At 61.2% G+C, this 227,650-nt stretch carries 201 protein-coding genes and 40 pseudogenes (2 of these 241 running past the window's edge); 139 read left to right on the top strand and 102 right to left on the bottom strand.

From position 1 onward, the window contains the following. Together ABIA42_RS30950 and ABIA42_RS30945 are read left to right on the top strand one after the other, a co-directional pair. Positions 1-995 (top strand): annotated as a pseudogene (locus ABIA42_RS30950) (long-chain-fatty-acid--CoA ligase); it begins 561 nt to the left of the window's first position. A 114-nt stretch (positions 996-1,109) separates the two neighbouring features. After that, the gene (locus ABIA42_RS30945; RefSeq protein ID WP_370118035.1) at positions 1,110-1,784 is read left to right on the top strand and encodes an alpha/beta family hydrolase; all 675 of its coding nucleotides are present in this window, start codon (positions 1,110-1,112) and stop codon (positions 1,782-1,784) included. Positions 1,785-1,787: 3 nt separating this feature from the next. Here the strand turns inward: ABIA42_RS30945 and ABIA42_RS30940 are convergent, their stop codons facing one another. Further along, the gene (locus tag ABIA42_RS30940) at positions 1,788-2,762 is read right to left on the bottom strand and encodes a ketopantoate reductase family protein (protein ID WP_370118038.1); all 975 of its coding nucleotides are present in this window, start codon (positions 2,760-2,762) and stop codon (positions 1,788-1,790) included. 152 nt (positions 2,763-2,914) lie between these two features. Here ABIA42_RS30940 and ABIA42_RS30935 point away from each other — a divergent pair, with 152 nt between their 5' ends. Further along, positions 2,915-3,718, top strand: coding sequence for an enoyl-CoA hydratase-related protein (locus tag ABIA42_RS30935; protein WP_271531299.1), 804 nt, complete (start codon positions 2,915-2,917; stop codon positions 3,716-3,718). Positions 3,719-3,721: 3 nt separating this feature from the next. On the opposite strand, the gene ABIA42_RS30930 is transcribed toward ABIA42_RS30935, so the two are convergent. Together ABIA42_RS30930 and ABIA42_RS30925 are read right to left on the bottom strand one after the other, a co-directional pair. Next, the gene (locus ABIA42_RS30930; protein WP_370118041.1) at positions 3,722-3,994 is read right to left on the bottom strand and encodes a hypothetical protein; all 273 of its coding nucleotides are present in this window, start codon (positions 3,992-3,994) and stop codon (positions 3,722-3,724) included. Between the two features lie 154 nt (positions 3,995-4,148). Continuing rightward, positions 4,149-5,033, bottom strand: coding sequence for a LysR family transcriptional regulator (locus ABIA42_RS30925; RefSeq protein WP_370118044.1), 885 nt, complete (start codon positions 5,031-5,033; stop codon positions 4,149-4,151). Between the two features lie 111 nt (positions 5,034-5,144). On the opposite strand from ABIA42_RS30925, the gene ABIA42_RS30920 reads away from it, so the two are divergent. The 4 genes from ABIA42_RS30920 (at position 5,145) to ABIA42_RS30905 (ending at position 9,452) form a co-directional block, all read left to right on the top strand. Then, a complete protein-coding gene (locus ABIA42_RS30920; RefSeq protein WP_271531302.1) occupies positions 5,145-6,512 on the top strand; it encodes an FAD-dependent oxidoreductase in 1,368 nt (455 codons plus the stop codon). A 34-nt stretch (positions 6,513-6,546) separates the two neighbouring features. Then, positions 6,547-7,551: an ABC transporter substrate-binding protein gene (locus ABIA42_RS30915; protein WP_271531303.1), complete on the top strand. Its 1,005-nt coding sequence runs from the start codon at positions 6,547-6,549 to the stop codon at positions 7,549-7,551. Positions 7,552-7,864: 313 nt separating this feature from the next. Then, complete coding sequence (locus ABIA42_RS30910; protein ID WP_271531304.1) at positions 7,865-8,638, top strand: ABC transporter ATP-binding protein; 774 nt, start codon at positions 7,865-7,867, stop codon at positions 8,636-8,638. Next, positions 8,631-9,452, top strand: coding sequence for an ABC transporter permease (locus tag ABIA42_RS30905; protein ID WP_370118049.1), 822 nt, complete (start codon positions 8,631-8,633; stop codon positions 9,450-9,452). The genes ABIA42_RS30910 and ABIA42_RS30905 overlap by 8 nt, the downstream gene beginning before the upstream one ends. A gap of 152 nt (positions 9,453-9,604) precedes the next feature. On the opposite strand, the gene gtdA is transcribed toward ABIA42_RS30905, so the two are convergent. Further along, entirely contained in the window at positions 9,605-10,645 is a 1,041-nt protein-coding gene (gtdA, locus tag ABIA42_RS30900; RefSeq protein WP_370118052.1) for a gentisate 1,2-dioxygenase, read from the bottom strand. Between the two features lie 201 nt (positions 10,646-10,846). On the opposite strand from gtdA, the gene maiA reads away from it, so the two are divergent. Further along, positions 10,847-11,479, top strand: coding sequence for a maleylacetoacetate isomerase (gene maiA / locus ABIA42_RS30895; protein ID WP_271531307.1), 633 nt, complete (start codon positions 10,847-10,849; stop codon positions 11,477-11,479). Beyond that, entirely contained in the window at positions 11,469-11,981 is a 513-nt protein-coding gene (locus tag ABIA42_RS30890) for a MarR family winged helix-turn-helix transcriptional regulator (RefSeq protein WP_271531308.1), read from the top strand. The genes maiA and ABIA42_RS30890 overlap by 11 nt, the downstream gene beginning before the upstream one ends. Before the next feature lie 197 nt (positions 11,982-12,178). On the opposite strand, the gene ABIA42_RS30885 is transcribed toward ABIA42_RS30890, so the two are convergent. The 6 genes from ABIA42_RS30885 to ABIA42_RS30860 all read right to left on the bottom strand — a co-directional run bounded on the left by ABIA42_RS30885 (position 12,179) and on the right by ABIA42_RS30860 (position 18,119). Beyond that, positions 12,179-13,792, bottom strand: coding sequence for a benzoate-CoA ligase family protein (locus ABIA42_RS30885; protein WP_370118057.1), 1,614 nt, complete (start codon positions 13,790-13,792; stop codon positions 12,179-12,181). After that, positions 13,789-14,928, bottom strand: a complete 1,140-nt coding sequence (locus ABIA42_RS30880) for an FAD-dependent monooxygenase (RefSeq protein WP_370118060.1) — start codon at positions 14,926-14,928, stop codon at positions 13,789-13,791. The genes ABIA42_RS30885 and ABIA42_RS30880 overlap by 4 nt, the downstream gene beginning before the upstream one ends. Before the next feature lie 188 nt (positions 14,929-15,116). After that, positions 15,117-15,332, bottom strand: a complete 216-nt coding sequence (locus ABIA42_RS30875) for a hypothetical protein (RefSeq protein ID WP_271531311.1) — start codon at positions 15,330-15,332, stop codon at positions 15,117-15,119. A gap of 128 nt (positions 15,333-15,460) precedes the next feature. Beyond that, positions 15,461-16,327: a hypothetical protein gene (locus tag ABIA42_RS30870; protein ID WP_370118063.1), complete on the bottom strand. Its 867-nt coding sequence runs from the start codon at positions 16,325-16,327 to the stop codon at positions 15,461-15,463. Positions 16,328-16,470: 143 nt separating this feature from the next. After that, positions 16,471-17,472, bottom strand: coding sequence for an NADP-dependent oxidoreductase (locus ABIA42_RS30865; RefSeq protein WP_271531313.1), 1,002 nt, complete (start codon positions 17,470-17,472; stop codon positions 16,471-16,473). 281 nt (positions 17,473-17,753) lie between these two features. Next, positions 17,754-18,119, bottom strand: a complete 366-nt coding sequence (locus ABIA42_RS30860) for a hypothetical protein (protein ID WP_370124098.1) — start codon at positions 18,117-18,119, stop codon at positions 17,754-17,756. Between the two features lie 101 nt (positions 18,120-18,220). Here ABIA42_RS30860 and ABIA42_RS30855 point away from each other — a divergent pair, with 101 nt between their 5' ends. After that, on the top strand, positions 18,221-18,421 hold the full coding sequence (locus tag ABIA42_RS30855; protein ID WP_271531315.1) for a hypothetical protein: 201 nt from the start codon (positions 18,221-18,223) through the stop codon (positions 18,419-18,421). A gap of 374 nt (positions 18,422-18,795) precedes the next feature. On the opposite strand, the gene ABIA42_RS30850 is transcribed toward ABIA42_RS30855, so the two are convergent. Both ABIA42_RS30850 and ABIA42_RS30845 read right to left on the bottom strand, forming a co-directional pair. Further along, complete coding sequence (locus ABIA42_RS30850) at positions 18,796-19,725, bottom strand: RimK family alpha-L-glutamate ligase (protein WP_370118067.1); 930 nt, start codon at positions 19,723-19,725, stop codon at positions 18,796-18,798. A 223-nt stretch (positions 19,726-19,948) separates the two neighbouring features. Further along, on the bottom strand, positions 19,949-20,101 hold the full coding sequence (locus ABIA42_RS30845; protein WP_210352196.1) for a hypothetical protein: 153 nt from the start codon (positions 20,099-20,101) through the stop codon (positions 19,949-19,951). Here ABIA42_RS30845 and ABIA42_RS30840 point away from each other — a divergent pair. From ABIA42_RS30840 to ABIA42_RS30830, 3 genes are all read left to right on the top strand, one after another. Then, positions 20,100-20,873 (top strand): ferredoxin--NADP reductase, encoded by a 774-nt coding sequence (locus ABIA42_RS30840; protein ID WP_271531317.1) that lies wholly within the window; start codon positions 20,100-20,102, stop codon positions 20,871-20,873. The genes ABIA42_RS30845 and ABIA42_RS30840 overlap by 2 nt on opposite strands. 307 nt (positions 20,874-21,180) lie before the next feature. Next, on the top strand, positions 21,181-22,869 hold the full coding sequence (locus tag ABIA42_RS30835) for an FMN-binding glutamate synthase family protein (RefSeq protein ID WP_370118071.1): 1,689 nt from the start codon (positions 21,181-21,183) through the stop codon (positions 22,867-22,869). Positions 22,870-23,003: 134 nt separating this feature from the next. Then, entirely contained in the window at positions 23,004-23,243 is a 240-nt protein-coding gene (locus tag ABIA42_RS30830; RefSeq protein ID WP_271531318.1) for a PilZ domain-containing protein, read from the top strand. 39 nt (positions 23,244-23,282) lie between these two features. Here the strand turns inward: ABIA42_RS30830 and ABIA42_RS30825 are convergent, their stop codons facing one another. Beyond that, the gene (locus ABIA42_RS30825; RefSeq protein WP_370118074.1) at positions 23,283-24,578 is read right to left on the bottom strand and encodes a hemolysin family protein; all 1,296 of its coding nucleotides are present in this window, start codon (positions 24,576-24,578) and stop codon (positions 23,283-23,285) included. A 243-nt stretch (positions 24,579-24,821) separates the two neighbouring features. Here ABIA42_RS30825 and ABIA42_RS30820 point away from each other — a divergent pair, with 243 nt between their 5' ends. Together ABIA42_RS30820 and ABIA42_RS30815 are read left to right on the top strand one after the other, a co-directional pair. Then, complete coding sequence (locus tag ABIA42_RS30820; protein WP_370118077.1) at positions 24,822-26,897, top strand: methyl-accepting chemotaxis protein; 2,076 nt, start codon at positions 24,822-24,824, stop codon at positions 26,895-26,897. 116 nt (positions 26,898-27,013) lie between these two features. Further along, positions 27,014-27,745 carry a sulfite exporter TauE/SafE family protein gene (locus ABIA42_RS30815; RefSeq protein WP_370118080.1) on the top strand — a complete coding sequence of 244 codons (732 nt, stop codon included), beginning with the start codon at positions 27,014-27,016 and terminating at the stop codon, positions 27,743-27,745. A gap of 8 nt (positions 27,746-27,753) precedes the next feature. Here the strand turns inward: ABIA42_RS30815 and ABIA42_RS30810 are convergent, their stop codons facing one another. From ABIA42_RS30810 to ABIA42_RS30800, 3 genes are all read right to left on the bottom strand, one after another. Next, on the bottom strand, positions 27,754-29,685 hold the full coding sequence (locus tag ABIA42_RS30810) for a carbohydrate porin (protein ID WP_370118083.1): 1,932 nt from the start codon (positions 29,683-29,685) through the stop codon (positions 27,754-27,756). Between the two features lie 407 nt (positions 29,686-30,092). Beyond that, on the bottom strand, positions 30,093-30,356 hold the full coding sequence (locus tag ABIA42_RS30805) for a hypothetical protein (protein ID WP_319336435.1): 264 nt from the start codon (positions 30,354-30,356) through the stop codon (positions 30,093-30,095). Positions 30,357-30,495: 139 nt separating this feature from the next. Further along, positions 30,496-31,305, bottom strand: coding sequence for a creatininase family protein (locus tag ABIA42_RS30800; protein ID WP_370118086.1), 810 nt, complete (start codon positions 31,303-31,305; stop codon positions 30,496-30,498). 135 nt (positions 31,306-31,440) lie between these two features. On the opposite strand from ABIA42_RS30800, the gene ABIA42_RS30795 reads away from it, so the two are divergent. The 5 genes from ABIA42_RS30795 (at position 31,441) to ABIA42_RS30775 (ending at position 36,005) form a co-directional block, all read left to right on the top strand. Next, positions 31,441-32,463: an ABC transporter substrate-binding protein gene (locus ABIA42_RS30795; protein WP_370143705.1), complete on the top strand. Its 1,023-nt coding sequence runs from the start codon at positions 31,441-31,443 to the stop codon at positions 32,461-32,463. A 200-nt stretch (positions 32,464-32,663) separates the two neighbouring features. Further along, positions 32,664-33,509, top strand: a complete 846-nt coding sequence (locus ABIA42_RS30790; RefSeq protein ID WP_370118089.1) for an ABC transporter ATP-binding protein — start codon at positions 32,664-32,666, stop codon at positions 33,507-33,509. After that, positions 33,506-34,324 (top strand): ABC transporter permease, encoded by an 819-nt coding sequence (locus ABIA42_RS30785; RefSeq protein ID WP_028181649.1) that lies wholly within the window; start codon positions 33,506-33,508, stop codon positions 34,322-34,324. The genes ABIA42_RS30790 and ABIA42_RS30785 overlap by 4 nt, the downstream gene beginning before the upstream one ends. Then, positions 34,324-35,313, top strand: a complete 990-nt coding sequence (locus tag ABIA42_RS30780) for a 2-hydroxyacid dehydrogenase (RefSeq protein WP_370118092.1) — start codon at positions 34,324-34,326, stop codon at positions 35,311-35,313. Before ABIA42_RS30785 ends, ABIA42_RS30780 begins: the two co-directional genes overlap by 1 nt. Beyond that, complete coding sequence (locus tag ABIA42_RS30775; RefSeq protein WP_370118095.1) at positions 35,313-36,005, top strand: AprI/Inh family metalloprotease inhibitor; 693 nt, start codon at positions 35,313-35,315, stop codon at positions 36,003-36,005. Before ABIA42_RS30780 ends, ABIA42_RS30775 begins: the two co-directional genes overlap by 1 nt. 165 nt (positions 36,006-36,170) lie before the next feature. Here ABIA42_RS30775 and ABIA42_RS30770 read toward each other — a convergent pair whose 3' ends face one another. Next, positions 36,171-37,562: a peptidoglycan-binding protein gene (locus ABIA42_RS30770; protein WP_370118098.1), complete on the bottom strand. Its 1,392-nt coding sequence runs from the start codon at positions 37,560-37,562 to the stop codon at positions 36,171-36,173. Positions 37,563-37,815: 253 nt separating this feature from the next. Between ABIA42_RS30770 and ABIA42_RS30765 the strand changes: the two genes are divergently transcribed. Both ABIA42_RS30765 and ABIA42_RS30760 read left to right on the top strand, forming a co-directional pair. After that, positions 37,816-38,190: a hypothetical protein gene (locus ABIA42_RS30765; RefSeq protein WP_370118101.1), complete on the top strand. Its 375-nt coding sequence runs from the start codon at positions 37,816-37,818 to the stop codon at positions 38,188-38,190. A 149-nt stretch (positions 38,191-38,339) separates the two neighbouring features. Next, positions 38,340-39,044 (top strand): tetratricopeptide repeat protein, encoded by a 705-nt coding sequence (locus ABIA42_RS30760; protein ID WP_370118104.1) that lies wholly within the window; start codon positions 38,340-38,342, stop codon positions 39,042-39,044. Between the two features lie 108 nt (positions 39,045-39,152). On the opposite strand, the pseudogene ABIA42_RS30755 reads toward ABIA42_RS30760, so the two are convergent. The 3 genes and pseudogenes from ABIA42_RS30755 to ABIA42_RS30745 all read right to left on the bottom strand — a co-directional run. Then, a pseudogene (locus ABIA42_RS30755) lies at positions 39,153-39,317 on the bottom strand (JAB domain-containing protein); the annotation flags it as partial. 595 nt (positions 39,318-39,912) lie between these two features. Next, positions 39,913-40,128 (bottom strand): helix-turn-helix transcriptional regulator, encoded by a 216-nt coding sequence (locus ABIA42_RS30750; RefSeq protein WP_370118107.1) that lies wholly within the window; start codon positions 40,126-40,128, stop codon positions 39,913-39,915. 500 nt (positions 40,129-40,628) lie between these two features. Continuing rightward, the gene (locus tag ABIA42_RS30745; protein ID WP_370118110.1) at positions 40,629-42,764 is read right to left on the bottom strand and encodes a hypothetical protein; all 2,136 of its coding nucleotides are present in this window, start codon (positions 42,762-42,764) and stop codon (positions 40,629-40,631) included. Between the two features lie 380 nt (positions 42,765-43,144). On the opposite strand from ABIA42_RS30745, the gene ABIA42_RS30740 reads away from it, so the two are divergent. From ABIA42_RS30740 to ABIA42_RS30715, 6 genes and pseudogenes are all read left to right on the top strand, one after another. Beyond that, positions 43,145-44,341, top strand: coding sequence for a DUF932 domain-containing protein (locus ABIA42_RS30740; RefSeq protein ID WP_370143704.1), 1,197 nt, complete (start codon positions 43,145-43,147; stop codon positions 44,339-44,341). A 171-nt stretch (positions 44,342-44,512) separates the two neighbouring features. After that, the gene (locus tag ABIA42_RS30735) at positions 44,513-46,645 is read left to right on the top strand and encodes a ParB/RepB/Spo0J family partition protein (RefSeq protein WP_370143703.1); all 2,133 of its coding nucleotides are present in this window, start codon (positions 44,513-44,515) and stop codon (positions 46,643-46,645) included. A gap of 98 nt (positions 46,646-46,743) precedes the next feature. After that, positions 46,744-47,157, top strand: coding sequence for a hypothetical protein (locus ABIA42_RS30730; protein ID WP_370118113.1), 414 nt, complete (start codon positions 46,744-46,746; stop codon positions 47,155-47,157). A gap of 272 nt (positions 47,158-47,429) precedes the next feature. Further along, positions 47,430-51,754 (top strand): annotated as a pseudogene (locus tag ABIA42_RS30725) (strawberry notch-like NTP hydrolase domain-containing protein). Next, a complete protein-coding gene (locus ABIA42_RS30720) occupies positions 51,754-52,821 on the top strand; it encodes a toprim domain-containing protein (protein WP_370118116.1) in 1,068 nt (355 codons plus the stop codon). Before ABIA42_RS30725 ends, ABIA42_RS30720 begins: the two are co-directional and overlap by 1 nt. A gap of 328 nt (positions 52,822-53,149) precedes the next feature. Next, the gene (locus ABIA42_RS30715; protein WP_370118119.1) at positions 53,150-54,079 is read left to right on the top strand and encodes a DUF2493 domain-containing protein; all 930 of its coding nucleotides are present in this window, start codon (positions 53,150-53,152) and stop codon (positions 54,077-54,079) included. A gap of 74 nt (positions 54,080-54,153) precedes the next feature. On the opposite strand, the gene ABIA42_RS30710 is transcribed toward ABIA42_RS30715, so the two are convergent. Then, positions 54,154-54,363 (bottom strand): hypothetical protein, encoded by a 210-nt coding sequence (locus ABIA42_RS30710; protein ID WP_370118122.1) that lies wholly within the window; start codon positions 54,361-54,363, stop codon positions 54,154-54,156. A gap of 449 nt (positions 54,364-54,812) precedes the next feature. After that, on the bottom strand, positions 54,813-55,856 hold the full coding sequence (locus tag ABIA42_RS30705) for an IS110 family transposase (protein ID WP_018273859.1): 1,044 nt from the start codon (positions 55,854-55,856) through the stop codon (positions 54,813-54,815). A gap of 214 nt (positions 55,857-56,070) precedes the next feature. On the opposite strand from ABIA42_RS30705, the gene ABIA42_RS30700 reads away from it, so the two are divergent. From ABIA42_RS30700 to ABIA42_RS30690, 3 genes are all read left to right on the top strand, one after another. Then, the gene (locus ABIA42_RS30700) at positions 56,071-56,238 is read left to right on the top strand and encodes a hypothetical protein (RefSeq protein WP_018268905.1); all 168 of its coding nucleotides are present in this window, start codon (positions 56,071-56,073) and stop codon (positions 56,236-56,238) included. Positions 56,239-56,384: 146 nt separating this feature from the next. Continuing rightward, positions 56,385-56,816: a hypothetical protein gene (locus ABIA42_RS30695; protein WP_370118124.1), complete on the top strand. Its 432-nt coding sequence runs from the start codon at positions 56,385-56,387 to the stop codon at positions 56,814-56,816. 476 nt (positions 56,817-57,292) lie between these two features. Further along, positions 57,293-59,035, top strand: coding sequence for an outer membrane protein (locus tag ABIA42_RS30690; protein WP_370118126.1), 1,743 nt, complete (start codon positions 57,293-57,295; stop codon positions 59,033-59,035). A 439-nt stretch (positions 59,036-59,474) separates the two neighbouring features. Here the strand turns inward: ABIA42_RS30690 and ABIA42_RS30685 are convergent, their stop codons facing one another. Then, entirely contained in the window at positions 59,475-59,753 is a 279-nt protein-coding gene (locus tag ABIA42_RS30685; protein WP_370118129.1) for an HU family DNA-binding protein, read from the bottom strand. Between the two features lie 135 nt (positions 59,754-59,888). Continuing rightward, the gene (locus ABIA42_RS30680; RefSeq protein WP_370118131.1) at positions 59,889-60,038 is read right to left on the bottom strand and encodes a hypothetical protein; all 150 of its coding nucleotides are present in this window, start codon (positions 60,036-60,038) and stop codon (positions 59,889-59,891) included. Positions 60,039-61,075: 1,037 nt separating this feature from the next. On the opposite strand from ABIA42_RS30680, the gene ABIA42_RS30675 reads away from it, so the two are divergent. Continuing rightward, complete coding sequence (locus ABIA42_RS30675) at positions 61,076-61,402, top strand: DUF736 domain-containing protein (RefSeq protein WP_370118134.1); 327 nt, start codon at positions 61,076-61,078, stop codon at positions 61,400-61,402. Between the two features lie 121 nt (positions 61,403-61,523). On the opposite strand, the gene ABIA42_RS30670 is transcribed toward ABIA42_RS30675, so the two are convergent. Continuing rightward, positions 61,524-61,940, bottom strand: a complete 417-nt coding sequence (locus tag ABIA42_RS30670) for a hypothetical protein (protein WP_161532356.1) — start codon at positions 61,938-61,940, stop codon at positions 61,524-61,526. Positions 61,941-62,102: 162 nt separating this feature from the next. Beyond that, the gene (locus ABIA42_RS30665; protein ID WP_161536890.1) at positions 62,103-62,336 is read right to left on the bottom strand and encodes a helix-turn-helix domain-containing protein; all 234 of its coding nucleotides are present in this window, start codon (positions 62,334-62,336) and stop codon (positions 62,103-62,105) included. Positions 62,337-62,576: 240 nt separating this feature from the next. On the opposite strand from ABIA42_RS30665, the gene ABIA42_RS30660 reads away from it, so the two are divergent. The 14 genes from ABIA42_RS30660 (at position 62,577) to ABIA42_RS30595 (ending at position 73,137) form a co-directional block, all read left to right on the top strand. Further along, complete coding sequence (locus ABIA42_RS30660) at positions 62,577-62,840, top strand: DNA -binding domain-containing protein (RefSeq protein WP_161532355.1); 264 nt, start codon at positions 62,577-62,579, stop codon at positions 62,838-62,840. 138 nt (positions 62,841-62,978) lie between these two features. Further along, positions 62,979-63,188, top strand: coding sequence for a transcriptional regulator domain-containing protein (locus tag ABIA42_RS30655; protein ID WP_370118140.1), 210 nt, complete (start codon positions 62,979-62,981; stop codon positions 63,186-63,188). A gap of 61 nt (positions 63,189-63,249) precedes the next feature. After that, entirely contained in the window at positions 63,250-63,765 is a 516-nt protein-coding gene (locus tag ABIA42_RS30650) for a DUF2285 domain-containing protein (protein ID WP_202633087.1), read from the top strand. A gap of 205 nt (positions 63,766-63,970) precedes the next feature. Further along, entirely contained in the window at positions 63,971-64,222 is a 252-nt protein-coding gene (locus ABIA42_RS30645; protein ID WP_370118143.1) for a helix-turn-helix transcriptional regulator, read from the top strand. A gap of 14 nt (positions 64,223-64,236) precedes the next feature. Continuing rightward, positions 64,237-65,334: a replication initiator protein A gene (locus tag ABIA42_RS30640; RefSeq protein ID WP_370118146.1), complete on the top strand. Its 1,098-nt coding sequence runs from the start codon at positions 64,237-64,239 to the stop codon at positions 65,332-65,334. Then, positions 65,331-65,969, top strand: a complete 639-nt coding sequence (gene parA / locus ABIA42_RS30635; RefSeq protein WP_370118148.1) for a ParA family partition ATPase — start codon at positions 65,331-65,333, stop codon at positions 65,967-65,969. Before ABIA42_RS30640 ends, parA begins: the two co-directional genes overlap by 4 nt. Continuing rightward, the gene (locus ABIA42_RS30630; RefSeq protein WP_370118151.1) at positions 65,966-66,220 is read left to right on the top strand and encodes a hypothetical protein; all 255 of its coding nucleotides are present in this window, start codon (positions 65,966-65,968) and stop codon (positions 66,218-66,220) included. Before parA ends, ABIA42_RS30630 begins: the two co-directional genes overlap by 4 nt. Next, positions 66,217-66,735: a DUF2840 domain-containing protein gene (locus tag ABIA42_RS30625; RefSeq protein ID WP_370118153.1), complete on the top strand. Its 519-nt coding sequence runs from the start codon at positions 66,217-66,219 to the stop codon at positions 66,733-66,735. Before ABIA42_RS30630 ends, ABIA42_RS30625 begins: the two co-directional genes overlap by 4 nt. Then, positions 66,732-67,277, top strand: coding sequence for a S26 family signal peptidase (locus ABIA42_RS30620; protein ID WP_172645925.1), 546 nt, complete (start codon positions 66,732-66,734; stop codon positions 67,275-67,277). Before ABIA42_RS30625 ends, ABIA42_RS30620 begins: the two co-directional genes overlap by 4 nt. A gap of 34 nt (positions 67,278-67,311) precedes the next feature. Further along, complete coding sequence (locus ABIA42_RS30615; RefSeq protein ID WP_370118157.1) at positions 67,312-67,647, top strand: DUF736 domain-containing protein; 336 nt, start codon at positions 67,312-67,314, stop codon at positions 67,645-67,647. Positions 67,648-67,651: 4 nt separating this feature from the next. Continuing rightward, positions 67,652-68,572, top strand: a complete 921-nt coding sequence (locus ABIA42_RS30610) for a lytic transglycosylase domain-containing protein (protein ID WP_370118160.1) — start codon at positions 67,652-67,654, stop codon at positions 68,570-68,572. 356 nt (positions 68,573-68,928) lie between these two features. Continuing rightward, complete coding sequence (locus tag ABIA42_RS30605) at positions 68,929-70,668, top strand: relaxase/mobilization nuclease domain-containing protein (protein ID WP_370118163.1); 1,740 nt, start codon at positions 68,929-68,931, stop codon at positions 70,666-70,668. 41 nt (positions 70,669-70,709) lie between these two features. Further along, positions 70,710-72,689, top strand: coding sequence for a conjugal transfer protein TraG (locus ABIA42_RS30600; RefSeq protein WP_370118166.1), 1,980 nt, complete (start codon positions 70,710-70,712; stop codon positions 72,687-72,689). A 7-nt stretch (positions 72,690-72,696) separates the two neighbouring features. Beyond that, positions 72,697-73,137 (top strand): CopG family transcriptional regulator, encoded by a 441-nt coding sequence (locus tag ABIA42_RS30595; RefSeq protein WP_370118169.1) that lies wholly within the window; start codon positions 72,697-72,699, stop codon positions 73,135-73,137. Between the two features lie 242 nt (positions 73,138-73,379). On the opposite strand, the pseudogene ABIA42_RS30590 reads toward ABIA42_RS30595, so the two are convergent. The 4 genes and pseudogenes from ABIA42_RS30590 to ABIA42_RS30575 form a co-directional block, all read right to left on the bottom strand. Beyond that, positions 73,380-73,815, bottom strand: a pseudogene (locus ABIA42_RS30590) (DDE-type integrase/transposase/recombinase); the annotation flags it as partial. Between the two features lie 124 nt (positions 73,816-73,939). Then, positions 73,940-75,886, bottom strand: coding sequence for a Ulp1 family isopeptidase (locus ABIA42_RS30585; protein ID WP_370157186.1), 1,947 nt, complete (start codon positions 75,884-75,886; stop codon positions 73,940-73,942). Further along, complete coding sequence (locus tag ABIA42_RS30580) at positions 75,831-78,047, bottom strand: hypothetical protein (RefSeq protein WP_370157184.1); 2,217 nt, start codon at positions 78,045-78,047, stop codon at positions 75,831-75,833. The genes ABIA42_RS30585 and ABIA42_RS30580 overlap by 56 nt, the downstream gene beginning before the upstream one ends. Positions 78,048-78,649: 602 nt before the next feature. After that, a pseudogene (locus ABIA42_RS30575) lies at positions 78,650-79,026 on the bottom strand (transposase); the annotation flags it as partial. 616 nt (positions 79,027-79,642) lie between these two features. On the opposite strand from ABIA42_RS30575, the gene ABIA42_RS30570 reads away from it, so the two are divergent. The 14 genes from ABIA42_RS30570 (at position 79,643) to ABIA42_RS30505 (ending at position 90,180) form a co-directional block, all read left to right on the top strand. Then, complete coding sequence (locus tag ABIA42_RS30570) at positions 79,643-79,780, top strand: hypothetical protein (protein ID WP_370118174.1); 138 nt, start codon at positions 79,643-79,645, stop codon at positions 79,778-79,780. Continuing rightward, the gene (locus tag ABIA42_RS30565) at positions 79,777-79,944 is read left to right on the top strand and encodes a hypothetical protein (protein ID WP_370118177.1); all 168 of its coding nucleotides are present in this window, start codon (positions 79,777-79,779) and stop codon (positions 79,942-79,944) included. The genes ABIA42_RS30570 and ABIA42_RS30565 overlap by 4 nt, the downstream gene beginning before the upstream one ends. Further along, positions 79,878-80,237 carry a transposase gene (locus ABIA42_RS30560; RefSeq protein ID WP_370143700.1) on the top strand — a complete coding sequence of 120 codons (360 nt, stop codon included), beginning with the start codon at positions 79,878-79,880 and terminating at the stop codon, positions 80,235-80,237. Before ABIA42_RS30565 ends, ABIA42_RS30560 begins: the two co-directional genes overlap by 67 nt. 219 nt (positions 80,238-80,456) lie before the next feature. Further along, a complete protein-coding gene (gene trbB / locus ABIA42_RS30555) occupies positions 80,457-81,455 on the top strand; it encodes a P-type conjugative transfer ATPase TrbB (RefSeq protein ID WP_370118179.1) in 999 nt (332 codons plus the stop codon). Next, positions 81,452-81,793 (top strand): TrbC/VirB2 family protein, encoded by a 342-nt coding sequence (locus tag ABIA42_RS30550; protein WP_161532512.1) that lies wholly within the window; start codon positions 81,452-81,454, stop codon positions 81,791-81,793. The genes trbB and ABIA42_RS30550 overlap by 4 nt, the downstream gene beginning before the upstream one ends. Continuing rightward, positions 81,793-82,068, top strand: a complete 276-nt coding sequence (locus ABIA42_RS30545; protein WP_370118183.1) for a VirB3 family type IV secretion system protein — start codon at positions 81,793-81,795, stop codon at positions 82,066-82,068. The genes ABIA42_RS30550 and ABIA42_RS30545 overlap by 1 nt, the downstream gene beginning before the upstream one ends. Before the next feature lie 7 nt (positions 82,069-82,075). Beyond that, positions 82,076-84,514 carry a conjugal transfer protein TrbE gene (gene trbE, locus ABIA42_RS30540; protein WP_370118186.1) on the top strand — a complete coding sequence of 813 codons (2,439 nt, stop codon included), beginning with the start codon at positions 82,076-82,078 and terminating at the stop codon, positions 84,512-84,514. Then, positions 84,511-85,269, top strand: coding sequence for a P-type conjugative transfer protein TrbJ (trbJ, locus tag ABIA42_RS30535; RefSeq protein WP_370118189.1), 759 nt, complete (start codon positions 84,511-84,513; stop codon positions 85,267-85,269). The genes trbE and trbJ overlap by 4 nt, the downstream gene beginning before the upstream one ends. 10 nt (positions 85,270-85,279) lie before the next feature. Beyond that, positions 85,280-85,600: a putative entry exclusion protein TrbK-alt gene (trbK-alt, locus tag ABIA42_RS30530; RefSeq protein ID WP_370118192.1), complete on the top strand. Its 321-nt coding sequence runs from the start codon at positions 85,280-85,282 to the stop codon at positions 85,598-85,600. Then, positions 85,597-86,958 (top strand): P-type conjugative transfer protein TrbL, encoded by a 1,362-nt coding sequence (trbL, locus tag ABIA42_RS30525; RefSeq protein ID WP_370118195.1) that lies wholly within the window; start codon positions 85,597-85,599, stop codon positions 86,956-86,958. Before trbK-alt ends, trbL begins: the two co-directional genes overlap by 4 nt. Before the next feature lie 3 nt (positions 86,959-86,961). Then, complete coding sequence (trbF, locus tag ABIA42_RS30520; protein ID WP_370118198.1) at positions 86,962-87,651, top strand: conjugal transfer protein TrbF; 690 nt, start codon at positions 86,962-86,964, stop codon at positions 87,649-87,651. Beyond that, positions 87,648-88,727 carry a P-type conjugative transfer protein TrbG gene (gene trbG, locus ABIA42_RS30515; RefSeq protein WP_370118201.1) on the top strand — a complete coding sequence of 360 codons (1,080 nt, stop codon included), beginning with the start codon at positions 87,648-87,650 and terminating at the stop codon, positions 88,725-88,727. The genes trbF and trbG overlap by 4 nt, the downstream gene beginning before the upstream one ends. Next, on the top strand, positions 88,718-89,926 hold the full coding sequence (locus ABIA42_RS30510; RefSeq protein WP_370118204.1) for a TrbI/VirB10 family protein: 1,209 nt from the start codon (positions 88,718-88,720) through the stop codon (positions 89,924-89,926). The genes trbG and ABIA42_RS30510 overlap by 10 nt, the downstream gene beginning before the upstream one ends. Beyond that, a complete protein-coding gene (locus ABIA42_RS30505; protein WP_271581262.1) occupies positions 89,923-90,180 on the top strand; it encodes a DUF2274 domain-containing protein in 258 nt (85 codons plus the stop codon). The genes ABIA42_RS30510 and ABIA42_RS30505 overlap by 4 nt, the downstream gene beginning before the upstream one ends. Here the strand turns inward: ABIA42_RS30505 and ABIA42_RS30500 are convergent. The 3 genes from ABIA42_RS30500 to ABIA42_RS30490 form a co-directional block, all read right to left on the bottom strand. Continuing rightward, complete coding sequence (locus tag ABIA42_RS30500; protein ID WP_370118207.1) at positions 90,144-91,055, bottom strand: LysR family transcriptional regulator; 912 nt, start codon at positions 91,053-91,055, stop codon at positions 90,144-90,146. The genes ABIA42_RS30505 and ABIA42_RS30500 overlap by 37 nt on opposite strands. A 413-nt stretch (positions 91,056-91,468) precedes the next feature. Next, positions 91,469-91,750: a helix-turn-helix domain-containing protein gene (locus ABIA42_RS30495; RefSeq protein ID WP_370118210.1), complete on the bottom strand. Its 282-nt coding sequence runs from the start codon at positions 91,748-91,750 to the stop codon at positions 91,469-91,471. Between the two features lie 233 nt (positions 91,751-91,983). Beyond that, entirely contained in the window at positions 91,984-92,508 is a 525-nt protein-coding gene (locus tag ABIA42_RS30490) for a Rid family hydrolase (protein WP_370118213.1), read from the bottom strand. Between the two features lie 204 nt (positions 92,509-92,712). Between ABIA42_RS30490 and ABIA42_RS30485 the strand changes: the two are divergent. After that, positions 92,713-94,171, top strand: a pseudogene (locus tag ABIA42_RS30485) (putative bifunctional diguanylate cyclase/phosphodiesterase); the annotation flags it as partial. Positions 94,172-94,296: 125 nt separating this feature from the next. Here ABIA42_RS30485 and ABIA42_RS30480 read toward each other — a convergent pair. Next, positions 94,297-95,127: a polysaccharide deacetylase family protein gene (locus ABIA42_RS30480; RefSeq protein WP_370118216.1), complete on the bottom strand. Its 831-nt coding sequence runs from the start codon at positions 95,125-95,127 to the stop codon at positions 94,297-94,299. A 776-nt stretch (positions 95,128-95,903) separates the two neighbouring features. On the opposite strand from ABIA42_RS30480, the gene ABIA42_RS30475 reads away from it, so the two are divergent. The 3 genes from ABIA42_RS30475 to ABIA42_RS30465 all read left to right on the top strand — a co-directional run bounded on the left by ABIA42_RS30475 (position 95,904) and on the right by ABIA42_RS30465 (position 96,864). Next, positions 95,904-96,128: a hypothetical protein gene (locus ABIA42_RS30475; RefSeq protein ID WP_370118219.1), complete on the top strand. Its 225-nt coding sequence runs from the start codon at positions 95,904-95,906 to the stop codon at positions 96,126-96,128. A gap of 112 nt (positions 96,129-96,240) precedes the next feature. After that, positions 96,241-96,426, top strand: a complete 186-nt coding sequence (locus tag ABIA42_RS30470; protein WP_370118222.1) for a hypothetical protein — start codon at positions 96,241-96,243, stop codon at positions 96,424-96,426. A 102-nt stretch (positions 96,427-96,528) separates the two neighbouring features. Continuing rightward, entirely contained in the window at positions 96,529-96,864 is a 336-nt protein-coding gene (locus tag ABIA42_RS30465; RefSeq protein WP_370118225.1) for a hypothetical protein, read from the top strand. 101 nt (positions 96,865-96,965) lie between these two features. Here ABIA42_RS30465 and ABIA42_RS30460 read toward each other — a convergent pair whose 3' ends face one another. The 4 genes from ABIA42_RS30460 to ABIA42_RS30445 form a co-directional block, all read right to left on the bottom strand. Then, entirely contained in the window at positions 96,966-97,964 is a 999-nt protein-coding gene (locus tag ABIA42_RS30460; RefSeq protein ID WP_370118228.1) for a recombinase family protein, read from the bottom strand. Positions 97,965-98,039: 75 nt separating this feature from the next. Then, entirely contained in the window at positions 98,040-98,402 is a 363-nt protein-coding gene (locus ABIA42_RS30455) for a recombinase family protein (protein ID WP_370118231.1), read from the bottom strand. Between the two features lie 92 nt (positions 98,403-98,494). Further along, entirely contained in the window at positions 98,495-98,884 is a 390-nt protein-coding gene (locus ABIA42_RS30450; protein ID WP_370118234.1) for a hypothetical protein, read from the bottom strand. Between the two features lie 9 nt (positions 98,885-98,893). Next, complete coding sequence (locus tag ABIA42_RS30445; RefSeq protein WP_370118237.1) at positions 98,894-99,724, bottom strand: acetoacetate decarboxylase family protein; 831 nt, start codon at positions 99,722-99,724, stop codon at positions 98,894-98,896. A gap of 1,200 nt (positions 99,725-100,924) precedes the next feature. Between ABIA42_RS30445 and ABIA42_RS30440 the strand changes: the two genes are divergently transcribed. Both ABIA42_RS30440 and ABIA42_RS30435 read left to right on the top strand, forming a co-directional pair. After that, positions 100,925-101,683, top strand: coding sequence for a glucose 1-dehydrogenase (locus ABIA42_RS30440; RefSeq protein ID WP_271581289.1), 759 nt, complete (start codon positions 100,925-100,927; stop codon positions 101,681-101,683). Between the two features lie 45 nt (positions 101,684-101,728). Then, positions 101,729-103,482 (top strand): annotated as a pseudogene (locus ABIA42_RS30435) (oleate hydratase). Positions 103,483-103,739: 257 nt separating this feature from the next. Here the strand turns inward: ABIA42_RS30435 and ABIA42_RS30430 are convergent. Continuing rightward, positions 103,740-104,231: a hypothetical protein gene (locus tag ABIA42_RS30430; protein WP_370118240.1), complete on the bottom strand. Its 492-nt coding sequence runs from the start codon at positions 104,229-104,231 to the stop codon at positions 103,740-103,742. A gap of 1 nt (position 104,232) precedes the next feature. Here ABIA42_RS30430 and ABIA42_RS30425 point away from each other — a divergent pair. The 5 genes and pseudogenes from ABIA42_RS30425 to ABIA42_RS30405 all read left to right on the top strand — a co-directional run. After that, positions 104,233-104,457, top strand: a pseudogene (locus tag ABIA42_RS30425) (ATP-binding protein); the annotation flags it as partial. A gap of 2,061 nt (positions 104,458-106,518) precedes the next feature. Next, entirely contained in the window at positions 106,519-108,519 is a 2,001-nt protein-coding gene (locus ABIA42_RS30420; protein ID WP_370118242.1) for a di-heme-cytochrome C peroxidase, read from the top strand. A 126-nt stretch (positions 108,520-108,645) separates the two neighbouring features. Next, a complete protein-coding gene (locus tag ABIA42_RS30415) occupies positions 108,646-109,395 on the top strand; it encodes a hypothetical protein (protein WP_370143698.1) in 750 nt (249 codons plus the stop codon). A 708-nt stretch (positions 109,396-110,103) separates the two neighbouring features. Next, positions 110,104-111,354: pseudogene (gene istA, locus ABIA42_RS30410) on the top strand (IS21 family transposase). Beyond that, a complete protein-coding gene (locus ABIA42_RS30405; protein WP_370118246.1) occupies positions 111,354-111,677 on the top strand; it encodes a hypothetical protein in 324 nt (107 codons plus the stop codon). Before istA (ABIA42_RS30410) ends, ABIA42_RS30405 begins: the two are co-directional and overlap by 1 nt. Before the next feature lie 276 nt (positions 111,678-111,953). On the opposite strand, the gene ABIA42_RS30400 is transcribed toward ABIA42_RS30405, so the two are convergent. The 3 genes and pseudogenes from ABIA42_RS30400 to ABIA42_RS30390 form a co-directional block, all read right to left on the bottom strand. Continuing rightward, positions 111,954-112,487, bottom strand: coding sequence for a transposase (locus ABIA42_RS30400; protein ID WP_370123853.1), 534 nt, complete (start codon positions 112,485-112,487; stop codon positions 111,954-111,956). Continuing rightward, a pseudogene (locus ABIA42_RS30395) lies at positions 112,436-112,636 on the bottom strand (hypothetical protein); the annotation flags it as partial. The pseudogene ABIA42_RS30395 and the gene ABIA42_RS30400, both read right to left, overlap by 52 nt. Further along, entirely contained in the window at positions 112,608-113,060 is a 453-nt protein-coding gene (locus tag ABIA42_RS30390) for a recombinase family protein (RefSeq protein WP_370143697.1), read from the bottom strand. The pseudogene ABIA42_RS30395 and the gene ABIA42_RS30390, both read right to left, overlap by 29 nt. A 120-nt stretch (positions 113,061-113,180) precedes the next feature. On the opposite strand from ABIA42_RS30390, the gene istA (ABIA42_RS30385) reads away from it, so the two are divergent. Together istA (ABIA42_RS30385) and istB (ABIA42_RS30380) are read left to right on the top strand one after the other, a co-directional pair. Continuing rightward, complete coding sequence (istA, locus tag ABIA42_RS30385; RefSeq protein WP_080769320.1) at positions 113,181-114,731, top strand: IS21-like element ISBj11 family transposase; 1,551 nt, start codon at positions 113,181-113,183, stop codon at positions 114,729-114,731. Next, the gene (gene istB / locus ABIA42_RS30380; RefSeq protein WP_014497900.1) at positions 114,728-115,537 is read left to right on the top strand and encodes an IS21-like element ISBj11 family helper ATPase IstB; all 810 of its coding nucleotides are present in this window, start codon (positions 114,728-114,730) and stop codon (positions 115,535-115,537) included. Before istA (ABIA42_RS30385) ends, istB (ABIA42_RS30380) begins: the two co-directional genes overlap by 4 nt. A gap of 17 nt (positions 115,538-115,554) precedes the next feature. Here the strand turns inward: istB (ABIA42_RS30380) and ABIA42_RS30375 are convergent, their stop codons facing one another. Beyond that, positions 115,555-115,929 carry a hypothetical protein gene (locus ABIA42_RS30375; protein WP_370118252.1) on the bottom strand — a complete coding sequence of 125 codons (375 nt, stop codon included), beginning with the start codon at positions 115,927-115,929 and terminating at the stop codon, positions 115,555-115,557. Positions 115,930-115,937: 8 nt separating this feature from the next. Next, positions 115,938-116,225 (bottom strand): recombinase family protein, encoded by a 288-nt coding sequence (locus tag ABIA42_RS30370; protein ID WP_370118255.1) that lies wholly within the window; start codon positions 116,223-116,225, stop codon positions 115,938-115,940. A gap of 587 nt (positions 116,226-116,812) precedes the next feature. On the opposite strand from ABIA42_RS30370, the pseudogene ABIA42_RS30365 reads away from it, so the two are divergent. Together ABIA42_RS30365 and ABIA42_RS30360 are read left to right on the top strand one after the other, a co-directional pair. Continuing rightward, positions 116,813-117,147 (top strand): annotated as a pseudogene (locus ABIA42_RS30365) (ATP-binding protein); the annotation flags it as partial. A 139-nt stretch (positions 117,148-117,286) separates the two neighbouring features. Continuing rightward, positions 117,287-117,433: pseudogene (locus tag ABIA42_RS30360) on the top strand (transposase); the annotation flags it as partial. Positions 117,434-117,660: 227 nt separating this feature from the next. Here the strand turns inward: ABIA42_RS30360 and ABIA42_RS30355 are convergent. Next, positions 117,661-118,324 (bottom strand): annotated as a pseudogene (locus ABIA42_RS30355) (IS630 family transposase); the annotation flags it as partial. 64 nt (positions 118,325-118,388) lie between these two features. Between ABIA42_RS30355 and ABIA42_RS30350 the strand changes: the two are divergent. After that, the gene (locus ABIA42_RS30350; RefSeq protein ID WP_370112649.1) at positions 118,389-119,615 is read left to right on the top strand and encodes an IS256 family transposase; all 1,227 of its coding nucleotides are present in this window, start codon (positions 118,389-118,391) and stop codon (positions 119,613-119,615) included. Positions 119,616-119,688: 73 nt separating this feature from the next. Here the strand turns inward: ABIA42_RS30350 and ABIA42_RS30345 are convergent. Further along, positions 119,689-119,997, bottom strand: a pseudogene (locus tag ABIA42_RS30345) (transposase); the annotation flags it as partial. 452 nt (positions 119,998-120,449) lie between these two features. Here ABIA42_RS30345 and ABIA42_RS30340 point away from each other — a divergent pair. From ABIA42_RS30340 to ABIA42_RS30330, 3 genes and pseudogenes are all read left to right on the top strand, one after another. Next, positions 120,450-122,195: a ribonucleoside-diphosphate reductase subunit alpha gene (locus ABIA42_RS30340; RefSeq protein ID WP_370143696.1), complete on the top strand. Its 1,746-nt coding sequence runs from the start codon at positions 120,450-120,452 to the stop codon at positions 122,193-122,195. 105 nt (positions 122,196-122,300) lie between these two features. After that, positions 122,301-123,260 (top strand): annotated as a pseudogene (locus ABIA42_RS30335) (ribonucleotide-diphosphate reductase subunit beta); the annotation flags it as partial. Positions 123,261-123,547: 287 nt separating this feature from the next. Then, positions 123,548-123,805: a hypothetical protein gene (locus tag ABIA42_RS30330; protein ID WP_014490244.1), complete on the top strand. Its 258-nt coding sequence runs from the start codon at positions 123,548-123,550 to the stop codon at positions 123,803-123,805. Positions 123,806-124,550: 745 nt separating this feature from the next. Here ABIA42_RS30330 and ABIA42_RS30325 read toward each other — a convergent pair. The 3 genes from ABIA42_RS30325 to ABIA42_RS30315 form a co-directional block, all read right to left on the bottom strand. Next, the gene (locus tag ABIA42_RS30325; RefSeq protein ID WP_370143695.1) at positions 124,551-125,324 is read right to left on the bottom strand and encodes an outer membrane protein; all 774 of its coding nucleotides are present in this window, start codon (positions 125,322-125,324) and stop codon (positions 124,551-124,553) included. A 669-nt stretch (positions 125,325-125,993) separates the two neighbouring features. After that, a complete protein-coding gene (locus ABIA42_RS30320) occupies positions 125,994-126,548 on the bottom strand; it encodes an AidA/PixA family protein (protein WP_370118266.1) in 555 nt (184 codons plus the stop codon). 297 nt (positions 126,549-126,845) lie between these two features. Beyond that, complete coding sequence (locus ABIA42_RS30315) at positions 126,846-127,349, bottom strand: inclusion body family protein (RefSeq protein WP_036032112.1); 504 nt, start codon at positions 127,347-127,349, stop codon at positions 126,846-126,848. A 1,010-nt stretch (positions 127,350-128,359) separates the two neighbouring features. Between ABIA42_RS30315 and ABIA42_RS30310 the strand changes: the two genes are divergently transcribed. Together ABIA42_RS30310 and ABIA42_RS30305 are read left to right on the top strand one after the other, a co-directional pair. Beyond that, positions 128,360-128,953 (top strand): HdeD family acid-resistance protein, encoded by a 594-nt coding sequence (locus ABIA42_RS30310; RefSeq protein ID WP_370118269.1) that lies wholly within the window; start codon positions 128,360-128,362, stop codon positions 128,951-128,953. A gap of 34 nt (positions 128,954-128,987) precedes the next feature. Then, entirely contained in the window at positions 128,988-129,596 is a 609-nt protein-coding gene (locus tag ABIA42_RS30305; protein ID WP_370118272.1) for a hypothetical protein, read from the top strand. Positions 129,597-129,789: 193 nt separating this feature from the next. Here the strand turns inward: ABIA42_RS30305 and ABIA42_RS30300 are convergent, their stop codons facing one another. The 3 genes from ABIA42_RS30300 to ABIA42_RS30290 all read right to left on the bottom strand — a co-directional run bounded on the left by ABIA42_RS30300 (position 129,790) and on the right by ABIA42_RS30290 (position 131,819). Next, positions 129,790-130,533 (bottom strand): hypothetical protein, encoded by a 744-nt coding sequence (locus tag ABIA42_RS30300; RefSeq protein ID WP_370118274.1) that lies wholly within the window; start codon positions 130,531-130,533, stop codon positions 129,790-129,792. A 24-nt stretch (positions 130,534-130,557) separates the two neighbouring features. Further along, positions 130,558-130,809: a hypothetical protein gene (locus ABIA42_RS30295; RefSeq protein ID WP_014490241.1), complete on the bottom strand. Its 252-nt coding sequence runs from the start codon at positions 130,807-130,809 to the stop codon at positions 130,558-130,560. Positions 130,810-131,330: 521 nt separating this feature from the next. Further along, on the bottom strand, positions 131,331-131,819 hold the full coding sequence (locus ABIA42_RS30290) for a hypothetical protein (RefSeq protein WP_370118276.1): 489 nt from the start codon (positions 131,817-131,819) through the stop codon (positions 131,331-131,333). 659 nt (positions 131,820-132,478) lie between these two features. On the opposite strand from ABIA42_RS30290, the gene ABIA42_RS30285 reads away from it, so the two are divergent. Together ABIA42_RS30285 and ABIA42_RS30280 are read left to right on the top strand one after the other, a co-directional pair. Then, the gene (locus ABIA42_RS30285; RefSeq protein ID WP_370118279.1) at positions 132,479-132,892 is read left to right on the top strand and encodes a hypothetical protein; all 414 of its coding nucleotides are present in this window, start codon (positions 132,479-132,481) and stop codon (positions 132,890-132,892) included. A gap of 216 nt (positions 132,893-133,108) precedes the next feature. Next, a protein-coding gene (locus ABIA42_RS30280) for an IS3 family transposase (RefSeq protein ID WP_370118281.1) occupies positions 133,109-134,316 on the top strand; the annotation gives its coding sequence in 2 pieces (ribosomal slippage) (positions 133,109-133,385 and positions 133,385-134,316; 1,209 coding nt in all). A 170-nt stretch (positions 134,317-134,486) separates the two neighbouring features. Here ABIA42_RS30280 and ABIA42_RS30275 read toward each other — a convergent pair. Genes ABIA42_RS30275 through ABIA42_RS30265 form a run of 3 tightly spaced genes read right to left on the bottom strand, consistent with a single transcriptional unit; the run spans position 134,487 to position 138,758 of the window. Then, entirely contained in the window at positions 134,487-135,524 is a 1,038-nt protein-coding gene (locus tag ABIA42_RS30275; protein WP_370118284.1) for a cache domain-containing protein, read from the bottom strand. A gap of 58 nt (positions 135,525-135,582) precedes the next feature. Then, positions 135,583-137,553, bottom strand: a complete 1,971-nt coding sequence (locus tag ABIA42_RS30270) for a glycosyltransferase (RefSeq protein ID WP_370143694.1) — start codon at positions 137,551-137,553, stop codon at positions 135,583-135,585. Then, positions 137,553-138,758 (bottom strand): HlyD family secretion protein, encoded by a 1,206-nt coding sequence (locus tag ABIA42_RS30265; protein ID WP_370118290.1) that lies wholly within the window; start codon positions 138,756-138,758, stop codon positions 137,553-137,555. Before ABIA42_RS30265 ends, ABIA42_RS30270 begins: the two co-directional genes overlap by 1 nt. Before the next feature lie 1,221 nt (positions 138,759-139,979). Here ABIA42_RS30265 and ABIA42_RS30260 point away from each other — a divergent pair. After that, positions 139,980-140,765: pseudogene (locus tag ABIA42_RS30260) on the top strand (IS256 family transposase); the annotation flags it as partial. A gap of 129 nt (positions 140,766-140,894) precedes the next feature. Here the strand turns inward: ABIA42_RS30260 and istB (ABIA42_RS30255) are convergent. Together istB (ABIA42_RS30255) and istA (ABIA42_RS30250) are read right to left on the bottom strand one after the other, a co-directional pair. Further along, the gene (gene istB / locus ABIA42_RS30255) at positions 140,895-141,704 is read right to left on the bottom strand and encodes an IS21-like element ISBj11 family helper ATPase IstB (RefSeq protein WP_014497900.1); all 810 of its coding nucleotides are present in this window, start codon (positions 141,702-141,704) and stop codon (positions 140,895-140,897) included. Next, positions 141,701-143,251, bottom strand: a complete 1,551-nt coding sequence (gene istA, locus ABIA42_RS30250; protein WP_080769320.1) for an IS21-like element ISBj11 family transposase — start codon at positions 143,249-143,251, stop codon at positions 141,701-141,703. Before istA (ABIA42_RS30250) ends, istB (ABIA42_RS30255) begins: the two co-directional genes overlap by 4 nt. A 163-nt stretch (positions 143,252-143,414) precedes the next feature. On the opposite strand from istA (ABIA42_RS30250), the gene ABIA42_RS30245 reads away from it, so the two are divergent. Then, a complete protein-coding gene (locus tag ABIA42_RS30245; RefSeq protein WP_370118293.1) occupies positions 143,415-143,861 on the top strand; it encodes a transposase in 447 nt (148 codons plus the stop codon). Between the two features lie 136 nt (positions 143,862-143,997). On the opposite strand, the gene ABIA42_RS30240 is transcribed toward ABIA42_RS30245, so the two are convergent. The 3 genes from ABIA42_RS30240 to ABIA42_RS30230 form a co-directional block, all read right to left on the bottom strand. Next, positions 143,998-145,614: a putative bifunctional diguanylate cyclase/phosphodiesterase gene (locus tag ABIA42_RS30240; RefSeq protein ID WP_370118296.1), complete on the bottom strand. Its 1,617-nt coding sequence runs from the start codon at positions 145,612-145,614 to the stop codon at positions 143,998-144,000. Between the two features lie 631 nt (positions 145,615-146,245). Continuing rightward, entirely contained in the window at positions 146,246-147,649 is a 1,404-nt protein-coding gene (locus ABIA42_RS30235; RefSeq protein ID WP_370118298.1) for a GGDEF domain-containing protein, read from the bottom strand. 297 nt (positions 147,650-147,946) lie between these two features. Further along, positions 147,947-148,267 (bottom strand): hypothetical protein, encoded by a 321-nt coding sequence (locus ABIA42_RS30230; protein ID WP_370118301.1) that lies wholly within the window; start codon positions 148,265-148,267, stop codon positions 147,947-147,949. Between the two features lie 847 nt (positions 148,268-149,114). On the opposite strand from ABIA42_RS30230, the gene ABIA42_RS30225 reads away from it, so the two are divergent. The 5 genes from ABIA42_RS30225 (at position 149,115) to ABIA42_RS30205 (ending at position 153,590) form a co-directional block, all read left to right on the top strand. After that, positions 149,115-149,534 carry a hypothetical protein gene (locus tag ABIA42_RS30225; RefSeq protein ID WP_370118304.1) on the top strand — a complete coding sequence of 140 codons (420 nt, stop codon included), beginning with the start codon at positions 149,115-149,117 and terminating at the stop codon, positions 149,532-149,534. A gap of 1,004 nt (positions 149,535-150,538) precedes the next feature. Continuing rightward, the gene (locus ABIA42_RS30220; RefSeq protein ID WP_370118307.1) at positions 150,539-150,868 is read left to right on the top strand and encodes a cold-shock protein; all 330 of its coding nucleotides are present in this window, start codon (positions 150,539-150,541) and stop codon (positions 150,866-150,868) included. Between the two features lie 357 nt (positions 150,869-151,225). After that, a complete protein-coding gene (gene xerC / locus ABIA42_RS30215) occupies positions 151,226-152,428 on the top strand; it encodes a tyrosine recombinase XerC (RefSeq protein WP_370118310.1) in 1,203 nt (400 codons plus the stop codon). A 70-nt stretch (positions 152,429-152,498) separates the two neighbouring features. After that, the gene (locus tag ABIA42_RS30210; RefSeq protein ID WP_370118313.1) at positions 152,499-152,846 is read left to right on the top strand and encodes a hypothetical protein; all 348 of its coding nucleotides are present in this window, start codon (positions 152,499-152,501) and stop codon (positions 152,844-152,846) included. Positions 152,847-152,906: 60 nt separating this feature from the next. Further along, positions 152,907-153,590 (top strand): hypothetical protein, encoded by a 684-nt coding sequence (locus ABIA42_RS30205; protein ID WP_370118315.1) that lies wholly within the window; start codon positions 152,907-152,909, stop codon positions 153,588-153,590. A 102-nt stretch (positions 153,591-153,692) separates the two neighbouring features. Here ABIA42_RS30205 and ABIA42_RS30200 read toward each other — a convergent pair whose 3' ends face one another. From ABIA42_RS30200 to ABIA42_RS30190, 3 genes and pseudogenes are all read right to left on the bottom strand, one after another. Next, positions 153,693-154,865 carry a hypothetical protein gene (locus ABIA42_RS30200; protein ID WP_370118317.1) on the bottom strand — a complete coding sequence of 391 codons (1,173 nt, stop codon included), beginning with the start codon at positions 154,863-154,865 and terminating at the stop codon, positions 153,693-153,695. Then, the gene (locus tag ABIA42_RS30195) at positions 154,862-155,101 is read right to left on the bottom strand and encodes a hypothetical protein (protein ID WP_370118319.1); all 240 of its coding nucleotides are present in this window, start codon (positions 155,099-155,101) and stop codon (positions 154,862-154,864) included. Before ABIA42_RS30195 ends, ABIA42_RS30200 begins: the two co-directional genes overlap by 4 nt. 277 nt (positions 155,102-155,378) lie before the next feature. Further along, positions 155,379-155,972: pseudogene (locus tag ABIA42_RS30190) on the bottom strand (IS256 family transposase); the annotation flags it as partial. Between the two features lie 64 nt (positions 155,973-156,036). Between ABIA42_RS30190 and ABIA42_RS30185 the strand changes: the two are divergent. Continuing rightward, positions 156,037-157,263, top strand: coding sequence for an IS256 family transposase (locus tag ABIA42_RS30185; RefSeq protein ID WP_370112649.1), 1,227 nt, complete (start codon positions 156,037-156,039; stop codon positions 157,261-157,263). A 73-nt stretch (positions 157,264-157,336) separates the two neighbouring features. Here ABIA42_RS30185 and ABIA42_RS30180 read toward each other — a convergent pair. The 5 genes and pseudogenes from ABIA42_RS30180 to ABIA42_RS30160 form a co-directional block, all read right to left on the bottom strand. Next, positions 157,337-157,975: pseudogene (locus ABIA42_RS30180) on the bottom strand (IS256 family transposase); the annotation flags it as partial. Between the two features lie 62 nt (positions 157,976-158,037). Then, a pseudogene (locus tag ABIA42_RS30175) lies at positions 158,038-158,445 on the bottom strand (transposase); the annotation flags it as partial. A gap of 416 nt (positions 158,446-158,861) precedes the next feature. Further along, complete coding sequence (locus tag ABIA42_RS30170; RefSeq protein ID WP_370118322.1) at positions 158,862-159,344, bottom strand: hypothetical protein; 483 nt, start codon at positions 159,342-159,344, stop codon at positions 158,862-158,864. 50 nt (positions 159,345-159,394) lie between these two features. After that, complete coding sequence (locus tag ABIA42_RS30165; protein ID WP_370118325.1) at positions 159,395-161,032, bottom strand: glycerophosphodiester phosphodiesterase family protein; 1,638 nt, start codon at positions 161,030-161,032, stop codon at positions 159,395-159,397. A gap of 281 nt (positions 161,033-161,313) precedes the next feature. Continuing rightward, positions 161,314-161,592 carry a DUF1842 domain-containing protein gene (locus ABIA42_RS30160; protein ID WP_370118328.1) on the bottom strand — a complete coding sequence of 93 codons (279 nt, stop codon included), beginning with the start codon at positions 161,590-161,592 and terminating at the stop codon, positions 161,314-161,316. 130 nt (positions 161,593-161,722) lie between these two features. Between ABIA42_RS30160 and ABIA42_RS30155 the strand changes: the two are divergent. Continuing rightward, positions 161,723-162,948 (top strand): annotated as a pseudogene (locus ABIA42_RS30155) (IS256 family transposase). An 87-nt stretch (positions 162,949-163,035) separates the two neighbouring features. On the opposite strand, the gene ABIA42_RS30150 reads toward ABIA42_RS30155, so the two are convergent. Next, entirely contained in the window at positions 163,036-163,239 is a 204-nt protein-coding gene (locus ABIA42_RS30150; protein WP_370118331.1) for a hypothetical protein, read from the bottom strand. Positions 163,240-165,087: 1,848 nt separating this feature from the next. On the opposite strand from ABIA42_RS30150, the pseudogene ABIA42_RS30145 reads away from it, so the two are divergent. Further along, positions 165,088-165,847 (top strand): annotated as a pseudogene (locus ABIA42_RS30145) (IS6 family transposase). On the opposite strand, the gene ABIA42_RS30140 reads toward ABIA42_RS30145, so the two are convergent. From ABIA42_RS30140 to ABIA42_RS30125, 4 genes and pseudogenes are all read right to left on the bottom strand, one after another. Next, positions 165,792-167,042 (bottom strand): pentapeptide repeat-containing protein, encoded by a 1,251-nt coding sequence (locus ABIA42_RS30140; RefSeq protein WP_370118334.1) that lies wholly within the window; start codon positions 167,040-167,042, stop codon positions 165,792-165,794. The pseudogene ABIA42_RS30145 and the gene ABIA42_RS30140 sit on opposite strands and share 56 nt — an antisense overlap. A gap of 250 nt (positions 167,043-167,292) precedes the next feature. Then, a pseudogene (locus ABIA42_RS30135) lies at positions 167,293-167,941 on the bottom strand (transposase); the annotation flags it as partial. Positions 167,942-168,423: 482 nt separating this feature from the next. Then, positions 168,424-169,584 (bottom strand): IS110 family transposase, encoded by a 1,161-nt coding sequence (locus tag ABIA42_RS30130; RefSeq protein WP_370118337.1) that lies wholly within the window; start codon positions 169,582-169,584, stop codon positions 168,424-168,426. Between the two features lie 60 nt (positions 169,585-169,644). Continuing rightward, positions 169,645-170,280 (bottom strand): annotated as a pseudogene (locus ABIA42_RS30125) (IS256 family transposase); the annotation flags it as partial. 146 nt (positions 170,281-170,426) lie between these two features. On the opposite strand from ABIA42_RS30125, the gene ABIA42_RS30120 reads away from it, so the two are divergent. Both ABIA42_RS30120 and ABIA42_RS30115 read left to right on the top strand, forming a co-directional pair. Further along, positions 170,427-171,107: a hypothetical protein gene (locus tag ABIA42_RS30120; RefSeq protein WP_370118340.1), complete on the top strand. Its 681-nt coding sequence runs from the start codon at positions 170,427-170,429 to the stop codon at positions 171,105-171,107. 78 nt (positions 171,108-171,185) lie between these two features. After that, entirely contained in the window at positions 171,186-171,365 is a 180-nt protein-coding gene (locus tag ABIA42_RS30115) for a hypothetical protein (protein ID WP_370118343.1), read from the top strand. A gap of 423 nt (positions 171,366-171,788) precedes the next feature. Here ABIA42_RS30115 and ABIA42_RS30110 read toward each other — a convergent pair whose 3' ends face one another. From ABIA42_RS30110 to ABIA42_RS30100, 3 genes and pseudogenes are all read right to left on the bottom strand, one after another. After that, positions 171,789-172,004, bottom strand: a complete 216-nt coding sequence (locus ABIA42_RS30110) for a cold-shock protein (protein WP_370118346.1) — start codon at positions 172,002-172,004, stop codon at positions 171,789-171,791. Positions 172,005-172,857: 853 nt separating this feature from the next. Further along, complete coding sequence (locus ABIA42_RS30105; RefSeq protein ID WP_370118349.1) at positions 172,858-173,097, bottom strand: hypothetical protein; 240 nt, start codon at positions 173,095-173,097, stop codon at positions 172,858-172,860. Continuing rightward, positions 173,094-173,237: pseudogene (locus ABIA42_RS30100) on the bottom strand (transposase domain-containing protein); the annotation flags it as partial. The gene ABIA42_RS30105 and the pseudogene ABIA42_RS30100, both read right to left, overlap by 4 nt. A 123-nt stretch (positions 173,238-173,360) precedes the next feature. Here ABIA42_RS30100 and ABIA42_RS30095 point away from each other — a divergent pair. Further along, positions 173,361-174,329: a tyrosine-type recombinase/integrase gene (locus tag ABIA42_RS30095; protein ID WP_370118352.1), complete on the top strand. Its 969-nt coding sequence runs from the start codon at positions 173,361-173,363 to the stop codon at positions 174,327-174,329. 199 nt (positions 174,330-174,528) lie between these two features. On the opposite strand, the pseudogene ABIA42_RS30090 reads toward ABIA42_RS30095, so the two are convergent. Continuing rightward, positions 174,529-174,729, bottom strand: a pseudogene (locus tag ABIA42_RS30090) (IS110 family transposase); the annotation flags it as partial. A 13-nt stretch (positions 174,730-174,742) separates the two neighbouring features. Continuing rightward, positions 174,743-175,500, bottom strand: a pseudogene (locus ABIA42_RS30085) (IS6 family transposase). Positions 175,501-175,662: 162 nt separating this feature from the next. Here ABIA42_RS30085 and ABIA42_RS30080 point away from each other — a divergent pair. From ABIA42_RS30080 to ABIA42_RS30070, 3 genes are all read left to right on the top strand, one after another. After that, positions 175,663-176,160 (top strand): replication-relaxation family protein, encoded by a 498-nt coding sequence (locus ABIA42_RS30080; RefSeq protein ID WP_370143818.1) that lies wholly within the window; start codon positions 175,663-175,665, stop codon positions 176,158-176,160. 954 nt (positions 176,161-177,114) lie between these two features. Beyond that, the gene (locus ABIA42_RS30075) at positions 177,115-178,791 is read left to right on the top strand and encodes an outer membrane beta-barrel protein (RefSeq protein ID WP_370118354.1); all 1,677 of its coding nucleotides are present in this window, start codon (positions 177,115-177,117) and stop codon (positions 178,789-178,791) included. Positions 178,792-178,868: 77 nt separating this feature from the next. Further along, the gene (locus ABIA42_RS30070; protein WP_370118355.1) at positions 178,869-179,054 is read left to right on the top strand and encodes a hypothetical protein; all 186 of its coding nucleotides are present in this window, start codon (positions 178,869-178,871) and stop codon (positions 179,052-179,054) included. A gap of 56 nt (positions 179,055-179,110) precedes the next feature. Here ABIA42_RS30070 and ABIA42_RS30065 read toward each other — a convergent pair whose 3' ends face one another. The 3 genes from ABIA42_RS30065 to ABIA42_RS30055 form a co-directional block, all read right to left on the bottom strand. Next, positions 179,111-179,674, bottom strand: coding sequence for a terminase gpA endonuclease subunit (locus ABIA42_RS30065; RefSeq protein ID WP_370118358.1), 564 nt, complete (start codon positions 179,672-179,674; stop codon positions 179,111-179,113). Then, a complete protein-coding gene (locus tag ABIA42_RS30060; RefSeq protein ID WP_370118360.1) occupies positions 179,601-179,990 on the bottom strand; it encodes a hypothetical protein in 390 nt (129 codons plus the stop codon). Before ABIA42_RS30060 ends, ABIA42_RS30065 begins: the two co-directional genes overlap by 74 nt. A 562-nt stretch (positions 179,991-180,552) precedes the next feature. Next, on the bottom strand, positions 180,553-181,593 hold the full coding sequence (locus tag ABIA42_RS30055; protein ID WP_370118363.1) for an IS110 family transposase: 1,041 nt from the start codon (positions 181,591-181,593) through the stop codon (positions 180,553-180,555). 158 nt (positions 181,594-181,751) lie between these two features. Here ABIA42_RS30055 and ABIA42_RS30050 point away from each other — a divergent pair. Then, a pseudogene (locus tag ABIA42_RS30050) lies at positions 181,752-182,306 on the top strand (transposase); the annotation flags it as partial. A 130-nt stretch (positions 182,307-182,436) separates the two neighbouring features. On the opposite strand, the pseudogene ABIA42_RS30045 reads toward ABIA42_RS30050, so the two are convergent. After that, a pseudogene (locus tag ABIA42_RS30045) lies at positions 182,437-182,550 on the bottom strand (ATP-binding protein); the annotation flags it as partial. A 511-nt stretch (positions 182,551-183,061) separates the two neighbouring features. Here ABIA42_RS30045 and ABIA42_RS30040 point away from each other — a divergent pair. Together ABIA42_RS30040 and ABIA42_RS30035 are read left to right on the top strand one after the other, a co-directional pair. Then, complete coding sequence (locus ABIA42_RS30040) at positions 183,062-184,117, top strand: recombinase family protein (RefSeq protein ID WP_370118365.1); 1,056 nt, start codon at positions 183,062-183,064, stop codon at positions 184,115-184,117. After that, positions 184,114-185,166, top strand: a complete 1,053-nt coding sequence (locus ABIA42_RS30035) for a hypothetical protein (RefSeq protein WP_370118368.1) — start codon at positions 184,114-184,116, stop codon at positions 185,164-185,166. Before ABIA42_RS30040 ends, ABIA42_RS30035 begins: the two co-directional genes overlap by 4 nt. A 6-nt stretch (positions 185,167-185,172) precedes the next feature. Here the strand turns inward: ABIA42_RS30035 and istB (ABIA42_RS30030) are convergent. Together istB (ABIA42_RS30030) and ABIA42_RS30025 are read right to left on the bottom strand one after the other, a co-directional pair. Next, a pseudogene (gene istB / locus ABIA42_RS30030) lies at positions 185,173-185,811 on the bottom strand (IS21-like element helper ATPase IstB); the annotation flags it as partial. Between the two features lie 11 nt (positions 185,812-185,822). Next, positions 185,823-186,631, bottom strand: a pseudogene (locus tag ABIA42_RS30025) (IS21 family transposase); the annotation flags it as partial. Between ABIA42_RS30025 and ABIA42_RS30020 the strand changes: the two are divergent. From ABIA42_RS30020 to ABIA42_RS30005, 4 genes are all read left to right on the top strand, one after another. After that, complete coding sequence (locus tag ABIA42_RS30020) at positions 186,558-186,899, top strand: DUF5372 family protein (RefSeq protein WP_370118370.1); 342 nt, start codon at positions 186,558-186,560, stop codon at positions 186,897-186,899. The pseudogene ABIA42_RS30025 and the gene ABIA42_RS30020 overlap by 74 nt on opposite strands. A 164-nt stretch (positions 186,900-187,063) precedes the next feature. Continuing rightward, positions 187,064-187,423 (top strand): helix-turn-helix domain-containing protein, encoded by a 360-nt coding sequence (locus ABIA42_RS30015; protein WP_370118374.1) that lies wholly within the window; start codon positions 187,064-187,066, stop codon positions 187,421-187,423. Between the two features lie 36 nt (positions 187,424-187,459). Beyond that, the gene (locus ABIA42_RS30010) at positions 187,460-187,798 is read left to right on the top strand and encodes a hypothetical protein (RefSeq protein WP_370118376.1); all 339 of its coding nucleotides are present in this window, start codon (positions 187,460-187,462) and stop codon (positions 187,796-187,798) included. After that, positions 187,791-189,860, top strand: a complete 2,070-nt coding sequence (locus tag ABIA42_RS30005) for a recombinase family protein (protein ID WP_370118379.1) — start codon at positions 187,791-187,793, stop codon at positions 189,858-189,860. Before ABIA42_RS30010 ends, ABIA42_RS30005 begins: the two co-directional genes overlap by 8 nt. 18 nt (positions 189,861-189,878) lie before the next feature. Here ABIA42_RS30005 and istA (ABIA42_RS30000) read toward each other — a convergent pair. The 3 genes and pseudogenes from istA (ABIA42_RS30000) to ABIA42_RS29990 all read right to left on the bottom strand — a co-directional run. Next, positions 189,879-190,635: pseudogene (istA, locus tag ABIA42_RS30000) on the bottom strand (IS21 family transposase); the annotation flags it as partial. Positions 190,636-190,776: 141 nt separating this feature from the next. Beyond that, complete coding sequence (locus tag ABIA42_RS29995) at positions 190,777-191,016, bottom strand: hypothetical protein (protein ID WP_370118382.1); 240 nt, start codon at positions 191,014-191,016, stop codon at positions 190,777-190,779. Then, on the bottom strand, positions 190,979-191,173 hold the full coding sequence (locus tag ABIA42_RS29990) for a hypothetical protein (RefSeq protein WP_370143817.1): 195 nt from the start codon (positions 191,171-191,173) through the stop codon (positions 190,979-190,981). Before ABIA42_RS29990 ends, ABIA42_RS29995 begins: the two co-directional genes overlap by 38 nt. A gap of 53 nt (positions 191,174-191,226) precedes the next feature. On the opposite strand from ABIA42_RS29990, the pseudogene ABIA42_RS29985 reads away from it, so the two are divergent. The 5 genes and pseudogenes from ABIA42_RS29985 to ABIA42_RS29965 all read left to right on the top strand — a co-directional run. Then, positions 191,227-191,388: pseudogene (locus ABIA42_RS29985) on the top strand (transposase); the annotation flags it as partial. A 114-nt stretch (positions 191,389-191,502) separates the two neighbouring features. Next, complete coding sequence (locus ABIA42_RS29980; protein WP_370118384.1) at positions 191,503-191,670, top strand: hypothetical protein; 168 nt, start codon at positions 191,503-191,505, stop codon at positions 191,668-191,670. 13 nt (positions 191,671-191,683) lie between these two features. Continuing rightward, entirely contained in the window at positions 191,684-191,914 is a 231-nt protein-coding gene (locus ABIA42_RS29975) for a hypothetical protein (protein WP_370118387.1), read from the top strand. Between the two features lie 1,316 nt (positions 191,915-193,230). Beyond that, on the top strand, positions 193,231-193,518 hold the full coding sequence (locus ABIA42_RS29970; RefSeq protein ID WP_370118390.1) for a hypothetical protein: 288 nt from the start codon (positions 193,231-193,233) through the stop codon (positions 193,516-193,518). A 26-nt stretch (positions 193,519-193,544) separates the two neighbouring features. After that, positions 193,545-194,040: pseudogene (locus ABIA42_RS29965) on the top strand (transposase); the annotation flags it as partial. A gap of 214 nt (positions 194,041-194,254) precedes the next feature. Here the strand turns inward: ABIA42_RS29965 and ABIA42_RS29960 are convergent. Then, entirely contained in the window at positions 194,255-194,569 is a 315-nt protein-coding gene (locus ABIA42_RS29960; protein ID WP_370118392.1) for a hypothetical protein, read from the bottom strand. A gap of 331 nt (positions 194,570-194,900) precedes the next feature. On the opposite strand from ABIA42_RS29960, the gene ABIA42_RS29955 reads away from it, so the two are divergent. The 6 genes and pseudogenes from ABIA42_RS29955 to ABIA42_RS29930 all read left to right on the top strand — a co-directional run. Next, positions 194,901-195,230, top strand: a complete 330-nt coding sequence (locus ABIA42_RS29955; RefSeq protein ID WP_370118395.1) for a hypothetical protein — start codon at positions 194,901-194,903, stop codon at positions 195,228-195,230. Positions 195,231-195,325: 95 nt separating this feature from the next. Further along, positions 195,326-195,638 (top strand): annotated as a pseudogene (locus ABIA42_RS29950) (IS256 family transposase); the annotation flags it as partial. A 191-nt stretch (positions 195,639-195,829) separates the two neighbouring features. After that, the gene (locus ABIA42_RS29945; RefSeq protein WP_370118398.1) at positions 195,830-196,690 is read left to right on the top strand and encodes a site-specific integrase; all 861 of its coding nucleotides are present in this window, start codon (positions 195,830-195,832) and stop codon (positions 196,688-196,690) included. Between the two features lie 9 nt (positions 196,691-196,699). After that, a complete protein-coding gene (locus tag ABIA42_RS29940; RefSeq protein WP_370143693.1) occupies positions 196,700-197,872 on the top strand; it encodes an IS91 family transposase in 1,173 nt (390 codons plus the stop codon). A gap of 372 nt (positions 197,873-198,244) precedes the next feature. Continuing rightward, positions 198,245-198,616, top strand: a pseudogene (locus tag ABIA42_RS29935) (transposase); the annotation flags it as partial. Continuing rightward, positions 198,600-199,023: pseudogene (locus ABIA42_RS29930) on the top strand (IS21 family transposase); the annotation flags it as partial. The pseudogenes ABIA42_RS29935 and ABIA42_RS29930, both read left to right, overlap by 17 nt. Before the next feature lie 1,183 nt (positions 199,024-200,206). Here ABIA42_RS29930 and ABIA42_RS29925 read toward each other — a convergent pair. The 5 genes from ABIA42_RS29925 to ABIA42_RS29905 form a co-directional block, all read right to left on the bottom strand. Continuing rightward, positions 200,207-200,470 (bottom strand): DUF3892 domain-containing protein, encoded by a 264-nt coding sequence (locus ABIA42_RS29925; RefSeq protein WP_370118401.1) that lies wholly within the window; start codon positions 200,468-200,470, stop codon positions 200,207-200,209. A 190-nt stretch (positions 200,471-200,660) separates the two neighbouring features. Next, positions 200,661-201,422, bottom strand: a complete 762-nt coding sequence (locus ABIA42_RS29920; RefSeq protein WP_370118404.1) for an IS6 family transposase — start codon at positions 201,420-201,422, stop codon at positions 200,661-200,663. A gap of 34 nt (positions 201,423-201,456) precedes the next feature. Beyond that, positions 201,457-202,164 (bottom strand): hypothetical protein, encoded by a 708-nt coding sequence (locus ABIA42_RS29915; protein ID WP_370118407.1) that lies wholly within the window; start codon positions 202,162-202,164, stop codon positions 201,457-201,459. A gap of 74 nt (positions 202,165-202,238) precedes the next feature. Further along, positions 202,239-202,409 (bottom strand): hypothetical protein, encoded by a 171-nt coding sequence (locus tag ABIA42_RS29910; protein ID WP_370118410.1) that lies wholly within the window; start codon positions 202,407-202,409, stop codon positions 202,239-202,241. 12 nt (positions 202,410-202,421) lie between these two features. Beyond that, entirely contained in the window at positions 202,422-202,682 is a 261-nt protein-coding gene (locus ABIA42_RS29905; protein ID WP_370118413.1) for a hypothetical protein, read from the bottom strand. A gap of 15 nt (positions 202,683-202,697) precedes the next feature. Between ABIA42_RS29905 and ABIA42_RS29900 the strand changes: the two genes are divergently transcribed. The 8 genes from ABIA42_RS29900 (at position 202,698) to ABIA42_RS29865 (ending at position 207,721) form a co-directional block, all read left to right on the top strand. Then, positions 202,698-202,823 carry a hypothetical protein gene (locus tag ABIA42_RS29900; RefSeq protein ID WP_370118416.1) on the top strand — a complete coding sequence of 42 codons (126 nt, stop codon included), beginning with the start codon at positions 202,698-202,700 and terminating at the stop codon, positions 202,821-202,823. A 173-nt stretch (positions 202,824-202,996) separates the two neighbouring features. Beyond that, complete coding sequence (locus tag ABIA42_RS29895) at positions 202,997-203,209, top strand: transcriptional regulator (protein WP_253595214.1); 213 nt, start codon at positions 202,997-202,999, stop codon at positions 203,207-203,209. Beyond that, positions 203,206-203,853: a GNAT family N-acetyltransferase gene (locus tag ABIA42_RS29890; RefSeq protein WP_370118419.1), complete on the top strand. Its 648-nt coding sequence runs from the start codon at positions 203,206-203,208 to the stop codon at positions 203,851-203,853. The genes ABIA42_RS29895 and ABIA42_RS29890 overlap by 4 nt, the downstream gene beginning before the upstream one ends. Further along, on the top strand, positions 203,850-204,359 hold the full coding sequence (locus ABIA42_RS29885) for a helix-turn-helix transcriptional regulator (protein ID WP_370118422.1): 510 nt from the start codon (positions 203,850-203,852) through the stop codon (positions 204,357-204,359). Before ABIA42_RS29890 ends, ABIA42_RS29885 begins: the two co-directional genes overlap by 4 nt. Further along, positions 204,356-205,255: an ImmA/IrrE family metallo-endopeptidase gene (locus ABIA42_RS29880; RefSeq protein ID WP_370118425.1), complete on the top strand. Its 900-nt coding sequence runs from the start codon at positions 204,356-204,358 to the stop codon at positions 205,253-205,255. Before ABIA42_RS29885 ends, ABIA42_RS29880 begins: the two co-directional genes overlap by 4 nt. Before the next feature lie 120 nt (positions 205,256-205,375). Then, positions 205,376-206,890: an ISNCY family transposase gene (locus ABIA42_RS29875; RefSeq protein ID WP_370118428.1), complete on the top strand. Its 1,515-nt coding sequence runs from the start codon at positions 205,376-205,378 to the stop codon at positions 206,888-206,890. 448 nt (positions 206,891-207,338) lie between these two features. Continuing rightward, a complete protein-coding gene (locus ABIA42_RS29870; RefSeq protein ID WP_370118431.1) occupies positions 207,339-207,530 on the top strand; it encodes a hypothetical protein in 192 nt (63 codons plus the stop codon). Then, the gene (locus tag ABIA42_RS29865; RefSeq protein WP_370118433.1) at positions 207,527-207,721 is read left to right on the top strand and encodes a hypothetical protein; all 195 of its coding nucleotides are present in this window, start codon (positions 207,527-207,529) and stop codon (positions 207,719-207,721) included. The genes ABIA42_RS29870 and ABIA42_RS29865 overlap by 4 nt, the downstream gene beginning before the upstream one ends. Before the next feature lie 334 nt (positions 207,722-208,055). On the opposite strand, the pseudogene ABIA42_RS29860 reads toward ABIA42_RS29865, so the two are convergent. From ABIA42_RS29860 to ABIA42_RS29840, 5 genes and pseudogenes are all read right to left on the bottom strand, one after another. Next, positions 208,056-208,412 (bottom strand): annotated as a pseudogene (locus tag ABIA42_RS29860) (transposase); the annotation flags it as partial. 232 nt (positions 208,413-208,644) lie between these two features. Further along, positions 208,645-209,001, bottom strand: a pseudogene (locus ABIA42_RS29855) (transposase); the annotation flags it as partial. A gap of 232 nt (positions 209,002-209,233) precedes the next feature. Continuing rightward, positions 209,234-209,590: pseudogene (locus ABIA42_RS29850) on the bottom strand (transposase); the annotation flags it as partial. 232 nt (positions 209,591-209,822) lie between these two features. After that, positions 209,823-210,179, bottom strand: a pseudogene (locus tag ABIA42_RS29845) (transposase); the annotation flags it as partial. Between the two features lie 232 nt (positions 210,180-210,411). Next, positions 210,412-211,437, bottom strand: coding sequence for an IS110 family transposase (locus ABIA42_RS29840; protein ID WP_370118436.1), 1,026 nt, complete (start codon positions 211,435-211,437; stop codon positions 210,412-210,414). Between the two features lie 205 nt (positions 211,438-211,642). Here ABIA42_RS29840 and ABIA42_RS29835 point away from each other — a divergent pair, with 205 nt between their 5' ends. Continuing rightward, positions 211,643-212,665: an IS110 family transposase gene (locus tag ABIA42_RS29835; protein WP_370118439.1), complete on the top strand. Its 1,023-nt coding sequence runs from the start codon at positions 211,643-211,645 to the stop codon at positions 212,663-212,665. A gap of 1,231 nt (positions 212,666-213,896) precedes the next feature. On the opposite strand, the gene ABIA42_RS29830 is transcribed toward ABIA42_RS29835, so the two are convergent. Beyond that, a complete protein-coding gene (locus tag ABIA42_RS29830; RefSeq protein ID WP_193560862.1) occupies positions 213,897-214,094 on the bottom strand; it encodes a hypothetical protein in 198 nt (65 codons plus the stop codon). A gap of 2,369 nt (positions 214,095-216,463) precedes the next feature. Here ABIA42_RS29830 and ABIA42_RS29825 point away from each other — a divergent pair. The 8 genes from ABIA42_RS29825 (at position 216,464) to ABIA42_RS29790 (ending at position 222,343) form a co-directional block, all read left to right on the top strand. Continuing rightward, on the top strand, positions 216,464-217,399 hold the full coding sequence (locus tag ABIA42_RS29825) for an AAA family ATPase (protein WP_370118442.1): 936 nt from the start codon (positions 216,464-216,466) through the stop codon (positions 217,397-217,399). A gap of 36 nt (positions 217,400-217,435) precedes the next feature. After that, positions 217,436-218,571 (top strand): IS3-like element ISBj3 family transposase gene (locus ABIA42_RS29820; protein WP_085973330.1). Its coding sequence is split into 2 segments (ribosomal slippage): positions 217,436-217,694 and positions 217,694-218,571, totalling 1,137 coding nucleotides; the frame shifts between segments, so codons are not numbered across the junction. Next, positions 218,486-219,349 carry an AAA family ATPase gene (locus ABIA42_RS29815; RefSeq protein ID WP_370118445.1) on the top strand — a complete coding sequence of 288 codons (864 nt, stop codon included), beginning with the start codon at positions 218,486-218,488 and terminating at the stop codon, positions 219,347-219,349. Before ABIA42_RS29820 ends, ABIA42_RS29815 begins: the two co-directional genes overlap by 86 nt. A gap of 103 nt (positions 219,350-219,452) precedes the next feature. Beyond that, positions 219,453-220,148: a hypothetical protein gene (locus ABIA42_RS29810; protein WP_370118447.1), complete on the top strand. Its 696-nt coding sequence runs from the start codon at positions 219,453-219,455 to the stop codon at positions 220,146-220,148. 191 nt (positions 220,149-220,339) lie between these two features. Beyond that, a complete protein-coding gene (locus tag ABIA42_RS29805; RefSeq protein ID WP_370143692.1) occupies positions 220,340-220,870 on the top strand; it encodes a hypothetical protein in 531 nt (176 codons plus the stop codon). Continuing rightward, positions 220,870-221,454 carry a hypothetical protein gene (locus ABIA42_RS29800; protein WP_370143691.1) on the top strand — a complete coding sequence of 195 codons (585 nt, stop codon included), beginning with the start codon at positions 220,870-220,872 and terminating at the stop codon, positions 221,452-221,454. Before ABIA42_RS29805 ends, ABIA42_RS29800 begins: the two co-directional genes overlap by 1 nt. Positions 221,455-221,618: 164 nt before the next feature. Further along, positions 221,619-222,128, top strand: coding sequence for an HK97 family phage prohead protease (locus tag ABIA42_RS29795; RefSeq protein ID WP_370118453.1), 510 nt, complete (start codon positions 221,619-221,621; stop codon positions 222,126-222,128). Between the two features lie 2 nt (positions 222,129-222,130). Further along, the gene (locus ABIA42_RS29790; protein ID WP_028152475.1) at positions 222,131-222,343 is read left to right on the top strand and encodes a hypothetical protein; all 213 of its coding nucleotides are present in this window, start codon (positions 222,131-222,133) and stop codon (positions 222,341-222,343) included. Between the two features lie 492 nt (positions 222,344-222,835). Here the strand turns inward: ABIA42_RS29790 and ABIA42_RS29785 are convergent, their stop codons facing one another. Beyond that, positions 222,836-223,102, bottom strand: coding sequence for a DUF3892 domain-containing protein (locus ABIA42_RS29785; protein WP_370143690.1), 267 nt, complete (start codon positions 223,100-223,102; stop codon positions 222,836-222,838). A 148-nt stretch (positions 223,103-223,250) separates the two neighbouring features. On the opposite strand from ABIA42_RS29785, the gene ABIA42_RS29780 reads away from it, so the two are divergent. Together ABIA42_RS29780 and ABIA42_RS29775 are read left to right on the top strand one after the other, a co-directional pair. Next, complete coding sequence (locus tag ABIA42_RS29780; protein ID WP_370118459.1) at positions 223,251-223,424, top strand: hypothetical protein; 174 nt, start codon at positions 223,251-223,253, stop codon at positions 223,422-223,424. Then, entirely contained in the window at positions 223,421-224,857 is a 1,437-nt protein-coding gene (locus tag ABIA42_RS29775; RefSeq protein WP_370118462.1) for a hypothetical protein, read from the top strand. The genes ABIA42_RS29780 and ABIA42_RS29775 overlap by 4 nt, the downstream gene beginning before the upstream one ends. Here the strand turns inward: ABIA42_RS29775 and ABIA42_RS29770 are convergent. Continuing rightward, a complete protein-coding gene (locus ABIA42_RS29770) occupies positions 224,832-225,098 on the bottom strand; it encodes a hypothetical protein (protein ID WP_039148589.1) in 267 nt (88 codons plus the stop codon). The genes ABIA42_RS29775 and ABIA42_RS29770 overlap by 26 nt on opposite strands. Positions 225,099-225,401: 303 nt before the next feature. On the opposite strand from ABIA42_RS29770, the gene ABIA42_RS29765 reads away from it, so the two are divergent. Continuing rightward, positions 225,402-225,605, top strand: a complete 204-nt coding sequence (locus tag ABIA42_RS29765) for a cold-shock protein (RefSeq protein WP_014495262.1) — start codon at positions 225,402-225,404, stop codon at positions 225,603-225,605. Positions 225,606-226,079: 474 nt separating this feature from the next. Here the strand turns inward: ABIA42_RS29765 and ABIA42_RS29760 are convergent, their stop codons facing one another. Then, positions 226,080-226,364, bottom strand: a complete 285-nt coding sequence (locus ABIA42_RS29760) for a DUF3892 domain-containing protein (RefSeq protein WP_370143688.1) — start codon at positions 226,362-226,364, stop codon at positions 226,080-226,082. 624 nt (positions 226,365-226,988) lie between these two features. Here ABIA42_RS29760 and ABIA42_RS29755 point away from each other — a divergent pair. Then, entirely contained in the window at positions 226,989-227,237 is a 249-nt protein-coding gene (locus tag ABIA42_RS29755) for a hypothetical protein (RefSeq protein ID WP_370118468.1), read from the top strand. A gap of 229 nt (positions 227,238-227,466) precedes the next feature. After that, positions 227,467-227,650 carry the start of a Panacea domain-containing protein gene (locus tag ABIA42_RS29750; RefSeq protein WP_157790214.1) on the top strand. It continues 260 nt past the right edge of the window, so the window shows 184 of its 444 coding nt (coding positions 1-184); it begins with the start codon at positions 227,467-227,469; the stop codon falls past the right edge of the window.

The following is a 227,650-nucleotide window of genomic DNA, read 5'->3' as shown; positions in this document are numbered from 1 at the left end:
AATGCTCTCGGCGAAGGACTGTTTCCGGCGAGCACGACCTATCTGCACGCGGCGCCAATGTTTCACCTCGCCAACGGGGCGGCGATGTACTCGCTGCTGCTCTCCGGCGGCTCAAACGTGATCGTCCAGGGCTTCACGCCCGAAGGCGTGATGGCCGCGATGCAGAACGAGCGCGTGACCGACGTGCTGCTGGTGCCCACGATGATCCAGATGTTCGTCGACCACCCCGCGATCGGAAACTACGACCTGTCCTCGCTCAAGCACATCATCTACGGGGCCTCGCCGATCAGCGAGGCGGTGCTCGACCGTGCCGCGCGCGCACTGCCGCATGTGCGCTTCACCCAGGCCTATGGCATGACCGAATTGTCGCCGATCGCGACGCTGCTGCACCCCGCGAGCATGTCGGGGAGGGCCGCCGAAAGGGACGTCATCGCGGTGCCGGCCGTGCCACGCTCGGCTGCGAGGTGCGGATCGTCGACGAGAACGACCGGCCGGTGCCGACAGGGGCCGTCGGCGAGATCGTGGTGCGCGGCGACACCGTCATGATGGGCTATTGGGAGCGGCCGGAGGAGACCGCGCGCGCCGTCGTCGACGGCTGGATGCATACGGGCGATGGCGGCTACATGGACGAGGACGGGTTCATCTATGTCGTCGACCGCGTGAAGGACATGATCATCTCGGGCGGCGAGAACGTGTACTCGGTCGAGGTCGAGAACGCGCTGGCGCAGCATCCGTCGGTGCTGCAATGCGCCGTCATCGGAATTCCAAATGAGCAATGGGGAGAGCAGGTCCATGCCGTCGTAGTCAGACGCAGCGGCGTGGAGGTTTCGGCCGGCGAGCTGATCGAGTTCACGAAGACGTTGATTGCCGGCTACAAATGTCCCCGCAGCATCGAGATCACCGAGGCGCCGCTGCCGCTGTCGGGCGCGGGCAAGGTGCTGAAGCGCGAGCTGCGCCGGCCGTTCTGGGAGGGGAGGGAACGGCGGGTGAGCTGACGGCTTCCGCTCGCGTCGAGCTGCGCACGCCCGCGACGAGCGTGCGAAGTTTCATGTTTTCAGATCGCGGTCGCGCAGGTACCATTGGCTTCATCCATTCGGGAATAGTGAGTCTTGGTCGAGACGCGCGAGCTCAAGCTCGACATCGAGCGCATCGGGACGGTCTCGGCGATCCTGACGCGGCCGGTCGATGCGCGCGCCTGCTACGTGCTGGCGCACGGCGCGGGCGCCGATATGCGGCATTCCTTCATGGAGAAGGTCGCGGCAGGTCTCGCTGAGCGTGGCATCGCGACGTTCCGCTTCAATTTTCCGTACATGGAGAAGAAGCAGGGGCGTCCAGACCAGCCGGCCGTCGCACACGCCGCCATCCGCGCGGCGGTGGAGGAGGCGGCGCGGATCTGTCCCGGATTGAAGCTCGTCGCCGGCGGAAAGTCGTTCGGCGGGCGCATGACCTCGCAGGCGCAGTCGAAGGCACCGCTGCCCCGTGTCAAAGGGCTCGCCTTCCTGGGCTTTCCCCTCCATGCCGACAAGAAGCCGTCGAGCGAGCGCGCCGAGCACCTCGCCGGTATCACGATCCCCATGCTGTTCCTGCAAGGCACGCGTGACGGGCTTGCTGATCTCGGCCATCTCAGGCCCGTGATCAAAGCGCTCGGTGCGAGGGCGACGCTGCATGAAGTCGAAGGCGGCGATCACTCCTTCGCGGTCCTGAAAAAGTCGGGCCGCACCAACGACGAAGCGCTGACGGAAGTGCTGGATATGCTGGCCGCCTGGATCGACGAACTCGCCTGAACTTCACGCCGCATAGAGCCCCTTGTCGCGCGCCTTCTGAATCGCCAGCGCGGCGATCAGGTCGAGCGTCGGTGTCGACAGGCCGGCGGTGCGCGCGAAGGCTTGGGGCGCCCTTACCAGCACGTCGATCTCCATGGCGCGGCCAAGCTCGTAGTCTTGGAGCAGCGACGGCTTGTGATTGGGGGCAGAGCCGCTTCGGGTCACGCGCTTGACCTCGGGAATGAAGTGCTGGGCGATCTCGTTGGCCTCGCTCAGCATGCGTGGAATGACCTCCGCAAAGGCGGGGTCGTCGCGCACGCCACGCGCGGTCTGGCCGGTGAGCAGGCACAGCACCGACAGCGACATGTTGGTCAGCAGCTTTGACCAGATCGCCTCGCGGATATCGGCCACCGGCGGCGATTCCAGCCGCGCGTCATTGAAGATACCGCGCAGCTTGGTGATGCGCTCGCAACTGCGGTCGTCGCATTCCCCGATCAAGACGCGATTGCGCTCCGGCGAGAGGTTGTGCACCACGCCCGGCGCGATCACCTCGTTGGAGGAGAAGATCACGCCGCCGATGATGCGTTCCTTCGGGATGCAGGCGCGCAAGCGTCCGCCGGGATCGAGGAAGGAAATGTCCGGCGGCGTTGGGTGCCGCGGCGGCAGGCCGATGCCGTACCACCAGGGAATTCCGTTCTGCGCGAACACGATCGCGGTGTCGTCCTGGAGCAACGGCTTGATGCTGCCGACCAGCCCCGGAAGCGCGGTGGCCTTCAGCGTCGAGATCACCACGTCCTGCGGGCCGAGCTGGGCCGGGTCGCCCGATGCGTTCACCTTGGCGCCGACCTCGGAATCGCCGACGCGCAGCTTGAGCCCGTTGGCGCGAGCCGCCTCCAGATGCGCCCCCCGCATCACGCAGCTGACCTCGTGGCCGGCCCGCGCCAGCCGTACCGCAATGTGGCTGCCGACGGCGCCCGCGCCGAAAATGCAGATGCGCATGATGATGTCCCGTACCTAAGGTGTCGCCCCGGCACCAGCATGACACAAGCCGCCATGCGATGGACGCGGCCGCCCCACGCCGGAAAGATATGGATCAGGACGCGCCGTCTCGGTCATAGTGCGCAGCAAACAGACCGACCGGAGGATCGCCGATGACTGCCAGCCCCGTCCTGTGGACTCTCGATGAGCGTGGGGTTGCGACCGTCACGTTGAACCGGCCGGAGGTCAACAACGCCTATGACGGCGCGTTGATCGCGGGCGTGCTCGCGGCCATGGACGATCTCGGCAGAAAGCCGAACCTGCGCGTCGTCGTGCTCAGGGGCAACGGCAGGCATTTTCAGGCCGGCGCTGACCTCAAATGGATCAACGGCGTGCGGCCGCAATCGGCTGAAGCGAACGAAGCGGCGTCGCGGGCGACGTTCGAGGCCGTTCAGCGGCTCAACACGCTGCCGATCCCGACCGTCGCGCTGGTGCAGGGCGGCTGCTTTGGCGGCGGTACCGGCGTGATCGCGGCCTGCGACGTCGTGATTGCCGCCGACAATGCCCTGTTTTCGATCACCGAAGTGCGCTGGGGCCTGACCGCGGCGATCATCATCCCGCAGCTTTGCGACGCCATCGGCGTCCGGCAGGTGCGCCGCTACGCGCTGACCGGCGAGCGCTTCGGCGCCGAGGACGCCCGTCGCATCGGCCTCGTCCACGAGGTGGTGCCGCTCGCCGATCTCGAGGCTGCAGGCAGCAAGGTGGTCGAGCAATTGCTCGCCAACGGGCCGGACGCGATGGCTGAAACCAAGAAACTCGCGCTGGAAAGCTCGTTCGGCGGCATGGCGGTGGACGATGCCGCCTACGAGCGGCTCGTGCAGCTGCATTCGCTCAAGCGCCAGAGCGCCGAGGCGGCGGAAGGGCTGGCCTCATTCGCGGAGAAGCGTGCGGCGAATTGGGGCGGCGCAAAAAGCTGAACGTCAGCAGCCGCGGCAGATGTTGCTGATGCTGCGATAGACGGCGTCGTCGTCCTGCCGCAGCTGGCGCATCGTTTCGAGTGTCTTACCCTCGTCGGTCGCAGGTGCAGGCTTGCGCTTTGCAGCCAGATCTTCCTCCTGACGCTTGTAGCAGGCTTCCCGCTCGGCTTTGGCCTGGATGAAGCGGCAGTTCTGCTCGATGGCCGCAGCGTGAGCGTCGGGGATCGCGAGGGTGATCAGGGCGACGAGGGTGAGTCTCACGAGTATTGAATCCATGGCGACGCTTCTCTCAGGTCCGTTGTTCAAGGGCAACTGCCAACTTGTGACCGCAGCGTGTAGCCCGGATGAGCGAAGCGATATCCGGGAATGTCGCGAGCAGTCCCGCATATCGCTTTGCTCATGCGGGCTACGGCGCCGCACTTGGCAAGGCTCACAGCGACCGCGCCAGCGACGTTTTCAGGAGGGTGAGCAGCGCCTGCACCGCAGCGGCGTTGCGGCGCCGTTCGGGAATCGCGGCCTTCACCCACAATTCCGGAATCGGAAAGTCGCGCAGCACCGGCTTGAGCGTGCCGTCGCGTAAAGAGCCCGCGACGAGATAATGCGAGATCAGCGCGATGCCGTTGCCGGCAATCGCACTGCGCGCCAGCACGTGCCCTTCGTTGGAGGACAGCAGCGGGCTGACCTGGATGCTGATGCGGCCGCGCGGCCCGTCGAAGATCCATTCTGGTCCCGTCGGCAGGAAGCTGAGGCAGCGATGCTCGACGAGATCACGTGGATGTTTTGGCGTGCCGTGTTTCTTCAAGTAGGCCGGCGAGGCGCAGAGCAGCCGCTTCAGCGGACAGAGCGGCTCGTCGATGACGCCGCCGAAGGAATGCGGGAAGGCGCCGATCGCGATGTCAAATCCCTCGGTGACGGGATCGACCGGACGGTCGATCAGCACGATCTCGAGCTTGAGCCGCGGGTTCTGCGTCTGGAAGGCGCTGAAGGCATCTGCAAGGCGCGCCACCGTCAGCGAGGTCGGGGCCTTGATGCGAAGATGATCGACGAGATCGTGTCCCTTCTCGCCCATGCGCGAGAGCAGGTCGGTGGCGTCGGCCACGACACCACGCGCGCGATGCACATAGCGCTGGCCCGCTTCGGTGAGCCGCAATTGCCGGGTCGAACGGTGAAACAGCGGCGTGCCGATTCGGGCCTCCAGTTGCGTGACGCGCTTGGCGACGACCGAGGTCGAGACATTGAGCTTTCGCGCGGCGGCGGAAAATCCGGCCGTATCCGCGGTGGCGAGGAAGGCCTGAAGGTTCACCAGGATGTCCATGTCGACCTTTCTCGATTCGCGAAAGCTGATCGCGTATTTTGGTGGATTGTAGCTTGCCGCGCGTTAATTCATAGTCGCCCGCAAGCAAGAGATTTCGGGAGCGGACGCGCCATGCGGGCCACGATGATTGAGGAGCCGGCACGACAAGTGCCGATCTATGGCGAATACGAAGTCGTCGTTCTCGGCGGTGGTCCGGCTGGCATCGTCGCGGCAGCGTCAGCGGCGCGCGCGGGACGGAAGACATTGCTGATCGAGCGCTACGGCTTCCTCGGCGGCATGGGCACCGCGGCCGGCGTCACCAATTTCTGCGGCCTGCACGGCAATGTCTATGGCGAGCACCGGCGGCTGGTGCAGGGCATGGCGTCGGATCTGCTGGCGCGGATTGACCGGCTGAACGGCCTCAACACGCCGCATCTGATCCTCGGCAAGGTCTTCGCGCAGGCCTATGACACCGCCGCGTACAAGATCGCCGCTGACGAGCTTCTCGCCAGTCACAAGGTGCACATCCTCTTCCATGCGCTCGGTGCAGGCGTCGTGATGGGCGATGACCGCCGCATCGACGCGCTGCTGGTCGAGACCAAGGCCGGCCGGCAGGCGGTGCGATCAGAAATCTTCATCGACTGCTCGGGCGATGGCGATCTCGCCGTGTGGGCCGGCGCGCCGTTCGAGATCGGCGACGAGCAGGGCCATCCGCTCTATCCCTCGATGATGCTCCGCCTCAACGGCATCGATCCCGGGAAGGCGGGCGAGGCCTGGCGGACCATCCCGCAGCTGATGGAGAAGGCGGTCGCGGCCGGCACGCACACATTCCCGCGCAAGAGCGCCATCGTGCGGCCGCAAAAATCCGGCATCGAATGGCGCGTGAACTTTACGCAAGTCGCGCGCGAGGACGGCCATGCCATCAACGGCATCGAGCCCGACGATCTCACCCGCGGCGAGATCGAGGGCCGCAAGCAGGCGCTCGCCGCGTTCGAATTCCTGCGCAGCGCCGTGCCGGGCTTTGAAGAATCCTACATCGTCGACCTGCCGCCGCAGCTCGGCATCCGCGAGACGCGCCGCATCAAGGGCGGCTATCAGCTCAGCGGCGAGGACGTGCTCGGCTGTGCCTCGTTCGAGGATTCGATCGGCGTCAATGGCTGGCCGATCGAGGCCCATGTTCCCGGCGACGTCGTCTTCACATTCCCGCCAATTCCGGAATCGCGCGGCTACAATGAGCTGCCCTACCGGATGCTGGTGCCCCAAGGTGTCGACAATCTCCTGGTCGCCGGCCGCTGTGCCTCGATGACACATGAAGGCCAGTCGGCGGCGCGTGTCTCCGGTGCCTGTTTCGTGATGGGCGAGGCCGCCGGTTCCGCAGCCGCGCTGGCGCTCTCCGGCAACCGAATCCCGCGTGACATCCCCATTGAAAAATTGCAGGAAACGTTGAAGCAACAGGGCGCCTTCATCGGGCGGGACCAGGCCGTCCCCGAAGGGCTGTAGCGGACTGCAAGACAACGACGGCGGAGGAATTGGAATGATCGGGATGGCGCGGCTCGCGATAGCGGGCCTGGTGGCGATCATGGCGATGGGCACGGCGCGGGCCGAGGACGTGCTGAAGGCCAGGATCGGCGTGCTCCGCCTGTCCTCCTCCGCGCCCGTTTTCATCGCGCAGGACAAGGGCTATTTCCGCGACGCCGGCCTGGAGGTCGAGCTCAAATTCTTCGATGCGGCGCAACCGATCGCGGTGGCGACGACCTCAGGCGATGTCGATTTCGGCGTCACCGCCTTCACCGCGGGTCTCTACAATCTCGCCGGCAAGGGCGTTTTGAAGGTGATCGGCGGCATGAGCCGCGAGAAGCCCGGCTATCCCCTGATCGGCTATTTCGCCAGCAACAACGCCTATGCCGCCGGGCTGAAGACGCCGAAGGACCTCGCCGGCAAGCGCGTGGCGGTGACGCAGGTCGGATCGAGCTTTCACTATTCGCTCGGCCTGCTCGCCGACAAGTACGGCTTCAAGCTTGCCGACGTGAAGATCGTGCCGCTGCAATCGCTGTCGAATGCGGCCGCTGCGCTCAAGGGCGAGACCGTCGATGCCGCGCTGCTGCCGATCTCCACGGCGCGAAAGCTGATGGACGAAGGCGGCGCGAAGTTCCTGGGCTGGGTTGGCGACGAGACGCCGTGGCAGTTGGGAGCGGTGTTCGCCTCGCCGAAGACGCTGACCAACAAGGCGCTGGTCACAAAATTGTTAGGCGCTTTGGCTAGGGCCGATCGCGAATATCACGACATCATCCTCGCTGCGATGAAGGACGGCATCGCGCCGATCAACGAGCAGACGAAACCGCTGCTGGAGATCATCGCCAAATACACCAATTTGCCGGTCGGGCAGGTGGTCGGCAATTGCGCCTATGTCGATCCCGACGGCAAGCTCGACGTCAAGAATGTCGACAACCAGATCAAATGGCTCCAGGAGCAGGGCTTTGCCGACAAGGGTTTTGATGCCAATGCGATCATCGCCAAGGATTACGTGAAGGCGGATTGATGCTGACGATGCGGACTCTCGCGACGGACGACCTGCCACCCTCCCCTGGAGGGGGAAGGTCGATCGCATATGGAAGCGCGGCGGGAAACTCGCCTGCGGCCATCCTTCGAGACGCCCGCCTCCGGCGGGCCCTCAGGATGAGGGCGGAGCGTGCAGCGGCAGTTTCAAAGGACACCGCTCTAGCGAAGCCTCATCCTGAGGAGACCGCGGAGCGGTCGTCTCGAAGGACGAGGCGCTTGCTCAGACCTTTCCGAGAGATCACATGCGATTGCCCTGCCCCTCCAGGGGAGGGTGAGGAACGCAGGCGCTATGCATGGACCTGATTGCCAACCACATCTCCCATCGCTTCGGCGATCTCGCCGTGCTCGACGATGTCTCCTTCACCGTCAGCGCCGGCGAGGTGGTGGCGATCGTCGGGCCATCGGGTTGCGGTAAGAGCACGCTCCTGTCGATCCTCGGCGGGCTGTTGCAGCCGACCTCCGGCGCGCCCGAGTTGCGCGGTGCGCCGGCGGCGGACAGTCTCAATCCGCTGACCTTCGTATTCCAGGATTTCGCGCTGCTGCCCTGGGCCACGGTGGAGGAGAACGTCGAATTCCCGCTGCTGCACGCCCAGCTCACCGCTGCGCAACGCCGTGCGCTGGTCGAGGACGCCCTGCGCCGCACCGGCCTGACCGATTTCCGCACCACCTATCCCAAGCAGCTCTCCGGCGGCATGCGCCAGCGCGTCGGCATTTCGCGCGCGCTTGCGGTAAGGCCTGCCATTCTGCTGATGGACGAGCCGCTCTCGGCCCTGGATTCGCAGACCCGCGAGCTCTTGATGGAAGACTTTGTCCGCCTGCTCGCCGATGGCGGCATGGGTGCAGTCTACGTCACCCACAATCTCGAAGAGGCCGCACGGCTTGCCGACCGAATCGTGGTGCTGTCGCGGCGGCCGGGACGTATCCGCGAGGTCGTGACCGTGCCGATGACGCGAGCGGCGCGCGGCGAAGTGGCGGCGCGCGAAAGGCTGCTTGCGCTCCAGAACCAGATCTGGTCGCTGATCCGCAACGAGGCGATCGACGCCGAGCGCGAGGTCCAGCATGCTTGATCGCGCGCCGGCCGAAATTGCGAAGGACACTCCGACCCGGCCCGTCCGCTTTCGCGGCGCGGGCTTCGTGCCGGACTCGAGCCGCTACGGCGGCTGGATCGCGCTCGCGTTCGTCATCGCCATCTGGCAGGCCGCCGGCAGCGCCGGCCTCGTCAATCCGCTGTTCCTGCCGGCGCCCTTGGCGATCGCACGCGCGATCTACCAGCTCGCGGTGTCGGGCGCGCTCTGGCAGCACGTCTCGGCCTCGCTGCTGCGCATCGGCGTCGGCTGGCTCCTGGGAACGGTGGCCGGTGTCGCCGTCGGCTTTGCCATCGGCCTGTCGCGGCTGGCGCGCGGCGTCGGCATCACCTTCATCTCGGCGCTGTTCCCGATCCCGAAGATCGCGCTGCTGCCGCTGTTGATCCTCTGGCTCGGCATCGGCGAAGAACCAAAGATCGCGACCATTGCGCTCGGCGTGTTCTTCTCGACTGCGATCTCGGTCTATAGCGGCGTCGATGCGGTGCCGCGCAACCTCATCCGCATGGCGCAGAGCTTCAACGTTCCGTTCGCCACCATCGTGCGCAAGGTGATCTGGCCGGGCGCGCTGCCCGCGATCCTCGCCGGCTTCCGCATCACCGCCTCCGTCGCGCTGCTGCTCGTCGTCAGCGCCGAGATGATCGGCGCGCAATACGGCATCGGCGCCTTCGTGCTGCAGGCCGGCAATCTGATGCAGACTGATCAGCTGCTCGCGGGCGTGGTGATCCTGTCGGTGTTCGGGCTGGCGGTGGGGAAGGTGATCGGCTGGCTGGAGACGCGGCTGTTGCACTGGCGGTAGCCGCGAACGCAAAGATGATGAGGACGCAGGCGAGCGCCACAAATCAGGTCGTCATGCCCGGGCTTGACCCGGGCATCCACGTCTTTCCTCGAGCGTAGCGGCACGTGGATGGCCGGGACAAGCCCGGCCATGACGGAGGATAGGGCGGCGCCTCACGCGTTGCCGCGATCTTCCCTGAACAGATCCAGCTTCTGCTGCACGGGCCGGTCCGAGAAGCTGAACAGCACGGCGTCGTCATCCGCCTCGTGCGTCACCCAGTGCCAGCTCGGCACCACGAACAGATCGCGCGGGCCCCACTCGAACACGGTGTCGCCGATGCGGCTGCGGCCGCGTCCTTCGATCGGGCAGAACACCGTTGCGTCCGTCGAACGATAGCGCGCGGTGTTAAAACCCTTGGGCAAAAGCTGAATGAAGGTGCCGATGGTCGGCATGGCGAAATCGCCGGTCTCGGGGTTGCTGAATTTCAGCTTCAGTCCGTGACAGGCGTCCCACTCCTGGCTCGCGCGGGCCTTCTCCAGCGCCTCGCGGGTGTAGGCATAGGGATAGCTGAAGATCGGCGAGGTCTTCGAGCTTCGCTTCACGTCGACCGGCAGCAGGTTGTGGCCGTAGCGCGCAAAGCTGTCGCCGGCGGGTTTCGTGATCTTCTGCTGGTCTTCCTTCGATCCTTCCGCGAAGGAACAGTCGAAGAACTGCACCAGGGGGATATCGAGACCGTCGAGCCAGAACATCGGCTGGTCGGTCTCGTTGGAATGATCGTGCCAGGTCATGGACGGCGTGATGATGAAATCGCCGGGCTCCATCGCGGTGCGCTCACCATCGACGGCGGTGTGGGCGCCCTTGCCTTCGAGCACGAAGCGCAGCGCCGACTGGCTGTGCCGGTGCGCGGGCGCGACATCGCCGGGCACCACCATCTGCACGCCGGCATAGAGCGAGGTCGTGATCCTGGATTGCCCGCGCAGCCCCGGGTTCTCGAGCACCAGCACGCGCCGTTCGGCTTCCTTGGCGGTGATGAGCTTGCCGGCCTCGAGCATGTAGTCGCGGATGACGTCGAACTTCCAGAGGTGCGGCCGGCAGGCACTCTTCGGCTCCGGCGTGATCAGGTCGCTCATCACCGTCCACAGCGCGGTGAGATTCTCGCCGTCGATCTTGCGGTAGAACGCCTCGCGTTCCGGCGTCTTGGTCACGGCTTCCATGGTTGCTGCTCCCGATCGTCTTGTTGATTGACAGAATACTGACGATCCGGGTAGCGTCAATGTGACGAATGACATACAAGGTCGTCGTCATTCCGGGGCGACGGGACCGCGCAAACGCGCGGCCTGGAGAGCCCGGAATCCATAACCATTCCGGGCTCTCGCTACGCGAGCCCCGGAATGACAGAATAGAGGGAGGTCCCGATGAAGCTGCACGGCTATTTCCGCTCCAGCGCCGCCTATCGGGTGCGGATCGCGCTGAACCTCAAGGGGCTCGGCGCCGAGCATCTGCCGCATCATCTTCGCAAGGGCGAACAATGCGCGCCCGCTTATCTGGCCATCAACCCGCAGGGCCTCGTGCCCGCGCTGGAGAGCGACGGCGGCACGGTGCTGACGCAATCGGTCGCGATCATTGAATGGCTCGACGAGACCCACCCCAATCCGCCGCTGCTGCCGAAGGATCCGCTTCGCCGCGCCAAGGTGAGGGCGTTCGCGCTGGCGATCGCCTGCGACACCCATCCGGTCCAGAATTTGAAGGTGCTGGCGCGGCTGCGCGAACTCGGTCTGGCCGAGGAGAAGGTCCAGGACTGGGCGGCGTGGGTCAATCGCGAGGGCCTGTCGGCCTGCGAGACCCTGATCCGAGATGAGAAGGGGCCTTTCTGCTTCGGCGATGCGCCGACGCTGGCCGATCTGTGCCTTGTGCCGCAGCTCGCCAATGCGCGCCGCTTCGGCGTCGATGTCTCCGCCTATCCGCGCCTGCTCGAGGCCGAGGCCGCCGCCAAGGCGCTGCCCGCCTTCGCCGATGCCGCACCGGAGAAGCAGCCCGATGCCGAGTAAGCCTGCCCCTCCGATCACGATGGACGCGGTCTATGCCGCGCCGGGCTATCTGTTCCGGCGCATGCAGCAGATCGCGGTCTCGATCTTCATGGAGGAGTGCAAGGCGTTCGATCTCACCCCGGTGCAATATGCCGCGTTGATAGCGATCCATACCCATCCGGGCATCGACGCGACGCGGCTTTCGGCGGTGATAGCCTTCGACCGCTCCACGCTCGGCAGCGTGATCGAGCGGCTTCAAGCCAAGGACTATATCGAGCGCAAGCCGGCGCCAGAAGACAGGCGGATCAAGCTGCTCCACTTGACCAAATCAGGCGCCGCAATCTTGCGCGACATCATCCCCGCCGTCGAACGCGCCCAGGCGCGGATGCTGGAGCCGCTGAAACCGGCCGACCGCAAGGCGCTGATGGGGCTGCTGGTGCAGCTCGTCGATCTCAACAACGAAGCCTCGCGCGTGCCGCTGCGGGCCGAGGATGCGCTGGAGCATCTGGGGAAGGCGGGGTGAGACCGGTGTGAGGCTGTGTTGGCGCCTCATTCTCCACCGTCGTCCCGGACAAGCGAAGCGCAGATCCGGGATCCATAACCACAGGGCGTGGCTATGCGAGATGGCGACTCCGAGTCTTCGCCAAACCCCTCCCTGTGGTTATGGGTCCCGCGTTCGCGGGGACGACACCGAGAGTGTGGCGACGCGACGTTCTTGCCTCACATCCGCAGCAACGCCTGCCGGTCGATCTTGCCCGTCCCCGTCTTCGGCAGCTCGTCGATGAAGATTACCTCGCGCGGATATTTGTAGGGCAGCAGCTTGCCCTTCACATAGTCCTGCAGTCTGCGCGTCGCCTCGCCCTGGTCGGCTGCGCGGTTGTTCATCACCACCACCGCTTTCAGCGTCATGCGCCGGTCCGGCAGCTCGGCGGCGAACACCGCGCATTCGCGGATGTCGGGGTGGTCGGCGAGACACAGCTCGACCTCGAGCGGATAGACCCACTGGCCTGAGATCTTGATGAGATCGTCGGCGCGGCCGCGGAAGAAGTGGAAGCCGTCGGCATCGCGGACGAAGCGGTCGCCGGTGTAGATCCAGCCGCCGTCGCGAATCGTTTCCGCGGACTTGTCCGGCCGGTTCCAGTACAGCGGCGTGTTGGAATCGCCGCGGACCCACAAGATGCCTTCCTCGTTGTCGCCGACCTCGTTCCCGTCCTTGTCGCGCAGCGCGACCTCGTAGCCGGGCACGCGCAGGCCGGCGGCGCCGAGCTTCTTCTGCTCGGGCCGGTTGGAGAGATAGATGTGCAGCACCTCGGTCGAGCCGAGGCCTTCGACGATTTCGAGTCCGGTGAGCATCTTCCAGCCGTTGAAGACCTCGGCCGAGAGCACCTCGGCGGCGGAGAGCGCCATGCGCAGCGACGAGAAATCCGTCTTGTCCGCGCCTTCCGCCTTGGTCAGCGATGTATAAAGCGTCGGCAGACCGAAGAAGACCGTCGGCTTGTACTGCGCGATCGCCGCGAAGATCGAGGCAGGCTTGGGCTGGCCCGGCAACAGCAGAGTCGCCGCGCCCGCCGAGAACGGGAAGGTGACGGAGTTGCCGAAGCCGTAGGCGAAGAAGATCTTCGGCACCGAGAAGCAGATGTCGTCAGGCGTCAGCTTCAGCACGTTTTGCGCAAAGGCGGCATCGCTATAGGCCATGTCGTGCTGGAGATGCACGATGCCCTTGGGCCGTCCGGTCGAGCCGGAGGAGTACATCCAGAACGCCATCTCGTTGCGGCGCGTGTCGGCTTCGGCGAGATCAGCCGGGAATTGCGCGAGCCAGCCTGCTGCCGCGAGCGCCGCAGGCGCGGCATGCTCGCCCGCTGCCCCATTCACGACGATCAGCGTATGGAGCTTCGTATCCTTGCACGCCTCCGCGTTGAAGCGCGCCGCGAACTCGGCATCCACGACCGCGACGGTCGCGCCGGAATCGGCGAGATAGAATTGCAGAAGGTCCGGCGGCGTCAACGTGTTGATCAGGAGCGGTACGAAGCCGGCCCGCACCGCGCCGAAGAAGGCGGCCGGGTAGGCCGGTGTGTCGTCGAGGAACAGGAGCACGCGATCGCCGCGCTTGAGGCCGAGCGAGGCGAAACCGTTGCCCCAGCGGCAGGCTTCGCCGCAGAGCTCGGCATAGCTCCGCGTGCCTGCCGGACCCATCAGCGCGATCTTGTCGCCGCGGCCTTTGGCCAAATTGTCGAACAGCACGCGGCTGGCATTGTAAATTTCAGGAACGGCAAAGCCGATTTCGCGTGCGCCCGGGCCGTCCGCGGGCACCTGGTCGCGGATCTCGTTGCTCATGCGGCATCTCCGCCGTTCTTGGCCGCCTCGTAGCGCGCCATGAAGGCCGGCGACATCGCGCGCAGCCGGGAATCGTCGATGCGGCCGGAGCGGGTGATATAGCTGTAGGCGAAGTCCAGCAGGGGAAGCTTCATGTGCTCGGCGAAGCGTTCGTACCAGAACGCACTGGTGCGCGCGGCATTGACGAGCTTCTGCACGATGGGCTTGCGCGCGGCCTGGTAGCGGTGCAGCGCGGTCGCAAGATGCGCATCCGACTCCAGCGCCTTGACCAGCGCGATCGCGTCCTCGATCGCGAGCCGCGTGCCCGAGCCGATCGAGAAATGTGCGGAATGCTGGGCGTCGCCGAGCAGCACCATGTTCTTGAACGACCAGTGCTCGTTCCAGACCCAGGGAAAGTTGCGCCAGACCGATTTGTTGGAGACGAGGCAGTGGCCGCCGAGCGTGTCGGCGAAGACCTCCTCGCAGACGCCCTTGGACTGCTCGACGTCCTTGTAGGCGAAGCCGTAGGCCTGCCAGGTTGCGTGATCGCATTCGACCAGGAACGTGCTCATGCCCGGCGAATAGCGGTAGTGATGGGCGTTGAAGGCGCCGCGGTCGGTCTTCACGAAGGTCTGCGACAGCGTGTCGAAGCGTTTCGAGGTGCCGTACCAGACGAACTTGTTGGAGGAGTAGGACAGCGACGTCCCGAAATCGCCTTCGAAGGCGCGGCGCACCAGCGAGTTCAAGCCATCGGCGGCGACGATCAGATCGTGGCCGTTGAGCTGGTCGATTGTCTGGATCTGGGTGTCGAAGCGCGGCGTGACGCCGACATCGAGCGCGCGCTGCTGCAGGAACTTGAGGAGCTCGAGGCGCCCGATCGAAGAGAAGCCGACCCCGTCGATGGCGACGCTATCGCCGTGCAGGTTCAGCGTGATGTTCTCCCAGCTCTCCATATGCGGGGCGATCGCATCGACCGTCTCGGGGTCGTCGGCCCGCAGGAATTCCAGCGCCTGATCGGAGAACACGACGCCAAAGCCCCAGGTCGCATCGGCCGGGTTCTGTTCGAACAGGTCGACCTGATCCTCGGGGTGACGCTTCTTCCAAAGATAGGCGAAGTAGAGCCCACCTGGCCCCCCGCCAATCACGGCGATCCGCAACGTCTGCCTCCCAAATTGACAGTATACTTACTATCTAGGGGTAGACTAATGTGCTCCGGCGCCCGGCGCCAGCGGAATTATAGGCAGGCCGGCACGCCAAAGCTCGCCTTCGAACACCCGTTTCGCCGGTGTCCGAAACCTCAGGTGCGAACCATAGCCAAACCAGGGCGAATTGGCCACCGGGGGCGTCAGACGCAGCGCTTCACATAGACCCCGTTCACCAGCACCCTGGTGCAACGGACCGCGGGCACGGGCTTGCGGACCACGACGGCCGCGTTCGGACCGGCGCAGCCGGCGCGATACACGCCGCGGGCGCACACCACCGCGTTGGCATCGGTGGTCTCGAACGTCATGGTCGCGGCGAAGGCGAAGAGAGCAGAACCAACAAGCAGCAATGAACGCATGTTGTCCTCCCGATCTTGTCGTTATTGAATTGATACATGCAAAAGGCTTGTCGTTGCAGGCGTGCGCAAATTCATGCGCGCGCCGCTCTTCATCGTCGCGCACTTCGGCGCGTGGTCGTTCGCTGCCTCTATCGTGCTGTGAACGCCGTCAGCACGTCCTTGCAGGCCGGCGACAGCGAAGCGGCGTTGCTCGCAAGGCATTGCATGATGCGGCCGGCGCCGACCTCGACGCCGGCACAGATCGTGCGGATGTCGGCGCCGCAAGCCGATCGGGCGACGAACAGCTCTTCCCGCGGGCGCATCGGACGCAGCACGATCACGGTGGGCGCCGCCGCCGGCGCTGCGGCCGGGGCACCTGCCGCAGGCGCTGCCGCTGCCGCGCCGGCACCGGTCGCGGCGCTCACGGCCTTCTCGCAGGCCGGCGACACCTTGGCCTTATTCTTCTCCAGGCATTCGAGCGCGGCCGTGCCGCCCGGCGGCACGCTGGCGCACACCTTGGGATAATCGCCGCGACATGCGCTCTTGATCGCGGCAAGTTGCGTGCTGCTCGGCGGCTTGGGTGCAGCCGCCTTCGGTGCCGGCGCGGCGGCTGGCTTTGCAGCGGGTGCGGATTCAGCTTTCGGCGCGGCCGATGCCGGCGCTGGCTCCGCCTTGGGTGCTGCTTCCTTCGGTGCCGCTTCCTTGGGGGCCGCTTCGCTCTTCGGCGCGGCGGGAGGGGCTTCGGCCTTGGGAGCCGCGGGGGGTTCGATCGCGCGGACCGCGGTTTGGCATCCTGGCGACAGGCTGGACATGTTCTTCGCCAGACATTGAAACGCTTCTGCGCCGCCGGGCGTCACGCTCGAGCAGTGCGCCATGAAGTCCGAGCGGCACGCGGACCGGATCGCGCCTTTCTGGGCCTCGGTCGGCGCTTGCGCGACTGCGGCCGTTGCAGTTGCAAGCAGCGTTGCCGCAAGCAACGCCGCGCACCTGGATGCATGTTTCAACGCGTTGAGCATCTGAGTGATTCCCGCCGTCGGGTGCGCCGACGATTCCCCAAAATATGATGCAATCGCATTCGTCGCGAATGATGCCTCGAAAGCAGCATCTTTGGCCGCTTTGGCCTCATCCGCAAGTCATATATGCCGGTGCAACCGGGTGGTCATAGCCTCACCATGCGCTTGCCGCGGTTCTCGCCCGCGAGCAATCCGATCAGCGCCTTCGGCGTGTTCTCGAAGCCGTCGATGATATCCTCCTGCACCCTCAGCTTGCCGGACTTGACCCAGGCCTGCAGGTCGGCGAGCGCGCGCTGGCTGTCCTTCATGTAGTCCATCACGATGAAGCCCTGCATGACGAGCCGCTTCACCACGATCAGGCCGGGCACGCCGCGCGGGCCGTGCGCGGCAGGAGCGCCGTCATACTGCGAGATCGCGCCGCAGCAGGCGATGCGGCCGTAATTGTTCATTTGTGGCAGGCAGGCTTCGAGGATGTCGCCGCCTACATTGTCGAAATAGACGTCGATGCCTTTCGGCGCCGCTGCACGCAGCGCCTTGAACACCGCGCCGTCCTTGTAGTCCACCGCGGCATCGAAGCCGAGCTCCGACGTCAGCCATCTGCACTTGTCGGCACCGCCGGCGATGCCGATGACGCGACATCCCTTGATCTTCGCGATCTGCCCGACGATCGAGCCGACCGAGCCCGCGGCCGCCGAGACGACGACCGTCTCGCCCTCCCGGGGCTTGCCGATCTCCAGCAGGCCGAAATAGGCGGTGAGGCCGGCGATGCCGAACACGCTGAGCAGGTGCGTCATCGGCTCGAGCTTCGGCATCTTGGTGAGATGCTTCGCCGGCACCGCGGCGAATTCCTGCCAGCCGGTGTCGCCGAACACGAGGTCGCCAGGCGCAAGCTCCGGCGCCTTCGAGCTGACGACCTCGGCGATCGCGCCGCCGGCCATCACGCTGTTGGCTTCGACCGCGGAGCGATAGGTCGCGCCGTGCATCCAGGCGCGGTTGGCGGCGTCGAGCGAGATGTAGCGCACGCGCAGCAACGCCTCGCCGTCCTTCGGCTCCGGCATTGTGCCCTCCACGATCTTGAAATGCTCGGGGCCGAGCTTGCCGCTGGGCTTCTCCACCAGAAGAATCTGGCGATTGATGTTGCCGCTCATCGCGTTCCCTCTTCGTGTGTTTGGCAATTATTGATGCGGCTGTCGCAATGAGAACGTGCAAGCCGCATGTGCTGTGCGCTGTGCGAAGGCTAGATCGCCGCGTTGCATTTCACAACGGGAACATCCGGCCAACACGACCACGCGCAAAGCGCGCCACAAGGCGCACGGACAAGTCTCGCGTCACGGGCGAGCGCCTGAACGTGCCGATCTCGCTGCAACTTGGGGAAGCGTTCAGGGCGAAGGACGATTCGGCCGGCGCCAAAAACCAGCGGCGGTCTTGGTCACGGCCGCGTCAACATGACGAGGTCCGGCCTTGTGCCACTGCGCGCCTCCGCCGGCGGCGAAGCACCCAGCGACACCGTCCGCAAGTGTCTGGGAGCAGAAGTCTTCGCATCCATGCTCTGCTCCATGTAAAGCTGCCCCGCAACCAGCGTCATGGCTGTGCAGGCCAGTACAAACATTGCCAGAGCCAGTTGGTGCGCTTCATTCATCTCAGTTTGCCCGACGCAGCTCGAGATAATGAAAATTGCCGATGCGAGAGGATTTCGTCTCCGGTCGTGACCAAGCGGCGCCTTGTGCCGCTCTTGTACTTCCGAACGAGGCGAGGCAACCTTGATGTTGCTCAACCTTTGGCTGAAGATCTTCATCCGTAAAACTACTTAGGGGACCCGCCCTAAGATACGGCGCGAGCTAGCGAGGCCGGCAGCTCCGCTCGACAATGGGCTGATCGACGAGTTCGGAGAGCCCGATGAATCATTCGATCTATAGCGCCGACCGCGCCACCCATTCGAAGATCGTCATCGTCGCATTGCTGCTTGCAGCGGTTGTCGCCAGTGTTGCCGTTTCTTTCCACGCCGACACGAGAACCGCGGCGGTCGAGCGGGCAGCCGTATTCAAGCCTGGAAAGCCAGTAGTCCTGGGCGGCTCGGCCGCCGTGGCCGTCCGCTGATCCGGAGGATTTGCAATGCGCAAGAGCAGAACCGAGACCGGGGCTGTCGCCGAGTCGTTCGACCCGGCGTTGTGGTCAGTCGCAGCCGTCCTCAGCGGGGCAGTGGTCTATCTCGCCTGCCTGATCTAACGGGCGGAGAGGTTCCGAAGTCGGCACGCTCCTGCGAGCAAGCGCAGAATGCGCGTTGATGCTGTCACTGCTGTTTGCTCTGGCGCAACCGACACGACCAGGATTTGCAATAGCGTCTTCGAGCCTGGCGGCTTCTCTCTGAAACCCCAACGCAGTTGCCATGGTGACGAGGCTCGGTATTCCGGGCCTCGTTCCATTTCGGCCGACGCGCGCTCGCGCACAAAACGGCGATTGGCACCGGCAGCTCAGTGCGCTGTCTCGAAAATGCGATCCAGCGCCGCGTCATAGGTCGCCTGAACCAGTCCGGGATGGAGCCGTCCGAGCGCCTCCATCATCACCCCGGAATTGATCTCGAGCACGCGCCAGATACCATCGACCCGGACCACGTCGATCGAGGCGAAGGTGATGCCGATGAAGTTTGCGGCGTCGATGGCGAGCTTCGCACAGTCCGCCCGAACCTCGCCCTCATCGAGGAGGATCGGCTTTGCGCCGGCGTCGAGATTGTGCTGCCAGGTCAGGAGGCGCCGTTCCCCCTTGGGAACGATGGCGTTCAGCTCGTGGGCCGCGAGTTCGTGGAGACGTCTGTCCTGTCCCGCCGCGCTCGCCAGCTCACGTAACGTCTGCATGCCGTCGCCGACGACCGACGGCCGCTCCTTTCGGTAGACGATCATCGGCTTGCCATCGAGCACGATCACGCGGACTTCATCCTCGATCTCGACATAGGGGGCGATCACCAGCCCAAGGCCGGACGAGAAGATCTCGGTGACGGCGCGGTCGAGATCGTCGCTTTTCGTCGCCCTGAAAACGGCGCGTCCGGACGTGCCCTCGTTCGGCTTCACCACCACGCCTTGCGGATTCTGGGCGAGCAGCGCCAGCATGCCGTGGCGCCAATCGGCACCGGCGACGTGCACGCCCATGCTCGGGTTGAGGAAGAGGTGATGGGGAACGCACGGCACGCCGGCCATCTGCAGCGCCTCGGCGGTGGCCGATTTGTCGTTGGCGAGGCGGTGGGCGATGGCGCTGTTGAGGCCGATGTCGTAGCCGAAGGCGAAGCGGCACCTCGCACCTTTGCGCATCGCGATCAGCCAGCCACTGGCGCGGACATCGACTGCGATGTCGTGCTCCGCGCAATAGCGCCTGATCGCCTGGACGAAGATTCGCTCGCCGCCTGCCATGGTCTTTCGTCGTTTCCTGTCGCCAAAAGCCGCAAAAATGCGGGAATCGGCGCCAATGGGGATGAAAATCAGAGCTATTCTTAATGAAATTCTCGCGAGCACGACGGAAATTAAGTGCTGCAATCGAGCCCTGCAGGGAAAAGAAATTGCCCTCCTCATGCGCCCGGCAGCAGATTCGTCAATGATGTGACCAGTTCTGCCGCAAATGCCGATTTGACCGGCATCAATTGCATCCGGAACGAGGTTGATTATTGGTCTCAATGGCGTAGATCACACACGCGAAATCCTCCGCCATGGCAATGGTGTCCGCCCCGTTTTCAGGGCCGGGCAGCGCTTTTGCCCTAAAACCGCAGTTATTCGGAATATCGAAAATCATGAGCGCGTTTTACCGAGAGAAGGTTCTTTCCGTTCACCACTGGACCGACACCCTGTTCAGCTTCCGCGCCACCCGCGATACCGGCTTCCGCTTCCAGAACGGCCAGTTCGCCATGATCGGCCTCGAGGTCGACGGCCGTCCGCTGCTGCGCGCCTACAGCATGGCAAGCGCCAATCACGAGGAACAGCTCGAGTTCTTCTCGATCAAGGTTCAGGACGGCCCGCTCACCTCGCGCCTCCAGAAGATCAAGGAAGGCGACACCATCCTGGTCGGCCGCAAGGCGACCGGCACGCTGATCACCGACAACCTGCTTCCCGGCAAGCGGCTGATGCTGCTCTCGACCGGCACGGGCCTTGCGCCCTTCGCGAGCCTGATCAAGGATCCCGAGGTCTACGACCAGTTCGAGTCGATCGTCCTGGTGCATGGCTGCCGCCAGGTCTCCGAGCTCGCCTATGGCGAAAAGCTCGTCGCGACCTTGCGCGAGGATGAGCTGTTCGGCGAGCTGCTCGCGGACAAGCTCGTCTATTATCCGACCGTGACCCGTGAGCCGTTCAAGAACCGCGGCCGCATCACCGACCTCATCAGCTCCGAGCAGATCTTCAACGACATCGGCCAGGGCCCGCTCGATATCGAAACCGACCGCATCATGATGTGCGGCAGCCCGGCGATGCTCGAAGAGCTGAAGGCGATGTTCGAGAGCCGCAACTTCGTCGAGGGAAGCGGCAACAAGCCCGGCCATTTCGTGATCGAGAAGGCCTTCGTCGAGCGCTGAGTCCTGTTGAATGGGAGGCGCGATTTCGTGCCCCATTCAACTCGTCGTCCCGGTGTCTGCGCTTACGCTTGCCCGGGACGACAGCTGAACTCTGGGGAAGCGCGTCTGCGCGCCATGGGCAGCGGGTTGAGGCCCGCTGGCCCCGGCACCACCTATCCCCACCCCCTTCCGCTGCAGTGCAGCAACCCATCCTCTCGGCGGATTGATCTGCGCCGGCCGAATTCGCTAGCCTGAAACAAGGGCGGCGTCATATCCGTATGACATGCGCAGGCGTATCGTACCGCCTGCTGGCGAGAGGATCGGAATCGTGGCCGACGATGACAAGACACATGAATCCCCCAAACGCCTGCCGCTGGCGGAAGAGGGGATCATGGAAACCCTGCTGCTGCCGTTCTCGCCGCGCTTCATCGTGCTGACGATCTGCGCGGTGGTCACCGCGCTCCTGATCGGCATCGGCCTCGCGGATCGCAAGATCTTCGACATCATGCTGGTCCCGATCCTGATCTTCGCCGCGCTGACGCTGCTCGGTGTCCGCGATCTCCTGCAGAAGAGCCACGCGGTGCTGCGCAACTACCCGATCTCCGCGCATATCCGCTTCCTGCTGGAAGAGATTCGGCCCGAGATGCGGCAGTATTTCTTCGAGAGCGAGAAGGACGGCATGCCGTTCTCGCGCGACACCCGTGCGGTGGTCTATCAGCGCGCCAAGATGGAGCTCGACAAGCGTCCCTTCGGCACCCAGGAGGACGTCTACCGCGACGGCTACGAGTGGATGCATCACTCGGTCGCGCCGAAGACGCATGCCGCGGAGAAATTTCGCATCACCATCGGCGGCCCCGATTGCACCAAGCCCTATTCGGCCTCGGTGTTCAACATTTCGGCGATGAGCTTTGGCGCGCTCAGCCCGAACGCGGTGCGGGCGCTGAATGCCGGCGCCAGGAAGGGCGGCTTCGCGCACGATACCGGCGAGGGCGGCGTCAGCCCCTATCACCGCGAGATGGGCGGAGACATCATCTGGGAGATCGGCTCCGGCTATTTCGGCTGTCGTCGTCTCGACGGCGCCTTCGATCCCGAAGCGTTCGCGCGCGTCGCCAGCGAAGACCAGATCAAGATGGTCGAGCTCAAGATCAGCCAGGGCGCCAAGCCCGGCCATGGCGGCGTGCTGCCGGCGGCAAAAGTCTCGGAAGAAATTTCGAAGATCCGCGGCGTCGCCATGGGCGAGGACTGCATCTCGCCGGCGTCGCACCGGGTCTTCTCCACACCCGTGGGCATGATGCAGTTCATCGCCGAGATGCGCCGCCTCTCAGGCGGCAAGCCGGCCGGCTTCAAGCTGTGCATCGGCCATCCCTGGGAGTTTCTGGCGATCTGCAAGGCGATGATCGAGACCGGCATCTATCCCGATTTCATCGTCGTCGACGGCAATGAAGGGGGCACCGGCGCCGCACCGCTGGAGTTCATGGATCATCTGGGCATGCCGATGCGCGAGGGCGTCAACTTCGTCCACAATGCGCTGATCGGCATCAACGCGCGCGATCGCATCAAGATCGGCGCCTCCGGCAAGATCGCTACCGCCTTCGACATGGCGCGCGCGATGGCGATCGGCGCCGACTGGTGTAATTCGGCGCGCGGCTTCATGTTCTCGCTCGGCTGCATCCAGTCGCTGAGCTGCCACACCGACCGCTGCCCGACCGGGGTCGCGACGCAGGACCCGACGCGTGCGCGTGCGCTCTACGTGCCGCTCAAGATTGATCGCGTACACAATTACCATCATGCGACGCTGCACTCGCTGACGGAGCTCGTTGCCGCCGCCGGCCTCGAACATCCTCAGCAGCTGCGCCCGATTCACTTCAGCCAGCGGACGTCGACGACCCAGGTGCAATCCTTCGCGCAGCTCTATCCGGCACTGCGCCCGGGCGAGCTGCTGGAAGGTACGGAAGACCCGCGCTTCCGCGACGCCTGGCGCATGGCGCGCGCCGAGACGTTCCAGCCCGCGCCGTAGGATTCCGGTCGCAGAAATTCATCGCGCTTCAGGTTGTTGTTTGAGCATGATCTTTTCGGAAAACCGCTGCGCACTTTTCCGGATCATGCTCTGGCGCTTAACGTTTGGTTCAGCTTTGGGTGTAAATTCCGCCCATGGACGAGCGACGCAGCAAATCGAGGCACCGCGTGCTGAAGGCCGGAACCATCGAGTTCGGGGGCGGCGCGATCGACTGCACCGTTCGCAATCTCTCCGATACCGGCGCCGCACTCGACGTCACCAGCCCCGTCGGCATCCCCCAGCATTTCACTCTGTTCGTGCAGGCCGACGGAACGCATCTGTCCTGCTCGGTGGTCTGGCGCAAGGAAAAGCGGATCGGTGTGAAGTTCGGGTGAGGGCTTTGCGTTGTCCGGGACGACGGCGGAGACTTTAGCTCACGCCGCAGCCTGCTCGCTCCGCCGGGTTGCCAGGATCTTGTCGATCCTCCGTCCGTCGAGATCGACAACCTCGATGTGCCAGCCGCGGAAATCGAAGGCATCGCCGGCGCTGGGGAGCGCGTTGAACTGTTGCAGCACCAGGCCCGCCACCGTGTTGTAGCGGTGCGGCGGCAATTCGACGCCGAGCAGCTCGCCGAATTCGTCGACCGGCATCCAGCCGGAGATCAGGAGCGAGTCGTCGGCGCGCCTGACATAGGCCGGCTCCGGCGGCCCCGCCTCGGAATGGAAGGCGCCGACGATCGACTCGAGGATGTCGGTGGCGGTCACCATGCCTTCGAAGGCGCCGTATTCGTCGTAGACGAAACCGACGTGAACCGGAGCAGCTTTCAGGATGGTCAGCACGTCGCGCGCATCGGCCGATACCGGGATGCCGGGAGCCTCGCGCACGAGCGCGCGCAGGTCCGGCGTACGTTCGTTCATATAGGCAACCAGCAGGTCCTTGGCCTGGAGCACGCCGATCGGCTTGTCGCGATCACCGTCGGAGACGGGAAAGCGCGAATGCGGGCTCTTGGCGATGATCTCCTGGATGGCGGCCGGATCGTCGCTCAGGTCGATCTCGTCGACCTCCGTGCGCGGCGTCATGACGGCGCCGACAGGCCGATCGCCGAGCCGCATCACGCCAGCGATCATCTCCCTCTCGCCGGGCTCGAGCACGCCCGCGCTCTCGGCCTCGCTGACGAGGTGATGGATCTCGTCCTCCGACACCTTCTCCTCGGCCTTGCCGCCGCGGCCGAGCAGCGTGAGGATCAGCTTGCCGGAGACGTCGAGCAGGAAAACGAGCGGCAGCGATATCTTCGCCAGCACATGCATCGCGGGCGCGACCCGGACTGCGATGCTTTCGGGATCGCGCAGCGCCACCTGTTTCGGTACGAGCTCGCCGACGATGAGGGTGGCGTAGGTGATGAGCGTGACCACGATGCCGACCCCGACGATATCGGCAATGCCCTTGGAGAGGCCGAGCTCGAGCAGCCATTGCGTCAGCCGCTGCCCGAGCGTCGCGCCCGAGAACGCGCCTGAGAGCACGCCGACCAGCGTGATGCCGATCTGCACCGTCGACAGGAACTTGCCGGGATCAGCGGCCAGTGTCAGCGCCCGTTCGGCGCCGCGTACGCCCTTGGCCGCGAGCAGCGACAGCCGCGCCGGACGCGACGAGACCACGGCCAGCTCGGACATGGAGAGCAGGCCGTTGATGACGATCAGGACGACGACGATGACGAGTTCGAGCGAGAGCATTGACCTTCCGGAGGTAAGCATGTGTGGCCGGATGACGGCGCAAGCCATTGATATAGGTATTCCGTGAGGAGATGCTGGCGATTCCGCGGATTCAGGCTCGGGAGGGAACTGGCGTCCGACAGTGTTCCCGGGGCGTCCGCGATGACCTGACACTCCGCGGAACTACGGATCGTTGCTTAACGCCCCCTTAGTGGCCGCCCGCTAGGTTTTCGACATTGCAGAAATGAATTCGGGGGAATCAGGATGCGGATCGGGAAGCTTTTCGCGCTGTCGATGCTGACGGTGACGGTATTTGCGGTCATCCTTGGCGCCGAGGTGCTGATACCCCAGACGCGCATCTTCGCGAACCGCTCCGACGCGATCAAGACCGTCGATGCCTTTGGTGCGACCCTGTTGGCCAGCCAGCACGTCGCCAGCCTTCGCGCTCCTTACATCGGACCGATCTTCCAGGAAGGCGCCGCGACGCAGGCGCAGCTCGAAGCTGCCGCGAAGGCTGCGAAAACGGCCGAGGCGGGCTTCGAGGCTGCAAGGCGCGCCGTCACGATGCTGGACGACGGCGGCGCGATTGCCGAGAATCTCGACCGTGCTACGCGGCGGCTGAAGGAGATCACAACCGCGGCCGATCGCGCGATGAGCGTCCCCCTGGCGTCGCGCGACAGCGCCGCGACGAAGGGCTTCCTGCCCGGCGTTGCCGAGGTCCTCGGCAACATCGAACCGGTCATGAACCGGCTCGAAGCGAAGGTCGTCAATGCCGATTCCTCGCTTGCGGCGCTCTTGAGCCTGGCGCGAACGGCGCAGGATCTGCGGGTTTCGGCCGGCAGCCGCGCGGCCACGCTGTCCCCGGCGCTCTCCGCACGCCGCCCGCTCACCGCGGCCGAATTGTCGCTGATGGACCGCATGCAGGGGCGCGTGGAGGCCGACCGCGAGCGCATCGAGGCCGGGATCGACCAGCTCGGAAATCCCTCCCGCATCGCTGCCGCGCTGAAGGCGGCAACGGAATCCTATTTTGGACAGGCAGCCGTTGCCGTGGACAAGGAGCTTCCTGCAGCCCGGAGCGACGGCAAGTACGGCGCCACCGCCGACGAGCTGGCGAAGGTCATCGTGCCGGCCATCCAGATGTTCTACGGCGTGCGCGACGCCGCGCTGGCGGAAGCAGCCGAGCGCGCCTCGGCCGCGCGCGACGGCGCGCTGGCAATGCTCGCGCTGGCCGCTGTCGCCGTGTTGGCGTTGCTCGGAACGCTCGGCGGCGTGACCGTGATGCTGCGCAGGCGCGTGGTGACGCCGCTCGGCCGGATCGCCGACGTGATCGGCGCGCTTGCCGCCGGACAGCATGAGGTCGAGATCCCGGCGACGGGCCGCAACGACGAGATCGGCCAGGTCGCGGGCTCGCTCCAGCACTTCAAGGACTCGCTGCTCGCCAAGAAGGCCGCCGACGAGGCTGCCGCGGTCGAAGCGGAAGCGAAGCTCAAGCGCAGCCAGCGCGTGGATCAGATCGCGCGCGAGTTCGAAGCCATGATCGGCGACGTGATCAACACCGTCTCGTCGGCCTCCTCGGAGCTGGAAGTATCCGCGGGGACGCTGACGAGCACCGCCGCGCAATCGGAAAATGTCACCGCGACCGTTGCGGCCGCCTCCGAACAGGCTTCCACGAACGTGCAGACCGTTGCCGCGGCGGCGGAGGAGATGGCCTCGTCGGTCGACGAGATCAGCCGTCAGGTCCAGGATTCCGCGCGCATCGCCGGCGAGGCGGTGCAGCAGGCCGGGCGCACCAACGACCATGTCGGCGAGCTCGCCAGGGCCGCGGGCCGGATCGGCGACGTCGTCGAGCTTATCAGCCAGATCGCGGGCCAGACCAATCTTCTCGCCCTCAACGCCACCATCGAGGCCGCGCGCGCCGGCGAGGCCGGGCGCGGCTTTGCCGTCGTCGCCTCCGAGGTCAAGGCGCTGGCCGAGCAGACCGCCAAGGCCACCGGCGAGATCAGTCAGCAGATCGCGGGGATCCAGAGCGCAACGGAGGATTCGGTCGGCGCCATCAAGGCGATCGGCGACACCATCACGCGCATGTCCGAGATCGCGTCCGCAATCGCCTCGGCGGTCGAGGAGCAGGGTGCGGCGACGCGGGAGATCTCCCGCAACGTGCAGCAGGCCGCGCGCGGCACCCAGCAGGTCTCCGCCAGCATCGTCGACGTGCAGCGCGGCGCGAGCCAGACCGGATCGGCTTCCTCCAATGTGCTCGCGTCGGCCAGATCGCTGTCCGGCGAGAGCAGCCGTCTCAAGGTCGAGGTCGGAAAATTCCTGGACGCGATCCGGGCCGCGTAGAAATGTCGTTGTGGGAGGAAGCGACTTCACCTAGGTTTGCAGCCCGGGGATGTCGCAGCCTCCCCGTGAAGTGGTGATCCCACGCAAGTGCTGCTCGCTGATCTATGGAGCGAGCAATGGACGGGATCGCAATCGAGCTTCCGCTTTTCCTGTTGGCCACCTTCGCCGGCGCGTTCGTCGCCGGCCTCTCCGGCTTCGCCTTTGGCCTGGTCGCGTCTTCGCTGTGGCTTTACGTGCTGACGCCGCTTCAGAGTGCCAGCCTGATCGTCGGCTTCGGCCTCCTGGTGCAGAGCTATTCGGTCTGGAAGCTTCGCGCGGCGCTCGACTGGCGGCGGCTGTGGCCCCTCATCGCCGGCGCCGTCGTCGGCGTGCCGGCCGGAGTGTCACTTCTGACCTGGGCTGATCCGAAGAGTGTCCGCATCGCGGTTGGAGCCATCTTGATTGCCTACAGCCTGTACGCATTCTTCCGGCCGCAGCTCAAGCTGGCCAGTGAAGTATCGCCGGCCGCAGACATCACGATCGGTTTCGCCAACGGACTGCTCGGCGGCCTCACAGGCCTTGCCGGCATCATTGTCACCATCTGGTGCAATCTGCGGGACCTGCCCAAGGCAGCGCAGCGTGCCACGTTCCAGCCGGTCGCAGTCGCAGTCTTCGCGATGGCGGCACTCTGGCTCGGTGTCAAAGGATCGCTCTCACTCGATACGGCAAAATTGCTCGCGCTCGGCCTGCCGTTCCTGTTCGCCGGGACGTGGCTCGGGCTGCAACTGTTCGGCCGGATCGACGAGGCCGCGTTCCGGAAGATCGTGCTGGCGCTGCTGTTCGTCTCGGGCGTCGCGTTGTTGTTCTGAGCCGCGGCTCAGAATTCCCCGTGCAGCCGCCCCGAAAACACCGACACCGGTCCGCGATCGGCGTTGTAGGCGGGGTTGACGATGAGCTGGTAGTCGGCGGTGAAGGTCAGCGCCTTGTTCAGCGCGTAGGCGTAATAGGTCTCCAGCACGCGTTCGCGGCGATAGTTGAGCCGGCCATCGCCGATCAGCGGGCCGAGACCGCCGGCGGCGATGAAATCGCGATGATCCTGCGACAGGGCGTTGACGGCGCCGGCAATGGCGACGACGTCGTCCGGCCGGCCCCAATTCGTTCCCTTGACCGAAACGCCACCCGACAGGCTGCGATCGATGTCGGTGAAGGCCATGATCTCGTTGCGGCCGTCGTTCCAGCTCCAGCGGCCGAACACGCCGATGTCGCCGGTGATGGCCTGTTCGAGGTTGAGCGCATAGCCGTATTTGAGGCGGCCGCGGCGGGTCTGGCTGATGTCCACGCCGAACGCGGGATTGTCCAGCGTCTCGCGATAGCTGCCGGAGAAAGCGCTGTTGACGAAGCCGAGCGTGCGCAGCTTGCCGGGCTGGCCGAACAGCGAATAGCGCAACTCGAGCTCCGCGACGTACTCGCCGCGACGGCCGATATTCATGTCGAAATTGTTGGAATTGGAGACGGCATCCATCAGGAAGTAGCCGCCGCGCAACGCCCATTGCTTCTGGTTCAGTTCGGCGGTGGCGCCATAGCCGAGGCCGAGCTTGTCGGCGGCATAGTCGAAGGCGCCTGACGCCCAGATCGACCAGTTCATGAAATCCTTGCGTGGATCGTGCGCGTAGGCATTGCCGTCGAACACGTCGACCACCGAGAACTTGCCGACCTGCAAGGTCAGGCGCGAGACGTCGACCTTGCCGGCGAGTTGAAGCTGGCCGCTGGCCAGCTCCTCCTGTTCGCCGCCGAAACCGAAGGTGTGACGCACGAACAATCGCGAGGCGTTGAAGTGCGGATAGGGAAAGCCGGACTTCTGCGCTTCGCCGTTGGGGAAGCCCGCGGCACCCGTTGTGTTGTTGAAGCCGAAACCCTGGAGCAGCTCGGGATTGAAGTAGACCTCGCCGCCGTCCCACAGCCGCGCATTCAGATAGAGCGAATTGCTCCAGGTCTGTTGAAAATCCGGCGACGGGAGCAGGCTGTTCGGTCCGGTATAGGGCGCGTGGAACGCGGGGTAGCCCTGCCCGAGCACGGTCGACTGGCCGTGAATCTCCCAGCGGCTGGACTCGGTGTCGGTGACGTCGGATTTCGGGTCGTAGGTCGGCACGCCCGGCCAGTCGATCTTGCGATTGAGGCCGACGCGCAGGCTGTGAAAATCCATCGACGACGAATATTGCCCGCCGGAGGGAAAGGTGACGTTGGTGCTCTCGAACTTGCTGTAGAGATATTCGACCCGCGCGCTCCAGTGCGGCGCGAAAGCGTATTCGGCGCCGCCGCCGGCAGTCCAGCCGAAGCGCGTGTGCAACACTTTTTCTTCGTTCCCGCCGGTCGGCGTCGAGAGAAAGCGCTCGCCGGCGAAGGCAGCGCCGCCGGTCGCGTAAAACAGCCAGTTGCCGCTGGCATAGCCGAGCCGCGCGCGCAGGCTCGCGACATAGTCCCAGCGCTCCTCCGCGCTCGACAGCGCGGTCGCCGCCGATGACACGACGTGATTGGAGGGGAGGTAGTTCGGGAAGGAGATATCGCCTTCGACGCCGAGCAGGAAACCCGAGTTGAGGCGCCAATTGTAGCCGGCCTGGACGCCTCCGGTCATGCCGTTGAACACGTGATTGTCGGTCGCGACGGTGGGATCGGCCAGCGTTGCCGCGGATGTGCCGCGGGTGAAGCCGGCATGCGCGCCGATATAGAGGCCGGTCCAGTCATAGACGGCTTTCAGGGCGGGTGCCTTCAGCGGCAGATCGGCCGCGCGGCTGGCGGCGGGAAGAGCCATCACGCCCGAGGCAATCGCCGCAGCCGTCCGCAAGTACCTGTAACGGTGACCTCTCAACGTCAAAACGCACGCCCCCAAAACGCGAATGTATTCCACCTGCCGCGATTATCCCTGCCGATTCGCGGCGCCCTGTCATCAGGCCTCGGTCGTCCACGCGATCCGGCGCGACTTAGGCCCAAGTGCCAGTGCTAGCGTTATTGCAATTAATTCGCAATTGCAACTGAAGTGATTTATTGCAGGTGAATGCTTCGCACTGCTTTGTGACGGAGATGCAACGATGCCCTGGGCTCGAAACGAATGACCCCGCCCGGGGGGACAGCCGGGCGGGGTCGGGGGCACGACACGGGGTGGATGAGGCGCCCGTGTCGGACACGGAATCCACGAGAGATCGGCCTCAGATACCCAGATCAGTAGCAGGTACGAACGCGGCCGACGTACTGGCCGAAGGCGTTGTACTGGGCGACCCAGCCGCAGCGGTGATAGCCGTGGTAATAGGGGTCGTTGCTGGCGGCGATCGCGGAGCCGACGACAGCGGCGGTGGCGATGCCGGCGCCGACACCCCAGACCCAGCCGGGCTGCTTGGCTTCGGCAGAAGAGGTGGTGGACACGATGCTGCCGGTGACGGCGAGGGCCGCGAGAGCTGCGGCGGCAATCTTGGTCTTGATCGACATGTGAAACTCCATCCGGCCTGAGGCGGTCCGTTGTGGCCCGCATGCCCAGTTGGACGGAGGCTCGTCGCATCCGGTTCGAAAACTGCAAACGTGGCTGCGAAGACTCGACCTTTCGCGAATGAATCCAGAAGGATGCCGGCTAGCCGAGGGGGCCCTTGGCGAGCCTGTTCACGTCGAAGTTATCGACTTCGCTCAGCAGCTCGCAGAAGGCGCGCGCACCCTGGTCGATCAGCTGCTCGCCCTTCTCGGCCACGGCCAGCGTCGCATTGCCGACCGCGCCGCTCGGGTTGAGATCCTGCGTCTGCCAGGCGAACGGCGCGGGCCGCTGCGTCGAGAGCCAGCGATACTGCTTCTCCATCGCGACGCTGCTCGCAGGGAAATCCGCGATCGCATCCATGCGCACCTGATCGGGATAGCGCGCCAGCATGATCGAGGTCTCGACCGCGCCGCCGTGAATGCCGTGACGCACTTCCTCGGCCGGGAACAATCTGTCCGCGCCCGACAGCCGCGACCATGACGTCGTCACCACGAACAATTTTTGGTGTGCGCGCAGGTCTTGCGCCACCAGCATCATGGCCGCGCTGTTGCCGCCATGGCTGGTGACGATGACGAGCTTCTTCACGCCGCGGCGTGCAACGTCCTCGCCGATCCCCGTCCATTTCTTCAGAGCAATTTCGGTCGGCAGCGTCTGCGTGCCCGGATAGTCGATATGCTCGGTGGAAATCCCGACCGGTTCAACCGGGAGAAATCCGGCGGGAATGCTCTCAGGCAGCAGCTCGCGCACGCGCGCGAGATAGGCCTCCGCGATCAGCACGTCGGTCGTGAGCGGCAGATGCGGACCGTGCTGCTCGGTCGCCGCCAGCGGCAGCACCGCGATCCAGCGCGACACCTCCGCAGGGCCGGCATCGGCCCAGTCGATATCGATCCAGTCGCGGGGGGGCGTCTTCAAGGTTTCTTTGCCTGAATTTGTCACGTAATTTGGGGTATGAGGGGATGCGGGCCTGGCCGGTTCGCGTCCCCTGATGTCATGCGGTTTTATCGCGTTGCCTTCACATCGGCCAGCCACGATCGACGGAGTGCCATCATGACCCCCTCTCATCAGCGGCGAGCGTTAATTGCGGGTTTGTTGGCCGCTATCGTGCCCTTTGTGCCGGCGCGCGCGGAAACGCTCGACAAGGTCACCTTCGGCACCAACTGGGTCGCCGAGGCCGAGCATGGCGGCTTCTTCCAGGCGGTCGCCGACGGCACGTACAGGAAATACGGGCTCGACGTCACCATCGTCCCCGGCGGTCCCAACGAGAACAACCGCATGCTGCTGATCGCCGGCAAGATCGATTTCTTCATGGCCGCGAACACGCTGATGTCGTTCGACGCCGTCGCCAACAACGTCCCGGTCGTGACCATCGCCGCGATCTTCCAGAAGGATCCGCAGGTGATGCTGACGCATCCCGACGCCAAGGTCGCGAAGATCGAGGATCTCAAGCCGCTGACGCTGTTCGTCTCCAAGGAGGGCATGACCAGCTATTTCCAGTGGCTGAAGTCCGAATATGGTTTCAGCGAGAAGAACGTCCGTCCCTATAATTTCAATCCGCAGCCCTTTATCGCCAATCCCAAGAGCGCGATGCAGGGCTACGTCACCTCCGAGCCCTTCGCGGTGGAGAAGGCCGCCGGCTTCAAGCCGAACGTGCTGCTGCTCGCCGATTACGGCTTCAACACCTATTCGACCCTGATCGAGACGCGCCGCGACATCGTCGAGAAGAAGCCCGATCTGGTCCAGCGCTTCGTCGATGCCTCCATGGTCGGGTGGTACAATTACATCTATCGCGACAATTCCGCCGGCAATGCCCTGATCAAGAAGCTCAATCCGGAGATGACCGACGATCTGCTCACCTATTCCGTCGCCAAGATGAAGGAGTACGGCATCGTCGATTCCGGCGACAGCTTGAAGAACGGCATCGGCGCGATGAGCGACGAGCGCTACGCCTCCTTCTTCAACAAGATGGTGAAGGCCGGCGTCGTGAAGGCGGATCTTGACTTCCGCAAGTCCTATACGCTGCGCTTCATCAACAAGGGCGTCGGCATCGAGCTGCGCCCGAACAAGCCCTAGCGCATGCTGCGATTCGGCGAAGGTGGCCCGGCGTCCTGCACCTCTCCCGAAGGGCGAGGTCGCATCGCATCGCCAGATGCGATGCGGGTGAGGGGCTGCGCTCCCTCTTGGGCCCTCATGCGGCTCACCCGGCGCTGCGCGCCGACCTCTCCCCGATGGGGAGAGGTGAAGGGCGCCCGAAACGCTGCAGTCATCGATCAATGGTAGAGCGCAACACCTCGCCCGCCGTCGAGGCCAGCCTGACGGCTCTTGCCGTCAGTCTGCGCGGCGTGACGAAGGCCTATGACAACGGCGTCATGGCACTCGGCCCGTTCGACCTCGCCGTTCGCAAGGGCGAGTTCATCTCGCTGCTCGGCCCGTCCGGCTGCGGCAAGTCGACGGCGCTGCGCATCATCGCGGGGCTGAGTGCGCCGTCATCGGGCACTGTGCGGGTGGCGCGTCACGAGGGCTCGGTGCAGCCCGGCCATGTTCAACCAGGTCATGTTCAACCAGGTCATGGCATCGGCTTCGTGTTTCAGGAACCGACCCTGATGCCCTGGACCAGCGTCCGCGAGAACGTGCGGCTGCCCTTGAGGCTCGCACGCGTGCCGAAGGCAGACGCGCGCGCGCGTGCCGACGAGGCGCTGGCGAGTGTCGGGCTCGCCGATTTTGCCGATGCCTATCCGCGCGAGCTCTCCGGCGGCATGAAGATGCGGGTGTCGCTGGCGCGCGCGCTCGTCACCGACCCCGAGATCCTCCTGATGGACGAGCCGTTCGCAGCCCTCGACGAGATCACGCGCTTCCGCCTCAACAACGATCTGCTCGCCCTGTGGCGCCGCCTTCGCAAGACCGTCATCTTCGTCACCCATTCGGTGTTCGAGTCCGTCTATCTGTCGCAGCGCGTGGTGGTGATGACGGCCCGGCCCGGCCGCATCCAGGCTGACATCCGCATCGAGACGGTCGAGCCGCGCGGGGAGGAGTTTCGAACCTCAGCCGCCTATTCCGACTACTGCCGAAGAGTGTCGGCCGCGCTGGCACCGTCCTATTCGGGACGCTCGACGCTATGAGCGCGCAAGCTCCCATCACCGCGGGATCGTCCCGCGCGCAGCGCGCGATGCGCTTCGTGCTTCCCGTCATCGTGTTCGCGGCCGGCCTCGTCGCCTGGGAACTCGTGGTCCGCCTCAAAGGGATCCCGCCTTACGTGCTGCCGGCGCCGTCCGTCATCGTCCTGACGCTGATCAAGGACTGGGCGGTTCTGTCACAATCGCTCGCCACCACGCTGCTGACCACGCTCGAGGGGTTCCTCGCGGCGAGCATCGGCGGCATCGCGCTGGCGCTGCTGTTCAACCAGTCGAAATGGGTGGAATATTCCCTGTTCCCCTATGCCGTGGTCCTGCAGGTGACGCCTGTCATCGCGATCGCGCCGCTGCTGCTGATCTATCTGGAGCAGCAGACCGCGGTCGTGGTCTGCGCCTTCATCGTCGCCTTCTTTCCGGTGCTGTCCAACACCACGCTCGGGCTGAATTCGGTGGATCGCAATCTCGCCGGCTTGTTCCAGCTCTATGGTGCCTCGCCGCCACAGACGCTGCGCTTTCTCAAGCTGCCCGCGGCACTGCCCTACATTCTCGGAGGCCTGCGCATCGCCGGCGGCCTGTCGCTGATCGGCGCGGTCGTGGCCGAGATCGCGGCGGGAACAGCCGGTGCCGGCTCCGGCCTCGCCTACAGAATTGCCGAGTCCGGCTATCGCTTGAACATACCCCGCATGTTCGCAGCGCTGCTTCTGTTGTCGCTGGCCGGGATTGTCATCTATGGGGTGCTGGCGCTAGTTTCCCACCTCGTTTTACGGCGCTGGCATGAGAGCGCGCTTGGAAAGGAAAACTGATGGCTGCCGGTTCGATTTCGTCCGAAAAGATCGACCTTCTGATCTATGGGCCGGTGCGGCCGATTCTCGAGAACGGCTTTTCCGATCATTTCGTCGTGCACAAGGCGGAGACACGCGGCGATCTCGAGCGGCTGACGCCGGCGATCCGCGACAAGATCCGCGGCGTCGCGGTGACCTATCACACCGTGCGCGCGGACAGGGATTCGCTGTCACAGCTGCCGAAGCTGGAGATGGTGGCGAGCTTCGGCGTCGGCTACGACCATGTCGACGCCAAATACGCGGCCGAGAACAATATTGTCGTCACCAACACGCCCGACGTGCTCACCGAGGAGGTCGCCGACGTCGCGATGGGCCTTCTGATCGCGACCTTGCGCGAATTCATCAAGGCCGACCGTTATGTCCGCTCCGGCCTCTGGCAGACGCAGAACTATCCGCTCAGCGTCGGCTCGCTGCGCGACCGCAAGGTCGGCATCGTCGGCATGGGCCGGATCGGCCAGGCCATCGCGCGCCGGCTCGACGCCTCGCTGGTGCCGGTGGTCTACCATTCGCGCAATCCGTCCAAGGACGTCTCCTACAAGCACTATCCCGACCTGCTCGAGATGGCCAAGGCGGTGGACACGCTGATGGTGATCGTGCCCGGAGGCGCCGCCACGAACAAGATGATCAATGCCGAGGTGCTGAAGGCGCTCGGTCCGCGCGGCGTGCTGGTCAACGTGGCGCGCGGCTCGGTGGTGGACGAGCCGGCGCTGATCCAGGCGCTGAAATCAGGCACCATCCTCGCCGCCGGCCTCGACGTGTTCGCGGCCGAGCCGAACGTGCCGGACGAGCTCAAGACCATGCAGAACGTCGTGCTGCTGCCGCATATCGGTTCGGCTTCGGTGGTGACGCGCAACGCGATGGACCAGCTCGTGGTCGACAATCTCAAGGCCTGGTTTGCCGGCAAGGCGCCGCTGACGCCGGTTGCGGAAACGCCAGTCAAGGGGCGCTGATGAGAGCTCTTCGGGTCGTTGCATTCGCCGTCGCGGCCTGCGTGGCCGCGATTTGCCTTGCGCATGCACAGGATGTGACGACGCTGAAGAAGCAGATGCCCGGACAGTGGGAGCTCTCGACCACCGAGCGCAGCAAGACCTGCGTCGTCACGCTCAAGAGCGATGCGGCGGCGCAAGGCTTCAAGCTGGAGTTGGAGCCGGCCTGCAAGACTGCGCTGCCTTTCACGAAAGACATCGTCGCCTGGAACGTCAGGGGCCTCGACATCGTCCGCTTGCAGGATGCTGCCGGCGAAGCCGTGATCGACTTCACCGAGGTCGAGGCCGGCATCTTCGAGGGCCTGCGCCAGGGCGAGGGCGTCTACATCCTGCAGGATCTCGCTGCCGCGCGTTCGATGGCCAAGTCGATGGACCAGATGATCGGCGACTGGTCGATGGTGCGCGGCAATGGCCAGCCGATCTGCGGGCTGACGCTGACCAACACCGAGGCGGATCCGGACAATTTCCAGGTCTTCCTCAAGCCGAAATGCGACGCGACGATTGCGCAGTTCAACCCGACGCAATGGCGCCTCGAGCGCGGCCAGATCATCCTGATGTCGAAATCAGGCGAGGCCTGGCAGTTCGAGGCCGACGACCACGCGCAGTGGCGGCGCGTCCCCGACACCGCCGATCCCCTGATCATGCTGCGTCAATAGGCGCCGCGGGCGTACTCGGCCCGCATGGTTCGAGACGCCCGTTTTGGCGGGCTCGTCTGATATCTCGCCGCGTAACGCGACCTCATCCTGAGTCGCAGCGCCGAAAACGGACGCTGCATATGGAGAGGGCCCGCCGGGGCGGGTGTCTCGAAGGATGGCCGCAGGTTACGTGGTCACCTTCGGCGGCGGTGCGGTGCCTTGCGACCATTTCTCCATCTTGCCGAGCACGCCCCAGACGGTGAGCGCGAGCGAGATCGGCATCGCGAACTGGCTGATGCCGGGCACGGCGGTCACGATCGTTCCGAGCAGTCCGGCGAGGCCGCCGGCGTTGGGGCTCGCCGTCACCGACGAGAGCAGCGCGGTGAGCAGCGAGCCGCCGATGCCGAGCGCGGTCTTCTTGCCGTCGAGCAGCTTGCCGACGGTCTCGCCGAGCGCGCCGTTGACCTGGCCCAGCATGGGCTTGCCTCTGCTCGTGTTGAGGAGAGTGCTGAGCAGGTCGACGACCTGCTTCAGCTGATCGACGGGGGCTGGGCTCGCCGGGGCGACCGGTCCCGGCACGGGCGCCGTCCTGTTGATGAGCGAGAAAAGCCGCTCGAACAGGCTGATCGGGTCATTCGTGGCAGGCAATGTCCTGCTCGGCACGGTCGTCGGCAGCGTCGTGCCGCCGGCTGATGGTCGCAGCAATTGCGCGAGGTCCTCCAGCCGCTTCAGGATCTGCGACAGGTCGATCGCCTGCACCGGGCCTCCAGGCTGCGTCGCACGTGTGATCGCGGCGACCGTGGCCGCATCGAGAAGCCCGGTATCCCTCAGGCCGTTCTGTTCCTGAAACTGCGAGACGGCGGCCCTGGTCTTTGGTCCGCTGATGCCGTCCTCGGCGAGCGGCGGATTGGCACCGAGCTTGTTGAGCGCCTGCTGCATGAGAATGACCGTCGAGGCCACGTCGTCCTCGGGCTCGCTGCGGCCGGCGAATTGCGGGCTGCCGTCGAGCGTGATCGAGGAGTCGAGTGACATCATCGCATGCAGGATCACCGCCGTGCCGAGCTGCGAATCGACGTGATCGGAGTCGAACACATGGTCGCGAACGAATTTTCCCGCCCTTGCCTCTGGTGGGCCGTACAGCGTCGAGCCGCCATAGAGATAGGGTGAGTTGACGCCCTTGGAGTGATAGCCGAAGCCGTTGAACGCCTCGAGCCGGAACATCATCCGCGCGATGCTCCAATCGTTCGCGCCAATGAAGTTCTGGATTCTGAACGCGTCCACGGCGCCGTCCACGAACGTGGCAAAGGGGCCGCGCCCTTTCGGAACGAGCTTCGTCACGCGATGAAGCGACTCGCCATTGCCGAGATACGTGTCGAAATCGAAGTTGGACTCGCGGTAGTGGCAGAGCGCGGTGAAGAACCAGGGGACGCCCGTCAACCGCTCGATCTGCTGATACGTCGCCTTGCCGTTGAGGGCCTTGCGGGCGACTGCATTCGCCTCGGCCAGGCGTCCGGCCCGGATCTCGAGACCGGCCCAATTCCGCTCATACTCGTCTTTCAATCTTTCGAATGAGATCATTTTCCGCTCCCGCAAATTGACTGAATGATCGACTCTCCGTGCAAGCCAAAGTGAACGAGGTGCCGTGATCAGCGCGTGCTCCAGCGTGATCTCCCGAAATCTGGCAGGTCGCCGGCCCGGCGCATGTGAAATGGCTTACAGCTTCGGCGGGAAATCATCGGTAGAACAGGGAGCACGGCGCGACCACCGTTCGGGGAACCGGCTTGGCCGTCCATCCGTTGGCGGGCCGCGACGGTCCGGTAAGGAATCCTGCATGGCCAAGCGCGTCCTCGCGATCGGCATCGAACCCGGCAATGCGGACTACAGCGCGTTTCCGCAGGTCACGCCGGAGCTCGTGCGCGACCATATCGAGGCGCAGCTGTTGCGCCTGCGCGATCTCGGCTTCGATGTCACGAGCTGCCTGATCGATCTCGACGCGACAGCCGAAGCCGGCGTCATGGCGGCGCTGCAAGATGAGAGCTTCGACTGCATCGTCATCGGCGCCGGCCTGCGCGAGCCGAAGGAGCGCCTGCTGCTGTTCGAGAAGGTGCTCAACCTCGTCCATCGCATGGCGCCGAACGCCGCGATCTGCTTCAACACAACGCCGGCTGACACCGCGGAGGCGGTACAGCGCTGGATCGAACCGTGAGATCGAATCGGGCTCGCCCGCGCAGCCGTGCCTGAGCCGCCCTGGAGCTGGCCAGGTCCGCCGATGTTCGAAATTTCCGCCATGTTCGAACTTTGTCTCCCTCTTGAGCGACCAAGGCATATTGGTTTCGAAGCGGATCGGGATCTGACATGAAATTTGCTGCTTTGGCTTTTTCGTGCCTTCTAGTGTTCTCGATGCCCGCCAATGCAAGTGAAGCGGGCACCTTCAATGCGATGGTGGCCTTGGCCGATCGAGGAGACGCCGAGGCGCAATACCATGTCGGCATGATGTATAATAACGGCATCGGCACACAACAGGATCGCAGCCGGGCGTTCGAATGGTTTCAGAAATCGGCTGCGGCCGACGATCCGCTGGGAGCCTACAAGCTCGGCTGCTACTACGATGGGCAAGGCGTGGGCATCGTCGCAACCGACCAGGATCAAGCGTTGAAATACAAGCTTGTTTCCGCCAAAGCCGGTTATGCGCGCGCCCAGCACGATGTCGCTCTTCTGTATGACAGACGAGGAGATTCGGAAGAAGCGCTGAAATGGTGGAAGATGGCCGGCGATCAGGGACTTCCTGCCGCCCTCTTCAGCCTGTCCCGCGCGTATTCTGCCGGAAAGGGAACGCCGAGGGACCTGTCTCTGTCGTATGTGTATTTCAAGCTCTCGCAACTGGCGCCGGCAAAGAACGTGAACGAGATGGCTTCCATGTTGTCCAGGCCAGAACTCGAGAAGGCCGAAAAAATGGTTTCCGAATGGAAGCCGCAACCGACTGCTTTGACGCTCAAGGCATTGAGCGGCATCAGGGCGGCAGAAGAGCACTTGAAGGTCGCCAAGAACAAGGTGTTCTGATTTTGCCCTGAAGCATGATCCGTAAAAGTGCGCAGTGGTTTTCCGGAAAGATCATGCTTGAACAACAACCCAAAGCGCGATGACGATTCATACCAACCGCGTCGCGCTTTAGATCAACCGCAGCCCGCGCAAGCTGGCGTGGCCGTTCCTGCCGACGATGATGTGGTCGTGCACGGCAATGCCAAGCGGCTTTGCGATGTCGATGATCGCTTTCGTCATCTGGATGTCGGCCTGCGAGGGCGAGGGATCGCCTGAGGGGTGGTTGTGGATCAATCTTCCACCGCCGCGCATCGCTTTGATGTAACAATCATTTTTGTCGAAGTGAACGGCCATTGGGGTATCGATCTGGGATCGGTCCTCGGTGATCCAACGTGAACATCATACTCGCGACCCTCTGCGCATGGCCCTTTTGCTTAGAGCACGCTGGATCACGAACGAGTCTACACCACGTTCTGCGAACTCTCAAAGATAGACATGAATTGAAGATGCCAGGACTCACGTCGAAGCGAGTGATCAGCTCAACATCGCCTTCTCTGCGCTGAGTATTTGGTCACGGCCGGAAGGCCCGTCGGGGAAATGGCGTCAGTGTTGAACTGGTTTTCGATGTAGGCAATTGGTTTGACGACGTGCACAGTCGAGCACGGAAAGCCGAGCGCTGTTGGCGAGTAGCGTTATTTAAGGATGTGAGCGCACATCGCGCGCTGCCGCGCTTGCGGAGTTCTAGCTCATGCGGATCGTGTGACAGCCAATGATCCCTCTCATAGATTATCTAACTCTCTAGCATTTCGAGCACAGCAACCGAGTTGTGGTCTCGAGCATACCAGAGGATTGCGTCGGCATGCTCGAGCGCGATGTTGTTGATCCCAAGCTAGCTCACGTCCAGTTCTTTCGACGCACTACAAATCACCAGATTTCTCCGATCCCATGCGTCAAGCTCGTCCACCGGGTATAAGACGGCTTTGCCGATCTTGATGTATGCAGGGCCAGTTCGCATCGCGCGCCAATTGCGCAGCGTACCCACAGTGACCTCGCCACGGTATCGTGCAGACACTTCCTCGGGGGTAAGGAATTTGGCCTCCGTCATTCGCTTCTCCATCACTCCGCCGCACGAGACGTCACGGTCGAGATGGCTGAGATGTTGGCACCCAGAATGACGGAAGAAAACGATATTCTCGATGACCCCGCATAGCTCGCGTCAAACGCGGACGAGTTAGCGCGTCGGGCTTCGTTGATAGTCGCAAGATGGCGTAACGGAGCGTAGTAAAAATACTTGCGCCTCTCGGCCGCAGGTGCACGATGTTTCGAAGGCTGCGGGCGGCTCTCGTGTCGGACCTGAAAGAGAAATTGCATAAGAAATCCGAATGCCATCGAGCCGCCGCTCCAACCTGGTCGGCGTTCAGGATTTAGCTCGGAGACAAACCCTAGATAGGACTACCTACCTTAACATCAGGTCTGTCGTGAGGCTGAAAGCGGATCTGGGCGACGGCGGCGATCCTGGCCGCGCACTACGCCTCGGAAGTCCATATGGCGCGCGCTCGCCTGCCTCCGGCCGAGCCAAGAGCTCGCCCCACGCTCAACGCGGCTTCAATGATCGTCCCGATGTAGATCCAGCTTGAGCTTGTTTTGGTATACACCAATCCGCTTCTTTGCTCGCTCAATGACGTCGCCGAAGTGAAGCAGCTCAAAATAGGTCTCGCCCAATGGCTGCCGAGTACGAGGGTCCAAAAGGGGGCTCGATTGAAACCATCCCTGGCCGACTGAAAACGGAGTCCAAGTTCCGCTCAGTCGCAGCGGATTGACAGTGTCGCCGATAAGATATCCGTAAAACTTCCTTAGCCGGCCTCCTGACTTCGCCGCGAGCAAATGAGCGTACTCTGAAAGGTCGCCGACATGCTCGTCCATCGATACCCCCGGGGCCTTGAATTCGACGATGATGGCTGAGCCTTCTTTGCTGAAGAGAGCAATGTCTGGCCGCTTTCCGCCATTGTCGTCTGCCCGCTTGGCAAGCAACCTCTGAAACTCCTGGTCGATGTCAGTTTCGAAAACACTTTCGCTGTCATTCCAGCGGATGCTTGATAGTGGCACGTCTGAGGCGATGTAATCGTAGTAATGGTATTCTTCACTCAGAAGCCAAATGTCGTGGTCGGCGACCTCAGTGCTGTCTTTCCGCATCGGGAAGAAGATGCTGTGGATGATCTTCTCGTCCTTCCGGCGGCCACCCTCCGCGACCACCTGTCCCGCGAGCTGCTTACGGCATGCAAGATCGAGAATCTGTACGATTGCAGTGCGGCGGACTATCAATTGCGACAGGTTCGCCATGTCAAATGCTTTGAGAGATGACGTATATTTCCACGAAAGCTCATTGATCTTGGTGCGAAACTCCTCGGAATCCGGTTCGGCCCTTATAATTTCCTCTTTGAGGTTGAAGATCTCCGCGGTCTCATCAATGATTCTTTCCTGATACTTTTTTAGAACGCGCTCAGCGACCGACTGCGCTGCTTCGCCATAAACGATGCGCGTCGAGGTATCCTGGAGCATCGCCTCGCTGACACCAAACTGGTCAGTGACTTGCTTCAAAATGTCGTCCTTGTCCCAATCCGCAGGGACGACCATCTGCTCAATTATCGGATCAATCGCCTCGTGAATTGCTACGTAAGACAGCTTTTCGACTGAAAACATGTCTCCACTAGGTATCTCGCCAGGAATATTGTCGAAATCGTCGCGCTGCTCGTTCACGCGCTGATCCAGATAGTCGCTTTCGATCAGCACGATGTGGTGGAATCCGCCGAGCGGATTGTTCTGTTCCGTTCGAGTCCGCAGGTAATATGAGGTGATATCCTTCACCGGGGAGGATTTCGCACAAAAAGCGATGGCATTTTTTGGTAGGTCGAAGAGGCTCGCATCGAGCTGGTAGTGAGAGAGCTTAAACCTTCGATGCGTGCCTAAGCCTTCGCCGGTCCTAGGATCTCGTTCCTCAACATCCACCTCCCGCTCAGCCGTGACTTTCGGCAAGTCGGAATGCCTCAATAGCTCGACCTCTTCGTTACCTTTCCAGTGGCGAGTGGTGAACTTGATCTCGAAGCTGCCGAGCCGACTCGCAAGGCCAACCAATCTCTGAAGGAAGGCGACTAGCATTTGCTTCTTCAGAGCGGACGCGGAGAACAGGGTGCTAGGCAGCTCTGTCTGCTGAATCCGCGTGAGAACAGTATCCTTGAATTGCTCCAGTCGTATTATTGTCCCGATCGCGCCTTCGCTTCCTGTGCTGGTTTCGAAATCTTCAGGGTCAATCTGCTTCTGCGGCTCTGAATAGCGCAATTGGCGCCTCAGGATATCCTGTCCGCTGCGATAGGTACTGTCGATCGCGAGGGCCGAGAAATGGTGAAAAAACTGGATTCGTCCCGCACCCTTGCACTGACCAATCCCGAAGATTGGAAGGTCGTCCTTGTAGGAGGTGTCCTTGGTCAGAAATGCCTTGAGCTGATCGTCTCCCAACCCGCATCCGTTGTCTTTGCAGGAAATGATCATGGACTCTCGGTCGTCGAGCATGTCAGCTCGAATAAATTCGACCTCGATTTCAACCAGCATGTCCGCTGCAGAGGCGTCCTGGTGCTTTCGGATAAGGAACGAGTCGATCGCATTTGAGATCAGCTCATCGAAAACGACGTACGGGTTCGAGCTAATCTTCGTATTCTTGATGCTGCCCCTGATATCGAGCGTCATTTTCGTTTCAATCGCTGACATGTTTGTCTGTGCAGGATCGTTCTGACGGTGTGTGGGATGTCAAGTCAAGCCGCCGTATGGAAATGACGTAAGCATCCGCTAGCTGCCGTCTGATCCTCGGTTCGCCTCGTTTGGGCGCGCGCCAACTTTCCGAGCAGATCCATCGGGTTACGCGACTGTCGCGTCGGTGATCTCCCGAATTCTGGCGTGACGCTCTTGAGGGGAAAGCCTTCCCCTGCGCCCGAGCCTTTAGTCTCGGTCGACCCCTTCTGCGGGGAGAACCCCGCAACGCCCCCTTAGAGTGAGAGGGCGGACGGACTTCGCCGTGACGGGTTGAAGAACGGAGGAGAGGCCTCCGGCGCCTGTCGTGGAGATAACCCATGACCCAAGTCGAAGTTCTGAGCGCTGGCCGCGGCCACGTCGGCGGCTACAAGGTGGACGTGACCCGAGGCGAGCGTGTCGGCCGCGTATCGTCGGAGTGGTTCTCGCGGCCAGCGGATGAGCGCTATCTCTCGCTGTCAGACCTCTACGCCGCCGTTCACCGACGGACCGAGCGAAGCCGGACCCGAACGGTCGAGAGCGCCGCGATCCGGGTTGAGGCCGGCCGCGACGATGCCGAGCGCCTGGGTCTGCTCCTACCCGGTTCAGACGCGCCGATCGCGCCGACTCACTGGAGCTTCGGCCAACTTGCCAGTCTGGTCGGAGCGCCGGCGGCTTACCTCCGTCAGCTTCCGGCGCCGCTCGCTGGCATCAACCTGCAGTTCGGCCTCAGCTCACATCGAGCCGAGCAGGTCAAGACGCTCGAGATAGAGGATGGTCGCGTCGAACTTCGCGCCGCTACGGGTCCCGAATATGGTCGAATATTTGACGTCGAACTCGTGGCGGCCGTTCAGCGCATCGCCGGCAATGGCACAGGCGATACGCGGTTTAAGGTGCCAGGCCTGCTCGACTGGTCAACCCGGATCTACAATCCCCGTGTCGACATTTCCAAAGACACGACGACCCTTTACGCATCCGACAGGGACGTTTTCCTTTTCCTGGTCGATGATTTGAACCCGATCGAAGCCGGCCGTCTCCCGGACGGCTCGCCCGACCTCTATTTTCGCGGCTTCTATTGCTGGAACTCGGAAGTTGGAGCCAAGACGCTCGGCATGGCAAGTTTCTATCTCCGCGCGGTCTGCCAAAATCGGAATTTATGGGGCGTGGAGGATTTCGAGGAGATCATCATCCGCCATTCCAAATATGCAGCTTCCCGCTTTGCGCACGAGGCGGCGCCGGCGTTGCTGAACTTCGCCAACTCCTCCGCCACGCCCTTCATCAACGGAATCAAGGCCGCCCGCGAGCGGATCGTGGCACGCAGCGACGAGGATCGCACCGAGTTTCTGCGTCGCCGCGGCTTCTCTAAGGCCGAGACAGCCAAGGTGATCGATACGGTGCTGGCGGAGGAGGGACGCCCGCCCGAAAGCGTGTTCGATTTCGTGCAAGGCATCACGGCGGTTGCGCGGGGCAAGACCCATCAGGACGCACGACTCGATCTGGAGGCGCGCGCGAAGAAGCTGCTCGACCGCGCAGCCTGATACCCGGAATGCCGGAGATGCGGAACGGCGCTTCTCCGGTTTCGTGGCTTTCCGTCTTTCTTGATCGTCGGTTTGCGGCGCTGCCCTCAGAGGAAGAGGGCGGCGCCGCGCTTCGTGACGGGTTGGAGGTCCAGAGAGAGACTTTGGGTCGCCCGTCGCGGAGTATCACCCATGGCTACTGCCGTTCAGAAGATCACCCTGTCGTCCTCGCGCGACATTCCCTTCAACAAGCTGGTGCTCAGCCAGTCAAACGTCCGGCGTGTGAAGGCCGGCGTCTCCATCGAGGAGCTGGCTGAGGATATCGCCAGGCGTACTTTGCTCCAGAGCCTCAACGTCCGGCCGGTCCTCGACGCCGAAGGCGCCGAGACCGGCATGTTCGAGATCCCGGCCGGTGGCCGGCGCTACCGTGCGCTGGAGCTGCTCGTGAAGCAGAAGCGCCTCGCCAAGACCGCGCCGGTGCCCTGCGTCGTTCGCGACAGCGGCATCGCCGAGGAAGATTCGCTCGCCGAGAACGTCCAGCGCGCGCCACTGCACCCGCTCGACCAGTTCCGGGCATTTCTGGCTTTGCGCGAGAAGGGGCAGTCCGAGGAGGATATCGCCGCGGCCTTCTTCACGTCGGTCAACGTGGTGAAACAGCGCCTGCGCCTCGCCTCAGTTTCGCCCGCGCTGCTCGACATCTATGCCGACGACGGCATGTCGCTCGAGCAGTTGATGGCCTTCACCGTCACTGCGGATCATGGACGCCAGGAGCAGGTCTGGCAGGCCATCTCCGGCTCTTGGCAGAAGGAGCCCTATCAGATCCGCCGCATGCTGACGGAGAAGACAGTGCGCGCCTCCGACCGTCGCGCCATGTTTGTTGGCCTAGATGCCTACGAGGCGGCTGGCGGTGTGGTGCTGCGCGACCTGTTCCAGTCCGACGACGGCGGTTGGCTTGAGGACGTCGTTCTGCTCGACCGCCTGGTCGCCGAGAAGTTGAAGGCGGAGGCAGAAACGATCGCTGCCGAAGGTTGGAAGTGGATCGAGGTCGCGATCGACTTCCCCTACGGCCACACGCGTGGCTTGCGTGAGCTGGACGGCGTATCCGCCGGCCTCACCGCCGAAGAGCAGGCAACCATCGAGGCGCTCAAGGCCGAATTTGCCAGGCTCGAAGCCGAGCATGACGGCGCGGATGAGCTTCCCGACGAAGTTGACCAGCGACTTGCCGAAATTGAGACGGCTCTCGCCGCCTTTGACGATCGACCCATCAGCTATCAGCTTGCCGACATCGCGCGCGCGGGTGTGTTCGTCGGCATCGACGCCGAAGGCACGCTCCTGGTTGATCGCGGTTACGTCCGGCCTGAGGACGAGCTGCCCGTGGCCGAGCCAGAGCAGGGCAGCGATGGCGAACCCGCTGCCGCGACCCTCGACGGCGCCGAGCCATCAGCGCCGGTCATCCAGCGCGCCGTCATCACCATCGGCGGGCAGGTCGCGGAGGCAGAGGACGAGGATGATGATGCGGTGAAGCCGCTGCCGGACCGCCTGCTGACCGAGCTCACGGCGGAGCGGACGCTGGCGCTGCGCGACAAGCTCGCGATTACGCCTTCGGTCGCCTTCCAGGCGGTGCTGCACAAATTCTGCCTCGACGTCTTCTCCCGCTATTCCTCCTACGGAACGGCGATGGAGATCTCCTTGCGCAACGCCAGCTTCCCGGCGCAGGCGCAGGGCCTAAAGGATAGCCCGGCGGCCAAGGCGATCGACGCGCGCCACAAGACGTGGGAGGGGCGCCTGCCGAAAGACAAGGCCGATCTCTGGGACTGGCTCACCGATCTGACGGGCGACGAGCAGGCGGCGCTCTTTGCGCACTGCGCCTCATTCGGCGTCAACGCGCTCTACGAGAAGGGCGACCGCTACGGCGGCGGCGCCACGCCGCACAGCGTCGAGCAGCGGATCGCTGACGCCGATTGCATCGCCCGGGCCGTCGACCTCGACATGGTGGAGTCCGGTTGGCGCCCGACCGTCGAGAACTATCTCGGCCGCGTCCCGAAGCGCCGCATCCTGGAGGCGGTGAGGGAGGGCGCCGGCGAGCGGGCCGCCCAGCTCATCGACCATCTGAAGAAAGGTGACATGGCCAAAGAGGCCGAACGCCTCCTGGCCGAGAGCGGCTGGCTGCCCGAGCCCCTGCGAATGATCGGCTCCGATCAGGCGGCGACCGTCGACGCCGCGGAGCCCGAGGGCGATGGCGAGGCGCTGCCGGAATTCCTCGCCGACGACGAGGAAACTCCGGCCGATGAAGCGGACGAGCCACACATGATCGCGGCCGAATAACTCGACTACGCGGGGCGGCTTCGGCCGTCCCGCGTCTTTTCACTGCCATTGACACCAAAGCCTGGCGCGAGCCGGGCTTTTGCATTCCGGAGGCTCTCGTGCCCTTCTTCACCATCGAGACGACCTATCATTTGCCGATCTGCCGGCAGCGAACCTACGAAGCCGAAACGCTCGACCAAGCCTGCGATCTCGCGATCGCCGACGAGGGCTGGGATGACAACAAGTCGGACGTCGAAAAGCCCGGCGACACCTTTGTCACACGCGTCTGGGAAGGCAGCGACGCTGCCTATATCGGTCGGCCCCTGCGGTTCTCCTCACGTTTTGACGAGCAGGTCCAGCGCAAGGCCAACCATTTCGAGGTGCTGCTCGGTCTGCTCAAGATCCTTGCTCACGCTCCGGAGGGAGGCTTAGCGGATGTCGAGCTTTGGCGCCGACGAGCAGACCCCGCCATCGCGAAGGCCGAGGCCATTCTCGCGGGCGAAAATGATCCGATCGAGGGAGCTGCGTCGTGACGAAATACATCGTCACTGTCGCCGAAGGCGATGCGGGCTACCTCGCGGAAGCGGTCGCCGTCGCTGATGACGGCCAAGCCGCGCCATCTTGGCAGCTCGGATACGGATGAACGCTCTGTACACGGCGCCGCCATCCGGTGGGGCGCCGTTTCTCATGTCGGGCACGGCCTTGATGCTGAGAGGGAGAGGACGGCCGGGACGGGTTTGAGCCGGTGCGGTCAGAGAGAGCGCCGATCGGCTCGCCCGTTCCCGCTCTCCTTAAGGCTTGCTCCATGAATAACCTTTCCCCGATTGCGGCCGACCAGCTCGCGCCGATCTCGCCTGTTCTCGCTCCCGAGGGCACCAGCGTCATCATCACTGCGGCTGAGCAACTCCTGCCGCATCTCGAACGTGGTCGACGTATCGACGCCGCAATTCTACGTGCCGCCATGGAAGCGGCCTTCGGCGCATCCGATGCGACAGGCGCCTGGGATTGGAAGATGGGCTACGATGCCTGTGAAGCCGCCACCGTTCTGTTCCTGCGCAAATACGGAAAGGCGCTCTTCCGCAAAGCTGATTCTGCGGCTTCACGACTTTCCGCCTTGGACAAGATCGCGAGGCTTCTGCCAACCCACACGCGCCGCTCTGCCGAGAGCGAGATTTTTCAGCAATTCTCGACGCCGATCCCGCTCGGCCTGGCTGCGCTTACCGCGGCCGCCATTACAGCGGCGGATCGCGCGCTCGAGCCGTCGGCAGGCACCGGGCTGCTCGCTATCCTCGCCGAGATCGCCGGCAGCGGGCTCGTGCTGAACGAGCTGGCCGAGAGCCGGGCCATGTTACTCTCTTCCCTCTTTCCGGCCGTTTCCGTCACGCGCTTCGACGCGGCCCAAATCGACGATCACCTCGATCCCACGGTGGTCCCGAGTGTCGTGCTGATGAACCCGCCGTTCTCGGCGACGGCGAACGTTTCCGGCCGCATGGCCGACACGGCGTACCGTCACATCGCCTCCGCCCTGGCGCGTCTTGCCGATGGCGGCCGGCTGGTCACGGTCAACAGCGCAAGCTTCTCACCCGAAGCCTCAACTTGGCGCGACGCCTTCGCCCGATTGCAGGAACTCGGCCGCGTGATGTTCACCGCGGCGATCGCCGGTGCGGTCTATGCCAAGCACGGCACCACGATCGAGACGCGCCTCACCGTTGTCGACAAGGTGCCTGCCGTTGATCCGAACGCGTTTCCGGCGTCGCTGGGAGTGGCGCCCGATGTCGCGACGCTGCTCCACTGGATAGGCGAACACGTTCCACCTCGCCTGAGCGTCGCATCAACCGGCGCGCTTCCCATGTCAGCCTCGCCGGCGCCTCGCACCGTGCGCGGCTATCTCGCCCGGCCGCCCTCGCAGCTCGCCAAGGCGTCAGTTGCCGCCCCCGAAGCGGTTGATCTTGTCTACGAGACGACCGATTGGACGCCGCCCGAGGGCGCGCGCCTCAGCGACGCCATCTACGAGGAATACCGGCTGCAATCGATCCGGATCCCCGGCGCACACGCGCATCCGACCAAGCTGGTGCAGTCGGCAGCGATGGCCTCGGTCGCGCCGCCGAAGCCGAGCTACAGGCCCCGGCTGCCGGCCAACCTCCTCAGCGGCGGCGTCCTCTCAGACGCCCAGCTTGAGACGGTCATCTATGCCGGCGAGGCGCATGGCAACTATCTCGAAGGCGCCTGGACAGTCGATGAGACCTTCGACCTCGTCACGGCCGCCCGCGATGACGCACCGAACGCCGTCCGTTTCCGTCGAGGCTTCATGCTCGGCGACGGGACCGGCGCCGGCAAGGGTCGCCAGTCCGCCGGCATCATTCTCGACAACTGGCTGCAGGGCCGGCGCAAGGCGGTCTGGATCTCGAAGTCCGACAAGCTGCTTGAGGACGCGCAGCGCGACTGGTCGGCGCTCGGCATGGAGCGTCTGCTGGTCACGCCGCTCTCGCGCTTCCCTCAAGGGCGCGAGATCCGCTTGGCCGAAGGCGTCCTATTTTTAACCTACGCTACGCTGCGGTCCGACGACCGCGGCGAGAAGCTTTCGCGCGTCCGGCAGATTGTTCAATGGTTGGGCTCCGACTTCGACGGCGTCATTGTTTTCGACGAGAGCCATGCCATGCAGAATGCCGGTGGCGGCAAGGGCGAGCGGGGCGATGTCGCCCCCTCGCAGCAGGGCCGTGCGGGCTTGCGCCTGCAGCATGCGCTGCCCAATGCCCGCGTCGTCTATGTCTCGGCGACTGGCGCCACCACGGTCCACAATCTCGCCTATGCCCAGCGCCTCGGGCTCTGGGGCGGCGAGGATTTTCCATTCGCCACCCGCGCCGAGTTCGTCGAGGCGATCGAGGAGGGCGGCGTGGCGGCGATGGAGGTACTCTCTCGCGATCTTCGCTCGCTCGGTCTCTATACTGCACGCTCGCTTTCCTATGACGGCGTTGAATACGAGCTGGTCGAGCACCAGCTCACCGACGAGCAGCGGCGCATCTACGACGCCTACGCCGGCGCCTTCAGCGTCATTCACAATCACCTCGACGCGGCAATGCAGGCCGCCAACATCACTGGCGAAACCGGTACGCTCAATCGTCAGGCGAAGTCGGCCGCGCGCTCGGCCTTCGAATCGGCCAAGCAGCGCTTCTTCGGCCATCTGCTCACCAGCATGAAGACGCCGACCCTGGTCCGCTCCATCGAACGGGATCTGGCCGAGGGCCATGCCGCCGTCATCCAGATCGTGTCGACCGGCGAGGCGCTGATGGAGCGGCGGCTCGCCGAAATCCCACCTGCCGAATGGAACGACGTGCGCGTGGAGATCACGCCGCGCGAGTACGTGCTGGACTACCTTGCCCATTCTTTCCCGGTGCAGCTCTATGAGCCCTTCACCGACGCCGACGGCAATCTCTCGTCGCGGCCCGTCTTCCGCGACGGCCAGCCGGTCGAGAGCCGCGAGGCCGTCGCCCGCCGCAATGAGCTGATCGAGCAGCTCGCGTCGCTTCCGCCGGTTCCCGGCGCGCTCGACCAGATCGTGCAGCGTTTCGGCACGGACCTCGTGGCGGAAGTGACCGGTCGTTCCCGGCGCGTGGTGCGCAGGGGGGACCGCCTTGCCGTCGAGAACCGTGCCGCCTCCGCCCAGAGACCGCCGCCTTCATGGATGATGCAAAGCGCGTGCTTGTCTTCTCGGAGGCTGGCGGCACGGGCCGCAGCTATCACGCCGAACTCTCGGTGCGGAATCGCCGGCTTCGCGTCCATTATTTGCTCGAGCCGGGCTGGAAGGCCGATGCCGCGATCCAGGGTCTCGGTCGTACGAACCGCACCAACCAGGCGCAGCCGCCTCTCTTCCGACCGATCGCGACCGACGTCAAGGCGGAGAAGCGCTTCCTTTCGACCATTGCGCGCCGGCTTGACACGCTGGGTGCCATCACCCGCGGCCAGCGCCAGACCGGCGGCCAGGGCCTGTTCCGGCCCGAGGACAATCTTGAGAGCCACTACGCCCGAGATGCGCTGCGCCAGCTCTACCTGCTGCTCGTGCGCGGCAAGGTAGAAGGCTGCTCGCTCCAGATCTTCGAGGACGCCACCGGCTTGAAGCTCGTGGACGAAAACGGCATCAAGGACGAGCTGCCGCCGATCACGACGTTCTTGAACCGCCTGCTCGCGCTCACCATCGACCTGCAAGGTGTACTGTTCACGGCGTTCGAGCAGTTACTGAACGCCAAGGTCGAGGGCGCTATTGCCAGCGGCGTCTACGACATCGGCCTGGAGACACTGCAGGCCGAGAGCTTCGTCGTCACCGATCGGCGCACGATCTACACGCACCCTGCGACTGGCGCGGAAACCCGGCTGCTCACGATCACCGAACACCGGCGCAATCACCCCACGACGCTGGAGCACGCGCTCGATTATCTCGCCGATGCTCGGGCGGTGCTACTGGTCAATGAGCGCTCGGGGCGCGCCGCCGTGCAGATTCCGGCACCGAGCCTTATGCTCGATGACGGCGAGATCGAATGCCGCGTGCGGCTGATCCGCCCCATGGAGCACCATCATGCTTCGATGAAGATGATGGCCGAGAGCCACTGGCAGCCCGCGGATCGCGAGATATTCGCCGCGGCATGGGACGGCGAAGTCGTCGACGTACCCGAGTTCGCCGAGAGTACGCTCCACATCGTCGCCGGCCTGCTGTTGCCGATCTGGAAGCGGTTGCCGAACGAGTCGACGCGCGTCTATCGGCTCCAGACCGATGCCGGCGAGCGCATCATCGGTCGCAGGGTCTCGCCAGCCTGGGCGGCGAACGCTTGCGCGACCGCGGCCTGCAGCTTGACCCCACACGAAGCTTTCTCGGCGCTGATGGAGGGGCGCACCGTCCTCGACCTCGCCGAGGATCTGCAGCTCCGTCGTGTCCGCGTGATGGGCGCCCATCGCATCGAACTGTCCGGCTTCACGGATACGATGCGTGACCGGCTGCGCGCCTACGGCCTCTTCAGCGAGATCATCTCGTGGAAGCTGCGCATGTTCGTGCCAGCAGATGCGACCGGTGCTGCGGTGTTGGCAAAGGTGCTCGACCACTATCCGATCGTGCGCATCGGCGAGCGGGGGGACGCCTGATGGCCCGCGACAACGCCTCCGAACTCGCCCGCCGTCTCGCGCGTGACGCCGAGGCCGTGTGCCGCCATTACCTGTCCAACGGGCGGCGCCAGGGCCGCTACTGGATGGTGGGCGACGTCCGCAATACGCCCGGCCGGTCGATGTTCGTCCGGCTCAGCGGACCGGAATCCGGACCTGGCGCCGCTGGGCATTGGCGAGATGCTGCCTCGGCCGAACATGGCGATCTCCTCGACGTGATCCGCGAGAGCTGCGGATTCGCTAGCTTTCGCGATGTCGCCGATGAGGCACGACGATTTCTGAGCCTGCCGCGTCCAGAACCGGAGCCAGAGGCAAGTCGCCTCCGGCCGAGAAAATCGCCCGCGCCCCTCGGATCGCCAGAGGCGGCGCGGCGACTCTTCGGCATGTCGCAGTCGATTGCGGGCACGCTCGTAGAAACGTATCTCCGCAATCGTGGCATTACGGCTTTGCACGAAACCGGAAGTCTGCGCTTTCACCCCCGTTGCTACTACCGGCCCGACGACCACAGCGCGACCGAGACCTGGCCGGCGATGATCGCCGCCGTCACCGATCTCCGCGGCCACCTGACCGGCGCGCATCGCACTTGGCTTGACCCCGGAGGCTTCAGCGAGACGACGCTCGGCAAGGCGCTGATCGATACGCCGAAACGGGCGATGGGCGACCTGCTTGGTCACGCCGTTCGATTTGGCGACACGGGTGAGGTCATGGCGGCCGGCGAGGGCATTGAGACGATGCTGTCGCTCCGCAGCGTCCTCCCGACCATGCCGATGGTCGCAGCCCTCTCGGCGGCGCACCTCTCCGCCATCCTTCTCCCGGACACGCTGCGCCGGCTCTACATCGCCCGCGATGACGATCCTGCCGGTGACAGTGCCGTGACGACCTTGATCGATCGGGCGCAGGAGGCCGGGATCGAGGCGATCGTGATCTCGCCACGGCTTGGCGACTTCAACGAGGATCTTCGCCTGCTCGGAATTGATGCCCTTCGGGCCGGGAGCCGCGTGCAGATCGCGGCACAGGACGTTGCCCGCTTTATGGAGCTGGCGGCATAGCCGCAACGGGGTTGAGGTGCGACGCAGCCGCTTCGTTATCGCGAGGCCGGTGCTCCTGCTTCCCCTCGGCGCCGAGAGGACCGCCCCACGGCCTTCTGAGAGGGCGATCGGGCGGCAAGCGGCCCGGACCGGCAACCTCGTGGACCGACTATTTTCCGTCGGCGGCGGAGCCGCCTTTACATCGCGAGGCAAAATAGTCGGCCCCCTTCGGTCCTCCGCGAAAGCTCCGGCCCTGCGCTGCGCTGCGGGTGCAAGTCCGTTCCGCCCGCCGCCTTCGTCGCCATGAAGGCCGCGATGGGCGCGGTCGATCCGACCAGGGAAAGCCGCAATGACCACCGACAACGACGAGGACTTCGAGCCGCACCGCAGCTCATCCGCGACCGATCAGGTCCTCCAGGAACTTGAGCTCTATGGCTACCGTCCCTTCCACGATGAGCCCGATCCCCGGCGGCTCCCTGAGGCGCGAGTCCTCGCCGGCAGCATCGTCGACATCTTCGATACCCTCGTGGTGGCGCTGTCCGATACCCGTCTTGAGCCCGACCTCGAGGACCTGCTCTGGTCGACAGTGAATGTCTTCCATCGTGCCATCGACAGGATCGAGCGCGAGCTCGACGACAACGAGCTGGCGCAGCAGCGGTCGCAGCGGGAGCAGGATGGCAGCGAGATCAAATCCGTCGAGCTGGAACGACTGACAGCAGAGGGGCAGACGCTGATCGAGCGACGCAACGCCTTCGAGCTGATGCGCGACCAGGCCGCCGACGAGTTCGAACGCCACACCCATTCTGTCTGGCGACCGCGCAACGGGTCGAAGGTCAACCACGGCAATCTGACCTCCGCGATGATCGACAGCCGCGACTTCCTGGCCGTGAAGAAGCGCGCCGACAATCAGGTGCTCATGCCGCCCGGACCGAAAGTCGCGCTGACCGGTGGTCTCGACTTCAACGATCACCGGCTGATCTGGGCCAAACTTGACCAGGTGCGTGCCAAGCATGCGGACATGGTGTTGCTGCACGGCGGATCGCCCAAGGGCGCCGAGCTGATCGCCGCCAAGTGGGCCGACAATCGCAAGGTTCCGCAGATCGCCTTCAAGCCCGACTGGACCAAGCATGCCAAGGCCGCTCCGTTCAAACGCAACGATGCGATGCTGGAGGCGTTACCGATCGGGGTGATGCATTTCCCGGGCACGGGAATCCAGGACAACCTCGCTGACAAGGCGAGGAAGCTCGGCATACCGGTCTGGAGGTTCGGCGGCGCATAGGCGCCGCTCTCGCCGCAATGCGTAATGACTTGAGAGCGGAAAGGCGGATCGCCGGCTTTCCGCAAACCCACTTTTCAGTCCGGCTCACCCGTTACGACGATGCGCGCCGCACGGGCATAGTGCGCCAACTCCGCATCGTTCTCGATCAGATCGTCGAGCAGCGCCTTCATGTCGCTCTGGTCAGACACCGATTGAAGCGGCCCCGGCTGCCGCTCGATCGCCAGCACCGCAATGGCAAGCGCCTTCTTCATCAGATGCAGGTCGCGTCCCGTGAATTCCGCCATGGCGCCTCACTCCATCATGCCAAGTCGTAATACGCCTTAGCCGATCGGCCAACAGCTGGAGAGGGCGACGATATGCGCCGTTGCTGCAGGTTCAGAGGCACGTCTCCTGCCGGCGGGCGCCACCCCGCGTCTATCGGCGCTGATCCTTGGTCGGACCGAGAGGCCTGACGCCATCAACCCACATATGTGGAACGGCCCGCGAGGCAAGAGCTTTTTCAGTCGATTTCACACATTGGAACGGTGCGGTCATATGTCCGGCCTTTGCGCGCGGCACAATAAGGCCGCTGGCCTCGATGAGATCCGCGGAACGAGGAGCTAAATCAAGTTTACGCGCTTGAGCGCATTGGGGGCAGTAGCTTCACTCGTTTCGGGATTTCGTCCCATGGGTTCATCGCCTGTTGTTGCACCTCGCCCTCTGCCGGCCTGCGCCGGTCAGATCGTTTTGGCGGTCACTGCGTCACCGCGGCAATCGCCAATGGGTCGGGACGCCGATAAATTCCGCCCTTGTTCAGGAGCGCCCAGATGATCCGCGCCGTCTTATTGGCCTGCGCGACGGCGGCAACCTTGAAGGGGCGTCTGGCGAGAAGCGCCTTCAGCCACGGCCGCGCCCGAACGTCGTTTCGGACAAGCCGCAAGACGGCCGTTGCCCCGACAACGAGGAGAGAGCGGAGTTCTGGATTTCCCATCTTCGATATTCGTCCCAACCGCTCTTTGCCTCCGCTTGAATGAGGCCGCGGCGTCAATCCCAGCCAGGCGGCAAAGTGGCGAGCCGACTTGAACCCGCCGGGATCCGGCACAAGCGCTTTGATGGTCGCCGCCGTAATGGCGCCGACGCCAGGGATCGTGGTCAACCGACGCATGTCCTCGTCGTGCTTGGCCTCCGCGACGATTGCGCGCTCGAGCCTCTCGATCTGGTCGGCTGAAGCTTCAATCTCGTCGGCAATAGCCATCAGCGCGAAGCGCGCTGCTGCGGGCAGGCGTGCATCTGTCTCATCCCGTATGATTGCGACCAGCGCCTCAACCTTTGCCAGGCCGGCGGTGGCGATGATCCCCAATTCTGCCAGATGCGCGCGCAACGCGTTGACCGACTGCGTTCGCTGCCGCACTAGAAGAGCGCGGGTCTTCAGCACCATCGCGGCAGCCTGTTGCTCAGCCGTCTTAATCGGCACGAAGCGCATGGTCTTTCGGGTCACCGCTTCGCTGATGGCCTCAGCGTCCGCCGCATCCGTCTTGCCACGCTTGACGAAGGGTTTGACATAAGCCGGCGGAATGAGCCGGACCTCATGACCGAGAGCTGCGATCTCGCGCGCCCAATAGTGGGCGCTACCGCATGCTTCCATCCCCACCAGGCATGCTGGCAGCTTCTCAAAGAAACGCAGAACTTCGCTGCGCCGTAGCTTCCGGTTGAACACGGGTGAGCCCTCGGCATCCGCCCCGTGAACCTGGAAAACGTGCTTGGCCAGATCCAGCCCGATGGTGATAACCTGTTTCACGGAACGGTCCCTCCTTTGTGGCGTTCGAACAACGACCACGTTCTAGCACTTTGATGCTGTTGGAGCGGGCCGTTCCACCACATCAAGGGGTCGGCTTACGCGTGAGCGTGCCGCCTCTCCGTCTTCGTCTGCGCGGTGATTGCGGCCCTCGGCCCGACACATCGGGCGCCTGTCGCGCGGGGATGGTCCCCGCCTCAGCACAGGAGCCGGATCAATGTCTCAAGCCCTCGCATTCGCTAACGGCTGGAATCTCGCCACCACTCTCATGGTCTGTGTCGTCGTCTTCCAGTCTGGCACAGGCGCCTACGGCGTCATGCCGTCCGGTGAGTACGATGGCGATCCCGCCGCCATCGTTCACGAATTCGATCCCTTCCAACCATGAAGGTGCATCGCTACGCGAGTTGGACTGGGCAAGGCCAGCGGGATTATCGCTCCCGCTGGCGCTTGTCTGCAGCTATACTCATTCTCGCGCCGCGGTGGTGGTGGAAGGCGCGACCGTCAGACCTTTATCTCACGGAGCCCACCACCATGACCATCTTCGGACCACTGCTCGTTATCGGCTTCTTCGGCTGGCTGCTCTTCACGCTTGCCATCTTCGTACTGCCATTCTTCGCCGGCGTGATGATCGGCATGTGGGCCTTCCACACGGGGGCTGGCGTGCTCGGCGGCATCGCGGTGGCTCTCGTAGCGGGCGGCGCAACCTTCGGCATCGGCCAACTCGCGGTCGCCTTCGTGACATGCATCTGGCTCCGGCTCCCGATCATCCTCCTCTATGTCGCGCCCGCCACCTTCGCCGGTTACAGCGCGGCGCACGGAATCGCCCAGATTGCGATGCCGTCACCCGCCTGGCAGTCGATTTTCGGGGTCGTCGGGGCCATTGCCGTCAGCGTCGCGGCCCTTGTCCGCCTCACCGGAATGGCCGCAGGTGGACCAGCCAAACAGCGCTTGGCGCGCGGCTGATATCGGTTCGACGGTGGGTTCCCTCCAGGCATTCAGACTGGCACCAAGCCTTCATCATCGAGCCTGCGCTAAGCGCCGCTTTAGACCTCGGTGAAATTAAATCAACGGCGACACAGCGCCGTCGTCGGGAAAGCGCAGAGAAGGCTCTATGCTGAAATCACATCGGTCGGGTCTGCACGCGTCCCGCGCGCACTCAGCTCATCAGGGCCACTCTCAGGCAATGTGGCTCATGTCGGTATCGAGACCAATGTCAGTAACTTGACGCTACACGCCGCTACGAAGTGCCTGCTTAGCCTGCGAATTCACTTCGGCACGCGACTTGCTCTCTTTGCGACATCATCACCAATCGCAGTGCGATGGTCTTCGGGCGGACGCGGCACGCGTCGCCGTTAGCGTCTGGTCCGCCCCGGACGGTTTGCTGCGGCGATAACTTAAGGCGCTCGGTCGTGGACCGAGAAAATGCTGGGAAGTGTTGGATGCGATCTGGAGTTCTTCTTTTGGGAGCTACGACGATTGCGCTCGTCGCATGCGGCGCGGCCAACGCGGCAGACCTTGAGCCAGAAGAGAAACTGCCACCGGCGGTGTGGAACTGGTCCGGAGGCTATATTGGCGGGCACGTCGGCGGTGGTTACGGCCGGACGTCCTTCAGTAATTCCTACGGCCCCTCAATCTATGGCGGTGTCGTCGATACCCCCGTGTTCCTGGCAGGTGGCCAGATCGGCTACAATTGGCAGAAGAATAGCTGGGTGTTTGGCCTCGAATTGGATGCCAGCGGTGCTGCCTCCGACGGCACAAATACCTGCCTCGCTGCCTCCGGCTTTGTGGTAAGCGCAAACTGCAAGGCAGGTCCCAACGTCTTTGCCACTGCGACCGGCCGCGTCGGTTACGCGTTTGGCGCTCTGGGCCACACGCTGGCTTATCTCAAGGGAGGCGTGGCTTGGCAAAACAATCGGGGCGACGTCCTCAATAACAACGAGTTCTTTGGCCGTTGGCCACAGCACAAAACCCATTTCGACTATGGTCGTGTCGGTGGCATCATCGGGCTTGGCGTCGAGCAAGCGCTTACGCCTGCATGGTCCGTCAATGTTGAGTATGACTATCTACATTTCGGCGGGCAGAGGATCGACACACCTCCGACCGTGCAGTTTCCACCGTTTGCGATTCTACCGGCAAACACAATGAGGCCCTCCAGCAGTTATCACGTCGGAAAGATCGGGTTGAATTACCATTTCGGCGCCGACCCTTGGACGGCGCAATGGGGCGACGCGCCGCTGTACGCGAAAGCACCCGCCGGCGCGCCCCCGGTTGCTTACCCGCCCGGTTGGTCGTTTGAAGGCGGATCGCGGCTCTGGCTCAGCCGCGGAAGATTCCAATGGGACCACAGCGCAGTGCGCGATCCCAATCCTCAAGATCCAAGCATTCTTTTGTCAAGGCTCACATATCACGGACTGGACGGACTTTCCGGGGAATTATTCGGCCGTCTTGACAGCCCGTGGGGAGTGTTCCTGAAGAGCAATGTCGGTACCGGGCGCTTCAACAAGGGAAACATAAACAATGAAGATTGGGGTCAAGCTTCAGGGCCAGTTTCCGGCGGTGACAATTTCGTTCAACCCGGTTTGTCGTATATCAACAACGTGTCAGGCCAAGCAAACGGAAGGTTCACGTATTACACGGCGGACCTAGGTTACGATTTCCTGCGCGGCGGCACCTACAAGGTCGGGGGATTCCTGGGTTGGACCTATTACGCCCAGAGCTCCGACACGATCGGCTGCATGCAGATTGCCAACCCCATGTCTCCATGCTCGGCGTCCGCTGATCAAATCATTGGCAGCCAGGATACTCAATGGAATGCACCTCGTATCGGCCTAAGCGCCGAAACCATGCTTACCGAGCGTTGGCGTTTGAGCTCGGATGTCGCTTACCTGCCTTGGACCGATTTCAAGGGGCGTGACCATCATCTCTTGCGTGATGAGACCACCTTCGTTGAACAACGGGGCGATGGTGGTGGCGGCGTCCAGGTTGAAGGCGTCTTGTCCTACTTCATCACCAGGAACTTCAGCGTCGGCGTCGGTGGCCGCTATTGGGCGACGTGGACCAACAGGCGGAGCGACTCTTTGTGCCGCGGCAGCAGCCGCTGCGTAGAAGCGCCACCCAAATTTGCGAAGTACAGCATGGAGCGCTGGGGCATATTCTTTCAGACGTCTTATAGCTTCGATTGAAACGATCACACCTGCAGCCAAGCTCCACGCCTCTTGGACGCAATCCTGCTTTGGCAATGACGATCAACATCGGCCTAATTTTGGCGCCCACGTCGTTTGCAAGCGGCCAACATGGTCGCCGATAGCGAAAGAAATCATGCGCATCCACACCAGTGCACAGTGTGCGTCTGCCAATGACATCGCGCGAGCGAGGTCATCATATTGCGCGGGGTACTCGGGATCGAGCCGGTAGATCAGCACGGCCTAGCGCTGATGGTGCGAGCGCGGAAACAGAGATCAAGGAAGACACTGTGGCGACCATCAACACCTTCCGGAAGACCGGCAACAACGAGTTGACCGGTCCGATCCGCTCGCTCGCCTTCCTCAAGGCACGGCTGGTCCGCATCGGGAACCCTCGGACAAGGGACCTAACAAGGGTGCCGGCCTTGCGCCCCTGCCTCTAGCCGTTCAGCGCATCCTTGAGAGCCTTGGCCGGCGCGAACGTCAGTTTCCTCGACGCCGCGATCTTGATCGCCGCGCCAGTCGAGGGATCGCGGCCTTCGCGCTCCGGGGTGTGCTTCACCTTGAACTTGCCGAAGCCCGGCACATTGGTTTCACCGTCGCCCGCTGCTGCATCGGCGATAGACTTGAAGACACCGTCCACGATGGCCTTGGCTTGCGCCTTTGGCAGATTGTACGCCTTGGCGATCTCGTCGGCGATTTCAGCGGCAGTGGTCATGGTGTGGCGTTCCTCGGGGACGTCGATTGCAATCGGCTGCGCGCAGCCTCGGCGCTCTCAGCATAGAGGAGCGCGCATCGCAGCCACGTCAAGACGCGGCCTGGCCGCTTGCGCGAATTATCCCAAAAATTCGGCTTAGGTCGGCAGCTTTCGCGAACGGGTCTGGCGCGCAAGCCGGCGATTGGCTGCATTCTTCTTGGTGATGGCCGGAGCGAGCTCGTCATAATTGGCGAGGCTCTTTTGTAGCGCGCGCTTGGCATCGGCGGGTTCGATCTCAACGGCCAACCCAAAATGTCTTACTTTCGAACTCCCTGAAAACAAAAAACCCCGGCATGAAAGCCGGGGCCCCGTGATGCCACGGCGTACATCCGGCCGCGACGATCAGGCGACAGATTGCATTTGGTTCTTGAAGAAAATGTGACTTCGCGGCCGTCGCTCTTGAATGTCGCGCCAATCAATCGCGATCACACACTGTTCCATCCGCGCGTTCACCCTTCTCCGGTATAAGATATCCGTGTCACAAAGGGAATTCGTGAGGTACGCCGGGCCCGCCACCGAAGCAGGTACGGCGTCATGTACGAATCGTCCAGATGGCGATGCCTTCGCCGACCTCGTACACAATATCTGCTGCCGTCCCCACGATTGCCGTCAGCACCACGGCGTTCATCCGCTTCACGGGCATGACCGCACCCGAGCCAACAGGGCAGATCTTGCCGGGAGCTGCTAGCGTCACACCGGAAGGGCCTGGACTGGATCAGGCACCCAGAGTGCTCGCGGTCTTCGTCTTTGAAGCTGGACCGAGAGTGGCCTAAGCGTCGAGGCTCGACCGATCATCGCAGAGAGGCAGGTTCGTGGCGGTCATTGTGAGGGCATCGACCAAACGGCGGCGGCTCACAGACACGGCCGACGACCCTCGTGAGCGGAGCATGCGGCCGAGGCGGTGATCGCGGAAGCGGAAATTTGCCCCTGTCAGCACAAAGAGCCAATGACTACTGAATTCGTTGGGCCGGCTTCTCGGAGGGGACTCGCTATCGCCACGTTCTCCTTGATGTCAGCTCTGTTCGGATCGAGCGCACCGAACGGCCTCTTCGATGGATGGATCTGGCCGAAGGCCGGCTGAAGCCTCGACCGCCTATGGCGCAACAGCGGCGTCACAACTTTCTTCCCCTGCCGGCTGCGCCGTCATTCCTCGCGCAAGACAAGAAAGTTCCTCCTTTGCTGTCGAGCCCCTGCGGGGTGCGCCGTCGATCGCCTCCGGCCTGTCGATCACCATCGAGGCCGCAAGGTGCGGGCTCGGAAAACAGAGATCAAGGAGAACTACCATGGCGACCATCGGCACCTTCAAGAAGACCGGCGACAACGAGTTCACCGGCGAAATCGTCACTCTCTCAGTCCAGGCCAGGAACGTCCGCATCGTCCCCGAAACCACCCGCTCGGCCGACAACGCCCCCAGCCACCGGATCTATGTCGGCCGTGTGGAGATCGGGGCCGCCTGGTCCAAGCGCTCCAACGAGGGCCGCGACTATCTGGGTCTCAAGCTCGACGATCCGAGCTTCACCGCTCCGATCTTCGCCAACCTCTTCGCCGACGAGGACGGTGAGGGCTTCAGCCTGATCTGGTCCCGCCCCAGCCGTCGCAACGGCGACTGACCCGACCCAAGATGCCTCGCCCGGCTGGCCCGGGCGGGGCATCGCCTTGCTCAAGAGCTGGCCGCGCAGAGCTTCCGTCCGTGGCGACGGAGCAGGTGTGGACGGCGGAGCAAAGTCCCGATCAGCGACCGCGGACCTGTCCCGCCTTGATCGGCCGTCTTTGATTAGCTTCCAACACGGTTTCGACGATGTCTTCCCAGTCAGGGCAAACTGCAACCAAACGATCCAGCACCGTGGGATCCCGCTCGATCTGGCCGAGCGCTTGAGCGCGCCATTGGTCGTTGAAGCTGATGCTCATCAACCCCAAACATTCGACGACCGAACTGTCAGGCGGCAAGTGTTCCAAGATTGCCGTCACTATGCCGGTCCATTGTTGAAGCAGACGCCACTGCCCAGCGGTGGCCCCGGTCTCCAATTTCTCTTGAAGGAGATCAATCAGCAAGAGGAAGCGAATTCGCCAAGGTTGGGGCCTGAGGTCCGCGACGTAAGCGTCCACGACTTCGCGGATGTCGGCTGGCAAGTGCTCGTATAAGGTCATAGTAGCTTTCCATCCGTCCAATGCCCTCTAGTTCCTTTGGCTAGCACGTGCCTTTGCAAGCAGAGCAGATTTGCCCGAAGCCGCCCATCCACTTGTGCGTGACGCAAACGCGGAGTTGGTTCTCAACGTGTCAGTGCGACGATGCAGCACAAATACACTCTGTCAGCGAGCCGAATGAGGATGAACCGCCGTTCGTTTAATCAGATCGGTTGCTTCGACGCCTAGCGCCTCCGCGATTCGGCCGAGCACTGTCACGCTGGCCGATACATCGGCGCGTTCAATTGCACCGATGTAACGGACACTCAGTCCGGCGCGATCGGCCAACTCTTCCTGCGTCATCTTCTTCACATGGCGTATCCGACGCAGATTGATCGCCATGATCTCCTTGAGATCCATGGCGACAAGGGAACTCACACCGGCACGATCGTTCCAGGAACGATCGTTCCGATTCATGCGACGCCATGTTATTCATTTCTTCTGGGGTTGGGCCTGGTTTACCGCTTCCGGGGAGCGCCGTGATGCGTCCCATGCATCGCGCCGCGACAAAACGTCTCCTGATTCTTTCGCCTTCTGCGAAAGTTTCGCAGTACCTGGAACTGTGCAACGCATTGCTTCGATCGGAAGGGGATGATCGCAATGAACGAGGTGTCATTCCAGGATCAGCCGCCGTTGACCGCCCGCGTCAACGCCTATGACGAGCAACATCTTGCAATTTATCTTCGGTTGTTAATGGCTGAAGAAGAGGGCGCCGACTGGCGTGAGGTCGTCCAGGTGATCTTTGGTCTCGACCCTGCTCGAGAACCCGATCGTGCCAAAATTGTCCATGACAGCCACCTCGCTCGCGCCAGATGGATGACGGAAGCAGGTTATCGGTATCTGTTGGAACCGCGGATGCAGTGAGGAGGCGCCGCGCTCTCCTCTTACGCAAATTGCGATCACGCGCGATGCAACCTTTGGGTCTAGTTTGCCGGAGGGTCTTTCCGGATCGTGGCGTGTCCCTCGTTCGGGACGACAAAACAAGAAACGAGAGGAAACACCATGCCGACCCAGTACTGGCGCTCGCCGGAGACCATCGAACGCCTGAATCGCCTTGAACGCCCCGGCTTCGCCCTCGAATTCCTCCGCCGCAATGCTGAATACCGCCGCGAGTTCGCCCACACGCAGCGCCAGATTGCGCGTGACGGCGGTGATGCCGAGACCCTTCGTGCGACTTTCGCACGGCGATGGAGGTTGCGGTTTCGCCCATGACCCCGCCGCTCCTGTTGGGCAAGAACCAACCATCTGGCTGCCCGAGGCATCACCTGGAACTTTGCTCCTGGAGCCCGCGCCGCCGGGTTTCGATGCTCTTCGTTCCATCGACCGCAGTGCTTTTGGGCAGTCGCTCCTCGAGTGGACGGATCCCGACGGTCGCGAACTGGTAATTGCGGACGGATCGGGTGAGCTTCATGTCCGGTTGCGTGACGAGCAGGGCGTACGACGTCCCGCCGTGCTTCTGCCTATCGACAGCATGGCGGAGCTGCGGCTCGACGTCGCGTTACACTTCGTCCGCCGGCTTGACGGCCAGAGTATCGGTCTTCTACCAGCGGCCCTGCGGCTGACGCCCTTTCAGAAACGGCGATTGATTCAGCTCCTTCACGCCTTCGACGTTCACGACCTGGGCGGCGGTCCGCGAGACGTGGCAGCGAAGGTGCTCGCCTCCGACCATGCCCAGCGTCGTTCGGTCGAATGGAAGGATTCGCATGCCCGACGTAAGGCGAACCGGCTCATTCACGATTCGATCGCCCTGGTCGAACGGGGCTATCTGAAACTCCTGCGCGGCCTCTGACCGGCCCTTCGATCCCTCCAAGCTATCCGCCGTGACGACGTTAGCCTGCGCCCCGCTGGTAGCGCCCGGGCTCGCCTGGTCGCAAACGGGGGGACACGCATGTTCAAAAACTTTCGTCCACCCCCAACGTCCGAACTCTCCGCCATTTTGGCCCCGACACGCCGCGCCTTGGCTGCGGCGCTTTCAGGCAAGACGGAGATCTCCCATGCTCGACAGGCCCGCGCAGCTTACCACGCGCTACGTGCGCACCCCCGAGGCCGCGCGCCTTCTCGGAATCTCGCCACGCACGCTGGAGAAATATCGCTGCCATGGCAATGGCCCGACCTTTCGCAAGCTCGGCGGTCGCGTTGTCTACGCCGTCGGCGATCTCGAAGCCTGGGCCGATCGGGCCGCCTGCAGCTCAACGTCGGATCCGCGCTACGTGGAGGCCCGCGCCGCTAGCCACGCGCATCGCTAGGGGCAGGGCTCGGCATGTCGTCGCGTCGCCTCATCACTTCCAGCGAGCGAAGCAAGCTCGACCCGTTCGTTGTCGCCACCGGCGACGCCAGCCCGCGCGACCAGCGAGACCTGATGGAGCGGCCATTCTTCTCGCTTGCCAAGGCCAAGCGGACGGCGCCGATCGTCTACCAGGCCGGCGACGTGCGCGTCGAGGTCTATGCAGTCCCAGAGCACGGTATGGCGACCATTTGGGATGCCGACGTGCTGATTTGGGCGGCAAGCCAGATTGTCGAGGCCGAGAACCTTGGTCTGAAAACCTCGCGTTTCCTGCGCTTCACGCCCTACCAGCTTCTGACCGCAGTCGGCCGGCGGACCGGGGCCCGCGACTACAAGCTCCTGAAGGGCGCGCTGGCCCGCCTGCAGGCGACCGTTATCCGCACCAGCATCCGGCAGGACGAGCATTGGCGGCGCCACCAATTCTCCGGGATCAACGAATGGGAAGAATGCGCGCGGCGCGATGGCCGCGTGCAAGGGATGGAATTTGTTCTTCCTGACTGGTTCTATCGCGGCGTCATAGATCGCTCACTCGTTCTCACGATCGATCCCGCTTACTTCAGCCTGACTGGCGGGATTGAGCGTTGGCTTTACCGCGTCGCGCGCAAGCATGCCGGCCGACAGCCGAAAGGCTGGATCTTCGAGATCGCACACCTTCACGCGAAATCCGGCAGCCTGGTGCGTGTCTCTGATTTCGCGCTGCAGATCCGGCGCATCGCGGTACGCCAGCCGCTTCCCGGCTACCAGTTGCACATCGAACGCGAGGCGCGCCGCGAACTGCTCCGCATTGTGCCATCAAAATTATCCACATCCCCTGTGGGCAGTGCTGTGGAAGCACTCGGGACTCCGCACGCAAGCGGTATCGGTATTTCGCACGCAGGCCTGTCGGGACTTCGCACGCATGACTCTTATTTAGAGTCTAACTTAGAGTCTAACTTAGAATCTAACTGTTGTAGTGGGCTCGTGCGTCTTGCGGATAACGCCGACGCGTCGTCGTTCGCTGACCCGCCGTCGACCAAGCTCCCAAGTCAACCATCTCTGCCCCTTCTCGACGACAAGGCGGGAGGCAGGAGATGATCGTCGCGCTCCTTAACCAGAAAGGCGGTGTCGGCAGGACGACGCTCGCTCTTCACCTCGCCGGTGAATGGGCGCTGCGCGGCAAGCGTGTGACCCTGATCGATGCCGATCCCCAGAGCTCGGCATTGGACTGGTCGAAGCAGCGGGCGCGGGAAAACGTCGTACGGCTGTTCGGCGTCGTTGGCCTCGCGCGTGACTCGCTCCATCGCGAGGTGCCGAAGATCGCGCGCACCGCCGATCATGTCGTCATTGACGGACCACCGCGCGTTGCCGGTTTGATGCGCTCCGCGCTCCTGGCAGCAGATCTCGTGCTGATTCCGGTGCAGCCGTCGCCGTTCGACGGTTGGGCATCGGCCGAGGTGCTCGCTCTTCTGCGCGAGGCCCGTATCTATCGCCCGCAGCTCGCCGCGCGCTTTGTGCTCAACCGCTGCGACGCGCGCACGGTCATCGCCCGCGAAACCGCTGAAACTCTCGCCGATCACGATCCGCCGGTGCTCGTCAGCACGATCGGCCAGCGCGCCGTCTTCGCGGACGCCGCGCAGTCCGGCCGACTCGTCTTCGAGCTTGCCGAAGAGAGCGCTGCCGCCCGCGAGATCGCCGCGCTCGCCGCCGAGGTCGCGAGGATCTCACCATGAGGGAGCGCTCCACCAAGCGCGGCTTCGCCTCGCGACCCGGCGATGTCGAAAGCTGGATCAAGGCCAGCGACGCACCGCGACGTCGCATGGATGACGCAGCCACATTCACCGCGCGCCTGACCATCGACGTCACGCCAGCGCTGCGCGGCCGCGTCAAGGTCGCTGCGTTCCAACGCGGCGTCACGGTCGCCGACATGCTGCGCGAACTGCTGGCGCGCGAATTCCCCACTGATGCCGGAGAGCTGTCATGAACGACAATGAGGCCTTACCGCCGCGTGCTGTGCCGCCCTCGCATCGGCGCGGCGTTGCGCTCACTCAAGTCGAACTAACCTGGATCGAGAAGAGGATCGAGCATTGGCTGCGCTTCGGCCGGCGCACTGAAGAGAAGATCCTCGACCGCCGCCGCAGCGTATCGAGCTTTACGCCCGGCAGCATCTTCGGCTTCGTGCGCTGGGCATCGAATGACTACGGCACTGTCATCTCACGCATGGACATCGTGCGCGCCATGGAGGTCGGCAAGCCCTATCAGACGCTGCCCTTCGTGCGGCCCGGCGGCGAGATCCTGCTGCGTGTCGACAGCTGGCCGAAAGTCGAGCGTGTGCTACAGGCGGTCGACGCCATCGAGGCGCTCAACATCGATCCGGCCGACGTCGCGCCGGAATACTGGCGACATCTCCACAACCGCCTCACCGCCGGCCACGAGCCGCGCGCCTACACGCGCGAGCAGCATGTGGCCTGGCTCAAGCGCCGGAGCGTCACGCCATGACCCCCTTCGGCTACGTCATGGTGACGTACATAGCGATGCTGGCCGCCGGCGGCCTGGCGTTCTTTCATCCCGCGCCGCGGCTGATCTGGAATGCCACCGCGAGCACGCCGACAGGGTTTTACGCGCTGCATCCAGTTGGAGAGCTGCACGCCCTGGAGCTGGTCGTGGTGCGGCTACCGGAGCCGATCGCGGGATTCCTTGCTGATCGCGGCTTTCTTCCGAACGGAGTGCCGCTGCTGAAGCATGTGATGGCGCTGCCCGGGCAGACCGTGTGCCGGTCCGACGACGCCGTCACCGTCGATCACATCGAAGCCGGCGCCGCACATGATCGTGACCATCTCGGCCGTCCGCTGCCGCGCTGGAGCGGTTGCCACACCCTCGAGCCGGGCGAGGTCTTCCTCATGAACCCGACCGTCCCGGACAGCCTGGACGGACGCTATTTCGGACCGCTCCCCGTCACTTCGATCGTCGCGCGCGCGGTCCCGCTTTGGACCGACGAGGCCGGCGACGGCCGCTTCGTCTGGCGCGCCGCCACCCATTGACCCGCTTCCCACCCAGCAACCAAGGAGGATTCCCATGACGCAAATCGGTCAGTTCACCCGCGATAAGTCTACCTTCACCGGCCGCATTCAAACGCTCTTTTTCGAGCGGATTCTCACCCTCACCCCAGTCGAATCCTCGGATGCCGAGAATGCGCCGGACTACCACATCCGCCTCGGCGATGCCGACGGCCCGGAGATCGGCGCGGGCTGGAAGCGCACCGGAGAGAAGGCCGGCGAGTACGTTTCGCTCATCATCGACGACCCGACGCTTCCGCGGCCGATCCGCGCCAATCTCTTCCAGTCGGGCGACGACAAATCGGCCTGGACGCTGAACTGGAATCGTCTGCCCCAGCGCGCCGATCGGGACTGATCGCATGCAGGATCCTGTCGCGCGTGCCGGCAACCGGGCGAATCAACGGTCCACCTATTTATTCGGAGGAAAGCCATCTCACCCCTTCGTCCCGCTCGAACGTCAGTCGGCCTCCGCGCAGACCAGCGGTCAAGGGCGGGGCGGCCCGCCGCGCATACCCTTGACGGACGAGAGCATGACGTTTTGCTCGCGTCATGGCGGAGACGCGGCGAGCTTTGCCATGCTCCTGATAGCCGTTCTGCTGATGATTGGCGGCACGATGCCGGCAGTGTCCGCAGAGAGAGCGCCGGCGCGCGGTCAACCTGCGAGCGACCGCTATGTCACTTATGTGGCAGAAGCTGCGCTGCGCTTTGGCATTCCGACTGCATGGATTCGTGCCGTCATGCGCATCGAGAGCAACGGCGATCGGCGTGCCCTCTCACCTAAAGGCGCACTCGGTCTGATGCAACTTATGCCCAAGACCTGGGAGGACATGCGCGCTCGCTATGGTCTCGGACGCGATCCTTTCGATCCGCATGACAACATTCTCGCTGGCGCCGCCTTCCTTCGTGAACTCCACGACCGCTACGGCTCGCCGGGCTTCCTCGCGGCCTACAATGCAGGTCCCGGCCGCTACGAGGATTTTCGCGATAGACATCGTCCACTTCCCGCCGAGACGACAGCCTATGTCGCAGCCATTGTCCCTTTTGTCGATGCGGAGAGGACGCCAGGGCCTCTCCTCGTCGCGGCCCCCTCTCGTTCATCCTGGACTCAGGCGTCGCTCTTTTTCGGCCACGTTGACGAGCCGTCCTCCGCCGCGCCAGCTGCATTCGATCGACCGACGCACGACAAGCCGGCTGTCGCTCCTGTGCACGATCTCTCGGCCATCGCTCCGCAATCAGAAGGCCTGTTCGTCGCGCTCTCCACAGCGGGGCGACCGCAATGAATGCGCGGTGTCGCCAAAAGAATAAGGATGCCGATCTATGCTGTCCCGTCGCGCCCATACTGCGGAAATCTCGGCTGTTGTCGCGCAATGGCGGCGCGCCATCGCGATCCGATGTGAATTCGGGCCCTGGCGTACTTCAGCGCCGATCGGCGAAAAGGGAAGAGCAGGCGAGGGAGACCAGCAGGCAACGACCGAACGAGGGCGAGATAAAAGGCCGCAATGTGCGGCTCGATCGGTCGGTTGTTGTTGCTTTGTTTTTTTTCTGATCCGGCAATGTGCGGCTTCGGCACGCAATGTGCGCCCCACTATCAACTCATTGCACGGATTCTGCATTGCCCACATTGTCGAGGCCGGCCATGGCTGAAGAGAGCGATTTTCAGCCCCGGCCTGGCCGCATCCGCTCCTCGCGAAGTCAGCGGGCCAAGCCCTTCATCGCCCAGGCGCTTGCGGCTGCTCAGCGCGCCGGTGGTGGCATTGCGCGAGCCGGCCAGCTAGCCAACCATCGTCACTCGCGCTTCGGCCGGGGTCGGGTCGCCAGCGTGCGGGCAAATCGTCTGCTCACCGGCCGCTCGCGTCTGGTGACGATCAAGACCCGCGTCGTCCGGCATAGAGCGAGGTCGGCGCCGCTGGCCACGCATCTCGGCTATCTCCGGCGCGAGGGCGTCACCCGGGACGGGGAGAAGGCCCTCCTGTTCGGCCCGGACACCGAGGATGCTGATCCGAAGGCCTTTGCCGAGCGCTGTCAGAACGACCGCCACCATTTCCGCTTCATCGTCTCGCCCGAAGACGCGCCCGATATGGCCGACCTTAAGGGCTTCACCCGCGAGTTGGTCGGTCAGATGGAAGCGGACCTCGGCACCAAGCTCGACTGGGCAGGCGTCGACCATTGGAACACCCAGCACCCGCACGTCCACATCATCGTGCGTGGCGTCGCCGAGGACGGCCAGGACCTCGTCATCTCCCGCAACTATATCAAGGAGGGGATGCGCGCCCGCGCGCAGGACCTGATCACGCAGGAGCTTGGACTGCGTTCCGAGCTCGACATCCACCGCTCGCTTGAGCGCCAGGTCGAAGCCGAGCGTTGGACACAGCTCGACCGCCAGCTGGTTCGCGATGCAGACCGGCATGGGGTCATTTATCTTGCACCTAATGCGGCCGAACCGCCCGATCAGTTCCATGTGTTGAAGGTCGGCCGGCTGCGACGCTTGGAGCGCCTCGGCCTCGCGCATCAACTCGGGCCCGGCCAATGGGTCATGGACGAGGGCGCCGAGACGACCTTGCGCGAGCTCAGCGAACGCGGCGACATCATCAAGCGCATCCACCGCAGCCTGACCGAACGCGGCATCGAGCGGGGGAGCGCGAGCTACGTGCTATCTGGTGAAAGCCTCGACGTTCCCGTCATCGGACGCCTCGTCGATCGCGGTCTCGACGACGAACTCAGGGGGAACGTCTATGCTGTGATCGATGGCGTCGACGGCCGTACTCACCACATTAGGCTGCCTGACCTCGACGCTGCCGGCGACAGCGCACCGGGCTCGATCGTCGAGCTCCGCAAGTTCGATGATGCGAGAGGACAGCGTCGCGTGGCGCTTGCCGTCCGCTCTGATCTCTCGATCGAAGCGCAGGTGACGGCAAGTGGCGCGACATGGCTCGACCGGCAGGCGGTCGCGCGCGATCCGGTGGCGCTTGGCCAGGGCGGCTTTGGCGCCGAGGTCCGCGACGCCATGCAACGGCGGGCCGAGCAGCTCATCGAGCAGGGCCTCGCAGAACGCCAGGCGCGTGGGCTGGTCTTCGCGAAGAACCTCATCGGTACGCTGCGCCGGCGGGAGTTAGAGGATCTCGGCAAGCAGCTCGCGGCCGAGACCGGCCAGCCGTTCAACCCGTCGGCTGCCGGTGAATATGTCGCCGGTGCTTATCGGCAGCGCTTCGCGCTCGCCTCCGGCCGCTTCGCCATGGTCGACGACGGGCTGGGCTTCCAGCTTGTGCCCTGGACGCCCTCACTCGAAAAGCAGCTCGGCCGGCATGTCTCCGGCGTCGCCCGCGACGACGGTGGCGTCGATTGGGGCTTTGGGCGCGGTCGGGGGCTCGGCCTGTGAACGATCTCTCCAATCCCCGACGTCAGGAAAGGGCGGCGGCCATGTCCGCGACCAAGATTCTCTGGGGGCAGGTCATCACGGTCTTTGCGATCGTCCTGCTGACGATCTGGGCCGCAACGGAATGGACGGCCTGGCGGCTCGGCTTCCAGCCGCAACTCGGGAAGCCCTGGTTCGAGCTGCTCCGTTTTCCTTTCTATCTCCCGCCGGCCTTCTTCTGGTGGTGGTACGCTTACGATGCCTATGCGCCCTCTATCTTTACTGAAGGCGCCTTAATCGCCGCATCCGGCGGCATCATAGCCGCGTCTGTCGCGATCGGCATGTCGGTCTGGCGCGCCCGCGAAGCAGAGAACGCTGAGACCTATGGCTCCGCGCGATGGGCTGAGGCAAAGGAGATCGAGCAGACGGGGTTACTCGGGCCCGACGGCGTCGTGCTCGGCCGGTTCGAGCGCACCTACCTCCGCCATGATGGACCGGAGCACGTGCTGTGTTTCGCGCCGACCCGGAGCGGAAAGGGCGTCGGTCTCGTCATCCCTTCGCTGCTGACCTGGCCCGGCTCCGCGATCGTCCACGACATCAAGGGCGAGAACTGGCAGCTCACCGCCGGCTTCCGCAGCCAGCACGGCCGCGTGCTTCTGTTCGATCCGACCAACGCGAAGTCGTCGGCGTACAACCCATTGTTGGAGGTCCGCCGCGGCGAGTGGGAGGTACGCGACGTCCAGAACATCGCCGACATCCTCGTGGACCCGGAGGGCAGCCTGGAGAAGCGGAACCATTGGGAGAAGACCAGCCACGCCCTCCTGGTTGGCGCGATTCTCCACGTCCTCTATGCCGAGCAAGACAAGACCCTCGCGGGCGTCGCAGCCTTCCTGTCCGATCCGAAGCGGCCGATCGAGACGACCCTCGCCGCGATGATGCGGACCGCGCATCTCGGTGAGGCCGTTGTCCATCCCGTGGTCGCTTCCGCTGCCCGCGAGCTGCTGAACAAGTCCGGCAACGAACGCTCCGGCGTCCTGAGCACCGCCATGTCGTTCCTGGGTCTTTACCGGGATCCGGTGGTGGCTGAAGTGACACGGTGCTGCGACTGGCGGATCACCGACATCGTCGGCGGCGACCGGCCGACCACGCTGTACCTCGTGGTGCCGCCGTCGGACATCAACCGCACCAAGCCGCTGATCCGTCTGATCCTCAATCAGATTGGCCGTCGCTTGACCGAGGATCTCCAGGCCAAGGCCGGCCGGCGCCGTCTCCTGTTGATGCTCGACGAATTCCCCGCGCTCGGCCGGCTCGACTTCTTTGAGTCCGCGCTGGCCTTCATGGCGGGTTACGGAATCAAGAGCTTCCTGATCGCCCAGTCGCTGAACCAGATCGAGAAGGCCTATGGGCCAAACAACTCGATCCTCGACAACTGTCACGTCCGGGTCAGCTTCGCGACCAACGATGAACGGACCGCGAAGCGGGTGAGCGACGCACTCGGCACCGCGACCGAGATGAAGGCGATGAAGAACTATGCCGGCAGCCGGCTGGCACCTTGGCTCGGCCACCTCATGGTGTCGCGATCGGAGACCGCCCGCCCGCTGCTGACGCCTGGCGAGATGATGCAGCTCCCGCCATCAGATGAGATCGTCATGATGTCGGGTCTCCATCCGATTCGAGCGAAGAAGGCGCGCTACTACGAGGACGCGAGATTCCAGGAGCGCATCCTGCCGCCGCCGACGCTGACCACACCCAACGACCGACGGCTGGACGACTGGAGTTCACGGCCACTGCTGCCGCGCCCAACGGCATTAGAGGTGTCGACCGATGTCCAGACGGACGAAGATCCCAAGACCGCGGATCGCCGGCGGCAGCCGGAACTGGATCGAGATATCGTGGAAAAGAAGGAACCGCTCGACAACGAGTTCACGCCTGACCTCGCCGACGAGTTCGATGAAGATGCCCCGCGGATCAGGCGCATGAACGACATGATGCAGGGCGTCGCGCGGCAGGCCTCGCTCGATCCCGGCGATGAGCTTGGATTGTGAGGCAGGCATGATCGCAGCGCAGAAAAAAGTCCAGATGTCGGTCTATCTCGATCCTGATGTCATGAAGGCGCTGTCGGCCTATGCCGCCCGGCGCGAGCAATCGCTGTCGCTCATCGCCGAAGCTGCCATTGCGTCCTTTCTGTCTCCGGACGCTGACGAGCGGCGGGAGGCTGCTACTGCCAAGAGACTCGACCAGATCGACCGCCGGATCGCGCGCCTTGAGCGGGATGTTGGAATTTCAGTCGAGACCATCGCTCTCTTCATCCGCTTCTGGCTCACGACAACACCGCCACTTCCTGAACCGGCCGCCATGGCCGCAAGGGCACAAGCGGGAGCACGTTATGATAACTTCGTGGCCGCTCTGGGCCGCCGACTCAATCAGGGCCCGAAACTGCGGCAGGAAATACCGGAGGATGCTCAGCAGACCGGCCCGTCTCAAGGCGACTAGGGAGTACGCGACGGTGGTCGAACTCCAATCGAAAAAGTAAGCCAGTGAATTGGATGGCGGCCTCGGACCTCCGAAAATCGGGATTTTCGCGACTGTTCCTGAACCTGTGTCCAACGGGATAGCCCACCGACGCAGACCACAATGACAACAACACACGCCATGTAGAGGATAGCCTCGGAGGTTCCTTGGTACAATTGTCGGGAGGAGATATATCGCAAGCCCGAAGCCGCGGCATCGTCAACTTAATCGACCGCCGAGCTGAAGGAGACGCTTCTCAAAGGCTCGAGATTAGGCGATAGCGCTTGTCGTGGAGATCTCGCGCCAAGTCGCAAAGGCTCGCTCGCGCGAAGCGCGACGGAAGTCGGCAGTGACGGCTCCCTGATAGGGGATGTGGAAAAGGTTCGCGACCGGATTGTGAACTGACAGAAACCGTTGAGCCTGACGGGACAGTTTGAAATGCTTCATGATCCGCACGCGTCGCCGCGTCGGCTGATGAGAATTCTCGGCCCGATTGTTGAGAGCTTTGTGCTGGCGATGTTCGACGTGAAAGCCCATCTTCGCCCTCGCAGCGCCGTACGAACGGAGCTTGTCCGTGATCACAACGCGCGGCGGCGTGCCGGCGGATTTCAAGAGCTTCTTCATGAGCCGCTGCGCAGCGCGCGAGTCTCTTCGGCGCCGGCAGTCGAACTCAATCGGCTGGCCTCGTGCGGGGCGGGGCGCGCATACACCGGCTCGGCGGGCAAGATCACCAATTGCCAGATCGGAGTGTCGGCCAGAGCCCCTGTCATCGGCATAAGCCGAGTCAGCCCCTCAGTCGGTTTTGCAATGCCTTCCGATCGACGACGAGCTTGTCGAGGTTCAGCAGGTCCGGCCGCTCACGTTGCGTCAACTGACGAACCAGCTCCCGCGTGGCGTCGACGACAAAGACGCCGCAATCATAGGTGTTGTCCTGCTGGGGCATCTGGGGCCACTCCAGGCGGGCGCCTAGCCGGCCTGCGAGCTGGCGTGCAGGTCCCGCATTGTAGCTCCCGCTGGAGTCGTAGTGATAGGCAACCGGACTGTGCCGGTTGTGGCGATCAACGAGCAGCAGCGACCAATGGCTGCCGCGGCGATCAGGATCTGTAGGATGGGCGTCGTTCACTGGCAGGAACAGGAAGTCGGCTGTATCGTGACCTTGCCGATCATGGACGATGTCGTTGAAGGCACTTAGCGTGTCGCCCCAGGACAGCTGACTGGCTACGAGGGGGTCCACGAACTCCGTCCGGCCGGCGAGATTCGGATTGGTCCTCCGCAACTCCTCCTCCAGGAGCTGATAATCCCTGAGAATATGCTCGTCGGTGAGCCATTCCGTGTCGCCGAGCATCAGCCGGCTCCGGCTGGACGAGGCTGTCGGACCCAAAGTCCCGATCTGAGCATTGGAGGTGGTCGGAAACGCCCGCCCAGAATCAACCACGTCGCGTAATTGGGACTGCGTGGGCGCAGTCAGATCAACCAATGGAAAACCGCCGTAGATGTCTGACGGAGCCCTGGCGGCGTGCATCATCGGCGCAAAGTGGGCAATGTCACGCAACTCGAAGGGTGCGGGCGGATTCGGATTAACCTCTGCCTCGAAACCGCGGTCAATGTCTGACAGCCTAGCGGATGGATCCTCAGGCGCCATCTGCTCGGTCAGCCAAGCCAAAGCTCCCTCGCCCAACGGGACCGGGATTGGGGCAAGCTCCTGCGGCGCTTCGAGCTGTCGAGCGCCGTGATGATGACCCGGTCCTGGCCTGGCAAACGGCGGCGGAACGTCAGGCGGCGGCCCCCAAGCAGTGTCACGCAACGCGAAGGATGCGGGCGAATCCGGACGCACCGCTGCCTCTAGACCGCCGTCGGTGTCTGAGCGGGCCCTGGCAAAATGCGCTAACTCTGCTTCCACGGTCGTTGAGGTGGACCAGCCAGGTTCCTGCCCTTCAGTTTGGACTATGTCCTGCACCTGCTGAGGGGGAATCCCGGGCCACCGCGGGCTGTCTTCCACCATCAAATGCAGACCATCGTAACCTTCCGGGAAGACCAATGGCCAACTGACAGCTCCCTGCGGCGCGCTGTGCTGCGCAGTGGCGTCCCCGAGGTATATCGCGGCCGCATGCGGCGCCGTGGCGTCTTCGTACCCGCTCTCCGGCAGCATCGGCTGCGCCTCCCGTGGTGATGCACCCAGCTGATGAGTGGGAGCCGGCGTCAGCAGGCGATCGCCTGAATTGCCGATCGCGCTCAGCTGCCGCTCGATGGCAACGCCTTGCAGCTGGTTGTCGGTCCTCGGCCTCTTCGCTGGCCTCCGCTCAGCTGGGTCATGCTCATCGTTGATCGGCAGCTGGCCAGCCTGCTCCGCCTCCAGCCAAATGCTGTTGGGATCGACCGCTTGCAATGGCCAAGGAACGGCTGCGCCTGGCTGATTGACACTGTCCGCTGGCGAATGGCGAGGTGAAGCGAGCATCTCCAGGAGCTCCGCCAAATTTTCGCCCGGCAGCTGGTCACCCAGGTCCCCGCTGTCCTGAAGCTCCGCCGAATTGTAGATCGGCTGCGAGGACATCGGTTCGTCATCCAGTAGCCGTCGAAGCTCCTCTGGGTCAACGCTTAAGCGCGGCGACCAGGCCAGATCATCCTCCGCGTGCCAAGGGCCTTCCGCGCTGGAAGCGCGCTCCGCCATGCGGTAATCACGGATGATGAGGTCCCCCTCGCTTGGCAGATTGCTCCTGGCAATCGCGCCCATCAGCTCGTCCGGGGATTGCCCGCGGTGTTGGCGCCAGGTCAAGGGACGAACGGACGCTCCGGGATCCGGTGCTCCGTGATGGCGCGCGGCCGGCTCGACAGATGACGACGGGCCGGGTTCGTCCACCCCCCCCAAAAGCAAATCCTGATCGCGGCCTTCCGCGGGAAGCTCCTCTGGCGCGACCGCCAGTTTCCGACGCCCTGTGCTGCGCAGTGGCGGCGTCGATGCGCCTTGGATCCATCAGTACCGCGTCTTCGGGATCGATGAGGGCCACGTTCTGGGGGGGAGGATTCAGCTTAGCGCGTTGTGAGATCGGCACGGCGCCCGTCGACCGCAAGGTCCGGAGATAGTCGATTGCCTGAAGGAGTGTCTTTGGATTACGCTGTCCGGTGAACTCAAGCACCTCACCGCCATCGGTCAGCGACCGGTTGTCGAGCCGAGCAAGAATGCTCGGTTTTTTTTCTGCGAAAAGCCAACGGCTAAAGCTACGAAGAGAACCTCCGTACAGCTCGGCAGCGGATTTGCTGAACCCGCCCATGATGAGGGCCTCCTCAAGCCCCGAAATAAGGGGAGCATCCTCGGAATAAAGAGGCTGCTTCCTCTGCCCTATCACAATCCCAGTTGACTGAGCCGGCTGCGGCGCCGAGGACGACGGTCCGGGTTCGTCCATCCGGCCCAAATCCTGATCGTAGCCTTCCGCAGGAAGCTCCTCTGGCCAACGGCCAACTTTCTGCGACGCACTGTGCTGCGCAGCGGCGTCGCCGACCCGCCTCGATTCCCTCAGGGCCGCGTCTTCGGGATCAATATGGCGCTCGAGCTCCATCGCCTCAGCGCCGGCCGACGATTTTCGGAGACGAGCCAGTGCGGCACCGATCCGCCGGTCACCCCCGGCGTCCTTCTTATAGCACTTGACATCTCCATCCAGCGCCCTGCCTGAAAGCCGACCAGCAATGCCCGGCTTGTTGTTTTCACGCAGGTAGTGACTGAAACTGCGAAGAACAGTTGCATCCTTCCTGATTTCAACCTTCTTGCCGGTTTCTGTCGCTGCTTCGTCTTTGTACTCTTTGACGAGAGCCGCATCCTGAGGATAAGGATTCAGCTCAGTGCGGCCTGCGATCGGCACGACTCCGCCCGTCGACTGCGAGGTCCGGAGATGATCTATTGCCGTAAGGACAGCCCTGGGATGCCCCTCTTCGATGAACTGGCGCGCATCGGTGATCAGCGACTCGTCGTTCCGCCGAGCAACAATGGCCGGTTTGTTATTTGCGAAGAGCCAGCGGCCAAAGCTGCGAAGAGTATATGCATTGGCCTTGGCAGTGTTCTTGGCGGCCCCACCGTTGATGAGGGCCTTCTCAAGCCCTGAAAAAAGGGCAGCATCCTCGGAATAAAAAGGCTGCTCGCTCTGGCCTCTAGATTGCTCGCTCTGGCCTCTCGGTTGTCGGAGATGAGCCAGCGCGGCTTGGATCTTCCGATTATAACCGGGGTGCGATTTATAGGCGTCGACATCTCCATCCAACGACGTGCCGTAAAGCCGGGCAGCAATGCCCTCCTTGTTGTTTTTACGCAGGTAGTCACTGAAACTTCTAAGAGCAACTGCGTTGCTTCTGGCGGTATCTGTCGCTACTTCGTTTTTATACTCATTGACGAGAGCCACGTCCTCGGAGTGTGGATTTGGCTCAGCGCGGCCTTTGACCGGCGCGTTTCCGCCCGTCGACTGCGAGGTCCGGAGATGATCTATCGCCGTAAGGACAACCCTGGGATGCCCCTCTTCGATGAATTGGCGCGCATCAGCGATCAGCGACTCGTCGTTCAGCCGAGCAACAATAGCTGGTTTGTTATTTGCCAAGAGCCAGCGGCCAAAGCCGAGAAGAGAATATGCATTGTTCTGGGCGGTGTGTTGGGCGGCCCCGCCCTTGATGAGGGCCTCCTCAAGCCCCCAAATAGCCGAAGCATCCTCGGAATAAAGCGGCGGTGGAGTTGACCGAGCCGGCTGCGGCGCCGAGGCGGCCGGCATTGCTCCACCACCTCCATCTGAATTGGCGATCTCGGTCAGTTGCCGCTCAAAGGTCGCCCCATCTGCGGACTGAACCGCGGGTGAGCTTGCTTGCGGGTCCGTGCTGTCCGATTGATCCCGCACCCAGTTGGTCGAGGGGAGATCCATCCGTTCTCACCTTCAAAAATATAGGCCGTTTAAAGCTGGGCCTGGATCTGACGTGCCGGGGGCCCAGCCCCCAACGGCTACCTACGCAGCGTGAGCATCGTGCGAATCGATGCTCGTCCAGTGCGATCAGCTCCACATATTTTGCTACGGAGCTGTCGAGAACCTGACGACGACAATGTGTCGCGCGAAGACAGCATGGTGCACGTCTTGCGCCCTCTGCGACCAAGCGGAAACGCTCGTACCTCTGCCCGTGATTTTGACAGGATGGGTCTGCCGGTCAGATTAGTTCCGGCAGGTGTTTCTGATCGATGAGGGCCTCGATACCGAAGGCGGGCTGCAAAGCATTTTTGCATGTCGGTTGCGGCCGGTGGTGTGCGGTGCAGCCACGTATAGAGGTGGATGAAGGCTAGCCCTGTTGGTTTTTGCCAAAGAACTCACACCGGCCATCCGATTAAGTTGTTCGTGGGTGCCTCGAACGAGAACGTGTGAAACAATTGTGCGCTACCGCGATGAACGGCCGGTCGCGGAAGGGCCGGCCCATGTCCGAAAGGCCACCGAGGCCGTCGAAACCCACACGAGTACCCGGAATCAGAGCTGAGTATACGGCGGCGTTTGAAACCGCGTTGACGGACCTTTTTTTGGTCCAGACGAAGAGCTCGGCTTTGTCATTGTACGCGTTGACGTAGGCCATCGATGTGTTCCTGAAGCTGTTTGAGGCTTGTAAAGGAAGTGCCGCTAAGCGACTGCACCTGCAAGATCGAAAAACATACCTCGACCCGCTTGAGCCAGGACGCACTTGTCGGCGTGAAATAGTTGCACGTTGGGGTAGGCCTTGAGCCAATGTTCGTTTTTCTTGTGGGCGTTGAGTAGTCGAGGATGACGTGAAGCGTTCGGCCCGGAAAGGCCGCGGTGACGCTGTTCAGGAAGCCGAGAAACTCGCCCGGCGACGCCGTTTTGAATGCGACGCGATGATCTTTCCGCGTTCCAGCCGATCGTGATCACCAATTCCTGCCGATCATGATCGCTGTTTCCCGCGATCGCGGTCGGGGGCAATCAGGAGGCGCGCACCGCTGACAGTCTGCAACCCGGGTAGCTTGGTCTTTTGCCTAACCGTAGAGGATCTAGATGCCACAGAGAGACTGTCCATGCGCCACATTCGCGAAGTTCTACGCCTGCACTAAAGCGTCGGCATATCGCAACGCGCCGTTGCCCGCAGCCTGAGCTTGGCCCAAAGCACGGTCAGCAAGTACCTGAACCGAACCCGCCGTGCCGGCTTGACCTGGCCGTTGCCGCCGGAGCAACTCGAGAACCGCCTGTATCCGCCACCATCCGATCGGCTCAGCGACGATTCCACAGCCCGAATGGGCGCTCATGCATCGCGAGCTGCGCCGCCCGCACGTTACGCTGATGCGGTTGTGGAAGGAGTATTGGGACGCAAGCGACGACAGCTTCAGCTATTCATGGTTCTGCGAACGCTAAGGAATGGGCCGGCCACCTCAAGCTGACTCTGCGCCAGATCCATGTCGCCGGCGAGAAGCTGTTCGTCGACTATTCCGGCCGCCCGATGGAGGTGGCTCAGCGGCGAGGTCCGCAGCATGCAGATCTTCGTCGTCGTGCTCGGCGCCTCGAACTACACCTACGCCGAAGCCAGCGTCAGCCAAGCCTGCCGGACTGGCTTGCCTCGCACGTTCGGGCATTCTCTTATTTCGGTGGCGTGGCCCGGCAGACGGTGAGCGACAATCTGAAGGCCGGCATCACCCGGGCTTGCTTTCACGAGCCGAAAGTCAACCGGACCTATGCCAATCTCGACCGGCATTACCTCTCCGCCAGGTGCCGCCACGGCCGTATCGGCCGCGACAAAGCCAAGATCGAAGTCGGGGAAACGGCCGTTCGGTGATCGCACAGGTGCTGGCCTACCTCGGCCGCTATACCCATCGCGTTGCAATAGCAAACAGCCGGCTCTCGCGAGCCAGGGATCCATCCCATTCAAGACTAACGGGAGATCGTCGATTTGCACGGAAATCTCGGCAGTCGGGGACGACGCGTCACCGGCGGCAAATGAACGAGGAACTCCGTCGCTTAATAATGAAAAATAGACGATCTTCAGTGCCTTCGCGCGCGCAACGTATTGCGGAATCAATTGAATGCGCTGCGAGCGGTGACGTGACCGATTCGCACTCAAGAAGTTAGTCTTTCAAAGCCTTGGCAAATTCACGGTTGCACATGTCTCGAGGACGAGTCTGTCATCAGGGACGGTCAGCAGCCCTCTATGCAGCAAGTATTTTTTCGCTGCTCTACGCTGGCTCCCGACGACGGCTGAATACTTGTTGAACTAACCCATTTCCTGCCTTTTCTATTCATCCCCGTCGCCGATCGCTTGTTGCGATTGGCGTTCGACGGGGGACAATCGTGGCGGGCACCTCACTCCATTCGGAAGCGTTCTCGCGTGGCGCGCGCATGCTGCGCACCGCGCTCGGCCCCGCGATCGCCACCTTCCTTGAAGATCCATCGATCGTCGAGGTGATGCTCAACCCCGACGGCCGGCTTTGGATCGACCGGCTGTCCGGCGGCCTGGAGGATAGCGGACGAACCATGTCCGCCGCCGACGGCGAGCGGATCGTGCGCCTGGTTGCGCACCATGTCGGCGCCGAGGTGCATGCCGAGAAGCCCCGCGTTTCGGCCGAGCTTCCCGAGACGGGGGAGAGGTTCGAGGGGCTTCTCCCGCCCGTCGTTGCGGCACCGACCTTTGCGATCCGCAAGCCGGCCGTCGCTGTTTTCACGCTGGATGACTACGCGACGGCTGGCATCATGACGGCCGGGCAGGCGGGTCTGCTCCGCGAAGCCGTCGCTGCCCGCAAGAACATCCTGGTCGCCGGCGGCACCTCGACCGGCAAGACCACCCTCACAAACGCACTGCTGGCCGAGATCGCCGGCACCACCGATCGTGTGGTCCTCATCGAGGATACGCGTGAGCTGCAGTGCCGCGCCCCGAATCTGGTCGCGCTGCGCACCAAGGACGGCGTTGCGTCGCTATCCGACCTCGTCCGCTCCTCTCTACGTCTGCGCCCCGACCGGATTCCGGTTGGTGAGGTGCGGGGCAGCGAAGCTTTGGAGCTCCTCAAGGCTTGGGGCACGGGCCATCCAGGTGGGATCGGAACGATTCACGCCGGCACGGCGCTGGGCGCTCTTCGTCGCCTCGAGCAGCTCATCCAGGAAGCCGTCCTCACCGTTCCCAAGGCGCTGATCGCCGAGACCATTGATCTCGTCGCGGTGCTGCGGGGCCGTGGCAGCGAACGCCGCCTCGCCGAACTCGCTCTCGTCGCCGGCCTCGATCCCGCCACCGGCGATTACCGCGTCCAGTCAGCCGAGACGGGCGGCCAATCCTCGCTTTCCAAGGAGCCATCATGATCCAGTTCCCTTCCGCGATCCGCCATGTTCGCGGTCGCTTCACCGAGCTTGCGGCGATTGCCTTCATCTCCATCGCCTTTGCCCCCGCGGCCTACGCTTCCGGCTCCTCAATGCCGTGGGAGACGCCGCTCAATCAGATCCTGGAGTCGGTGCAAGGTCCGGTCGCCAAGATCATGTCGGTCATCATCATCACCGTGACCGGCCTGACACTCGCGTTCGGCGATACGTCGGGCGGTTTTCGCCGGCTGATCCAGATCGTTTTCGGCCTGTCGATCGCCTTTGCCGCGTCGAGCTTCTTCCTGACCTTCTTCAGCTTCTCCGGCGGAGCCTTGGTCTAATGGCCGCGATCGTCGATCCCGAGGTGCCGGGCTTCTTCGCGCCGATCCATCGCGCGCTCACCGACCCGATTCTGATGGGCGGCGCGCCCCGTACGGTTGCGATCGCCAACGGCACGTTGGCGGCCGCCATCGCGCTCGGCCTCCACCTCTGGATCCCCGGCGCGCTGATTTGGGCCGTAGGCCATGCCGCGGCGGTCTGGGCGGCCAAGCGCGACCCGCAGTTCGTGGACGTCGTTCGACGTCACCTCCGCTATCCGTCGTACCTCGGCGTGTGAGGCTTGCATGCTGAACCTCGCCGAATATCGCAATCGGCCCCACGGTCTCGCCGACTTGCTGCCCTGGGCCGCTTTGGTCGAGAAGGGCGTCGTCCTCAACAAGGACGGGGCGTTCCAGCGCACCGCGCGCTTTCGTGGTCCGGATCTCGACAGCGCGACGCCTGCCGAGCTGGTCGGCGTGACGGCGCGTCTCAACAATGCACTCCGCCGTCTCGGCTCAGGCTGGGCCATCTTCGTCGAGGCCCAGCGCATCGCTGCTCAGACGTATCCGCACAATACCTTTTCTGATGCCGCATCAGCACTGGTCGACTTGGAGCGACGGGACGCTTTCGAGGAGGCGGGTGCGCATTTCGAGAGCCGCTATTTCCTGACCTTTGTCTGGCTACCGCCGGCCGAGGACGCCTCGCGCATCGAGGGCTGGCTCTATGAGGGCCGTACGCAGAGCGGCGTCGATCCCCACGAGCTGCTGCGTGGCTTCGTCGATCGGACCAACCGCGTCCTGCAACTGGTCGAAGGGTTCATGCCCGAGGTGGCGTGGCTCGACGACGGCGAGACGCTGACCTACCTGCATTCGACCATCTCGACCCGGCAACAGCGCGTACGTGTCCCCGAGACGCCCATGCATCTCGACGCGTTGCTCGCGGACGAGCCGCTTGCCGGCGGCCTCGAGCCGCGCCTGGGCCGCCACCACCTTCGCACGCTGACCGTGGTCGGCTTTCCGACCGTCACCCATCCTGGGATCCTGGACGAACTGAACCGGCTTGCCTTCCCCTACCGCTGGTCGACCCGCGCGATCCTCCTCGACAAGACCGAGGCGGTGCAGTTGCTGACCAAGATCCGCCGCCAGTGGTTCGCCAAGCGCAAGTCGATCGCCGCCATCGTCAAGGAGGTGATGACCAACGAGGCCTCGACCCTGGTCGATAGCGATGCAGCGAACAAGGCCGCCGATGCCGATCTCGCCTTGCAGGAACTGGGCACCGACGATTTCGGCCAGGCCTATGTTACTGCGACCGTTACCGTCTGGGACGAGGATTCCGGTCTCGCCGCCGAGAAGCTGCGCCTCGTTGAGAAGGTGATCCAGGGGCGCGACTTCACCTGCATGGTGGAAGGGGTGAACGCGCTCGAAGCCTGGCTCGGCTCGCTGCCGGGGCACGCCTACGCCAACGTCCGCCAACCGCCGCTCTCGACATTGAACCTCGCCCACATGATCCCGCTTTCGGCGGTCTGGGCCGGGCCGGACCGCGATGAGCATTTCCGCAGCTCGCCACTTTTCTTCGGCAAGACCGAAGGCTCGACGCCGTTTCGCTTTTCGCTGCATGTGGGCGACGTCGGCCACACCCTGATCGTCGGCCCGACCGGCGCCGGTAAGTCAGTGCTGCTAGCGTTGATGGCGATCCAGTTCCGCCGCTACCGCAAAAGCCAGATCTTCGCCTTCGATTTCGGCGGTTCGATCCGCACGGCGGCGCTTGCCATGGGCGGCGACTGGCACGACCTCGGCGGAAGCCTGTCGAACAGTGCTGAGGACTCCGTTGCTCTCCAACCGCTCGCGCGCATCGGCGATGCAGCGGAGCGCGCCTGGGCGGCCGAGTGGGTGACCGCGATCCTCGCCAAGGAAGGCGTCACCATCGATCCGACCGTGAAGGAGCACGTCTGGTCGGCGTTGACCTCGCTGGCGTCTTCGCCGGTCGAGGAGCGCACGATCACCGGCCTGACGGTTCTGTTGCAATCGACCGCGCTCAAGCAGGCGCTGCAACCTTACTGCGTCGGCGGCTCCTCCGGCCGCCTGCTCGACGCAGAGGCCGAGCACCTCGGCTTTGCGTCGGTGCAGGCGTTCGAGACCGAGGGCTTGATTGGTGCGGGCGCGGCGCCCGCCGTCCTTACCTACCTCTTCCATCGCATCGAGGGACGACTCGACGGCCGGCCGACCCTTCTCATCATCGATGAGGGTTGGCTCGTTCTCGACGATCCGGCTTTCGCCCAGCAGCTTCGAGAATGGCTGAAGACATTAAGGAAGAAGAATGCTTCCGTTGTCTTCGCAACCCAATCGCTTTCCGACATCGACGGCAGCAACATCGCACCCGCAATCGTCGAGAGCTGCCCGACACGCATCTTCCTGCCGAATGAGCGCGCGATCGAACCGCAGATCACCGCCATCTACCAGCGGTTCGGCTTGAACGATCGCCAGATCGAGATCATCGCGCGGGCGACGCCGAAGCGGGACTATTACTGCCAGTCTCGGCGCGGCAATCGGCTGTTTGAGCTCGGCCTCGGACCGGTTGCGCTCGCCTTCTGCGCCGCGTCCTCCAGGGACGATCATGCCGCCATCGAGCGGCTGCTCGCCGAGCACGGCCGCGACGACTTCACGACCGCCTGGCTCGCGGATCACGAGCTGCTTTGGGCCGCCGATCTCATTCCTGACCTAACCAACCTGGAGGTGCAATCATGACCACTCTTGAAGTGCAGCACGCTGCCTTGGCCGCTGTGACCGCTCTCTCGCTTGCCTTCTCGACCTTGCCGTCTTTGACGACGCCAGCCTCTGCGCAATGGATTGTCTACGATCCCTCCAATTTCAGCCAGAACGTGCTGACCGCGGCGCGCGAACTGCAGCAGATCAACAATCAGATCCAGATGCTGACCAATCAGGCCCAGAGCCTGGTGAATCAGGGAAAGAACCTCGCCAACCTGCCGTTGTCGACGCTGACCCAGCTTCAGGCACAGGTCGCACGGACTCAGTCCCTGCTGAGCCAGGCCCAGAACATTGCCTTCAACGTCGAGCGTATCCAGACGGCGTACTCTAGCGTCTACGGCACGGCGGCGGCCACGGGCTCCAATGCGACAATGTTTGCGGCGGCTCAAAGTCGTTGGCAGAATTCGGTCGGCGCTTTCGAAGACTCGCTGAAGGTGCAGGCCGGCGTCGTCGGCAATATCTCGACCAATTCCAGCGCAATGAGCTCGCTGGTTACCGCCAGCCAGTCGGCAAGCGGCGCTCTCCAGGCCGCTCAGGCCGGCAATCAGCTCCTGGCCCTGCACTCCCAGCAGCTCTCCGATCTTGTCGCGGTGCTCGCCGCAAAGGGGCGGGCGGATGCATTGGAGCAAGCGCGCGTGACGGCGGCCGAATCGCAGGGCCAGCAGCAGTACAAGATCTTCTCGACGCGTAGCGGCTATCAGCCCGGCAACGTCACCATGTTCAGCGGCAACTGAGGCACCGACTATGGAGCGCTCGGATATCCTTCGCGCAGGCGCGATGATCATTGCGTTCGCGATTTTCCTCGCGGCGCTGCACGCCATCCACCGGCGTCCGGCGGAGCGGCCTGTATCTGACGCCCCCTCTGTCTCCGCTCCCGATGATCTCTCGGCCGAGCTGCGCCGCTGCGGCGCGCTTGGCCCCCAGGATGCCGAAGATCCGCACTGCCAGGCGGTCTGGAAGGAGAACCGCGCGCGCTTCTTCGGCGGGCCGGCGCGGCCACTTCTGCCGCAGGCCGCGTCGGCCACACAGCCGACGACGAGTGTTCCACAGGGAGAGAAGCCGTGAACAACGTCGGCGTCATCGATACCTTTCTCAATACCTTCACGACCTACATCGAATCAGGTTTCGGCCTGATCAAGGGCGAGGTCACGTATCTCTCGTCGACGTTGATTGTCATCGACATCACGCTCGCGGGCCTATTCTGGGCCTGGGGCGCAGACGAGGACATTCTCCAACGGCTGGTGAAGAAGACCCTCTACATCGGTTTCTTTGCCTTCATCATCACCAACTTCACCAAGCTCTCGGGCATCATTTTCAATAGCTTCGCTAGTCTCGGATTGAAGGCCGGCGGCTCGTCGATCTCGACCGCGGACTTCCTGCGGCCCGGCCGGCTTGCGCAGGTCGGCCTCGATGCCGGGCAGCCGTTGCTCGACTCCGCAAGCCAGATGATGGGCTTCACCAGCTTCTTTGCGAACTTCGTTCAGATTGCCGTGCTGATGGTGTCCTGGCTGCTGGTGCTAATCGCCTTCTTCATTCTGGCGGTGCAGCTGTTCATTACGCTGCTCGAGTTCAAGCTGACGACGCTTGCCGGTTTCATCCTTATTCCGTTCGCGCTTTTCAACAAGACCGCCTTCCTCGCAGAGAAGGTGCTGGGCAACGTCGTTGCCTCCGGCGTGAAGGTGATGGTGCTTGCTGTCATCGTCGGCATCGCCACCGGGCTCTTCACCCAGTTCACCACCGCCTATGCCGGCGGGCAGCCGACTATCGAGCAGGCGCTCTCTGTCGTGCTCGCGGCGCTAGCGATGCTCGGCCTCGGCATCTTCGGTCCCGGGATAGCGACGGGGCTTGTCTCGGGGGCGCCGCAGCTTGGCGCGGGCGCTGCTGTCGGTACGGGCCTTGCCGTCGCCGGCACGGCAATGGTCGGTGGCGCAGCGCTCGGTTTGGCCGGAAGGGGAGCTATGGCAACTAGCTCCGGTGCTGCGGCCGCCGCGCGTGGTGGTGCTGCGATGGCGGGCGGTGTGTCCTCCGCCTACAGCCTCGCGTCGGCCGGTCGGTCCGGCGCTGGCGGCGTCGCATCCGGTCTCGGCGGCGCGGGCCGTGCGGCGGCTAGTCACGCGGCAACTCCCGTCAGACGCGCCGCTGCGCGAGCAACGGGGGCAATGACGGAGAGTTTTAGCTCTGGTGCCCGTGCCGGTGTCGCCAACACCGGTGGCTCCTCGACGATGGGGACCATCGGGAGTGCCGAGGCCGCAAGCGACGGAGCGGCATCTCAAGCAGCGAGCGAGAGCGCTCCGCCTGCCTGGGCCCAGCGCGTCAAGCGCAATCAGACCGTCATTCACGGCGCCCAGACCGCCGCGCAAGCCCTCAAATCCGGCGACAGCCATGGTGGCGGCCACTCCGTCGAGCTTTCAGGGGGAGAATAACCTATGTCGATCTTCAGCCGATCGTCCGTGCGCTACGGCCGCACGCCCGAACCCGAAACCCCCTACCAGCGCGCGGCGCAAGTTTGGGACGAGCGCATCGGCTCCGCCCGTGTGCAGGCCAAGAACTGGCGGCTGATGGCCTTCGGTTCGCTGATCCTCGCTTCTGGCCTCGCCGGCGGTCTCGTCTGGCAATCTACCCACGGCACCGTCGTTCCCTGGGTGGTGCAGGTCGACAAGCTCGGCGAGGCGCAAGCTGTTGCGCCTGCCACCGCCGACTACAGGCCGAACGACCCGCAGATTGCCTGGTATCTCGCCCATTTCATCCAGATTGTGCGCTCGCTTCCGGCCGACCCGATCATCGTGCGGCACAACTGGCTGCAGGCTTATGATTTCACGACAACGGCGGGCTCGGTTGCGCTGAACGACTACGCCCGCGCCAATGACCCCTTCGCCAATCTCGGTAAGCAGCAGGTCGCGATCGACGTCTCCAGCGTCATCCGCGCCTCGCCCGACAGTTTTCGCGTGGCCTGGGTCGAACACCGCTATCAAGACGGCGCGCTCGCCGGCACCACACGTTGGACCGCGATCCTCACCGTTGCGATTCGGCCGCCCACCGATGCCGACCGGCTGCGCAAGAATCCGCTCGGCGTTTACGTCAACGCCATCAACTGGTCGAAGGAGTTGGGACAATGACCCCGCCGATCTTCTCGAAAGCCGGCGGTCCGGCTTCGCCTTTCTTCATCGTTCAGCAAAACCGGAAAAACGGCGATACGTGCTTCCGTAAATCCGCCTTTGTGGCTTTGCTGATGTCCGCATCACTGCTTGGTGGCTGCGCGCACAATTTTATCCCGCCCGACATCAATTACGACACCGCGGAGCCGGCGACGCTTACCGCTGATCCGCCGCCGCCCGTCCAGATCGTGGAATTGCCAAAACCCCTGCCGCTGCCCGGGCAGTTGAAACCGCTCGGGGCCGGCAAACGCGTCCCGGAAGCCGCCGATCCAAAGGTTCGCGTCAAGCAGGCCAACGCGGCGGCACGCGTGCAGCCGGTCCGCAATGGTTTCATCAACGCGGTACAGGTCTATCCGTTCTCTGGCGGAGCCCTCTACCAAGTCTATACGGCGCTCGGTCAGATCACCGACGTGGCCCTCCAGGAGGGCGAGCAACTCGTCGGCTCCGGTCCGGTCGCCGCGGGCGACACCGTGCGCTGGATCATCGGCGATACCGAGAGCGGCGCAGGCCCGACCAAGAAGATCCACATCCTGGTCAAGCCGACGCGGCCCGAATTGGTCACCAATCTCGTGATCAACACCGACCGGCGGACCTACCTCCTCGAACTGCGTTCGACGGAGAAGACTTACATGGCCTCGGTCTCCTGGCAGTATCCCGAGGACCAACTCATTGCGCTTCGGCGGCAGAATGCGGCCGCTGAAACAGCAGCGCCCATTGCAACTGGCGTCGATCTCGCCGCGATCAACTTCCGCTACGCGATCGAGGGCGACGATCCGGCTTGGCGTCCGCTGCGTGCGTTCGACGACGGAAACAAAGTCTACATCGAGTTTCCGAGCGGCATCGTCCAAGGCGAAATGCCGCCGCTGTTCGTCATCGGTCCGGCCGGCGGGTCCGAACTGGTGAACTACCGCGTGAACCGCAACTACTACATCGTCGACCGCCTGTTTGCTGCCGCCGAATTGCGTGTTGGCGATAAGGACAGCGAGCGGCGCGTGCGCATAGTCCGTACCGACGGAAGGCCGCGCTCATGGCGATAGACAGCGGACACGAACGCCAGGGCGACATCCCGGCCGTCGCGCCGCCGGACTTTCGGCTCCGAGGCGAGCGGCCCCGTGTGACACGGCTCTCGCGCAAGGTCCTGATCGGACTCGGCGCGGTTTCAGCCCTCGCAGTTGCGGGCGCGCTCGGCTACGCGCTGCAGACCGGCAATAAGCAGCAGACGGGCCAAGAGTTGCTCAGCACCCAGAATCGGCCTTCGGCCGAGGGTCTAGCTGGGTTGCCGAAGGACTACACCGGTCTGCCGCGTCAAGCACCGCCGCTCGGGCCGCCGCTACCCGGCGACCTCGGCAAGCCAATCCTCAACGCAGGCGCCGCGCCGAACACCGTGATCCCCGGAACGACGCCTGATCCGGAGACGCAGCGCAGATCCCAGGAAATCGAGGCGGCGCGGGTCAGCCGCCTCTTCGCCCAAACGGCTCAGCAACCACAGAGCGTCGGCCAACTCGTCCCGAATACGCCGACCACAACCGCGACGTCACCAACGGGGACACCACCCGTCGATGCCGGATCGGCCCAGAACATGCAAGACTGTAAGACGGCCTTCCTCGCTGCTGCGACGGACAAGCGCACGGTCAGTCCGGACCGGCTCGAAGCCAAGGCTTCACCTTATGTCGTGCAGGCCGGCACTGTGATCCCGGCCGCGCTCATCACGGGCATTCGGTCCGATCTGCCTGGCCAGGTCACCGCTCAGATCACGGAGGCGGTCTGGGACAGCCCGTCCGGCAAATATCTTTTGATCCCCCAGGGCGCGAAGTTGATAGGTCAGTACGATAGCTCCGTCGCGTTCGGCCAGAGCCGCATCCTCTTGGTCTGGACCCGAATCATCATGCCGGACGGTCATTCGATCGTGCTGGAGCGCCAGCCTGGTGCTGACACCGGTGGCTATGCCGGACTCGAGGATGAGGTCGACAACCATTGGGGCATGCTGTTCAGGGCCGCCGTCCTCTCGACAATGCTCAGCGTGGGAGCGGAGGCGGGCACCAGCCAGAATGAAAACAACCTCGTCCAAGCGATCCGCAGCGGCGCGTCCAACAGCATCAGCCAGACCGGCCAGCAGATCGTGCAACGCCAGCTCAACATCCAGCCAACGCTGACCATCCGGCCAGGTTTCCCGGTGCGGGTCATCGTTACGCGGGATTTGGTATTGGCTCCGTACGGAAAGGGAGGAACGCCATGACGAAGCTCAAGCTTGGGCCGCTCGAAGACCACAAGCCGGTCAAGCTCACGATCGAGTTGCCGGCGGCGGTCTTCAGAAACCTCAAAAGCTACGCCGAGATTCTGACGCGCAGCGGAGGCGCGACGACGCCAACTGAGCCTGCCAAATTGATTGCGCCGATGATCGAGCGTTTCATGGCAACTGATCGCGCGTTTGCTAAGGCCCGGCGGAATGTTGCTCAGCCTGCACAAACAGCAGTGGAAAGATCCGGGTAGCGCTCGCGAAGTAGGTCCAGAAACGGACGCAATGATGGATTTCCGTTGGCCTTCCGCCAATAGGCGTGAAAGCTCAGCCGCGTCGGTCCGTTGGTATCATGCACCTCGCGGAAAGTGACACCCGGATAGGATGCGCCAGTTGCACTTTCCAATGCAAGCAGAATACCCCAGCCCACACCCACCAAAGAGAGAAGCCTGTCGAGCCCCACCTCATGCCGAAGCAGCGTACAAGGATCGGAAGGTCCTAATTTGCTGATGAGGAGCTTGAGGAGTTCCGGTCCAGGGCCACGCTGTGACATCAAAAGTGGTTCGCGCCTCAGTTCGCCCCAGTGAACTACGTCACGGCCGGTCAGCAGATGGTTCGCGGGGAGGGCGGCAACAACACGCTCGCTCCAGAGCAGCAATGACCTGTCGCTCCATTTCGGATTGGGCTCGGCCACGATGGCGACGTCAATGGTGGAGCTGGCTAGGTGCGCAATCAGATGATCGCTTGCTTCCTCGACCATCCGTCGGTCGACATCGGGAAAGCGGTCCCTGTGCTCGAGGAGTGTAGCTCTGAGATTGCCGGCTGAGAGGGAGGTGTGAATGCCGACGGTCAGCCGACCACTCACGCCGCGGGAGCGGCTCCTGAGACGAGCCGTCATTGCTTCAGCTTCGCGTAGGAGGCGCCTTGCATCCTCAAGGAAGTCTTGACCCTCCACGGTTGGTCGCGTTCCGCCGTTGGTGCGCTCGAAGAGCTTGCTACCCACCGCGTCCTCGAGATTTTGCAGGCAGCGACTGAGCGTTGGCTGCTTGATTCTGAGCGTCTCTGCCGCTTGGCGGAGGCTTCGATGCTGGGAAACGGTGATTGCCCACCGCAAATCGCGAAATTGCACGGTCGAAGCGCACCCCCCTAACTCGCGCGGTTTGGTCCAATGCCATCGCGGTTGCGACCAATCGCAAATTCAGCTTGCCAGTGGAATGTGCTTCCGAATTAATTGCAAGCAATGTTTCACTCGAAATGGGTAGAACTGGGAACATCCATTTTCGTGGCCCCGTCCTGTGCGAGACTGCCCAGGCCACTCACTTGCCGCCTGCGGTCCAGGACAGCGCGCGACCAAACCGACGGCGGTGAGTCTCTGACAGTTTATGGTGGGTGTCTGCCTTTGACCAAAACTCACCAGCCACATGAAGGCGAGCAACGCACTCGGTCCGATACCCCTTTTGCTGACGTTCGGCCGCTAAACATAGCCTTATCGGACGAGTTCGGTGTTCTAAGTCCCGTTCAGTGGATGCGCAAATGCCGTAGTTATTTCTTCCTGCCACGTGGACGCGTTGCCTTGCGATTTTTAGGCAAGGTCTTGGCAGACCTTGCACCTTTTGGCGGCCGAGCAAACAAATCGGACAAATGGACGCCCAGCGTTTCGGCTATGCGGTCGAGAAGATCAATTGTCGGGTTCTTCGACTGCCGCTCCAGACTACTCATGTAGGACCTGTCAATCCCGGCGTCGTAAGCCAATTTCTCTTGCGAAATTCCTTGGTCTACGCGGATCCGACGAACATTCCAGGCTACAATCGCACGAGTTTTCATAGGCCAACTCATGCCATTTGAGGAAGGCGTCAAACCACGGGCTATAGCCCTACTATTGGCTCTTTCTCGGCGTGCTCGACGTTATCTGATCTCAAACTCAGCCGCGCCTGGAATCGATGCCATCATCATAATTGGGCAGGTCGCTGCGATTTAGTGTTGCCCTTGACAAATTCTTCTTCAGCGCCTTCCATTGTCTTGGCACTACAGCAGTTCATCTCGCCCTCAGGCGACCATCAAATCGCTCCGCATCTAGCTATTGCACGGCCCCGGCCCATTGATTGCGTTTTACAGTCCTTGCGGGACCTCTGTCCCTTTCCAAAATTGGCCGGATAGATGCCCGCAATAAGCATATTGATACGTACTCTCGTCACGTTTATGGGTCGACTATTGCAAAGGCCTCGATTTCCACGAGCTAGCATGGAGGTCACTTGGACTAGCGTCGAAGCGGGTCTTACGGCATCGAAGACCTCAAGGTGCGCTTTCGCGACCTGATCTGCGTCCTCGATATTTCTGAGATATGCAACTATTCGAACAACATCGCCCAGATCTGCTCTCGCGGATGTAAGCGCCGCCTTGATGATAGCCAGAGCGGCTGTAGCTTGGTCGTAGGCACTCCTCCCTTCGTGGGGTGCTGGCGCGGAGGTGCCGGAAACATGGACCTGGCCGTTCTTCGCTACGAGAGTAGCCAAATATGTTTTCGTATGCCCGCCGGATGAGATGTTTTGGCGCTTCGGTTTGCGTTCGGTGGCAGTAGTCATTACAGCTCCTCTATAGTCCTGTGGCGTCACGGAGACGGTACCATCCCTCTACGACGGGGACGGCCGGCCCGGCGAATACTTGGAAGGTGTGGCTCGGAAACGAGAGCTCGTTGAAGGCGGATCGTCCTTGCGGATTGCCAAGCATCTGAAGGGCAATCTTGCGGCCAAAATGGGTGGATCGCGATACTCCATCGAATACGGTATCAGAGCCTGCGCTTGCGCCTCAGTGCCTTCGGAGACATCGTGTCCGTGGTCATTTCCGACGTTACGTCGTTCAATCGCCGGGATGCGTCGTTCAGGTTGCTGTTCGACAGTAATCCGATGCCGATGTGGGCGTTAAATGCCGAGACAATGGACTTCAGACGCGGCAGTGCAGCACTATGGCCATACTCGCGAGACCATTCCTGCGAATGAAAGTTCAGGAGATCTGGCCAGACGACGAATGGGTCAGCTATACCCGGGCGCTGCGAGAAGCGGGCGACATCTCTCAGTCCGAACATCCCTGGCGCCATGTCAGAGCTGATGGCGCTGAGATTTCTGTGCTGACCTTTGGGCGACGCCTGATGATTGAGGGGCGCGAAGGGTATCTGGTCGTGGTGGTCGACATCAGCGAACGGCGCAAAGCCGAGGCCCGTATCGCCCATATGGCACTTCACGACGGGCTGACCAACCTCGCCAACCGCGCACTCCACCAGAGGTGGCTCGGGGATGCGCTTGAAAGGGCTAATGCAGCTGGTAACCGCGTCGCGGTGCTGTGCATCGACCTTGACCTCTTCAAGAACGTCAACGATTCGTTCGGACATCCCATCGGCGATCACATGCTCGAGCAGGTGGCCGACCGGCTGCGGTCCAGGGTCGCCGGAAACAATCTGGCGGCACGGCTCGGTGGCGACGAATTTTCGATCATTCTCACGGATGATACCTCGCCGACGCATGTGAGCCAATTCGCGGCCGACCTGATCAGGACGTTGAGTGCGCCTTACGAGATTGACGGCAATCAGGTCATTATCGGTGCCTCGGTCGGAATCGCGCTGTCACCAGGCGATGGCACGACCAGTGCCGAACTGATTCGTAACGCCGATATGGTGCTCTATCGCGCCAAAGAGGATGGCGGCGGAACGCATCGCTTCTTCGAGCGGGAGATGGATCAGCAGGTGCAGCGACGGCGCGAGATGGAGCTTGATCTGCGCCGTGTCTTTGCTGGTCACGAATTCGAGCTGCACTATCAGCCCCTGGTTGATATCGCGAGCGACAAGATCTCTGGCTTTGAGGCGCTTCTGCGCTGGCCGCACCCTGAGAAGGGCATGATCTCGCCGGCCGAGTTTATTCCCCTTGCGGAGGAAATCGGGCTGATCGGGCCCCTCGGAGAATGGGTGCTGCGCGAAGCCTGTAACGAGGCGGTAAAGTGGCCTTTAGAGATCAAGGTCGCGGTCAACCTGTCGCCGGTGCAATTCCGTAGCCGCAATCTGGTTCAGGTGGTGATTCAGCGCTGGCGAATTCCGGCTTGACCCCGAAACGGCTCGAGCTTGAAATCAAGCTCGATTGGCTTCGTGCCGAGGGTTGCAACGAGGTGCAAGGATTCTTGTTGAGCGGCGCCAGGCCAGCCGCCGAAGTGGAGCAGCTCTTGTTTCGCTTTGGCGCAAGGGCGTCCGAGGCGGCATGATCGCCGTGCCGCAGCAACAGCTTCGTCACGTTGAGGCTTCGCAAATCGAACCCGATCAGGCCACGAGGTTGTCCGGAGCCGTCTCTGCCCCCCAGGAGTTGATCTCCGACACTTCTCGCGCGCCTTCACTGCGGGAAGGCGTGGTGCCAAGACGTCAATGGGGCTTCAGCGCTCTTGGCGGCAGCCGGCACCAGATGCACGATCCGATACCCGTTCTGATGCAGGTAGCGCAGGAACGCAGGCAGCATGGTCGCCGTCCGCGTCTGGGCATCATGCAGCAGAATGATGCCCTTACGAGCGGCCTCGAGCCGCTCGATCAGGATTGTGAGCTCCTGCTCTGGAGTTATGTTCTCCCAATCGCTCGCCCAAAGGTCAGCTCCGAACACGACAATTCCGCGCGCCTGCAAAAGATCGAGCGTCGCAGGTGTCGCGTCGAAGTAGGGGAACCGGAAGAACGGCGTCGAGGGCATTTTGGTGGACACACCGTTGAGCGCCATTTCGACGGCGGCGATACCGCGCTCGATGTTCTCTTTCGCCTGCTCGAACGAGGTTTTCGACATCATCGGATGCGACCAGCTGTGGTGCGCAACGGTGTGGCCCTGGGCGGCCATACGCCGCACGAGCTCGGGAAATTCCGCCGAGGATCGGCCCACCAGAAAGAACGTGGCTCGCGCGCATTCCTGTGCGAGCGCAGCCAACACCTTATCCGTGTTCGGCGGCCGCGGTCCGTCATCGAAGGTGAGGACGACTTCATAGTCCGCCAGAGGAAGCGTCTCTGGAAAGTTCTTCAGCCCCACGCGCGGGAAGAGCGCGGCATCGACAGCGAGCACCCGCGCCGTGCCGAGCGCATCCCGCCGATTGCAGCTAGAGGCGTCTGTCACGGCAGTACCGGCGAGCAACGCCAGCCCAGCGCGGCCGATGCGAAAAGCTAATCTAGGCAGGCGCAGCTCTGTCATTGCGCGTTAGTGCGACCTCGATCGGTTGGTGAGCCCGTGGTGCTCAGCAGACTATCTGATCGGCATCGAGGGATTTCAGCGCATCGAGGCTATGTCGTGCGCAGAAAGGTCGTCGAACGTCCGCTATCCGCTCGAACCGTTCCCGCTGCCTGACTTGCTTGAGCTGGGGGGAGGCGGCTTAGCTCGGTCAATCGCTGCTGTTCGTCTTCCGCAAGATCAGTGCGCTCCGCGTCTGCGGCACGCGCGGCCGCGTGTCAGCGGGTACGACGGCGTACCCCTTGGCTGTTCCGGGCATTCGAACTCTGATGATCTTCACTGCGGCGGCGTATATTTCCGGATCGGCTTGTGAGAGGCCCGGGGCGGCCTGGATAACACCCGAGCTGACGAGTGAGCCGCAGATGTCTCACGTGGCTCGTCGAGCAACGCAGCAGTTGAGCAGCTTCGCTTTCCGTCCACATCTGCGAGTTCGGTTTGATTCTAAGCTTCATCGCGCGATTCAAACACGGTGCACCCTTGTGCGTCGATATAATTAATGACTCAATACGTGTTATACACAACAATACAACTTAAACGTTGACATGGCCGAACGGTATTTCCTATCGTCGCGTCCAGAAAACCTCGTACGGCAGGCGTAGTCGTTTTTGCCCAAAGTCCGGAGTCCTCGCGCGTATGTCCACTGGCGCAAGCCTAAAGGCTCCGAGGGAGCGCCTGTCGTTGCTTATTTCTGGCTCCGGACGACTATCTCGATCTCAGAAAGATCGACGGAGAAAACGACAGTGAAAGCGGTAACAAAACAGAAGGCAGACAGAGCTTGCGCCAAAGAGTTGAAGATTTTGGCGCGGGTCGAAAAGGATCTCGAAAATGCACGCGGCTCTGGAGCGGTTAAAGACGTCTTCCTTGGGTTGGAGGAAATCTACTCGATGCACATGCGCACCGAGCATCAAAGCGTCCGAGCAAAATGCGAAGCCATCTTGCGCGCCGGCAGTTTGCCGAAGGCGTAACTGACGACGCGTAGAGCGCTCCGTAGGTAGCGCTCTACGCATTTGAGCAACGCGGCCGGCAAAAGTCGGCATCTGATGGCCCCGGCACGCTCCTAAAAGGTGGTAATAACCCGTGCGAGACCTGATCGTCGAAGCCTTTGACAGCGTCATCCGCCGCGAGATCGCGGAAGCGGACGACGTTCGCAAGGAAATCGCCCAGCGCGGCGCCTATTGGGCCGGCGGCGAGATATGGAAGCTGCGCCGCCAAGCCGCCGCGCTGCGCAAGCGTATCGCGGAACTTGAAGAAACCGACGCGTGATCTCAGCAGACCGCGAGTATCTCCTCGATGCCCTTTAGAACCGTGGCTTCAATCGCTTCGCGCGGCGCCGTGCGCCGGTCATCACAGAGACCAGTTTCCTTCATGCGCGTGCAGATCTACTGCCTCAGCAGTCATCCACTGCTCGCGCGGGACTTCGCGGCTGATGCGCTTGCCGGTCTCGGGCTCTTTGATGAACCTTTGGCCGTTCCAGATGATGCGCCCGGCGTACAGCTCATTCGGAGGGTGCAGTTCAAGCGCTTGCGGCTACCGTCAGTGGTCGAGGCGTTCCAGGCGCCGCCACGTGGCCCGGGTACGCCTTTCTTGTTCAAGGCAGCTGCGATGTCGCGAGGCGAGTTGCCGCTTTCAACGGCTTCTTCATCTGAGGTGTTAGACTCACGAAGGCTTTTCCTTGCCGACGCATTCGATGAGGAAGCGTGACAGCGCTTCGAATGTGTGAAATCGGTTTATGGAGCGGCCCTTATAGACTTCCTTGGAGAACCAGAACATGCGACGACTGAAGGTGAGCCACGCCGAGGGCATCAAGACATAGTCGAAGATCGCTTCGTTCTTCTCGTCCAGCCGAACCGCGATACAACCCATCCCTTCGGCCACCTCACGCGGTATTGCAGCGTCCAGCGCAAGGGCCGGCTTTCATAGTAGCGGCATCTCGCGACCCGAAAGACGACATTCACGGCATTATCTATTCGAAGACATTCAGTCGAAGCATTAAGGGTGGCAAGGCGACCAAGTCTCTCGAAGGCGTCTCGAAGGCGAGCAGCATTGCTAAGCTGAAGGGCGGCCCATCGTTGGTGCGCGGCGTATTTGTCAAACCATCCTTGATTGCCGTTGTACCCGATGAGACGATAGATGTTCCGCAGCGCGCCGAAGTGCAAAAGATACGAGGACATGGACGGCAGGCCTGGACTTGAATTGATAATCGTCTTACTAAGCTTGCCTTTCTTCATCAGGACCTTACGGAGCCGAAGCAACATTTCCTCTTCGGGAATGCTGACGCGCCCCTCACCCATAATCTTTTGCGCGCGCCGGAATGCGTCGCGATGGACGATAGGTTCGATAGCATTCTCTTTTCTGATCCAGAGCTCCCTTGGGTTGCGCGTGACCTTGGCGCCAAGTTTCCTGCTTTTACGATTGTAGGTCAGAACGCCGATATAAGCTTCGTTCCGGAGGAGGTCACCGACAGCCTTTCCAAGCCACGGTCTTCCCTGGCTATTCAAGATCCCTCGCTGGTTGAGCTCTCGGGCAATGGTGGCCTGCGATTTGTGACGGAGATATTCGTGGAGAATCCAATTCACGATCTCCACTTGATCGGGCGCGCCGGGGATGAGCTTGACATGGTCGGTAAGCAGAGATTTGCGCTGGCCGATCGTTAAAATGCCCTTCGGCCTGCATTGATCGTCAACGAGACGCCGTTGGAACGCGTAAGCCGTAGGGCCGCCCATTTTGAAGCCGCGATTCGTCAGTCGGACTGCCCCTGCGAAAGCTTTGGCGGAGAGTTCCCGACTGAACTCAGCTGCCATCACTCTCTTAATATTCTTCATGATGCTGGCGAGAAGGCTTCCGTCATTGTCGAATTGCTCCGCGCAATAAGCAACCTAGACGCCCGCCTTGCGGCAGATGAACTCGTAGTGCGCGCTCTCGTCAACGTCCTGAAAGCGTCCCCACCGGCTCACGTCGAAGACAAGCTGATGAGCGAAGTCAGCGCGTCCCAATTGCACGTCGTCAACCAGTTCGGTAAGGCCCACCCGGTTTTCGATTTTGAGGCCACTTTCTCCCTCGTCACGATAGGTGCGGACGATGGTTAGCTTGTGAAGTTCGGCGTAGGTCGCGATGACCACTGCCTGATTCTCAATCGAGTATTGCTGGTAATCCGTCGACATGCGGACATACTGCGCCGCCCGTAGCGCTTTCTGCGACTGAGGCAGACGTTTCGCGTGTATAACAAGGGCGTTCCCCATGTTGCCTCCCCACGGCGATATCGCACCGCGCCGTATTGCGCATCGCAAACCATTTAGGCGCATCATCAAGTCCGCGCCATCGGAAAGTGTATTCAGAAAGAGTCAACTGCTATGTCGTTTTTCTTGAAAGCACGTTGCGGCGGGCGAAGCGAGCTGCAGAGAAATGCGGGTTTGCGCTTTTGGGCCCGTAGCCGACATGTCCGGCGCAGCTCTTTCGTCTGCTTCTGACGAGGCAACCAGCAGGATATCGTCGTTGTCCTTGTCGATGATGTTGAACGCCCATCCATCATGGCTGTGGCGATCGCCACGTCGGCCTTCTTCTCCTTATTGCCGCTATTCTTGTTGTAGACGTGGGTCTTGAAGCCGGCCTTGTCGACCATCTTCCAGAATGAGTCGCCGGGAGGAGGTGAACCCCACATACCGCCCGTCAGCTGGCAAACCGACAGCCCTGGCAGCAATTTAGGATTGGATGAATTCTTCAAGCTCGTCGATCATCTGTTTACCGGGTTTGATTCCTCCGAAAGGATATCAATGGCCTCGAGCCTTGCGTCATACTCCTCGTATGTGCCGAGCAGGGCTCGGCCAACTGTCAAGTTGTGCACGGGATCGATAATCGAGGGGGAGTCGTAAGTTAGGGAGGTTGGTCCAGTAAATAGAACTTCTTCGCCACGCTCGTCGCGTCGCAACGTTCGGTCCGTACACCATTTGACGAGTTGCGTGACCTCTCCCTTCCCGGACTCAATGATGGGCGGCAGCTGCCGAACCGAGTAGAAATTCGTCCGCGCAGAATACATCTGCCGCGAATCCGAGCTCATGCGCTCGTCTGGTTGAGCGGTAAGGGTCAGCAGGCGCTTGCCTTTCGGACGCTCGAGCGTACCCTGAATTAGACCGCCTTCTCTGATCAGTCTAATGTGCGCCAGCTTTTTTGGAGCACCAAGAACCTCTCGTCCCGAGGCGAGAGCTGCATCATTTACCGTCACGTAAATGTAAGGGATGTAGTAGCCAGTCTCGCCGTCGGGATCACGAACTTGAATTCCTGAATAGCACTCCAAGTATGGCCCGACAGTGCTTGAGCGATAGCTCGCGACCCCCACAATGGCGATTGCAGGGTTTGCTGCAGGTGCTAGCTCCTTCGGCAATAAACAATTCGCCTCGTGCCCCACGCTGAACATAAGGTTTATGGCTTGGCAGCCGAGAAACGCACTGCCACGATTTTTGCCCCCATGGTAAAGAGGCGCATCAAGCGGAATGCCTTTGACGTCGGGCATCGCATCCTCCTTGATCTCAGAATAATTCGCGCGGTTGGAGATTGAGCTATTCATCTCACCGCGCCTCTCCGGTTGTTGAAGCGCCCCTGAAGCGACTGTACTGCGCTGGCAGCGATGTGGGTTCGGTAGTCCGTGCGGCACATCGATCCGGTGATAGCGATCTTCGCTACGCGAGGCCGCAGTGCCGTTTCTACGCCTTGCACCTCAATCCGCCGGATTAAACGATCCGAAAACATCCGACACGCTTGACCTTTTCCATTCTAGAAGCCGGCAGCTGTCCTGTGCTGCCGGATGCGCCTGATTGTGCCTCCATTCCGGCGGAGCGTGCTCACCGATGATGACGTCAAGGCGAGTGGGTGATTCCTATTTGTCTATCAGTCGTTATGCAACGTCGATGCCAGGCACCTCGTGCGGTTTATACGGCTCACTGGCTGACGTCAAATTGGGTACGAGTGACCCGACAACTTTCGACTCTTGTTCTGTTGCCTTCCTCGCTTGTCCGATTGACGACGCGATGTCGAAAGCCCGACATGATCAAGTATCCGGACAGAAAGTCGATGAGGCTCTCTCACGAGTTTTCGCAACAGCATGGCTATCGCCATTGTGTCTCGATTAAACCAGATCAGCGCAACATTATCGCTCGCATGGTCGAAAACGCAGGCCCTGACATCGCCGTCTCGGTGGAGAGTCGGAAGACCTCCAGCGCCTGTGCAAGAGTCACGTGAGGCTGACTTCCCATCAGAGTCTCGGCGCGCAGATTGCACGGAATGGATACTCCAATTCGCAAGACTTAGGAGAACCTCATGCGTTCTGCGCCCCACTTTTCGATCCACAAGGAGCTCAGCACCGTTCGGCACCGGTATCGCTCCGCTCGCGGGTACCGATCCTATCTCCGAAACCGGAGGAAATTCGGTCGCAAATTGTCGGCGTCTAGAAGGTGGGGTAGTTCGGAAAAGCCAATGCAACAATCCAAAGGATGGCTAACGCCTGAGCGGCGGAAGCATGTTCGCGACGTGAAATCGTTATTGAAGTGCTTTAGCGCCAATTTACACGGGTACTGCGCACAGGCTTTGGGCATCAAAGATGATGCGTAGCAGAGGGCAGATCGGCAAGAGTCCGGGGCGTGGTGCAGACCGCAACTCTTGGCTTGCCCGACTTTCAATGCTCGCTCTCAACCATTTTGATCAACATGCCCGTCATCCTTTTTGATGCTGAAAAGCCCTGCACCGCCACTGATCGAGGGAACCAAGAGTTATGGGACGTGTGAGCGAAAAAGTCATTTTGGTAACCGGCGGGGCTCGAGGGATGGGGGCCGCTCATGCGCGCCTGCTGGTAGCCGAGGGCGCGAAAGTCGTGATCACCGATACTCTTGACAATGAAGGAGCGACTTTCGCGGCCGAACTTGGCCCATCCGCGATCTATGTGCGTCAAGACGTCGCCCAGCCAGGGGAATGGTGCCAGGCGATCGCGGCTGCGGAGGGCAAGTTCGGCGCGCTGCACGGCCTCGTCAACAATGCAGGCATAGCGAGTATGGCTCCCATCGAGCGGTTCCCGCTCGAGCAGTGGGAGAAGACCCTGGCTGTCAATCTCACCGGTGTATTCTTGGGAATGCAGACTGCCCTACCTGCCATGCGCCGCGCGGGCGGAGGCTCGATCGTCAACATCTCGTCGGTTGAGGGGCTGAGGGGTAGTGCTGGGCTTCACGCCTATGTTGCTTCCAAGTTCGGCGTGCGGGGCATAACGAAGTCCGCTGCCTTGGAGGCCGCCGCGTCCGGCGTTCGCATAAACTCTATCCATCCGGGCTTCATCAACACTCGGATGACAGAGAACATCGATCTTTCCGGTTTTCCAATTCCGCTCGGGCGGCCAGCCGAGCCGCAGGAAGTGTCACAGGCAGTCTTGTTCCTGCTTAGCGACGAGTCCTCTTATCTTACCGGCTCCGAAATCGTCGTCGATGGCGGTCTGACGATCGGCGTCCCGCAGAAGTGTCAGGCGGTCGAAAACATCTTCTGACTATCAGCGGACGGATTGTCACATCAAACGAGATGGAATGTCGCGATGTATTACACCAGTGGAAATTACGAAGCTTTTGCTCGGCCCCGCAAACCCGCCGGCGCGGACAGCAAGACAGCTTGGTTCGTTGGTTCGGGGTTGGCTGCGCTCTCCGGCGCGGCCTTCTTGATCCGCGACGGGCAGATGCGTGGCGACCGTATTACCATCCTCGAACGACAGACGGTTCCGGGGGGCGCGTTGGACGGTTGTCAGGATCCGGAAAGGGGATTCGTGATTCGAGGTGGCAGAGAGATGGAGGATCATTTCGAGTGTCTCTGGGATCTGTTTCGTTCGATCCCATCGCTCGAACTTGAAGGCGCCAGCGTGCTCGATGAGTTTTACTGGCTGAACAAGGATGATCCGAACTACACACTACGGCGGGCGACGGTGAAACAGGGGCAGGATGCCCATACCGATGGCCTCTTCACACTGAGCGAACAGGCCCAGAAAGAGCTGATTGCCCTTTTTCTTGCCACTCGTAAGCAGATGGAGACCAAGCGCATCGACGAAGTGTTCGGGAGAGATTTCTTCAACAGCAATTTCTGGCTCTATTGGCGGACCATGTTCGCCTTTGAAGTTCGGCCCTCGAGATGAAACTTTATCTGCATCGATTCATCCACCATATCGGCGGCCTGCCGGATTTCAGTACGCTGAAGTTTACCAAATACAATCAATATGAATCGCTTGTTCTGCCGTTATCCAAATGGCTGTTGGCGCAAGGCGTCAATTTTCGCTACGGGGTCGTAGTCACCGATATCGATTTCGACATAAAGCGTGGACGCAAGCAAGCCACAGCCATCCGCTGGCTGGAGAATGGCATTGAGGGCAGTCTCATTGTTGGCGCCGACGATCTTGTTTTCATGACGATCGGGTCGCTGACCGAAAACTCGGACATGGGGGACCATCACACGGCCGCCAGGCTCAACGAAGGACCGGCGCCCGCCTGGGATCTGTGGCGGCGTATTGCGGCCAAAGATGCGGCCTTTGGACGCCCAAATGTCTTTTGCGGCAATATTCCTGCAAGCAAATGGGAATCGGCGACGATCACGACCCTGGACAAACGCATTCCAGCATACATCCGCAAGATCGCCAAACGCGATCCGTTCAGCGGCAAGGTTGTCACAGGAGGCATCGTTACGGTGAAAGATTCGAGCTGGTTGCTCAGTTGGACCACAAATCGCCAGCCGCATTTCAAGCGCCAGCCCAGCGATCAAGTCGTCGTCTGGGTCTATTCGCTATTCGTCGATAAAGCCGGCGACTACGTGAGGAAACCGATGCAAGATTGTACGGGCGAGGAAATCACGCAAGAATGGCTTTATCACCTCGGTGTGCCAGTTGCGAGTATACCGGAACTCGCCGCTGGGGCCGCCAAGACGGTCCCGGTGATGATGCCCTACGTCACTTCCTTCTTCATGCCGCGGCAGGCGGGCGATCGGCCAGATGTTGTGCCGAAAGATGCGGTCAATTTCGCCTTCATCGGCCAGTTCGCGGAGTCGGGTGAACGGGATTGTATCTTCACGACGGAATACTCCGTTCGGACCGCGATGGAAGCCGTGTATATCCTCCTCAAGATTGAACGTGGCGTGCCCGAGGTATTCAACTCGACCTATGATATTCGCAAGCTGCTTGCAGCAATGGGTAGACTGCGCGACGGCAATGAAATTGAGATCCCGGGACCTGCGTTCCTGCGCGAGCTCATTCTAAAAACGATTGAAGCGACTGAGCTTGGCGAACTACTGAATAAGTATCACCTGAGTTGATTAAGGCGCGGACGCTGCGGGCGACCGTTCGCTCGGATAGAGAAGCGCTGTCCTGCGCCGTGACGGCTCGGACTCGCCAAGGCGCGGATCAAACGTTCGCGCCGATCTTCCAGGCAACCTTTAGGCGTACTCTGGAATTCGGTGTTCTTTCGGCTTGATGTTATTCTCGCCACACGCATCCGATTAACCTCTTGCCACGAGGTGAGGGCGAAACTAGCTAGTGGCTCGTCACAGTGATTTTGATGGTTTGATACCGGCTAGCTTAGCATCGGCAAGTTTTCTGGCGGCACGAGGATTCCGATGCTTCTGGGGATGCAGGATTCGGCGGGTGGCCGTCCGAACATGTGCGAATAGGTATAGATGAACGCCAGATAATGGCCCTGCTTCTCGGTAAAGCGTGCGCCTGGTTTTTGACTCATGGATCGATTCATCCGTGCCTCCTTAGCCGTCCGTGAAGAGCGGGTAAGGGGCTGATCTGGAGTCGCTTTTTTTCCGGCTGCGGCGACTTTGTGATTGCAGGCTTTGACAGTGCGGTAGCTCGGAACCTGCAATTTGCAGTTTGAGATTCCCTCGAATCGCACGGCATGATTCGGCGCTCGTATCGGGAGGAGCCGATGCGACCGAAGAAGCCGAAGGCGACGGAGGAAGGTGATCTGTTCCGGGCCAGGCTCGAGCAGATCATCAACATGGAGCACGAGCTGGTTCAGCACGCCGGCAAGATCAATTGGGACTGGATCGACTATCGACATGAAGGCGCTGCGGGGGCTCGACAAGCCGCTGTTCCAAAAGCTCGTCGCCGGCGAGTGGATCGACCGGCATCAGAACCTGCTCATCATCGGCCCGACCGGCGTCGGCAAGAGCTGGATTGCTTGCGCCTTGGGCCACAAGGCCTGCCGCGACAACCGCTCCGTGCTCTGTCAGCGGCTGCCGCGGCTGTTCGAGGCGCTTGCCCTCGCGCGGGGCGACGGCCGATGGTTGGGTTGCCGATGAGCTCCGCGCTTTGGCTTCCTTGTAGACGTTGCTGATCGACTCGCGGATGTTGCGACACCGCGCCATCGACGAACCGCGTTCGGATGCGAGATCGGCGTGATAGCCATCGATCTTGGCGAGCATCTCCTGCACGAGCGCCGGATCAAAGTCGATAGCGACTGCTGACTTTGCCGTCGTTTGTCCCTGTTGCGTTGCTTGGCCTCGGCGAGCTCTCATGCGCTTGACCTTGCCGATGATGGCGTTGCGAGATACGCATCGCCACCCCTCGCAGACACCGAGTGGCCCGCGCTCCACATGCATTGCAGAAGCGACACGTCCTCAGAATCCCATGCCGATGTGGCTTGATTGACCATCGTTCGTCATCGTCACGAGCACGAGTCGATGGTCGTTTTGATTGTCGCCAAAAGCAGTGCGTGTCGATGTTTACGCTTGTTCGCCGCTATTCGATGTTCGGAAAGGTTTTTGGCTGCGACGATCGGCCTGCCCTATAAAATAGGCAGACGAACGTGTATTTATGCCTGCGGTTGCATCGTGTCCGGAAAGTTGATCCGCTTACGTTCGCGGCTGTTGACAACATGCGTTAACGGCGTTGCAATCACCAGCACGACAAACGGCGGTGAGTTTACCAACTAACAACAGCAGCTAGACCACGACGGCGTTACTGCTCGCACACGGCTACTAGCGTGGGTACCCGAGCGTTTGCGCGGAAGGATGGGCCATGCAGTCGATCCCTTGCTAGGTGTCGTCGGTGCCGGGGATCGTGCCGTTCTCGGAATACTGCCAGAGCTTCCGGTGCCGCGACGCCGACGTCTCCGGAGGTGACGATGCTGACGTCGACTCGACTTCAACCATTTCAACAGCGACGATGCAAACTTGGTCGCTTGGATCAGCCCTGCGGGCAGCAGGCCGCCGGAGCCGCCGCCGCGGATGGTCGAGCAGCGCCTGGACGGCCTCGTGCAGATCGTCGAGCGGGGCTCAAACCCACCTTCGAGAAGGTCGTTCAATTCGAGTCGCAGCATCTCGTCATCCCAATCGGTGCGTCGAAGGCCTCGAAGAGACGCGACCAAGCGCGAAGCTCGAGACAATACCCGAGAGTGTACCAACAGCAACGGGACAGCTCGCAGAAATGGAAGCAAAAGTAAAAAGATCAAACAGCGTCATAGCAAGTCCGCCGATCTGGAAGCTAAGCGCGCGCTGAACCGCCTGAAGGAGGTTGACCCGGAGGGATATGAGGCCCTCCTTCGTAAGCGTGAGAACCGCGGGGACATTGGCGGTTTCGGCCCGGCTGGACGGGCGAGGCCATAGTCACCACCACATTCCTCGCCGTCGCATTCGCACAACTCTGGCGCGTCGTCGCCATGCGCAGCAGCCGCTCCGGTACCGTTTTCAACGAGTTCACGCGCAATCCATGGGTCTGGCTGCGCTCGGCCTGTACGGCCCTCTGCTCGCAGTCCCTCTCTACTGGCCGCCGATGACAGAGGTCTTCCACGTCTGCCACCGACGCTCACGATGTGGAGCATTGTCGCGGGCTACAGCCTGACGCCGATGCTGCTAATTCAGGTCAGCCGCGCCGTCATCGTGCTTGCCAAACGAAGCCGTTAAATGGTAGCCGCGTTGCTTGGCTCGAATTCGCCGTCTGCATCATCGTGATCGGCGTGGCCGGATGTATGCTCATGGTCATTGCGCCCTACGGAGTCCTGATCTCCGAGTGCGAGCCTATTGCCCTCAGGCGCCCGGCCGATTCCGTTCGCTCGCGTTCCCGCGGATTACAGCCCCCCGATCTCCCACAGCGGACCCAACGTCACTGCAAATTCGATCGCGAGGATGGGATGGCGGCTCGAACAAGAGCTCGTCCGAACGCTCTAGATGTTCTTGTTATGCGGTCAAGTTCGCCCATTCCACAGACCACCGATTGTGACGTCAGAAAGAATAGTGATCGCGTCTCAAGGACGTCAACAGCAGGGGTAAGCCTACAAGATCATGTAGTTGTAGTATTACTGTTTGCACGGCTCTCTGCTGGAGGCCGTTCGCTGACACGGGGGAGCCATGTCGACAGTTACCAGCGCAATTCGGCGCCTTTGGTGGCGACGCTTTCTTGTTCTTCTGGCGATCATCGTGGTCATTGCTTTGATCGCAGTCATGACCAGCTCCCAGCTTGGCGCGACAATCGAAGCTCTGACGCCGCCTGGTCTCCCTGAACCGGTTTCCGCGAGCGAGCAGGTTTCGCTCGATCAGGGCTGGAACGCCGAAGACGCCGATCGATTCCATCATAAAGCCCAGGGCACGCAGACCTTACCGATCCCGCTGTCATGGTTTCTCGCCCTGGAAGCGCCGCTGAACTCGCCTTTCGCTATCCCCTTTTTCAAACGAGAACGGTTTTCTGACAACCGCTATTTACTGCGGTTTGGATTCATAGAGTCTGCCGAAAGCGAGAACAATGAGTACGGTTTGCCGATCGGCTTTGCATATTCGCCGTTTCAGTCGATCCGCGGACTTTCGCGTAAGGAGACTGCCGTTGGATTGACCTGTGCCGCGTGCCATACCGGCCAACTGATCTTCAAAGAGAAGCGCTATGTCATTGAAGGCGGCGCCGCCGTGACCGATCTCGGTCAATTGACAAATGCGCTCCGCGCTGCGCTCGCACAGACCGCTTTGTCGGCAAAGCTACCCTTCTTCGACGGTCGCTTCGGGCGGTTCGCGAAGCGCGTTTTAGGAACCGAGTACAGCGATCTTACACGCGTCCAACTGTCCAAGAAGCTCGATGGAATACTTGGTGCTCTGATCGATCAGCCCGCTGGGATCGACGTCACGGAAGGGTTTACCCGCCTCGATGCGCTCAATCGCATCGGCAACCAGGTGTTCGCACTCGACCCCAAGCGCTACGGCAACTACGTCAACCTCAACGCCCCTGTCAGCTACCCGCACATCTGGACATCGTCATGGTTCGATTGGGTGCAGTACGACGGCTCGATTATGCAGCCATTGGTGCGCAATGCCGGCGAGGCGATGGGGGTTTCGGCGGAGCTCAACCTCACCGCCCCGCCCAAGGGGGGACGTTTTGCCACCAGCATCCCCTTCGATAATCTGCACTGGATCGAACAACAGCTCGCTGGAAAGGACCAGCCGCTGGTGGCGAAAGCCTTCACCGGACTGAATGCGCCAGCCTGGCCCGACAGCTTTCCTGCGATCGACAAAGCCAAGGCCGCCGTGGGAGCCCAACTCTACGACAAACATTGCAGCGGCTGCCATCTTCCAGCGCTGACGCCGGACATCGTGCACGGCAAGGCCCCGGACGCGGAGTTCTGGAAGAACTTCGGCCCTATCCGCTGGCGCGGTCGCGATGGGCAGGAGAAGCAGACGAGGGAATCCGTACTCAACGTCAAGATCATCAAGCAAAGCCATATCGGCACCGATCCGGCCCAGGGCGACGTGCTGCGCAATCGCACCGTGGACACCGCCGGCAGCGAACTGGCCAGGGCGGGCCAGAGCAGCCCAGGACTCGGCCTCGACATCGATGTCTGCCAACGGAAGGCTGACAACACGCTGGATACGATCCACCTCTCGGACCATGCGATGCAACTCTACGCGCTTGCGCTTGGCGCCGTGGTCCAATCCGGCATCGACGAATGGCTTCGGTCGACCGGGACGGTCCAAGCGGAGATCGAAGGCGATCGGCCGAACTGTCTCGCGGCAGGTTTCGGCTATAAGGCGCGTCCGCTGAACGGCGTATGGGCGACTGCGCCGTTCCTGCACAACGGCTCGGTGCCGACGATCTACGATCTGCTCAGCCCGGTTGCGGAGCGCCCACAAGTCTTCCTGCTCGGTGAGCCCAGCTTCGATCCTGTCCGCGTCGGTATCGTGACACGGACGGTCGCTCCTGAAGGCAGGACCTACGACAGCAAGGGCTACTTCATCATCGATACGTCGAGGCCCGCCAATCGCAATACCGGCCACGAATTCTCGAACGAGAAGCATGAGGGCGTCATTGGCCCTGCGCTGTCTCCGGAGGAGCGCAACGCAATCATCGAGTTCCTCAAGTCGATCTGAAATTGATTGGGTCAGCTCCAACTGGAGCAGTAGCGAAGACCATCTCGCTCCCGCAGGGGGAAAGGTGGACGGAAGCCCGGATCGACCGACCAAGCGAAGCTTTTCTTGAGTTAGGGTGCGGCAGCAATGGCGGAACAGAAACAGGGGCCGGCGGCGAAGTTCCTGAAATGGATGATCGCCAAACATCCGGATGCATTGTTCGCATTCATCCGGCGCGTCAGGCCCAACCTGTCGTTGGGCGCCGCGGGGCCGGTGTTCATCACCCGCTTCCCCGACGTGCAGGAAGCGCTGAGCCGCCCCGACATCTTCAACGTCACCTATGCGCCGATGATGGACCCTTCGGTCGGCCCCTTCATGCTCGGCCGCGACTGCACCGAAATAAACCAGCGCGACAAGGGTATCATGCGCGCCTTCATGCGCATGGAGGATCTGCCGGCAATTCGCCAGAAGGTGCACAGCCTCGCCAATGCGTCTGTCGAAAAGCAGATCTATACCCAGAACCAGATCGACGTGGTCAGCACGTTGTCGCGCCTGGTGCCCATTCAGCTGACCCGAGAATATTTCGGCTTTCCCGGCCCCGATCTGGCCTCGATGTTCCGCTGGTCGCGCGCGACGCAATATGACATGTTTCACAACCTGGACAAAGATCCGAAGGTGCACCAGGACAACATTGACGCTGGGCAGGAGATGCGCGCCTATCTGACACAACTGCTCCCGCAGCGGCGCGAGCAGCTGAAAAATGGGGCGCCGCTCGAGGACGTGTTCAGCCGCCTGCTGAATAGCCATTTTGACAACGGCACCTGCAGGATCACCATTACGCACGACGCCGACGACTACAAACAGCGCATAGCATCGAGCGCTGCTTCTGCTCGCTGATACACTCTTTCGACGCTTGGCACCCGTTATGACAGGCGAATAGGACAGGCGAACCGTCAATTTTACCGGCTTCTTCATCGATCTCGCCGGCCGCATTGGTCTGCGGTTGCACGCGTTTCCCCGTAGCCGTCCGGATTGGCAAGTGTTGGAACACGGGAACACGGTGTTCTACTGAAAGAACACCGGCTGAGGGATTTTATACTTAAACTGTCTTTTCACTAAATTCCGGTGGCGAGGCCGCGGGACTGCATCGTCTCGCGGCCCCATTGATTTTCGCTGTTGAGGTCCGGGCGAGTTCCTCCACCGAATTCCGACTCTTTACTCCCAGAAGGGGTAAGCGCTTCGATCGCCCGTTGGCATTCAGACGCGTCAAATTCGGGCCGTCGGCAAGTCCTCGCTGGACAGCATTCCGGAGTATGTTGTCGTGGAGTGCACATGGCTGCTGCCAACCTGATCGACAGTAGCGACGGCGATCGCACGAAAACGCGCTCCGCATCGAACATGGCGCGTGTTGTTTGACGTCCCAAGATGGCTGGAGTTCTCCCATCGAGACAGCTTCGGCCGAGCTTGTTTGGCTTTCTGGCTCTGCCAAAGGCCAGAGCCAGACTGATAAGACAAAGTCGGCTCGCTGTCGCGCGCGCCATGGAAAACTGCCCCCTCGACGTCACGAGGAATTGCCCCCTCCTTGGATAGCCGAGGAGAGAGCGAATGAACGAGGAACGAATCAAAGGCTTGTCGTGGAGTAATCCACGGGGGCAGGTGATGAATACGCCGGATGACGTGGCGGAGATGTTGCACCTGAGGGTGTGTGGGTGAGGTCTGAAGCGGATTGCGCGCCAGCTGGGCTGCAGACGGTGAAGGACTACGTGGCGCGGGTGGGTGAAGCCGTTCAAGTCGCCTGAGCGGGCGAAGCGGGTCATGGCCTTGAAGGCTGGCTGCGCGAGAGGTTCATTCGACATCGCGGCAATGCGGATGCGGTCCGTCACGACCTGTTGGCCGAAAACGGCTTGGCGGTCAGCCGGCGAACGCTGCGACGCGCCGTGCAACCCCTACCGCCAGGCACTGAAGGCCGAAGCGCTGGCGACGACCCGGTTCGAGACGCCCCCGGGGCGGCAGCTACAGATCGACTTCGGCGAGCGTCTGGTCGATATCGGCGGGGCGAAGGTCAAAGCATTTGTGTTCGTGGCGACCCGCGCCGAAAAGCAAGAGCACTGGTTCGCTGGGCTCGAGAGCGCATTCACGACCTTCGATGGCGTGCCGGAGGAAGTGCTGAAGGACAATCCACGCGCGCTCGTGGTGCGCCACGACAGATGAGCCGGTCGGTTCAGTTTAACGACAAGCTCATCACGTTCGCGAAGCATTGGGGCTTCCGTCCTCGCGCCTGCGCACCGTATCGGGCGCGCACAAAGGGCAAGACGGAGAATGGCGTCCGCTACGTGAAGAAGAACGTGATCGCGGGGCATTCCTTCGCGAGCTGGGAGGCATTCGAGACGCATCTCGCCGAGTGGGAGGGCGGGGTGGCGAACGTACGTATCCACGGCACGACGGGCTTGGCGCCGATCACTCGCTTTGCGTGTGACGAGGTACACCGGTTGAAGCCGCTCGGCGTCGCTCGGATCGCCGCGCGAACCGGCCCGCGTCGTCGGCAACGATTGCGCTGTCGAGATCGACACGAACAACTACGGTACCCTGGCAGCTGATCAGCGAGCGCGTGGCGGTGACGGTCGCGGCTGGCGAGGTGCGCATCCGCCATGGCATGCGCGAGGTTGCGGTCACAAGCAATCGGAGGATCGCCGGCTGCGGATCGTCGAGTTCGCCCACCTCGACGGGGTTGCCTGTCGCGATGGCGCGGTCTGCCAACCAGCAACCGCGACACCGACAGTGCCGGCGCCTTCACCACTGCCCTCGTTGTTACGTCCTCTTGCCGAATACGAAGCTACGATCGGAGGGAGCTTCTGATGGTGCGTACAAAGAAGGTCACCGAAGCACCAATCGATTGGCTGGGGGCCATGCTGGCGCGCTCGCAGCTCTCCGGCATCCGCGACCAGCTCGACAACCTGCCCGACGAGACGGCGCGCGTGAACCTGTCGGCGCGTGAGACGCTGATCCTACTGTGCGAGCGCGAGGTCGTGCGCAAGGATCATAGACGCAGCCGTCGATCGACCGAAGCAGATCCGCGACCTGGCCGCGTCACGTTGGATCGCCAACGGCGAGAACGTGCTGCTGCTCGGCGCGCTCGAGACAGGTTCATGCTGCCCATCTCGCTACCCCCTTGGAGTTGAAGTTCTTTTTGACCCGGATCGCCAGACGATGGCCGCCGGAACCGCCGCGCCCTTGACTTGGGGATGTTCCAGATCAACCGCTTTGACCATCCACGGTGCGCCTTTGCACAGCTGCTGCGCAGGCAAGCTCTGTTCTTCGATCAGACGGCGAGCCGTCGAAGGACTGACTTTCAACGCAGCTGGGCGCGCTCGTCCTCTCGGTAGGCCGCGATGGCGTGTTGGTTGCGCAGACTGCGAACGCGGACGCGGGCCCAACTGTTGCCACGCCCTGTCGACCTACTGGCGCGGTTGAGAACCGCGGCGATGGTGCTGTCGGGCATCTGACGCGCGAGGACACGAACGAGATCGACCACATCCGCCGCGGTGCTCGCCGGTGCGGTTCCTCCTCACCTGCAATGCCGAGTGATCGCCGCCATGCCAGTGGACAATCAAGTCCAGCACCTCGTCGCGGATGCGCACAACGATCTCATTGATGAAGCTTCGGATGATCCTGTTGCGCGTCGCAGCTGTTGCACCCGGACTTTCCCAAGCTCTCTTGAGTTCGGAATCAAGCGCAAGTAACCGATCGCGATCGATGTCGCTCAACGTCATCTCCGGCGTAGCCAACAACGTGTCGCGCTCGCCCTCAAGCTCGCGGACAGCGACCAGGCGTTCGTTCCAGCGCCGCTCCAGCTCGCCGGCAACAAGGCGATTGTCCGAATCGACAGCCTCGTATCGCCGACGAGCGCGAGTTGCCTCGTAGCGTGCCTGCTCCAGAGTCAACTCGAGCTGACGCAGCTTGTCGGCGTGTTCACGGCCGCGCGCTTCCATGGCCGCCAGCGCCGCCTGTATACCCAGCGGCTGCAGCCGCGCGATGACTCCGCGCTGATCGCGCGATCCGCGCGCAGACCGCCTAATGAGATGCACGGGTCTCCACCATGGTTGATCTGGCTACCGCGGCAATGATACCGCCCGACAGTACTGTGCGTACCGCTGTAGGTAACGTGAAGTTTGCGGCCGCAGTGGCCGCAACGAAGAACCCGCGAGCCGGCCTTCGCCGCTGCGAACCGAGCCTCGACTCATGAAGCTTTTTCCGTTGGCGTTGTCGGTGATCAGGCCCTGATTCTTCTCGAACTCCGCCCACGTAATGTAGCCCTCATGGTGGTCCTTGATCAAAACCTCCCAGTCGTTGCGCTCGCGCCGGAAGCCCCGCACGATCCTCTTGCGGCCGGCCTCGATCGTCACCCGACTGCCCGAGCGCCCGAAGACATAGGCGCCAGCATAGGCGGGATTGGTCAGGATGTGGTAGATCGTATTGTACACTGGTAACTTCCATTCGACGTGGCGGCCCTCGGGGCCATGGCTGCCGCGCGGCGAACAGGATGGAAGTGGAGCGTCGACCATGATGAGAGGGCTACGCCGGGCTCGTGACGCAGGGAGGGCGTAGCCCGACCGGAGTTACGAGCCCGGCGTCGGCGCGATCCACAGCGGACCGCGCCGACTGGTGATCGCGGCCGGCTGGTTATGCAAGTGGTTCTTCCGCCAAGAGGAATCACTCGCGTGCCAGGCCGACACATTACCGATCACCAAATGAGGCTCTACATGAAGTACCGTCAGACCGATAGCCCACCCGTGGCCGCCGCCAAGGCTTCGTTCAGCACCTCGACCGCTTACCGGATCGAGAAGGATCGACGCCTTCCGTCGCAGAAGAAGGCTCCCCGCGGCCGTCGCCGGCCAGATCCCTTGGCCCGCGTATTTGAGACAGATATCGCGCCGATGCTGAAGGCCGCCCCCGGTGTGCGGCCGGTCACGATCTTCGAGGAGTTGCTCCGACGCCATCCCGAGCTCGGCGCCGGCATCCGTCGCACGCTGGAGCGCCGGATCCGGGCCTGGCGGGCGATCCACGGCGAGGAGCAGGAGGTCATCTTCCGCCAGACCCACGAACCCGGTCAGCGCGGCCTGTCCGACTTCACCGACATGGGCGAATTGGGTGTCACGATCGCGGGCGTACCGCTCGACCATCGTCTCTATCACTTCCGGCTGGCCTATTCCGGGTTTGAGCACGCCCATGTCGTGCTCGGCGGTGAGAGCTTCGTCGCTCTGGCCGAAGGCCTGCAGAATGCCTTGTGGTCACTCGGTGGGGCGCCACGGGAGCATCGCACCGACAGCCTGTCGGCCGCCTTTTGCAATCTCGACCGCGACGCCAAAGACGATCTGACGCGGCGATACGAAGACCTCTGTGCCCATTACGGCATGCGGCCTTCCCGCAACAATCGTGGCATCGCCCACGAGAACGGGGCGATCGAGAGTTCGCATGGTCATCTCAAGCGAGCGATCGGCGACGCGCTGTTGCTGCGTGGCACCGCCGACTTCGACGATCTAGCTGCCTATCGTGGCTTCATCGATGAGATCGCCAGCCGCCGCAATGCCCGCAACGCCAAGCGGATCGACAGTGAACGTAGCGCACTTCAGGATCTGCCGGACCGCCGCACGTCGGACTATGAAGAGGTGATCGTCCACGTGACGTCGTCCGGCGGCTTCACCTTGCGCAAGGTGTTCTACACGGTGCCGTCGCGCTTGATCGGCCATCGGCTGCGGGTGCGCCTGTATGACGATCACCTCGACGTGTTTGTCGGCGGCACGCATCTCCTCACCTTGCCGCGCGGGCGGCCGCATCCCAATGGCAAGCACGATCAGGTCGTCGATTATCGGCACGTGATCCATTCCTTGCGGCGCAAGCCGATGGCGCTCCTCAACCTGGTCTACCGCGACCAGCTGTTCCCCCGGGAAGCTTACCGCCGAGCCTTCGACGTCTTGCGCAAACGCTTACCGGACAAGAAGGCCTGCCGGATCATGGTCGATCTCCTCGCACTCGCCCATGAGCGCGGTTGCGAGGCCGAACTCGCCAATCAGCTCACGGCTGACCTGAACGACGGCCGGCTGCCCGACCTCAACCGGCTACGTACTCACTTCGCCCCGGATCCCGCCCAGGTGCCGAACGTCGTGGTACGCCTCGCACCGCTCGCCACCTATGAATGCCTCATCGGTACCGCCGAGATCGGAGGCGCCGCATGAGCACAACCAACGTAGTCGACACCGCGCGCCTCAATCTGTTGCTCAACGAGCTGCGGCTGCCCGCCATCAAGGCGCTGTGGCCGCAATTTGCCGAGCAATCCGATATAGAAGGCTGGCCGGCGGCGCGCTTCCTCGCCACCATTGCCGAGCACGAGATCGCTGAGCGCGGCCGCCGCCGCATCGAGCGCCATCTCGTCGAGGCGCGGCTGCCTACCGGAAAGACCTTTGACAGCTTCGACTTCGAGGCCGTGCCGATGATCTCCAAGGCGCAAATGACCGCACTCGCCGCCGGCGACGGCTGGCTCGGCAAGGGCGCCAATCTGCTGCTGTTTGGTCCGCCCGGTGGAGGCAAGAGCCACTTGGCGGCAGCAATCGGCTTGGCCCTCATCGAGAACGGATGGCGCGTCCTGTTCACCCGCACCACTGATCTCGTGCAGAAGCTCCAGGTGGCTCGCCGCGAGCTCAACCTCGAGGGCGCCATCAACCGCCTCGATCGCTTCGATCTCGTCATCTTGGACGATCTTGCCTATGTCACCAAGGACCAGGCCGAGACCAGTGTGCTGTTCGAGCTCATCAGCGCACGCTACGAGCGACGCTCTTTGCTGATCACCGCCAATCAGCCCTTTGGAGAATGGAACAAGGTCTTTCCGGACCCAGCTATGACCCTCGCGGCGATCGATCGCCTTGTTCACCACGCCACCATCGTCGAGATGAACGTCGAGAGCTATCGCAGGCGGACTGCCCTCGAGCGAAAGCGTGGTCCAGGGCGGCCACCGGAGCACGCGACACAAAAAACGCTCGCTTGATTGACGCTCCGCGACAATCAAAGCAAACAAAACTCTTGCGCGCGACAATCATCGCGGCGATCATCATCGCGCCGCGACACTGACTCGCCATCCTGATCGCCGCGCTCTTCCGACCCAGATCGTCGCGCTATACATGGCCGACCCCCGGGCAAAGTGATTCGCTCCTGCCGTAAGCAGAGGTGGACCTGGCGCGGTGTCTGCATCTCGGCAAACTTGGTGAACACGAGTGCGAGCGCCTCCTGAATGCGCCGATCAGGGTCCTTGTCGATCCGATCGTTGGAGACCTTGAGATAGCCGATGGCGACGTTGAGGAAGAGCTCACCCCTGCGTGCCTTCTGCTCCAAGGCTTCAAGCGAGCGTTGCTGAACGATAGACAGCTCCATCTCGCTCATCGTGCCTTTCATGCCAGCAGAAGGCGATCGTTGGGATGGCGAGGATCGTCGACGCCATCCTCATCGACGATCAGTGTTCCAACGAGCCCGTAGAACTCCAGGAGCGTATGCCAATCCCTGCCGTTGTGCGCCAGCCGAGAGGCCTCACTCGAGACCACAGCGCCAACTTGCCCTTCGCAAATGGCGGCGAGCAGCTTCTCGAAACCGGGACGCGCGGTGCCGCCACCAGAGCGACCGAGTTCGTCGTCGATTGCGGCCACCTCGCTCCAGCCCAGCTGCCGGGCAAGGTCGGCCAAGCCGTACTAGCGGCGCTCGCTCTCGCGGTTGTTGATGACCTGGTCTGCCGTCGACTGGCGAACGTAGACGACGGCCTGGCGAGCAAGGTGCTCAGGCGTGATATTGCCCACCGCCGTCCTCCCGGTTTCACGTCATGTGCCTCGACTGCGCTGTCGGTGAGCGCTTCGGTCAGAAGCTCCTTTAACAGCTCCAGCATTTGCTGTTGGGCTTCGATTGGAATGCTGCTGTATGTCGGATGGCTCTCAAGCAGATCCCCCTGACGACGTGATGCGTCCGCCATGACGGCCTCCTCGCGAGTTGGACGATTCCCTGGAAGAGGAGGCTAAGAGCGCGTCGACAAGAAGACGCGCCTCCAGTAGACGATCCACCGGAAGCTGCGGATCCGCTTTGAGATGGAAGGAAGCGGCGGCGGGAGCCGCCATCCATGCCGGCAGCAGCGTTAAGGTGGCGTCAGGTTGTCTGATAACAAAATGCGTCTCACCCCCAAGCCGCTTGCAGGAGACAATGACGACTGACGCTCCGCATCGCGGATGGAACGAGTAAAGGATCTCCAGCTCAGATCCCAGACACCCGGCATTATGACGCTGGTCCGCCAGGCGTCGGCAAGACGCACCTGTCGATTGCTCTCGGGCGAGAGGCGATCCTGGCCGGGTACACGGTGCAGTTTACCACGGCAAAGACGCTGGTCGCGGGCCTCGCCAAGGCGCACGGCGAGCGGCATCTGGACGAAAAACTGGTCGCGCTGTCGAAGCCAAAGCTACTAATCGTCGACGAACTCGACTACCTGCCCCTGAACCCGACGCTGCGCATCTGTTCTTCCGGCTGGTCAGTCGCCGTTACGAAACCGGCGCCATGCTGATCACGTCGAACCGCAGCGTTGTCGAATGGGGCACCGTGTTTGCCGATCCCGTGGTCGCCACCGAAACCCGATCCGGCCCAACTCAATTCGCGGACCGCGAACCGATCGATGCCAACATTCAGGATGTCCAGGGTTGCTGTTCCCCTGTTGGAGAATTTGCGACGCCACTTCCAAAGGCTTGAGCACATCTTGGCCGATCGCAGGCGCTGGGTCGTCGAGCGCACCTTTGCGTGGCTCGGCAGATGTGGGCATCTCTGCAAAGACTTCGAAGGTTCCGCCGCTACCGAGCTCGCCTGGCCGCTCGTCGCCCATCTGAGGCTCCTAACTCGCCGATTGGCCAGGCCTTGAGACATCTATGCTTTTTGAGTGAGGCTCTCAGGACAGGCGCTCGGCGAATTTCGAACCTCGACCTCGGGGCTGCTCCAACTGGTTAACTTGACTGTGCCGTCTTGACGAGTCTGGGCAACGGCTTCTATATGTGGTGTCGTCGTGGTTTTCAATTCGCATATACGGTGGCACGGAGTTAGGGGGAACCCATTGTGTCGGCAGCGGCTATTCCGAGGCATTAGAGCGTTTCACATTTTGACTGAAGCATAACCGGCGTTGGCGAAGTAGTTGGCGCATTCGCGAGGTTGGATGTCCTGGACGAGGTGACCGATGTGGCGCCAAGTGTCCTCGATGGTGCGCTTCTGAGCATGCCGCATCCAGTGTTTGATCTTGGAGAAGGCCTGTTCGATCGGGTTGAGGTCTGGCGAGTATGGCGGCAGGTACCAGAGCCTAGCGCCAGCGGCCTGGATCATCTGCCTGACAGCTCTCGATTTGTGGCTTCCGAGATTGTCGAGAATGACGATGTCGCCTTCGCGCAGAGTTGGCAGGAGAAGGTGCTTCACATAAGCGCGGAAGCATTCGCCGTTGATCGGGCCGTCGAAGACGCAGGGTGCCGTGAGTTGGTCATGGCGGAGTGCGCCGAGGAATGTGAGGGTACGCCAGTGACCGTGCGGGGCGAAGCCGCGCAGGCGTGCTCCTTTGGGGCCCCAGCCCCGCAAAGGGGCCATGTTGGTCTTGATCCAGGTTTCATCGATGAAGACGAGCCGGCCCGGATCAAGTCCGGCCTGCCAGGATCGCCAACGCTGGCGCCTACGAGAGACGTCGGCGCGAGCCTGTTCGAGGGCGAACAGTGTTTTTTTTGAACCGCAGCCCTTCCCGGCGGAGGAACAGCCAGACCGCGTTGTGTGAGACCTGAGGGTGTCAGTAACTCGGTGTAAGATGGTTTCTGTGAGTTTACCTTTGACAGGAGACTCACATGGCTACGGATTTTTCACCTGAGATTTTGGACCAGCTTCTTGCCGGGGGCAGCCTCAAGCCAGAAGACTTAGCCGGCGAAGACGGGCTTTTCAGACGACTGAAGAAGGCGCTTCTGGAGCGCGCACTGGGTGCGGAGCTGACCCACCACCTTGGCTATGAGAAGGGCGACCCGGCGGGCCGCGGGTCGGGCAACAGCCGCAACGGCACAAGCAGCAAAGCGCTGTTGACGGACGACGGCGAGATCGAGATCGAGGTGCCGCGCGACCGCGCCGGCACGTTCGAACCGGTGATCGTCGCGAAGGGCCAGACCCGCTTCGACGGCTTCGACGAGAAGATCATCAGTCTCTACGGGCGGGGCATGACGGTACGGGAGATCCAGGGCCATCTGGCCGAGCTCTACGGCACCGAGGTGTCCTCCGATCTGATCAGCAAGGTCACCGACGCGATTCTCGACGAGGTCCGCGAATGGCAGAGCCGGCCGCTGGAAGCGATCTATCCGGTGGTCTTCTTCGACGCGCTCAGGGTCAAGATTCGCGATGAGGGGATGGTCAAGAACAAGGCAGTCTACGTCGTGCTGGGCATCACTGCATCGGGCGAGAAAGACGTGCTCGGGCTTTGGATCGAGCAAACCGAAGGCGCCAAATTCTGGCTCAAGGTCATGAACGATCTGAGGAACCGCGGCGTCGCCGACATCCTGATCGCCGTCGTCGACGGTCTGAAGGGCTTTCCCGAGGCGATCAACAGCGTCTTTCCCAAGGCGATGGTCCAGACCTGCATCGTGCATTTGATCCGCAACAGCCTATCCTTCGTGTCCTGGAAGGATCGCAAGGCGATCCTTCCCTCGATCAAGGCGATCTATCATGCCGAGAATGCCGACGCCGCTCTGCTCAGGCTCGAGGACTTCGAAGCCGAGTGGGGCAAGCGCTATCCCGCGATCGGGGCGGCCTGGCGCCGGGCGTGGGAGCACGTCATTCCGTTCTTCGCCTTCGCGCCGGAGATACGCAAAATGATCTATACCACCAACGCGGTCGAGGCGCTGAACCGTTCGCTGCGCAAGATCATCAAAACACGCGGCAGCTTCCCCAACGACGAGGCGGCGATGAAGCTGCTTTACCTCGCCATCAGAAATGCCGGCATCCATTGGCGACGACCGGTTGCATGGACGGCCGCAATGGGCCAGTTTGCCATCCAGTTCGGCGAGCGCTTTGCAGGCTCAGCGGACTGACCCCATGGGGTCAGTCCGCTGACCCCGCAAACCCCTCACAGAGACGCTCTTACACAAAACTTCTGACACTCCCTGAGACCTTGACCCCACGGGCTGCCAGTTCCGCCTTCAGACCATGCAGCGTCAGGTGCGGCGTCTGAGTGATCCGCTCGACGATGAAGGCGCGGTGCGGATCAAGCACAGGCTTACGGTGACCGCCCATTCTGCCAGGCACAACCGAGCCGGTCGCCCGCTGCCGCTGTGACCACTTCACAACCGACGAGACCGCAACACCAAACCGTTCCGCCACAGACCGGCAGCTCTCGCCCGCCAAAACCGACGCCACCACACGCTCGCGAAGATCCAGGGAAAGAGGTCGGGTCATGCGATGCTGGCCTCCAATCCAGTCAGCATCTTGAATCACAATCCGTCTAAAACCGGAATCCCCTCCGATTCAATTAAGCAATGAAATGCTCTAGCGCGACAGCGCTGGGAAGGCCGACAGCCGCAGCGACCCGCGAGCCAGGAAACCTACCGCGACAGAACCCATGTCCTCGGGCGGGGTGCCCGGTGGGGCGCTTGCAGCCGGGGACATTGGCCCGGTCTCCTCGCAAGTCGTCCGCACGGTCCCAGCCCCCAAATATCACGGGGTTGCCGATGTCGGCGTCTTACGATTTCGATCAGTATGGTCATCTCATTGAGCTGCCGAGTGTGCGGCAGCCCTCAGCGCAGGCAAAGCCTACCACACCTGAACTGTGTCTTGTGCAGCCCCCAGCATTGCCGGCTCCCCTGCCGAGGCCCCCCGCGCGATCGCCAACTCCGTCTGACCTTTCGCTCGATCGGTCGCGCGACGACTTGCTGACCTCGTTTGGTAGGCTGACGCTGACCGACCGCTATCTGCTCGCCGGCGAAGGCCTCCAGGACATGTTCGCCCGAGTGTCTTGCGCCTTCGCGGACAATGTTGCGCATGCCCAACGTCTATATGATGCGATGTCTCGGCTGTGGTTCATGCCGGCCACACCGGTGCTCTCCAACGGCGGCACGACGCGCGGCCTTCCGATCTCGTGCTTCCTTAACTCAGTGTCGGACTCGCTCGAAGGCATCGTCGGCACCTGGAACGAGAACGTCTGGCTTGCTTCCAATGGCGGCGGCATCGGCACCTACTGGGGTAATGTTCGCTCAATCGGCGAGAAGGCGAGGGGCGGCGTCACCTTGGGCATCATCCCGTTCATCCACGTCACGGACGGCCTCACGCTGGCGATCAGCCAGGGCTCGTTGCGGCGCGGCTCGGCGGCGGTCTATCTCGATATCCACCATCCCGAGATCGAGGAGTTCCTCGAGATCCGCAAGGCGTCTGGTGACTTCAACCGCAAGAGCCTCAACCTACATCACGGCATCAACGTCACCGACGAGTTCATGTGTGCCGTGGGCGCCGGCACCGCATTCGCTCTGCGCAGCCCGAAGACTAACGAGGTCGTCCGCGAGATCGATGCCCGCCAGCTGTGGCAACGCATCCTTGAGAACCGGCTGCAGACCGGCGAGCCTTATCTCTTGTTCATCGACACCGTGAACCGTGCGCTCCCCAAGCACCAGCGCGAGCTCGGCCTCAAGGTCTCGACCTCCAACCTGTGCAGCGAGATTACCCTGTCGACCGGCATCGATCATCGCGGCGAGGAGCGCACCGCGGTGTGCTGCCTGTCGTCGCTCAACCTCGAGACCTGGGACCAGTGGAATGAGGAGCCCGGCTTCATCGAGGACGTCATGCGCTTCCTAGACAACGTGCTCACGCACTTCATCACGGTGGCGCCGGACGGAATGAAGCGTGCCCGCTACGCCGCCCTGCGCGAGCGCTCCGTTGGCCTCGGCGTCATGGGCTTCCACTCGTTTCTCCAGGCCAAGGGCATTCCAATGGAGGGTGCCCTGGCCAAGTCATTCAATCTGAACATGTTCCGAAAACTTCGTCGCGATGCCGGTGCGGCATCCGTGGCGCTCGCTCGCGAGCGTGGCCCGTGCCCGGATGCCCTGGAACGCGGCGTGATGGCGCGCTTCAGCCACAAGATCGCAATCGCGCCGACCGCCTCGATCAGCATCATCTGCGGCGGCACCAGCGCCTGCACTGAGCCGATCCCGGCCAACATCTACACCCACAAGACGCTATCCGGCGCCATCTCGGTGCGCAATCCGCACCTCGCTAAGGTGCTGGCCGCGAAAGGCGCCGACACCTCGGCGACCTGGGAGTCGATCATCGCGCACGACGGATCGGTCGCCCATCTCGACGTCCTGTCGGAGCACGAGAAAGCGATCTTTCGCACCGCCTTCGAGATCGACCAGCGCTGGATCGTCGAGCTTGCCGCCGACCGCGCCGCGTTGATTTGCCAGAGCCAGTCGATCAACCTCTATCTGCCGGCCGACGTCGATAAGTGGGACCTCCACATGCTGCACTGGACGGCGTGGAAGCGTGGGGTGAAGAGCCTCTACTACTGTCGATCAAAGTCGATCTCGCGCGCGGCGTTCGCCGGCAAGATTGCCGGGGATGCAACGCCGACGCAGCAGCCGGCGCGGCAGCGCACCGACTATGAGGAGTGCCTCGCATGTCAGTGATCGATCTGTCGCGCGCCGATCCGCGCACGTTGATCGGCAAGTGGACGCGTCGGCGTCCTTGACTCGACCGGCAGCTACGACGTCGATCGCTATGCCTGGGCTTACGAGTTCTGGAAGCGCCAGCAGCAGACCCACTGGATGGGCGAGGAGGTGCCGCTCGGCGCCGACCTCAACGACTGGGCTTCGGACCGCGTCACCGACAGCGAGCGCGCGCTGCTCACCCAGATCTTCCGTTTCTTCACTCAGTCGGACATCGAGGTCGGCGACAACTATTTCAAGCGGTACATTCCGATCTTCCAGCCACTCACCGTCCAGATGATGATGGCCGCTTTCACTAACATGGAGACGGTTCGTATCGACGCCTATGCCCTGCTGCTCAAGACGCTCGGTATGCCTAAGACCGAGTTCGAGGCATTCCGCGGCTATGCGCAGATGCGCGCCAAGGCGGACTACATGCACGAGTTCGGCGTCGACAGCGTGGCGGATGTCGCCCGTACCCTGGCGATGTTCGGCGCCTTCACCGAAGGCATGGCCTTGTTCGCCAGCTTCGCCATGCTGCTCAACTTCCCACGCCACAACAAAATGAACGGCATGGGACAGATCGTAAGCTGGTCAGTGCGCGACGAGAGTCTCCACTGCGAGGGCATCATCAAGCTATTTCACGAATGGCACCGCGAAACCGGCGCGGTGACGCGCCCCGTCCGCGACGACATTGTCGACGTAGCCAAGACCATGGTGAAGCTGGAGGAGAACTTCGTCGAGCTCGCCTTCGGCCTTGGCAAGATCGAGGGCATGCTGCCTGAGCATATCCACGCCTACGTCCGCTACGTCGCCGACTGGCGACTGGCCCAACTCCGGATTGCCCCGGTCTTCGGCTTCTTCGAGGCGAAGGAGGGCGGGTTCACCCAGCTCAAGGCGCATCCGCTGCCGTGGCTCGTCGAGATTCTCAATGGCGTCGAGCACGCCAATTTCTTCGAGCAGCGCGCCACGGAGTACGCCAAGGCGGCGAGCCGCGGCAGCTGGGACGGCGAAGACGGGGTGTGGGCGACTTTCGGCCGTATCTAGCCCATTTTATTCATGCTAGCGGCATTGACAGCGGCAGGCGCCGGTAGTCGTCGCCGTCACCCGCCAGCATGACAAAGGCATAGAACCGGACCTCCTCATCGTGGCGTCTTGATTGCAGCGCGACAAAACCGGACACACAGATGGTTTGTTGGGTTAAGCCGGTACATGCGCTCCATTGCTGATGGCGGCTAGGGTTTACAGTATTTCCGCAGGTCGGTGAGGTGGGTCTCGTCAACCACCTTCATGAAGTCAATCAGCGCAACACGGCTACGCCCTTGAGCAGACGAATGTTCTCGATGATCGCCACGGCCGCCCCCCTCTTAGGGCTAGAGGGGATTACTATCACGCAATCGGAAGTTGTAAAGAGGGGCAACCCTGTCAAAGGGGGTCATCTTCATTGCAGCCCGGTCGGATCAGGCAAACCGATTTGTTCTTCATCCCCCTTCGCGTTTGATTTCGTCGCCGACCCACTGGCGGTCTTCCTCGGCCGTGGCTTCGCGGAGGTGATCTACTACGAGCAGACGCTGGCAATGCGGCTCGGATGACAGCCGCGTTTCTGTCCTAACACAAGAGTTCCGCTTCAGCGCTGCCGATCCACCTCTCGAGATTTTGCATCCGCTCTCCGAGGCGCTCCCAATTGATCCGCGCCAGCGGGGGTTCGGCAGGCTGATCGGGCGCAGAGATCGGCAGCGACGATGACGCAAGCCATCACGTCGTCAACGTTATGTCCCACCCTCGCACGAGCGCCGCTTCGACCGCTCGTCGGCCTTTCGTCCGAGGCGGCCAGTGCGGCCTCGACCTGGTCGACCAAGTCGTAGCACGAAGGTGCGCCCGGCTCGCACCTCGGCTCGCATTTCAGTGCGCTGCCTGTGCGATGAGCGTGCTGCGGCCGACCGGAACGATTGTAATCGATGACCTGTGTCTCCCTAAGCGAGGGCCGGGTTAACTACGACGGTCGACAAAACTATTTTTTGCCTCATCATTCTCCGACGGCCGGAAAGCCGACGGTGATGCAGGTGGAGGCACGGGGCCGGGAAATCGGCGCAGCCAGCCACTAAGCGGCTGGCGTTCGACCACGGCAGCACGCTTGAGTTCGCCGCGATCTTCGCCGTGGCGCTGCGTCATAACCAGATCAGCCAGATTCCTTTGAACCACGCCTAACCAGCTCGAGCCGATGTACCGACAAGAAGCCGATAGCGCTATTGATGCGAGTCCCTGTTGCCAAGGTTTCTATGCCGCGATGCGGCTCAGGATATTGGTGCGAACCCGCGCCATTTTGGCGAAGATCGATCAATAGGTCGTGGCGATCACGCCACCCCACCGGTAGTTCACACGGACCAAGCCGATATCGACGTCCTGACCGATACGGGCAGTCCCTGCAAAAGTGCCCACCGGAACACCCACGAGTCCGGGTGAAAAAAAGAAATCCACATCCCGACGACCCATGAACAGGTGGTCGTATTCAACGCCGATGGACCAGTTCGGAGCAAAGCCAAATTCAAGGCCCGCCCCTACCGTGCCGCCCCAACGAGTTTCGCTGCCGTTGTCGATAGTGAGCCCGGTCGCAAAATCGGAGACCCGGTATTTGTCACGGACGACTGCAGCCCCACCTCTTACATAGAGCAGCACGTTATTCCAGGCATAGCCGACTTGGCCCGTGAACAGGCCGAATGCATCAAGCGTGGAGTCATCCCGGACGCCTGCGAAAGCAAGGTTCGCGTTGGAGCCCTTGAAATCGGCCCAATTGCCCTGCGCCTCCAGACCGAACACCGAGTTCGCTATTTGCCAGCGGTAGCCGATTTGACCGCCGACCGTGCCTCCCTTCGCATGATGGCACCCCATGCCAACGGGCGGAGCGACGACCACGCCGCCGGCGTTGACCACGTCCCAGCACTGATGCGCAGAGCCGCCACCGCCGTTGATGCCGACGTATAAGCCGCTCCAATCATAGATCGGAATGACCACCGGAGGCGCTTTGACGTAGGAGCGCGCAGCCAGATCAGCGGCTGCGACAGGCGCGGCCAGCGCGATGAGGGCTACCGTGCCCGCCAGCAATTTTTTCATTCTTCTGAACCCCAGTTTCGAATTCGACGCCCCCGACGGGGTATTGACGACGATTGGGACGTTTCCGCCACCTCCATCAACTGCAAGGGGTGGTAGTTGACGGGGTCGCAAGCGCCGCCTGAGCGGCCGGTCGATGGGCAAAGTGCATGTCGGGTCGGTCGCGGATGCTGTCCGCCGACTGTTGATTAAGTGGCATGACCCGAAAATGTCTAATCGCGGTTACCCCTCCTGCGCGCCCTTCGAGCACATCAGCATGACAAGAGTCAGCCTCGACAGCGAGTCAGTTTCCTGATTGCAGCTGCTCCGCGTGTCCTCGTTCCGGCCGTATCGACCGTTCGTCGGCCATTGGATGCAAGTGTTCCCGCTTACGGCGAAGCTTCGACGGACGAGCCGCATTCCTCCACTTCGTTCCGGGCGGACGATGCATCCGCAGTAAGACGGAGGCGTGTGTAGGGGCCGGCGATAAGGCTCGGCGGCGCCGCATCGAGTTAAGAGTCTAGAATTTCTTGCTGCGGCTGGCCTTCTCGATCACGGGCAGTACCCTCGTCGATACATGAAATTTGAGCCGCGAAACGGGCCGAGCGACATCCCGAGAACTGGCTATTCCAGGAGCTCTCACAGAACTCCCAGCCGAGTTCGGGATTGAACGACCGCGCTCGGAGCGGCCGACTACGGCACCTCCCTGAGACCCGAGATGTTGATCTGGAGACGCCATCGGAAGTATCCCAGCACCAAGCAGGCCTTGTTCAAGACCATGAAGTTCAGATCGCAAGCCGCCACGCCATCGGCCAGCACTTGGCTCTGCCAGAAATGGTCGTCGATGCTTTGGTTGCCCGGCTGCAACAAATTCTCGAAGTTGGGCGTCGCGACGATCAAGGCCCGGCGCAGGACAAGCTCAAAGGGGGAAAGGACATCAGCGTGTTCCTGCGCGATCCCATAAAACACGACGATATGCTCTCCTCTCAAGGCCAGGGCATTTCCACGGATGCGCAGATGGACGCCAGGCCTGACGGCCAGATCGAGATGGCCGTCATTGCTCCCGAGTGGCCCGCCATCGCGCGCGGCCAGGACATAGAGATGCTCACTGTCGACGCGTACGGGCGCATCGGGCGAGAGACTGACGTTCGGATACCGTGACAGCAGCGTCTCGGCGTCGACGATGATGAGAACGGCAACGTGAGACTCGGAGCGCTGGCTCTTGGTTGAGGGTCTGTCTTTGGCCATTGCTGTTTCCCTTCCTCCCGACCGTGGGATGCTCGGCAACCGCGGAGCTTGCCAAGTGCTTGGGCCGGCCGAACTGGATGGTGCTGACGGCGGATCGGTCTCATTCGAGAGCGACGCGAAAAAAGCGACAGCTGGTCGAGAACGCCGATCCGCCAGGGACGACGGGTGAGGTCGGCACGCCTCCGGACCGCAAGCTCCGCACCTGCCATTTCATGCCACCCTCGGAGTCGAGGGTGGTTGGGATCGTGGCCGTTGCCCCGCTGCGCGGTTCCTTCGACGCCTTGATGATCATCCGCATCAATTGTGGATGCTGATGAACGGATCCCACGAGAAGTATCCCAGCGCGCTGCAATTGCGATCGACGACCATGAAGTTGAAATGGTAGGTGACTCGTCCGATAGCCAAAGTTTCCGAGGACCAATAGTAATTGGCGATCGTCTGACATGTCGGCACGGACGGATTGCTCGGATTGGGATGCGCGAACGAGGCCTCCGCCTTCCGCGGGGTCGGCGTCGAGATCAGCTCGTTCCCTACGTTTCCGATGAAGCGGTAGAAGATCACTGACTTCTCGAACCCAAGGGAGAGGCTGGTCTCGCGCCAACGAATCAAATCCCCGACCTGGGCCTTCAGGTCGAGCTCGCCGCCCGCTTGCCCACTGATCACGTTGTCCTGATTTGTGATCATGTACACATGGCGGAAATCAATGAGAGTGGGGCTGTCCGGTCTTTTGCTCGGATTCGAGTACTTCTGAAGAATGGATTCCGTATCAAAGGCAACAAGAACGTCTGTGACTCTGGACACGATGCTTCTCCATTGCAAAGAGGAATGTTCGGCTTTCGCCGAGCTCAACCCATCGCCGTAGACCATTGCGATGGCTGATAACGCCGTTCGTTGGATTGCGCTGCTTCGACCGGTTCATCAGGACTTGGCTGCGGCCGCCGAGTAGGCTTGAGCTTTCGTGAGCGGCCCATTCGCGTGATCATAGGATGATTTCTCCTCAGGCCGCGCGCATTGCAGGAGACCTGCATTTGCCGTGCCAAAAGAGAGGGAATCACTTGGAGAGCGACAGGATGGCGCTTTAGCTGCCATGTCGCATGTCTAAAATCGACCAATGCGGACCGCGATAATTTCCCGAGAGCAATCAGCCATCCGGCCGACAACTGTTTCGTCTTTCCCACACTCGATAGGGGGCTCGTTCACCACAGGCACTATGCAACACGGGCAGAAGCCTCACGATATCGAGGGCGTCGTCACTCCCCATCTCGATTCTGGAGCGCTCAGCCATGGGAGTACTGTAACCAGTGGCTCCTAGGAGGGTAATGTACCGGATGGATGACAGCTTTCGGTCTTCGTGTTTGTCCAACTCCATCGTGTGGGCGCGCATACCACCCCCTCGAGAATGCAGTTAGGCCGATCGCCGCCACGCGCAAGATGTTCATGTTGTCGCGTTCATGCGCGTCGGACTTAAGACGTTTGGCGGCAAGCTGCCACAAACGGCCGCGATTTCACGATCGCGTCACGAAGAAGCTAGTTCGCTCTCGACGCGCGGCTCGCAAAACGTGGCACGCCAATTGCTCGGCCTACGACACCGCCTCGCCGGGCTTAGTAATGTGGTCCTCCCGCGTCCTGGGATGCGGTCCAAGCCCGAAGAGAGGAGGTCACGATGCGGATGGCACCCAGCAGGCGAGCATATAGATTGATGGGCACACTGAGTCGGCTGCTCGCAACGACCCGCAAGCTCAACCCTAATCGCAACAAAGCGATGGCTAGGCGCGCCATGCTGCGGCGCAGCTTTGGCACCGGAGACCTCCATGACAAGTTCGTCTGATATCGCGCGGCTTCGAGCTAGTCCGGGCACCGCTTCGCTAACGAAGTGGGGTTGGGTTTTCGCCCTCGGCGTAGTTTATCTGATCACTGGCTTCGTGGCGCTTGGTAGCGTTGCGCTCGCGACGGTGGCGAGTGTGGTGCTAGTTGGCGTGATGATGATCGTCGCCGGCGTTGCCGAAATGATCAATGCTTTCCAGGTTAAGACCTGGGGCAAGTTCTTGCTATGCGCTCTTTTGGGTGCGCTCTACATCGTCGCGGGGCTTGTGACATTTGATAATCCTACGCTCGCCGCTGTGCTGCTTACGCTGGCGCTCGGCGCATCGCTGGTCGCCGCCGGCATCATGCGCCTGATCCTGGCGTTCAGCATCAAACGCGCAACGCCCCGGTCCTGGCTGGCGATATCCGGCGTCATTACTCTGCTGATTGGATCGTTGATCTTAGCGCGTTGGCCGATAAACAGTGTTTATATTCTGGGCCTGTTTCTCGGCGCCGATCTAATCGTGGCGGGCGCGAGCTGGATTGGAGTCAGCTTCGGCCTACGCCGCAGTCCCATCGTGAAGTCACGATCGTCGACGTAATTGCCGGGCGCCCTTAGTTTCGAAGGAGAAAGACATGCACGAAAATAACAGCTTGGAGCGTGCAGCCTCACCCGCTGAGACTGCATTTGCGAAACATCATCGCGCAATCTTCCCCTTACTTCTGTCCGCAACTCTACTGACGTGGGACGGCCTTCACGCGCAAGACGTGCTGAGCAATACAAAGGCCGTGACTAAGGAATTCGGCAGCGTTTCCACTTTTGATATCAAATTCGCATCCGTTTCAGATGGTTTTATCAAGATCTACGCGAGTGGTCATATCTCATCACAGGGCAAAGACCATCGTCTGGTATTGAGAATCAACGGTGACGCGGGAAACTATCAAAGCTACGTCCTGATGAGCGGTCACGCCAGCGCAGGTGAATGGGACAATTCCGGCATCTATCTTGGCCGAGTGGGTTGGGGACAAGACGCAGATTTCTCAACGGAGATCACTATTGCAGCAAATTCGAAAAGTCAGAAGATTAACGTTGCTGCGCTAACGAACTTCTCGCTCGGCAACAATCTCATACTTGGATATGAAGCTCACGGTTTCTATGTCTCCAGTCAGCCTGTCACGAGTGCGGTAGTTCAGTTCACCGATAACGCTGTGGCAAGCGGCTTGGCCCACGCCTACCTTTACTGAATCGAATATACTCACGCCAAATCACAGCGACAGATCAATCGCTTCCGAATTCTTCACGGGCGACTCGAGACCGCGATCATCGAACGCTCTGTCGAGAAGATGGCGACGCCAGCTAAGCAGATGATTGCCAGAGCACTATGCGGTCAGAAACGGCCCGTACTCTACTTCCGCCGCAAGCTCTGCGATCTCCGTCTCAAACGAAGTTTTGCTTTGCCGCTGACGCAGCAAATCGTTCGAGTATCACGCGCAAATCACCCGGTTCTTTTTTTAGGTGAGGGTACAACTTGGCGGCTTCGCAATCAAACTGCTCCCAGTCCGGCACATCGAGCAATGTCAGTGAACGGAGTGCCGGAGCGAAGCAACTAAGAAATCGTCGTTGGATCATTTTAATGCGCTGCAAGCGGATTGCTTCGCTTGTGTCGGGCTCTCCAGAAACAAGCTCGATTGCGTCTCTTAGAACCGAGAGACGAAAATAGAACTGTGTCACTGCCAGCAGTATCTCGGCGTCGAGCAGTCCGAGCTTTCCCGCAACAGCAGGCAACACGAGTGGGAGTGACGGAAGGAATTTGGCGTCTTCACTTGCAATCTTCCTCGTGCCCCAATCCCTCCACGGCTCTATGTAGTCGCTGACGCATCGTGCAACTCGATCGACGATCTCAGCGTAGAGACTTGCTCTCATGGCTTTGATCTCTTGTTTCTGGCGCCTGTTATCGTGGTGGGTGACAGCGCCGAAGCTAATGGCACTGCCCACGATGGTACCCACGAAGCCAATCCACCCCACACTGCTGCCAACGGAGATATTCACCATCACCCCAGCAGTTACCGCTCCCGCCAGAGAGGCTACTGCGATAAGAAATATCATATCTTGTCGATACGGGCTTAGTCGTGTCGCGTGATCATTTTCATTCACGACGCATCCTCGAGCGATCAGGTTCATAGGCATTCGCTTTTGCGGAAAATGCTACCCCCTGCGCCGAAATGTTACTGTCCGCTGCAATCGATTTGGTTCGGCTTGATACCCCGGAACTGTCCACGCAAGGCTGTGACTGTGATTAGTTTTGACGGGGTCTTCGTTGGCCCACCACGCATCATATTCATACGCCGATTTCGGGAGGGAGCGACCGATAAGCATCTCGATGTCGGCAAAGGTCATCTTGAGCGAGGCAGAGCTGTTTGCGACCAGCTTGTCTCTCAAAGGGTTATAGATCGACATCGGGCTCCCCCATCCAACGATCTCATATTACATAGCCAATCCGGACTTTTCGTCACCAATTGCGGATTTTGTCCGATATTTGTCGGTTTTCGTTCGCAGCGGCACTGACGCCGCCGCGACATCATGTCGAGCAGGCAGCCGCGTCTGCGCCGAAGGCAGGCGAACGTACCACCTTTTACGGCCCTGAACATCGGCCTGAGCCGCTCTCGAGCAATGAAGCTACCGAAACGATATAGCCTATCCGGAGACTTTCGTTCATCTCGATGTGTTAGGCCCGCTGGCATTGGCATATGTTCGAAGAAAAGCGCGAAGCCGTGCCTGCCATTGAGATGCCGGTTTCGGCTCTTGTGCTACAGCATCGCAAGTGGGCCGCCGGTCGGGTGGAGATATCCTCCGGTGGCCCTGACGCTCAGTTTCAATGCGCGGTCATGCTTTTAAGCGGCTAGCGTGGCCTCCATGGATCCGACAGGTGCATGCAGACGCACGCCCCGCAGCACAGGGGAATTGCGGCTTTACCAGAATTAAGCAGCGCCTCGATGAGGCGACCCAAGCCCAGCAACAGGAACGCTGGTCATTGAAATGGCCCTCAGGCCTCGGAGCTTCTCGGCGGCGCTCCAACTACTGAGAGCCTCGTGTGTTAGATACGTCGCGGTCAATTCATTCCAGGATCTCACGACCTGATTCCAGCTCTCTTTTCGGGCGGGCAAGAGCTCAAGCATCCTTTGCGCCTTGCGGGCAGCGGCAAACCTCCCGTCGCGCGTAGCGTCTTTCAGAATCTTCCGCACCAACACTTCGGTTCGCCTCCATCCGGCGCCCGTCGCTCTATCCTCGGCCAAGGAAGCGAAGTACACTCGAAAGGTCAGGGCACGTTCGGCGGCGATGTCCGATGCCAAGCTTGGCTCGTTCAACCATCGGTAAAGAGACTCGAGCCGCTCCGAGTCGCCGAGCGTGAAAGTGTCATCATCCCCGAAAACCAAGAATGTCGCGAAACCGGCGATCTCAAGTTGCATGACCAAATCTTGTGAGTCCAGCCAACGGGTGATTGCTTCTAGTGGGGACATAGCTTTGTTCTCCTGTGGGGTTGATCGCGATTCGGCCCGGAGAATACTGCGCGGGTCAACTACAAGAATTTGTAGGTGACGGAAATCAAGAGCTGTCAGGAGTGCCGCCGCTATGGTGTTTCTGCATTGAACGGAGGGATTTCCGAAGGGCGGCTGAGCAGCGCTACCCCGCCCCGACGACTTGCAAATTCCGAGCCTCGTTACTCCAAGAGGGGCTTGTTCGATTGGAGAAGATTCGGCGGCTTGCGATATCCGTTGGAACATCAAGGACGAGCCCAAGGCCTACCAGCCCGAAGGAATTGACGCTCTGAAGCACGGTCGCTAGGGCAAGGTTGTAATCTTTGAGGCGATCAGCGAGCATGACGGATGTGCGGATTGACACTTCGCGGTGGGAGCGCGAGTACGGGAAGAAGCCAAGCGGGCGCCGCTATTGGCGCTTCCGGATCATATCGCCCAGTATTGCAGTCAAAGACTATGAATTAAGAACGGAGATCCCAATGACGTTCCCCAGGGCGTGCAGGGGAGCAATAGAGAGGGCGCGGCAACGCGGTTCGGCTCAAATCGTGCTGCTACCGTGAGGGACCCTGACGAGTTGGACGATCGAACGCATGTTTTACCGCAAGGCGCGCCGACGTGAAGTATTTGTCGGCCCTCGCATCAGTGCGGGCAGCGGTCAGGCGTGGATCGAACAAGGCGAACTTCACGCCAGCTTCGAAGATTCGTTCGCACATGTGACGCGCGAAGTGGATCTCGAAGAGTACCAAGCGCGCGTTGCCGCTTCACGCAAGATGTCGTTGATCATGCCGCTTCTGGGCGCGCGAACGCGTCGAACGGAGCCGACGTTTCGCGCGGCCTTCAAGCTCGTTGTCTTCACTCGCTTAGAGCAGCACAAGTGCCATCATCGCAAGCAGCCAGGCCCCCTAGGAGGATGGCAGGTAAGCGCCATCACTGTAGTCTCGTTGCGCATTCGCCGCTCGGCCCTCCCGCGGCGCATCCGGCCCGTAGATCGCATGATAGTTTGACCATGCTTCATCGACCCGCCGCAGCATCTCGGCCTCGTACCATCGTTCATGCGCAATCGGTGGTTGATGCCGAACTCTATAATGAGTTGCTTCGTAACTTCGAGATGCGAGCTGGCAGACCGTCGTCATACACACTCTGACAGTTTGAAATGGCCCGATTTTGGGACCACGTGCTTAGTTGGAGGAGGCGGCTCCGTTTGATAAGCGGAGCGGATGATGACGACGAAGACGAGACGCAAGATCGACGCGGCATTGAAGGCAAAGATCGCACTGGAAGCCGTGCGGGAGCAGGCGATGGTGGCTGATCTGGCCCAGCGCTACGAGGTTCACCCGAACCAGATCTATGCCTGGAAGAAGCAGCTGCTGGACCAGGCGGCCCGGGCCTTTGACGCGGGTGTCGGGCGGGAGAGCGAGGACGCTCGCGAACGCGAGATCGAGAAGCTGCACGCCAAGATTGGACAACTGACAGTCGAGCGCGATTTTTTAGCGCGGAGGTCCGGAAGATGAGCACGCCGGACCGTCGAGGAATGCTCGATCGCGCCGACATGGCGCTGTCGATCCGCCGGCAATGCAGGTTGCTTGGCATCGCGCGCTCTGGGGTCTACCGGCCGCCACGGCCGGCCAACGACAACGACCTTGCCCTGATGCGGCGGCTCGACGAGCTGTTCACCGCCTTGCCGTTCCTGGGCTCGCGGCGAATGACCGCGATGCTGAAGGCTGAGGGGCTGCGGGTCAATCGCAAGCGCGTGCAGCGGTTGATGCGCAAGATGGGCATCGCGGCGCTGGGACCAAGGCCGAACACGACGAGGCCGGGCCACAAGATCTATCCCTATCTGTTGCGCAGCATGACGATCGGCCGGCCAAACCAGGTGTGGGCGGCCGACGTCACGTATCTGCCCATCGGCCGCGGCTTTCTTTATCTCGTCGCCATCATCGACTGGGCGAGCCGTGCGGTTCTGGCGTGGCGGTTGTCGAACACGATGGACCTCTCGTTCTGCGTGGCAGCTCTGGACGAGGCGCTGGCGAAGTATGGCACGCCGGAGATTTTCAACACTGACCAGGGCAGCCAGTTCACCAGCGCGGCCTTCACCGGCGCGTTGGCGGGCGCAGGGATCAAGATCTCCATGAATGGCCGCGGTCGTTGGATGGACAACGTCTTCATCGAGCGGCTGTGGCGGTCGCTTAAGTATGAGGACATCTATCTCAAGGGCTATGCCGACGGCCGCGAGACCAAGGCAGGCATCGCGAGCTGGATCGCCTTCTACCACGATCGTCGCCTTCATCAGGCCCACGGCTATCGCACGCCGATGGCGGTCTGGCGCGAACGGATGCAGGCTGCGAAGGCTGTGGACATGGTGGACAACGCTGGCGCGTTGACCACATGCCCACAGCAACTGCAGCAGACAGCATCTCTGGCAGCATGATAGAAACGCATCAGGAGCGGTCAGTTTCCAACTAACAAACCGGTTCAAGTGGTCCCGCTCCGCGAGTCCATTTCACACTTCACGCAAATTCATGCCCGGTGCGTCAGGCCTCCGTCGTGAAGGCCATTCTGATCATCGTTCAGCTAGTCGGTTCCACCCGGTGCTTGGATTCAGTTGCGACCAGAGTGCCCCATCAGCTTCGACTGGATACGAGCTAGCGCGTCACTGAGCCTCGCCGCTTCATTAAAGCGTGTTTCCGAATATGGCGGGCGCGCAGATGGATCGTGCAAGAGGGCCTCCGCTGTATTCGAGAGCCGGCGAAGGGGCGTCCTCAGCCACTGCGCCGCACAAAAGAGCAGTGCTAGTGTAGCAATGGCACAAGCACCAAAACTACTCCAGAATGATCGGATTAGATTACGGGTGGACGCAAGCGCCTCGTCGGCACTCTGCCGAACCAGAAGAGACCAACCGAAGCTCGGAAGGTTCGCGAAGCCGACCGTCGGAACGATCACCGTGAAGTAGTCCCTGCCGTCAGCCCAACGTTCGCGCAGAGACGCAGTCGTGACGCGACTAGCCGCAAGCGCGGAGCCGATGTTGAGCGGCTTGTTGATAAGATCCGGCGGACCAAACAGGACGGTTCGATCTCTTGAAAGCAGCAGCACATCAATGCCGGGTACTTGTAACGAGTCCATGCCTTCTGCGACCCATTTCCAGTCGAGGTGAGCGCCGATGACCCCGGCAACGGAGCCGGCGTGGCGCAACGGCGCTGCCAGGTCGATAAAGCGATAGGGCTCACGAGGTGGAGGCAACTGGGTGGCCAGTAGTTGAGCGGCATGCACATCGATAGCCGCCGGCGAGACAAGGCCCCGCCTAAACCAAGGTCGCTGTGCAACGCTTGCTCCTTCGAGCATGCCGTCTTTAGCCGCGAGAATGGTCCCTTCGAGATCCGCGACGCCGAGCCAAGTGTAGCGTCGATCAAGGCGGCTCAAGAAGTCGATGTGTTCTCGCGCATTCTTTAGATCAGTTAGGTTAATGAGCTCAGCGGACCGAGCTACATCCATCCAAACTCCGTAGAGCCGGCGGGCCAACAGCGCGGAACTCATTTCGCCGCGAATTCTTAACGCGTCGAACTGCAGCTGCTCTCCCCCTTGCTGTAGCAAGGCCGTGTAGATCGTCGCGGTCACCACGGCCGGCACCAATATGAGCAAGGCGCCTCCCCAGAACACCAAGGAGAGTAGGCTCGGTCTTCTCGGCATCTCGTGCTCCTTAACTCGTTAGAGCTCGCGCCAACTCGCGGATCATTTGCAAGATGTTCCCTCGATCGGCCCCTGGCATGGCCGATTCGGTGTGAAGCTTCTTGATAATTTTCGCCCTTTGCTCGGGAGTTGGAGAGAACTTGATTCGATAGCCATCACGAGTAGTCGCAGCAACATGCGCGTCTACTCCGCTAATCCCGGGCAGGTCGAGCTTCCCTGCTGCTCCGGCAGAAAGTCCGGATGGACCGCTGATTCGAGCGCCCCCTCGGCCCAGATTGAGAAGCCATCCGCGATGCTTCTCACCTTGGATCACCAACGTGATGGGTTCTGGAATCTGGCGCTGAGGTCGATCGTATCTCGGTCGTTCAATGCACACCACGACGGCCACGAACAGCACCAGAATGTTGTAAACTGTCCAGAACATCACGATAGCCGTGCCGTCGCCCGCTGTTGCGGACGTATCGAAGACAAAATCGGAGTTCAACGGCACGATCAGGCCGCCGATCGTAAGTGCGAGTAGGAGTAGAAACGGTCGCATCAACGCCCATTGAACAACGACCTTGGTGCGGTCGCCGCCTTTGGCCGTCACCGAGAATTTATGCGATCCGCTGGTCAGAAGCCCGAGAGCAGCTGCCTGACTGATGGGCCAGGCAGCGATCAGTTGAGCCGTATCGTTGAGAAGCGGGACAAACAACCCTTTTGAAAGCCAGTTCAGGGACACCAGAACCATTAGGTAATAGGGTACATAGTACCTGATAATTTCCACCAGCGACGCGTTCACGATGGTGATGCCGAACCACCAGTACAACAGTGGGCAAATCAGGCTGGCAAGCCTGAAGGGAAAAGTGCTGAGCCAGTAGAGCAATGAATCGAGGATCCCGATTCTATGCATCAGACCAAGGCTGCGCATGCCAAAGGGGCTGTATGAGTTGCGGACAATTTGCATCAAGCCGAGGCACCACCGTCCACGCTGAGTAATATACTCTTTCAGTCCTTCGGGAGCCAAACCTTCAGTCAATGGCTCGTTAAGGTACACAGTTTGCCAGCCGTTTTCCGCAAGCTTGAGGGTGAGTAGGAAGTCCTCGGTTACGCTTTGTGTTGGAATCCAGCCAATCTGCTCGACGGCCTGTACCCGCATTACGGATGATGTCCCACAGCAGATGGCAATCCCCCAAGCGTCCCGCGCTGGCTCGACGTTGTCAAAGAAATGACGTTGTTCATCCGGATATGCGGTGCTTATTCCAAGGTTATGTTGGATCGGGTCAGGATTGAAGAAGTGCTGCGGGGTTTGCACTAGTGCGACGCTTGGCTCGTGAAACAACGCTAGCGTCCGCTCGATGAAGTTCGCATGGGGAACGAAATCTGCGTCAAGTACAGCGACAAAGACCGGGGGGGCTGGATCGCGGGCGCACGCGCGAAGTGCATGGTTAATGTTTCCCGCTTTAGCGTGCTCCTTATCCGAGCGTGCGAGATATCCGATTTCGTGCAGCTCGCAAAGTTGCCGCACCCAATTCCTGGCGCCGTCGTCGAGGATAAAAATCCGAAGCCGTGGATAGCGGATTTGCGCCGCGCCAATGATCGTGCGCTCGAGCACTTCCGACGGCTCGTTGTAAGTCGTGATAAAAACGTCCACACGCGGCGCTTCTCCAGGCAGCCACCATTCGGAGTACCGGTCTGCTTCTGCCGACCGCTCTTTCACCCGCGACAGTATGAAAAACGCGATGGTAGAGGAAAGCATCGTCAGAGCTTCGAGGATGGCGAATCCCCAACTGAACAGCGCGTCCGCAGTCCAGTCGAGCGGCGCTAACGTTTCGGTGAAGCGCCAAGCCATATAACGCCAAGACAGTACGGCAGCCGTCCCCAGGAGAAGAGCGCGCCAATACCACTTCATCGGATTGAGAAACGGAAAGACGGTAAGCCAAAGCCCAATTATGAGGGCGGCGCCTGCGAAGGCAGCAACGAGTGGCGACAGCAGGAGCATTAGAGCCCGTACCGCGTTATAAAGCGACGGAATTGTGCGATTGGGCCAGCTGTGAAGATGACGCGTCCAGTGCGTCCAATCGCGCAGCCGAGATCTGCCTCTCCCGCAAGATCTGGAACTGTCACAGTGACATCAAAGCGCTGGAGATGTTGCGCACTTGGACCCACAGCAAGATTGGTGTAGAGCGAGGCCGCGCCGGATCCGCCAAGGCGGGTTATGGTTCCATTGAAAATACGATCATCTCGAAACAACCGAAATTGCGCGGCCGTTCCCACCGAGAGACCGTCGTAGAGAGATTCGCTGACGCCCGCGGTGACGATCAGGGTACTGCAGTCTACGATCTTGACGAGATCCTGGCCGCGCCGCGCGTATTGGCCATCGTCTATTAGTATGTCCCAGACCAGACCAACGACGCTGGCATTAAGGGTAGCGAAGCTCAAATTATTGACACGAAGACGCTCGGCATCGACTTGCCGGTCGAGCTGTACAATACGTGCTTTCACCTGCTCCTTGTCGACATTTAGCTCGGCCAACCGCTGCTCGAGCTCTCGGATACGTTGGGCCGAGGAGGGAGCGTCGTTATAGGACTCCCCGATGAAGACGCCCTCGCGAGCGGACGTAAGTTCCGTCTCCAAATATTTCACTCGCTGCTGCGCACTCTCCAGTTCTTGCTGCGCGACGTCGTAAGTTGCACGAGCGCGATCCAAATTCGCCGCCGTCTGTACACCACGCGCGCTTAGTTCGTTTGCTCGCTTGAATTCTGCGTCCGCTTGACGAAGGCGTGTGGCCGCAGCGTCTTGAGCTGCTTTCGTTTCGGCAATTCGAGCCTCAATCTGCCGAACCCTTCCGCGCTGGTAATCAGTTGATTGAACATCGAAGCGAGACCTGGATGCGGACAAGGCCTCTCGCTGGCCAACAAGACGGTTGAGCTCGATCTGCTGGTTCGTGCGATCGCGATCAAGCTCAAGAAGCCTCGCGGTATCGAAGCGTTGGTCGTTGATTTCTGCTATGAACTCGCCGGGACTAATGCGCGCGCCGATGCTCTTTACGGCAAGCGTTACCTTTCCTTCGATCGGGGCGCGAACGATGTAGAGCCGCGCATTGAGTGTAGCATCCGCCGATGTTCCAGCGAAGTGCTCACCGATAATAACGTACAATCCCACTGCCAACAGGGCCAAGCCGATGATTGCACGTACGAGCCTCATAAGGACATTCCAACTGCATTTATGACGGGAAGGTCGCGCAGCGTATTACTGAGCAGCGACGGTCCAATCGTTTTCGCCTAAGCGACCCTCCGCCCTGCTTTGGATTGCCAAGTCCGCTCGGATGCAAGTGTTAGCGGCTCAGGCGTCATGATCAGACTAACAGGCTGGTAAAGAAGAGCTTCGTGATCTCAGCGGCAGGAGGATCCGTATCGTCAAAAGTGCAAACGGTCATGAATTCATTCCTGCAGTTCCAGCAGCGCCAGAGATCTTGGACTCCCCGGGCACCGATGCGTTCATGCCACTCGAGGTGGACCAATGCAGAGCCACATTGAGGGCAGTTTTTATGACGTGCTATTGAGACCGACTCCATGTGGCAGCTCGTGTCATTGCGTCAAAAGGCTACAGCCGAAGAAGCGTTAGTGTAGCCGCCGCTTCGTGGCGGCTGCGGTAGATGGACCTCTCTGTTCAAATCCTGTGCCAACCGCGACAGCTTGATCAGAAGGGGATAGTTTTTCAAGGAAGTGTACCAAACCGACAGCATGTCAGAAATCGGACAGTCAAGGTCATGTTCTAACGTAAGGTCGCAAATCGGACTAAGTCTCGTTTTGGAAGCCTTGGGGGATCGTTTGGTGCTGAGTAATGCGGCCTGGGAGGTTTGGCTGATCATAAACGGCCTGATCAGGAGGGCTCCCACCTGACGGGGAGCAGCGGATGTCCGTGGAAGTGTGATTCGGATCGTGTGCGTCCGGCGCTCCCTGGAGTAATCAGGAGCCGTTAGGAGTTAGGAGACGGCTCGGGCGCTTCAGTCGGAGGGGCATTAGGGGATTTGGATAACGGCTCTTCGAGATGATATCCAGACTTCGGGTATCTGATCGCCGTTAATTCAGCTCATCGTGTATCTGCACGCCGCCAGAGCGAAGAGGAGTAGTCGAAGATCAGGCGCTTGGCCGCTCGCGCACCCTGAGCGCATGGGGCCGTTCGCGGGCCCCTGTGCGTTGACGCTGGAGTCGGTCAAAACGGTGATGCACGACAGGCCGCCGCCCGCAATCGCGTAATCGAGCCAAGGTGATCTCTTAAGAGTCTGCGCCCCGTCCAAGTGAATGCGCCCGCGCTGAGCAACAATGCAGGGTAATGCGTCGAATGTATCGCGGCAACTCTAGAGGGTGTCAGTAACTCGGTGTAAGATGGTTTCTGTGAGTTTACCTTTGACAGGAGACTCACATGGCTACGGATTTTTCACCTGAGATTTTGGACCAGCTTCTTGCCGGGGGCAGCCTCAAGCCAGAAGACTTAGCCGGCGAAGACGGGCTTTTCAGACGACTGAAGAAGGCGCTTCTGGAGCGCGCACTGGGTGCGGAGCTGACCCACCACCTTGGCTATGAGAAGGGCGACCCGGCGGGCCGCGGGTCGGGCAACAGCCGCAACGGCACAAGCAGCAAAGCGCTGTTGACGGACGACGGCGAGATCGAGATCGAGGTGCCGCGCGACCGCGCCGGCACGTTCGAACCGGTGATCGTCGCGAAGGGCCAGACCCGCTTCGACGGCTTCGACGAGAAGATCATCAGTCTCTACGGGCGGGGCATGACGGTACGGGAGATCCAGGGCCATCTGGCCGAGCTCTACGGCACCGAGGTGTCCTCCGATCTGATCAGCAAGGTCACCGACGCGATTCTCGACGAGGTCCGCGAATGGCAGAGCCGGCCGCTGGAAGCGATCTATCCGGTGGTCTTCTTCGACGCGCTCAGGGTCAAGATTCGCGATGAGGGGATGGTCAAGAACAAGGCAGTCTACGTCGTGCTGGGCATCACTGCATCGGGCGAGAAAGACGTGCTCGGGCTTTGGATCGAGCAAACCGAAGGCGCCAAATTCTGGCTCAAGGTCATGAACGATCTGAGGAACCGCGGCGTCGCCGACATCCTGATCGCCGTCGTCGACGGTCTGAAGGGCTTTCCCGAGGCGATCAACAGCGTCTTTCCCAAGGCGATGGTCCAGACCTGCATCGTGTATAGCGCGACGATCTGGGTCGGAAGAGCGCGGCGATCAGGATGGCGAGTCAGTGTCGCGGCGCGATGATGATCGCCGCGATGATTGTCGCGCGCAAGAGTTTTGTTTGCTTTGATTGTCGCGGAGCGTCAATCAAGCGAGCGTTTTTTGTGTCGCGTGCTCCGGTGGCCGCCCTGGACCACGCTTTCGCTCGAGGGCAGTCCGCCTGCGATAGCTCTCGACGTTCATCTCGACGATGGTGGCGTGGTGAACAAGGCGATCGATCGCCGCGAGGGTCATAGCTGGGTCCGGAAAGACCTTGTTCCATTCTCCAAAGGGCTGATTGGCGGTGATCAGCAAAGAGCGTCGCTCGTAGCGTGCGCTGATGAGCTCGAACAGCACACTGGTCTCGGCCTGGTCCTTGGTGACATAGGCAAGATCGTCCAAGATGACGAGATCGAAGCGATCGAGGCGGTTGATGGCGCCCTCGAGGTTGAGCTCGCGGCGAGCCACCTGGAGCTTCTGCACGAGATCAGTGGTGCGGGTGAACAGGACGCGCCATCCGTTCTCGATGAGGGCCAAGCCGATTGCTGCCGCCAAGTGGCTCTTGCCTCCACCGGGCGGACCAAACAGCAGCAGATTGGCGCCCTTGCCGAGCCAGCCGTCGCCGGCGGCGAGTGCGGTCATTTGCGCCTTGGAGATCATCGGCACGGCCTCGAAGTCGAAGCTGTCAAAGGTCTTTCCGGTAGGCAGCCGCGCCTCGACGAGATGGCGCTCGATGCGGCGGCGGCCGCGCTCAGCGATCTCGTGCTCGGCAATGGTGGCGAGGAAGCGCGCCGCCGGCCAGCCTTCTATATCGGATTGCTCGGCAAATTGCGGCCACAGCGCCTTGATGGCGGGCAGCCGCAGCTCGTTGAGCAACAGATTGAGGCGCGCGGTGTCGACTACGTTGGTTGTGCTCATGCGGCGCCTCCGATCTCGGCGGTACCGATGAGGCATTCATAGGTGGCGAGCGGTGCGAGGCGTACCACGACGTTCGGCACCTGGGCGGGATCCGGGGCGAAGTGAGTACGTAGCCGGTTGAGGTCGGGCAGCCGGCCGTCGTTCAGGTCAGCCGTGAGCTGATTGGCGAGTTCGGCCTCGCAACCGCGCTCATGGGCGAGTGCGAGGAGATCGACCATGATCCGGCAGGCCTTCTTGTCCGGTAAGCGTTTGCGCAAGACGTCGAAGGCTCGGCGGTAAGCTTCCCGGGGGAACAGCTGGTCGCGGTAGACCAGGTTGAGGAGCGCCATCGGCTTGCGCCGCAAGGAATGGATCACGTGCCGATAATCGACGACCTGATCGTGCTTGCCATTGGGATGCGGCCGCCCGCGCGGCAAGGTGAGGAGATGCGTGCCGCCGACAAACACGTCGAGGTGATCGTCATACAGGCGCACCCGCAGCCGATGGCCGATCAAGCGCGACGGCACCGTGTAGAACACCTTGCGCAAGGTGAAGCCGCCGGACGACGTCACGTGGACGATCACCTCTTCATAGTCCGACGTGCGGCGGTCCGGCAGATCCTGAAGTGCGCTACGTTCACTGTCGATCCGCTTGGCGTTGCGGGCATTGCGGCGGCTGGCGATCTCATCGATGAAGCCACGATAGGCAGCTAGATCGTCGAAGTCGGCGGTGCCACGCAGCAACAGCGCGTCGCCGATCGCTCGCTTGAGATGACCATGCGAACTCTCGATCGCCCCGTTCTCGTGGGCGATGCCACGATTGTTGCGGGAAGGCCGCATGCCGTAATGGGCACAGAGGTCTTCGTATCGCCGCGTCAGATCGTCTTTGGCGTCGCGGTCGAGATTGCAAAAGGCGGCCGACAGGCTGTCGGTGCGATGCTCCCGTGGCGCCCCACCGAGTGACCACAAGGCATTCTGCAGGCCTTCGGCCAGAGCGACGAAGCTCTCACCGCCGAGCACGACATGGGCGTGCTCAAACCCGGAATAGGCCAGCCGGAAGTGATAGAGACGATGGTCGAGCGGTACGCCCGCGATCGTGACACCCAATTCGCCCATGTCGGTGAAGTCGGACAGGCCGCGCTGACCGGGTTCGTGGGTCTGGCGGAAGATGACCTCCTGCTCCTCGCCGTGGATCGCCCGCCAGGCCCGGATCCGGCGCTCCAGCGTGCGACGGATGCCGGCGCCGAGCTCGGGATGGCGTCGGAGCAACTCCTCGAAGATCGTGACCGGCCGCACACCGGGGGCGGCCTTCAGCATCGGCGCGATATCTGTCTCAAATACGCGGGCCAAGGGATCTGGCCGGCGACGGCCGCGGGGAGCCTTCTTCTGCGACGGAAGGCGTCGATCCTTCTCGATCCGGTAAGCGGTCGAGGTGCTGAACGAAGCCTTGGCGGCGGCCACGGGTGGGCTATCGGTCTGACGGTACTTCATGTAGAGCCTCATTTGGTGATCGGTAATGTGTCGGCCTGGCACGCGAGTGATTCCTCTTGGCGGAAGAACCACTTGCATAACCAGCCGGCCGCGATCACCAGTCGGCGCGGTCCGCTGTGGATCGCGCCGACGCCGGGCTCGTAACTCCGGTCGGGCTACGCCCTCCCTGCGTCACGAGCCCGGCGTAGCCCTCTCATCATGGTCGACGCTCCACTTCCATCCTGTTCGCCGCGCGGCAATCGTGCATTTGATCCGCAACAGCCTATCCTTCGTGTCCTGGAAGGATCGCAAGGCGATCCTTCCCTCGATCAAGGCGATCTATCATGCCGAGAATGCCGACGCCGCTCTGCTCAGGCTCGAGGACTTCGAAGCCGAGTGGGGCAAGCGCTATCCCGCGATCGGGGCGGCCTGGCGCCGGGCGTGGGAGCACGTCATTCCGTTCTTCGCCTTCGCGCCGGAGATACGCAAAATGATCTATACCACCAACGCGGTCGAGGCGCTGAACCGTTCGCTGCGCAAGATCATCAAAACACGCGGCAGCTTCCCCAACGACGAGGCGGCGATGAAGCTGCTTTACCTCGCCATCAGAAATGCCGGCATCCATTGGCGACGACCGGTTGCATGGACGGCCGCAATGGGCCAGTTTGCCATCCAGTTCGGCGAGCGCTTTGCAGGCTCAGCGAACTGACCCCATGGGGTCAGTCCGCTGACCCCGCAAACCCCTCACAGAGACGCTCTTACACAAAACTTCTGACACTCCCCAACTCTAGACGCTTTATTCTAATCAAGCGCCTCCCGAGCACGCTTGAACTCAGCGCGTCGGCTCACGCATGTGGGTTTCTTGCTCCATCTTCAGTGACCGGTCCGCGGCTGGCTTCGCGATCGAGCAGCGCGGGGATACCGGCGGCTGGAACGGGACCACTGAACAGGTAGCCTTGTCCTTCTGTGCAACCATTAGACACCAGAAAGACGAGCTGGCGTTCGTCTTCGACTCCCTCGGCCGTGGTCGTCAAACCAAACCCTTCAGCAAGGCCGAGTATAGCACGAACGATCACCCGGCTGTCAGTGCTGTAGTCGAGATGAGACACGAAGCTGCGATCGATCTTGATCTTGTCAAGACGAAACGAAAGCAGCTGGCTAAGCGTAGCATAACCTGTCCCGAAATCATCGAGCGCAATGCGGACGCCGGCATGACGAAGTTCGTCTATCACGGTCTTCGCAGCCCCGTTGTTTTCCACGAACGCGCTCTCTGTAATTTCAATCTCCAGGCGGCGCGGACTAAAGCCGGTTTGCTCTAGGATCGATATAATGCGCTCTCCCAGCGCGGAATCCCGCAACTGAACAGGCGAAATGTTGAAGGCAAGCGAAAACGTCTTTGGCCACGCAGTGGCATCAAGACACGCGCGGCGAAACAGCTGATCTCCAAGAGCGTTGATGAGGCCTGTTTCTTCTGCAATCGGAATAAACACGTCAGGCGGGATATGGCCCGATGTCTTGCTCTCCCAACGCGCCAACGCCTCGAACCCGACTATGCGATTACTTACAAGTGAAACCACCGGCTGGTAATGGGGCTCGATAATATCCGTTGCGATAGCGCTCCGAAGCTCACGCTCAATATTGATGCGCCGCTCGACATGCACGTCCATGTCAGGCTCAAAAAAGCGAACACGCGACCTGCCGTCGCCTTGCGCGCGATAAAGTGCGCGTTCTGCGCGCCTAACCAATTCGTGGGGAGTGACGCCATCAAGCGGAGCGATGGCGATGCCAATTCCAAGACTAAGCTCGGCTGCGCCAGCCTCAATCGCGAAACTGTCGGCGGCAGACGCCACGATACGGCGCGCCAGATTGGCGGGATCCTCGAGGGAGCTAATGTTGGGCAGGACGATCCCGAATTCGTCGCCTCCGATCCTCGCCAGGAGGCCGTCCTTGCACAAGATGTCGGCAAGCCTTGTGGCAAGTTCGCAGAGTGCCTTGTCCACCGCCGCATGGCCGTGCGTATCCTTGATTCGCTTTAAGCCGTCGAGGCCGAGCATCAGAACAGCGACTTGATGTGTGTCGGTGGCGAGGCCAACGCACAGATCAAGTTTGTCATCAAACAGGCGGCGGTTTGGCAAGCCAGTCAATGGATCGTGTCGCGCCAAATCGCGGACTTCTCCTTCTGTGATGGTTCGTGCTTCAGTTCCGCGGGCGAGTTCTCGGTAGCGCCGAACACTAAAGATCGTGAGCCCAATGCTCAGCAAGAATGCAACGAACACGATGAAGATAATGTCGTCGAGTACCGACTCCACATAGCGCTGTCCCAGCTGCGCTAAACGAGGGCCAAGCCCATAGAGATACGCTAAAAGTGAAGTGAGAACGACGCCACCGAAGAGAGCAATGAGGTCCCTCGTGGCAGAACTGCGCCAATCGAAGTGCAATACGCGCAATCGTGGAGTTGACATTCTCATCTCATTCAAACACTCCGCAGCGCGGGGTGGCCCAGTGAGGTTCTTGGCCGCAGCATGATTGTTGAGAACCAGATGTTGCGCCGATTGCCGAACTTCAGTAACGGCTTCGCAAGCAGCAATGAGCCATCGGGGCGCGATAGCGGCCTCCCGCAAATGTTGTGTTCGAGCGGCCGGCAAGTTCGCGCACCGAAGCAACGAGCTATATCCTGAATATGCCGCTTCAAGACTTTGAACACTCTGGAGCGCGAGCGCCAAGGGAGGGCGCTAGTTTACGTGCGATAGCAATCAGCGCGACCAAGTTCCTACTAGTTGTACCTCCTGATCCGGACCTTCTGCCAAGTGCCTGGCGAGCGGATTGGCTCGCGGCGCGCGCCAAGGGGCGGCCGCCTTGGCGAGGTGAGGCGACCGCCAGTTGAGCGCTCGATGGAACGACGGCTGTCACGCGACGCCGTCGTAGCAAGCAACGACATAACAGCTCCCGGCAGCTAGTGAACCTGCCTGCAAATTGCAATGGATGGACCATGACCGAATAGTTGTTAATAGAGGCGGGGTTTGGCTCGGAGAACAGCGAGAACGGGCGTCCCGGTCAAGAGCACCGGAGACGGAGTGAACGATGAACGATATCCTAGGCGACAACCACACGGTTGCGGCCTTCAAATTTTGCGCGATAGAGTCGCTGGTCGGCGACGTTCAAGAACCCGTCGAGCGTGTCTCCATCACGCCTGAACTCCGACACTCCAACGCTGATGGTGACGCCGACCGACGGTTCGGCTCCGACGTCGAATGCAGTGCGTTCGATGGCCGATCGAAGGCGCTCGGCGACCGCGCCAGCCGCGTCGAGCGTCGCCCCCGGGAGCAGTACCATGAATTCTTCACCGCCCACGCGCGCGACAGAGTCGTAAGGCCGGATTGCCTCCAGACACTTTCGCACGAATACGCGCAGGACCTCATCGCCGACGCTGTGACCACGTGAGTCGTTTATATCCTTGAAATGGTCTAGATCGAGGGACAGCAGAGACAACGGAGCTCCGGTCCTCTTGGCTCGTGCGATCTCCGCGCCGATATGCTCGATAAAGTGGCGCCGGTTCCCGGCACCGGTTAATGGATCAGTGGCGGCGAGCCGCTCCAGCCGTCGATTGCTCAATTTCACTTGCTGAAGTGCCTTTTGAGTGTCGGCCATCGATTTGGCCAGGCGGGCGGTCATTTCTTCCTGGCTATAGATGGTGGCGAACGATTGCGTTGTTCGGAAAGCCTGGACGACGCCATAGCTGAGCAAAAAAAATCCGCCAGCAAAGATTGCGTGAGCCAGCCACCACATATGATTCCACGGCGCGGCCAAAATGAATGCGAGCGACGATAGCGCAAACCATGCGACAGAAATGCCGAAAACAAGCATGAGCGGCGAGTGAATCCGTCGCATGAGCAAGACCGCGACGTTCAGCGCACTGAAGAGCAATGCGCCCCCCTCCATGGACAGGCGGACCGCCGGGTGCCCAGCATAGGGTGAATAGGCGACCAGTGCGACAGCTAGGTCCATCGTAAGGAACAGGCCAATCCACGTCAGCCATGCGCGCGTGTCCGAGCGCTTCTCAAGTCCGTCGGACGGCCGGTTGTAGCTGAGTAGCCCGACGAAGAGCAGAATCGACATCGCCAGACGCGACGCTGGCCCATAGAGCAGAAACAGCCAAATGTTGCGATGTGCCATCCCGGTGAAGGCGCCGTGCAGCGTATAGATCAGCACGAAGGCCAGAAAACCAAGCGTCAACCAGCGCAACAGAGGCTCGCCTGAAGACCGATAGCAACGCCATGTCACATATGTGACGAACAGCCCCTCGAGGGTGGCGACGGCGATGGCGAATTCGTGGAACAGGTGGTCTTCAAACTTCAGCGCGGGATCTTGCTGGAAATAGAGGTAAGCGATGAACTGAGTGGGCAGCAGGGCGAAGCCGATAATGAGAAGGCTCGTATACGCCTGTGTGATCAGCCGCAGCGCGCTGGGCGGCTCCTGCAACATAAGATTGGTACTCATATGCTATACCGTCATTCCATGATGATCGCACGCGGTCCTTTCACGAACTCGTGGGGCCCTTCTTCAAGCATCTTGGAGTCGTGCTAGACAAGCAAGTGAAGGTATCATGGCTCGTCTCCGCCGTAGCTCATCAACACCCGGCACGGGTGATCGCGCTGCACGGGCGCGGAGTCACAAGATTTACGTTTCCGTCCATCGGCTGCATTCATCCGGGCGGGGCTGCGACGCCACCAGGATTGGCTTGCCATCCAGGAGCGGCCAAGTTCGCCACTGCGGGATCGTCGGTGCCGTGGCGGGTTATGTGTTCGAGCCCACCACGTTCAGCCCACCCGCTCCGCTAAAGGTAAGGGTATCGTGAGTGTTCAGTACAGTATCCCAGCTGCTGCCCCGAGTCGTCACGATCTGTGACCCGTTCGAAAACGCGCCGGAGGATGAGGAAATCACGAGCCCATTGAGGAAGGGATTCTGCGCATTACCGTACTCAATCGTCTGCTTGTCACCCACTGGTAGCGCCGCTGTGACGATCGGTCCGGACTGGCTCGGCTCGGAGCCAACGCGCGTGATGAGTAACACCGTAAGTGTCAGCCCGCTTTGATTGATGAGTTTCTTGTATGCCATCTGTGACCTCCGTCCTGGCCGTGTCCGCGCGCAAAATGCGAGACAGAGGCTTCACTATATACATTAGCTGGCTAAGCTAAGCCCCTGCCAGATCTTGTAGGCGGCCGACATTTGGAGCCTGCCAGGACTGGACAGGTCACTTTATGCCAAGCGGCTGGAGCGCGGCCGCTTTTTGTGGCGTCGGCGGCGGAGGGCGTGGTGACAAATCACCCCAATCCAGCTTCGCTACATGCTCGACTACCCATGCGAATGCTCCTCCTCGTGAGGCTCAGTGATTGTGTGATCGAGATGGTCGAGCTCGTGATTGCGTAGTTTTCGAGCAGCCTCAATCGCGCGCGGTCTGGTGGAGAACAGGTGCGTGTCCGAACGGAGACGATCGATTAAAAGGCCCGCTTGCCTGCTGTTCAATACGCCGGCGAAATTTCTGTGTGCTGAGCAGGTCGGATGAATGCCGCCATCGCGTACAGGCCGGGCGTGCAAGAGAATGCGCTGGGCCGTGATGGGCAGCACGTTGTCGGGGCAATTTGGCGACCGATGTTGCTAGGTCGTCAATATGGCAGCGATCAGCAATTTCATCATCGTGCATGTTGGTGCGGGCGGGCTCGAGCACGCGTTCTTCTCACTTTTGATGCAGTTTGGAGGATGTCTGGCGCTTTGATTGGGGAGAATCAGCGCCATGCAGCAAGCACTCCACCGCTCCAGTCTGGTGCCGCGTGGGTTCGTTGTAGAGAGCGCGTGCTAGGAGGGTGACAAAGTTGTCATTACGGTCCGAGCGTCCAGAAGCGTTGGCGTATGTCCGTCGTAGAGAACGGTTTCCCGACATGTCGATAGCCGGTATCGACGACGCGTGACCGATCTGCCGCTCTTGGGGCGGATCGTAGAGCTCCTGGTGATCGCCCGCCGCTTCCGCTGCGACGCCGTCCTGTGCGGTGCTATATATTCGCTGAGCGCTTCGCAAGGGATACTGGCTCCGTCGGCGCGACGCGCGGTGAGGCTGGGCTCTATCGTCCATCACATTGGTCCGGCGCTTGGCGGTCGTCCGGCGGCAGCCTTCGCAAAACAGCTGATGTTGCCGGTAAGTAAGGATACGCTCCTGCGCGTGGTCCGACGCCGTCGCCGTTCCCTGGCTGGCCCGCTCAGGGTTATCGGGATTGATGATTGGGCCTGGCGGCGCAATCACCGATGCGCCAGCATCATCTGCAATCTGGAACGACGCCGGATCGTCACCCTACTGCCGGATCGTGAACCCACGACCGCCCAAGCCTGACGTGCTCATCCCACGATCGCGATCGTCGCCCGAGACCGTGGTGGAGAATATTGAGAGGCGGCGGCCAAAGCCTTGCCGCGGGCGGTGCAGGTCGCGGATCGCTGGCATCTAATGGAGAACGCGAGCCGAGCCTTCCTCGAAGGCCGTCCGCAAATCGATGCGTCAGATCCGCGTCGTCATCGGTGCGACTACGATTGGTCCCAATCTGCTGACAGCCGCCGAGCGCCCCAGTATGAGGGCTATCGCCAATCGGCTCTTTAATTGCGGGTTGTTGTCAACTTTTTTTGAAGCCATATGGCAAAGTAGTAGCGCTCGGCCCGACGGAGCAGGTCGGGGTTGCGCAGACGGGGCGAGCGCGGCTGGTGGATCTATAGCGAGCTCGTAGTAGTAAGCTGATTTGCTGTCACCTGGTTTCAATGTGATCAGTTGCCCGATGGTCCTTTCCGAGGTCGTAAGCGCCTCATGATGATGTCCGGATCGGGTGCCTCCTCGTTTGCAACGGGGGGCGGACGAGCCGCTACCAGCCGATTGACCGAGGTCACCACGACCACCGTCCCAGCGGGATATCGCCAGCCCGGCGGACCGGGCCAGGAACCTGCAAAAAAAGTCGGGCTGGCATGTTGTTGCCCCCGTCGAATGATGTGCCGTCGACCCAGATACAGTGGAGGATGACAGTGATCTTGCGGGCCGGTCCGGACGTGTCGGTGCCCCCGGGATCGGACACGCGAGCGTGAGCCTGCAGTCCGAAGTTCGGCGGGACCAACTGGGACGGACAGTGCCCCCGTCGGCCATCAGTTTTCAGACCAAAGCGAACACCTTGACCCTGTAGCCCGCCACGAAGCGCCCGCAGAATCTCCAATTCTCGATTCGGCACGACCCTTGCTCGGTCCTGGGCAGCATCACCGAGTCTCCAGATGCGGTAATGTTAGGGGCGGGCTCGTCGCTTCTAGCGCCTGGTCCGCCCCGCCGGTTTGCTGTGAGGCGAGGTGAGTCAGGATGTTCAAGTGGCGGCGCTCATCTTCGCTCGCGCTCGTCGCCGCCGAGTTAGGAACGGAAAGTGCACCCGCAGCTCCGGAGTAGTAGGCGGCGATATCGAGCCGCAAGACCTTGGAACAAACATGCGCACCGGAACAGTAGTGTCGTACAGCGTTGAAAAGGGCTGGGGGTTCATTCGGCCTGACTATGGCGACGGCAAGGATTTGTTCGTGCACATATCGGACCTTCGCGACTGCGCAGGAGCTGATCTGGTGTCCGGCACGCGCGTGACTTTCGGTATTCGTTTCAATAAACAGCGCTCGAAGTACAGAGCCGTCGAGGTCAGGCTGATCGATTGAAATATCGCGCATCCTGCTGCAGGCGTGCGCGTTACATAACATCCATAGCGCAAAAGCAACAATGGATCGTGCATGAGTTCATTTGCGGGAATCAGACACCTAGTCATGGACGTTTGCGACGCTCGCGCTCGGAAGCGCGACGCTAAGCTAATCGATAGGAATTGTCTTCATTGTCAATGCCGAGCAGACAGCCAAGCTCGCCCGTGCATATCCGCTTAAGCGATCCCGATTGAAACAGGAGGTCGGTGGTTCGAGCCCACCCAACTGTACCACCACTGCTAAATCACGCTGCAGTTCCAGTATCTTGCTGATAGACCTGACGTTTTTGCGCCTTGCAAAATACAAAAGGCGCTACAAATGGCATTGCGTATGGTCGGTCTGGTTCGAGCAAAAGGTGGCGGCTTCATTGCTCGCAAGAGCATCCCTGCAGATGTCCGTGATGCGTACGCGCGCCTGTACAAGGTCCGATGGGAAGCACAGCTCCGCATCCCCGCAGGCACTCCGGCTCCCTTCGCGAAGACTCAGCACGGCGAATGGCTGGCAGAGATTGAAACGCGTATCGCGGCGCTTCGAGCGCAGCAGAACGGTGAAGGTCAACCGCTTACTCGTCTCAACGCTATTGCTCTTGCAGGTCGCTGGTACGTTTGGTTCGTGAGGCAACACGAGGCCAATCCCGGTCCCGCAAAATACTGGGCCGAATTCGGTGATCATCTCGTGTGGGATGTCATTTATCCAGAGGCACCCGACAACTTCCTTGAAGCTCCCAAGGCGGACCCGAAGTGGGAGTGGGCAAAGGAGCCGGAGGTGCGTGACGCGGTGAGGCCGCAAGTCGCCGAACTGGCCCGCGTAGCGACGTTCCTAGCCAGCGAGGGAATGGCATTGAACCCGGCCGCCTATGCGCTTTTCGTGGATGCCGTAAGCGACAATTTGATGCCCGCTATCTCAGTGCTGCAAAAGCGCGCGAGCGGTGACTACTCACGGGATGACAACCCCGACTCTTTTCCGGAGTTCACCGATGGGCCCACGCGGGGCTCTGGCGTGAGCTGTTGGGAATTGTTCGAGGCATTCGTGCTTGCGGTCAAGCCTGCTCCCAAGACGGTGAGCCGATGGCGCTCAGTGTTCCTCGAAATGCAACGCGAGTTTGCAGAGGTGGGAGCCGACGGGATCACCGAGGACGCTGCCCGCAAGTGGGTACATGGACTGATAAACGAAGACCGAGCCGCAGTGACGGTGCGTGAGATTTGGTTGTCAGCCTCGCGGCGCGTATTCGGTTGGGCGCGTGAGCACAAACGCATTCGCCAAAACCCCTTCAAGGGGGTGAAGGTAGACGTCCCTCGCAGGGTGCAAACGAGAGAAGACGGACGCAGTTTTACTGCCGCTGAAGCGAGCACCATTTTGAAAGCTAGCCTTTCATACGAAAAGCCCACTACGCCGACCGAGAGAACACGCCGATGGGTGCCATGGCTATGCGCCTACTCCGGCGCCCGACCCGGCGAGATCACCCAATTGCGCGGCAGCGACATCGAAGACCGCAAGGGCCTTATCGAAGCTGACGCCTGAGGCTGGAACTATAAAGACGAGCAAGGCGCGCGTTGTACCGCTCCACGAGCACATCATTGCCCAAGGTTTCATGGAGATGGTGAAGCGAATTGGAAAAGGCGCGCTGTCCTACAATGACAGTACTCCTCAGCGGATGAGCATCGATCCTCTCAAACCTTCGAGGGATCGGGCCGACACTGCTCGCGCTCATCTCGGAACATGGGTGCGCGGGCTCGGTGTTGATGATCCTGAACTCAGCCCGAACCATGCTTGGCGATACACGTTCAAACGCATCGCCGATGAGATTGGGATGCCAGAGAAAATGAACGACGCCATCACAGGACATACGCAAGCCACTGAGGGCCGAAAATACGGAGCTCCCACCGTAGCGGCCATGGCTGCTGCGCTCGCCAAGTTCCCGCGATACAAGCTCGATTGACGCTGCCGAGGCTAAGGGTGATCGCGTGGTCCGATGCGCCCCTTGCGGAAGAATCCACTGATGGATACCAACGACCACAGAGCGCCGAGTAGGGGGAAAATGATGACTTTTCGTAGCGCAATCGCTGTGAGCTTGTTGGGAATTTTCGGGTGGACCGGCTCCGCCTACGCGGCCAATTCGTGCGCCAACGTGGACGCGTTCAGTTCGTACGACGAAAGCGGACTGCACGAGAGCGATTTCGGGATATATGCGGTCGGAACATTTCGGATCGCGGAGGAAGTAGACGAAGCTAAACAGCCAAATTTCAACCTGACCAAGTTGAATTGCGAGAATGATTTCGATGACACGGGTAAGCCAAAAGGGCTGCAATGCAAGATGACGCAGGCAGTTCTTTGGGCGAACTCGTCCAAACCAGACGCCGACAAACCGAACTGTTCGTTAGACGTCGACAACTCTGAGTTTTCGATGACGGAGCTTCAGAAAGGCGTCCTTATAGGGATGCAGGCGGCTTCAAGTGCCTGTTTCAATACTATGCTGACGATAGATCGAAATACGCAAAGGGTGTACCTGTCCTTCACCAAGACGGCAGGGGCGGATAAGTACGACAAGATCATGAAGGGAACCTGCGGATCGCTGCCGCGCACGGAAGTGCTGATGAACTGTACGGCTTGGCCAAAGATGCGCAAGCAAGGCCAACCAGTGCCTTCGCGCTATTGCGACTTCAGTAGCTCAAGGGACAAGTAAGACCGCGCGGCCGTTCACCTCTGAGCGCGCAGCACGACCGGAACAAAATGGCCGCACCCCGGGAATGCTCCAACTGGAGACCTTGGGTGCGGCCGTTGTTGCTTATGCTGCCTTGACGAGGAAGCTCTTCGCCCCCCTACCTCTGCCTTCCGACCCGTAGGTTACGCCAAGCGCCTTGAGCGCGAGCGTGGTGGGGTGGTTCTCGTTTCGTAGGTTCTTCTGCAGCTCCTTCTTCGCGTTCGTGCTCAGCCCCAGCTCCCGACCTATCACGGTCATCGTGGCGCTGCCGGGCGCACGGTTTCTCATGAAAGTAAGCAGCCTCTCGTGCGGAGCGCTCTTCGTGTTTCGCTTGTGCACCTTGGCGCCGTCAGGATCGAAGGGCCAATCGACCACCTTCAATCCGGGCATCTCCCGACGAATTGCCGCAAGGATGTCCTGTCCGCGCTCCCCTGATGGGAGCACTATGAAAATGTCGGCCTTGGGGCATCCACCCCTGTCGTCAGTGACGTGGCGACAGCAGATGCGGTTGATTGCCTGAATAACGGACGCAGACGGCTGACGCCGCACCATCAGCTCACGCAAGTTCCCGTGCCCTTTCCATGACGGATTGTCCAACCAGTCATCGCCTTGCACACCTTGGAGCGCGAAGAAGACGTTGGTGGGCCATGTTACCGCGTCCCGATAGGGAAGGCCGAAGATTACCGCTGTGTCGCACGCGGCGTATTCGTTGCTTCCGTCGACCGCGCCCCAGTGGGCCGTGGCTGTCTTGGCAAATGGCAGCTTGTCGTGCTCAGGCACCTCGTGCTCAACGGCTTTGTGGACGCAGAAGAATACCGAGCGCTCAGGCCCGAGACGCTCCGTAAGGTCAGCAATGAGGCGAGGGAATCGCGTCTTTGCCTTTTCCACCATCGCTCCTTTGCCGATACCTCCGCTGGTGTAAGCAACATGCATTGTGACGTTGCCGTAATCACGAACGCCCGAAGGAGTCGGGATGATGTAGGCCCGGTCCTCCATTAGTTTGTAAATGAAGTCCTCTCGCGCGGTTGCATCCAACACAACTGGCCCCGGAGCGTCCAGAGGCACCAATAGGGCAGAGGAATTGAGCGTCGGCTGCGTACCCTTTAGAGCGAAATAGGCGTGCTGATCTAACACGGCCTCCGCTCCGGCCAGTGTCGTGTCCACCTGAGCCGCGATCCGTTGCCGATCATTTTCGTCAGCCTTCCCCACGTACTGGTCGTACGGCAGCTTGAGCATGTCGGCGCGCAGGGCGCTCATGTCGAGCGGCTCGGCGGTCTCACCTCCGTACCAAGCATGCATGCTCCGCCACCGAAGCCCTCACTCAGGCCTGCGTGGTGGCCCAAGGCAACATAGAGGCCCTCCAATGCCTCAACTTCGCGGGCGTGCGCGGCGCGCAGCTCGTGGGGAATGTAGCCAATCGCTCGGGCAAGATTGTCCACTTTGACTTGGCTCTCTTCTATGACGTTGCACAACGCTTCGTCCACGATGGTCAAGAGGCGCTTCCTGCCCTTCCAATGCGTCAGACGGGCCCATTTGCCGTCGCGCGGTTCGTTAGTGTCTGGGTGGCGTTCACGTAGGCTTGGTGCGTGATGACGAGCGCATCGCTGCCGTGGAGCTGCTCGGGATGAGCACGATGGCCTGAGTGGTCCGCGATGGCCACTTGGCGTCCCGCGAGGGCGTTGATGGCCGACACCATCGGGAGTGTCAGAAGTTTTGTGTAAGAGCGTCTCTGTGAGGGGTTTGCGGGGTCAGCGGACTGACCCCATGGGGTCAGTCCGCTGAGCCCGCAAAGCGCTCGCCGAACTGGATGGCAAACTGGCCCATTGCGGCCGTCCATGCAACCGGTCGTCGCCAATGGATGCCGGCATTTCTGATGGCGAGGTAAAGCAGCTTCATCGCCGCCTCGTCGTTGGGGAAGCTGCCGCGTGTTTTGATGATCTTGCGCAGCGAACGGTTCAGCGCCTCGACCGCGTTGGTGGTATAGATCATTTTGCGTATCTCCGGCGCGAAGGCGAAGAACGGAATGACGTGCTCCCACGCCCGGCGCCAGGCCGCCCCGATCGCGGGATAGCGCTTGCCCCACTCGGCTTCGAAGTCCTCGAGCCTGAGCAGAGCGGCGTCGGCATTCTCGGCATGATAGATCGCCTTGATCGAGGGAAGGATCGCCTTGCGATCCTTCCAGGACACGAAGGATAGGCTGTTGCGGATCAAATGCACGATGCAGGTCTGGACCATCGCCTTGGGAAAGACGCTGTTGATCGCCTCGGGAAAGCCCTTCAGACCGTCGACGACGGCGATCAGGATGTCGGCGACGCCGCGGTTCCTCAGATCGTTCATGACCTTGAGCCAGAATTTGGCGCCTTCGGGAGGGTGTCAGTAACTCGGTGTAAGATGGTTTCTGTGAGTTTACCTTTGACAGGAGACTCACATGGCTACGGATTTTTCACCTGAGATTTTGGACCAGCTTCTTGCCGGGGGCAGCCTCAAGCCAGAAGACTTAGCCGGCGAAGACGGGCTTTTCAGACGACTGAAGAAGGCGCTTCTGGAGCGCGCACTGGGTGCGGAGCTGACCCACCACCTTGGCTATGAGAAGGGCGACCCGGCGGGCCGCGGGTCGGGCAACAGCCGCAACGGCACAAGCAGCAAAGCGCTGTTGACGGACGACGGCGAGATCGAGATCGAGGTGCCGCGCGACCGCGCCGGCACGTTCGAACCGGTGATCGTCGCGAAGGGCCAGACCCGCTTCGACGGCTTCGACGAGAAGATCATCAGTCTCTACGGGCGGGGCATGACGGTACGGGAGATCCAGGGCCATCTGGCCGAGCTCTACGGCACCGAGGTGTCCTCCGATCTGATCAGCAAGGTCACCGACGCGATTCTCGACGAGGTCCGCGAATGGCAGAGCCGGCCGCTGGAAGCGATCTATCCGGTGGTCTTCTTCGACGCGCTCAGGGTCAAGATTCGCGATGAGGGGATGGTCAAGAACAAGGCAGTCTACGTCGTGCTGGGCATCACTGCATCGGGCGAGAAAGACGTGCTCGGGCTTTGGATCGAGCAAACCGAAGGCGCCAAATTCTGGCTCAAGGTCATGAACGATCTGAGGAACCGCGGCGTCGCCGACATCCTGATCGCCGTCGTCGACGGTCTGAAGGGCTTTCCCGAGGCGATCAACAGCGTCTTTCCCAAGGCGATGGTCCAGACCTGCATCGTGCATTTGATCCGCAACAGCCTATCCTTCGTGTCCTGGAAGGATCGCAAGGCGATCCTTCCCTCGATCAAGGCGATCTATCATGCCGAGAATGCCGACGCCGCTCTGCTCAGGCTCGAGGACTTCGAAGCCGAGTGGGGCAAGCGCTATCCCGCGATCGGGGCGGCCTGGCGCCGGGCGTGGGAGCACGTCATTCCGTTCTTCGCCTTCGCGCCGGAGATACGCAAAATGATCTATACCACCAACGCGGTCGAGGCGCTGAACCGTTCGCTGCGCAAGATCATCAAAACACGCGGCAGCTTCCCCAACGACGAGGCGGCGATGAAGCTGCTTTACCTCGCCATCAGAAATGCCGGCATCCATTGGCGACGACCGGTTGCATGGACGGCCGCAATGGGCCAGTTTGCCATCCAGTTCGGCGAGCGCTTTGCAGGCTCAGCGGACTGACCCCATGGGGTCAGTCCGCTGACCCCGCAAACCCCTCACAGAGACGCTCTTACACAAAACTTCTGACACTCCCGCCTTCGGTTTGCTCGATCCAAAGCCCGAGCACGTCTTTCTCGCCCGATGCAGTGATGCCCAGCACGACGTAGACTGCCTTGTTCTTGACCATCCCCTCATCGCGAATCTTGACCCTGAGCGCGTCGAAGAAGACCACCGGATAGATCGCTTCCAGCGGCCGGCTCTGCCATTCGCGGACCTCGTCGAGAATCGCGTCGGTGACCTTGCTGATCAGATCGGAGGACACCTCGGTGCCGTAGAGCTCGGCCAGATGGCCCTGGATCTCCCGTACCGTCATGCCCCGCCCGTAGAGACTGATGATCTTCTCGTCGAAGCCGTCGAAGCGGGTCTGGCCCTTCGCGACGATCACCGGTTCGAACGTGCCGGCGCGGTCGCGCGGCACCTCGATCTCGATCTCGCCGTCGTCCGTCAACAGCGCTTTGCTGCTTGTGCCGTTGCGGCTGTTGCCCGACCCGCGGCCCGCCGGGTCGCCCTTCTCATAGCCAAGGTGGTGGGTCAGCTCCGCACCCAGTGCGCGCTCCAGAAGCGCCTTCTTCAGTCGTCTGAAAAGCCCGTCTTCGCCGGCTAAGTCTTCTGGCTTGAGGCTGCCCCCGGCAAGAAGCTGGTCCAAAATCTCAGGTGAAAAATCCGTAGCCATGTGAGTCTCCTGTCAAAGGTAAACTCACAGAAACCATCTTACACCGAGTTACTGACACCCTCCGCGCCGGCCTCGTGCGCCACCCGCAAGCTCTCGGCCAGCAACAGCTCCAGCTTGTCGCCAAGCCGCTTGCGCCAGTGGCTCAGGTCCGAGCGCTCGTGCGGGAACACGTGCTGGAAGAACTCTTCGCCGGTGAAGTACTGGAAATATGGGTCGTGGACCCAGCGCTCGCACACCCCTTCATCGGACAGGCCGTAAATGTGCTTGAGCAGCAGCAGCCCGATCATGAAGCGGGTCGCGATCCCCGGCCGACCATTCTCGCTATAGAGCGGCGCGATCTCGCCGTCGATCCAGTCCCAATCGACCTTGCCGGCGAGCTGAACCAGCTCGTGCTTCATATTGATGATCTGGTCCAGCCTGGCCCGGAACAGATCGCCCGATCCCATCGTCCTGTGCTTCTTCGGTCGCATCGCCACCTCCGATGCGACGACGGAATCATGACTGGCGATTCGACGGAATCCTGAAAATGAAATTGCAAGGTTCCGATGCCCGAAGCATCAAAACCCTGCAATCGCAAAACAGTCCAGAAAGACAAATGCGATTCTAGCTCAATCGCTTAGCCGCTCTTCACGGACGACTAGATAGCCATTGGCTATCCTCATAACGTCGGCAACGATCGCTAGCGATCGATCCAACCCCAAGGCACGAAGGCTGAGATCGAACAAAGTCAGCGCAGTATCTTGAATATATTTTTCCGAGTCGGATGCTCGATCGCTATTCATCGCCAAATTGTTCTTGAAGACGCTACAGTGCAGTGCCAGAGCCTGGAAGTACGAGTTCGCCGCCTCCACGGGGTTGTCAAAAGCGTTCTCCCGCCCTTGATGGTTTAGGAGAAGCGCTTTGTAGGCTGAAAACTGCACCTTTTGTGCCGCTCGTACGACCGGCCGGAAACAACAAAATCGCAAATTTCCAGACATTGTGTGAAACCTATTCCAGAATTGCGTTCGGCAAAAAACCAACAACGCAGATGCTCGATGGGTGGCGGAAACCTTGTGCCAAGAACGAACTTGAATGCGGCGCGGGCCTCCTGCAGTTTTGGCGGCTGCAGAGCGCTCGCAACGTAACCATAAACTGACTTAAAATGTGGGTGCTCGGTGATGCTGGCGGGAAGCTTCGAATCATGTACGAGATCCCAGGCGCTATCTAAATAGACAGGGTCTCCAAGCCGTTTGCCCTTGCGAATAAAATCACTTGTGCGGATTGCAAGGCGGGCTATTTGCGGTACCTGTGGGAAGTACGCTTTCTCGAATGTTTTTACCCTCGCCTTAATAACTGAGATTTTGTCCAGTCGCTCCGATTCCTTGAGCACGAAGCTCCGCGTCAATGTGTCCAGGTTGTAAGAAGCAGGCGGCCGGAGCCTTACTGACGATGTGGATCCTTCATCCAGCTTGGCTTGCCAATGATTACCTTAGGCGCGTCGATGATGGATGCTGGATTGAACCCGGGATCCATCGGGAACGTATAATCCGCATGATTGCCATCCGTGATCCAGCCGGTCGCATAGAGTGTTTCCAGATAAGGATTATCGGACACCAGCACGTCGGCATAGGGCAGCAGCGCGCCAAAAGTGGCACGAAAATCCATGTCCGGACGGCCGGGTAGGGTGATCGGCACGCCCTCAGCGCTATAGTAATACTTATAGCCGTTAACGGAGAACGCCTCGGAGATATAGGACGTTGTGAGTGGTGTACTGGCGAACTTCTCGCCTGCTGCCTGGAAGGCTGCGGCCACCTGGTTCATCTCGTCGAAGGTGGTGGTCCCCTTGTAGCGGCTGATTTCCACCATGGCGAGGGCGCCCAGCCTATCAAGAGAGGTCAGCCAATCGCCGGCCTGGGTCACCGCATCATCGTCGATGTAAGAAGACTGGACGTCTTCCATCCTGAGGAGCACCGGGATCAGATTGAGCCTGCCGTTCGGCTGGACCGTGACATTGGCCTGCACCAACGCATCAAATACTTTGGTTGTCTTCTTTTCCAAGCGCGCAACGACGCGATCGGTAGTCGGAACATGGCTGGAATAGATCTTTATGCCGAGATGGTTGCGCACCTCAGCATTCTCCGGCGCCGAGAGTAATTTGATTGCCGCGATCGTCGATAGCTCGTCCTTGGGATCGATGATGACGTTGAATTCCTCGCCGTTTATGTTCTTCTCGCGAACGTAATCGAGGATACTCTGCAGGTCTTCCATCTTTTGCGGATTACCTTTGCGGTCCAGTGCGGGCGTGCGCTCATTGGTAATGGGATTCCACGTCAAGAGGGTCATCTGCCTGATTTCCGCAGTCGTGACGTCCGAAATCAGGCAATTGCCCGGATCTCCGGTAACTCGCCCTAGTGTAGTGTCATGCATAATCCAGGCGTGGCCGTTCTTATCAGCGCGAATATCGAGCTCAACGGCATGGAAGCCGTGCTTGAGCGCGTTGTCTGCGGCTGAAATGGTGTTTTCGAGAATGCCCTTGGAGTTATCGAACAAGCCGCGGTGCGGCAGTATCTGCTTTCTATGGGGATCGATGCCGCGAGCTTTGATCTCAGCTCCCGTCAGGAAAAGATCCTTCCCGTAACTGGAGGCGTCGATTTCGGACTCTGCGTCGCCAACTGCGGGCCTGTCCAGACCGAAGCTGGGCTTCCAATCGGCCTTATTGCCGGCCGCCAACCACTCGGTGATCGTCTTATTGACGGTGCCGTCGACCGGGTCGTTCGGATCATTGGAGCCAAATTTGGCAGTTGTCTCGCCACACGCGGAAACCGGTAGAGTGATGGGCTTACCGGCCGGTTGCGCCTCGCCGATTTGTGCTTGCGTGCCAGCGCTCGCCTTGTCCCCCGCAACAGCGTTGGTGCCCCCGTCGACAAGCATAGAATGGTCAGTGAACCCGCCAGCCGTGGATGAGGCGACAACCATGGCCACAACGAAGCCGAGCCGGACCAGTTGTTTGCACCACCGGCGGCACGCGGCGAGAGAGAGAAGGTTGCGAGAGCTGATCAGAACTGTCCGTCGCGCCATATGAGCGCTCCCCCTGCTGAGAATTCGCTGTAGTTGCTGTTGGACGTAGCTCTACAAGCTTCTTAAGAACGGATCGAGTTCTCAGGAAACGATCATCGTCCGCGTTGACGTTGCTTCGATAGAGAAACGCGCTTATAGCCATCGCCGGTTGATGGTCATTTAGGTGAGCAGATCTGGCCGAGGTATTGCAGCAGTGGTCAGGTCGGCCGCGTAAGGGTGATCGCAATCTATGGTATGCCCGAGTTCAGGAGTGAAACAACGCTGCGGCTCGCTGATAAGTGCTATTGAGTGTGAGGGTACAGCAGCCAGTTGCACCACGATGGTCCTTCGCGCGGGTAGCCGGTAAGGAGCACAACAAGCAGTGTCGGTGCCGGCGGGAGCGTCGGCAGTTGGCTGTAGTTGCCTTGCAGGGAGGACGTGACACGAACTGACAGCTTGAGTGATGCTGCCGAAGCCTTGGATGCGCCTGCTCGGCGCGTCGACCACCAATTCAGCTTGAAGAGTTTGCCTCCGGGGCGGCTTTCGCCAATCTGATAGCAGGCGTGAAACAATCCCGACATGGTCTTTGGTTGTCGTATCGGGCATAGAGCTATCCTTTCCTATCTGAGAGAATTGATCGGGTGATCGGGAGGGTGTCAGTAACTCGGTGTAAGATGGTTTCTGTGAGTTTACCTTTGACAGGAGACTCACATGGCTACGGATTTTTCACCTGAGATTTTGGACCAGCTTCTTGCCGGGGGCAGCCTCAAGCCAGAAGACTTAGCCGGCGAAGACGGGCTTTTCAGACGACTGAAGAAGGCGCTTCTGGAGCGCGCACTGGGTGCGAGCTGACCCACCACCTTGGCTATGAGAAGGGCGACCCGGCGGGCCGCGGGTCGGGCAACAGCCGCAACGGCACAAGCAGCAAAGCGCTGTTGACGGACGACGGCGAGATCGAGATCGAGGTGCCGCGCGACCGCGCCGGCACGTTCGAACCGGTGATCGTCGCGAAGGGCCAGACCCGCTTCGACGGCTTCGACGAGAAGATCATCAGTCTCTACGGGCGGGGCATGACGGTACGGGAGATCCAGGGCCATCTGGCCGAGCTCTACGGCACCGAGGTGTCCTCCGATCTGATCAGCAAGGTCACCGACGCGATTCTCGACGAGGTCCGCGAATGGCAGAGCCGGCCGCTGGAAGCGATCTATCCGGTGGTCTTCTTCGACGCGCTCAGGGTCAAGATTCGCGATGAGGGGATGGTCAAGAACAAGGCAGTCTACGTCGTGCTGGGCATCACTGCATCGGGCGAGAAAGACGTGCTCGGGCTTTGGATCGAGCAAACCGAAGGCGCCAAATTCTGGCTCAAGGTCATGAACGATCTGAGGAACCGCGGCGTCGCCGACATCCTGATCGCCGTCGTCGACGGTCTGAAGGGCTTTCCCGAGGCGATCAACAGCGTCTTTCCCAAGGCGATGGTCCAGACCTGCATCGTGCATTTGATCCGCAACAGCCTATCCTTCGTGTCCTGGAAGGATCGCAAGGCGATCCTTCCCTCGATCAAGGCGATCTATCATGCCGAGAATGCCGACGCCGCTCTGCTCAGGCTCGAGGACTTCGAAGCCGAGTGGGGCAAGCGCTATCCCGCGATCGGGGCGGCCTGGCGCCGGGCGTGGGAGCACGTCATTCCGTTCTTCGCCTTCGCGCCGGAGATACGCAAAATGATCTATACCACCAACGCGGTCGAGGCGCTGAACCGTTCGCTGCGCAAGATCATCAAAACACGCGGCAGCTTCCCCAACGACGAGGCGGCGATGAAGCTGCTTTACCTCGCCATCAGAAATGCCGGCATCCATTGGCGACGACCGGTTGCATGGACGGCCGCAATGGGCCAGTTTGCCATCCAGTTCGGCGAGCGCTTTGCGGGCTCAGCGGACTGACCCCATGGGGTCAGTCCGCTGACCCCGCAAACCCCTCACAGAGACGCTCTTACACAAAACTTCTGACACTCCCGTGATCGGCCGTGTTCATCCGGCCAACTGCCGCACGTAGTCATCAGATTTTTCCGCCGGAATCAGGCGCGTGCCATTGCTACCGGACACGACGATTTGCGGCGCGTAATGGCCGGGGAAGCTGCTCTTGACCGAGCAGGGCGTGGACCTATCACCGAGCGGTCCCGTCCAGCCCATCACGTCGATCTTCACGCCGCCGACCCAATGCGGATCGCGCACTAGTTCCTGTCGTGAAGTTCGGCGCATCACCCTCAACCTCGGCCAGAAACACCCCGAAGCCGTCGGGTCCGTGGATGAAGGTGGCTTTTGCCCTGTTGAACGGCTCCGTCTAATAGAAACCCGTGATTGTCCTCCTGGTGAGCTGACGACGCTGCGCAGGATCCCTGCACGCCTGATGACCAGTGCGGCGCTGGGCTGGTGTCCGCCGGCGGCCGCAAACGCGTTCTCCCCGGCAGGGATCTGGGACCTAACCAGCAATGAGTGTGCCACTAGAGAATTTGCGCAGTGAATGCTTCAATGGAGCTAGAAAGGTGCGCCTCGCCCGCGCGGGTCTAGAGGCTCAGGGTCAAGTTGTGGACATTGTGTGATCGACCTGGCACAGATGAACACGACGACACCGGCATCAGCTTGCTGCGCGACCAGTCTAAGGCAACCGGTTATATGCAAGCTAATCGGGTCGAGCACTTTCAACTGCAGCACACGGCGCTCGCATCATGCGGTTCCAGAACCTACCGACCCGCCGTGTGCTGCTTCGAGTAATCCCAACGGATTGAGCTAGCCTGAGAATGTTGGCAGTCGCACGCGGTTGTCAGCTTTGCGTCCATTGTTGTCGACCCGATGCTCGCCATCCCTGTAGGATCAGCATTTTCGCTCCGGCACGCCGGTTGCTCTATTTCTGGCACCCTTACCCCCAAGCGTGGCAAGAGCAGCGATGAAAACCTGCGGGTCTGATCACGTCCCCCGGTGATAGGTCTCCGGCAAAAATTGCTAAGACGAGCAGGCTGCGTTTCTTTTCAGAGATGACGCAGCGAATTAGGAGTTCGGCACCTCTTTGGACTGACCATGTTCGCCGTCTGTTACGGCTATATCCGCGTCGGGCTTTCGATCGCAAATGCAGTAGAGCCACGGCAGTACGGTTTGTAGATTCGTTGTCTGCGCTTGCGGGAGGAGCTTGAGCAATTCGGGTTTGATAAGGCCGAGCGCAGCCGAGGGCTCGAAGACCCCGGCGATCACGAGGCCGTTCCTTATCCAACGTGTCTTTCAGCGTCGAGCCTTGCAACGGGAGCGCGCGGTTTCGTCGCGCCTAGAGTGGAATATTAACATTGCAAACGTCTAGGTTGTATGCAACCATAGGATCGGGTCTCAGAAACCGAAGACAGCATCAGTGGCCATCAATGGGCCAGCGTGCTAACAGCCCCGTTCGGCGGGGACGGTGCGCCCGTGTCCAAGCGCACCCCAAAAGCACATTGGCCGGTCACGATTACGGTTTCTGAACCCCGGCAGCCAGTCCGCTACCGGCATCAGAGCTAAAAGCAAAATCCATGAACCATCAGCGAATCTCGCGCCGCGTCGTGGCGATCGCTCGCGTCTGCAGTCTCGAAGTTCTGCACGACAACGAAACATCTCGGCAGAGGGCCGACCGGTTGCTGGCGCCGCACAAGCGGCGCAACCGTTGTCCGTTGTCAAATGATTTGAGGCTGATTAGGCGGCTGGCGAAAGGAGCGTCTGGCTCCTCAGGGGTTAGAGTTTAAGCGGCCTGCACTCGATGCTGCGAGCGACGGTTTGCGTCTCATCGGCGCCATCCTGCTCGAGCGGCGCCCAAGTTGAGCCCCCCCGACGCACCTTCCGAGCGGCCTGTTCGCCGTCAGGGCCTGTGAGACAAACACGGGGATTTTGCGAAGGGAGGATTTCTGGTTCATCGTAGCCACCAGGAGCGAAGATGAAACAGAAATCCGGACCGGGCAAAGCGTCGGCAGACCAAGTGCTAAAGGACATTCGGCGCCAGACCCGCCGGCAGGGTACCGTCAAGTTAACGAATTGGAGCGGCGGGCCGGGTAGACGAGCGGCATGCGGACTGCCAAGGACCCTCTTTATCGCCGCCATCGCTTCCCGCCGGAAGTGATCAGCTATGCCGTTTGGTTGTATTTCCGGTTTCCCTTAAGCTTGCGGATGGTCGAGGAAATGCTGGCGGCGCGTGGCATTGGCGTAACTTATGAAACCGTGCGCCAGTGGGGACGGAAATTCGGCAAGCCGTTCTCCGATCGGATCCGCCAGCGCGCTCCCGCCCGCGGTGACAAATGGCATCTGGACGAGGTCGTCATCTCGATCGCGGGCGAACAACATTGGCTCTGACGCGCTGTTGACCAGAATGGCTCGTTCTCGACGTCTTGATCCAGCGCCGAAGAGACTCGCGCGCTGCGCAGCGGCTCATGAAGAAGCTCTTGAAATCCGCCGGCACGCCGCCGCGCGTGATGATCACGGATAAGCTGCGTTCGTACGGCGCTGCGAGGGCGAAGATGGGCTTTCACGTCGAACATCGCCAGCACAAAGCTCTCAACAATCGGGCCGAGAATTCTCATCAGCCGACGCGGCGACGCGAGCGGATCATGAAGCGTTTCAAATCGTCCCGTCAGGCTCAACGGTTTCTGTCAGTTCACGATCAGGTCGCGAACCTTTTCCACATCCCTATCCCCGAGCCGCCACCGCCGCCTTCCGTCGTGCTTCGCGCGAGCGAGCCTTCACGACTTGGCGCGAGATCTCCATGACAAGCGCTATCGCCGACTCTCGACCTCTGAGAATCGCCTCCTTCGGCTCGACGGCCGATTAAGTTGACGATGCCGCCGTGCCTGGTCGAAGCATGCGCCTACCATGCGCGCGCCGAGAATGTTGGTGCGCACAAGCTGGCTGCCTGCGAAATGCGTTCCGCGGCAGTCGGCTTCACCGAGATTGGCTTCGCTAAGATCGGTCGCACTGAAGTCGGCGTTAATGAGCGTTGCTCCGGTCAGTACGGCTTTCACTAGTTTTGCGCCGGCCAGGTTAGTTCCGTTCAGCTTTGCGCGTTCGAGAAAGGCGCCGGAGAAATCCGCGTTCGCGAATCGCCGCCCCGAGAGGTCGGCGCCGGCGAGATCCCGACCAGCAATCGTGCCGCCGCGCCGGAACTCTTCTTCCGCCAGATCCCCCAGCGCATGCGCCACGGCCGGTGCCAGCATCGGGTCAGGCTTGAGCGGCTTGAGTGAGGCGCGCCTTGTCGCAGCCATGCCCGCTGCCAGCTGACCTTCCGCTTTGTCGATCTCGGTTCGCAGGACGGTCAGTGCTTTCGCAGATGCCGTTTTCGCCGAGGCGATCCCTGCCTCCAGATCAGCAACGTTTGCCGTTTGATCCGGCGCATTCAAAGCCCCGAGCGGCCCGCGGTCATCGGATGGTAACGCAGGAATGGCCCTTCTGAGCGCTACTTCAGCATCAGCGAGCGCCATACGCGCGCGTTGAGCGGAGTCAGGTGGTGTACCAGAGGCCTCGATCCGCGCCAGTATTTCGTCAAAAGCCGAGCGTTGCGGCACCTCGGGCTTAACGTCCCGCGCTTCTTCGGGCAGTACCAGCCCCGGAATATCCGGAACTGAAAATGCGTTATCCGATATCGCGCCGCGTATTGGCTCTAGCGGTCGTCCAGCCGACAAGTTAAAGAACCGAGCATGGGCAAGTTCGAGTTGCTCATGCTCATCAAGCGATGAGCTTACCGCATCAAGGAGCTCGCCACGCCATTGTTTCGCGCGTTTGAGCTTGTCTTCGATATCGCCGATGAGGGCCGGATCGGTGTCCGGTAACGCTGGCAATGCCAGAGCATGCTCAAAGTGTGCATCCAACGACTCCGCCGCATCCGCGGAGGACAGCGCCGCAAACAAGGCGTCGACATCGCTCGATACAGCGTTTCCACTGGCGACCTTCTCATAGGCCGCGCGTATGGGTTGATACTGAGTTTCCAGCTTCTCGACATCGGAGTCTGCCTTGGCTTGTACCTTCTCCATAGCGTCGAGAATCTCGACTAGTAGCTCGTCACAGTGATTTTGACGGTTTGATCCCGAGCTAGGTTAGGATCGGCAAGTTTTCTGGGGGCACGAGGATTTCGATGCTTCTGGGGCACCGGCTCGACGGCAAATGAGTCCATTTCGTTCGAGGGTGACAATCATCTGGTGGACCGAAGGCGGGCTGGCGAGAAGTGGGGGGATGTCCCGATCGGTGTTGAACTACGTCGGGCCGGCGTTTCCGGAATGAATGTTATGCGACCCTCGTGATGTGGGCAACGGGCTTGATCGTCATGCGATCGTGGTGAGCGTGAAGGGCCGCACGCAGAATCGCCAATTGCTTATGTGCCTTCAATCGTCGGAAGCCCTTGTTGGCCTCGATCATGCCGGCGGCGACCCATCGCAAGGCCATACCGGCATCCCGCCAGCGTTTGACGTTGCGCGTGACGCGGCGAATGGTGCCCATCATGTTCTCGGCGATGTTGGTACAGGCGAGCGATCGACGAAGCTCCTTCGGCAGCTTCAACCGGACGACAGTCAGGATTTCGTCGAGGCCTTCGATGATGCTCGCCGCTACGCCGGGCCATTGCTGGACGACGCGCGAGATTGCGGATCAATTTTTCGGCCTTGTCAGCGTCATCGAGCTCCCAGGCCTGGCGCAGCACCCGACGGGTGGCCGCATGATGCTGTTTCGGCAGGCGTTCCATGATGTTGCGCGCCTTGTGGATCTGGCAGCGCTGGATCGTAGCGGCCGAACCAAAGGTGCGGCGGATCGCCTTCGACAACGCCTTCGCGCCATCGACGATGAACAGCCTTGGCACCGTGGGGGCGAGCCCGCGCGAGACCAGATTGTCCAGCAGGGCTTGAACCGTTGCGGCATTCTCGGTCGCCCCTTGTATGAGGCTTCTTTTGTCAAGAAGTTCGGCAGTGCAACGCATGTCTTGTCCTTCGTCAGTTTCTTTGTTCGATCTGAAAGCCCGTTTCTTCGTCCCGACCCGCGGCAGCGCCAGGCCGTCGCGCGCAGGGGCTGTCAAGGTTGGCCGGCGGACCAACCTTTCGAGATGCTTCGCTCTTGCGAGGCCATACCTTGACAGCTTCGAGCACGCCGGCACGGTGGGTGCGGTCGGGATGACGATCAGAGGGGAGCCCGCTTTCGGGCGCGGATCAGTCGCGCCACAACCTTGTATCCGGTGGGTCCAGGGACCCGAACCATGATGCAGTCATGCGCATCGGCAGCGAAGCTCCGAGGCGGCGGACCCATTCTTCCTCTCGGCATGACAGCCATGGGGCAACTCGGGACCCCGCCACCTCGAACCGTCATCGGCGGCCCGTCACAAGCGGACGGACTGGGCCGAAACTGTCGGGTGCCTTCAGTGACCTCCGTTCATTGCGCCGGGCGCAGAACGACGCCGTCCGGTACCACGCCCTCGCGCACCAGCCGCCACAGGACGATCAGAAGCTTGCGCGCCAAGGCCACGATCATGGTCTTGCGAGTGCCGCGGGCGCTCTCAGTGCGGCCTCGAAACCACTGCGCCAAGGTGCTGTCCTTCTGGAACATGAGAAATCGCCACGCCAATTGGATCATGCCGCGTCGAACCCGAGCGTTGCCGGAACGGGCCAGCCCTTTCTCTCGCCGTTTTATGCCACTCTCGTCGGGCGAACCCGTGAGGCCCGCATAACGTGCGACGGCCCGTCGATCGCGCATGTTTCGCGCCAGCACCTCCTGCACCAGCATGTCGGCCGTCTCGATGCCAACCCCGATCACCCGCGCCAGTAGGAGCACCATGGCGTTTGGTCCATCACCGGGCGCTTGCTCGATGCGTTCCAGGCGAGCATCCTCGATTTGGCGGATCTGATCATTGATCAGCCGGCGGCGCTCCATGTCGCGACGCAGCTCAGCCAACATGTTGGGCAGTATTGGCTCTCCCTCAGGAGTGCGCAAATCTTCAAGGCGTCCGGCTGCCTTCTTTAGCTTGGGATTGAAGCCGCGGATGCCGAGCCGAATTAACGCTGCTTTCATTCGGTTGACGACCCGACTCCGCTCTCCCACGAGGCTCTCGTGCTCGCGGTTGGGCCGCTTGGCGTCTTCGTCCTTGATTGTCGGGATCGCCACCATCTTGCAGTGATCACGCTCGCCGCGCAGCCAGCCGAGAAAAGAGCGCTTGAGCAAGCTGGTGTCGAGCCGATCGGTCTTGGCGCGCCGGTGCTCGCGCGATACCGCGACGCACGATGCGTGAATGACGTGGACCTCAATATCATGTGCCCTGAGCCAGCGCGCCAGCCAGAAGCCGTCACGGCCGGCCTCGAAAGCGACAGCGATGCGTTTGATGTGATGCCCAGCCTTCGCCGCTTCATCTCGCCATCGATGCAGCAATTTCAGCAATGCGCTCTCATCGACCGCGAGCTTCTTCAATGGCTGGCGCTCGACACCAGGCACAATGCCGGCGACGAGCCCGCTCGACAGGCTCAGTTCGATAACGGCGATCAGCGTGCCGTCCGGATCGAGTGGGCTCGGGGATCGGCTCAGATCGTTCAACTTTTGCATGGGGCGCTCCATCGGTTCACATTAGCAACGATAGATGCAATATCCTCGCCACCGCCCCATAGCATCTTCCACCAGCGCCAGCGGATGCTTGTTGCCTTCGCCGTCAACCCCGATCGCGGCGACCAGCACGAGATCGTCGCCGAGATGCAGCCCGTCGATTTGGACCACCAGAAGGTCGAGCGCGGACAGATCGGCAGCCATGAAGTCGGCCAGCCGCGCCGCCGACAGCGCGACGAACCTCCGCGAGGCCGCCGATTTCGAAATCCCCGATCCGAGTGGTGCCGGAACGTCACCCTCCGGGAGCCGGACAGCGCGGCCGAACCGGCGCGTCGACACATTGATCAGCATCAGGTTCATCGCCCAGCGACCGAGCCAGTCCTCCTGCGCCGCCGTTTCCCAGCTCGGGATCATGACCTCGCGGCCGTCCACGCCCCGGACCCGCGGGCGTTCGACCTCGATCTTGCCGCCGTGGAAACCAATCCGTCCCCGCGTTCGGCCCCAACGGTGCGCCCGCCGCGCCGCATCGCGACCGTGGCGCGGCCCGCAGGCCCCCGTGACATCCGCCTCCATCATCGTGCCGAGCGCCTCGATCCCTGCCGCAAGGCAGAACCGGTCGAAGCTCGCCCCCACTTCCGCAAACGCTTCGTCCACAGCCCCGGTCGCCGGCCAACCAGCCGGTGTGATATCTCTTGTCATGGCGTTGCTCTCCTTTGTGGAATCAGCACCCGAGCCTACCGGCTCAAGGTGGGCAACGCCGACCTCTTCAGAAATTCAACAGAACCCGGGACATCCCCTTTTCCGGGGAGTTATTTGGCCGTCTTGACAGCCCCTGGGGAGCGTTCTTGAAGAGCAATATTGGCACCGGGCGCTTCAACAAGGGAAACATAAACAATGAAGATTGGGGCATTCCCGAAGAAGAACTGTCCTACATCAACAACGTATCAGGCCAAGCAAACGGAAGGTTCACGTATTACACGGCGGACCTAGGTTACGACTTCCTGCGCGGCGCCACCTACAAGGTCGGAGGATTCATGGGGTGGACCTATTACGCCCAGAGCTCCGACTCGATCGGATGCATGCAGATTGCCAACCCCATGTCTCCATGCCCGGCGGCCCCTGATCAAATCATTGGCAGCCAGAATACTCAGTGGAATGCAGCTCGTGTCGGCCTAAGCGCCGAAACCATGCTGACCGAGCACTGGCGCTTAAACACCGATGTCGCCTACCTGCCTTGGACCGATTTCAAAGGGCGTGACAGTCATCTCTTGCGCCCGACGACCACCTTCATTGATCAACGTGGCAATGGTGGCGGAGGCATCCAGCTCGAAGGCGTGTTGTCCTACTTCATTACCAAGAACTTCAGCGTCGGCGTCGGCGGCCGCTATTGGGCCATGTGGACAAAAAAGGACAGCGATATGATATGCACAGGCTGTGATGCTCCGGGAACCGTTGCGACGCAGTTTTCGAAGTTCAGCATGGAGCGCTGGGGCACGTTCTTTCAGGCGTCCTACAGGCTCGATTGAAAAAGGTCACACCTACGGCCAAGCTCCAAGCCTCTTCGATGCTAAGAAATGGCACGCATCGAGTAAGGATCATCAGCCGTGCCCTTGCCGGTCGCGGCCCTTATCCAGTTGGAGCAGTTCAATCTTGAGCGCATGGTCTCGGTAGCCAAGGACATCAGCGCATTGTGCGCTTCGGTCCATGACATCGCGCCAGCGGCGTATCGCTCGACGATGTTTGCGAGAGTAGGCGTGCCATTGCGCGAGGTACTCGGGATCTAGCCGATTGACAGCCCCATCTCGCGCAACGCGCTGGATCAGCACGGCCTAATCCTTGTAAGGCGGGACGCCGGGCGGCGGGGGATCTTCCGGCATTGAGCGTTCGGCGGCCCCTGTTCGGCCTTGTTCGCATGGCGCCGGTTCTCGTGCTCGTCTTCTTTCGGCTTGCCTGCCTTGGCACCCTCCGTGTTAGCGGCGCCGGGTCGACATCGCCGGGATGACCGCGATTGCGGGGTTTAGCGTCATCTCCTGCCGCATCACCTCAGCGAAGTCCTTGTAGGGCGCCGTCAAGTTAACGAAAAGGCAAAAACTTGCTGTTCGTCATCGATGCTCACAGAGCCGAGCTTTTCCGATCGTTGGCCGAACCGGGCGCGGTCGAAGGCCTTCAGGATCTGCGTAAATACCTGCTTCAGGATATGCGGCACTTCAATCGATTAGCCTGACCTCGACGGCTCTGTACTTTGAGCGCCATTTGTTGAAGCGACGATCGAAAGACACGCGCGTCCCCGGCACCAGATCAGCCCCTGTGCAGTCGCGAAGGTCCGAAATATGCACGAACAAATCCATGCCACCCCAGTTGTCGGGTCTGATGAAGCCCCAGCCCTTTTCAAGGCTGTACGAAACTACCGTTCCAATCTGCATCTTTGATCTAACGTATGTTCGAAGCTATGGCATGGCCGCTTAGGTGCCGCAAGCCAGAGCAAACAGGCGGGGAGCGGACCAGACGCTCGCGGCGTTGAGCCCGCCTACAACCTCATCGCATCTGGAGCAATAGGTGATGGTACCCCGAACGGAGCAAGGGTTGTGCCGAATCGAGAATTGGAGGTTTTGCAGGGACTTCGTAGCCGGGCTGTAGAGTCAATGCGTCGACATTCGTCTGAAAGCTGACAATCGACGCTAATACAGTCCGCCCCCGGCCCCGCCAGGCTTCGGACCAATGGCAGGATCACGGTCCGGCCGAACTGTTTGCGGCAACTGAGCCATCCCGACGCGCCGAATTTACCGACGGGCCGAAGATGACGCGTCTGAATGCCAAGGGGCGATCGAAGCGCTTATCCCTTTTGGGAGAAAGAGTCCGAACTCGATGGAGGAACTCGTCCGGACCTCAACAGCGGAAGTCAAAGAGGCCGCGAGACAATGCAGTCCCGCGGCCTCGCCACCGGAATTTAGCGAAAAGACAGTTTAAGTATGAAATCCCTCAGCCGGTGTTCCTTCAGTAGAACACCGTGTTCAGAAAATTGACAATCCGGGCGGTTACGGGAACACTCGCCAAGAACCCGGCGCCTTGTTGATAACTCAAGTCATTTCGATCGCGTGGCAAAAGCCGCGGGCGGCGCGCCTGCGGCTTTTGCTTTGCCACACGTGATCACAGGAGCTTGTCGACGGCTCACCGAGCAGCTTCGCATTGTTCGTATCGGCCCTGCCCAGGCGCGCTGATTCGAAGCGTCCTGATTATCGAGGTATCCATTCGGCGTAGTCGGCGTAGGCCGCAGGGTTACCGCCTGAGCAGTCCAGGGTTCTCTTTGTAGAACCTGATCAGCTCGATGAGGTTTTCGATTCCAAAGTCGGTGAACGCCTGGATGCCGTGTTCTCCGACGCCATAGACCCAGATGACGCCGTCCTCGATCTCCATTTCGTTGGCGATGTCCCACAGCCAATCTTCGTCTTCGCCGAGGTCTTTCGCGACCTGGGTGATGGTGGTGACGTGATGGACCTTGTTGACGCGCGTGGTCATGCCGCTCGAGCGGAGAGTGCTGATGCCGGCGTCCAATTCCAGGGCAGAAGTTCGTCCAGCCGATGAGCCGGATGGGCGGCAATGCGGGCGAGGATATCGGCGAGCCAGGCCTGCGGGTCGATGCCGTTCATTTTCGCCGTTTATGCCGCCCGCCGAACCATGCCGAGTCGGGTCGTTTTCCCCAGATTTCTCGCTGACCGGCGTTTGGTCGGTTCGGCATAGTTCGTTCTGTGCCTCCGCTTTCAACAGCGGAGAACAGGAAGATGGAAGTTGAAGAGTACTTGGGCAGAAGCCGGCTGTATCGGCGTCTCAGAGCCGGGCCGCACGGACAGTTCGTCGAGCGCTACGCCGCTCGTCTCGTCGAACAGAGACTCGTTCGGCACGGCACGTGGCGTTGCCTCAACGTGGTTGGCGGGCTCCTGAGTTGGATCGCGGGCCGTCGCTACAAGCTGGTCGATCTCGATGAGCAGGTCGTTGAGCGGTACCTCCGACATCGAGGCGGGAGGCAGTCTATCCAACCCGGTGACCGAGCTGCGCTCAAGCGATGGCTGTCGGTGCTGCGCGAGGAAGGCGCGATCGCGCCGTTGGTGCTACCGCCTCTCACCCCGCACGAACGGATCTTCAAGGAGTTCGATGCCTACCTGCGATCAGAGCGCGGCTTGGCCCCGAGGTCCATCGTCCGCCATCTCCCAGTCATCCGCAGGTTCCTGCACGAGGTGTGCTCCGGCGGCGCCGGCGCCCTGTGCAAGATCAGCCAAGAGGACGTGATCAGCTACGTTGAACGCCACGCCCAGGATTGGAGCCCGGGAACAGGCAAGGCGATGTGCTGGTCGTTGCGTGCCTTTCTCCGTTACCTCCACCATCGGGGGCTGAACTCGCGCTCGTTGGCGGATTGCGTTCCATCAATGCGCCGATGGAAGCTCGCAACTCTACCGACCTATCTGCCTGCCGCTCAGGTGCGGAAGGCTCTCGACGGTTGCGACCGAGAGACGGTGATGGGACGGCGCGACTACGCCATTCTGTTGTTGCTGGCCAAGCTCGGCCTGCGGGCCGACGAGGTTGCGACGCTCACCCTCGACGATATCGACTGGCGCGCCGGCGAGATACTCCTTCGCGCCAAGGGCCGACAGCGCGCACGAATGCCGATACCGCCAGACATTGGCGCGTGTGTGGACGCCCCACTAAATGCAAGCAAAATTGAACTTCGGAACAGGCATGTGGTCGGGTGCTGACGTGTGTCCGGCCTCGTGATGCGACCTCGACACGTCGCGGACCCTTATGGAATGCGTGGATTGGATCCAATTCGGCTATGCGTGCTCTCTGGCACTCATCCACCTGTTGATTCTTCCAATCCCAGTCCCTGACCGATTGCCCATAATCCTCCGTTAGACCTTACCACATTCCCGACGTCTCTCGGCTTCTGGCCCTGCGTTACGCAGCGCCAGACGCTGGAGCTTGATAAGCGCCGACCATCAAGGCCCAAGCGATACGCGCCAATTTGTTCGCTAGAGCGACCGCGATCAGCTTTGGTGGCTTCTTCAAGAGCATTCTCGCGAGCCAGGATCCTGCTGGCGGTCCATATCGTCTTGCCCATCGCACCACGGCGGTGGCACCAAGCACAAGGAGGCGTCGGGGCATCGTCAACTTAATCGACCGCCGAGCCGAAGGAGGCGCTTCTCCGTTCGGGATTCGGCGATAGCGCTTGTCGTGGAGATCTCGCGCCAAGTCGCAAAGGCTCGCTCGCGCGAAGCGCGACGGAAGTCGGCCGTGACGGCTCCGGGATAGGGGATGTGGAAAAGGTTCGCGACCTGATCGTGAACTGACAGAAACCGTTGAGCCTGATGGGACGATTTGAAACGCTTCATGATCCGCTCGCGTCGCCGCGTCGGCTGATGAGAATTCTCGGCCCGATTATTGAGAGCTTTGTGCTGGCGATGTTCGACGTGAAAGCCCATCTCCGCCCTCGCAGCGCCGTACGAACGCAGCTTATCCGATCATCACGCGCGGCGGCGTGCCGGCGGATTTCAAGAGCTTCTTCATGAGCCGCTGCGCAGCGCGCGAGTCTCTTCGGCGCTGGATCAAGACGTCGAGAACGAAGCCATTCTGGTCGACAGCGCGCCAGAGCCAATGTTGTTCGCCCGCGATCGAGATACCAACCTCGTCCAGATGCCATTTGTCACCGCGGGCGGGAGCGCGCTGGCGGATCCGATCGGAGAACGGCTTGCCGAATTTCCGTCCCCACTGGCGCACGGTTTCATAGGTCACGCCAATGCCACGCGCCGCCAGCATTTCCTCGACCATCCGCAAGCTTAAGGGAAACCGGAAATACAACCAAACGGCATAGCTGATCACTTCCGGCGGGAAGCGATGGCGGCGATAAAGAGGGTCCTTGGCAGTCCGAATGCCGCTCGTCTACCCCTCCGCCGCTCCAATTCGTTAACTTGACGGTACCCTCCTCGATGCTTGAAGCAAGGCCTAGCCTCGACTCCGTTACACCGACCGCCAACCTTCCAGCCAAGCCGCGCGACGCGCGCCATCAAATCGCGCCGTAGCTAGCGCGCTTGGCTGGAAGGACGGGGGGCCCGTTACCCCATCTATGTCGATAGGCCGCGCGCGCAGCTCGACTACTACCCCACATCAGGTTCGGCACCTATGGTGTACGCGCTTGGCGACTTCGGTGCTCAGTTGCTTACCGAGGGCGGCGCTGAGTTTGCAAATTGCGAGTGGAGCCGGAAAAATCGGGAAGCGGGCCGACCATTTATTGAGCATCAGCTGGAGATCGTCGAGTTTCACATAGCGCTAGAACGGTCCACGCGTGGCCGGAGTGACGTACGGCTCATTCATCCCGAAGAGATTATTGCGAGCCCGCCTGAGCGCACCCGCAAAAAGCGAAACCCGTTCACATTGCGAGCTACGATCTCGCAGAGCGAACGCGCGCACGAAAGCGTCACCAAGCCAAGCACCCATCCAATTACAGTCGCCACTTCGACGGGACGACCGATAAGATTTGGAAATGCATTCCACACAAGTAAGTCAGCGCCGATGCCTTCATTATATACGTAAATTTCAAGGAGCGCAGCGGAGGCAGCAAAGCTCAACAGCGCGGCGATCAACGCGAGACGATAGGCCCTTCCTCGTCTCCAAGATCGCATAGACAGCCGCCAAGCGTGATCTCTACGATGTTGAGGATGCCGCGCCATCTCAATGCGAGTAACGACATGGGCCAGAGCCGACTCGCATCTGAGAGCGCTGGTTCAATTCCTGTCCTCTGCGAGACCTCATCTCAAAGCGATCTTCTACCTTGAGGTATCGCACACCTTCCCTGGCGCCTCGGTCTCTAAGATTAGCAATCTCGTCAAGCAGCGATCTCCTGGTCGTTTCAAGATCATGCAAGGCCGCATTGATCTGCGACTCGTCGACGAGGCTCACCACGCCGCCAGTGTCCGGAGTCCGTCCGGCGCATCATTTGCGGCTCGGGAAAGCCATTTTTGCGAGAAACCAAAGGCCGAAAACGCCGCCGCGAGATATGCGGGAACTGGGCGGTCTCGCGTACCCGCGCAAGCTCGTCCCATGGTAGGCCCCCGTGAAAGTTCAAATCAACGACGACACAGCGCGGTCGTCGAGGACGCACACAGAAGACCCTGTTGAAATCGCACCGCCGGAGTCTGAACGCGTCAGCGCGCGTACCGCACGTAAGAATGAAATGCTGCGCAAGGCCTGCCCCGCACATTCAGCGCGCGCGGGCCACTGTCGGGCACTGGCTGCGCCGACTGTCGGTATTGAGACCAATGTCAGCAACTTGACGCTACACGCCGCGACGAAGTGCCTGCATAGCCTGTGAATTCACTTCGGCACGCGACTTGCTCTCTTTGTGGCATCATCACCAATCGCACTGCGATGGTCTTCGGGGCGGACTCGGCGCGCGTCGCTGTCAGTGTCTAGTCCGCCCGACGGTTTGCTGCGGCGATAACTTAAGGGCGCTCGGTCGTGGGCCGAGACAATACAGGGAAGTGTTGGATGCGATCTGGAGTATTTCTGGTAGGAGCCACGACAATTGCGCTCGTCGCAAACGGTGCTGCGAATGCGGCAGACCTTGAGCCAGAAGTGAAACTGCCGCCCGCGGTGTGGAACTGGTCGGGAGGCTATATTGGCGGGCACCTCGGCGGCGGGTACGGCCGAACCTCCTTCAGCAATCCCTACGGTCAGTCAATCTATGGCGATGTCGTCGATACCCCGGTGTTTCTCGCGGGTGGCCAGGTCGGCTACAATTGGCAGAAGAACGGCTGGGTCTTTGGTATCGAACTCGATGCCAGCGGTGCTGTCTCAGACGGCACGAATACTTGCCTCGCCCCCTCCGGCTTTGTCGTGAGTGCAAACTGCAAGGCAGGTTCCAACGTCTTTGCCACCGGGACCGGCCGCATCGGTTACGCGTTTGGCGCGCTGGGCCACACACTGGCCTATCTCAAGGCTGGCGTAGCCTGGCAAAACAATCGGGGCGACGTCGTCAACAACGATGAACACGGCGCGCCACAGGAGAAAACCCATTTCGACTATGGTCGCCTCGGTGGCGTCATCGGGCTGGGCGTCGAGCAAGCGCTTACGCCTGCATGGTCGATCAACGTCGAGTATGACTATCTCCATTTCGGCGGGCCGAGTGTCGCAACGCCTCCGACGGTGCAGAATCCGCCGTTCGCAATTCTTCCGGCGAACATAACCAGCCTCTCCAGCAGCTATCACATAGGAAAGATCGGGTTGAACTACCATTTTGGCGCCGACCCGTGGGCGGTGCAATGGCCCGACCCACAGCTGTACACAAGAGCCCCCGCCAGCGCGCCCCCGATTGCTTACACGGCCGGTTGGTCGTTCGAAGGCGGATCGCGGCTCTGGCTCAGCCGGGGACGCTTCCAATGGGACCACAGCGCCCGCGGCCTTGATGACCTCAGCAACCTTGGATCGAGGCTCACCTATCACGGACTTGACGGACTTTCCGGGGAGCTATTTGGCCGTCTCGACAGCCCGTGGGGGGTGTTCCTGAAGAGCAACGTCGGGATTGGTCGCTTCAACGAAGGAAACATGAACGATGAAGACTGGGTCGGCTACTATAGCAACACGATACATGGCCAGGCAAACGGGAGGTTCACCTATTACACGGCCGATGCCGGTTACGATTTCCTGCGCGCCGCCAACTACAAGGTCGGGGGATTTATCGGCTGGACCTACTACGAACAGAGCTCCGACTCGAGGGGGTGTGTACAGATAGCTCACCCGCGTCCATGCTTGGCGCCGGACGACGACAGGGTTACTGGAAGCCAGAATACTCAGTGGAATGCGCCTCGTGTCGGCCTAAGCGCCGAAACCATGCTGACCGAGCGCTGGCGCTTGAGCACGGACGTCGCTTACCTGCCTTGGACCGATTTCAAAGGGCGCGACAATCATCTCTTGCGCGACGAGACTACCTTCGCTGAGCAACGGGGCAATCGTGGCGGCGGCGTTCAGATTGAAGGCGTCTTGTCCTACTTCATCACCAGGAACTTCAGCGTCGGCGTCGGTGGCCGCTATTGGGCGATGTGGACCAACAGGCGGAGCGACTCTTTGTGCAGCGGCAGCAGCTGCGTTGGTGCACCACCCATGTTTGCAAAGTACAGCATGGAGCGCTGGGGTACGTTCTTTCAGGCGTCCTATAGGTTCGATTGAAAAGATCACACCTATAGCCAAGCTCCAGGCCTCTTCGACGCTAAGAAATGGCGCAAATCGAGTAAGGATCATCAGCCATGTCCTTGCCGGTCGCGGGCATTATCCAACTCGAGCAGTTCGATCTTGAGCGCATGGTCTTGCGCGAATTCAACTGCTCCGCGATCCGCGTCCACGCAGCAGTGTTCCTCTCGCGCGCCGCCTGCGTCGGCATCGCGCGGTGGTGTTGCACTTGGACCTTTGCCATGGCTCACACTCCCAAATAGCCCGACCGCACGATCCGGCGCGCGCACGCGGGAAATTCCGGTGCGTCGGCGGCACGTCATTGGGCGGCGGTGGGTTCTCGTTCGTCCTGGCGGGGGCCTCTCGCTCTCGCGGCAAGCCAACCCGCTGCATGTTCATGAGGGAGCTGGTCGCAGCCAGCATCGCTTCGCAGTCGAGAATGGTTGTGCTTGGATCGCCTGCCCCACTCCGGTCGTCTGGTCGGCGATTTGATCCGCGCCTCGGACACGATCTGGTGGCAATAGCCGTCATCGATGCCGACCGGCACATGCCACGATCCGGGAGTTTCCGGCGGCCAGCGCAGTCGCTCGTGCACCCAGCACTTCCAGTGATCGGTATAGAGCCGCACCAGATCGAGACCGAACTTCGCTGCCTTGCCGGATCGATTGACCTCGATCTTGGACAGCAGCAGCGGCACCCGCATCTGCGCGCTCGATCCCTTGGTCGGACGGACGCGCTTCGGAAAGCGGCGGCAGAATTCGTAAACGCGATTGAGCGGCAGAGTGTCCGCCTTGCCCGGGCGAAAGCCGTTATCGACGAATGTCAGATGGATCGGGACGCAATCGATCGGGGTGGAGATCAATTCCGCGAGCTGGTCCCACACCTCGGTCTCGGCGGTATCCCCGCGCAGGTAGTCGCAAAAGGCTCTTGTTCGATTTGATGCCGGTGAGCACGAAGCCCGCCGCGCGATAGATCGTCCCGTCGCCGCACTGGCACCCATTGGCGAACGAGATCACCCATTCGATGTCCAGATAGTGCTTTTTGATCATCCGCATCGCGACCGCCAGCGCGCGGCTCTCGGAATTGCGCGGCAGCGCCTCGGAGAACGCCAGCCGGTTCAATTCGAGAAAGCCGTTCCACGATGTATCGCGCACCAGCGCTTGAATGTTGCTCTTGTCCATCGACGGGCCGAAGGTCATCGCGCCTTCAAGGCGCCCGCCGAGGAACACGCCGAGCGAAAGGAAACCATTGTTGACCGTCCTGTGGCTGCAATGCAGCCTGATGATCAGTGCGTCCGCGTCCTTCTTCGAGATCGGCGCGACGCGGATTTCTTTAGCCTGTCCCATGCCTAGCTAGGTCACTCAATTCGTAATGCATGATTCGAGCCGGTTCGGCAGTCACGGCGTACCACCAACCCACAACAGCCTCACGGAGCCGCCAGTGCTCTGAATTCATTTCCGCTTTCGGGGCATAGCGGATAGGGCCGGACTTGCTGCTGGCTCGACCCGGTCGTGAATGACCCTGGCTGTTCTCTAATTCCGGGCGTGGGGTCAAGCTCTCCTTGAACATCCTTGCCGGGTCCATGGTTCTCTCCGCGGTAGGGGCGTGCCCTCCGCATGATGGCGTAAGATGACGCTGGCGGATCAATGTGTGAAGCGCGCTTTGCTTTTTCGAGCGTCGCAAAGCCAGGGGCGATCTCACCAACGCCAGCGTCCCGGCAGGGACGTTCGCTCCCGCTGGTCGGCGGGAACTCGTTATCCTTTATGCAGGTTGCCCAGCAGCATCCTTTGATGACCATTTGAATTCGGTACCATCGATCCACATCCGATGCAGAATGACGGCAAGTTTGCGGGCAACCGCAACCTTGGCTTTGCGTAGCCCGCTTCGTTTCGCAAGCCGAATGCCCCACGCCTTGAGTGCTGACCATTTTGCTACGCGTGTGAGCAGCACATTGGCCGCCTCGTAGAGGTAACCTCGCAGCATCTTCTCGCCGCATTTCGAGATTCGGCCCGTCCAGTCAATCTCGCCGGATGCGTATCGGCGGGTCGTTAGCCCTGCGTAGGCTCCGACGCTTCGTGATCTCTTGAAGCGAGCGGGGTCATCGATCGTCGCAAGGAAGCAAAGGGCCGTGACCGGGCCGATGCCAGGAGCCGTCATGAACCGACGCACCTGAGCATTATTGCGAGCCAGCCGCAGCACCTTGCGGTCAAGGTCCACAATCTGTTGCTCGATGGCCTCGCGTGCCTTCAGCAATGGATCTACCGCGGCAAAAAGCTCTGACCGATCCTCGGCCAACTGCGCGGCGCGCACAGCAAACATATTCATCTTTGCTCGTCCGATGACGAGGCCAAGATTCTTGACGAGCCCCCGGATTTGATTTTCGATATCCCGCTTGACCTTGACGAGCAGAGCTCGACTGACGAGAAGAGCTTTGGTCGCATGACTATCGAGATCTTTGACGCAAACCTCCTTGTACCAACCACATTGCATGATACGCGCTATGCCCGCAGCGTCATTTCGGTCGCTCTTGTTGATCTGCATCTTCAGAACCGCCTTCGCATGCCTGGCGTCAATGCAGACGATGGGCAACCCCATCTTATCCAGCTCGGTCCACAACCATGTCGATGTTGCTCCGGTCTCGAGTCCAATCCGAACGACGTGTGGCGCATGCAATTTGATGAACGTCGCGATCGCCTCCGGGGCAGAAGCAACCACTCCTTCGCGCTCGACCTTTCCTGACCGATCGACGACGCAGATCGAAGTCAGTTTCAGCGATACGTCTAATCCGACATAGTGTTCCATTACCTCTCTCCTTCATTGCAAGGCCCTGAGGGAGGGCCTCGTCGATTCCAAGAGAGCTGATTCCCAAAGCCTGAGTATGGCTCGAGCCCGGAATTACCCCATGTGTGAAAACGGCGGGCTGCTGTTATGATTCTCCTGTGATTCTTTTGTGGGAATCGATGAGGCGCTTCGTTGAAGAGGCGGATCGTGGGCAGCGGACGCTGTTGCCCGAATGCCTCGATGACTTCATTGACGAGAGTAACCCTGTTCGGGTGATCGACGTGTTTGTCGATGCGCTCGGTTTGGCTGAGATGGGCTTTGAGGGTGCGGAGCCGGCGGCCACCGGTCGGCCGTCGTACCATCCCTCGGTGCTCCTTAAGCTTTACATTTACGGCTATCTGAACCGAGTGCAGTCGAGCCGGCGGCTGGAACGAGAGGCCGGGCGCAATATCGAGGTGATGTGGCTGCTGGGTCGGCTCGCTCCCGATCACAAGACGATTGCGGACTTCCGCAAGGACAACGGCCTGGCGCTGCGCAAGGTATGTGCACGCTTCGTCGAACTCTGCCGTGAAATGGGTCTCCTCGCGACATCGAGCGTCGCCATCGATGGCAGCAAGTTCAAAGCGGTGAACAACCGGGACAAGAACTTCACGCGGGCGAAGGTGGAACGGCGGCGAGCCCAGCTGGAGGAGAGCGTTGCGCGCTATCTGAGCCAACTTGACTGCGTATTTCGCAAAAACTGGACAGTGGTTTCGCTAACTAAGGGACAGTAGTTTCGCTAAATCACGGACAGTACTGCTGCGGCGGGCTTTCGGTTGCCTGATTGAAGTTACTTAAGATTGGTTTCGCTGTTTTCGGCGCTGGTCAAGGGGGCGCGGCTTTTTTCCTCCGCATGCTGTCGCCTTCGAGGGCGATGCGGTGCGCATTGTGGATGATGCGGTCGAGGATGGCGTCGGCGATGGTGGGTTCGCCGAACACGGCAGAGTACCCCTATTCTTGAACGGGTCGTGTCTCACGTCACGATCACTGACCCGCATCATTTCCTATTTGGGCACCGGCTTGAGGTGCTGAAGGAGCGGTCGGGACGCGGTCCCGCCTACGTCGTCGTCGCGCTGCCGGACGGACGTCCGCGGGCGGTTCGGATCGGGTCGACCGATCTTGCCGAGACGGCGATCACTTCCTGCCCGGACGCAGCCGATCTGCCGCGCGTCAGTGCACGGACGCTGATCCCATTGATGCAACATTTGAGCGCGAGTCTGAGCTTTCTCGACGAGAAGGTGATTCGCGATGACCCACCGACCGTTTCCAGGTCGCGTTGCGTATCGACCCCTGCCGACGTTAGCAAATCCACCCGGCCATCCGACGGCTGGCATTCCGCGCCTGTGGCCGAATCTGTCGACCGCGACGCAAACCCAGATTGCGCAAACAATCGCCGCGCTGATGCGGCGAATGCAAGCGAACCCCGGCACGCCCGGAAGGGGACTGGGTCGTGCTGATCAGCTCGAACATCGCTGACGAGCGGCTCACGACCGCACACCGAGCCAAGTTGGCCTATGTCTACGTGCGGCAGTCATCCGTGAACCAGGTGCGCCAGCATCAGGAGAGCACCGAGCTACAGTACCGCCTAGTCGATCGTGCCATGGGTCTGGGTTGGCCGCCTGAGCGCGTGCAGATGATTGACGAGGATCTCGGCAAATCCGGTGCTGGCGGCGTGGATCGTCATGGTTTCCAGAAGCTCATTGCCGAGATCGGCCTTGGCAACGCTGGTCTGGTGGTGAGTCTCGATGCTTCTCGCTTGGCCCGCAATAACCGGGACTGGCATCAACTTCTCGAACTGTGCTCGGTATTCGGCGTGCTCATTGCGGATGGTGAGCGGCTTTACGATCCGCGCGCCTATCACGACCGCCTGCTGTTGGGCTTGTCCGGCATCATGAGCGAGGCGGAGTTGCATCAGCTTCGGATGCGCCTGCACCAAGGGGAACGCCAGAAGGCGGCGCGGGGCGAACTGCGGCTGCCCCTACCAGCCGGGCTCGTCTACGATCGAGCGGGCACAATTGTTCTCAATCCCGACGAGGAGGTGCAGGCCCGTCTTCATCTCGTGTTTGCCAAATTCCGGGAACTGCAAAGCGCTCGCCGTGTGATGCGCTACTTGGACAGGAACGGATTGTCCTTGCCGCTTCGACCGCTGCTGGGGCCATCTCCACATGAGATCGTCTGGCGTGCGCCAGATAGTGCACGCGTCCTTAGTATCCTTCAAAACCCGGCTTATGCTGGGGCGTATGTTTATGGCCGCCGGCAAAAAGATCCGAGCCGATGCCAGCCGGGATCGCTGACGGGAACGGTCAAGGTGGCGATCGCGGATTGGGCAGTTTGCCTGCACGCCGTTCACCCAGGCTATATATCGGCTGGGAGGAGTTCATGGCCAACCAGGGGCGACTGGCAGATAACGTCTTCCGCTATGAGGCGGGACATGCTGGCGTGCGGCGCAAGGGGGCAGCCCTGTTACAAGGAATTGCGATCTGCGGCCGTTGTGGACGGCGCATGAGCATGCGCTACACGGGCCCGAATGCCGACTATCCGGTCTATTGCTGCCGGTCGGATCGGGACCAGCAAGGCAGCGCCCTGTGCCAGGAAGTCCGGGCCTTGGCCGTTGATGCCTTGGTCGAGCGGGTAGTCCTCGATGCCCTGGTGCCGGATCAGATTGAGATCGCACTCGCGGCCGCGGGCCAACTGGAGCAAGAGAGCCGTCAGCTCAAGCGCCAGTGGGCGCTTCGCGTGGAGCGCGCCCGCTACGAGGCCGAGCGCGCTCGGCGTCAGTATGACGCCGTAGAGCCCGAGAACCGTCTTGTGGCGCGCTCACTTGAGCGGGCTTGGGAAGACAAGCTGCGTGTCGTCGAGGCTGTCGAGCAGCAGCATGCGCGTTGGCGCGCGCAAGAGCCGCTTCTGATTGGCCCGGCGGAACGCGCAGGGCTACAAGCGCTCGGAGAGAACCTGCCGCGGATCTGGAACGCGGCTACCACGTCGGCAGCCGATCGCAAGCGCATTCTGCGATTTGTCATCCGCGAAGTCGTTCTTGATCAGAAGCGGACCCGAGGTCAGGTGTGGCTCAAGATCGTCTGGCAGACCGGCGCAACCAGCGAGCATCACGTGCAACGGCGCGTTCACACCTACCGCAATTACATCGACATTGATCGGTTGCGGCAACGGATCGTCGAGTTGAATGCTGAACACAAAATGGATGCCGAGATCGCGGCAATACTCAATCAGGAAGGCTTCGTCGCGGCCCGAGGCTGCGCCTTCAAAGGCGAGAACGTCTGGCTGTTGCGGACCCGCTGGAGCATTCCTACCGTCAAAATCAACGGCGTGGACAAGAATCCGATGCGCTGGCCCGATGGGAGCTTCTCAATTCAGGGCGCAGCTGCCGAGCTCGGTGTAACTCCGCAAACGGTGTTCGATTATCTCGCGCGCGGAATGCTGACAGGTCGCCAATTAACCAAAGGCCAGCCTTGGCAGATCGAGCTCTCAGACGAACAAATGAGTCAGCTTCGCAACCGGGTACGACGCACCAAGCGTTCGAAGAAGGAGGCATCATGAAGTCATCGGCTCTCCAATGAGCACATGCCACTGGTCCACGGGGAGCTGGCTAGTGACGATGGTGGAACGATGACCGTAGCGATCTTCGAGGATTTCCAGGAGGTCGTGACGGGCGCCGGCGTCGAGCGGCTCGAGCCCCCAGTTATCGAGGATCAGCAGATCGAAACGGCCGAGCCCGCGCAATAGGCGAGGATGGCGGCCGTCGCCGCGCGCCAGAGCGAGGTCATCGAACAGCCGCGGAACACGTTGATAGAGCACGGAGCGATTGTCACGGCAGGCCTTGTGGCCGAGCGCCGAGGCGAGCCAGCTCTTGCCGACGCCGGCCGGGCCGCAGATCAGCAGGTTGGTATGGTCATCGATCCAGCGGCCCTCAACAAGCTTGGCGAACAGCGGGCGGTCGAGGCCGCGCGGGGTGCGGTAGTCGATGTCCTCGACAAACGCTTGCTGGCGCAGCTTCGCGTAGCGCAGGCGGGTGGCGAGCCGCTTGTCGTGGCGCAGCGAGGCTTCACGTTCGAGCAGCAGCGCGAGCCATTCGGCGTGGCCGAGGCTTGCGGCCTCGCCGGTTGCTTCGATGTCGGCGAAGGCTTTGGCCATGCCGTGGAGGCCGAGGGCGTTGAGGCGGTCGAGGGTCGGATGAGTGAGCAAGGGATGGTCTCCTAATTGTAGTAGCGCGGTCCGCGGATGTTGGCATGCAGGATTGGCGGGTCGTCCGCGAAGCGCTGGTGAGCGGGACGCCGATCGAGATTGTTGGCGAGAATCGACTTGACCGAGCCATAGGTGCGCGCGCCGATGTCGATCGCCCGCGCAGCCGCGGCGTCCAGCCGTTCGCGCCAATAGGAGGCGGCGAGCCTGAGGATGCCGAGGCAGGCGCGGAAGCCTTGCTCGGGGTGCGAGCTCTCGTCGAGAATGAGTTTACACAACGCGCTGGTCGCCGGCCCAATCACGGCGGCATCCTGGCGGATACGTGCGATGGTCCAGCCGGCGTAGCGCCGATGGCTCGAAGCCATGTGCTCCGGCACGGTGGTGTGCTTGTGATTGCCGCTCATGCGCTGATGCGCGGCGATCCGCTCGCCCTTGTGGAAGATCTCTACGGTGCGAGCAGTGAACCGTACCTCGACCTCGGCGCGCACAAAGCGATGCGGGACGCTGTAGTAATGCTTCTCCACCTCGACGTGGTAATCGAGGCTGACGCGGCGGATCCGCCACTCCGCGAGCAAGGCTTGAGCGCCGGCCGGTCGATCTCCTCGAGGAGCCTGCGGCGCGTCACGCCGAGCCGCCGGATCGGCCGCTCCTCGTTGAGCCTCCTGAGCAGCTCGCCGATCGCCGCATTGACCTCGGCCAGGCTGTAGAAGGTGCGATTGCGCAGGCGACCGAGAAGCCAACGCTCGACGATGAGGACGGCTTGCTCGACCTCGGCCTTGGAGAAAGTCGTCGACTGCAGGCCGTGTAGGTACGACCCGCCAAAAGGTACGGATCACCATCCCTTCCATCCGCTGTGCGGTCGCATGTTCGATCTGATCTGCCGGCGGCGACATTGGGGCGAAGACCGGGTGATCTATGAAGGGCAGAATGGACGACTTTGCACGATTGCGAGCGCCTGGACCGACATCGATCCCGGGGATGAGTTTCGGCTGATTGCCGCGGGTCGAGCAGCCTTTAGGACCATTGATCTGCTGGCCCTGTGTGATGCGCTGGATAGGCTTGCCGAGGGATTGAGGTCCTACGATGCGTAAAGAGAATTGCGCCGCGTATGTAAAAGGAATGACGCCGCACAACCGCAGCCAAACGAGGGATTTTTAGAAGTTTGTCAGCCAGGTATCAGCATATGGTGCTGACTTTGGGCTTGATCATCAAGATATAGGGGCGTGTTTATATTTACGACGATTCGAGGCCACGCATGAGGAAGGCCAAAAAACAGGATACGAAGAGCGCGGCGCTGGCGCAGGACGGCGTCCTCAATCCCCCCGAAGCTGTCCGCGACCTGCTGTTCGTCGGCAATCCATTCTTCGATGCCAAGGACTTGGTCCAGGTCCGTTACGAGATGGTGCGGCGCCATCAAGTCGACGGCGTTGCCATCAGCGAAGCCGCCGCGACGTTCGGCGTCACCCGCCCAACCTTCTACAAGGCCCAGAGTGCGCTGCAGCGCGCAGGAGTCGCCGGCTTGCTGCCGAACCGGCGAGGCCCCAAGGGGGGCCACAAGATCTCCGCCGAGGTCATTGCGTTCGTAGCCGACCTCAAGGCTGCAAGCCCGAGCTGACGACACCGCAATGTCTCGATGCGATCGAGACACGCTTTGGCGTCACGGTGCACAGGCGCAGCCTGGAGCGGGCGCTGGCGCGCAAAAAAAACGACTTACTTCAACCTGATCGTTCCGCCGGCGGACGCCACGGACCGTTACGAGGAGCTACGCGCCGCGGTATTGCGAGGGAGCTCGCCGCCTGCTTCGGCCTCGGCATTCTTCGCCGCCAAGGGCTCGCTGCATGGATCAGAGCGCCGCCACGCCGAGATGGCGTACTGCGATCATCCGACCACGCCAGCGATCAAGATCGATCCATTGCCTGCAGCGGGCGACCTCACGCGCCTCATCGCCGGCATCATCATCGCCATTGCAATGGAGCCCGCCCATGGCTGAGCTCAAAGTTACTACCGAGCATCTCAAGCGCGCCGCCTACCTCTATGTCCGCCAATCGACCCTCCGCCAAGTCGCCGAGCACGGCGAAAGCACGCAGCGCCAATATGCGTTGCGCGCTCGGGCTATCGCCTCGGGCTGGCCGATTGAACGCATCCACGTCATCGATTGCGATCTCGGCAAATCAGGGTCAAGTACGACAGCACGCGAGGGCTTCCAGCAACTCGTGAGCGAGGTGGCGCTGGGCAAGGCCGGCATTGTCATGGGTCTGGAGGTCTCGCGGCTTGCACGCAACTCGGCTGACTGGCATCGCCTCATCGAGTTGTGCGCGTTGACGATGACGTTGATCCTCGACGAGGACGGAATCTACGATCCAGCAAACTTCAATGATCGCCTCCTGCTCGGCCTTAAGGGCACGATGAGCGAAGCCGAGCTGCACATCCTCAAAGCACGCATGCGCGGTGGCCAACTCAACAAGGCGCGACGTGGCGAGCTCGAGATGTGCCCTCCAGTCGGCTTGGTTTACCGGAACGATCGGACCCTCGGCCTCGATCCTGACGCCCAAGTGCAGAATGCCATCCGTCTCGTGTTCGACACCTTTGAGCGGATCGAAAGTGCCGTGCAGACCGTCCGCTTCTTCCGAGAGCAGGGTCTGTTGTTCCCACGTCGATTGCGCGCAGGTCCAAACAAGGGAGACCTCCTGTGGGCGCCGCCGAATCATGCACGGATCCTGCAGGTGCTCCACAATCCACGCTACGCCGGCGCCTTCGTCTATGGTCGCACGCGCACACACGGTACAGACCGCGACGGCGGCAGCAGTGTCGTCAGGGTTGCTAAGGCGGACTGGCAGTTCGTCATGCCGGGCATGTACCAAGGCTACATCGACTGGGAACGGTTCGAAGCCAATCAGCGGCGGCTCGCCGACAATGCCCGCGCCTTCGGCGGCGAACGGCGCTCGGGGCCGGCACGCGAAGGACCGGCGTTGCTGCAAGGTCGCGTGGTCTGTGGCCTCTGTGGCGAACGCATGGGTGTGCGCTACAGCCAAGAGCACAGCCGCATAGTGCCGACCTATGTCTGTCAAGCTAATGCGGTGCGACGCGCGGGATGGACATGCCAAACGGTTCCCGGGAAGCTCGTCGATGCTGCGATCGCCGACCTGATGATCGAGCTGATGACACCGATGAGCCTGGCGGTCACTTTGGAGGTTCAGCGCGAGCTCAAGGCGCGCGCCGCGCAGACTGACGCAGCGCGTCGCCAGCATGTCGAGCGGATGCGGTATGAAGCTGAGATCGCGCGTCGGCGCTACATGAAGGTCGATCCCGACAACCGCCTTGTCGCCGATGCGCTCGAGGCGGAATGGAACGAGAAGCTGCGCATTCATGCCGATGCGGCCGAAGACTACGAGCGCCGCAGCAAACAGCAAGCCGCAGCACTGAACGCCGAGACCCGACGGCGCATTCTCGATCTTGCCGAGCAACTGCCACGAATCTGGCACGACCCGCGTGTCGACGTCCGCGAGCGCAAGCGTATTGTGCGTCTACTCATTGACGACGTAACCCTGATCAAAGCGGAGAAGATCACTGTTCACGTGCGCCTGTCGGGCGGCGCGACGCGCTCCTTGGTGCTCGAACGGCCGTTGCCTATCGCACAGATCCGCAAGTTCAAACCCGAGCTCGTCGCCGAGGTCGATCGTCTCCTTGACCATTACTGCGATCGTGAGATCGCTGAGATTCTCAATCAGAACGGATGGCGCACATGGGAGGCAAAGCCGTTCAATCTGAAGAAGATCGCCTTCGTTCGAGGTGCCTACAAACTGGCGAGTCGATACGATCGACTGCGCCACTGTGGTATGCTCACGACGCGCGAGGTCGCAGCGAGGTTTGGCATTGCCAAGACCACCGTGCAGGAGTGGGGCCGTCAGGGGCTCATCAAACAGTGCTATGCTGACAGCCTTAACCGTGGACTGTGGGAGATCCCATCAAATACGACTATCCTTAAAGGCCGCGGCGGCCGCCGCTCCCGCAAACCACAAACAACATCTATCACCGCGCAACTGTCAGGATGAGGTGCAATATGAAGCAATCGCCTTGTCGCGCGGCTTGCGCGGCCGCGCCGGCAAGATGGCGGTGCCGTAATGCGCCGCCATCTCCGCATAGGTACGATTGATCTGCGGGTCGTACAGGCTCGCCTTGATGACCGCGACCTTGGTGTTGTCGGGCACCAGCAGCGCCGGTATGCCCCCGATCGCCGCGAAGGCGCCAACATGGGCGCTGATCCAGTCGGCGAGCCCCTGCGTCCACGTCGCCTGCGCGTAGGTGAAGCTCGATGCGCCGAGCACGGCGACGAAGATCTGCGCCGTTCTGCGCTCACCGGTCAGGCGGTCGACCACCACCGGCACGCCATCGCCGGCATAGTCGACGAACAGCTTGTCGCCAGCCACATGGGCCTGGCGCATCGTCACCGACAGACGGCCCTCCCAGGCGCGGTAGAGCTCACAGAAGCGCGAGTACCGGTATCCGCCGGGCTCGGTGGCGATATATTCCTCCCACAGGATCGACAGCGTCACGTGCTTGCGTTTGAGCTCGCGGTGCACGGTCGCCCAGTCGGGCTCGGCGATGCGGCGGTGACCCTGACGGTTGCCATTGCCGGTCTTGGCGAACAGGCGAAGTTCCAGAACCGTGTCGGTGACGTCGTCTGGCAACGGCCAGCTCAAGCCCGCGGCCTCGAACCGCCGGAGCGCCAGCCGCACCGTCGAGGGTGCCGCGCCCCACCCGTCGCGCAATCTCGCGGCTCGGCAGTCCGGCCGCCTTCATTCTGATCACATCGCGCACACGGCGCATCGCAAGCCTCTCCGTCGGCATCCAGGTCCCCTTCGCAAAGCCGAAAGGGTTGACCCTATGGGAGACCAGAAGAGGTCTCGTCACCCGGGCGACATCATCCCGGAATGGTGGGCGACATCATCTCGGAACGGGCGGGCGACTTCAAATCGGAATGGTGGGCGAGATCATCTCGGAATCATGGGCGACATCGATCGGAATCCGCAGCTGAGGAGTCCGCGCGCCGGTTTTTGGCCGATGCGGCTTCCATTGCGACGCGAATCGTTCGTAGCTTTGCTCGGCCTGGGTCAACATCTCGCGGTCGCGCAGCGGCTTGATGTTGTAGGCATAGGCTGGTCCGCGGCGGCTACCTTTCTGTTGCGGATGTCCGGCTTGAAGTTGCATCGCGCGGGTCTTGTTGGCGACCAGCGCCGGGCGCGTCCATGTAATCCTCGTCCTTCGTCAGCAAATGAGCACAGGGAGCTCCGAGCCACGGCCACCGCGCCTTGCCTGCTGCCCAGGCCGCCTCGACCAGCATGGCGCGCGCATGACTACGGCCGATCTTGCTGATACGGCCGTGGTGGGCTGCCTGACGATCTCGAGACGCTGAAGGCGATGCTGCTTGCCGAGCGGTGCGAGAGCGAACGACTGCGTCAGATCATCAAGGAATTGCAGCGACATCGGTTTGGCCGGCGGGCAGAGACGCTGCCTGAAGATCAGATGTTGCTGCCTCTGGAAGACGTCGAGCAGCTCGCAGCCTACAGCGAGAAAACGGGTTTCACCGGACCAGTCTCCAAGCCGCGATCTCAATCATCGTGCTGCTCTTCTTTCAAGCGCTGACCTTCGGCCCGGTCTGGTGGATGTGCCACATCGAGAGCGCGGGGCACTTCGGTGAACTGGGACGAACTCCGGTCGATCCTCATCGTGAGCACGGCCGGCGAGATCCTCGGCATCGTCTGCGTCATCAGAGTGTTTGCTCCGGACAGTTGGGGGCGAAACGTCTGGTTGATCTCGTCTCTGATCCCGGCCGGTCTTGCCGCGGCATTCTTCTATATCTGATGGAATAGCCGCGATGGACCTCGTTTTGTTTGGGCTTGTCTTGCTGGGATCCGCGGCGGTCGCGGTCGGCTTCGTGGTCGTGAATGTTTCGACGTCGCCCGATGACGTCAATCTCGGACTCGGCTCAGCGCTTCTTGGCGTGCTCATCCTCGCGCTCTGTCTTGTGCTCGCCAGCGTGACAAAGGCATCGGCCTGTGATGGCGCCAGCCACTCCGGTGCATCCTCGACGACTAGGAGGAACTGATCCGGCGTGCCCGCGCCGCGATAGACCCGTCATTGCCCTCCAAGTTGCGACGGTAACCAAGGGTTGTCGCGGAGAAATCCGCGGCCTCCCGAACTTGCGACCCAAACCGCAACCTTGCCCGGCTGTCCCGAGAGGGATGGCTGGGTTTTTTGCGTTTCTGGACCGCTCTCCGTATCAGTCCGGATCTGACCGGCAATCGACTGGTACTGTGTCTGGTTGCATGAACGACGACGTGATTTCCATCAAGCGCAGATCGCTGTTTCCAGTCGCGATGATTTTGCGGGTTGGCATCAGCCTGCTCGCGCTCGCCTACGAGGTTGGCGCTCTCATCGCGCAGTGTGCGCACTCCGCGTTGGCTACCCCGAAGCGAGACCTCGGGGCTGGGGGCCATGGGGTGAGGTCTCGCCGTCGTGCGGTGGTTGGGTTTCTCAGGCTGAGTCGTCAGCGAACGCCCTTTCGAGCAGTCCGTCAATAGGTACGTCCGGCGAGCGCTCCGCGCTGAATGATTACACCAGCGGTCGCCGGCGGCGGTCTGGTCGTTCATGGTGGTCCTGCCCCCGGTGGTACCGAGATCATAGCGGGCACGCCCGGAACCAAGGCCGCCTGCGAAGCCACGACCGTGGCCACCAATGGGAGACAGTGACTATTTGAAATGAACTTCAGGTCGCATCTCGGCAAAGATCCCACAGCGAGAGCCTCGCGTGTAAGATAAGTCGCTGCCAATCCATTCCAGGATCTCGCAACACGATACCAGTGCTCTTTTCGGGTTGGCAACAGTTGAAGCTTTCTTTGCGCCTTGCGTGCAGCCGCAAGCTTTCCGTCGCGCTTAGCTTGTTCCAGTTTCTTACGCTCTAGTTCTTCGATTCGTTTCCATCCAACCCCGCTGATTCTGCCCTCGGCAAAGTACTCGAAGGCGAGCCGGAAGCTCAGAGCACGACCCGCCGCGGCCCTTGGATCCAATTCTGGTTCGGTCAACCAACGCTGAAGAGTGTCAAGCTCCTCCGACCCGCCCGGCGTCAGGGCGTCACTCTTCCTAAAGATCAAGAATGTCACGTATAGCGACCTCAAGTTGCGTGTCTAAGTCTTGTAATTCCAGCCAGCGGCTGATTGCTTCTAAAGGAGACATGGCTTTAGCTCTGCTTCCTCGCTGTCGCGCTTAGAGTCCTCGCGATTGGCAAAAGGTGGGTTTGACCGCGATTCGGATCAGAGAGCGCTGCGTTGGTCAACTACAAGACAGGTGACGGAAATTAACCGAAGCCATCCTTCCTACCAGACGATTGATTCCATGAAACCTACATCGCGGAACCTATCGGCTTATGGCGGATTTTGGTGTGATTTTTTCAATCGAACTTACAGGACGCCTGAAAGAACGTACCCCAGCGTTCCATGCTGTACTTCGCAAGTACGGTCGGTTCACCGTCGATCCATTGGACGAGACCGAAGCGGTCGAGAGTGGTAAGCGTCCTCAGCGGACGGTCCAGGCGTTGCCAGCCGCCGGCCCGGTCAGAACCGTAGTAGACGATCAGGAAATCCTTCTTGCGCCCGAGCTCGGCGATTCCGCGCTCGACGCGCTCGATCGTCGAAGCGGCCCCCTGCCGTTGTAGACGGGTTCGGCCAACTTCCTGTTCTTGTGCTCGACGGCTTCTCGCGCTACATCGTCGCTTGGCGGCTTGGTCCCACGATTGCTGCCTCCGACGTCACAGTCACGCTCGACCAGGCGCTCCTGGCCTCTGACCTCGACCGCGTCACGCAACGGCCGAGGCTCCTAACCGACAATGGTTCGAGTTACGTGGCAGATGATCTGGCCAGGTGGCTCGAGAAGAAGGCATGCAACATGTGCGCGGCGCTCCGTATCATCCCCAGACCCAGGGAAAGATCGAGCGCTGGCACCAGACCTCAAGAGCCGCATTCTGCTCGACAACTACTGCCTGCCCGGTGACCTCGAAAGACAGATCCGGGCCTTCATCGAACACTACAATCACGTCCGCTACCATGAGAGCATCGACAACCTCACGCCTGCCGATGTCTACTTCGGCCGGGCTGGGGCAATCCTCGCCAAGCGAAAACGCATTAAGCGCAATACCATCGCAACCCGCCGCTTGCAGCATCAATTGCAAGCAGCTTAAACTCTAACCCTGATGAGCCAGAGCCTCCCTTCTCGAAAAGCCTGATCAGTCTTCAAATTATCTGACGACGGACAGTAGTGATAGGGCTGGCCTGTTTGCTGTGACCGCGGAGACCAACTGCCGCGCCTTGGCCGCTTCCCTTATTCACGAGAACTGGAAAGTAGCGGCTTCAATCGGCGAGATCGAGTATCGAGAGCGAGATGTCGCCTAGCTGCTAGCCAGTCTTCTCTCTCTCGTTGGAGTCGAAGGCTGGATTGATGACGGATTGGGAAACGATCCATTTTGCCATTATGACCGTGATCCCAAGCTCTTTTTCCGTCTCCACCCTTGCTGCGTTGAGTGCTGCGACCGCTTGCGTTTGATCGACAAACGAACCCTCCAAGGTGGTGTTCGGAAGAGCAAATAGAGTGTCGTCATGGTCCAGAATCCAGGGTGACCAGCCGTACTCGATCGCATTTGTAAGAAAGTGTTCGTGCGGGTCTGGCCTGGCCTCTTTTAGATCGTACGAGGCAATAAATTTGGGCATCATGGTTGCTCCACCCTGCGGCGCACACACGGACTTGGAGGCACGCGGACATGTCTCGGCGCCATGTGGAGTTAGAACCCGAAGCTGTTCCTACCGCGCCCGTGCGCCAGTGAAGTTGGCGGCGGTGACTCGGCGCTCTCGCCTCCGGAAGCGCTGTCCTTACCACGCGCTGCAAACTTCGGTGGCCAGCCTTCGCCCTTGGATTAGCGAGACCGACCACCTCCCCGAGAGGCTCAATTCCCAAGGGCGCCACCAAGCAGTATCGCTGAGAACGACCGGAAGCACCTACCAAGATTGGTTGGTGCCGATCTAATGTGGCCTGGGCAAATGCGCCATGGCGACTGAATTAGATACGATTTTTGATGTGATTGAGCGTCACCGCGAGCTTTCCGCGCAGCACGCCGCCGCGGCATCGGTATCCTCGAAACTTGTCGCAGGTCCCGAGTTTGATGCCGCCGACGCGATCAGCGAGGAAAGAAGGTTGGCTCTCGAGGAGTATGCAGACGTGCTCATCCACTCCAAGCCGACCACGCTTGCGGGCGTGATCGCCCTGAGCCGCTACGTAGCCAGCCTACCGGCTTGGCTGCTGTCTGATGAATATGATTGGCATCAACCGTTTCTGAGGACGCTAGCGGATGCGGTGGATGAGATCAGTGTGAGGTAGCGCCACCTCTGGAATTAAACTGGCCGGTGCGCATGAAGCGCAAGAGAGCTATCGCTGAAAGTTGATGACGGCGGGAATCGGAAAGGCGGCTTATCGTGAGGGAGCTTGACGCCTCCACTGCTCCACCGAAGGAGCGATATGCCGTGTCCAACGATAACGTCATCCAGCCGATTCAGCCAGGAATCTTTGACGATCAACTCACACAAGTCTTGCGCACCGGGGCACGTGCCCTTCTCGCCAAACGCGGTCGAGGCCGAAGTCGCAGACTTTCTCGGCCAGCATGCCGATTTGAAGACCGCGGACGGCCACCGGCGCGTCGTGCGCCACGGTCACCTGCCGGAGCGCGAGGTGATGACCGGCATCGGTCCGGTCGCTGTTCGTCAGCCGCGTGTACGCGTTCGCGAGGCCTTACGATTACCCACATTTTGAGTCAGAGTTTCGCGCCCGTTGTGATATCGATGAATCGCGATAATCCGCGCCACATGATCAGATTGAACGAAGCCGCTGGCGCGGCATTTGAGGAGAGGTGGTAACGGCCGCCTCCTGTCTGAGAGGATCGAGGTTTTCAGAGCCCAACCCTTCAGACAGGAGGTTTTCCGATGGCCCAGCTGAGCCCTCTCCGCCGACGCATGATCGAGGACATAACGGTCCGCAATTTGTCGCCGGCGACGCAACGATCATATCTCAACGCAGTATCGAAGTTCAGCCGATATTTTGGCCGATCGCCCGACCATTTGGGCTTGGAGGACGTCCACGCGTTCCAGGTTCATCTGGTGGCGACGGGGATCTCATGGCCTGCCCTGAACCAGATCGTCTGTGCGTTGCGATTCTTCTACGGGGTGACGCTCGGCCACAGCACGATCCCGGAGCGCATCGCCTACGCGCGGGAGCCACGCAAGCTGCCGGTCGTGCTAAGTGCCGACGAGGTGGTGAGCTTTCTGGAGGCGATTCCGAGCCTAAAGAGCCGCATAGCGTTGACGACCGTCTATGCCACCGGATTACGCGTGTCGGAGGTGGTTTTCCTCAAGATCGCGGATATCGACAGCCAGCGGATGGTGATCCGGGTCGAACAAGGCAAAGGCGGCAGGGACCGTTACGTTATGCTCTCGCCGCAGCTTCTGAAGATTCTAAGGGCCTATTGGCGGCTAACCCGACCGACACGCTGGCTATTTCCCGGCCGCGACAGTGAGCGGCCGCTTGATGCGACCGTGCTGCACGCGGCATGCCGCTCGGCCCACATCGCAGCCGGTCTGAACAAGCGCGTGACGGTGCACACACTACGGCACAGTTTTGCGACCCACCTTCTGGAGAACGGCGCCGACATTCGTGTCATCCAGGTGCTGCTCGGCCATGCCAGCCTGCAAAGCACGGCACGCTACGCCCAGGTCGCCACCAAAACGATCAGCCAGACCCCGAGTCCGCTTGACCGGCTGCGATTGGAGATCGTTCCACCCGGCTGATCGGGCCTCATGGGCCCGGCTTTGGAGGTGGCGGACATATTCCGCCGCCACGGCGAAGCTTTTCGACAGGCGCATGCCGGTCACCTCGGCCGTGTCGAGCGACGCGTGATGGGCGCCATCACGGCGTGTCGGACGGCCGTGCTCGGTGGCCACGTCGAGCAATGCGACGACTGCGGTGCGACGCGCATCGCCTACAACTCCTGTCGCAATCGGCACTGTCCGAAGTGCCAGGGCGCGGCGCGCGCGCAATGGCTCGCCGAGCGGCAAGCCGAACTCCTTCCCGTGCCGTATTTCCACGTGGTCTTCACCTTGCCGGCGCCGGCCAGAGAGATTGCTTTCCAGAACAAGGCGGTGGTCTATGCCATCCTGTTCCGCTCCGCCGCGGAGACGCTCACCGCCATCGCGGCCGACCCCAAGCATCTCGGCGCCCAGCTCGGCGTGACCGCCGTCCTCCATACCTGGGGCCAGACCCTGCAACACCATCCGCATGTCCACTGCGTCGTGCCTGGTGGTGGACCTTCGCTCGACGGCACACGCTGGGTCGCTTGCCGGCCCGGCTTCTTCCTGCCGGTGCGCGTCCTCTCCCGGCTGTTCCGCCGCCTGTTTCTGCAAGAGCTGCAAGCTGCCTTCGTGGCTGGCCAGTTGGGCTTTTTTGGTGATCTCGCCCATCTCGCCGATCCCGCCGCATTCAGACAGCGGCTCGATCAGCTCCGACGGACCGACTGGGGCGTCTACGCCAAGCCGCCATTCGGCGGGCCCGAACAGGTGCTGACTTATCTCGGCCGCTATACGCATCGCGTCGCCATCGCCAACAGTCGGCTGATCTCACTCGCCGATGGTAAGGTGAGCTTTTCCTGGAAGGACTATCGGCGGAATCGCAAAGCCAAGGTGATGACGCTCGATGCCGGTGAGTTCATGCGGCGCTTTCTCCTGCACACCCTGCCGGACGGTTTTCACCGCATCCGCCACTATGGCTTCCTCGCCAATGGCGGACGCAGCGACAAAATCGCCCTCTGCCGTCAGCTCCTCGCTGTCCGCCATCTTCCGCCAGATCCAGAAGCCGATCCCCTCGTCAAATGCGAGATCCCCGCCTGCCCACATTGCGGCGGCACCATGCGGCGCGTCGACGTCATCCCGCGAGCCTGCGCGCGCGACCGTCCGTTTCGTTGTGACACATCATGACCAGCGCCTGCACCATCCACCCCTTCCGTGATCACCTGCTCGGTGGCAGCGTCCGAGGTCGCCGTGGCCGCGCTCGTCACCGCTCACCCCGCCAATTCGGCCGCGCATCCCAGCGCCACCAATCCCTCGCTGCATCGCGCCCTTGGCCCAAGCAATGGCGCCGCTCACGTCCGATCAATATCGCGCCGACGCGCGGCGACCACAGGCGCGCCTTCCCCGCAGCCACACCGGCTGCACTATTCCCATAGCGCCCACAACTCCGCGGCTTCGTTCAATCCGGCTTCTATGAGGTCGCACGCTACGACAGAGCGCGCGGCTGGCCTTTGCCCCGCGACCTCACAGAACCCTCAAGATTCCCGAATCAATTTTTCGATGATTCATGGGTGGTCGGCTCTTGGAGGGCTGACCATGCCGGGATGGGAAGACGAACTCGAACGCTGGCTGATGCCGTTCTTGGACCGGCTGGGTCATAAGACCCGGCAGCGGATGTGCCCTCTCTATGTTGCGGGATTGATCGGTCCTGGCGATCGCAAGAGCGTTCAGCCGATGGCGGAACGCCTTGCCACGAGCAACTACGACCAGTTGCACCATTTCATTGCCGGCGGTGTCTGGGATGCGACTCCGTTGGAATCTGAACTGTTAAATCAGGCCGACCGGCTTGTCGGCGGCAAGGATGCCGTGCTCGTTATTGACGACACGGCAATGCCGAAGAAGGGCGAACGCTCGGTTGCGCTTCGACAACAACAAATACTGGGTGGCAGCCAGCGCAGTCGGACGACCGGTCGTGGTTCAAGCCTATGCCGATCGCATCGTGATCCGACAGGATGGACGCATCGTCGCCGAGCACCCACGATCCTTTGGCCGCGGCGATACGTGTACGACCCGTGGCATGTTATGTGCCGGTGCTCGCCCGCAAACCCAGCGCCTTGCGCAACGGTGCTCCCTTCAGGGACTGGGTGCTGCCCGCCGCGATCGAGCGGATCCGGCGCAAGCTTGCCAGCACCGACGGCGGCAATCGGCAGATGGTCGACATCCTCAACGCGGTGCTGACTGACGGTCTGCCCGCGGTGGAAGCGGCCTGTGCCGAAGCGCTCAGTCACAGCGTCCATGCCGCCGATGTCGTGCTCAATATCCTGGCCCGTCGACGTGATACGGGGAGGTCAGCGCGCCGTTCGCGTCGGCCTGATCGTTTTACAAGACCGATATGCTGAAATACTGACAGGCTGAGCGGCGTCAAGTCGCTCAGTCTAGCCTATCAATTTAGGTAGGCCACTCACGGCGGCTTTCTCGCTAAACTGCACTTCAGCCCCCGTGGGTAGGGGTTCACGGGAAAGCTGGGTGTGGGTTAGCCTTTTGATCCCAGGGCTAACTTCACGGGGCAGTGCGGATGCGGCAGGGATAGCCCCTCTATCCAAGGCCCCCCAGCCGATAAGGGCGCCGAGTCGCATCCCCGCAGCTTTTGAGCCGATGAGGAAGGCGTATGCTCAAACGACAAATCATGGCACCAAAGGCTAAGCCTCTAAGGCATTTGCGCGCGCGGAAACGGAACCCGACAGCGCGGGACCTTGCTGAAGCGGTCCATTTCGCGACGCGCGTATCCTACAAAAGGTGGCCGACAACGGGCGTGTGGTTTGAGATAAGAGATCGGATGGTCAGAACAGCCGATGGGCAATTCTATCTCATCGAAGATCATCCCATTAAGCTTGGCGGCCATGAAGTCGCACGGCCTTACAGTCTAGCGGGCGTCTTTGCTTGGCTGCAGGATTGCCCGGAGCAGATTAAACGCACTGTTGTTGAAGGCGGTCCGGCTTGAACGGCCCATACGGGTCGCTTTTCGTTTGGTGGATGGGCGCGCAGTCGCGTCAGCTTTTGGTAAGCTAGCACGGATACAGAGCCGCTGTGGTTAACGGGCCGTGGCAGGGACAGCGCAATGGCACCAGAACGGTCAGTGCCGAGTCACGTTGCCCCTAACTCAATTGGCAGTGCGGATGCGGCAGGATAATGCCTCATGATGCCCCCAGGCCGTCAGGCGCCGAACCGCGTTCGCACTGCTTCCGGCTCACGGGCTAAGCCCGTTATGACGGTTATGCCCATTCTGCGAGCGATATGCTCCCGGTCGGCTTCTTCCGCTGTTTTGGGGGCAGCCGTGTTGGAGTTGGCGGCTCGTGGCAGGGACAGCGTTTCCTCTGTGTATGCGTGGGCGATAAGCGCCGAGTCACGTGGCCGCTAACTTCAAATGGTAGTGCGGGCGTGGCAGGGACAGCGCCTGACGCGCGCACGGCGCCGAATCGCGCCCGCACTGCCTGCGATCCGACAGTCGATCATCGGGGGCACTCAAATGCTGTCTGGTTGAGTGTCGTCGGCCGTCGTCTTGAGGTAATTGTGTCGCTTGTGCGTGGCCCAAACCACATCAACCCTGCGGCCATTTTCCTCGACATACAACTCCCATTCGGCGCTCTCGAGATCTTTGACAACCTGATCGATGGATCGCTTCCACGGTTTTACATCCGGGTTTAGTCCGCCCACATGTGATAGTCTTTCGTGAGGAGTCTTTCTGTCCGTCTTTTTCGTGTAACGAATGCGCACGCGTCTCGGCATGCTGGTGTCTCCGTTTCTGCAAGCTGTCGGACCAGCTTAGAGAATGGTCGGAGCAGTAGGGACTGGCCGGTTCTGGTAGTTGTGCCTTGGCGTTTTCCGGTGAATGTATCCTACCGTCAGCTTCTTCCGTCGTGGATGCTGGCTGTGTTGGAGTTAGCGGCGCGTGATAGGGACAGCGGGCATCGTCAACTTAATCGACCGCCGAGCCGAAGGAGGGGATTCTCAGAGGTCGAGATTCGGCGATAGCGCTTGTCATGGAGATCTCGCGCCAAGTCGCAAAGGCTCGCTCGCGCGAAGCACGACGGAAGTCGGCGGTGGCTGCTCCGGGATAGGGGATGCGGAAAAGGTTCGCGACCTGATCGTGAACTGACAGAAACCGTTGAGCCTGATGGGACGATTTGAAACGCTTCATGATCCGCTCGCGTCGCCGCGTCGGCTGATGAGAATTCTCGGCCCGATTATTGAGAGCTTTGTGCTGGCGATGTTCGACGTGAAAGCCCATCTTCGCTCTCGCAGCGCCGTACGAACGCAGCTTATCCGTGATCATCACGCGCGGCGGCGTGCCGGCGGATTTCAAGAGCTTCTTCATGAGCCGCTGCGCAGCGCGCGAGTCTCTTCGGCGCTGGATCAAGACGTCGAGAACGAAGCCATTCTGGTCGACAGCGCGCCAGAGCCAATGTTGTTCGCCCGCGATCGAGATAACGACCTCGTCCAGATGCCATTTGTCACCGCGGGCGGGAGCGCGCTGGCGGATCCGATCGGAGAACGGCTTGCCGAATTTCCGTCCCCACTGGCGCACGGTTTCATAGGTCACGCCAATGCCACGTGCCGCCAGCATTTCCTCGACCATCCGCAAGCTTAAGGGAAACCGGAAATACAACCAAACGGCATAGCTGATCACTTCCGGCGGGAAGCGATGGCGGCGATAAAGAGGGTCCTCGGCAGTCCGCATGCCGCTCGTCTACCCCCTCCGCCGCTCCAATTCGTTAACTTGACGGTACCGTCAGCAGGATATGGGAGCCATCAAGTACCCCCAGTTGCACGACACTCGTTTCATTTGAGGCCGATGTGGGGTCGGGATCATTTGAAAGGGTCTCAATGTCCCATGTCTCGTAGAGATAGTCGCGTACTTTTTTCAGAGCGTCGACGAGGTAGTTCGTAAAAGAATCCGTCGCGCTATGCCGGGTAGGCGTTTTATCAAGATCCGGGATTAGGCGAATGTAGCGCTCGCGAGACGGTGCCAGCACGGTGAAATTGGCGATCCGAGCGCCCTGGAATACGTCGTGGATCACCGTGCCCTGTTGCTCGGCGAGATTTTCGAGATCCACCAGATACGGGTGCATCTCGCGCATCCTCTTTACAAGACCGTCAACCGTATAGAGTCCATGGAAATGTTGCAGGGTTTCTGCTGCGTAAAGCCAGGGACGATTCATCCAAAGGTGTTGAACCTTCATGTTCTTCATCACCTCGACGAGGCCGGTCGCGTGGTCATTGTCCGCGTGCGACAGGACCATGTGATTGATGAAGAAGTTCGCGCCGTAATATCTTCTGATGTGTTCGACGATCTTCGTACCCGTCTCGGTGTATGCTCCATCCACGACGTGGACGAGTATACCGCCGCCGGGGGCGCTATACTGAAGGCAGATGGCGTCTCCGTTGCTGTTGCCAACGGGCAGGAAGTCGATCTCGTACATCTTGCTTTCGCTCGCTTTTGAAGGTGAATGAAATGGAATGGCTCCTCGCCGTCGCCGGAGCTCCCTGGCGCTGCTTAACTGGCCCAGTGACCGAGCACCCATTCCCATTGGCGCCGATCGTAGTCGTAGCGCCAATGCGCCTTGATCCACTTCGTTTTGCCGATGGGCTTGATGGTTTTCATATTTTGAAGGCGATCAATGGGCTTGGGCGGACGGGGAGGGTGGATACGTGTGAACGGCGCCATTGCTGTTTCTCCTTAGTTGACGGTGTAGCGCTTCCAGGGAATGCGCGACGGTGAGATGCGCGAGAGGAAATTCGTGATGTCGCGTCGCCCGTAATACGTCGGTCGTCCGCGACTATCCTGAGCCATCAAGACAACGGGCAAACCGGGAAAGGCCGGCGCAAAACCCGAGATGGTTCGATTTGCCTCCAGCGTGGTGTTCAACACGTGCGGCTTCACAATCACGATTGCGAACGTGACGCCCTGTTCACGGATGACGGCGCCGTCGAACTGCATGGATGTCCTCCTTCAATGTTTCTGCGGACGCGGATCATTGCCGTTGTGGGCGCCGATCTGGCCTTGCCGGTTGCGGATGAGGAGCTCGCAGTGCCGCGGGCCTACGGCATCGGCGGTGTCGCCTTGCCACCCCTGAGCTGAGGCGGTCACCGACGAACGAGACGACGCGCTGGCTTTTGGCCATTCTGAGGCTCCTTGATCGTCAATTAATAGCCAATATATGCACATTACAACAACATTCAATAGCTAAAAAATGATCCATTTTTGTTGACAGAGGGCGAATCGCGAACTATCTTCCGGCCGAGGAGAAGGCGATGAACGCAAAGAGGACCATGACCTTGAATCTGACGGACGCTGAGATGTCGGCGCTCGAGCAGATGGCTGTGGCCAAAGATCTGACCAAGACTGGTGTTTTGCGGCAGGCGCTAAAGCTGTATCAGCTCATTGACGCTCGCATTGCGAGCGGCGAAAAGGTATTCGTTGAGAATGCCCTGACAAAGGAAAAGGCGGAACTCGCCATCCTATGAGCTCGTTGATTGGCACAGTTAAGCTACGGGAAACCGCGACTAATGCCGCGGTCGTCGCGGAAGTTTACGATGGTGTTGATCAAAGCCACCTGGCCAATTGGCAAACCAAATGGAAGCCGATCATCGAGGCAACGCGCCTTCGGCTCGAGCAGCAGGGTGCAAAAAGCGCTCTGCCGCAAAGCAGCCATTGGGAATGGGACAAGAAGGCGGCGCACTTTCAGAAGTTGCTCGCCTATCGAATGTTCGTGGTGGTTTGTCAGGGCGATACGCAAGGTCTGATGGCCGTGGCAACCGATCCCCGTCATCGTACCCGTGTGGCAGATGACAAGGGCCGGACCGGCCTCGGCCTCGCGTATGTCGACTACCTCGAGAGTGCACCTTGGAACCGCCCCGAACACGTTCCGCAGCCAAGGTTTAGAGGCGTCGGAAGCGTCTTGATCGCCGCAGCTGTTCAGCTCAGTCTGGACGAGAACTTCAAGGGACGCGTCGGTCTTCACTCGCTTCCGCAGTCAGAAGACTTCTATCGGACTAATATCGGCATGGCTGATCTCGGCCCAGACAACACCTACGCTAATTTCCCGCTCCGCTACTTCGAGATGACGGAAATCGCTGCGCGAGCCTTCATTCAAGGAGGGAAAAAATGAAATTGAATCTCAGTGATGAATGGTGCCTGGCCGCCGCGGATCGAGAGGGTGATCAAGAAGTTGGCGCCGGCTTTGTGGCTTTCGATCCTCTTGTCAGCAAATCGATTAAAGCCGAGCCGTTGATCGATAGAACAACGGAGACTGCGCACTTAGCTTTTGGTCGTCTTGTCAATTTACTACGAAGACGACAATCATACACAATAGAGAGACTAGCCCAACGTGCGCGTGTCGATATTGATGAGCTGCTATTGATCGAAAAAGATCACGAATTTCGCCCTGAGCCTCGGACTGTGCACCAACTCGCCGAAGTTTTTCATTTGCAGCCACGAGCTCTATTACTGCTTGCAGGATCGTCCATACCACGAGGCGATCTACTCCAAGAGGTCGTAAAATTCGCCGCTAGTTCTGAGCCAGTGGCCAAGCTATCAAGTGAAGAAGCAACTGCCGTGGAGCACTTCGTTGCTGTTCTAACGGAATGGGCAGAAAAGGATTCGCCCGAAAAGTGAAAAATGCATTTTTGAGAAGACATACTGCAGAAGACATAGACGGCCAAATTGCCAAAATTCTTCGAGGCCTTGGCAACCCTGAGCCTCCACTCCGTATCGAAGATGTGCGTGAGTTATTGCGGCTCGATACCAAATTTTACAGCTCGACCGACGCCGGAATTTTTCGCGAGACGATCAGTCGTATGTTCGTTGGTGCTAAGCAGGTCATCAATCGGCCATCGCTGCTTGGCGATGCTCTGACCAAGTTTCAGCTCAAGGCGCTGTGGATCCCCGATCACAAGCGTATCCTAATCGATAGCAGCGTACCGAAGATCAAGCATCGCTGGATAGAGGCACACGAGGTAACGCACTCAGTGCTGCCCTGGCACCGCGATTGCCTTTTTGGCGATACGGAGCAAACGCTCACGCCGTCCTGCCACGAAAAGTTAGAGGACGAGGCCAATTTTGGCGCAGGTCGGTTGCTGTTTTTGGGTGAGCGGTTTTTGCGTGAAAGTGCAGATTTAGCCATTGGACTCGATGCCGTGCGAGCGCTTTCAAAGCGCTACGGCAATACACTTACTTCAACCTTATGGCGCTTTGTCGAGTGCCTCGGCGACGAACGCCCCCTGGTCGGACTCGTTTCCGTCCATCCGCGTCGTCCTGTTCAAAGCATGGTCGCAGTGCCAGTGTGTCGCTACTTCATTCGTTCTCGGGCGTTTGACGCGCAGTTTCCGAATGTGAACGAAAACGACGTGTTTGAGATCGCGAAACTCTATTGCGGACGTCAGTCCGGCGGGCCTCTAGGCGAGGCGCAAATAACGCTGACAAATGCTCGCTCCGAGGCCCGCGCCTTTAAGTTCGAAACGTTCTACAACGGCTACGATGCGCTAACGCTGGGTGCATACAGCGAGCCCTGAAGTAACCTTCTGTGTCATTAACATCGGATGAGCGCATTGCCTCGCCTTAATTGTTACCGGATGCTAAGCCGTTGCCTCACGTAAATTGCTCCCCTGGATCGGGGACGAGCGGGGGCGCAGATGGGGCGGCTGAGCATGGCAACGCGGAAGGAACTGACGGCGGCGGCAGGCGTGCGTTATCGGCATTCGGATCGCGCGAAGAAGGCGCGAATATTAGACGAGTTCGTCGACATCACTGGGTTTCATCGCAAGCATGCGATGCGACTACTTCGAGGCCAGGAAGACGCACGCCCAGGCCGACGGCCGCGACGTCGGATCTATAATGAGGCAGAACACAACGCGCTCGTGCTCCTTTGGGAAGCGTCGGACCGGATCTGCGGGAAGCGGCTGAAGGCGTTAATGCCTGCGCTGATTGAGGCGATGGAACGGCATGGCCACCTCGATCTTGCCCCCGAGATCCGCGCCAAGCTTTTGGCGATGAGCGCCGCGACGATTGACCGCGTATTGGTGCCGATCCGAGAAAAATTGGGTCGCAAACGCCGGCGGCACACAGCGCATTCTCTGCGTCGCAGTGTTCCAATACGGACGTCGGCGGATTGGAACGATCCGGCGCCAGGATTCGTCGAGGCTGACCTTGTAGCGCATAGCGGACCATCTGCGCGCGGCAGCTTTATCCAGACCCTCGTGCTCACGGACATTGCTACCGGCTGGACAGAGTGCGCTCCCCTGATCGTGCGTGAACAGACGCTGTTGAGCACGGTGCTGACGGAATTGCGCAAACATTTGCCTTTTGCGCTGCTCGGCCTCGACACTGACAATGATACGGTGTTCATGAACGAGACGCTGAAAGGCTATTGCGAGGCAGCCAACATTGTCTTCACGCGTTGCCGTCCCTACCGGAAGAATGACCAGGCGTTCGTCGAGCAGAAGAACGGCGCGGTCGTGCGCAGGATGGTCGGCTATCGTCGGTTCGAAGGCCCGGAAGCGGCCGAGCTGCTGGCAGAACTCTATCGAGCAGCGCGGCTGTTCGTAAACTTCTTCCAACCCTCGTTCAAGCTGATAGCCAAGCAGCGCGACGGTGCTCGTGTGCGCAAGACATACAGCGCGCCGGAAACACCCCACCAGCGCCTGGCCGCCGACGCCCGCACGCCTGACGCAGTCCGCCACCATCTCCAAGAAATCTATGCCGCTCTCGATCCGGTCGCGTTGTTGCGCGACATCCGCGACGCCCAGGAGCGCCTCGCGGCCCTCGCGGATACCCAACCAATCGCCCATCCTGCTGCGGCATGGCAATCGACCGATCGCTTCCTGGCAAGCCTGCGAACGGCCTGGAAGGACGGAGCTATGCGACCGACGGATCGGCCAATCGTGAAGGCGAAAAGAGGCCGGCGTCGTCCCGACCCGCTCATTCGCGCAACGCCAGATTTGCGAAAATGGTTTGAAGTCGAACCCTGGCGGACTGGCAGCGAACTGCTCTCCCGGTTGCAGGTGGAATATCCTGAAGCCTATCCGAACAAGCTTCTTCGAACGCTTCAACGTCGACTTAAATCCTGGCGCAGCGAGCAAGCGAACGCGTTACTGTTCGTTCCTACTGAGGAAACGCTTCCGGGGTATGAGGTCACAACACCCCAATGATGTGCCACCGGAGGAGGCCGGGCGCTCCGAAACCCGGCCATCTCCGCACCCGGCCTCCTCCTCAACTCAAGCCGGGAGCAAATTAAATGAGGCAACCGATCGCACTCGGGAGCATCGATATGTGAGGCAATACGTCTTCCCACCCAGATCGTCGCGCTATAGTCGAGCCGCGCTTCGTCTGCACCGCCTGCGCCGGGCGCGGCGCAGACGTACGACCGGATTTCAACTGGAACGCAAAAGGGCCGATCGGCGGCATGGGCTATCGGTAGCCACCTTAAAAACGGCCCCGGCCATGGGGGCTTTTGAAGTGTGGAGCCGGGGCCGTTGGAGGTGACCTTTGCGGTAATGGGGTCGCCAGGTGGTGACGAGCATAGGAAAAACCGGCAATCGTTCTGTCCACTTGTGCCCAAAGCAGTATAGTTCCTCATCGGGAACGGAACCGATCGCAATGAAGGACATGCAGGCTCAGTTAGAAAAGCTCCGCACGGATGCCGCCGAGTGCGCCTTGATCCGCGATCTTGCTACTGAACCCAAGAAGCGAGAACTGTTCACAAGGCTGGCCGAGCATCTGACAGTTCTGGCCGACGAGGTTGAACACGCCATTGCTGCCGCGAGACTTGAGCTGAAGCGGAAGGAATGACGGAACGAGGCTGGGGTCGGCGTTTCGAGGATCCGATCACGATCGGCGATCGCATACTGGTGACGCAGCTCGACGCCGGCGAGTACATCGCCGCGTTGCCGAAGAAAGAGCACGCCGCATCGGAATGGCAAGCCGCGATGAAGGTGGAGGCCCGAGTATGTTTGCCAGCATCGGGGTCATGCGGGCATTGAACCGCCACCACGTCCCGGAGTTTAACCCGAAGGGCAAAGAGCCTCACTGGGGACGACGCAAGCTGAAGCGGGATCAATGAAGAAGCCGCCAACTGATGGGGTTGTCTAATCGCTGCTGGGACGTCAAGCATTTAGTTTCGTCAAGAGACGCTGCCGGGTGCATGGTTGTCTTCGCGGTCGACATTGGTCGCCGCATGATGGAGCTTCGCGGACGAGCCTTCAATGTGGACTACGCACTTTGCTGAGTCAGCAGTGCAACCCCATCAGCGGAATGGCTCGGCTCACGTCCCGGCAGGGACACCTTAGGCGTTCAGGTTCTGAACGCTATCCGAGCTTATGCGGCGGCTCCGGCATTCGGATTGAACAGCTCGCCGGTCTTAAGCATCGTATGCATTATCACCGCCAGTTTCCGTGCCACAGCCACGGCGGCTCTTTTGAAGCCGATCCTCTCCCGGAGCTGCCGTCCCCACGTCCGCAGAGCGCTGTCGGTTGAGCTGCGCGTCAGAATGACCGCTGCCGCTTCATACAGAAGCCCACGCAAATGGCGGTCGCCACGTCGGGATATATGGCCATCATAATCGACTTCTCCGGATTGGTAGCGGCGCGTTGTCAGGCCGATCCACGCGCCAACAGATCGGGATTTCCTGAAGTTGTCAGGCTCCTCAATAGCTGTGGCAAAAGAGGTTGCGGTTGTCTAATCGCTGCTGGGACGTCAAGCATTTAGTTTCGTCAAGAGACGCTGCCGGGTGCATGGTTGTCTTCGCGGTCGACATTGGTCGCCGCATGATGGAGCTTCGCGGACGAGCCTTCAATGTGGACTACGCACTTTGCTGAGTCAGCAGTGCAACCCCATCAGCGGAATGGCTCGGCTCACGTCCCGGCAGGGACACCTTAGGCGTTCAGGTTCTGAACGCTATCCGAGCTTATGCGGCGGCTCCGGCATTCGGATTGAACAGCTCGCCGGTCTTAAGCATCGTATGCATTATCACCGCCAGTTTCCGTGCCACAGCCACGGCGGCTCTTTTGAAGCCGATCCTCTCCCGGAGCTGCCGTCCCCACGTCCGCAGAGCGCTGTCGGTTGAGCTGCGCGTCAGAATGACCGCTGCCGCTTCATACAGAAGCCCACGCAAATGGCGGTCGCCACGTCGGGATATATGGCCATCATAATCGACTTCTCCGGATTGGTAGCGGCGCGTTGTCAGGCCGATCCACGCGCCAACAGATCGGGATTTCCTGAAGTTGTCAGGCTCCTCAATAGCTGTGGCAAAAGAGGTTGCGGTTGTCTAATCGCTGCTGGGACGTCAAGCATTTAGTTTCGTCAAGAGACGCTGCCGGGTGCATGGTTGTCTTCGCGGTCGACATTGGTCGCCGCATGATGGAGCTTCGCGGACGAGCCTTCAATGTGGACTACGCACTTTGCTGAGTCAGCAGTGCAACCCCATCAGCGGAATGGCTCGGCTCACGTCCCGGCAGGGACACCTTAGGCGTTCAGGTTCTGAACGCTATCCGAGCTTATGCGGCGGCTCCGGCATTCGGATTGAACAGCTCGCCGGTCTTAAGCATCGTATGCATTATCACCGCCAGTTTCCGTGCCACAGCCACGGCGGCTCTTTTGAAGCCGATCCTCTCCCGGAGCTGCCGTCCCCACGTCCGCAGAGCGCTGTCGGTTGAGCTGCGCGTCAGAATGACCGCTGCCGCTTCATACAGAAGCCCACGCAAATGGCGGTCGCCACGTCGGGATATATGGCCATCATAATCGACTTCTCCGGATTGGTAGCGGCGCGTTGTCAGGCCGATCCACGCGCCAACAGATCGGGATTTCCTGAAGTTGTCAGGCTCCTCAATAGCTGTGGCAAAAGAGGTTGCGGTTGTCTAATCGCTGCTGGGACGTCAAGCATTTAGTTTCGTCAAGAGACGCTGCCGGGTGCATGGTTGTCTTCGCGGTCGACATTGGTCGCCGCATGATGGAGCTTCGCGGACGAGCCTTCAATGTGGACTACGCACTTTGCTGAGTCAGCAGTGCAACCCCATCAGCGGAATGGCTCGGCTCACGTCCCGGCAGGGACACCTTAGGCGTTCAGGTTCTGAACGCTATCCGAGCTTATGCGGCGGCTCCGGCATTCGGATTGAACAGCTCGCCGGTCTTAAGCATCGTATGCATTATCACCGCCAGTTTCCGTGCCACAGCCACGGCGGCTCTTTTGAAGCCGATCCTCTCCCGGAGCTGCCGTCCCCACGTCCGCAGAGCGCTGTCGGTTGAGCTGCGCGTCAGAATGACCGCTGCCGCTTCATACAGAAGCCCACGCAAATGGCGGTCGCCACGTCGGGATATATGGCCATCATAATCGACTTCTCCGGATTGGTAGCGGCGCGTTGTCAGGCCGATCCACGCGCCAACAGATCGGGATTTCCTGAAGTTGTCAGGCTCCTCAATAGCTGTGGCAAAAGAGGTTGCGGTTGTCTAATCGCTGCTGGGACGTCAAGCATTTAGTTTCGTCAAGAGACGCTGCCGGGTGCATGGTTGTCTTCGCGGTCGACATTGGTCGCCGCATGATGGAGCTTCGCGGACGAGCCTTCAATGTGGACTACGCACTTTGCTGAGTCAGCAGTGCAACCCCATCAGCGGAATGGCTCGGCTCACGTCCCGGCAGGGACACCTTAGGCGTTCAGGTTCTGAACGCTATCCGAGCTTATGCGGCGGCTCCGGCATTCGGATTGAACAGCTCGCCGGTCTTAAGCATCGTATGCATTATCACCGCCAGTTTCCGTGCCACAGCCACGGCGGCTCTTTTGAAGCCGATCCTCTCCCGGAGCTGCCGTCCCCACGTCCGCAGAGCGCTGTCGGTTGAGCTGCGCGTCAGAATGACCGCTGCCGCTTCATACAGAAGCCCACGCAAATGGCGGTCGCCACGTCGGGATATATGGCCATCATAATCGACTTCTCCGGATTGGTAGCGGCGCGTTGTCAGGCCGATCCACGCGCCAACAGATCGGGATTTCCTGAAGTTGTCAGGCTCCTCAATAGCTGTGGCAAAAGAGGTTGCGGTTGTCGCACCGATGCCCGGAATCGACATGAGGATGCGGCAAGCCTGACTCTCGCGCGCATCCCGAACCAACTGGCGACCGAGTTCGGCGGCGCGGATGCGAATGCCACGCCAGGCTTCCAGCATCGGAAGCACGATGGATGCAAGTCCGTCCTGATCAGCCAGAAGGTTCCGGACGTTCTTCTCGAAGGTGCTTCCCTTTCCGGCGGGAACAAGCAGACCGAAGGTCTTCATGACGCCGCGGATCTGGTTCGAAAGCTCGGTGGTGATCCGGACCAGCCGCGTGCGCGCCGCGACAAGCGTGCGGGTCAGCATGCTGTTGAATCCCTTCACGCGCACCTCACGAAAGAACCCGACTTCCGCGAGCTGCGCCAGACCATCGGCGTCGTTCGCGTCCGTCTTGTTCGCCGCCATATCGAGCGCCGCTTTAGCATGGCGCGCATCGACGCAGATCGCCGGCAATCCTTCGGTGCGCAAAGAATGATAGAACCATACCGACAGCGGTCCCGTCTCGAACACCACGCGTTTCACGGCCGGCGCCCGCTTGCGGATGAGCGCGGCGATGACACTGGGATCAGATGCACACTTGCCGCGCCAGATCCGTTCACCTGCTCGACGGATCGAGACCGCCGTCTCTTTCATCGATACATCGAGACCGATATACTCTTCCATGGCTGTTCTCCATTCGATGCTTGGGCCCGGCGTCCAGTCGTGAGCCCGTATTTCCATCCTATCGGGGAACAGCCACCCTCCAAAAGACTATTGACTGTCTTTAGGGCAACTCGCTCCTGCGATTACCCCATGTGGATGGCCCCCTCTCGCGGCATCGAGTGCCATAATGGTGGTCGTCGAAGATCACCAGTAATGGGAGCCATCCATGGGCAATATTACAGCAATCGGTCTTGATCTGGCAAAGAAGGTTTTCCAGGTGCATGCGGTTGATGAGGCGGGGAGCGTAATCATGCGCAAGCAACTGCGACGAGGCCAAGTTCTCGCTTTCTTTGCAGGGCTTCCGTCGTGCCTCGTCGGGCTGGAAGCCTGCGCGACGGCGCATCATTGGGCGCGCGAGTTAACTGCGCTCGGCCATGTGCCACGACTCATGCCGCCTGCTTATGTAAAAGCCTATGTAAGGCGCAACAAGAACGACGTGGCCGATGCCGAGGCGATCTGCGAGGCAGTTAGACGTCCATCGATGCGCTTCGTGCCGATAAAAACGACGGAGCAACAATCGGCCCTCATGATACATCGGGCTCGCGATTTGCTGATCCGTCAGCGCACCATGCTAGTTAATGCTCTGCGTGGGCACTTGGCCGAGTTCGGTCTTATTGAGGCGCAGGGGCTGCACAAAGTGGCGAAACTGATCGCAATTGTCCTGGATGAGGAGGACAGGCGTATATCGGATATTGCCCGCCAGGTGCTGACGGTGATCGTTAGCCAGATCGAAGATACTCAGACCCGGATCGCAGGACTCGAGAAGCAGATCCTAGCATGGCATAAGAACAATCCAGTCAGCCAACGTCTGGCCACTGTCCCGGGAATAGGGCCGATCATCGCCACCGCGATTGCAGCAACTGTTGCCGACCCAAAGACATTCTGCAGCGGTAGAGAGTTCGCCGCTTGGCTTGGGTTGGTACCGCGACAAAACTCCACCGGTGGCAAAGCGCGTCTCGGCCGGATTAGCAAACGAGGTGACAGTTATCTCCGCCGCCTGCTCGTTAACAGTGCTCACACCGTGCTGCTCTGTTCGAAACAGGCCAAGGCCGACCCTTGGCTAAGGTCCTTGCTCAGTCGAAAGCCAAGACTAGTTGTCGCAGTCGCCTTGGCCAATAAAACGGCACGCGTAGCTTGGGCGATTATGAGCAGACAGGACACCTACCGCAACGCAGCATTGGCGGCATGACCCGCTAAGGAGCGTGCCGCCAGCTTGCGAGAGTGAAAACACGTGATGGCAGAGTCGGTCACCCGACGGATCGAGAGAAACCTGACCGCCTCAGTGGCGTTCGAACCCGGCCAACTGATAAGGCCTCGATCCGCGGAATCCATCAAGGCCAGCGGTTAGGTACGACACCGCGCACAAAGGCCGGACACATGACTGCAAGCGACCACTGCTCATCACGAAAATAATTCTTGCAAGACGGGGGCCATCCACACATGCCCTTGCGGGATTCAAGTTCGATCCGGCGAGATCCCGCCGAACAATCAGGGCACGTCACGTCGCCTTTCTTCATGTGACAGTTATGATGCAGGCTACCGCAGGGGTCAAAGGTTAGTGTTTGCCTGACGGAACGCAGCTGGGACCAGTACGCCCCGAATGGGAAAAGCCGCAGCGTGGTTCCAGCCCCACTGCGGCATTCCCGGAATAACAAAAAAATTAGTGCTCAAATCGCGCCGGTGTTCCTTCAGTAGAACACCCCGTTCCGAAAATGGAGTCCGGACAACTACCGGACTTCGGTTTTCTACGTATTGTCACTTGGAGGGCCGACATGGCAGGGCATGGCAATTCCAGCCCCAATGCTCCCGGTTGCCGATCCAATTGCGGATTTGAGCGCCGGGAGTGCTAGGCCCGCCAGCGTGAACCGGTGCCCACCGTAAATTTCCCAAGGTCAAAAAAAAGAACCGCCGACCTTGGTAACTAAGGCCATCAGCTGAGGCTGCCTTACCTCTGCTCGTTCCTCGCACGGGAAGCCAGTCTATCCAGCTGGCCAGCCAAACCCACGAAACTTCGGGCGATGTTTTTCAGGACGGCGGCGCGATCCTTGGAAATGCCGCTCACGCCAGAAAGTCTCTTGTAGTGGTTAGCCTGCTCTCGGCACTCAGCAATGTTGATCAATGGCTCAGCCTTCCTGTTGCCCGCGCGGGACGTGGGATCGCCTTTCCCCGCTGGCTTGCCTTCTACCATGTTAGGCCCTTAAATCAGGTTCGGACACTGGGTTAGATACGGACAGCGCCGGCTCGAGTTTTGAAAAGGAACACAACGGTGGGCGTCTATGTGAACACCGCCAAGCAGGTCGGCGACGTCGATCACATCAAGTCTTCGCGACGGTGGACGCCGCGGAACGATGGTTCGAGGAGAACGACCCGGAGGGCGTCGCGTTCGAATACGATGTGATCGAGTGACGTGGAGCGGAAAATCAGCGCCACATCGTTGGTGGGCTCAGGGCCTCGCGACCCGCCGCTTTCAACGCGTCGGTTGAGAGCTGTCCATGTGCCGCAGCATCGAGCAGCTTCGAAGCAACGTACGCTCTGGCGCCCGTTTCGCTTACAGGAATATTTTCGCAAACTTCGTCGAGCACCGCCCTGAGCAGCGCAGTCATTTCAGCATCAAACACGCCGAACTCCCGAAATTGAGAGGATACTGAACGCTGCACAAGCGGAATATATTCGCTTGGCAGCGTTCGCCGCGTATTCCGGTCTGGGCTCCGAAATCCCAGCGCCTGCAAAATTGGCACCTGTACGTCAAAGTAATGTGACAGCTTCCTCGGCCACATCAACGGGCGTTTGCAGGGCCTCCCCAAAGGCCCTTACCAAGGAAGATAGAGCGCGACGAACAGCCCGAGGCCGGCAAGAAGTATTGCCCACGCGACGGCCTGACGATTGCGAAGCGGAGCCACGGTTCATTTGCGAGCCTTCTTACGAGACTTTCGCGTAACCGAGGCCGCAGGATTTGACACGTCTAACACAATGACGTCGAAGAGCGTCTTCGCGTCATCGGATAGATCCCCAACCAACATCGCTTCTAATTCGGCGGCTGTCGTTGGGACAATCCCACCATTCGGCCGAACAGGCATAGTCGACACTTCATCTCAGAAAAAAACCAAATAGCCTCCCATAGGCCCGGGCGACGGGCTCGGTGCCAGGCGTCGTGCGTCGCTCGCTGTTGGGGCGTCATCGCGGCCAGGCGCTCGGCGCGCTGTTTGGCATATCTCTGTTGCTGCCGAACCTTGCGGTTGAACCGCGTCGCGCCGGCGGGTGTTGAGGCGTCCCCGTACTGTGGCAGATGCCAAGCCTTTCCGATCCGAAACGACAGATACGCATGCCCCTTGACGACGTTGCGCTCGACGTTTGGTGGCAGTTTGCGAGGCATGGCCTACCTCTCCCAACCAACATCGGCGTCAACGCCGGTCGCGTGCTCTTCCCCGTGGTGAGGCAGAGCGTCGATCGCGACATCGAGTTCGCGAACGTCCCAAGCCAGTCGTCTCGTACCCGGAATGACCCGCGGCTTGGGCATGCCTCCCGCCGTCACGAGAAGGTCAAACGTGTTCGGGCTAACCGAGGCATATGCTGCGGAGGCCTCACGATCGATTAGGCGCGGCGGCAGAGTTGGCGGCAATGCAGCTTGACGTGCCACTACCGCTTCTCCCCATCCTCCATTTCGAGAGCGACTGCCCCAACTCGGAGATCGGCTGCTTTTAATGGCGGCATTCCGCCGCTTCGCGGCGCTGACGACAGAAAGAGCATTGCGGTCATCATGCCAATGATGTGTAAACAGGTGTGTAATATGAATGGCCCTCTGGGGCTATCTAGCTGATTTTATTGTATTATTTTTCTGTAAATGGCGCTCCCTAGCGGAACAAACTTATTAAGCCTTTTAAATGCCTTAGCTAGCCGGTTAGCCAGCAATTCGCCCACTGTAATCGTTGACGAAATTCTACTACTGGCAACCCGCACACCAGAGGATGAGTGATGCTGCGCGCGGGCCAATGGCCAAGTGAGGCCCCAGCACAACCGTACAACCGGATAAATCGCTTTTAGGTTGAAAGTGGAACAAAACGGGGGCTGCGTCGGTTGGCGGCCCAAATAAAAGGCCCCAGTCCGGGGCTGGCAGAGACTGGAGCCTTTGGGAGCCTGAGCACGCGGTGAGCGACGCGTTCGGCTAGCAGTGACTATCCTCTGCTCATTCTATCCAAATTGATAGGGGCCGCTCGATGGCGGCCCCCTGCCGGTCGCAATTTCGTTCGTAATGAAAACCAGCCCCGGCAACAGAAAATTAAAATCAGCATCAGCCCGGAATCAAGTGTCCTAAATCGTCGCAGGGGGCGTCCTATTGAGCCCCCGCAGGCGGCGTTTTTTATTGGGTGCTCACCCCCACTTTCCCTGAAAATTCGTATTTGGGTTCATGGGCATCAAAACCACCAAGCTTAGGAACGGCACGCGGGTTGACCGGCGTCGAGGAGGCGACCTATCCATACGATTTTTCTTGGGCCAGCCCTTTAGTGCTTTGGCCCTGCCAACCCTACTGTTCTTTATGGGTCCAACCAACTGCGGAGGCTTTTTCATGGACAATCGAGCAAGGCGTCGCGCGTGGGCAAATTGCGTCATGTCGGACCCACGTCAAACGGACTTTGACAGGCGGCTTGCGCTGGCAATCGCCGGCATAGACCGGCGTGGAATCGTATTCTGCCAGATGGACGGCGAGTTTTTCTTCGAGCCAGCGGCAAGGCTAGCCGCCAACTAACCTTCATAAGGATTGAGATGAGAATTATTGGACTACGCCCCGCACGAACGGGTGCGGGAGCTATTGCGCACGTCGATGTCGAGACGGTCGAAGGTATCAAGATTTACGGCGTGAGGGTTTCGCGGGCGGCGGATGGTTCGTACCGCGCGTTTGGTCCTGACAATGAGCGTGGCCGCACCTGTGCGTTCCACCACGACATAGCCAACAAGATTGCCCTCCTTACCGTCGCAGGACTGTCGCAGCATGAACGTTTCGCAAGCTAACTCTGTCGACGCCCACCCGATTCAGACTAACGAAACGCGCGACGTTACCTTCGGCATCTATGACATTCTGACCGACCATGGCCACTGCCTCGCTGACGTGGTGCTTGCGCCGGCTGGTGAGGACGGCGAGCCCGATTGGGCCAAGGCCGACCCAGCCAACGTCCGGGCATTGCCTTCCGATGAATGGCCGGAGGACGAGCCTTCCGCCCGCGCTGCCTGCGTTCTTGTCAGCAACGTCGCCGGCTGCGACCCGGACGCAACATTCCTGATACGGCTGGCTGACGGCAAGCCCGAGCTAATCCACATCCATGGACCAGAGTCCGACCGCGCTGTTGCCGAGTCGATTATCGCTCGCGATATCGGGGCCGAGCCACCCAAGCGCGAGCCAACCAACCTACAGAAGGCGTCCGCGCTTCTGCGGGCGCGGCTGTTATCCAAACCGACACCGGCCAACGACAACAGCCTGTCGCCATCGAAGCTGGACTCGTGGGGCAAGCTAACCTTCACCTGGTTCGATGACATCGGCACCGAGGCGAAGAAGGAAACCGTCGTCAAAGGCATGCTTGGCGCTGGTGAGTTCACGATGATTAGCGGCCTGCCAGGCTCTGGAAAGTCGGTTATCGTGACTGACCTTGCCTGTCATATTGCGGCTGGCCTGCCATGGATGGGCAGGAAGGTGAAACAGGGCTTGGTGGTATATGTCGCTGCTGAGCGCAAGAAACTGACCGAGCGGCGCATGATGGCGTTCCGCAAGCAGCACGGCGTCAAAGACCTTCCGCTCCTCGTGCTCGGTGGCCTGATAGATATGACCACCGGCACGCTTCACGCCACAGCGATTGCCATGGCAGTCAAAAAGGCAGCGGAGAGAGCTGGCTCCGGAAATCTGGACAGGGCGGTAAGTGGAGTTTCTGCCTGACGGCGGGCAAGATTGTCCCGCGAATCAGGAGAGACGATGAGCAGACGAGCCCGCCGGCAACACGCACCGGCATTCAAGGCCAAGGTGGCGTTAGCGGCGATCAAGGGCGAGATGACGCTGGCCCAGCTGGCTGAGCATTTCGACGTGCACCCGAACCAGATCACGCAGTGGAAGTCCCAGCTTCAGGAGGCGGCGGCCGAGGTGTTTGGTCCTGGCGGTGGCAACAGAGCGAGCGAGTCCGCGGTAGACGTGAAAACGCTGCACGCCAAGATCGGGGAGCTGACGCTTGAGAACGATTTTTTAGAAGGCGCGCTCAGCAAAGCCGGCCTGCTGAGCGCAAAGCGATGATCGACCGTGAGCACGACCTGCCGATCACCAAACAGGCGGAAGTTTTGAAGATCAGCCGTGGCAGTATCTATTATCTACCACGTCCGGTGTCGCCCGCCGACCTCGCGATCATGCAGCGGCTTGACCGGCTGCACCTGGAGTTTCCTTTCGCCGGTTCGCGAATGTTGCGAGACCTGCTGGCTGCCGAGGGGTGCAAGATCGGCCGCCGGCATGTCAAAACGCTGATGCGGCGGATGGGGATAGAGGCGCTCTATCGCCGGCCGCGTACCACCAAGCCCGAACCCGGGCACAAGATCTATCCGTATCTGCTGCGCGGGATGGAGATCACAGGCCCGAACCAGGTCTGGGCGATGGACATCACCTACATCCCGATGGCGCGCGGCTTCGTCTATCTCGCGGTGGTGCTGGACTGGTTCAGCCGCCGGGTGCTGTCGTGGCGCGTCTCGATCACTATGGAAGCCGCATTCTGCGTCGAGACGCTGGAGGACGCTCTCGCTCGCCATGGCAAGCCGGACATCTTCAATACCGACCAAGGCTCGCAGTTCACGGGCGCCGCGTTCACCGGCATGCTCGCCAGTCATGGCATCGCCATCAGCATGGACGGTCGGGGCGCCTGGCGCGACAACGTGTTCGTCGAGCGTCTGTGGCGCAGCATCAAATACGAAGAGGTCTATCTGCGCGCCTACGACACCGTGTCCGACGCCCGCGCCTCGATCGGCCGATACCTCGCCTTTTACAATGGCCGGCGTCCCCACTCGAGCCTTGACGGCGGCACCCCCGATCAAGCTTACTTCAGCCCGCTGCCGTTCCGCGCGGCAGCCTAACTCTGGCAGAAACTCCACTTATCGACGCGGAATTGCTGTTCAGATAACCGGGGCCAGCTCTGAGATAACTGGCCAGCCCTGTGTCTGGATTATCATCGACACGCTGACGCGCACCTTCGGGCCGGGGGACCAGCATCAATCGAAGGACATGGCCAAGTATGTCCGGTCCTGCGACACGATTATTGCCGATACTGGCTCGCACCTGACAGTGGTGCATCATACCGGCTGGGCTGGCGAGCGCGGCAAGGGTGCTATCGACCTGGACGGCGCGGTTGATGCGTCGTTCATGGTCAAGAAGAACGCGGCCGGCCATGTGCTTGAGTGCGACGGCACCAACGACGGCGAGGAAGGCGTCATCTGTAACTTCCGCATGGAGTCCGTGAATCTCGGCGCGGACGAGGACGGCGAGCCGATTACTGCGCCTGTAGTGGTGAAGTCTGCGGACGTTGCTGGCTTTGCCAAGGTGGCAAGCCAAACCGTGCAGGCCCAGGCAGAGACCGATTTGATGGAAATCCTGACCGAGCTTTCAGGGGGCGGGCACCCTGTCGGCGGTGGCATGTGGCAAGCGAGATATCACCAGATGCACCCCGAGGTGAAAGAGAACACCATCGCGTCAAGGTTTAAGCGAGCCATCAAGGCGCTTGAAGAAGCAGGTCGCGTCAAATCGACCGGCATCCCGAAGGTCTACGTCCCGACCGAGGTGCAAAATCTAGGTGCAAGCGAGGTGCATGCACCTGATGCACTTGCACCTGCACCAAGCGACCAATCAGAAGGCTAGGTGCAAAGGTGCAGGTGCACACCCCCTTTAGGGTGTGCACCAATGCACCTGCACCTGCCGATGGTGAACTTGAATATTTCTTACAATCAATCCGGCGCAACCTATGGGCGGGCAATCCCAGAGCACCCAGCCATCGCTGCGACCATCATTCGATCCGGCGGGACAGCCGGACGAAACCAAGAGCCAAAAAGGCCAGTACGTCACGTCCCAGGAGATATTTCACGTGAACCGCTCCCAGCTCATTCCAGGCCTCCACAAGGCCGGCGATACCATCACGCTGCGCAGCATCAATGCGTGGTCAGAACTAACGGGTAAGGCGCTAATTGCCGATAACGACAATCACGCTGAACCAGCGCGGCCTATCAACAAACCCACTACGCCCGAAGGCACCATCGTCGAAACCCTGATGGAAACCACGAGCGCCGAAGATTTGATTGCAATGTACGAGGAGGACGAGAAGGCGAAGAAGGATCCAACCTTCGAAAAGAAGCTCCCCCCGTACAGCAGGGCCATGCACGTCGAACGGTTCCGCCGCCCGCGTAAAGCCAAGGCCTCGCCAGCCCAAGCTAATACCCAGACAGTCGAGGACGTCATAGTCCGAAGTATCGACGAGGGCCGACTTAGGACCAAAATGGGCAAGCACGCGAAAGTGCTAGATGCGGTTCTCGATGACAGTACAGCTGCCGAGATCGGCGAGCTGGTTGCCGGGCCAGGTAGCAGCAAGCGCACATACGAGGGAATCGGCAAACAAGCGGTGGTCCGCGCCGCGCGAAAACTGGCCGAGCTTATGGCTGCCTAGCCGTTTGCGCCAATCGTAGGTTTCGCTGCCAGAGATATGAGGCCACATTTTGTGGTCGACGTGACGTGCACAACTTCGGCGCCGGCTCGATCCCGGCCCGCCTTTTTTACCGGCCTTGAGCCGCGAAGCCGCTGCATGCGGCGTTTTATTTAACCCTCCAATCGCAATTTCAAACATAGGAGACTGGCCGAGTGGCCATCTTGAATCACGTGCTCGACGCGATCGAGCGCCATATCGGCTTTCCACGCTCGCGAAGCAATGGAATTGCTCGCAGGCTTCAGGAGTCCGACCTTTTGCCCTCGGGCGCACCTGGCGTCGCCCCGGACCTGGATCAGGACAATGTCCTCGATCTGGTTATTGCGCTCGCCTCTGACACCGAGTTGCACACGGCCGCGGACGCAGTCCGCGCGTACCACTCGATGACACCCGGTGGTGTCAACCTGGATGGGGCCCCCCAGTCGATTCCCAACGCGCCGATCGCTGTTGCGATTTTGGTCGAGGACGCACGCGCTGGCGTTCCGGAGGCTCGCAAATCTCAGGTCGAGATCGCTCACAAATCAAGCGCTCTCGCGATTCACAAACCGGACGGTGGCGTCGGGCGGTTCTGCATGCCCGGTCTCGACGCCGCTCACTGGCCATCCCGAGGCCATCACCGATCAACCACCGTCAGCGTGGCCGCGCTTGCGGATGCACTCGACAAACTTTTTGGAGACGACAAGTAATGGCCCCGTTGAAGACGAAGACCACCGACGAATTCCGCGTTCCCAGCCTCGCGGAGGCTGACAGCTCGTACGCCGACCTGATCGCGAAACGCATGGAATTGGAGCAGAGAGACTCTAAGCTCAACAGCGAGCGCTCGAAACTGCGCGGTAAGATCGAGGCGGCCAGGGCGGCTGGTGGGAAACATATCTCGCCCGGCGTGGCCGCGCTGCTCGGTGACGATCCTACTGACAGCATTGCCGATCTGTCGCGGCAGCTCCGCGAGGTCACCTCGGAGATAGCAAACATCGAGTCAGCCCGGGAGGTCCTGCATAGGCGCACAGACGAAGCGCGGAACGTAGCCTCAAAGCTCGTGTGCTTCACCGTGATGCCAGAGTACCAGCGCCGTTTGGGTGCGGTATGTGACGCCGCTCGCGCGTTGGAAGCAGCCCGAGAGGAACACGACGCACTGCTGGACGATCTGGAGCGCGAGGATGTGCGCCTCGGTTATCTGCGGCCAGTGCGCGCGCACTTCTTGGGCGATCGGCGCGAGGGCAAGGTTCACTATTTTCTGAAGGAAGCGAAGGAGGCGGGCTTCAATGTCTAAGGGCACAGAGAGAACATCGAGCGCGGCCGATCGGAATGCGGTGCGTCGCAGTGTAAAACTGCCTGGCGAAAAACGACACTCCGAATGCTCGGACTCACCAGCCGTAATTGCGCGCAGGTTAATGCAAGCGAAACGTGAGAAGCGATTGCGGGTGACGCAACGCAATGGCTGAAACTATCTCAGGATTCGCCATTTCGTGGAACAGGCCGGCTGTCATCGCGGGGCTTTTCGAGGAACGTTTCGCGCGTGGTGCATTCGATAAGCATCTCGCGCAAAACCCGGACGTCGCCGCTCTTTGGGCACATGATCCAAGCAGGCCGCTGGGGCGTGTCAGTAACGGCAGCCTCAAACTGCGTTCGGACAATGTGGGTCTTTACTACTCGTTAGAGCCGGATCCGGCCGCCCCGTTGGGGCAGGAGGCCCTGGCGACGGTCGGAAGCGGCACTGTCAACGAGGTGAGTGTGTCGTTTACTCCGGTCGTTGAGGAGTGGGACGACGGCGGCGACATTCCAAAGCGGCTCATCACCGAGGCCAAACTATTCGAGATCAGTTTGGTCCTGTGGGGCGCATATGGGTCCGACACAAGCGCTCAGATTAGCCGAGCATCGAGCAACAGTTTGGCAGCCAAGCGTCGCATCGAGATGGCGCAGCGGAAGAGGGGAATTCTGAAGTGATAATGAACGGCATGATGCATTCGTGGGATCGCTACAGGCATCGCGGCATTGCCGAGCTGGACAACGGCGAAACGGTGAAGGTCGACGCACGGAATCTCGGTGCGGCACGTCGTCTGCCCGAGTGGCAAGGCCATTTCGAGATGCGCCCTGGCGATCGCGCCGAGTTCGTCATCGATGATGGCGGCGGTGTTGTCGATGTGTTGAGGGTGTGGTGATGGGCGCTGGCTGAGGTCCGGGCTGACCGGGGAGGGGCGTGGCAGATCGCTCCCACCGCCGCCACTAGCTACCGGCGGCCCCCACTTTCACGCGCATCTGCAATTCAGACCCCCAGGGTGAAAATGCCACGACCAAGAAAACCAAGCCCTAGGGCGCAGGTTGAGGGCCGGCATCTTATCAATGCTGGCCGCTATAAACGCAACGATCCAACCGGTGCCGAAATCGGCGCTCCGCCCACTTGGCTAAACGCACAACAGGCTACTGCTTGGCGTGAATTCGCTGGCGAGTTGCCATGGCTCAACGCTTCACACCGCTGCATCGTAGGGATCGCATCGGTGTTGCGCGCTCGCCTGCAAAGCGGCGCGGAGATGGGTACAAAATCGCTCAGCCTACTGAGGCTGTGCCTAAGCAGTATGGGCGCGACACCGGCCGATGCGAGCAAGATCAGTTGGGCGCCGGCAGAGGAGGCGGACGATTTGCTTGACTAGAACTCACGGACACTCCGGCAGAGCTAGGAGGTTATCGTTGTAATAGCCATCAGCGTGAGTTCGAACATATTTCCCGTTCGGGCCGTTAACGACACCAACGTCGGCGCGCTTACCGCTGACCAACGTGTAAAATGTATTGGTCCCGTTCTCGATCGATCGAATGACCTCCGATCTCAGCCACTTCCAACCGCCCCCTCCGAGGTGCGTAATCCCCTCATGCGAGTTGTCGCGCGGCTGCTTGTTGATGCAGGCGACCTGTACGTCTGGCATTTCCCCTCCCGATGTTCTGCATTCCATAGAAAGCAACTACAGCGGGAAAGCAATAATCAGTTAGTCGCAGAACGCGCGGCTCGCCAATCAGCGTGTCGCGCCTCGCAACGAGGTGCGGAGCCACCACGACATTCCCCAGAAGAGATCAATGACTCAACACCACACCACTCCATCAGACCCGACCGAACTTGCGAATCCGATTGAAGGATTTGTGTTCAAGCCCGCCGGAAGTGACGTCGTTCAGGTCTGGCAAACAATTAACGGTCAGCACGTGCGCATCGACGATGCAGCTGCACGCCCTGAGCAGAAGGCAAAACATTGACCGCACTTTCCAGCTACTCCACCGGCACCGTCGCAGTATCGGCGGACGGGACGACCGTCACCGGCACGAGCACCATCTGGCTGACGGCCGGCAACGTGAAGCCCGGCGATCTTTTCCAGAGCGGTCACTTTTGCGTTCCGATCACCGACGTCACCGACGATACGCATCTAACCATCACGCCATGGCCGGGGTCGACGCTGAGCGGCGCGTCGTATGTCGTTTGGAAGGTGTCGCAACAGCGCATCGTTGGCGAGACCTACGCGCGCGATGTCGACAAGATGGTCGGTGCTCTCAACACGTCGGGATATTTCGTCTTCGTCGACATCGACGAGACTGTGCCGGATCCGTCGCTCGGCGATGACGGGCAATATGCGTTTCAGCCGACATCCGGCAAGACGTGGGCGAAGGTGGGCGGCGTCTGGACGTATCTCGGCATTTACAAGGCGTTCCAACTTAAGGGCGCTTGGGGCGGCGCGACGGCTTATGCGGCCAACGACGTCGTGACGTTGAGTGGGTCGAGCTACGTTTGCGTTCTCGACCACACCAATCACACGCCGCCGAACGCGACCTATTGGCAATTGCTGGCTGCGAAGGGCGACACGGGTGCGACGGGCTCAACCGGCGCGGCGGGCACCAACGCGCCGACCTACGGAGGCACCTCAACGACGTCGCTTGCGATCGGCACCGGTTCCAAGGTGTTCACCACGCAAGCCGGCCTGGCCTACACCAACGGCGCGCGCGTGCGGGCATCCTCCGGCGCTAATTGGCTCGAAGGTGTCGCGACCTATAGCGGAACGACTCTCACGATTACGTCTGACAAGACCAACGGAAGCGGCACGTTCGCAAGTTGGACATTCAATGTCGCTGGCCAGCCGGGGGCGGGCGATCTGTCCAGCGCCAACAATCTGTCGGATGTGGCGAACGTCGCGACGGCGCGTGCCAATCTCGGTGCTGGTACAGTCAACAGTGTTACCGCCGGCACAGGACTAACGGGCGGCACGATCACGAGCAGCGGTACGATTGCTCTGGCGCTAAATAATGCAACACTTCAAGCAGCGCCATCAAACCCCGCCGGGGTTGCAAGTTTTGTGATGCTCGGACTAGGATCGACTTGTCACATAACGCCGATATACAGCACGCGCATCCTGGTGACGATTAGTGGCCACGCCTCCAACGGTGGTGCGGGAACGTTTACAAACTTGACGATCCGATATGGCACAGGCACTGCACCAGCTAACGGTGCGTCCCCGACCGGGACAACTGCGACAACACCCATGTCTGTGGCATCCAGCACCAACCTTACACCCTTCAGCCTGACTACCATCATCACAGGGCTGACGGCAGGCGTCGCATATTGGTTGGATTTGTCGGCCTCCCCATTATCGGGAACGTCGTCGTTGGGTGGAATCAATTGTACAGCCGTTGAATTGTAGGCCGAGTGCTTTGCCTCAGACCGAGAAACGTCGTTAGCTCGTGTTGCATTTTACTGAGTAGGTCGGGCTCAACTATCAGCGTCGACCGGCCACCGCGCTCAGCATCGAATATGATTAGGAAGGCTGGTGGTATCTCCTCGATCTTTTCGAGCATGTAGTGTGCGATCCTCCGGGTGATAAGCAGGCGGATTCCGCCGCCGTGCCTCGCGATGAATGCCGCGCCGCCGTGGTCGCCGGACATCAGGGTCTCGGTTGTTCACCGGCCAACTTCTACCGGAAACGCGATGGCAACATTTTCAGCGGGCACAGGATACGGTGTATCCGGTACGTTGAGTGCGGTAATAGCAAGCTAGATATCGTCCGCAGGGTAACAATCACTGCTACAGGAAAGCGACGCTGGCACGGCGATCTACATCAACACATTCCGGCTGGACTGATCGCCGCGGCAGGGAGGAGTTTGCATCGCTGCGACGCGCGACGCGACAAGCCATTCTTTTGTCGGAGTCGCGCACTACTTTTCATTTTTGAAAAATGGAGAAGTAAGGTGGCAATTGGGACAGTGAAGTGGTTCAACCCGACAAAGGGGTACGGGTTCATTCAACCTGACAACGGCGGCAATGACGTCTTTGTCCACATCTCCGCGGTTGAGAAGGCTGGTTTTACTTCGCTCGCAGAGGGCGCAAAAGTCAGCTTCGACATCGTGAAAAATCGCGGAAAAGACTCGGCGGAAAATCTACGAATCGGGTGATGCGCACAGCGTGTTGTTCAACAGAAAGGCCGCAGTGGTACGCCGCTGCGGGCGGCCGAGGAGATCGATCGGAATTGGCCGATGGATAAGGCGCTATCGTTCGCATGGGCGTTCGGGCTTGCAGCCTTGGTACTGTTCGTCGCGCTGTACCTGCCCTGGTAGTAAGTTGCCGATTGCGACTCGCACCTACGCCGCCTGCAATCCGAGACTGATTGCCAAGTCACCCGCCCTATCCTGGTAGTTGCTCTAGGGCATTCGTCCGGAGGATACGTTGCCCGGTCAGCCTCTTCGTCGCGAGGCTGGCGGTGGAGTTAGCGACGCGTGGTAGGGACAGCGCTCGGCCTCCGAACTGGGCGCCGAGCCGCGTGGCCGCTAGCTTCACCGGGCGGCGCGGGTGTGGCAGGGACAGCGTCGTTTCGCATTTCCCGGCGCCGAGTCGCGCCCGCACCGCCACGATCTGGGATCGATAAGGCATCACGGACACTCAGGGAGGGAAAGGAGATTGTCCGGTTGAATTCCGTCCACTGTTGTCTTGATGTACTTGTGTCGGCCCTCGGTGGCGACGATGACCTCGACAGTGACGCCTGATTCTTCGACGTAGTACTCCCACTCGCGGCTTTCGAGGTCTCGGATAGTCTTCTTAACGGATAGCTTCCATCGCGTTCCGTCTGAATTTACCCCGCCGACATTTTTGATTCTCTCGTGTGAGCTTCGCCTGTCAGTCTTGTTTATGCAACGAATGCGCACGCGTTTGGGCATGCTGGTGTCTCCCGTTTCTGCAAGCTGTCGGACCAGTTTAGCGACTGGTCGAGGAGGAGGGACCCGCCGATTCTGGTAGGTGCCTCGCGGGGGTTCCAGCGATACAACGCGAGGGCACCCCGCGGGTTGATGCCCCCCTCGGGAGCAAAGGTGGCCAGCCCCAGTCTTCGAGGACGGGCTGGCCACCATCGCTTGCGACGTCACCACACAGGGTAGCTACAGGCCAATGGATGCACATATTCGAGCGGCACATCGCGGCGCTGCGGTCGCAAGCGCTTGCGGTGCTTGCAGCCAATCAGGCCCGCGCGGCCGATCAGTCTTTGAGCCAAGCAGATCGCCAAGACGCGACGTTTAGTGCCGAGGAGGCTCAGGCAGTGCTAGGCATACTCGACAGCTTGAAACCCAACATCGGGCCGGAAGAGGCACGGAAGATCACTGCGCGCATACGAACTCTTCTAGAGTGGGACGTGTGAGTGCCAACCGGTTCGGGTGGGATGCCTGTGAGACTTTCGCCAGTAAATGGCGGGCGGAGCGCGCGGGTGCACAGCGGTCCCTGTCAATTTAGACAGGGACGCCCGGCCTGATGTTGACACATGATCATCACTGACGGAGGGCCAAAGCTCTATGCAGCGCTATTATTTCCCGATCATCCACAACGGTCGCCTTCAGCCAGACAGCGATGGCGAGGTGTTTGGCTCGGCCGATCTCGCGGGTCAATACGGCGCTCGTGTCGCGCAAGATATCGGCAGCGATCCAGACTACGATCCTGTTAGCGAAACTGTCGTGATCGTGGTTGACGACTCCGGCACCGAGATCGCGCGGCACGTGGTCGGTGGTGTTGCTACGGCTGTTCAGCCAGCGAGAAAACGGTGACGCAACATTCAGCAAGCGATGGCTCGGCAGAGCGTTAAACTGCCGACTCGTGTCGTTGCAGCCGTGAGGGTCGTGAAGGCGTTGGGGGGGGGTGAGGCAAGGAACTGAGGGGGCGCGTCTCCAGGGACGGATCCCCTTTTTGAGCCGGGTGACAAATCCTAAACGAATCCTATATAATCTAACGGGGCTTATGGCCGGCAGGGGAGCCGTTGCCCAGAGGGAAACGCAAATGTCGATCGCTTCGTCCTCCGCAGCGCGACACATCTGCGCGCGTGGAAATTGGGGCGTCACGAACCTCGCCCTACAGAAAATCCTCTATATGGCTCAAATGGTGCATCTAGGACGCACCGGACAGCGCTTGGTCGATGCCGAATTCCAGGCATGGGATTATGGTCCTGTCGAGCCCGGGCTCT

It is taken from the genome of Bradyrhizobium sp. USDA 327 (genome assembly GCF_041262065.1).
Classification (GTDB): domain Bacteria; phylum Pseudomonadota; class Alphaproteobacteria; order Rhizobiales; family Xanthobacteraceae; genus Bradyrhizobium; species Bradyrhizobium liaoningense.
Note: the sequence above shows the minus strand (reverse complement) of the source record. Positions and strands in the feature narration are given on the sequence as shown.

Bases quoted from the DNA above. Each gene is read 5' to 3' on its own strand.
- ABIA42_RS30940 (WP_370118038.1), bottom strand. From the start codon at position 2,762: ATGCGCATCTGCATTTTCGGCGCGGGCGCCGTCGGCAGCCACATTGCG.
- ABIA42_RS30935 (WP_271531299.1), top strand. From the start codon at position 2,915: ATGACTGCCAGCCCCGTCCTGTGGACTCTCGATGAGCGTGGGGTTGCG.
- ABIA42_RS30930 (WP_370118041.1), bottom strand. From the start codon at position 3,994: ATGGATTCAATACTCGTGAGACTCACCCTCGTCGCCCTGATCACCCTC.
- ABIA42_RS30925 (WP_370118044.1), bottom strand. From the start codon at position 5,033: ATGGACATCCTGGTGAACCTTCAGGCCTTCCTCGCCACCGCGGATACG.
- ABIA42_RS30920 (WP_271531302.1), top strand. From the start codon at position 5,145: ATGCGGGCCACGATGATTGAGGAGCCGGCACGACAAGTGCCGATCTAT.
- ABIA42_RS30915 (WP_271531303.1), top strand. From the start codon at position 6,547: ATGATCGGGATGGCGCGGCTCGCGATAGCGGGCCTGGTGGCGATCATG.
- ABIA42_RS30910 (WP_271531304.1), top strand. From the start codon at position 7,865: ATGGACCTGATTGCCAACCACATCTCCCATCGCTTCGGCGATCTCGCC.
- ABIA42_RS30905 (WP_370118049.1), top strand. From the start codon at position 8,631: ATGCTTGATCGCGCGCCGGCCGAAATTGCGAAGGACACTCCGACCCGG.
- gtdA (WP_370118052.1), bottom strand. From the start codon at position 10,645: ATGGAAGCCGTGACCAAGACGCCGGAACGCGAGGCGTTCTACCGCAAG.
- maiA (WP_271531307.1), top strand. From the start codon at position 10,847: ATGAAGCTGCACGGCTATTTCCGCTCCAGCGCCGCCTATCGGGTGCGG.
- ABIA42_RS30890 (WP_271531308.1), top strand. From the start codon at position 11,469: ATGCCGAGTAAGCCTGCCCCTCCGATCACGATGGACGCGGTCTATGCC.
- ABIA42_RS30885 (WP_370118057.1), bottom strand. From the start codon at position 13,792: ATGAGCAACGAGATCCGCGACCAGGTGCCCGCGGACGGCCCGGGCGCA.
- ABIA42_RS30875 (WP_271531311.1), bottom strand. From the start codon at position 15,332: ATGCGTTCATTGCTGCTTGTTGGTTCTGCTCTCTTCGCCTTCGCCGCG.
- ABIA42_RS30870 (WP_370118063.1), bottom strand. From the start codon at position 16,327: ATGCTCAACGCGTTGAAACATGCATCCAGGTGCGCGGCGTTGCTTGCG.
- ABIA42_RS30865 (WP_271531313.1), bottom strand. From the start codon at position 17,472: ATGAGCGGCAACATCAATCGCCAGATTCTTCTGGTGGAGAAGCCCAGC.
- ABIA42_RS30860 (WP_370124098.1), bottom strand. From the start codon at position 18,119: ATGAAGATCTTCAGCCAAAGGTTGAGCAACATCAAGGTTGCCTCGCCT.
- ABIA42_RS30855 (WP_271531315.1), top strand. From the start codon at position 18,221: ATGAATCATTCGATCTATAGCGCCGACCGCGCCACCCATTCGAAGATC.
- ABIA42_RS30850 (WP_370118067.1), bottom strand. From the start codon at position 19,725: ATGGCAGGCGGCGAGCGAATCTTCGTCCAGGCGATCAGGCGCTATTGC.
- ABIA42_RS30840 (WP_271531317.1), top strand. From the start codon at position 20,100: ATGAGCGCGTTTTACCGAGAGAAGGTTCTTTCCGTTCACCACTGGACC.
- ABIA42_RS30845 (WP_210352196.1), bottom strand. From the start codon at position 20,101: ATGATTTTCGATATTCCGAATAACTGCGGTTTTAGGGCAAAAGCGCTG.
- ABIA42_RS30830 (WP_271531318.1), top strand. From the start codon at position 23,004: ATGGACGAGCGACGCAGCAAATCGAGGCACCGCGTGCTGAAGGCCGGA.
- ABIA42_RS30825 (WP_370118074.1), bottom strand. From the start codon at position 24,578: ATGCTCTCGCTCGAACTCGTCATCGTCGTCGTCCTGATCGTCATCAAC.
- ABIA42_RS30820 (WP_370118077.1), top strand. From the start codon at position 24,822: ATGCGGATCGGGAAGCTTTTCGCGCTGTCGATGCTGACGGTGACGGTA.
- ABIA42_RS30815 (WP_370118080.1), top strand. From the start codon at position 27,014: ATGGACGGGATCGCAATCGAGCTTCCGCTTTTCCTGTTGGCCACCTTC.
- ABIA42_RS30810 (WP_370118083.1), bottom strand. From the start codon at position 29,685: ATGGCTCTTCCCGCCGCCAGCCGCGCGGCCGATCTGCCGCTGAAGGCA.
- ABIA42_RS30805 (WP_319336435.1), bottom strand. From the start codon at position 30,356: ATGTCGATCAAGACCAAGATTGCCGCCGCAGCTCTCGCGGCCCTCGCC.
- ABIA42_RS30795 (WP_370143705.1), top strand. From the start codon at position 31,441: ATGACCCCCTCTCATCAGCGGCGAGCGTTAATTGCGGGTTTGTTGGCC.
- ABIA42_RS30790 (WP_370118089.1), top strand. From the start codon at position 32,664: ATGGTAGAGCGCAACACCTCGCCCGCCGTCGAGGCCAGCCTGACGGCT.
- ABIA42_RS30785 (WP_028181649.1), top strand. From the start codon at position 33,506: ATGAGCGCGCAAGCTCCCATCACCGCGGGATCGTCCCGCGCGCAGCGC.
- ABIA42_RS30780 (WP_370118092.1), top strand. From the start codon at position 34,324: ATGGCTGCCGGTTCGATTTCGTCCGAAAAGATCGACCTTCTGATCTAT.
- ABIA42_RS30775 (WP_370118095.1), top strand. From the start codon at position 35,313: ATGAGAGCTCTTCGGGTCGTTGCATTCGCCGTCGCGGCCTGCGTGGCC.
- ABIA42_RS30770 (WP_370118098.1), bottom strand. From the start codon at position 37,562: ATGATCTCATTCGAAAGATTGAAAGACGAGTATGAGCGGAATTGGGCC.
- ABIA42_RS30765 (WP_370118101.1), top strand. From the start codon at position 37,816: ATGGCCAAGCGCGTCCTCGCGATCGGCATCGAACCCGGCAATGCGGAC.
- ABIA42_RS30760 (WP_370118104.1), top strand. From the start codon at position 38,340: ATGAAATTTGCTGCTTTGGCTTTTTCGTGCCTTCTAGTGTTCTCGATG.
- ABIA42_RS30750 (WP_370118107.1), bottom strand. From the start codon at position 40,128: ATGACGGAGGCCAAATTCCTTACCCCCGAGGAAGTGTCTGCACGATAC.
- ABIA42_RS30745 (WP_370118110.1), bottom strand. From the start codon at position 42,764: ATGACGCTCGATATCAGGGGCAGCATCAAGAATACGAAGATTAGCTCG.
- ABIA42_RS30740 (WP_370143704.1), top strand. From the start codon at position 43,145: ATGACCCAAGTCGAAGTTCTGAGCGCTGGCCGCGGCCACGTCGGCGGC.
- ABIA42_RS30735 (WP_370143703.1), top strand. From the start codon at position 44,513: ATGGCTACTGCCGTTCAGAAGATCACCCTGTCGTCCTCGCGCGACATT.
- ABIA42_RS30720 (WP_370118116.1), top strand. From the start codon at position 51,754: ATGGCCCGCGACAACGCCTCCGAACTCGCCCGCCGTCTCGCGCGTGAC.
- ABIA42_RS30715 (WP_370118119.1), top strand. From the start codon at position 53,150: ATGACCACCGACAACGACGAGGACTTCGAGCCGCACCGCAGCTCATCC.
- ABIA42_RS30710 (WP_370118122.1), bottom strand. From the start codon at position 54,363: ATGGCGGAATTCACGGGACGCGACCTGCATCTGATGAAGAAGGCGCTT.
- ABIA42_RS30700 (WP_018268905.1), top strand. From the start codon at position 56,071: ATGTCTCAAGCCCTCGCATTCGCTAACGGCTGGAATCTCGCCACCACT.
- ABIA42_RS30695 (WP_370118124.1), top strand. From the start codon at position 56,385: ATGACCATCTTCGGACCACTGCTCGTTATCGGCTTCTTCGGCTGGCTG.
- ABIA42_RS30690 (WP_370118126.1), top strand. From the start codon at position 57,293: ATGCGATCTGGAGTTCTTCTTTTGGGAGCTACGACGATTGCGCTCGTC.
- ABIA42_RS30685 (WP_370118129.1), bottom strand. From the start codon at position 59,753: ATGACCACTGCCGCTGAAATCGCCGACGAGATCGCCAAGGCGTACAAT.
- ABIA42_RS30675 (WP_370118134.1), top strand. From the start codon at position 61,076: ATGGCGACCATCGGCACCTTCAAGAAGACCGGCGACAACGAGTTCACC.
- ABIA42_RS30670 (WP_161532356.1), bottom strand. From the start codon at position 61,940: ATGACCTTATACGAGCACTTGCCAGCCGACATCCGCGAAGTCGTGGAC.
- ABIA42_RS30665 (WP_161536890.1), bottom strand. From the start codon at position 62,336: ATGGATCTCAAGGAGATCATGGCGATCAATCTGCGTCGGATACGCCAT.
- ABIA42_RS30660 (WP_161532355.1), top strand. From the start codon at position 62,577: ATGAACGAGGTGTCATTCCAGGATCAGCCGCCGTTGACCGCCCGCGTC.
- ABIA42_RS30655 (WP_370118140.1), top strand. From the start codon at position 62,979: ATGCCGACCCAGTACTGGCGCTCGCCGGAGACCATCGAACGCCTGAAT.
- ABIA42_RS30645 (WP_370118143.1), top strand. From the start codon at position 63,971: ATGCTCGACAGGCCCGCGCAGCTTACCACGCGCTACGTGCGCACCCCC.
- ABIA42_RS30640 (WP_370118146.1), top strand. From the start codon at position 64,237: ATGTCGTCGCGTCGCCTCATCACTTCCAGCGAGCGAAGCAAGCTCGAC.
- parA (WP_370118148.1), top strand. From the start codon at position 65,331: ATGATCGTCGCGCTCCTTAACCAGAAAGGCGGTGTCGGCAGGACGACG.
- ABIA42_RS30630 (WP_370118151.1), top strand. From the start codon at position 65,966: ATGAGGGAGCGCTCCACCAAGCGCGGCTTCGCCTCGCGACCCGGCGAT.
- ABIA42_RS30625 (WP_370118153.1), top strand. From the start codon at position 66,217: ATGAACGACAATGAGGCCTTACCGCCGCGTGCTGTGCCGCCCTCGCAT.
- ABIA42_RS30620 (WP_172645925.1), top strand. From the start codon at position 66,732: ATGACCCCCTTCGGCTACGTCATGGTGACGTACATAGCGATGCTGGCC.
- ABIA42_RS30615 (WP_370118157.1), top strand. From the start codon at position 67,312: ATGACGCAAATCGGTCAGTTCACCCGCGATAAGTCTACCTTCACCGGC.
- ABIA42_RS30610 (WP_370118160.1), top strand. From the start codon at position 67,652: ATGCAGGATCCTGTCGCGCGTGCCGGCAACCGGGCGAATCAACGGTCC.
- ABIA42_RS30605 (WP_370118163.1), top strand. From the start codon at position 68,929: ATGGCTGAAGAGAGCGATTTTCAGCCCCGGCCTGGCCGCATCCGCTCC.
- ABIA42_RS30600 (WP_370118166.1), top strand. From the start codon at position 70,710: ATGTCCGCGACCAAGATTCTCTGGGGGCAGGTCATCACGGTCTTTGCG.
- ABIA42_RS30595 (WP_370118169.1), top strand. From the start codon at position 72,697: ATGATCGCAGCGCAGAAAAAAGTCCAGATGTCGGTCTATCTCGATCCT.
- ABIA42_RS30585 (WP_370157186.1), bottom strand. From the start codon at position 75,886: ATGGGCGCGATTGCCAGGAGCAATCTGCCAAGCGAGGGGGACCTCATC.
- ABIA42_RS30580 (WP_370157184.1), bottom strand. From the start codon at position 78,047: ATGGATCTCCCCTCGACCAACTGGGTGCGGGATCAATCGGACAGCACG.
- ABIA42_RS30570 (WP_370118174.1), top strand. From the start codon at position 79,643: ATGCAGATCTTCGTCGTCGTGCTCGGCGCCTCGAACTACACCTACGCC.
- ABIA42_RS30550 (WP_161532512.1), top strand. From the start codon at position 81,452: ATGATCCAGTTCCCTTCCGCGATCCGCCATGTTCGCGGTCGCTTCACC.
- ABIA42_RS30545 (WP_370118183.1), top strand. From the start codon at position 81,793: ATGGCCGCGATCGTCGATCCCGAGGTGCCGGGCTTCTTCGCGCCGATC.
- trbE (WP_370118186.1), top strand. From the start codon at position 82,076: ATGCTGAACCTCGCCGAATATCGCAATCGGCCCCACGGTCTCGCCGAC.
- trbJ (WP_370118189.1), top strand. From the start codon at position 84,511: ATGACCACTCTTGAAGTGCAGCACGCTGCCTTGGCCGCTGTGACCGCT.
- trbK-alt (WP_370118192.1), top strand. From the start codon at position 85,280: ATGGAGCGCTCGGATATCCTTCGCGCAGGCGCGATGATCATTGCGTTC.
- trbF (WP_370118198.1), top strand. From the start codon at position 86,962: ATGTCGATCTTCAGCCGATCGTCCGTGCGCTACGGCCGCACGCCCGAA.
- trbG (WP_370118201.1), top strand. From the start codon at position 87,648: ATGACCCCGCCGATCTTCTCGAAAGCCGGCGGTCCGGCTTCGCCTTTC.
- ABIA42_RS30510 (WP_370118204.1), top strand. From the start codon at position 88,718: ATGGCGATAGACAGCGGACACGAACGCCAGGGCGACATCCCGGCCGTC.
- ABIA42_RS30505 (WP_271581262.1), top strand. From the start codon at position 89,923: ATGACGAAGCTCAAGCTTGGGCCGCTCGAAGACCACAAGCCGGTCAAG.
- ABIA42_RS30495 (WP_370118210.1), bottom strand. From the start codon at position 91,750: ATGAAAACTCGTGCGATTGTAGCCTGGAATGTTCGTCGGATCCGCGTA.
- ABIA42_RS30490 (WP_370118213.1), bottom strand. From the start codon at position 92,508: ATGACTACTGCCACCGAACGCAAACCGAAGCGCCAAAACATCTCATCC.
- ABIA42_RS30480 (WP_370118216.1), bottom strand. From the start codon at position 95,127: ATGACAGAGCTGCGCCTGCCTAGATTAGCTTTTCGCATCGGCCGCGCT.
- ABIA42_RS30465 (WP_370118225.1), top strand. From the start codon at position 96,529: ATGCGCGTGCAGATCTACTGCCTCAGCAGTCATCCACTGCTCGCGCGG.
- ABIA42_RS30460 (WP_370118228.1), bottom strand. From the start codon at position 97,964: ATGGCAGCTGAGTTCAGTCGGGAACTCTCCGCCAAAGCTTTCGCAGGG.
- ABIA42_RS30455 (WP_370118231.1), bottom strand. From the start codon at position 98,402: ATGGGGAACGCCCTTGTTATACACGCGAAACGTCTGCCTCAGTCGCAG.
- ABIA42_RS30445 (WP_370118237.1), bottom strand. From the start codon at position 99,724: ATGAATAGCTCAATCTCCAACCGCGCGAATTATTCTGAGATCAAGGAG.
- ABIA42_RS30440 (WP_271581289.1), top strand. From the start codon at position 100,925: ATGGGACGTGTGAGCGAAAAAGTCATTTTGGTAACCGGCGGGGCTCGA.
- ABIA42_RS30430 (WP_370118240.1), bottom strand. From the start codon at position 104,231: ATGTCGATAGTCGATCCAGTCCCAATTGATCTTGCCGGCGTGCTGAAC.
- ABIA42_RS30420 (WP_370118242.1), top strand. From the start codon at position 106,519: ATGTCGACAGTTACCAGCGCAATTCGGCGCCTTTGGTGGCGACGCTTT.
- ABIA42_RS30415 (WP_370143698.1), top strand. From the start codon at position 108,646: ATGGCGGAACAGAAACAGGGGCCGGCGGCGAAGTTCCTGAAATGGATG.
- ABIA42_RS30405 (WP_370118246.1), top strand. From the start codon at position 111,354: ATGGTGCGTACAAAGAAGGTCACCGAAGCACCAATCGATTGGCTGGGG.
- ABIA42_RS30400 (WP_370123853.1), bottom strand. From the start codon at position 112,487: ATGGAAGCGCGCGGCCGTGAACACGCCGACAAGCTGCGTCAGCTCGAG.
- ABIA42_RS30390 (WP_370143697.1), bottom strand. From the start codon at position 113,060: ATGGTCGACGCTCCACTTCCATCCTGTTCGCCGCGCGGCAGCCATGGC.
- istA (WP_080769320.1), top strand. From the start codon at position 113,181: ATGCAAGTGGTTCTTCCGCCAAGAGGAATCACTCGCGTGCCAGGCCGA.
- istB (WP_014497900.1), top strand. From the start codon at position 114,728: ATGAGCACAACCAACGTAGTCGACACCGCGCGCCTCAATCTGTTGCTC.
- ABIA42_RS30375 (WP_370118252.1), bottom strand. From the start codon at position 115,929: ATGAGCGAGATGGAGCTGTCTATCGTTCAGCAACGCTCGCTTGAAGCC.
- ABIA42_RS30350 (WP_370112649.1), top strand. From the start codon at position 118,389: ATGGCTACGGATTTTTCACCTGAGATTTTGGACCAGCTTCTTGCCGGG.
- ABIA42_RS30330 (WP_014490244.1), top strand. From the start codon at position 123,548: ATGTTCTCGATGATCGCCACGGCCGCCCCCCTCTTAGGGCTAGAGGGG.
- ABIA42_RS30325 (WP_370143695.1), bottom strand. From the start codon at position 125,324: ATGAAAAAATTGCTGGCGGGCACGGTAGCCCTCATCGCGCTGGCCGCG.
- ABIA42_RS30320 (WP_370118266.1), bottom strand. From the start codon at position 126,548: ATGGCCAAAGACAGACCCTCAACCAAGAGCCAGCGCTCCGAGTCTCAC.
- ABIA42_RS30310 (WP_370118269.1), top strand. From the start codon at position 128,360: ATGACAAGTTCGTCTGATATCGCGCGGCTTCGAGCTAGTCCGGGCACC.
- ABIA42_RS30305 (WP_370118272.1), top strand. From the start codon at position 128,988: ATGCACGAAAATAACAGCTTGGAGCGTGCAGCCTCACCCGCTGAGACT.
- ABIA42_RS30300 (WP_370118274.1), bottom strand. From the start codon at position 130,533: ATGAACCTGATCGCTCGAGGATGCGTCGTGAATGAAAATGATCACGCG.
- ABIA42_RS30295 (WP_014490241.1), bottom strand. From the start codon at position 130,809: ATGTCGATCTATAACCCTTTGAGAGACAAGCTGGTCGCAAACAGCTCT.
- ABIA42_RS30290 (WP_370118276.1), bottom strand. From the start codon at position 131,819: ATGCAACTTGAGATCGCCGGTTTCGCGACATTCTTGGTTTTCGGGGAT.
- ABIA42_RS30285 (WP_370118279.1), top strand. From the start codon at position 132,479: ATGTTTTACCGCAAGGCGCGCCGACGTGAAGTATTTGTCGGCCCTCGC.
- ABIA42_RS30270 (WP_370143694.1), bottom strand. From the start codon at position 137,553: ATGCTCCTGCTGTCGCCACTCGTTGCTGCCTTCGCAGGCGCCGCCCTC.
- ABIA42_RS30265 (WP_370118290.1), bottom strand. From the start codon at position 138,758: ATGAGGCTCGTACGTGCAATCATCGGCTTGGCCCTGTTGGCAGTGGGA.
- istB (WP_014497900.1), bottom strand. From the start codon at position 141,704: ATGAGCACAACCAACGTAGTCGACACCGCGCGCCTCAATCTGTTGCTC.
- istA (WP_080769320.1), bottom strand. From the start codon at position 143,251: ATGCAAGTGGTTCTTCCGCCAAGAGGAATCACTCGCGTGCCAGGCCGA.
- ABIA42_RS30240 (WP_370118296.1), bottom strand. From the start codon at position 145,614: ATGTCAACTCCACGATTGCGCGTATTGCACTTCGATTGGCGCAGTTCT.
- ABIA42_RS30235 (WP_370118298.1), bottom strand. From the start codon at position 147,649: ATGAGTACCAATCTTATGTTGCAGGAGCCGCCCAGCGCGCTGCGGCTG.
- ABIA42_RS30230 (WP_370118301.1), bottom strand. From the start codon at position 148,267: ATGGCATACAAGAAACTCATCAATCAAAGCGGGCTGACACTTACGGTG.
- xerC (WP_370118310.1), top strand. From the start codon at position 151,226: ATGGCATTGCGTATGGTCGGTCTGGTTCGAGCAAAAGGTGGCGGCTTC.
- ABIA42_RS30210 (WP_370118313.1), top strand. From the start codon at position 152,499: ATGGAGATGGTGAAGCGAATTGGAAAAGGCGCGCTGTCCTACAATGAC.
- ABIA42_RS30205 (WP_370118315.1), top strand. From the start codon at position 152,907: ATGGATACCAACGACCACAGAGCGCCGAGTAGGGGGAAAATGATGACT.
- ABIA42_RS30200 (WP_370118317.1), bottom strand. From the start codon at position 154,865: ATGAGCGCCCTGCGCGCCGACATGCTCAAGCTGCCGTACGACCAGTAC.
- ABIA42_RS30185 (WP_370112649.1), top strand. From the start codon at position 156,037: ATGGCTACGGATTTTTCACCTGAGATTTTGGACCAGCTTCTTGCCGGG.
- ABIA42_RS30165 (WP_370118325.1), bottom strand. From the start codon at position 161,032: ATGGCGCGACGGACAGTTCTGATCAGCTCTCGCAACCTTCTCTCTCTC.
- ABIA42_RS30160 (WP_370118328.1), bottom strand. From the start codon at position 161,592: ATGTCGGGATTGTTTCACGCCTGCTATCAGATTGGCGAAAGCCGCCCC.
- ABIA42_RS30140 (WP_370118334.1), bottom strand. From the start codon at position 167,042: ATGGAGAAGGTACAAGCCAAGGCAGACTCCGATGTCGAGAAGCTGGAA.
- ABIA42_RS30130 (WP_370118337.1), bottom strand. From the start codon at position 169,584: ATGCAAAAGTTGAACGATCTGAGCCGATCCCCGAGCCCACTCGATCCG.
- ABIA42_RS30110 (WP_370118346.1), bottom strand. From the start codon at position 172,004: ATGCAGATTGGAACGGTAGTTTCGTACAGCCTTGAAAAGGGCTGGGGC.
- ABIA42_RS30105 (WP_370118349.1), bottom strand. From the start codon at position 173,097: ATGACCACGCGCGTCAACAAGGTCCATCACGTCACCACCATCACCCAG.
- ABIA42_RS30095 (WP_370118352.1), top strand. From the start codon at position 173,361: ATGGAAGTTGAAGAGTACTTGGGCAGAAGCCGGCTGTATCGGCGTCTC.
- ABIA42_RS30075 (WP_370118354.1), top strand. From the start codon at position 177,115: ATGCGATCTGGAGTATTTCTGGTAGGAGCCACGACAATTGCGCTCGTC.
- ABIA42_RS30070 (WP_370118355.1), top strand. From the start codon at position 178,869: ATGTCCTTGCCGGTCGCGGGCATTATCCAACTCGAGCAGTTCGATCTT.
- ABIA42_RS30060 (WP_370118360.1), bottom strand. From the start codon at position 179,990: ATGACCTTCGGCCCGTCGATGGACAAGAGCAACATTCAAGCGCTGGTG.
- ABIA42_RS30055 (WP_370118363.1), bottom strand. From the start codon at position 181,593: ATGGAACACTATGTCGGATTAGACGTATCGCTGAAACTGACTTCGATC.
- ABIA42_RS30035 (WP_370118368.1), top strand. From the start codon at position 184,114: ATGAGCATGCGCTACACGGGCCCGAATGCCGACTATCCGGTCTATTGC.
- ABIA42_RS30020 (WP_370118370.1), top strand. From the start codon at position 186,558: ATGAGGACGGCTTGCTCGACCTCGGCCTTGGAGAAAGTCGTCGACTGC.
- ABIA42_RS30015 (WP_370118374.1), top strand. From the start codon at position 187,064: ATGAGGAAGGCCAAAAAACAGGATACGAAGAGCGCGGCGCTGGCGCAG.
- ABIA42_RS30005 (WP_370118379.1), top strand. From the start codon at position 187,791: ATGGCTGAGCTCAAAGTTACTACCGAGCATCTCAAGCGCGCCGCCTAC.
- ABIA42_RS29995 (WP_370118382.1), bottom strand. From the start codon at position 191,016: ATGCAACTTCAAGCCGGACATCCGCAACAGAAAGGTAGCCGCCGCGGA.
- ABIA42_RS29975 (WP_370118387.1), top strand. From the start codon at position 191,684: ATGGACCTCGTTTTGTTTGGGCTTGTCTTGCTGGGATCCGCGGCGGTC.
- ABIA42_RS29970 (WP_370118390.1), top strand. From the start codon at position 193,231: ATGGCGGATTTTGGTGTGATTTTTTCAATCGAACTTACAGGACGCCTG.
- ABIA42_RS29960 (WP_370118392.1), bottom strand. From the start codon at position 194,569: ATGATGCCCAAATTTATTGCCTCGTACGATCTAAAAGAGGCCAGGCCA.
- ABIA42_RS29955 (WP_370118395.1), top strand. From the start codon at position 194,901: ATGGCGACTGAATTAGATACGATTTTTGATGTGATTGAGCGTCACCGC.
- ABIA42_RS29945 (WP_370118398.1), top strand. From the start codon at position 195,830: ATGGCCCAGCTGAGCCCTCTCCGCCGACGCATGATCGAGGACATAACG.
- ABIA42_RS29940 (WP_370143693.1), top strand. From the start codon at position 196,700: ATGGGCCCGGCTTTGGAGGTGGCGGACATATTCCGCCGCCACGGCGAA.
- ABIA42_RS29925 (WP_370118401.1), bottom strand. From the start codon at position 200,470: ATGCCGAGACGCGTGCGCATTCGTTACACGAAAAAGACGGACAGAAAG.
- ABIA42_RS29920 (WP_370118404.1), bottom strand. From the start codon at position 201,422: ATGCGGACTGCCGAGGACCCTCTTTATCGCCGCCATCGCTTCCCGCCG.
- ABIA42_RS29915 (WP_370118407.1), bottom strand. From the start codon at position 202,164: ATGTACGAGATCGACTTCCTGCCCGTTGGCAACAGCAACGGAGACGCC.
- ABIA42_RS29910 (WP_370118410.1), bottom strand. From the start codon at position 202,409: ATGGCGCCGTTCACACGTATCCACCCTCCCCGTCCGCCCAAGCCCATT.
- ABIA42_RS29905 (WP_370118413.1), bottom strand. From the start codon at position 202,682: ATGCAGTTCGACGGCGCCGTCATCCGTGAACAGGGCGTCACGTTCGCA.
- ABIA42_RS29900 (WP_370118416.1), top strand. From the start codon at position 202,698: ATGTTTCTGCGGACGCGGATCATTGCCGTTGTGGGCGCCGATCTGGCC.
- ABIA42_RS29895 (WP_253595214.1), top strand. From the start codon at position 202,997: ATGAACGCAAAGAGGACCATGACCTTGAATCTGACGGACGCTGAGATG.
- ABIA42_RS29890 (WP_370118419.1), top strand. From the start codon at position 203,206: ATGAGCTCGTTGATTGGCACAGTTAAGCTACGGGAAACCGCGACTAAT.
- ABIA42_RS29885 (WP_370118422.1), top strand. From the start codon at position 203,850: ATGAAATTGAATCTCAGTGATGAATGGTGCCTGGCCGCCGCGGATCGA.
- ABIA42_RS29875 (WP_370118428.1), top strand. From the start codon at position 205,376: ATGGGGCGGCTGAGCATGGCAACGCGGAAGGAACTGACGGCGGCGGCA.
- ABIA42_RS29870 (WP_370118431.1), top strand. From the start codon at position 207,339: ATGAAGGACATGCAGGCTCAGTTAGAAAAGCTCCGCACGGATGCCGCC.
- ABIA42_RS29865 (WP_370118433.1), top strand. From the start codon at position 207,527: ATGACGGAACGAGGCTGGGGTCGGCGTTTCGAGGATCCGATCACGATC.
- ABIA42_RS29840 (WP_370118436.1), bottom strand. From the start codon at position 211,437: ATGGAAGAGTATATCGGTCTCGATGTATCGATGAAAGAGACGGCGGTC.
- ABIA42_RS29835 (WP_370118439.1), top strand. From the start codon at position 211,643: ATGGGCAATATTACAGCAATCGGTCTTGATCTGGCAAAGAAGGTTTTC.
- ABIA42_RS29825 (WP_370118442.1), top strand. From the start codon at position 216,464: ATGAACGTTTCGCAAGCTAACTCTGTCGACGCCCACCCGATTCAGACT.
- ABIA42_RS29815 (WP_370118445.1), top strand. From the start codon at position 218,486: ATGGCCGGCGTCCCCACTCGAGCCTTGACGGCGGCACCCCCGATCAAG.
- ABIA42_RS29810 (WP_370118447.1), top strand. From the start codon at position 219,453: ATGGGCGGGCAATCCCAGAGCACCCAGCCATCGCTGCGACCATCATTC.
- ABIA42_RS29800 (WP_370143691.1), top strand. From the start codon at position 220,870: ATGGCCCCGTTGAAGACGAAGACCACCGACGAATTCCGCGTTCCCAGC.
- ABIA42_RS29795 (WP_370118453.1), top strand. From the start codon at position 221,619: ATGGCTGAAACTATCTCAGGATTCGCCATTTCGTGGAACAGGCCGGCT.
- ABIA42_RS29790 (WP_028152475.1), top strand. From the start codon at position 222,131: ATGAACGGCATGATGCATTCGTGGGATCGCTACAGGCATCGCGGCATT.
- ABIA42_RS29785 (WP_370143690.1), bottom strand. From the start codon at position 223,102: ATGCCAGACGTACAGGTCGCCTGCATCAACAAGCAGCCGCGCGACAAC.
- ABIA42_RS29780 (WP_370118459.1), top strand. From the start codon at position 223,251: ATGACTCAACACCACACCACTCCATCAGACCCGACCGAACTTGCGAAT.
- ABIA42_RS29770 (WP_039148589.1), bottom strand. From the start codon at position 225,098: ATGTCCGGCGACCACGGCGGCGCGGCATTCATCGCGAGGCACGGCGGC.
- ABIA42_RS29760 (WP_370143688.1), bottom strand. From the start codon at position 226,364: ATGCCCAAACGCGTGCGCATTCGTTGCATAAACAAGACTGACAGGCGA.
- ABIA42_RS29755 (WP_370118468.1), top strand. From the start codon at position 226,989: ATGCAGCGCTATTATTTCCCGATCATCCACAACGGTCGCCTTCAGCCA.